This window comes from Streptomyces sp. DSM 42067, assembly GCF_055792885.1.
The window spans coordinates 1,984,417-2,213,636 of record NZ_CM147706.1; the positions used below are offsets into that span (position 1 = coordinate 1,984,417).

At 70.5% G+C, this 229,220-nt stretch carries 197 protein-coding genes, 8 tRNA genes and 4 pseudogenes (2 of these 209 only partly in view); 74 read left to right on the plus strand and 135 right to left on the minus strand.

What is annotated here, in order from left to right; all coding sequences use genetic code 11:
- The 5 genes from pdxS to pgsA form a co-directional block, all read right to left on the minus strand.
- A protein-coding gene (gene pdxS, locus ACSMXV_RS09430; RefSeq protein WP_181657210.1) for a pyridoxal 5'-phosphate synthase lyase subunit PdxS crosses the window boundary here: on the minus strand, positions 1-451 show its beginning. Its footprint begins 479 nt before the window's first position; 451 of the gene's 930 nt are visible here — the first part of the coding sequence; the start codon lies at positions 449-451; the stop codon falls past the left edge of the window.
- Positions 452-712: 261 nt separating this feature from the next.
- Positions 713-1,258, minus strand: coding sequence for a hypothetical protein (locus ACSMXV_RS09435; protein ID WP_181864023.1), 546 nt, complete (start codon positions 1,256-1,258; stop codon positions 713-715).
- Between the two features lie 701 nt (positions 1,259-1,959).
- Positions 1,960-3,120 carry a glycosyltransferase family 4 protein gene (locus ACSMXV_RS09440; RefSeq protein WP_473177239.1) on the minus strand — a complete coding sequence of 387 codons (1,161 nt, stop codon included), beginning with the start codon at positions 3,118-3,120 and terminating at the stop codon, positions 1,960-1,962.
- Complete coding sequence (locus ACSMXV_RS09445; RefSeq protein WP_473177240.1) at positions 3,117-4,109, minus strand: phosphatidylinositol mannoside acyltransferase; 993 nt, start codon at positions 4,107-4,109, stop codon at positions 3,117-3,119. Before ACSMXV_RS09445 ends, ACSMXV_RS09440 begins: the two co-directional genes overlap by 4 nt.
- Positions 4,106-4,780, minus strand: coding sequence for a phosphatidylinositol phosphate synthase (pgsA, locus tag ACSMXV_RS09450; RefSeq protein ID WP_473177241.1), 675 nt, complete (start codon positions 4,778-4,780; stop codon positions 4,106-4,108). Before pgsA ends, ACSMXV_RS09445 begins: the two co-directional genes overlap by 4 nt.
- A 273-nt stretch (positions 4,781-5,053) precedes the next feature.
- On the opposite strand from pgsA, the gene ACSMXV_RS09455 reads away from it, so the two are divergent.
- Positions 5,054-7,252 carry an elongation factor G-like protein EF-G2 gene (locus ACSMXV_RS09455; RefSeq protein ID WP_473177242.1) on the plus strand — a complete coding sequence of 733 codons (2,199 nt, stop codon included), beginning with the start codon at positions 5,054-5,056 and terminating at the stop codon, positions 7,250-7,252.
- 271 nt (positions 7,253-7,523) lie between these two features.
- Complete coding sequence (locus ACSMXV_RS09460; protein ID WP_473177243.1) at positions 7,524-9,194, plus strand: hypothetical protein; 1,671 nt, start codon at positions 7,524-7,526, stop codon at positions 9,192-9,194.
- Positions 9,195-9,235: 41 nt separating this feature from the next.
- Here the strand turns inward: ACSMXV_RS09460 and ACSMXV_RS09465 are convergent, their stop codons facing one another.
- Both ACSMXV_RS09465 and thrS read right to left on the minus strand, forming a co-directional pair.
- Positions 9,236-9,796, minus strand: coding sequence for an HIT family protein (locus tag ACSMXV_RS09465; protein WP_473177244.1), 561 nt, complete (start codon positions 9,794-9,796; stop codon positions 9,236-9,238).
- Positions 9,797-10,192: 396 nt separating this feature from the next.
- On the minus strand, positions 10,193-12,169 hold the full coding sequence (gene thrS / locus ACSMXV_RS09470; protein ID WP_473177245.1) for a threonine--tRNA ligase: 1,977 nt from the start codon (positions 12,167-12,169) through the stop codon (positions 10,193-10,195).
- A gap of 150 nt (positions 12,170-12,319) precedes the next feature.
- On the opposite strand from thrS, the gene ACSMXV_RS09475 reads away from it, so the two are divergent.
- A complete protein-coding gene (locus ACSMXV_RS09475; RefSeq protein WP_473177246.1) occupies positions 12,320-12,883 on the plus strand; it encodes a DinB family protein in 564 nt (187 codons plus the stop codon).
- Between the two features lie 34 nt (positions 12,884-12,917).
- Here ACSMXV_RS09475 and ACSMXV_RS09480 read toward each other — a convergent pair whose 3' ends face one another.
- Positions 12,918-14,153 carry a hypothetical protein gene (locus ACSMXV_RS09480; protein WP_473177247.1) on the minus strand — a complete coding sequence of 412 codons (1,236 nt, stop codon included), beginning with the start codon at positions 14,151-14,153 and terminating at the stop codon, positions 12,918-12,920.
- Positions 14,150-14,716: a DUF4365 domain-containing protein gene (locus ACSMXV_RS09485; protein WP_181657222.1), complete on the minus strand. Its 567-nt coding sequence runs from the start codon at positions 14,714-14,716 to the stop codon at positions 14,150-14,152. Before ACSMXV_RS09485 ends, ACSMXV_RS09480 begins: the two co-directional genes overlap by 4 nt.
- A 166-nt stretch (positions 14,717-14,882) precedes the next feature.
- Between ACSMXV_RS09485 and ACSMXV_RS09490 the strand changes: the two genes are divergently transcribed.
- Positions 14,883-15,608 carry a 3'-5' exonuclease gene (locus tag ACSMXV_RS09490; protein ID WP_181657223.1) on the plus strand — a complete coding sequence of 242 codons (726 nt, stop codon included), beginning with the start codon at positions 14,883-14,885 and terminating at the stop codon, positions 15,606-15,608.
- 204 nt (positions 15,609-15,812) lie between these two features.
- On the opposite strand, the gene ACSMXV_RS09495 is transcribed toward ACSMXV_RS09490, so the two are convergent.
- Both ACSMXV_RS09495 and ACSMXV_RS09500 read right to left on the minus strand, forming a co-directional pair.
- Positions 15,813-15,884 (minus strand) — tRNA-Val (locus ACSMXV_RS09495).
- A gap of 39 nt (positions 15,885-15,923) precedes the next feature.
- Positions 15,924-16,376, minus strand: a complete 453-nt coding sequence (locus tag ACSMXV_RS09500; protein ID WP_473177248.1) for an SRPBCC family protein — start codon at positions 16,374-16,376, stop codon at positions 15,924-15,926.
- 102 nt (positions 16,377-16,478) lie between these two features.
- On the opposite strand from ACSMXV_RS09500, the gene ACSMXV_RS09505 reads away from it, so the two are divergent.
- Entirely contained in the window at positions 16,479-18,893 is a 2,415-nt protein-coding gene (locus ACSMXV_RS09505) for an SCO7613 C-terminal domain-containing membrane protein (protein ID WP_473177249.1), read from the plus strand.
- A 172-nt stretch (positions 18,894-19,065) separates the two neighbouring features.
- Here the strand turns inward: ACSMXV_RS09505 and ACSMXV_RS09510 are convergent, their stop codons facing one another.
- Positions 19,066-21,810 (minus strand): exo-rhamnogalacturonan lyase family protein, encoded by a 2,745-nt coding sequence (locus ACSMXV_RS09510; protein WP_473177250.1) that lies wholly within the window; start codon positions 21,808-21,810, stop codon positions 19,066-19,068.
- Positions 21,811-22,020: 210 nt separating this feature from the next.
- Here ACSMXV_RS09510 and ACSMXV_RS09515 point away from each other — a divergent pair, with 210 nt between their 5' ends.
- A complete protein-coding gene (locus tag ACSMXV_RS09515; RefSeq protein ID WP_473174882.1) occupies positions 22,021-23,226 on the plus strand; it encodes an IS110 family RNA-guided transposase in 1,206 nt (401 codons plus the stop codon).
- Between the two features lie 137 nt (positions 23,227-23,363).
- On the opposite strand, the gene ACSMXV_RS09520 is transcribed toward ACSMXV_RS09515, so the two are convergent.
- The 6 genes from ACSMXV_RS09520 to ACSMXV_RS09545 form a co-directional block, all read right to left on the minus strand.
- Positions 23,364-24,041 carry a hypothetical protein gene (locus ACSMXV_RS09520; protein WP_473177251.1) on the minus strand — a complete coding sequence of 226 codons (678 nt, stop codon included), beginning with the start codon at positions 24,039-24,041 and terminating at the stop codon, positions 23,364-23,366.
- Positions 24,042-24,048: 7 nt separating this feature from the next.
- Entirely contained in the window at positions 24,049-24,939 is an 891-nt protein-coding gene (locus tag ACSMXV_RS09525; protein WP_473177252.1) for a carbohydrate ABC transporter permease, read from the minus strand.
- A complete protein-coding gene (locus ACSMXV_RS09530) occupies positions 24,936-25,892 on the minus strand; it encodes a carbohydrate ABC transporter permease (protein ID WP_473177253.1) in 957 nt (318 codons plus the stop codon). Before ACSMXV_RS09530 ends, ACSMXV_RS09525 begins: the two co-directional genes overlap by 4 nt.
- Before the next feature lie 14 nt (positions 25,893-25,906).
- Positions 25,907-27,118 carry an ABC transporter substrate-binding protein gene (locus tag ACSMXV_RS09535; RefSeq protein WP_473177254.1) on the minus strand — a complete coding sequence of 404 codons (1,212 nt, stop codon included), beginning with the start codon at positions 27,116-27,118 and terminating at the stop codon, positions 25,907-25,909.
- Between the two features lie 585 nt (positions 27,119-27,703).
- Positions 27,704-27,775 (minus strand) — tRNA-Val (locus ACSMXV_RS09540).
- Between the two features lie 768 nt (positions 27,776-28,543).
- A complete protein-coding gene (locus ACSMXV_RS09545; RefSeq protein WP_473177255.1) occupies positions 28,544-28,984 on the minus strand; it encodes a TIGR02611 family protein in 441 nt (146 codons plus the stop codon).
- A gap of 194 nt (positions 28,985-29,178) precedes the next feature.
- Here ACSMXV_RS09545 and ACSMXV_RS09550 point away from each other — a divergent pair, with 194 nt between their 5' ends.
- Positions 29,179-29,592 (plus strand): SsgA family sporulation/cell division regulator, encoded by a 414-nt coding sequence (locus ACSMXV_RS09550; protein ID WP_003959770.1) that lies wholly within the window; start codon positions 29,179-29,181, stop codon positions 29,590-29,592.
- A gap of 661 nt (positions 29,593-30,253) precedes the next feature.
- On the plus strand, positions 30,254-30,811 hold the full coding sequence (locus ACSMXV_RS09555; RefSeq protein ID WP_181657230.1) for a CGNR zinc finger domain-containing protein: 558 nt from the start codon (positions 30,254-30,256) through the stop codon (positions 30,809-30,811).
- Between the two features lie 105 nt (positions 30,812-30,916).
- Here ACSMXV_RS09555 and ACSMXV_RS09560 read toward each other — a convergent pair whose 3' ends face one another.
- Together ACSMXV_RS09560 and ACSMXV_RS09565 are read right to left on the minus strand one after the other, a co-directional pair.
- The gene (locus ACSMXV_RS09560; protein ID WP_181657231.1) at positions 30,917-31,075 is read right to left on the minus strand and encodes a hypothetical protein; all 159 of its coding nucleotides are present in this window, start codon (positions 31,073-31,075) and stop codon (positions 30,917-30,919) included.
- Between the two features lie 121 nt (positions 31,076-31,196).
- Positions 31,197-31,643 carry a hypothetical protein gene (locus ACSMXV_RS09565; protein ID WP_473177256.1) on the minus strand — a complete coding sequence of 149 codons (447 nt, stop codon included), beginning with the start codon at positions 31,641-31,643 and terminating at the stop codon, positions 31,197-31,199.
- Positions 31,644-31,964: 321 nt separating this feature from the next.
- On the opposite strand from ACSMXV_RS09565, the gene ACSMXV_RS09570 reads away from it, so the two are divergent.
- The gene (locus tag ACSMXV_RS09570; protein WP_473177257.1) at positions 31,965-32,492 is read left to right on the plus strand and encodes a DsbA family protein; all 528 of its coding nucleotides are present in this window, start codon (positions 31,965-31,967) and stop codon (positions 32,490-32,492) included.
- 105 nt (positions 32,493-32,597) lie between these two features.
- On the opposite strand, the gene ACSMXV_RS09575 is transcribed toward ACSMXV_RS09570, so the two are convergent.
- From ACSMXV_RS09575 to ACSMXV_RS09585, 3 genes are all read right to left on the minus strand, one after another.
- On the minus strand, positions 32,598-33,422 hold the full coding sequence (locus ACSMXV_RS09575; protein WP_473177258.1) for a GNAT family N-acetyltransferase: 825 nt from the start codon (positions 33,420-33,422) through the stop codon (positions 32,598-32,600).
- A gap of 104 nt (positions 33,423-33,526) precedes the next feature.
- Positions 33,527-34,348 (minus strand): aminotransferase class IV, encoded by an 822-nt coding sequence (locus ACSMXV_RS09580; RefSeq protein WP_473177259.1) that lies wholly within the window; start codon positions 34,346-34,348, stop codon positions 33,527-33,529.
- Positions 34,349-34,390: 42 nt separating this feature from the next.
- Positions 34,391-35,449, minus strand: coding sequence for a chorismate-binding protein (locus ACSMXV_RS09585; protein WP_473177260.1), 1,059 nt, complete (start codon positions 35,447-35,449; stop codon positions 34,391-34,393).
- A 224-nt stretch (positions 35,450-35,673) separates the two neighbouring features.
- Between ACSMXV_RS09585 and ACSMXV_RS09590 the strand changes: the two genes are divergently transcribed.
- The 5 genes from ACSMXV_RS09590 (at position 35,674) to ACSMXV_RS09610 (ending at position 36,186) form a co-directional block, all read left to right on the plus strand.
- Positions 35,674-35,746, plus strand: a tRNA-Gly gene (locus ACSMXV_RS09590).
- A 35-nt stretch (positions 35,747-35,781) separates the two neighbouring features.
- Positions 35,782-35,855 (plus strand) — tRNA-Cys (locus tag ACSMXV_RS09595).
- 1 nt (position 35,856) lies between these two features.
- A tRNA-Val gene (locus ACSMXV_RS09600) sits at positions 35,857-35,928 on the plus strand.
- Positions 35,929-36,012: 84 nt separating this feature from the next.
- Positions 36,013-36,084 (plus strand) — tRNA-Val (locus ACSMXV_RS09605).
- A gap of 30 nt (positions 36,085-36,114) precedes the next feature.
- Positions 36,115-36,186 (plus strand) — tRNA-Val (locus tag ACSMXV_RS09610).
- 86 nt (positions 36,187-36,272) lie between these two features.
- Here the strand turns inward: ACSMXV_RS09610 and ACSMXV_RS09615 are convergent.
- The 4 genes and pseudogenes from ACSMXV_RS09615 to ACSMXV_RS09630 all read right to left on the minus strand — a co-directional run bounded on the left by ACSMXV_RS09615 (position 36,273) and on the right by ACSMXV_RS09630 (position 38,755).
- The gene (locus ACSMXV_RS09615) at positions 36,273-36,578 is read right to left on the minus strand and encodes a TFIIB-type zinc ribbon-containing protein (protein ID WP_473177261.1); all 306 of its coding nucleotides are present in this window, start codon (positions 36,576-36,578) and stop codon (positions 36,273-36,275) included.
- 89 nt (positions 36,579-36,667) lie between these two features.
- Entirely contained in the window at positions 36,668-37,618 is a 951-nt protein-coding gene (locus ACSMXV_RS09620) for a phosphotransferase family protein (protein ID WP_473178872.1), read from the minus strand.
- A gap of 318 nt (positions 37,619-37,936) precedes the next feature.
- Entirely contained in the window at positions 37,937-38,146 is a 210-nt protein-coding gene (locus ACSMXV_RS09625; protein WP_473177262.1) for a hypothetical protein, read from the minus strand.
- 238 nt (positions 38,147-38,384) lie between these two features.
- Positions 38,385-38,755, minus strand: a pseudogene (locus ACSMXV_RS09630) (hypothetical protein).
- A 195-nt stretch (positions 38,756-38,950) separates the two neighbouring features.
- Here ACSMXV_RS09630 and ACSMXV_RS09635 point away from each other — a divergent pair.
- Both ACSMXV_RS09635 and ACSMXV_RS09640 read left to right on the plus strand, forming a co-directional pair.
- Positions 38,951-40,351: a serine/threonine-protein kinase gene (locus ACSMXV_RS09635; protein ID WP_473178873.1), complete on the plus strand. Its 1,401-nt coding sequence runs from the start codon at positions 38,951-38,953 to the stop codon at positions 40,349-40,351.
- A gap of 172 nt (positions 40,352-40,523) precedes the next feature.
- A pseudogene (locus ACSMXV_RS09640) lies at positions 40,524-41,755 on the plus strand (iron chelate uptake ABC transporter family permease subunit); the annotation flags it as partial.
- Positions 41,756-41,847: 92 nt separating this feature from the next.
- On the opposite strand, the gene ACSMXV_RS09645 reads toward ACSMXV_RS09640, so the two are convergent.
- The 9 genes from ACSMXV_RS09645 to ACSMXV_RS09685 form a co-directional block, all read right to left on the minus strand.
- Positions 41,848-42,747 (minus strand): TrmH family RNA methyltransferase, encoded by a 900-nt coding sequence (locus ACSMXV_RS09645; protein ID WP_473177263.1) that lies wholly within the window; start codon positions 42,745-42,747, stop codon positions 41,848-41,850.
- Between the two features lie 64 nt (positions 42,748-42,811).
- The gene (gene cobA, locus ACSMXV_RS09650) at positions 42,812-44,056 is read right to left on the minus strand and encodes a uroporphyrinogen-III C-methyltransferase (protein ID WP_473177264.1); all 1,245 of its coding nucleotides are present in this window, start codon (positions 44,054-44,056) and stop codon (positions 42,812-42,814) included.
- Between the two features lie 296 nt (positions 44,057-44,352).
- Positions 44,353-48,660 (minus strand): nicotinate-nucleotide--dimethylbenzimidazole phosphoribosyltransferase, encoded by a 4,308-nt coding sequence (cobT, locus tag ACSMXV_RS09655; protein WP_473177265.1) that lies wholly within the window; start codon positions 48,658-48,660, stop codon positions 44,353-44,355.
- Between the two features lie 408 nt (positions 48,661-49,068).
- Complete coding sequence (cbiE, locus tag ACSMXV_RS09660) at positions 49,069-50,319, minus strand: precorrin-6y C5,15-methyltransferase (decarboxylating) subunit CbiE (RefSeq protein WP_473177266.1); 1,251 nt, start codon at positions 50,317-50,319, stop codon at positions 49,069-49,071.
- Between the two features lie 127 nt (positions 50,320-50,446).
- On the minus strand, positions 50,447-51,091 hold the full coding sequence (locus tag ACSMXV_RS09665) for a GNAT family N-acetyltransferase (RefSeq protein ID WP_181657248.1): 645 nt from the start codon (positions 51,089-51,091) through the stop codon (positions 50,447-50,449).
- Between the two features lie 204 nt (positions 51,092-51,295).
- Positions 51,296-52,126: a MetQ/NlpA family ABC transporter substrate-binding protein gene (locus tag ACSMXV_RS09670; protein ID WP_473177267.1), complete on the minus strand. Its 831-nt coding sequence runs from the start codon at positions 52,124-52,126 to the stop codon at positions 51,296-51,298.
- A 30-nt stretch (positions 52,127-52,156) separates the two neighbouring features.
- Positions 52,157-52,990 (minus strand): MetQ/NlpA family ABC transporter substrate-binding protein, encoded by an 834-nt coding sequence (locus ACSMXV_RS09675; RefSeq protein WP_473177268.1) that lies wholly within the window; start codon positions 52,988-52,990, stop codon positions 52,157-52,159.
- A 140-nt stretch (positions 52,991-53,130) separates the two neighbouring features.
- Positions 53,131-53,925, minus strand: a complete 795-nt coding sequence (locus ACSMXV_RS09680; protein WP_473177269.1) for a methionine ABC transporter permease — start codon at positions 53,923-53,925, stop codon at positions 53,131-53,133.
- Positions 53,922-54,956 (minus strand): methionine ABC transporter ATP-binding protein, encoded by a 1,035-nt coding sequence (locus ACSMXV_RS09685; RefSeq protein ID WP_473177270.1) that lies wholly within the window; start codon positions 54,954-54,956, stop codon positions 53,922-53,924. The genes ACSMXV_RS09680 and ACSMXV_RS09685 overlap by 4 nt, the downstream gene beginning before the upstream one ends.
- Before the next feature lie 622 nt (positions 54,957-55,578).
- Here ACSMXV_RS09685 and ACSMXV_RS09690 point away from each other — a divergent pair.
- Positions 55,579-55,938 carry a hypothetical protein gene (locus ACSMXV_RS09690; RefSeq protein WP_473177271.1) on the plus strand — a complete coding sequence of 120 codons (360 nt, stop codon included), beginning with the start codon at positions 55,579-55,581 and terminating at the stop codon, positions 55,936-55,938.
- 76 nt (positions 55,939-56,014) lie between these two features.
- Positions 56,015-56,392 carry a hypothetical protein gene (locus tag ACSMXV_RS09695; RefSeq protein WP_473178874.1) on the plus strand — a complete coding sequence of 126 codons (378 nt, stop codon included), beginning with the start codon at positions 56,015-56,017 and terminating at the stop codon, positions 56,390-56,392.
- A 43-nt stretch (positions 56,393-56,435) separates the two neighbouring features.
- On the opposite strand, the gene ACSMXV_RS09700 is transcribed toward ACSMXV_RS09695, so the two are convergent.
- The 3 genes from ACSMXV_RS09700 to ACSMXV_RS09710 all read right to left on the minus strand — a co-directional run bounded on the left by ACSMXV_RS09700 (position 56,436) and on the right by ACSMXV_RS09710 (position 58,754).
- Positions 56,436-56,939 carry a GNAT family N-acetyltransferase gene (locus ACSMXV_RS09700; RefSeq protein ID WP_473177272.1) on the minus strand — a complete coding sequence of 168 codons (504 nt, stop codon included), beginning with the start codon at positions 56,937-56,939 and terminating at the stop codon, positions 56,436-56,438.
- A 40-nt stretch (positions 56,940-56,979) separates the two neighbouring features.
- Positions 56,980-57,501 (minus strand): RNA polymerase sigma factor, encoded by a 522-nt coding sequence (locus tag ACSMXV_RS09705; protein ID WP_473177273.1) that lies wholly within the window; start codon positions 57,499-57,501, stop codon positions 56,980-56,982.
- 74 nt (positions 57,502-57,575) lie between these two features.
- Complete coding sequence (locus tag ACSMXV_RS09710) at positions 57,576-58,754, minus strand: glycerophosphodiester phosphodiesterase (RefSeq protein WP_473177274.1); 1,179 nt, start codon at positions 58,752-58,754, stop codon at positions 57,576-57,578.
- 342 nt (positions 58,755-59,096) lie between these two features.
- Here ACSMXV_RS09710 and ACSMXV_RS09715 point away from each other — a divergent pair, with 342 nt between their 5' ends.
- The gene (locus ACSMXV_RS09715; RefSeq protein ID WP_181657403.1) at positions 59,097-59,768 is read left to right on the plus strand and encodes a lysophospholipid acyltransferase family protein; all 672 of its coding nucleotides are present in this window, start codon (positions 59,097-59,099) and stop codon (positions 59,766-59,768) included.
- Between the two features lie 83 nt (positions 59,769-59,851).
- On the plus strand, positions 59,852-60,364 hold the full coding sequence (locus ACSMXV_RS09720) for an HAD domain-containing protein (protein WP_473177275.1): 513 nt from the start codon (positions 59,852-59,854) through the stop codon (positions 60,362-60,364).
- 19 nt (positions 60,365-60,383) lie between these two features.
- Here ACSMXV_RS09720 and ACSMXV_RS09725 read toward each other — a convergent pair whose 3' ends face one another.
- The 4 genes from ACSMXV_RS09725 to ACSMXV_RS09740 all read right to left on the minus strand — a co-directional run bounded on the left by ACSMXV_RS09725 (position 60,384) and on the right by ACSMXV_RS09740 (position 64,784).
- Positions 60,384-61,355 (minus strand): aldo/keto reductase, encoded by a 972-nt coding sequence (locus tag ACSMXV_RS09725; protein ID WP_473177276.1) that lies wholly within the window; start codon positions 61,353-61,355, stop codon positions 60,384-60,386.
- Positions 61,356-61,452: 97 nt separating this feature from the next.
- Positions 61,453-62,880: an argininosuccinate lyase gene (argH, locus tag ACSMXV_RS09730; RefSeq protein ID WP_473177277.1), complete on the minus strand. Its 1,428-nt coding sequence runs from the start codon at positions 62,878-62,880 to the stop codon at positions 61,453-61,455.
- Between the two features lie 143 nt (positions 62,881-63,023).
- On the minus strand, positions 63,024-64,220 hold the full coding sequence (locus tag ACSMXV_RS09735) for an argininosuccinate synthase (protein WP_473177278.1): 1,197 nt from the start codon (positions 64,218-64,220) through the stop codon (positions 63,024-63,026).
- Positions 64,221-64,409: 189 nt separating this feature from the next.
- A complete protein-coding gene (locus ACSMXV_RS09740; RefSeq protein WP_181657261.1) occupies positions 64,410-64,784 on the minus strand; it encodes a DUF488 domain-containing protein in 375 nt (124 codons plus the stop codon).
- A 96-nt stretch (positions 64,785-64,880) separates the two neighbouring features.
- Here ACSMXV_RS09740 and ACSMXV_RS09745 point away from each other — a divergent pair, with 96 nt between their 5' ends.
- The 4 genes from ACSMXV_RS09745 to ACSMXV_RS09760 all read left to right on the plus strand — a co-directional run bounded on the left by ACSMXV_RS09745 (position 64,881) and on the right by ACSMXV_RS09760 (position 68,969).
- Complete coding sequence (locus tag ACSMXV_RS09745) at positions 64,881-65,468, plus strand: pyridoxamine 5'-phosphate oxidase family protein (RefSeq protein ID WP_473177279.1); 588 nt, start codon at positions 64,881-64,883, stop codon at positions 65,466-65,468.
- Positions 65,469-65,471: 3 nt separating this feature from the next.
- Positions 65,472-66,179: a L,D-transpeptidase family protein gene (locus ACSMXV_RS09750; RefSeq protein ID WP_473177280.1), complete on the plus strand. Its 708-nt coding sequence runs from the start codon at positions 65,472-65,474 to the stop codon at positions 66,177-66,179.
- A 967-nt stretch (positions 66,180-67,146) separates the two neighbouring features.
- A complete protein-coding gene (locus tag ACSMXV_RS09755; protein ID WP_473177281.1) occupies positions 67,147-68,418 on the plus strand; it encodes a hypothetical protein in 1,272 nt (423 codons plus the stop codon).
- Positions 68,419-68,420: 2 nt separating this feature from the next.
- The gene (locus ACSMXV_RS09760; protein ID WP_473177282.1) at positions 68,421-68,969 is read left to right on the plus strand and encodes an N-acetyltransferase; all 549 of its coding nucleotides are present in this window, start codon (positions 68,421-68,423) and stop codon (positions 68,967-68,969) included.
- Positions 68,970-69,096: 127 nt separating this feature from the next.
- Here the strand turns inward: ACSMXV_RS09760 and ACSMXV_RS09765 are convergent, their stop codons facing one another.
- The 5 genes from ACSMXV_RS09765 to ACSMXV_RS09785 form a co-directional block, all read right to left on the minus strand.
- Positions 69,097-69,261, minus strand: coding sequence for a hypothetical protein (locus ACSMXV_RS09765; RefSeq protein WP_473177283.1), 165 nt, complete (start codon positions 69,259-69,261; stop codon positions 69,097-69,099).
- 473 nt (positions 69,262-69,734) lie between these two features.
- Entirely contained in the window at positions 69,735-70,100 is a 366-nt protein-coding gene (locus ACSMXV_RS09770) for a hypothetical protein (RefSeq protein WP_473177284.1), read from the minus strand.
- A complete protein-coding gene (locus ACSMXV_RS09775; protein ID WP_473177285.1) occupies positions 70,097-70,240 on the minus strand; it encodes a hypothetical protein in 144 nt (47 codons plus the stop codon). Before ACSMXV_RS09775 ends, ACSMXV_RS09770 begins: the two co-directional genes overlap by 4 nt.
- 170 nt (positions 70,241-70,410) lie before the next feature.
- Entirely contained in the window at positions 70,411-70,737 is a 327-nt protein-coding gene (locus tag ACSMXV_RS09780) for an immunity protein TriTu family protein (RefSeq protein ID WP_473177286.1), read from the minus strand.
- Positions 70,737-71,216, minus strand: a complete 480-nt coding sequence (locus ACSMXV_RS09785; protein ID WP_473177287.1) for a TreTu family toxin — start codon at positions 71,214-71,216, stop codon at positions 70,737-70,739. Before ACSMXV_RS09785 ends, ACSMXV_RS09780 begins: the two co-directional genes overlap by 1 nt.
- A 217-nt stretch (positions 71,217-71,433) precedes the next feature.
- Here ACSMXV_RS09785 and ACSMXV_RS09790 point away from each other — a divergent pair, with 217 nt between their 5' ends.
- Entirely contained in the window at positions 71,434-72,399 is a 966-nt protein-coding gene (locus ACSMXV_RS09790) for a bile acid:sodium symporter family protein (protein ID WP_473177288.1), read from the plus strand.
- Positions 72,400-72,496: 97 nt separating this feature from the next.
- On the opposite strand, the gene ACSMXV_RS09795 is transcribed toward ACSMXV_RS09790, so the two are convergent.
- Genes ACSMXV_RS09795 through argC form a run of 5 tightly spaced genes read right to left on the minus strand, consistent with a single transcriptional unit; the run spans position 72,497 to position 77,336 of the window.
- On the minus strand, positions 72,497-73,036 hold the full coding sequence (locus ACSMXV_RS09795; protein ID WP_473177289.1) for an arginine repressor: 540 nt from the start codon (positions 73,034-73,036) through the stop codon (positions 72,497-72,499).
- Positions 73,037-73,043: 7 nt separating this feature from the next.
- Positions 73,044-74,255 (minus strand): acetylornithine transaminase, encoded by a 1,212-nt coding sequence (locus ACSMXV_RS09800; protein WP_473177290.1) that lies wholly within the window; start codon positions 74,253-74,255, stop codon positions 73,044-73,046.
- Positions 74,252-75,160: an acetylglutamate kinase gene (gene argB / locus ACSMXV_RS09805; RefSeq protein ID WP_473177291.1), complete on the minus strand. Its 909-nt coding sequence runs from the start codon at positions 75,158-75,160 to the stop codon at positions 74,252-74,254. Before argB ends, ACSMXV_RS09800 begins: the two co-directional genes overlap by 4 nt.
- Positions 75,157-76,311, minus strand: a complete 1,155-nt coding sequence (gene argJ, locus ACSMXV_RS09810; RefSeq protein WP_473177292.1) for a bifunctional glutamate N-acetyltransferase/amino-acid acetyltransferase ArgJ — start codon at positions 76,309-76,311, stop codon at positions 75,157-75,159. Before argJ ends, argB begins: the two co-directional genes overlap by 4 nt.
- Positions 76,308-77,336: an N-acetyl-gamma-glutamyl-phosphate reductase gene (argC, locus tag ACSMXV_RS09815; RefSeq protein WP_473177293.1), complete on the minus strand. Its 1,029-nt coding sequence runs from the start codon at positions 77,334-77,336 to the stop codon at positions 76,308-76,310. Before argC ends, argJ begins: the two co-directional genes overlap by 4 nt.
- Positions 77,337-77,533: 197 nt before the next feature.
- On the opposite strand from argC, the gene ACSMXV_RS09820 reads away from it, so the two are divergent.
- On the plus strand, positions 77,534-78,052 hold the full coding sequence (locus ACSMXV_RS09820) for an AAA family ATPase (protein ID WP_473177294.1): 519 nt from the start codon (positions 77,534-77,536) through the stop codon (positions 78,050-78,052).
- Between the two features lie 114 nt (positions 78,053-78,166).
- On the opposite strand, the gene ACSMXV_RS09825 is transcribed toward ACSMXV_RS09820, so the two are convergent.
- Positions 78,167-80,386, minus strand: coding sequence for an NADP-dependent isocitrate dehydrogenase (locus ACSMXV_RS09825; protein ID WP_473177295.1), 2,220 nt, complete (start codon positions 80,384-80,386; stop codon positions 78,167-78,169).
- A 173-nt stretch (positions 80,387-80,559) separates the two neighbouring features.
- On the minus strand, positions 80,560-83,109 hold the full coding sequence (locus ACSMXV_RS09830; protein ID WP_473177296.1) for an alpha-L-arabinofuranosidase C-terminal domain-containing protein: 2,550 nt from the start codon (positions 83,107-83,109) through the stop codon (positions 80,560-80,562).
- A gap of 280 nt (positions 83,110-83,389) precedes the next feature.
- Here ACSMXV_RS09830 and ACSMXV_RS09835 point away from each other — a divergent pair, with 280 nt between their 5' ends.
- Positions 83,390-83,851 (plus strand): DUF6314 family protein, encoded by a 462-nt coding sequence (locus tag ACSMXV_RS09835; protein ID WP_473177297.1) that lies wholly within the window; start codon positions 83,390-83,392, stop codon positions 83,849-83,851.
- Positions 83,852-84,040: 189 nt separating this feature from the next.
- On the opposite strand, the gene ACSMXV_RS09840 is transcribed toward ACSMXV_RS09835, so the two are convergent.
- The gene (locus tag ACSMXV_RS09840) at positions 84,041-84,763 is read right to left on the minus strand and encodes an IclR family transcriptional regulator (protein WP_181864411.1); all 723 of its coding nucleotides are present in this window, start codon (positions 84,761-84,763) and stop codon (positions 84,041-84,043) included.
- A 202-nt stretch (positions 84,764-84,965) separates the two neighbouring features.
- On the opposite strand from ACSMXV_RS09840, the gene ACSMXV_RS09845 reads away from it, so the two are divergent.
- The 3 genes from ACSMXV_RS09845 to dmpG are packed head-to-tail and all read left to right on the plus strand — an operon-like array spanning position 84,966 to position 87,783.
- Complete coding sequence (locus ACSMXV_RS09845; RefSeq protein WP_473177298.1) at positions 84,966-85,778, plus strand: 2-keto-4-pentenoate hydratase; 813 nt, start codon at positions 84,966-84,968, stop codon at positions 85,776-85,778.
- Positions 85,775-86,755 (plus strand): acetaldehyde dehydrogenase (acetylating), encoded by a 981-nt coding sequence (locus ACSMXV_RS09850; RefSeq protein ID WP_473177299.1) that lies wholly within the window; start codon positions 85,775-85,777, stop codon positions 86,753-86,755. Before ACSMXV_RS09845 ends, ACSMXV_RS09850 begins: the two co-directional genes overlap by 4 nt.
- Positions 86,752-87,783: a 4-hydroxy-2-oxovalerate aldolase gene (dmpG, locus tag ACSMXV_RS09855; protein ID WP_473177300.1), complete on the plus strand. Its 1,032-nt coding sequence runs from the start codon at positions 86,752-86,754 to the stop codon at positions 87,781-87,783. The genes ACSMXV_RS09850 and dmpG overlap by 4 nt, the downstream gene beginning before the upstream one ends.
- A gap of 155 nt (positions 87,784-87,938) precedes the next feature.
- On the opposite strand, the gene ACSMXV_RS09860 is transcribed toward dmpG, so the two are convergent.
- On the minus strand, positions 87,939-88,523 hold the full coding sequence (locus tag ACSMXV_RS09860; RefSeq protein WP_473177301.1) for a histidine phosphatase family protein: 585 nt from the start codon (positions 88,521-88,523) through the stop codon (positions 87,939-87,941).
- A gap of 224 nt (positions 88,524-88,747) precedes the next feature.
- Here ACSMXV_RS09860 and ACSMXV_RS09865 point away from each other — a divergent pair, with 224 nt between their 5' ends.
- Together ACSMXV_RS09865 and ACSMXV_RS09870 are read left to right on the plus strand one after the other, a co-directional pair.
- Positions 88,748-89,407, plus strand: a complete 660-nt coding sequence (locus tag ACSMXV_RS09865) for a TMEM175 family protein (RefSeq protein WP_473177302.1) — start codon at positions 88,748-88,750, stop codon at positions 89,405-89,407.
- 135 nt (positions 89,408-89,542) lie between these two features.
- Positions 89,543-90,955: an alpha/beta hydrolase family protein gene (locus tag ACSMXV_RS09870; protein ID WP_473177303.1), complete on the plus strand. Its 1,413-nt coding sequence runs from the start codon at positions 89,543-89,545 to the stop codon at positions 90,953-90,955.
- A gap of 52 nt (positions 90,956-91,007) precedes the next feature.
- Here ACSMXV_RS09870 and ACSMXV_RS09875 read toward each other — a convergent pair whose 3' ends face one another.
- The gene (locus ACSMXV_RS09875) at positions 91,008-92,441 is read right to left on the minus strand and encodes an aminotransferase-like domain-containing protein (protein WP_473177304.1); all 1,434 of its coding nucleotides are present in this window, start codon (positions 92,439-92,441) and stop codon (positions 91,008-91,010) included.
- Between ACSMXV_RS09875 and ACSMXV_RS09880 the strand changes: the two genes are divergently transcribed.
- Positions 92,440-93,456, plus strand: coding sequence for a DMT family transporter (locus ACSMXV_RS09880; protein ID WP_473177305.1), 1,017 nt, complete (start codon positions 92,440-92,442; stop codon positions 93,454-93,456). The two genes, ACSMXV_RS09875 and ACSMXV_RS09880, sit on opposite strands and share 2 nt — an antisense overlap.
- 117 nt (positions 93,457-93,573) lie before the next feature.
- Positions 93,574-93,771: a DUF1918 domain-containing protein gene (locus ACSMXV_RS09885; protein WP_181657286.1), complete on the plus strand. Its 198-nt coding sequence runs from the start codon at positions 93,574-93,576 to the stop codon at positions 93,769-93,771.
- 40 nt (positions 93,772-93,811) lie between these two features.
- On the opposite strand, the gene ACSMXV_RS09890 is transcribed toward ACSMXV_RS09885, so the two are convergent.
- Positions 93,812-95,077 (minus strand): glycoside hydrolase family 10-like protein, encoded by a 1,266-nt coding sequence (locus ACSMXV_RS09890; protein ID WP_473177306.1) that lies wholly within the window; start codon positions 95,075-95,077, stop codon positions 93,812-93,814.
- 208 nt (positions 95,078-95,285) lie between these two features.
- Here ACSMXV_RS09890 and ACSMXV_RS09895 point away from each other — a divergent pair, with 208 nt between their 5' ends.
- Together ACSMXV_RS09895 and ACSMXV_RS09900 are read left to right on the plus strand one after the other, a co-directional pair.
- A complete protein-coding gene (locus ACSMXV_RS09895) occupies positions 95,286-96,146 on the plus strand; it encodes a 3-hydroxybutyryl-CoA dehydrogenase (protein ID WP_473177307.1) in 861 nt (286 codons plus the stop codon).
- Positions 96,147-96,397: 251 nt separating this feature from the next.
- A complete protein-coding gene (locus ACSMXV_RS09900) occupies positions 96,398-96,655 on the plus strand; it encodes a hypothetical protein (protein ID WP_473177308.1) in 258 nt (85 codons plus the stop codon).
- Positions 96,656-96,660: 5 nt separating this feature from the next.
- Here ACSMXV_RS09900 and ACSMXV_RS09905 read toward each other — a convergent pair whose 3' ends face one another.
- The 10 genes from ACSMXV_RS09905 to infC all read right to left on the minus strand — a co-directional run bounded on the left by ACSMXV_RS09905 (position 96,661) and on the right by infC (position 108,411).
- Positions 96,661-97,215, minus strand: coding sequence for an NUDIX hydrolase (locus tag ACSMXV_RS09905; RefSeq protein WP_473177309.1), 555 nt, complete (start codon positions 97,213-97,215; stop codon positions 96,661-96,663).
- 106 nt (positions 97,216-97,321) lie between these two features.
- Positions 97,322-98,662 carry a transcriptional regulator gene (locus ACSMXV_RS09910; RefSeq protein ID WP_473177310.1) on the minus strand — a complete coding sequence of 447 codons (1,341 nt, stop codon included), beginning with the start codon at positions 98,660-98,662 and terminating at the stop codon, positions 97,322-97,324.
- A gap of 430 nt (positions 98,663-99,092) precedes the next feature.
- Positions 99,093-100,496: a PP2C family protein-serine/threonine phosphatase gene (locus ACSMXV_RS09915; RefSeq protein ID WP_473177311.1), complete on the minus strand. Its 1,404-nt coding sequence runs from the start codon at positions 100,494-100,496 to the stop codon at positions 99,093-99,095.
- A gap of 280 nt (positions 100,497-100,776) precedes the next feature.
- Positions 100,777-103,305 carry a phenylalanine--tRNA ligase subunit beta gene (gene pheT / locus ACSMXV_RS09920; protein ID WP_473177312.1) on the minus strand — a complete coding sequence of 843 codons (2,529 nt, stop codon included), beginning with the start codon at positions 103,303-103,305 and terminating at the stop codon, positions 100,777-100,779.
- A complete protein-coding gene (gene pheS / locus ACSMXV_RS09925) occupies positions 103,305-104,435 on the minus strand; it encodes a phenylalanine--tRNA ligase subunit alpha (protein ID WP_473177313.1) in 1,131 nt (376 codons plus the stop codon). The genes pheT and pheS overlap by 1 nt, the downstream gene beginning before the upstream one ends.
- 145 nt (positions 104,436-104,580) lie before the next feature.
- Positions 104,581-105,729, minus strand: a complete 1,149-nt coding sequence (locus ACSMXV_RS09930) for a sensor histidine kinase (protein ID WP_473177314.1) — start codon at positions 105,727-105,729, stop codon at positions 104,581-104,583.
- A 130-nt stretch (positions 105,730-105,859) separates the two neighbouring features.
- Positions 105,860-106,723: a TrmH family RNA methyltransferase gene (locus ACSMXV_RS09935; RefSeq protein ID WP_473177315.1), complete on the minus strand. Its 864-nt coding sequence runs from the start codon at positions 106,721-106,723 to the stop codon at positions 105,860-105,862.
- A gap of 216 nt (positions 106,724-106,939) precedes the next feature.
- Entirely contained in the window at positions 106,940-107,326 is a 387-nt protein-coding gene (gene rplT / locus ACSMXV_RS09940) for a 50S ribosomal protein L20 (RefSeq protein ID WP_067281263.1), read from the minus strand.
- Positions 107,327-107,432: 106 nt separating this feature from the next.
- Positions 107,433-107,627 (minus strand): 50S ribosomal protein L35, encoded by a 195-nt coding sequence (rpmI, locus tag ACSMXV_RS09945; RefSeq protein ID WP_007829094.1) that lies wholly within the window; start codon positions 107,625-107,627, stop codon positions 107,433-107,435.
- Positions 107,628-107,766: 139 nt separating this feature from the next.
- Positions 107,767-108,411, minus strand: a complete 645-nt coding sequence (infC, locus tag ACSMXV_RS09950) for a translation initiation factor IF-3 (protein ID WP_078067422.1) — start codon at positions 108,409-108,411, stop codon at positions 107,767-107,769.
- Between the two features lie 390 nt (positions 108,412-108,801).
- Between infC and ACSMXV_RS09955 the strand changes: the two genes are divergently transcribed.
- On the plus strand, positions 108,802-109,221 hold the full coding sequence (locus ACSMXV_RS09955; RefSeq protein WP_473177316.1) for a DUF1844 domain-containing protein: 420 nt from the start codon (positions 108,802-108,804) through the stop codon (positions 109,219-109,221).
- A gap of 97 nt (positions 109,222-109,318) precedes the next feature.
- On the opposite strand, the gene ACSMXV_RS09960 is transcribed toward ACSMXV_RS09955, so the two are convergent.
- Positions 109,319-110,050, minus strand: coding sequence for an SseB family protein (locus ACSMXV_RS09960; RefSeq protein ID WP_473177317.1), 732 nt, complete (start codon positions 110,048-110,050; stop codon positions 109,319-109,321).
- A 161-nt stretch (positions 110,051-110,211) separates the two neighbouring features.
- Here ACSMXV_RS09960 and ACSMXV_RS09965 point away from each other — a divergent pair, with 161 nt between their 5' ends.
- Complete coding sequence (locus ACSMXV_RS09965) at positions 110,212-111,234, plus strand: serine hydrolase (RefSeq protein ID WP_473177318.1); 1,023 nt, start codon at positions 110,212-110,214, stop codon at positions 111,232-111,234.
- Between the two features lie 185 nt (positions 111,235-111,419).
- Here ACSMXV_RS09965 and mycP read toward each other — a convergent pair whose 3' ends face one another.
- Together mycP and ACSMXV_RS09975 are read right to left on the minus strand one after the other, a co-directional pair.
- On the minus strand, positions 111,420-112,610 hold the full coding sequence (gene mycP, locus ACSMXV_RS09970) for a type VII secretion-associated serine protease mycosin (RefSeq protein WP_473177319.1): 1,191 nt from the start codon (positions 112,608-112,610) through the stop codon (positions 111,420-111,422).
- Positions 112,607-113,845 (minus strand): hypothetical protein, encoded by a 1,239-nt coding sequence (locus tag ACSMXV_RS09975; protein ID WP_473177320.1) that lies wholly within the window; start codon positions 113,843-113,845, stop codon positions 112,607-112,609. The genes mycP and ACSMXV_RS09975 overlap by 4 nt, the downstream gene beginning before the upstream one ends.
- 1,467 nt (positions 113,846-115,312) lie before the next feature.
- Here ACSMXV_RS09975 and ACSMXV_RS09980 point away from each other — a divergent pair.
- Positions 115,313-116,515: an amino acid deaminase/aldolase gene (locus ACSMXV_RS09980; protein ID WP_473177321.1), complete on the plus strand. Its 1,203-nt coding sequence runs from the start codon at positions 115,313-115,315 to the stop codon at positions 116,513-116,515.
- Between the two features lie 121 nt (positions 116,516-116,636).
- Here ACSMXV_RS09980 and ACSMXV_RS09985 read toward each other — a convergent pair whose 3' ends face one another.
- Genes ACSMXV_RS09985 through ACSMXV_RS09995 form a run of 3 tightly spaced genes read right to left on the minus strand, consistent with a single transcriptional unit; the run spans position 116,637 to position 120,194 of the window.
- Positions 116,637-117,428: a 3-oxoacyl-ACP reductase gene (locus tag ACSMXV_RS09985; RefSeq protein ID WP_473177322.1), complete on the minus strand. Its 792-nt coding sequence runs from the start codon at positions 117,426-117,428 to the stop codon at positions 116,637-116,639.
- Positions 117,429-117,435: 7 nt separating this feature from the next.
- Positions 117,436-118,809, minus strand: coding sequence for an aldehyde dehydrogenase family protein (locus tag ACSMXV_RS09990; RefSeq protein WP_473177323.1), 1,374 nt, complete (start codon positions 118,807-118,809; stop codon positions 117,436-117,438).
- 8 nt (positions 118,810-118,817) lie between these two features.
- Complete coding sequence (locus tag ACSMXV_RS09995; RefSeq protein ID WP_473177324.1) at positions 118,818-120,194, minus strand: glutamine synthetase family protein; 1,377 nt, start codon at positions 120,192-120,194, stop codon at positions 118,818-118,820.
- An 88-nt stretch (positions 120,195-120,282) separates the two neighbouring features.
- On the opposite strand from ACSMXV_RS09995, the gene ACSMXV_RS10000 reads away from it, so the two are divergent.
- Together ACSMXV_RS10000 and ACSMXV_RS10005 are read left to right on the plus strand one after the other, a co-directional pair.
- Positions 120,283-121,008, plus strand: a complete 726-nt coding sequence (locus tag ACSMXV_RS10000; protein WP_473177325.1) for a FadR/GntR family transcriptional regulator — start codon at positions 120,283-120,285, stop codon at positions 121,006-121,008.
- A gap of 139 nt (positions 121,009-121,147) precedes the next feature.
- The gene (locus ACSMXV_RS10005; protein ID WP_473178875.1) at positions 121,148-121,840 is read left to right on the plus strand and encodes a gamma-glutamyl-gamma-aminobutyrate hydrolase family protein; all 693 of its coding nucleotides are present in this window, start codon (positions 121,148-121,150) and stop codon (positions 121,838-121,840) included.
- A gap of 212 nt (positions 121,841-122,052) precedes the next feature.
- On the opposite strand, the gene ACSMXV_RS10010 is transcribed toward ACSMXV_RS10005, so the two are convergent.
- The 7 genes from ACSMXV_RS10010 to ACSMXV_RS10040 form a co-directional block, all read right to left on the minus strand.
- A complete protein-coding gene (locus tag ACSMXV_RS10010; RefSeq protein ID WP_473177326.1) occupies positions 122,053-123,021 on the minus strand; it encodes an aminoglycoside phosphotransferase family protein in 969 nt (322 codons plus the stop codon).
- Positions 123,022-123,559: 538 nt separating this feature from the next.
- A complete protein-coding gene (locus ACSMXV_RS10015; protein ID WP_473177327.1) occupies positions 123,560-124,309 on the minus strand; it encodes a helical backbone metal receptor in 750 nt (249 codons plus the stop codon).
- Positions 124,310-124,433: 124 nt separating this feature from the next.
- Positions 124,434-125,000 (minus strand): helix-turn-helix domain-containing protein, encoded by a 567-nt coding sequence (locus ACSMXV_RS10020; protein ID WP_473177328.1) that lies wholly within the window; start codon positions 124,998-125,000, stop codon positions 124,434-124,436.
- A 227-nt stretch (positions 125,001-125,227) separates the two neighbouring features.
- A complete protein-coding gene (locus ACSMXV_RS10025) occupies positions 125,228-125,503 on the minus strand; it encodes a hypothetical protein (protein WP_473177329.1) in 276 nt (91 codons plus the stop codon).
- A gap of 14 nt (positions 125,504-125,517) precedes the next feature.
- The gene (locus tag ACSMXV_RS10030) at positions 125,518-126,225 is read right to left on the minus strand and encodes a hypothetical protein (protein ID WP_473177330.1); all 708 of its coding nucleotides are present in this window, start codon (positions 126,223-126,225) and stop codon (positions 125,518-125,520) included.
- Between the two features lie 318 nt (positions 126,226-126,543).
- Positions 126,544-129,168, minus strand: a complete 2,625-nt coding sequence (locus ACSMXV_RS10035) for an ABC transporter permease/substrate binding protein (protein WP_473177331.1) — start codon at positions 129,166-129,168, stop codon at positions 126,544-126,546.
- Positions 129,161-130,339 (minus strand): quaternary amine ABC transporter ATP-binding protein, encoded by a 1,179-nt coding sequence (locus tag ACSMXV_RS10040; protein ID WP_473177332.1) that lies wholly within the window; start codon positions 130,337-130,339, stop codon positions 129,161-129,163. The genes ACSMXV_RS10035 and ACSMXV_RS10040 overlap by 8 nt, the downstream gene beginning before the upstream one ends.
- A gap of 354 nt (positions 130,340-130,693) precedes the next feature.
- Between ACSMXV_RS10040 and ACSMXV_RS10045 the strand changes: the two genes are divergently transcribed.
- The 4 genes from ACSMXV_RS10045 (at position 130,694) to ACSMXV_RS10060 (ending at position 135,974) form a co-directional block, all read left to right on the plus strand.
- On the plus strand, positions 130,694-131,611 hold the full coding sequence (locus tag ACSMXV_RS10045) for a 5'-3' exonuclease (RefSeq protein ID WP_473178876.1): 918 nt from the start codon (positions 130,694-130,696) through the stop codon (positions 131,609-131,611).
- Positions 131,612-131,715: 104 nt separating this feature from the next.
- Positions 131,716-132,561, plus strand: coding sequence for a siderophore-interacting protein (locus ACSMXV_RS10050; protein ID WP_473177333.1), 846 nt, complete (start codon positions 131,716-131,718; stop codon positions 132,559-132,561).
- A gap of 791 nt (positions 132,562-133,352) precedes the next feature.
- Entirely contained in the window at positions 133,353-134,933 is a 1,581-nt protein-coding gene (locus tag ACSMXV_RS10055; RefSeq protein ID WP_473177334.1) for an amino acid permease, read from the plus strand.
- 108 nt (positions 134,934-135,041) lie between these two features.
- Positions 135,042-135,974, plus strand: a complete 933-nt coding sequence (locus ACSMXV_RS10060) for an RluA family pseudouridine synthase (RefSeq protein ID WP_473177335.1) — start codon at positions 135,042-135,044, stop codon at positions 135,972-135,974.
- Between the two features lie 127 nt (positions 135,975-136,101).
- On the opposite strand, the gene ACSMXV_RS10065 is transcribed toward ACSMXV_RS10060, so the two are convergent.
- The 6 genes from ACSMXV_RS10065 to ACSMXV_RS10090 form a co-directional block, all read right to left on the minus strand.
- Positions 136,102-137,622, minus strand: a complete 1,521-nt coding sequence (locus tag ACSMXV_RS10065) for a cytochrome P450 (protein ID WP_473177336.1) — start codon at positions 137,620-137,622, stop codon at positions 136,102-136,104.
- A gap of 31 nt (positions 137,623-137,653) precedes the next feature.
- Positions 137,654-138,268: a GTP-binding protein gene (locus ACSMXV_RS10070; RefSeq protein WP_181657315.1), complete on the minus strand. Its 615-nt coding sequence runs from the start codon at positions 138,266-138,268 to the stop codon at positions 137,654-137,656.
- On the minus strand, positions 138,249-138,623 hold the full coding sequence (locus tag ACSMXV_RS10075) for a DUF742 domain-containing protein (protein ID WP_473177337.1): 375 nt from the start codon (positions 138,621-138,623) through the stop codon (positions 138,249-138,251). The genes ACSMXV_RS10070 and ACSMXV_RS10075 overlap by 20 nt, the downstream gene beginning before the upstream one ends.
- Positions 138,620-139,027 (minus strand): roadblock/LC7 domain-containing protein, encoded by a 408-nt coding sequence (locus ACSMXV_RS10080; RefSeq protein ID WP_181657317.1) that lies wholly within the window; start codon positions 139,025-139,027, stop codon positions 138,620-138,622. Before ACSMXV_RS10080 ends, ACSMXV_RS10075 begins: the two co-directional genes overlap by 4 nt.
- Positions 139,024-140,649, minus strand: coding sequence for an ATP-binding protein (locus ACSMXV_RS10085; RefSeq protein ID WP_473177338.1), 1,626 nt, complete (start codon positions 140,647-140,649; stop codon positions 139,024-139,026). The genes ACSMXV_RS10080 and ACSMXV_RS10085 overlap by 4 nt, the downstream gene beginning before the upstream one ends.
- Positions 140,650-141,020: 371 nt before the next feature.
- Positions 141,021-141,653 (minus strand): TetR/AcrR family transcriptional regulator, encoded by a 633-nt coding sequence (locus ACSMXV_RS10090; protein ID WP_473177339.1) that lies wholly within the window; start codon positions 141,651-141,653, stop codon positions 141,021-141,023.
- 177 nt (positions 141,654-141,830) lie between these two features.
- Here ACSMXV_RS10090 and ACSMXV_RS10095 point away from each other — a divergent pair, with 177 nt between their 5' ends.
- From ACSMXV_RS10095 to atzF, 4 genes are all read left to right on the plus strand, one after another.
- On the plus strand, positions 141,831-142,655 hold the full coding sequence (locus tag ACSMXV_RS10095; RefSeq protein WP_473177340.1) for an urea amidolyase associated protein UAAP1: 825 nt from the start codon (positions 141,831-141,833) through the stop codon (positions 142,653-142,655).
- Entirely contained in the window at positions 142,652-143,320 is a 669-nt protein-coding gene (locus ACSMXV_RS10100; protein WP_473177341.1) for an urea amidolyase associated protein UAAP2, read from the plus strand. The genes ACSMXV_RS10095 and ACSMXV_RS10100 overlap by 4 nt, the downstream gene beginning before the upstream one ends.
- A complete protein-coding gene (gene uca / locus ACSMXV_RS10105; RefSeq protein WP_473177342.1) occupies positions 143,317-146,883 on the plus strand; it encodes an urea carboxylase in 3,567 nt (1,188 codons plus the stop codon). Before ACSMXV_RS10100 ends, uca begins: the two co-directional genes overlap by 4 nt.
- A 109-nt stretch (positions 146,884-146,992) precedes the next feature.
- Positions 146,993-148,663, plus strand: a complete 1,671-nt coding sequence (atzF, locus tag ACSMXV_RS10110) for an allophanate hydrolase (protein WP_473177343.1) — start codon at positions 146,993-146,995, stop codon at positions 148,661-148,663.
- A 71-nt stretch (positions 148,664-148,734) separates the two neighbouring features.
- Here the strand turns inward: atzF and ACSMXV_RS10115 are convergent, their stop codons facing one another.
- The 12 genes and pseudogenes from ACSMXV_RS10115 to ACSMXV_RS10170 form a co-directional block, all read right to left on the minus strand.
- Positions 148,735-151,548 (minus strand): DEAD/DEAH box helicase, encoded by a 2,814-nt coding sequence (locus tag ACSMXV_RS10115; protein ID WP_473177344.1) that lies wholly within the window; start codon positions 151,546-151,548, stop codon positions 148,735-148,737.
- A 91-nt stretch (positions 151,549-151,639) separates the two neighbouring features.
- Positions 151,640-152,530 carry a diacylglycerol kinase gene (locus ACSMXV_RS10120; protein WP_473177345.1) on the minus strand — a complete coding sequence of 297 codons (891 nt, stop codon included), beginning with the start codon at positions 152,528-152,530 and terminating at the stop codon, positions 151,640-151,642.
- Between the two features lie 45 nt (positions 152,531-152,575).
- Entirely contained in the window at positions 152,576-153,538 is a 963-nt protein-coding gene (gene tatC / locus ACSMXV_RS10125) for a twin-arginine translocase subunit TatC (RefSeq protein WP_181864388.1), read from the minus strand.
- 47 nt (positions 153,539-153,585) lie between these two features.
- Positions 153,586-153,864 carry a Sec-independent protein translocase subunit TatA gene (gene tatA / locus ACSMXV_RS10130; protein ID WP_181657330.1) on the minus strand — a complete coding sequence of 93 codons (279 nt, stop codon included), beginning with the start codon at positions 153,862-153,864 and terminating at the stop codon, positions 153,586-153,588.
- Positions 153,865-154,100: 236 nt separating this feature from the next.
- Complete coding sequence (locus ACSMXV_RS10135; protein ID WP_181864390.1) at positions 154,101-154,298, minus strand: hypothetical protein; 198 nt, start codon at positions 154,296-154,298, stop codon at positions 154,101-154,103.
- A gap of 10 nt (positions 154,299-154,308) precedes the next feature.
- A complete protein-coding gene (locus ACSMXV_RS10140; protein WP_473178877.1) occupies positions 154,309-154,581 on the minus strand; it encodes a hypothetical protein in 273 nt (90 codons plus the stop codon).
- A gap of 8 nt (positions 154,582-154,589) precedes the next feature.
- Positions 154,590-155,671, minus strand: a pseudogene (locus ACSMXV_RS10145) (helix-turn-helix transcriptional regulator).
- Between the two features lie 17 nt (positions 155,672-155,688).
- Positions 155,689-156,642, minus strand: coding sequence for a helix-turn-helix transcriptional regulator (locus ACSMXV_RS10150; protein WP_473177346.1), 954 nt, complete (start codon positions 156,640-156,642; stop codon positions 155,689-155,691).
- Positions 156,643-156,827: 185 nt separating this feature from the next.
- On the minus strand, positions 156,828-157,202 hold the full coding sequence (locus ACSMXV_RS10155) for an FKBP-type peptidyl-prolyl cis-trans isomerase (protein ID WP_067283196.1): 375 nt from the start codon (positions 157,200-157,202) through the stop codon (positions 156,828-156,830).
- Between the two features lie 42 nt (positions 157,203-157,244).
- Complete coding sequence (locus ACSMXV_RS10160) at positions 157,245-158,231, minus strand: FKBP-type peptidyl-prolyl cis-trans isomerase (RefSeq protein WP_473177347.1); 987 nt, start codon at positions 158,229-158,231, stop codon at positions 157,245-157,247.
- A 115-nt stretch (positions 158,232-158,346) separates the two neighbouring features.
- Complete coding sequence (gene pafA / locus ACSMXV_RS10165; RefSeq protein WP_473177348.1) at positions 158,347-159,708, minus strand: Pup--protein ligase; 1,362 nt, start codon at positions 159,706-159,708, stop codon at positions 158,347-158,349.
- Positions 159,709-159,717: 9 nt separating this feature from the next.
- Positions 159,718-160,977 carry an MFS transporter gene (locus ACSMXV_RS10170; protein ID WP_473177349.1) on the minus strand — a complete coding sequence of 420 codons (1,260 nt, stop codon included), beginning with the start codon at positions 160,975-160,977 and terminating at the stop codon, positions 159,718-159,720.
- A 207-nt stretch (positions 160,978-161,184) separates the two neighbouring features.
- Between ACSMXV_RS10170 and ACSMXV_RS10175 the strand changes: the two genes are divergently transcribed.
- Entirely contained in the window at positions 161,185-162,192 is a 1,008-nt protein-coding gene (locus ACSMXV_RS10175; RefSeq protein WP_473177350.1) for a LacI family DNA-binding transcriptional regulator, read from the plus strand.
- Between the two features lie 79 nt (positions 162,193-162,271).
- On the opposite strand, the gene prcA is transcribed toward ACSMXV_RS10175, so the two are convergent.
- From prcA to arc, 6 genes are all read right to left on the minus strand, one after another.
- The gene (gene prcA, locus ACSMXV_RS10180) at positions 162,272-163,027 is read right to left on the minus strand and encodes a proteasome subunit alpha (protein WP_473177351.1); all 756 of its coding nucleotides are present in this window, start codon (positions 163,025-163,027) and stop codon (positions 162,272-162,274) included.
- A 77-nt stretch (positions 163,028-163,104) separates the two neighbouring features.
- A complete protein-coding gene (gene prcB / locus ACSMXV_RS10185) occupies positions 163,105-163,950 on the minus strand; it encodes a proteasome subunit beta (protein WP_473178878.1) in 846 nt (281 codons plus the stop codon).
- A 14-nt stretch (positions 163,951-163,964) separates the two neighbouring features.
- Positions 163,965-164,357, minus strand: a complete 393-nt coding sequence (locus tag ACSMXV_RS10190) for an endonuclease domain-containing protein (protein WP_473178879.1) — start codon at positions 164,355-164,357, stop codon at positions 163,965-163,967.
- Complete coding sequence (locus ACSMXV_RS10195) at positions 164,275-164,493, minus strand: ubiquitin-like protein Pup (protein WP_011027899.1); 219 nt, start codon at positions 164,491-164,493, stop codon at positions 164,275-164,277. Before ACSMXV_RS10195 ends, ACSMXV_RS10190 begins: the two co-directional genes overlap by 83 nt.
- A 187-nt stretch (positions 164,494-164,680) precedes the next feature.
- Complete coding sequence (dop, locus tag ACSMXV_RS10200) at positions 164,681-166,192, minus strand: depupylase/deamidase Dop (protein ID WP_473177352.1); 1,512 nt, start codon at positions 166,190-166,192, stop codon at positions 164,681-164,683.
- 267 nt (positions 166,193-166,459) lie between these two features.
- Positions 166,460-168,226 (minus strand): proteasome ATPase, encoded by a 1,767-nt coding sequence (gene arc / locus ACSMXV_RS10205; RefSeq protein ID WP_181657339.1) that lies wholly within the window; start codon positions 168,224-168,226, stop codon positions 166,460-166,462.
- A gap of 256 nt (positions 168,227-168,482) precedes the next feature.
- Between arc and ACSMXV_RS10210 the strand changes: the two genes are divergently transcribed.
- Positions 168,483-168,788 carry a ferredoxin gene (locus tag ACSMXV_RS10210; protein ID WP_181864395.1) on the plus strand — a complete coding sequence of 102 codons (306 nt, stop codon included), beginning with the start codon at positions 168,483-168,485 and terminating at the stop codon, positions 168,786-168,788.
- Positions 168,789-168,969: 181 nt separating this feature from the next.
- Here ACSMXV_RS10210 and ACSMXV_RS10215 read toward each other — a convergent pair whose 3' ends face one another.
- The 3 genes from ACSMXV_RS10215 to ACSMXV_RS10225 form a co-directional block, all read right to left on the minus strand.
- Positions 168,970-169,539, minus strand: coding sequence for a hypothetical protein (locus tag ACSMXV_RS10215; RefSeq protein ID WP_473177353.1), 570 nt, complete (start codon positions 169,537-169,539; stop codon positions 168,970-168,972).
- Positions 169,540-169,974: 435 nt separating this feature from the next.
- Positions 169,975-170,877, minus strand: a complete 903-nt coding sequence (locus ACSMXV_RS10220; RefSeq protein ID WP_181657342.1) for a tRNA (adenine-N1)-methyltransferase — start codon at positions 170,875-170,877, stop codon at positions 169,975-169,977.
- Between the two features lie 115 nt (positions 170,878-170,992).
- Positions 170,993-172,501 (minus strand): site-2 protease family protein, encoded by a 1,509-nt coding sequence (locus tag ACSMXV_RS10225; RefSeq protein ID WP_473178880.1) that lies wholly within the window; start codon positions 172,499-172,501, stop codon positions 170,993-170,995.
- Positions 172,502-173,127: 626 nt separating this feature from the next.
- On the opposite strand from ACSMXV_RS10225, the gene ACSMXV_RS10230 reads away from it, so the two are divergent.
- Together ACSMXV_RS10230 and ACSMXV_RS10235 are read left to right on the plus strand one after the other, a co-directional pair.
- Entirely contained in the window at positions 173,128-174,228 is a 1,101-nt protein-coding gene (locus ACSMXV_RS10230; RefSeq protein ID WP_473177354.1) for a RecB family exonuclease, read from the plus strand.
- A gap of 14 nt (positions 174,229-174,242) precedes the next feature.
- Entirely contained in the window at positions 174,243-174,914 is a 672-nt protein-coding gene (locus ACSMXV_RS10235; protein ID WP_351290111.1) for a response regulator transcription factor, read from the plus strand.
- Between the two features lie 136 nt (positions 174,915-175,050).
- Here ACSMXV_RS10235 and ACSMXV_RS10240 read toward each other — a convergent pair whose 3' ends face one another.
- The 4 genes from ACSMXV_RS10240 to metH form a co-directional block, all read right to left on the minus strand.
- Positions 175,051-176,640 (minus strand): ABC transporter substrate-binding protein, encoded by a 1,590-nt coding sequence (locus ACSMXV_RS10240; RefSeq protein ID WP_473177355.1) that lies wholly within the window; start codon positions 176,638-176,640, stop codon positions 175,051-175,053.
- A gap of 58 nt (positions 176,641-176,698) precedes the next feature.
- Positions 176,699-178,306, minus strand: coding sequence for an ABC transporter substrate-binding protein (locus ACSMXV_RS10245; RefSeq protein WP_473177356.1), 1,608 nt, complete (start codon positions 178,304-178,306; stop codon positions 176,699-176,701).
- 353 nt (positions 178,307-178,659) lie between these two features.
- Entirely contained in the window at positions 178,660-179,367 is a 708-nt protein-coding gene (locus tag ACSMXV_RS10250; protein WP_473177357.1) for an HAD family hydrolase, read from the minus strand.
- 288 nt (positions 179,368-179,655) lie between these two features.
- Positions 179,656-183,174, minus strand: a complete 3,519-nt coding sequence (metH, locus tag ACSMXV_RS10255) for a methionine synthase (RefSeq protein WP_473177358.1) — start codon at positions 183,172-183,174, stop codon at positions 179,656-179,658.
- Between the two features lie 260 nt (positions 183,175-183,434).
- Between metH and ACSMXV_RS10260 the strand changes: the two genes are divergently transcribed.
- The 5 genes from ACSMXV_RS10260 (at position 183,435) to ACSMXV_RS10280 (ending at position 189,786) form a co-directional block, all read left to right on the plus strand.
- The gene (locus ACSMXV_RS10260; protein WP_473177359.1) at positions 183,435-184,199 is read left to right on the plus strand and encodes an IclR family transcriptional regulator; all 765 of its coding nucleotides are present in this window, start codon (positions 183,435-183,437) and stop codon (positions 184,197-184,199) included.
- Positions 184,200-184,621: 422 nt separating this feature from the next.
- Positions 184,622-185,410 carry an MIP/aquaporin family protein gene (locus tag ACSMXV_RS10265; RefSeq protein WP_473177360.1) on the plus strand — a complete coding sequence of 263 codons (789 nt, stop codon included), beginning with the start codon at positions 184,622-184,624 and terminating at the stop codon, positions 185,408-185,410.
- 154 nt (positions 185,411-185,564) lie between these two features.
- Positions 185,565-187,124, plus strand: a complete 1,560-nt coding sequence (gene glpK / locus ACSMXV_RS10270) for a glycerol kinase GlpK (RefSeq protein ID WP_473177361.1) — start codon at positions 185,565-185,567, stop codon at positions 187,122-187,124.
- A gap of 8 nt (positions 187,125-187,132) precedes the next feature.
- A complete protein-coding gene (locus tag ACSMXV_RS10275; protein ID WP_473177362.1) occupies positions 187,133-188,758 on the plus strand; it encodes a glycerol-3-phosphate dehydrogenase/oxidase in 1,626 nt (541 codons plus the stop codon).
- Between the two features lie 356 nt (positions 188,759-189,114).
- Complete coding sequence (locus ACSMXV_RS10280) at positions 189,115-189,786, plus strand: FadR/GntR family transcriptional regulator (RefSeq protein WP_181864403.1); 672 nt, start codon at positions 189,115-189,117, stop codon at positions 189,784-189,786.
- A gap of 51 nt (positions 189,787-189,837) precedes the next feature.
- Here the strand turns inward: ACSMXV_RS10280 and ACSMXV_RS10285 are convergent, their stop codons facing one another.
- From ACSMXV_RS10285 to ACSMXV_RS10295, 3 genes are read right to left on the minus strand one after another with little or no spacing between them, the layout of a single operon-like run.
- Positions 189,838-190,869, minus strand: coding sequence for an ABC transporter permease (locus tag ACSMXV_RS10285; protein WP_473177363.1), 1,032 nt, complete (start codon positions 190,867-190,869; stop codon positions 189,838-189,840).
- Positions 190,866-192,389: a sugar ABC transporter ATP-binding protein gene (locus tag ACSMXV_RS10290; RefSeq protein WP_473178881.1), complete on the minus strand. Its 1,524-nt coding sequence runs from the start codon at positions 192,387-192,389 to the stop codon at positions 190,866-190,868. Before ACSMXV_RS10290 ends, ACSMXV_RS10285 begins: the two co-directional genes overlap by 4 nt.
- Before the next feature lie 23 nt (positions 192,390-192,412).
- Positions 192,413-193,462: a sugar ABC transporter substrate-binding protein gene (locus tag ACSMXV_RS10295; RefSeq protein WP_473177364.1), complete on the minus strand. Its 1,050-nt coding sequence runs from the start codon at positions 193,460-193,462 to the stop codon at positions 192,413-192,415.
- A 242-nt stretch (positions 193,463-193,704) separates the two neighbouring features.
- Here ACSMXV_RS10295 and ACSMXV_RS10300 point away from each other — a divergent pair, with 242 nt between their 5' ends.
- Positions 193,705-194,724 carry a PAC2 family protein gene (locus tag ACSMXV_RS10300; protein ID WP_473177365.1) on the plus strand — a complete coding sequence of 340 codons (1,020 nt, stop codon included), beginning with the start codon at positions 193,705-193,707 and terminating at the stop codon, positions 194,722-194,724.
- 414 nt (positions 194,725-195,138) lie between these two features.
- Here ACSMXV_RS10300 and mshC read toward each other — a convergent pair whose 3' ends face one another.
- From mshC to ACSMXV_RS10320, 4 genes are all read right to left on the minus strand, one after another.
- Complete coding sequence (mshC, locus tag ACSMXV_RS10305) at positions 195,139-196,368, minus strand: cysteine--1-D-myo-inosityl 2-amino-2-deoxy-alpha-D-glucopyranoside ligase (RefSeq protein WP_473177366.1); 1,230 nt, start codon at positions 196,366-196,368, stop codon at positions 195,139-195,141.
- Positions 196,369-196,663: 295 nt separating this feature from the next.
- Complete coding sequence (locus tag ACSMXV_RS10310) at positions 196,664-197,488, minus strand: SCO1664 family protein (protein ID WP_473177367.1); 825 nt, start codon at positions 197,486-197,488, stop codon at positions 196,664-196,666.
- A complete protein-coding gene (locus ACSMXV_RS10315; RefSeq protein ID WP_473177368.1) occupies positions 197,452-198,042 on the minus strand; it encodes a DUF3090 domain-containing protein in 591 nt (196 codons plus the stop codon). Before ACSMXV_RS10315 ends, ACSMXV_RS10310 begins: the two co-directional genes overlap by 37 nt.
- A 205-nt stretch (positions 198,043-198,247) precedes the next feature.
- On the minus strand, positions 198,248-198,937 hold the full coding sequence (locus tag ACSMXV_RS10320; RefSeq protein ID WP_181657359.1) for a histidine phosphatase family protein: 690 nt from the start codon (positions 198,935-198,937) through the stop codon (positions 198,248-198,250).
- 137 nt (positions 198,938-199,074) lie between these two features.
- Here ACSMXV_RS10320 and corA point away from each other — a divergent pair, with 137 nt between their 5' ends.
- Positions 199,075-200,073, plus strand: a complete 999-nt coding sequence (gene corA / locus ACSMXV_RS10325; RefSeq protein WP_473177369.1) for a magnesium/cobalt transporter CorA — start codon at positions 199,075-199,077, stop codon at positions 200,071-200,073.
- Between the two features lie 85 nt (positions 200,074-200,158).
- Here corA and ACSMXV_RS10330 read toward each other — a convergent pair whose 3' ends face one another.
- Positions 200,159-200,947, minus strand: a complete 789-nt coding sequence (locus tag ACSMXV_RS10330) for a ferritin-like domain-containing protein (protein ID WP_473177370.1) — start codon at positions 200,945-200,947, stop codon at positions 200,159-200,161.
- A 266-nt stretch (positions 200,948-201,213) separates the two neighbouring features.
- Entirely contained in the window at positions 201,214-202,278 is a 1,065-nt protein-coding gene (locus tag ACSMXV_RS10335; RefSeq protein WP_473177371.1) for an LLM class F420-dependent oxidoreductase, read from the minus strand.
- Between the two features lie 262 nt (positions 202,279-202,540).
- On the opposite strand from ACSMXV_RS10335, the gene ACSMXV_RS10340 reads away from it, so the two are divergent.
- Entirely contained in the window at positions 202,541-203,524 is a 984-nt protein-coding gene (locus tag ACSMXV_RS10340; protein WP_473177372.1) for an aldo/keto reductase, read from the plus strand.
- Between the two features lie 26 nt (positions 203,525-203,550).
- Complete coding sequence (locus tag ACSMXV_RS10345) at positions 203,551-206,217, plus strand: helix-hairpin-helix domain-containing protein (RefSeq protein WP_473177373.1); 2,667 nt, start codon at positions 203,551-203,553, stop codon at positions 206,215-206,217.
- 106 nt (positions 206,218-206,323) lie between these two features.
- Here ACSMXV_RS10345 and ACSMXV_RS10350 read toward each other — a convergent pair whose 3' ends face one another.
- Complete coding sequence (locus ACSMXV_RS10350; RefSeq protein ID WP_473177374.1) at positions 206,324-207,007, minus strand: hypothetical protein; 684 nt, start codon at positions 207,005-207,007, stop codon at positions 206,324-206,326.
- Between the two features lie 47 nt (positions 207,008-207,054).
- Between ACSMXV_RS10350 and ACSMXV_RS10355 the strand changes: the two genes are divergently transcribed.
- A complete protein-coding gene (locus tag ACSMXV_RS10355) occupies positions 207,055-207,243 on the plus strand; it encodes a DUF5703 family protein (protein ID WP_067272272.1) in 189 nt (62 codons plus the stop codon).
- Positions 207,244-207,391: 148 nt separating this feature from the next.
- Here the strand turns inward: ACSMXV_RS10355 and ACSMXV_RS10360 are convergent, their stop codons facing one another.
- The 3 genes from ACSMXV_RS10360 to ACSMXV_RS10370 form a co-directional block, all read right to left on the minus strand.
- Positions 207,392-208,090, minus strand: a complete 699-nt coding sequence (locus ACSMXV_RS10360; protein WP_473177375.1) for a chaplin — start codon at positions 208,088-208,090, stop codon at positions 207,392-207,394.
- A 135-nt stretch (positions 208,091-208,225) separates the two neighbouring features.
- Entirely contained in the window at positions 208,226-208,459 is a 234-nt protein-coding gene (gene chpH / locus ACSMXV_RS10365; RefSeq protein ID WP_181657366.1) for a chaplin ChpH, read from the minus strand.
- Positions 208,460-208,662: 203 nt separating this feature from the next.
- On the minus strand, positions 208,663-209,997 hold the full coding sequence (locus tag ACSMXV_RS10370) for a M20/M25/M40 family metallo-hydrolase (protein ID WP_473177376.1): 1,335 nt from the start codon (positions 209,995-209,997) through the stop codon (positions 208,663-208,665).
- Between the two features lie 215 nt (positions 209,998-210,212).
- On the opposite strand from ACSMXV_RS10370, the gene ACSMXV_RS10375 reads away from it, so the two are divergent.
- A tRNA-Leu gene (locus ACSMXV_RS10375) sits at positions 210,213-210,297 on the plus strand.
- Between the two features lie 78 nt (positions 210,298-210,375).
- Here ACSMXV_RS10375 and ACSMXV_RS10380 read toward each other — a convergent pair.
- Positions 210,376-210,537, minus strand: coding sequence for a ferredoxin (locus ACSMXV_RS10380; protein WP_473177377.1), 162 nt, complete (start codon positions 210,535-210,537; stop codon positions 210,376-210,378).
- A gap of 134 nt (positions 210,538-210,671) precedes the next feature.
- Here ACSMXV_RS10380 and ACSMXV_RS10385 point away from each other — a divergent pair, with 134 nt between their 5' ends.
- Positions 210,672-211,091 carry a YchJ family protein gene (locus ACSMXV_RS10385; RefSeq protein WP_473177378.1) on the plus strand — a complete coding sequence of 140 codons (420 nt, stop codon included), beginning with the start codon at positions 210,672-210,674 and terminating at the stop codon, positions 211,089-211,091.
- A gap of 53 nt (positions 211,092-211,144) precedes the next feature.
- Here the strand turns inward: ACSMXV_RS10385 and ACSMXV_RS10390 are convergent, their stop codons facing one another.
- A complete protein-coding gene (locus tag ACSMXV_RS10390) occupies positions 211,145-211,846 on the minus strand; it encodes a FadR/GntR family transcriptional regulator (RefSeq protein ID WP_473177379.1) in 702 nt (233 codons plus the stop codon).
- A gap of 130 nt (positions 211,847-211,976) precedes the next feature.
- Here ACSMXV_RS10390 and ACSMXV_RS10395 point away from each other — a divergent pair, with 130 nt between their 5' ends.
- Together ACSMXV_RS10395 and ACSMXV_RS10400 are read left to right on the plus strand one after the other, a co-directional pair.
- On the plus strand, positions 211,977-212,501 hold the full coding sequence (locus ACSMXV_RS10395) for a gluconokinase (RefSeq protein ID WP_473177380.1): 525 nt from the start codon (positions 211,977-211,979) through the stop codon (positions 212,499-212,501).
- 111 nt (positions 212,502-212,612) lie between these two features.
- The gene (locus ACSMXV_RS10400) at positions 212,613-214,010 is read left to right on the plus strand and encodes a GntT/GntP/DsdX family permease (protein WP_473177381.1); all 1,398 of its coding nucleotides are present in this window, start codon (positions 212,613-212,615) and stop codon (positions 214,008-214,010) included.
- A 96-nt stretch (positions 214,011-214,106) separates the two neighbouring features.
- Here the strand turns inward: ACSMXV_RS10400 and ACSMXV_RS10405 are convergent.
- The 4 genes and pseudogenes from ACSMXV_RS10405 to ACSMXV_RS10420 form a co-directional block, all read right to left on the minus strand.
- A pseudogene (locus ACSMXV_RS10405) lies at positions 214,107-214,298 on the minus strand (cytochrome b/b6 domain-containing protein); the annotation flags it as partial.
- Positions 214,299-214,750: 452 nt separating this feature from the next.
- On the minus strand, positions 214,751-216,283 hold the full coding sequence (locus ACSMXV_RS10410; protein WP_473177382.1) for an APC family permease: 1,533 nt from the start codon (positions 216,281-216,283) through the stop codon (positions 214,751-214,753).
- A gap of 75 nt (positions 216,284-216,358) precedes the next feature.
- A complete protein-coding gene (locus tag ACSMXV_RS10415) occupies positions 216,359-217,303 on the minus strand; it encodes a hypothetical protein (protein WP_473177383.1) in 945 nt (314 codons plus the stop codon).
- A gap of 185 nt (positions 217,304-217,488) precedes the next feature.
- A complete protein-coding gene (locus ACSMXV_RS10420; protein WP_473177384.1) occupies positions 217,489-219,144 on the minus strand; it encodes an FAD-binding dehydrogenase in 1,656 nt (551 codons plus the stop codon).
- 221 nt (positions 219,145-219,365) lie between these two features.
- Here ACSMXV_RS10420 and ACSMXV_RS10425 point away from each other — a divergent pair, with 221 nt between their 5' ends.
- From ACSMXV_RS10425 to ACSMXV_RS10450, 6 genes are all read left to right on the plus strand, one after another.
- On the plus strand, positions 219,366-220,259 hold the full coding sequence (locus ACSMXV_RS10425) for a DMT family transporter (RefSeq protein ID WP_473177385.1): 894 nt from the start codon (positions 219,366-219,368) through the stop codon (positions 220,257-220,259).
- 54 nt (positions 220,260-220,313) lie between these two features.
- Entirely contained in the window at positions 220,314-220,835 is a 522-nt protein-coding gene (locus tag ACSMXV_RS10430; RefSeq protein WP_473178882.1) for an NUDIX domain-containing protein, read from the plus strand.
- Between the two features lie 85 nt (positions 220,836-220,920).
- Complete coding sequence (locus ACSMXV_RS10435) at positions 220,921-221,313, plus strand: YidH family protein (RefSeq protein WP_181657376.1); 393 nt, start codon at positions 220,921-220,923, stop codon at positions 221,311-221,313.
- Positions 221,310-221,603 carry a DUF202 domain-containing protein gene (locus ACSMXV_RS10440; protein ID WP_473177386.1) on the plus strand — a complete coding sequence of 98 codons (294 nt, stop codon included), beginning with the start codon at positions 221,310-221,312 and terminating at the stop codon, positions 221,601-221,603. The genes ACSMXV_RS10435 and ACSMXV_RS10440 overlap by 4 nt, the downstream gene beginning before the upstream one ends.
- 256 nt (positions 221,604-221,859) lie before the next feature.
- The gene (locus tag ACSMXV_RS10445) at positions 221,860-222,903 is read left to right on the plus strand and encodes a phosphotransferase family protein (protein ID WP_473177387.1); all 1,044 of its coding nucleotides are present in this window, start codon (positions 221,860-221,862) and stop codon (positions 222,901-222,903) included.
- Positions 222,904-222,911: 8 nt separating this feature from the next.
- Entirely contained in the window at positions 222,912-224,126 is a 1,215-nt protein-coding gene (locus tag ACSMXV_RS10450) for an acyl-CoA dehydrogenase family protein (protein ID WP_473177388.1), read from the plus strand.
- 129 nt (positions 224,127-224,255) lie between these two features.
- On the opposite strand, the gene ACSMXV_RS10455 is transcribed toward ACSMXV_RS10450, so the two are convergent.
- Entirely contained in the window at positions 224,256-224,849 is a 594-nt protein-coding gene (locus tag ACSMXV_RS10455) for a TetR/AcrR family transcriptional regulator (RefSeq protein ID WP_473177389.1), read from the minus strand.
- A 185-nt stretch (positions 224,850-225,034) separates the two neighbouring features.
- Entirely contained in the window at positions 225,035-225,802 is a 768-nt protein-coding gene (locus ACSMXV_RS10460) for an SDR family oxidoreductase (RefSeq protein WP_473177390.1), read from the minus strand.
- 185 nt (positions 225,803-225,987) lie between these two features.
- On the opposite strand from ACSMXV_RS10460, the gene ACSMXV_RS10465 reads away from it, so the two are divergent.
- Entirely contained in the window at positions 225,988-227,304 is a 1,317-nt protein-coding gene (locus ACSMXV_RS10465; RefSeq protein WP_473177391.1) for an exo-beta-N-acetylmuramidase NamZ family protein, read from the plus strand.
- 104 nt (positions 227,305-227,408) lie between these two features.
- Here the strand turns inward: ACSMXV_RS10465 and ACSMXV_RS10470 are convergent, their stop codons facing one another.
- On the minus strand, positions 227,409-229,220 hold the 3' portion of the coding sequence (locus tag ACSMXV_RS10470; protein WP_473177392.1) for a penicillin acylase family protein. 1,080 nt of this gene lie beyond the right edge of the window; the window shows 1,812 of its 2,892 coding nt (coding positions 1,081-2,892); its start codon lies beyond the right edge, outside the window; the stop codon is at positions 227,409-227,411.

The window sequence follows — 229,220 nt, forward strand, 5'->3', positions numbered from 1 at the left end:
GGGCCTCGCCCAGGTTGGTGGCGCCGCAGACGAACGGCGTGGTGAAGGCCCACTTGTCGGAGTGGTTGACCTCGTCGGCCGGGGTGAGGACCTCGGACTCGTCGATGTAGTCGACGCCGAGGGACTGCAGGACCTGGGCCTCGACGAAGTGGCCGATGCGGGACTTGGCCATGACCGGGATCGAGACGGCGTCGATGATGCCCTCGATCATGTCCGGGTCGGACATGCGTGCCACGCCGCCGTCCTTACGGATGTCGGCGGGGACCCGCTCCAGGGCCATGACGGCGACGGCACCCGCGTCCTCGGCGATCTTCGCCTGCTCGGGGGTGACGACGTCCATGATCACGCCGCCCTTGAGCTGCTCGGCCATGCCGCGCTTCACGCGCGCGGTGCCGGTCGCCGGGGCGGTGTCGGAGCCGGGCTGGGTGGTGTGGGGAAGCGTGCTGGACACGGATGACCTCGCTCGGTGAAGAGAGTTTCTGCGTCGTTGAGGAAACCGTCGGAATGCAGGCCACATCAAGGGCCAATGGTGACGCGGTGGCTCATTTTCCCACTGCGGCCTGCGCCCTGCACGACCGGGCCGTAGCGAAACAGCGGGCCTTCGGCGGGCTTGACGGCCTCCGGCGGGCCTCATCACGGACCTCCGGCGGGCCTCAAGGACCTCCGGCGGGCCTTCACGTGCCTTCGGCAGGCCTCACGGGCCTTGGCGGACTTACGACGTCGCGCGGTCCGCCAGGGCCACCGGTGGCTCGTCGTCCATCTCGAAGGCCATCGGGAACGGGGCGTGACCCGCCAGCCGGAACCATCTCACCTTGCGGTGCCGCCGCAGTGCGCGAGCTGCCCGTACGGAGTCGTTGTGGAAGCGCCGGGCCATCGGCACCCGGCGCACCGCCTGGGCCAGCTCACGGGCTGCCTCCTCGCCGCCGGGCGCCTCCCGTACCGCCTCGACCTGCTGCGGCTCGCCGAAGATCGCCCGCAGCGCCTGGCTGAGCTCGCTCTCGGCGACCTCGCGCTGCTCCTCTTCCGCCTGCCGGGCCGCGTGCGCCGCCTCGTAGAGCACGATCGAGGCGGCCGGGTCCAGCACACCCGAGGTGGCCAGTTCCTGCGCGACGGACGCGCGGCGCAGCAACTGGGCGTCGAGCGCGGCACGCGCCGCGTCGATACGGGCGTGCAGCCGGTCGAGACGTCCCGCGGTCCAGCTCAGGTAGAGGCCGATCGCGACGAGGGCGACCAGGATCCAGATCAGTGTGGAGGTCACGGGCGGCAAGGCTACCGGGGGGCGGCTCGCCACCCGGCACGGGCGGCGGGGCCTGAGCAACGCGCTGCCCGCGCCGCTGGGCCGCAGGCAGCGCGGTCTCGCCCGGCAAACGGCCGCTCACCGCAGACATGGCATGACCCGCACGGCATGTCAGGACCCGCACGGCAGGGCCCACGCCGCGTGCACCGCTCGACTCCGCACGGCCCCCAACTGCTCGGCCTTGTAGCGCCCGCGTCAAGGCCCGGTGACGCGCCACGCGCCGCACGGCCCGCACTGCCGAGTGCCCCGCGGCCTCCGGCAGCATGGCACCCCGCCCCGGGCGGCATACCGGTTGAGCCGCTCGAGCCGCGCAGGGCTGCACCGCTCGACCCCATACGCGCCGCATACGCGCCCGATACGCGCGCGCCGTTCGCCCCGCACTGCCCGCCGGCTTCACGGCCTGGGGACGGCGCTCGTCGCAGCTGCACTACACCGCCCTGGGGCAGAACCAGGACCCCGGCGCGGCAGCGCGGGCGCGGGCGCGGTGATCCTGACCCTGCTGATCTGCTGATCTGCGCCCCGCCGAGCGGCGCGCGGCCTCCGGCGGCAAGACACCCGTCCTGCTGTGCGGCGCGAAACACGCGTAGCAGCGTCCTCCGCGAGGGGACGCACGTGGAAGGACGAGCGAGGGACGCACGCGCGCGTGCGCCATCCCCCGACGCTCAGTCCCGCGCCAGCCCGAACCGCGCCCGCAGCCCGTTGCGTTCGTCGGCGGCCACCGAGGCGGCTCCATCCGCGACCGTCTCGTAGACCGCGAGGATGTCCGCACCGACGGTCGTCCAGTCGAAGCGGCGTACGTGCGCGCTGCCGCGTGCGCGAAGCTCCGCCCGGCGATCGGCGTCGCCGAGGAGCCGTACCGCCGAAACGGCCAGCGCGTCCGCGTCCTCGTTGGTGAAGAGCTCGCCCGCCGCGCCCCGGTCCAGTACCTGGGCGAACGCGTCCAGGTCGGAGGCGAGGACGGGCGCGCCCGCGGACATCGCCTCGACCAGGATGATCCCGAAGCTCTCACCGCCGGTGTTGGGCGCCACGTACAGGTCGACGCTGCGCAACAGCCGGGCCTTGTCCTCGTCGCTCACCATGCCGAGGAACTCGACGCGGTCGCGCAGCTCCGCGGGCAGGGTCTCGACTGCCTCCTCCTCGTCGCCTCGCCCGGCGACCAGCAGCCGGGCCTCCGGCCGCTCCGCGAGGATCTTCGGGAGGGCCTTCATCAGCACCGGAAGGCCCTTCCGGGGTTCGTCGATGCGGCCGATGAAGCCGATCGTCTGCCCCTGCCACTCGGCCTTGGGCTCGGCGTCGGCGAAGAAGTCGACGTCCACGCCGTTGGGGATCACGACCGCGTCGCCGCCCAGGTGTTCGACGAGGGTCCGGCGTGCGTACTCGCTCACCGCGATCCGCGCGTTGATCTTCTCCAGCGCGGGCTGCAGGATCGGATACGCCGCGATCATCGCCCGGGACCGGGGGTTGGACGTGTGGAAGGTGGCGACGATGGGGCCCTGCGCGGCCCAGCAGGTGAGCAGACCCAGGGACGGCGACGCCGGCTCGTGGATGTGGATGACGTCGAAGGTGCCGTCGTGCAGCCAGCGCCGCACCCGCGCCGCGGACAGGAAGCCGAAGTTGAGCCGCGCGACCGAGCCGTTGTACGGCACCGGGACCGCCCGGCCCGCCGACACGACGTACCCCGGAAGGGGGGTGTCGTCGTCCGCGGGGGCGAGGACGGACACCTCGTGCCCGAGACGGATGAGGTGCTCGGCCAGGTCGCGGATGTGGAACTGGACGCCGCCCGGTACGTCCCAGGAGTACGGGCAGACGATGCCGATCCTCACGCCCGCTCCCCCGCCCCGGCAGAGCCGGAAGGATTTCCCGTATCGGCGGAGCCGGACGGCTCCGCCGGCTCGGCGGATGCCCTCGGCCCCTTCCCGGGCTCCAGGTCCGCGAGCCACAAGCGCTGCAGCATGTGCCAGTCCTCCGGATGCTCGGCGATCCCCGTGGCGAAGGCGTCGGCCAGCGCCTGTGTCATGACAGACGTCTTCTCGGCCCGGGTACCTGTTTCCGGCACAGAAATGGGTGGGTGGATGCATCCCTTCATGACGGGCGAGTCGTCGTACCAGAGGGTGGCCGGCATCAGAAGGGCGCCGGTCTGCTGGGCGAGCATGGCCGGGCCCGCGGGCATCCGCGTGGCCTCACCGAAGAACTGGACCTCGACGCCCGACTCCGACAGGTCGCGGTCCGCGACCAGGCACACCATGCCGCCGGCGCGCAGCCGCCGCGCCAGCGTGCCGAAGGCGGAGCCACCGGTGTGCGGCAGCACCTCCATGCCGAGGCTCTCGCGATAGGCGACGAACCGGTCGTACAACGTCTCCGGCTTCAGCCGCTCGGCGACGGTCGTGAACGGGACACCGAGGTGTGTGGTGACCCAGGCGCCGGCGAGATCCCAGTTGGCCAGGTGGGGCAGCGCGACGATGACGCCCCGGCCCGCGGCGAGGGCGTCCGTCACGTAGTGGACGTCCTTCGGGTCGAAGGACGCCTTCACCCGCTCCTTGCTCCAGACCGGGAGCCGGAAGGACTCCATCCAGTAGCGCAGGTACGAGCGCATGCCCGCCTTGGAGAGCTCGGCGAGGCGTTCGGGGCTCGCGTCGGGCACCACGCGCGCCAGGTTGGCCTCGAGGCGCTGCACGCCCTTGCCGCGGCGCTTCCACGCGATGTCGGCGATGGTCCGGCCAAGCCGCACGGCGACGGGCTCGGGGAGTTGCTTGACGGTGGCCCAGCCGAGTCCGTACAGCGCGTCCGAGAGCCGGTCCTGGACAGGGCTCATGACGCGGCCCCACTCTCCTGCGAGTCCTGGGACGACGCGGCGGCCTCGGCCTCCGCGGACTCCCTGCGGACGGTCACGACGCGCTGGATGAGCGTGACCAGGCTTCCGACGGCCACGATCCACAGCGCGATCGGCAGCAGCACCTGGATGCCGGGCACCCCGAACGCGTGCAGACCCGCGAGGCCCGCCGCGACCAGCGAGATCACCAGCCGCTCGGCGCGCTCGACGAGACCGTTGACCGCGACCGGCAGGCCGATCGATTCTCCGCGCGCCTTGGTGTACGACACGACCTGCCCGCTGGCCAGGCAGAAGATGGCCACGGCGCACAGGATGTTGTCGTTGCCGGTACCCGCGTACCAGAGCGCGAACCCACCGAAGATCGCCCCGTCGGCCACGCGGTCGAGCGTCGAGTCGAGGAAGGCGCCCCAGCGGCTGGAGCGGCCCAGCTGGCGCGCCATGTTCCCGTCGACCAGGTCCGAGAACACGAACAGCGTGATGACGACGGTGCCCCAGAAGAACTCGCCCCGGGGGTAGAAGACCAGCGCACCCGCCACCACACCGGCCGTCCCGATGAGCGTGACCGTGTCGGGGCTCACCCCTCGGCGGATGAGAAACGCGGCGAACGGTGTGAGGACACGCGTGAAGAATGCACGCGCGTACTTGTTCAGCATGGCCTTCCCGAGGGTCGGTGGGCCGCGTGGCCCCTGCTGGCCACCGGCTGGCCCATCGTAGCCACGCGCGCGTGGACGCGAGTGCCGGGCGTCCAGGCCGGGCGATCTCGTACGACGTATGGACGCAGCGTGACGGGAGTGCAAAGCTCGAAAACATCGGGGCGTCGCCGGAGCCGCCACCGCTGGGGTGCCCCCGGCCAGAGGCTGGAGAAGGGAATCCGCAGGTCCACGCCCTGAGAGACCTCACCGTGCACACACCCGGGAGGCAGGACAATGGGCGACAAGGCGAATGCACACCCCGGAGCCGCCGGCAGGGCGGCGACGGCCGACCACCCCGCGTCCGTACGGAATGTGGTTCTGGTCGGCCACAGCGGATCGGGCAAGACGACTCTGGTGGAGGCCCTCGCGCTGACCGCGGGGGCGGTGAACCGGGCGGGCCGCGTGGAGGACGGCGGCACCGTCTCCGACTACGACGAGATCGAGCACCGTCAGCAGCGCTCGGTGCAGCTCTCGCTGGTTCCCGTCGAATGGGACGGATACAAGATCAACATCCTGGACACCCCCGGATACGCCGATTTCGTCGGGGAGTTGAGGGCCGGTCTGCGAGCGGCGGACGCGGCCCTCTTCGTCGTCTCGGCGGCCGACGGCGTCGACGGCTCGACCCGCATGGTGTGGGAGGAGTGCGCGGCGGTCGGCATGCCGCGGGCCATCGTGATCACGCACCTGGAGGCGGCGCGGGCCGACTTCGAGGAGATGACGCGGATCTGCGCGGAGACGTTCGGCGGGGACGACCCGGACGCCGTACTGCCGCTGTACCTGCCGCTGCGCGGCGAGCCGGGACCGGACGGGCACGCGCCCGTGACGGGTCTGATCGGCCTGCTGACGCAGCGGCTGTTCGACTACTCGTCCGGCGAGCGGAAGGAGTCCGAGCCGGGCCCCGACCAGCTCCCGCTGATCGAGGAGGCACGCAACCGGCTGATCGAGGGAATCATCGCCGAGAGCGAGGACGAGACCCTCATGGACCGCTATCTCGGCGGCGAGAAGATCGACGTCAAGACGCTGATCGAGGATCTGGAGCGCGCAGTCGCACGCGGCAGCTTCCATCCCGTGCTGGCCGCAGCGCCCGCCGCCGAGGGCGGCCGCCAGGGCCTGGGCACCGTCGAGCTCCTGGAGCTGATCACCCGCGGTTTCCCGACGCCCCTGGAGCACGAGTGCCCGGCGGTCACGACCCCGGACGGCAAGTCCCGGCCGGACGTCACGTGCGATCCGGACGGGCCGCTGGTGGCGGAGGTCGTCAAGACGGCGTCCGATCCGTATGTCGGCCGGGTGTCCCTGGTGCGCGTCTTCTCGGGCACTCTGCGCCCCGACGAGACCGTGCACGTCTCGGGGCACGGTCTGGCCGACCGCGGGCACGAGGACCATGACGTCGACGAGCGCATCGGCGCCCTGTCGGCCCCGTTCGGCAAGCAGCAGCGGACCATCTCGCAGGCCATCGCGGGCGATCTCGCGTGCGTGGCGAAGCTGGGCCGTGCCGAGACCGGTGACACCCTGTCAGCCAGGGACAATCCGCTGCTCATGGAGCCGTGGGACATGCCGGACCCCCTGCTGCCCATCGCCATCCAGGCACACAGCAAGCCGGACGAGGACAAGCTCTCCCAGGGCCTCGCCCGGCTGGTAGCCGAGGACCCGACGATGCGGCTCGAACAGAACCAGGACACCCACCAGGTGGTGCTCTGGTGCCTGGGCGAGGCGCATGCGGACGTCGCCCTGGAGCGGCTGCGCGGACGCTACGGCGTCCAGGTCGACGTCGTACCGCACAAGGTCTCCCTACGGGAGACGTTCGCGAGCAAGTCCGCCGGGCGCGGCCGCCATGTGAAGCAGTCGGGCGGCCACGGTCAGTACGCGATCTGCGAGATCGAGGTCGAACCGCTGCCGGGCGGCTCGGGCATCGAGTTCGTCGACAAGGTCGTCGGCGGGGCGGTCCCGCGGCAGTTCATCCCGTCCGTCGAGAAGGGCGTGCGCGCCCAGGCCGCGAAGGGCGTGGCCGCCGGCTATCCGCTCATCGACGTGCGGGTCACGCTGCTCGACGGCAAGGCGCACTCGGTGGACTCCTCCGACGCCGCGTTCCAGACGGCGGGCGCCCTGGCGCTGCGGGAGGCCGCGGCGGACGCCAGGATCCATCTGCTGGAGCCGGTCGCCGAGGTTCAGGTGCTCGTCGGCGACGACTACGTCGGGCCGGTGATGAGCGATCTGTCGGGGCGCCGCGGCAGGGTGGTCGGCACCGAGCAGACGCCCGGCGGGCGCACGCTCGTACGAGCCGAGGTCCCCGAGATCGAGATCGGCCGCTACGCCGTGGACCTGCGGTCGCTGTCGCACGGCACCGCACGGTTCAGCCGCAGGTACGCACGGCACGAACCGATGCCGCCACAGATCGCCGACAAGGTGCGCGAAAAGACCGGCGCTGCCGCGTAGTTGCAGACGGCACGCGTCCGGCCGGGTCTCTCACACGAGGCCCGGCCGGGCGGCCCGAAGGCCGAAGGCCACCCGCCCAATCCCCTTCTGGGCGGGCGGCCTTCGGCCTGCTCGCACCACCCATGGCGTGCTGCGTGTGCGCCCCGTAAGCGCACTGACGGATGTCGGTGCTCCCCGATACGCTGATGACCTGATCAAGCCGATGAGCTGATCAACAGGTGTGCGGGGTAAGGAAGTCGGGAAGGGCCGCAGCAGCGAAGGCGCGGCGGCGATGGGGGTGGGCGGGGTGGCGGACGACGTATTCGATTTCAGGCCCGGGGCACAGGTGCCGCTGTCGGGCGCCGCGGGCCAGACCGCGGCGACGCAGGCCCTCGCGTCGGCCGCGTACCGGGACAACAAGGTCCAGGAGATCCTCAAGGCCAACAGCGACTGGCACAAGTCCGAGTGGAAGAAGGGGCTTTGGGACCTCTTCGAGCCGAACCTCGGCGAGGCGTACGCGCGCGCGGTCCAGGCCCGGATGCTCGGCGGCGCCCGCAAGCCGCTCATCCAGTCCTTCGGAACCGAACCGCAGGCTGTCGTTGAGCACTGCCTCGCGGCGAACCGCATCCGCCGCGAGCGCGACAGCTGGCTCACGGCCGTGATGGCGCTGTGCGGGCTGCTCTTCCTGCCGGGGCTCGCGGTGTGGCTGCTGGTCTTCCAGATCAGAAAGACGATCAACGAAACCAAGGACAAGCGCGCCTCGGTGCTCGCCACCGCCGTGCTGGTCGCCGTGGGCGTACTGGCCGTGATCTTCCTCCTCCGGCTGCCGTTCGACGGCTTCTGGGCCTGGTACACACGCGCGGCGATCGTCGCACCCGTGGCCGGCTGGTTCTGGGCACGGCAGATCTGCGAGCGCACCGCCAAGGACATGCGCGAGCGCTGGGGCAGCCTGCTGGCCGGCGGGGGCATCGGTGCCAAGATCCCCGAGGCGGTGCCGGGCAGCCCCGGCGAGACCGCGGCCGAGCGGCTCCGCCAGGGCCTGGCCCGGCTGACGGCAGAGCAGCAGTCCAACGTCGTCTTCTACGCCGGGCCCAAAGGCATCCTGGGCATGGGCACCCGCTGGGGCAGCTGGCAGCTCGCCGAGGAGCTGGTGCCCCGCGAGAAGGGCACGGAGATCCACCCCTTCCGCAGCTGGGACGTCATCCGGTCCATCCACGACCAGCTGCGCATGCTGGAGCGCGGCCCGCTGCACACCGGCGGCTTCCCCAAGCCCTCCATACGGCACTGGATCGTCTCGCCCATCGGTGAGAACGCCGACGAGGTGGCCCGGCCGAGCGGCACGGACGTCGAGGCGTTCCAGATCAGGGGGCACGAGGTCCAGCGCATCTGCAACGAGCAGCAGTTCGGCAGCGGCGACCGCCACTATCTGGGCGTGCAGTTCACGCTCTGGGGCGGCCAGCTGGTGCTCACCATGCTGATCACCGTGACGGTGCTGCACGAGACGCTGCGCATCGAGGTCACCGGGCATGCGCTCGGGCCCGTGCACGCCCTCTTCACCACCAAGCCCAAGGCCAAGGTGAAGGAGGTCCCCAAGCCGATCAAGTTCTGGGAAGTCCAGGAGAAGAAGCTGCCCCTGGTCGAGCCCGACGAGGTGGTGCGCCTCGCGGTGCGCGCCCCCTTCACCTGGTATCCGCCGCTGCTCGACTTCCTGGGCGGCAAGCTCAAGCTTCCCGAGCCGTTCGGTCTGCGGCACGCCTGGGCGGACAAGCCGTGGCGCCACCGCTTCATGGCCGACGACGCGCTGCGTACCGCCACGCCGGTACTGCGCGTGGTGCACGCCGCAGCGATCAAGGTCCTCGCCGAGAACGGAGTAGACACCGAAAAGTTCGGCACCCGCTCCCTGTTCCTCAGCAACCTGGTACAGAGTCCGACACCGACGGAGGCGGACGTGTACGAGGCGTAGGGGCGGGGAACCTCCGCTCGCGGAGGCCGGTCGGGCCGCGGTTACGCCGCCGGCCAGGCCTCCGCGATCATCTTGCGCGTATCGGCCAGCAACTGCGGCAGCACCTTCGTATGGCCGACGACCGGCATGAAGTTCGTGTCGCCACCCCACCGCGGCACGATGTGCTGATGCAGGTGCGCTGCGATCCCGGCGCCCGCCACCGTGCCCTGGTTCATGCCGATGTTGAATCCGTGAGCCCCGGAGGCACGGCGCAGCGCCGCCATGGCCTGCTTGGTGAGCTCGGCGAGTTCGGCGGTCTCCGGCCCGGTCAGATCCGTGTAGTCGGCCACATGGCGGTAGGGCACGACCATGAGGTGGCCGCCGTTGTACGGGTACAGGTTGAGCACCGCGTACACATGCTCGCCGCGCGCGACGACGAGCCCGTCCTCGTCGGACTTCCCCGGGATCGAGCAGAAGGGGCAGCCGTCGTCCGCCCCCGGACCGGTCGGCTTGTTCTCGCCCTGGATGTAGGCCATCCGGTGGGGCGTCCACAAACGCTGGAACGCGTCCTGCGTCCCCACTCCGATCTGCTGCTCCGGCTCACTCGTCATGCTGTGCAGCATATGGCTTCGCCCGTTCGGAACGTGTCGCCGGGGCGGCCCCGCACGGCACCCCGCCAAGCTGGCCCGATCGGATCACGACAGCCGCTCGTCACACGCCGGCACCCGGCGGGCACGCTGGGAGAGCCGGACGGAGATCCCGCGCGGTGTGGCGTCACTGGCGTATCTGGCCGGATACGCGGTGTGGGTGCTCGGGCAGTCGGCCCTGGCGCGACGCCTGCCTCGCCGTGGCGATGGCCTGCCTTGGCAATGCTCGCCGCCGTGACCGCTCGTTCTCGTCCTGGCTCATCCAGGTGTTCACGCGTGAGGACGAGGCGCGCGGAGCCGAGGCGCACGCGGACAGAGAAAGGACCCCGGGGAAGCCCCCGGGGTCCTGACCTCACTTGAGCGGGCTACGCCTCACACCTGGATCCGGCGCTCCACCACATCGGCGATCTTGTCGAGCGCCTCGTCCCGCGGGATGCCGTTCTCCTGCGAACCGTCGCGGTAGCGGAAGGAGACCGTCCCGGCGTGCATGTCGTCGTCACCGACGATGATCATGAACGGAACCTTCTGCTTCTGCTGGTTCCTGATCTTCTTCTGCATCCGGTCGGAGGAGGCGTCGACCTCCATCCGCAGGCCACGCTTCTTGGCATCGGCCGCGAACTCCTGCAGGTACGGCACGTGCACGTCACCGACCGGGATGCCGACGGCCTGCACCGGAGCCAGCCACGCCGGGAACGCGCCCGCGTAGTGCTCGAGGAGCACCGCGAAGAAACGCTCGATCGAGCCGAACAGCGCGCGGTGGATCATGACCGGCCGCTGCTTGGAGCCGTCGGGCCCGGTGTACTCGAGGTTGAAGCGCTCCGGCAGGTTGAAGTCCAGCTGCACGGTGGACATCTGCCAGGTGCGGCCGATGGCGTCCTTGGCCTGGACGGAGATCTTCGGACCGTAGAAGGCCGCGCCACCCGGGTCCGGGACCAGCGGGAGACCCTGCTTCTCGGCCACCTTGCGCAGCGTCTCGGTGGCCTCCTCCCAGACCTCGTCCGAGCCGACGAACTTCTCCGGGTCCTTGGTGGAAAGCTCCAGGTAGAAGTCGGTCAGACCATAGTCGCGCAGCAGGTTCAGAACGAAGGTGAGCGTCGAGTCGAGCTCGTCCGCCATCTGCTCCTTGGTGCAGTAGATGTGCGCGTCGTCCTGGGTGAAGCCGCGGGCGCGGGTGAGGCCGTGCACGACGCCCGACTTCTCGTACCGGTACACGGTCCCGAACTCGAAGAGGCGCAGAGGCAGTTCACGGTACGAGCGGCCGCGCGCGTCGAAGATCAGGTTGTGCATCGGGCAGTTCATGGGCTTGAGGTAGTAGTCCACGCCCTCGTCGAGCTGCATGGGCGGGTACATGCCGTCGGCGTACCAGTCCAGGTGGCCCGAGGTCTCGAAGAGCTTCCCCTTGGTGGCGTGCGGGGTGTAGACGAACTCGTAGCCCTCTTCCTCGTGGCGCCGCCGCGAGTAGTCCTCCATGACGCGGCGGATGATGCCGCCCTTGGGATGGAAGACCGCGAGGCCCGAGCCGATCTGGTCCGGGATGGAGAACAGGTCGAGCTCGCTGCCCAGCTTGCGGTGGTCGCGCTTCTCCGCCTCGGCGAGGAAGTCGAGGTGCGCCTTGAGCTCGTCCTTGGACGGCCAGGCGGTGCCGTAGATGCGCTGCAGCATGGGGTTCTTCTCGCTGCCGCGCCAGTACGCCGCCGCGTTCCGCATCAGCTTGAACGCCGGGATGTTCCGGGTGGTGGGCAGGTGCGGACCCCGGCAGAGGTCCTTCCAGCACAGATCGCCGGTCTTGGCGTCGAGGTTGTCGTAGATGGTCAGCTCGCCCGCACCGACCTCGACGTCCGCGCCGTCGTCCGAGGATGCCGAGCCCTTGAGCCCGATGAGCTCCAGCTTGTACGGCTCGCCCGCGAGCTCCTCGCGTGCTGCCTCATCGGTGACGACGCGGCGCGAGAAGCGCTGCCCGCGCTTCTGGATCTCCTGCATCTTCTTCTCGATGGCCTTGAGATCCTCGGGGGTGAACGGCCGCTCGACGTCGAAGTCGTAGTAGAAGCCGTCCCTGACCGGCGGGCCGATGCCCAGCTTGGCCTCCGGGAACAGCTCCTGCACGGCCTGCGCCATGACGTGCGCGGTCGAGTGGCGCAGGATGTTCAGCCCGTCCTCGGAGGAGATCTCGACGGGCTCGACCTTCTCGCCGTCCTTGATCGCGTACGCGAGGTCCTTGAGCTGGCCGTCCACGCGGGCCGCGACGATGGTGCGCTCACCGGCGAAGAGGTCGGCGGCCGTAGTGCCCGTCGTCACCACGCGCTCTTCCCGCTCGGAATCGCGATGGATGATCACACGGACGTCTGACACCGGTCTCTCCTGCCTGAAGGTGGATTTCGCACGCCACGAGATAAGCGACGCACTAACGGATCGTACCGACTCGCCGGGCCCGCTCGCGAAACGGTTTCCCGGACCGCGGTCAGCGAGACGCCCCGCACCCGGCGTCCTAGTGTGAGCCGCATGGCACTCGACTGGAACAAGCTCCTCATCGACCAGCTCGCCTGGCACTGGGGACACCAGCTGCGCCTTCGCCTGGCGGGGCTGACCGACGACGAGTACTTCTGGGAGCCGGTCCCGGACTGCTGGAACGTGCGCAGGCGCGGCACGAGCACCGCGCCGATGGCGGCCGGCTCCGGTGACTTCACCATCGACTTCGCGTACCCGGAGCCGCAGCCCGCGCCGGTGACGACGATCGCCTGGCGCCTGGGCCACATCCTGGTGGGCGTCCTCGGAGTCCGTAACGCCGCGCATTTCGGGGCGGCGCCCGTGGACTACACGACGTACTCCTATCCGGGCACGGCTTCGGCGGCGCTCGAGCGGCTGGACGCGGCGTACGCGGAGTGGACGGCGGGCGTGCGCGGCCTGGGCGAGAGCGGCCTCGCCCGCCCCTGCGGCCCAGCCGAGGGGCCGTTCGCGGAGGAGCCCATGGCCACGCTCGTCCTGCACATCAACCGCGAGATGCTGCACCACGGCGCGGAGATCGCGCTCCTGCGGGACCTGTACGCCCACCGTCCGGCGACCTGACACCCGGCACTGCCGGGGACTCCAGGGCGAAGGTTCAGTCCTCGGCCCCGCACGCCTCCTCGAGGAAGTCCAGATTCTCCTGAAGGGACTTCATCAGCCGGTCCCGCTCCGCCTCGTCCACCTGCACCGGCGCCACCCCGGACGCCCCGGTCAGCCGGCGGAACCCGCCCCGGCTCTCCAGCCTTCCGTGCACCCGGATCGGCAGCCCGACGAGGTGCGCGTGTCCGGCTATGCGGTACGCCTCCTCGTCCAGCGTGAGCCGTACGTGCGGCACCTCCGCGCCCGCGATGACGCGCAGCCGCACCGTGCCGTCGCCGCGCGGCCCTGACCTGCGCAGACGCACCACGGCCCCGGTGAGGCGCACCGGAACCGACGGCTCCACGCGCCTGTAGCGCGCGCTCGCCTCCCGCAGTACGGACAGATCACCGGGCGAGAACTCGACCGGCTCCGCGGGCGTCGCACATCCCTCGGGAACCCCGGCGGCGGGTGCCCACTCCACGGCGATACGGGCGCCCTGCGAGCCACGGACGAGGGCGACCAGCGCCTCCGTCAGCTCATGGCTGACACCCGCCTCCACGGCTCCGTCGAAGGCGTCCATGCCGCCGGTGGCCCGCTGGTAGTCGATGGCCTCGCGGGCCGCGTACAGCGCCTGGTGCAGTCGTACGGCGAGGGGGCGCCCGGGGGTCACGGGCACGAAGGCGGTCAGCTGGCGGCCACCCGGCGCCGGCCCCACCAGGACGTTCTCAAGGGCCGCGGCGGCCGGCCGCCGGTGGCGTGCCCCGTAGTACCCGGCGCGCCCGCGCACCGCCAAGGCTCCGGCGAGCAGCAGCTGCCGCGCGGCGATGCGGAGCTGTTCCTCGGCGGTCCAGGGCGCGGCGCCCGCGGGCCCGGTGGGTACATCGCGCCACCAGCGGATCTCGTCGCTGGGCACGGTGAGCCCGACCAGCACCTCGCGGGCGGCGGGCGTGCCGCTCCTGCTCAGCGCGACCAGGGCCTCGCCGAGCAGGTCGTCGCTGTCGGGGAAGGCGCGGCTCTCCGGTACGAGCAGGCTCGTACGGCTGCTGCCAGGGCCCGGCGGGGTCCAGCGCGCGTACCGCCCGGCGGCGCCGCCGCGGCGCTGCCATCCGTGCCGGTCGAGGAGCGCGCTCAGCACGGCGGGGTCGACCTGGGCGGGCTCGGGCGGCTGCGCGCCCAGCGCCGCGGCGTCGGCGGGGTGAGCGCGCACGGCGCCGACCGGGCGCAGTGGTTCGTCGATCGGGCGGTGCGTCACGGTTTCCCTCCGGTCCCGACCCGCGTCATGATCTCGCAGAGCGCCCGGTCGTCGAAGATGCGCGCGGTCGGTATGCGCACCGTGGTCCTGCGGCGGCCGGTGATGGGGTGCCCGGCGAGGTTGATCCAGTAGCAGCAGTGCCGCAGGTCGAGCCGGTCGTGGCCGGCGCGCAGCCAGTCGTCCTGGGACCTGGGCACGATCATCACGACGAGGATCTTGTGCACCGAGACCGGGGTGCGGGCGAGCTTCGCCAGGTGCGCGTTGTCGAGCGTGAACGAGAACGCGGGCCCCGGCGGGTTCGGCGCGATCTGGTACGTGGCCTTGAGCTGCACCTTGATGGTGACTTCGTCGTCGACCGTGTGCCCGGGGGCGCTGTGGCTGACGTGCCAGTCGATGCCGTTGTCCGGAAAGGGCTGGGACAGCGAGCAGCCCGCGGCGGCCGCGACGGCATGCAGATAGCCCACCTGAAGCGTCTCCATACAGGCGGTGGTGGCGAGCGAGCCGCGCGGCGGTGCCATCCGCTCGGGCAGCAGCCCGCCCCTTTCGGGCTGCGCGAGCGCCATCTCCAACAAGCCTTCCGCTGTGGTGAATCCCCGTTCGGGCCCTGAAGTGGCATGGCCCGTATCTGTGTTGTCTCCCCCCTGCGTACGCCGCAAACGGCCGGGTATCACCAGGTCGGGCAGGGGACGCACGTCAACTGCCGAAGTGTGAAGGAGGAGTTGTGTGCGCATGACGTGCTGGTACGAGGGACCCCTGGTTGCATTCGACACCGAGACCACCGGCGTGGACGTCGAGACCGACCGGATCGTGTCCGCCGCCGTCGTCGTCCAGGACACCGCGGGCCTCCGCGCGCGGGTGAGCCGCTGGCTGGTGAACCCGGGAGTGCCGGTGCCCGAAGCGGCCACGGCGGTCCACGGGCTGACGGAGGATCACCTGCGGCGCAACGGCCGCTGGCCGGCCCCGGTGATGGAGGAGGTGGCCAGGACGCTCGCCGAGCATGTGGCGGCGGGCCGCCCGCTCGTGGTGATGAACGCGCCGTTCGATCTGACGCTGCTGGACCGGGAGTTGAGGCGCCATCGGGCCTCCTCGCTCTCCCACTATCTGGAAAGTTCCCCGCTGTGCGTGCTCGATCCGCGGGTCCTCGACAAGCACCTGGACCGCTACCGCAAGGGCCGTCGCACGCTCACGGATCTGTGCGAGCACTACGGCGTGGTGCTCGACGGCGCACATGACGCTGCCGCCGACGCACTGGCCGCCCTGGATGTCGTACGGGCGATAGGCCGGCGCTTCTCGGCCCGGCTGGAGCGTCTGTCGCCGGCCGAGCTGCACACGCTGCAGGCGGTGTGGCATGCGGCGCAGGCGCGTGGGCTGCAGGCCTGGTTCGCCCGGAGCGGCTCACAGGAGGCGGTGGACCCGGCGTGGCCGCTGCGTCCGGAGCTTCCGGCGGCGGCCTGAGCACAGCCCTCTGACGGCTCCGGCAACCAAGAGGCGGGGGGTGTCTACTCTGCGCCGTCCCCTGCCGCGTCTCGCCTCTTCGGCCCACCACGGCTCAGGGGGTGCGGGTGGCGAAGCCCCCGCCACGCGCGGCGAAGCCGTGCAATAACGACGAAGGCGACATGGTCCGCGCTCTTCGCGGACACACGTCGCCTGTCGTATTCGTGGGCGATACTGGGTTCGAACCAGTGACCTCTTCGGTGTGAACGAAGCGCTCTCCCACTGAGCTAATCGCCCGGGAACGCACTGAACCATACAGGTCCCGGGCGGCTCGCTTCAAACCGCATTCAGCAGGGCGGTCAGTCCACGACGCCCGCTGCGCATCATCAGCGCGTGGTTGAGGCGGAAGACGCCCCGGCCGGGCAAGGCGAGACGCCGCATGATCGGCTTGCGCACCTCGACCTCCTGGTCGTACCACGCGCGCGTGCCGCTCCCTCCGAGGGCCGGCCCGAGCGTCCAGCGGGCCCAGCCCTCCAGATCGCCGGTCATCGCGATCTCCAGGACGCCGGCCGTGGGGTCCCGGCGCCGCTCTTGGACCGTGACGACGAGGTCGTACGGCAGGAGGGACCGGAAGCGGGCTACGGCGACCCCTTCTCCGAGGGGCGTCACCGCCCGCACCTGCGGCCACCAGCGCGGATACTCCTGGGCTCGCTCCAGCACGGCGTACACGTCGGCCGGCGGCGCCGGCAGCTTCCAGAGGCTGCGGAAGCGATAATGGCACCAGTCCATGTACCGAGTGTGCCCGTACGGAGCCTTCCCGTACGCGAGCTGAGTACCTTCTGAGTACTCACACTCATGCCGTACGACGTGACGGGGACCACACTCCGAGGCATGACACACATCCCGCCTCCGGCCGAAGAGCTGCGGCTCCTCGACGCCGAGCTGTCGCAACTCGATGCCCGCCGGGCCCAGTTGCTTGCCCGGCGGGCCTGGCTGGTCGCCGCGCTGCAAGCGCAGCCGGTCGCACCGGTGCCTGTCGCGCCACGCCCCGAGACCAGCGCGCCGCGCGTCCAGAACGTGCTCCTCGTGCTCGGCGGCGTCCTGCTCACCGTGGCCGCGGCGGCCTTCACGCTGGTCAGCTGGGGTCACCTCGGGATCGCCGGGCGGGCCCTGGTGCTCGGCTCGGTCACGCTGGCCGTGCTCGCCGCGCCGGTGCCGCTCCTGAAGCGCGGGCTGCGCTCGACGGCCGAGTCGGTGGCGGGACTCGGACTCGCGTTGACGGTCCTCGACGCCTACGCGCTGCACGAGGCCGCGCTCACGGGCACGGACGGCACGGGGTACGCGGCGGTCGCGTCGGCGGTGCTGGCGGGGGTGTGGGCGGCGTACGGCCGAGGGCTCGGCCTGCTGCCCGACCTGAGTGCAAACGCCTCCGACCACTCTGCGCGGGAGGAGGCCCGACCCCTCCCGCTGCGCCTGGCCCTGCCCGCCGCTCTGGCCGCTGCCCAGCTCCCGCTGCTTCTCTGGGCGATCGCGGTCGACGCGGGTCCGGACCGGATCACTGCCGCGCTCCTGGTGACGGCCGGTTTCGACACGATTGTGGCGCTCCGGACCACCGCCAAGCCCGTGCGTATCGTCGCCGCCGTCGGCGCGCACAGCACGGGCGGCTTGGGCGTACTGACGGCCGGCTGGCTCTCCTGGGACGCGGGTGACCCGAACGCCGCCGCCCGTGCCTCGGCTCTCCTCACCTTCGCGGCGGCCATCACGCTGGGCGCCGCACGGCAGCTGCCGAAACCGGGTAACGCCATGGGCACCGCGCTCGTCGGCGGGCTCGTCCTGGTCGCGGCGGTCGGCGGGGTCCTGCGCGCGGTCCTGCCCGGCGGCTGGACGGTCCTCGGTTATCTGGCGGGTGGTGTCGCGCTGTTGGCGGCGGTACGCGGGCGGCTTCCCGAGCCGGTGCGCCGTGGACTCGCGTGGGCCTCCGTCACGTGCCAGGCGCTGGCGCTGCTCTGGGCCCTGCCGCTCGTCGTGGTCGTGCTGCTGGGTCCGGTCGGCTGGACGGAGCGGGCCTGGACCGGCGTGCCGTCGGACGTCCGCGCCGCGGTGACGGTCGACGTTCCGTGGCCTCCGTACGCGGCGGCGGCCGCCGTCGTCCTGGCCGTCATCGCCGGTGTGCTGGCGGCGGTCCGGAACGCGACCTGGCGGCCGCGGGCCCTGACCGGTGTGCTGGTTCTGGCCTGGGCGGCCGCGCTCGTCCTCCCGGCGGTCCTCGAACTCCCCTACGGCGTCGGCTTGTCGGCCCAGGGCATCACGACGGCTGCCGCCCTCGCGGCAGCCGCCGCTGCCCGCCAGGTCCCGACCGCGCAGACGGCCGCCACCGTCCTCTCGGTGGTCACCTCCCTCTCCCTCGCCTTCCTGTCCCTCGCCTCCGAGGGCGCGACGCTGGTGGTCCTCGTCGCCCTGACCGTGCTGTTCGCGGCGGCCTCGTGGTTCGCGCGCCTGGCTCCCGTCACGGCCCCGGCCGCGCTCGCGTACGCCGCGGCGCTGGCCTGCGCGATGGGCGCCTCCGCGGGCTGGCGGCCGGAGCATACGGCCCTGCTCGTCCTGACCGTGCCCGTGGCCGCGGCCCTGCTCGCCGCGCGGCTCGGCGGCTCCCCGGCGACCGTGCCGGTCGAGGTGACGGGAGCCGTCGCCGGACTGCTCGCCGTCGCACTGACCGTCGCCGACCCGCCGATGCTCGCCTTGGTGCTCGCCCTGTGCGGTGTGATCGCCGCAGGCACCGCGGTCCGCTCCGACCGCCGCTTCGCCGGCTACGCGGCGGCCGCCCTGTTCGTCCTGGCCACCTGGGTGCGGCTGGCCTCCTGGGACGTGGAAACCCCGGAGGCGTACACGCTGCCGGTGACCGTCCCGGCGCTGTTGGTGGGCGTCCTGCGCAGGCGCCGTGACGCGGGGGCCTCGTCGTGGACGGCATACGGCCCCGGACTCACCGCCACGCTCGTGCCCAGCCTCATCGTGGCCTGGGGCGATCCGCACTGGCTGCGTCCGCTGCTGCTCGGCGCTGCGGCGCTGCTGGTCACCCTGCTGGGCGCCCGGCACCACCTCCAGGCACCGCTCCTCATCGGCGGCGCCGTGCTCACCCTGGACGCGCTGCACGAACTCGCCCCGTACCTCGTCCAGATAGCGGGCGCGCTCCCCCGCTGGGTACCTCCCGCACTCGCCGGGCTCCTGCTGCTCGCCGTCGGTGCGACCTACGAGCAGCGGATCCGGGACGCCCGGCGGGTGCGGGAGGTGCTGGACAAGATGAACTAAGCGGTGCCGGGGAAGTGCGGGTGCGTTCCCGCGTCGTTCGGTGCGTGCTCTCGGCGTGCCGGATGAAGGTCCTCGTAGCGGAGCTACTTGGGCCTTTGGCCGGTGCGGCGAGAGTGCGTGCCGGGCGGCGTGGGGGCGTGCCTGAACTTCCCCGGCGCCGCTTAGCCCCTGGCTACGGCATCTTGTCGCCGAGGAGTGCCAGGTTCTCGATGGCGGCGAGGCCGTACAGCGCTGTGTCGTTGGTGTAGACCCAGTTGGCCTCGCTGCCGGGCACCAGGGTGACCGGTCCGCTCACCTTCTCCGTCTTCCAGGGGGCCGATTCCTTGTAGCCGTCGGAGTTGTAGAACTTGTCCCACGCGCGCGTGGCGAGCTTTGCGTCGCCGGTCTGGACGGCCGCGTAGGCGTCCAGGCGCGAGTGGCCCTGGAAGAGCAGCAGGGAGCCGAAGTTGGAGCCGTAGCGTGCCGCCTGTTCGGCCTTGGTGGCGTTGAAGTAGCGGCAGTAGTCGAAATAGGCCTCGTTGAACTTCGGCATGTCGACCAGGTCGATCAGCTCGGCGCACAGCTCGTTCAGGCCGAAGACCGCCGACAGGTGAGAGACGCCGACGACGGGCTTGTCGGCGATCGCGAACTTGCCGGTGTCGAGGTCGTACAGACCGCTGCCCTGGACGAAGCCGTTGGGCTGGGCGGCGATCGTCTCCATGGTGGAGAGCACGCGCGCCTTGGCCTTCTCCCACTTGGGACCCTTGCGCTCCCACTCGGTGAGCCAGGCCGACACCAGACCGCTCCAGTCGGTGCCGAAGCCGATCGACAGAGCGTGCCGGTCGGGCGTGTACGGCTCGGTGCGGATCTTGCGGATCGGGTCGAGGACGAGGAACGTCTCGTCGGAGTCGACGTTGGCGTGCATGAGGTCGCCGACCCGCTCGTCGCCCGTGAGGAAGTAGTAGTAGCGCCGGTACGTGGTGTTGGCGATGCGCTGCTGCTTGGCGCTGTCCGCGTAGTGCTGCACACCGTGGCGGGTGCCGAGCCCGGCCCACTCCCCCAGGTGGTAGACGTCGACCTCGCCGGTGTGCCGGGTCATGGCCTCGGCGAAGCGGAAGATGTCGGCGCGGCCGCTGCGCAGGTACGCGAACCAGAGCCACAGGTCGGGCGAGAGCTCGGAGTTGTCCCAGGCGTAGCCGCCGACGTCGTAGCGCCACTGGTGGCGGGCCGGGTCGTACGAGTGCATGACGTCGCCGTAGTCCCAGAAGCCGTACCACCGGCGCATGTCCACCTGGTCCTTGTAGTACGTGAACAGGAAGTCCAGGTGGTCCTCGATCTTCGCCTTCGCGGCGGTGGAGCGGTCGGGCTCGGAGAAGAGGCCGCCGAAGACCTTGGCCTTGATGAGCTGCTTGGGCGGCGCGGCGAGCTGCGGCGGGGTGCGGACGGCGTTGACCTGCTGGGCGAGGGCCTGGGGGCTGGGCGTGGAGTCGTTGGCCCAGAAGAGGAGTTCGCTGGTGCGGGCGATGCCGTAGGGGGTGCCGAAGCCCGGCTCGTAGTCCTCGTAGGTGATGTTGAGGCCTTCGAGCTGCTCGGCGTAGGTGTCCTGGCCGAGGCCGTCGTGGTAGAAGCGCAGGTCCATGGGCTGCGCCTCGGGCGACCAGAGCCAGAGCGTGACCTCGGCCTCGTCGGTGTGCGCGTCCCGGATGTCGAGCTGGGCGGGGAACTTCTCCCAGAACTCCCGGAGGCCGAAGGAGAGTCCGCCGCTCGCGCCGCCGACGTATCCGAAGCCGCTGGCCCTGCGGCCGCCGCCCGCTGCGATCCAGCCGTGGCCCTTCTTGGTGCGCTTGCGCAGCGTGAAGCCGTCGGCGGAGAGCTGTGAGAGCGTGTAGTCGCCCCAGGTGGGGATGAGGTGCAGGCGGGTGGTGACGCGCTGGTCCCAGGTGGAGGGATCGGGGAGCTTCTTGCCCTCGAACTGTGCCGCCTGTACGGCAGCGCCCGGGTCACGGCGAAGTCCGGTGATGCCCTTGACGGCCTCGCGCAGCAGTCCGGTGTCGTCGCCGCCGATACGGATGTGCCGGTCGTACGCCTCGTCGCGCATCGGCACCGTGAAGCGCACGCCCAGGCCGCGGATGAAGTCGCCGCTGGCCTTTCCGGGCTCCTGGGTGCCGTCGAAGGTGATGGTGTGCACCATGCGGAACGATTCGGCGCCCGCGTAGAAGTAGAGCCGGACGGAGAAGGGCAGCCAGGCGCGGTCGCCGCGGCGGTGCTTGCCGTCGATGCGGACGACGGCACGGACAGGACCGTCCTGCTCGACCACGGTCTCGGAGATCGCGCTCTCGAACCGCTCGTACTTCTCCTGGCCCTGGTCGCCGTCCTCGAGCTCTCCCTGGCGCAGCAGGACGAGGCGTCCGTTCTTGGCGATCTCGGTCGATCCGCGCGTGACGGACTTGACGAGGGTGGACCCGCTGTTGCCGATCTTGGCAGTGATGACACCGGTCGATATGTCGATGGTGCCGCCGCTCTTGTCGACCGTGATCTTCTTCTCGGGCGCGGCGGGCGCCCCGGCGGTGAGCGTGAACTTGTCGGCGGTCGTCTGGGGGCCGATGGCGTGCGCGGTCCACTTCAGCGAGCCGTCGGGCCAGTACGCGAGGGGCCAGCTCTGGACGGGCACGTCCTTGCCGTCGGCGGTCGCCAGCGCGAAGGTCTGGTCCTTGTCGTACGCGCCCTTGGGCCAGGGCACGCCGACGGTGGAGCCGGGGGCGGCGCCGAGGCCGCCGTCCTCGAGCCAGTTCAGCGTCACGGGATCGGGTGCCGCGTCCGCGGCCTCGGCTCTTGGCGCGGCGACGGCGTCCTGTGTGCCCAAGGCCCAGCTGAACTGGGCGGCGGCACCGGCGACGGCGGCCGCCTTGAGCACGGACCTGCGGGGGATGGGAGACATGGCCTTTCCCTAAGAATGTTGGCCGGTCCGGGAGGACCGGGTATGGCTGATGGCTGTTTGCCGTTGATGGCTCGGAAGGAATGGCCGCCCGGTCCTCCGGGACGCTCCGACCACTGATTGAGAACTGCGGTCATCGCTGGTTAGGGACCTGTCGGCGGAGTGTTCCTCGGGCCACTGAAGTGCTGGTCACGGAGGAACGGAGCCACGGGCTTGAGCACGTCTCACGCGCGGATATGGGTCGGCATCGATGCCGGCAAGGGGCATCACTGGGCAGTTGCGATCGACGCCGACGGCGAGACGCTGTTCTCGACGAAGGTGATCAACGACGAGGCCCAGATCCTCACGCTTATCGAGACCGCCCGCGGACGGGCCGGTGACGTGCGGTGGGCGGTGGACATCTCCGGCCGGGCCTCCACCCTGCTGCTGGCCCTGCTGATCGCACACGACCAGCAGGTCGTCTACGTGCCCGGCCGCACAGTCAACCGCATGTCCGGCGCCTACAAGGGCGAAGGCAAGACCGACGCCAAGGACGCCCGGGTCATCGCCGACCAGGCCCGCATGCGCCCACGGGACTTCGCCCCGCTGGACACGCCTGCGGAACTGGTCTCCACGCTCCAGGTGCTGACCAACTACCGGGCCGACCTGATCGCCGACCGGGTGAGGCTGATCAACCGGCTCCGCGACCTGCTGGTCGGTATCTGCCCCGCGTTGGAGAGGGCTTTCGACTACTCCGCGGCCAAGGGCCCGGTCGTCATGCTGACCGAGTACCAGACCCCGGCCGCCCTGCGCCGGCTCGGTGCCAAACGGTTGACGACCTGGCTGGAACGCCGCAAGGTCCGCGGCGCCAACACCGTTGCCACCAAGGCGGTGGACGCGGCCCAGTCCCAGATGACCTCGCTGCCTGGCGAGAAGCGGGCCGCCAAACTGGTCTGCGACCTCGCCCACCAGCTTCTGGCCCTGGACGAGCGGATCAAGGACAACGACCGGGAGATTCGCGAGACGTTCCACACCGACGAGCGCGCCGAGATCATCGAATCGATGCCCGGCATGGGCCCCATCCTGGGCGCCGAGTTCGTCGCCATCGTGGGCGACCTGTCCGGTTACCGTGACGCGGGCCGTCTCGCCTCGCACGCTGGCCTGGCCCCGGTCGCCCGGGACTCCGGCCGACGCAGCGGCAACTACCACCGGCCCAAGCGCTACAACCGGCGCCTGCGGCACATCTTCTACCTGGCCGCCCAGACCGCAATGATGCGCCCCGGCCCCTCCAGGGACTACTACCTCAAGAAACGGTCCGAGGGGCTGCTGCACACCCAGGCCCTGCTCGCGCTCGCCCGCCGCCGCGTCGACGTGCTGTGGGCGATGCTGCGTGACAAGAGGCTGTTCACCTCCGTCCCGCCGGTCACGCAGGCGGCTTGACACGATCATTGAGATTCCTTTCCGTTCGACGTGCGGGGAGGTCAGGGGCATGACAGAGGAGGGCGCGGCGCCCGGGGGGCGCCGGCCTGCGGGACATCACCGGTGGGTCGTCGGCGACGCGGGCACCGGCTGGCGGGTCAGCGACGCCGGAGCCGCTCCTCGACGGCGACGGCGGCCGCCGCGACGGCCCCCAGGACGGGGACCGCCAGCGGCGGGGTGACCCAGGCGGATACGGCCACCAGGGCCATCCCGCCGACTAGCAGGAAGGATCCGGCGGGGTCCAGCACGGTGCGGCGCCCCGCGGTCGCGAGGAGGGCCCGCCAGGACGCTCCGGGCTCCCAGACAGCCGCGGCGCGCAGCCCCGCGACGGCCAGCCCGATCAGGGCGAAGATCCCGATGGCAGCCACCAGGCGGCCGCCGGGCAGTCCCGCGCGTACGGCCTGGACGTCCACCCAGACCACGGCCACCGCGGCCCACCCGGCGAGACCGGCGAGCCAGCCGCGGCGCACCGCGTGCCGGAAGTCGGCCGCGAACTCCCGCAAACCGCCGCCCTCGTGGGCGATCCGCCGGCGCAGGTGCCGCGCCCCTGCGGCGAACGCGGCCGGGTAGGTGACGAGCGGCAGCGCGGCCACCGCGATCCACACCCCGGTGAGCAGGCACTCGGCGAACAGACCGAAACTTCCCCAAGCTCTCGACTCCGCTCGAGCAGGGGAGGCCCCAACTGAGAGGACGGACTCGTGGGGAGCCTTGCGGGCCTTGCGGGCCTGCCGTGCCTGACGGGCCCTCGTCCATGCCGTATCCGTACGGAACGCCATGGCCGTCTCAGCCCTTCAGTCCGGAGGTCGCCATACCGTCGATCAGATAGCGCTGGAAGGCGAGGAAGAAGGCGAGCACCGGCAGGAGCGCCGCCATCGCCATGGCGATCATGCCTCCGTAGTCGGAGATGCCCTGCTGGTCGCGGAACATCATGAGGGCCAGCGAGACCGTGGCCCGGTCCGGGTTGTTGAGGTAGATCAGCGGACCCAGGAAGTCGTTCCAGGCGTTGATGAAGGTGAAGATCGCCGTGGTGATGATCGCGGGCCGGGTCAGCGGCAGCACGACCGACCAGTAGATCCGCAGGTGCCCGCACCCGTCCAGACGGGCTGCCTCATCCAGCTCGCGCGGCAGGCCGCGCATGAACTGCACCATCAGGAAGACGAAGAAGGCCTCGGTGGCGAGGAACTTGCCGGCCAGCAGCGGCACGTAGGTGTCGGTGAGCTGGAGCTTCTGGAACATCACGTACTGCGGGATGAGCAGCACGTGATAAGGGAGCAGCAAGGTCCCGATCATCAGGGTGAAGAGAAGGTTCTTTCCCTTGAATTGGATTTTCGCGAAAGCGTACGCGGTGAGCGAGCTGGAGACGACAACGCCGACCACGGCGAGCCCCGCGTACATCAGCGAGTTGAGAAAGAAGGTGGAAATGGGGATGCCGGCCATGCCGTCCGCGAGCCCGGAGAAGTTGGACAGGATCGGATCGGCGGGGAACAGGTCCAGCGAACCGATGATGTCCTCGCCGGGCTTGAACGAGGCCCCGACCACCCACAGCACCGGGTAGAGGACGACGGCCAGGACCGCGACAGCGGAGACATGCCAGACGACGGAGCCGGTCCTGCGGCGCGAACTCGTCGCGGCCTCGGTGGCGTTGGTCCGCACGGTGGCGTTGGCGGTGCTCACTTGGCGCCCTCCTCGTAGTGCACCCACTTCTTCTGCGACCAGAACAGCACCGCGGTGACCAGCGCGACCGCGAGCAGCAGCATCCAGGCCATCGCGGACGCGAAGCCCATCTGCGTCTCCTTGAACGCCTTCTGGTACAGGTAACAGGTGTAGACGAGGGTGCCGTCCGCCGGGCCGCAGGACGTGTCGGAGACGACGTACGCGGAGCCGAAGATCTGGAACGAGTGGATGGTCTCCAGCAGGACGTTGAAGAACAGCACCGGGGAGATCATCGGGAGCGTGATGCTCCAGAACCTGCGCAGCGGTCCCGCGCCGTCCACCTCGGCCGCCTCGTACAGCTCGCGCGGGACCTGCTTGAGACCGGCCAGGAAGATGACCATGGGGGCGCCGAACTGCCAGACGGTGAGCGCCACCAGGGCGTAGAGCACGAGGTCCGGGTCGCCGATCCAGCCGCCCAGGTTCCAGCCGAAGGCCTTCAGACCGCTGTCGACGATCGCGTTGTCGGAGAACAGCGCCCGCCACACGAAGCCGACCGAGACGCTCGCGCCGATCAGCGACGGCATGTAGAACGCCGCCCGGTACAGGCCCTGGCCGCGTCGGCTCTGCGCCAGCAGCAGCGCCACGCCGAGCGCGAGGAGCAGCTTCAGCGGGGTGCCGATCACCACGTACTTCAGGGTGACCTCGACCGACTTGCGCCAGCGGGGGTCCTCGAACATCGCGGTGAAGTTGTCGAAGCCGACCCACTGGGGCGAGGTGAAGAGGTTGTAGTTGGTGAAGGCGTAGTAGAACGACGCCACCATCGGACCGGCGGTGAGCAGCAGGAAGCCCGCCAGCCACGGCGACATGAACAGATATCCGGCAAGGCTCTCCCGCCGGCCCCGCCGCTTGGCTGCGGCGGGACCGGTGGAGCGCTCGCTCCGGGCCAGGACGGGCGCGTCCTTGACGAGCGTCATGGTGCGATGTCCCCTCAGGCCGCGAAGGCGGCCTTCGCCTCGTTGAAGAACTGCTTCACGGCGGCGTTCACCTTGGTCTTGCCCTGGCCGATGTCGCCCGCGATACGCAGGAAGGCGGCCTCGGCGACGTCGGCGCCGGACGGGTGCGGGGTGATCTTGCCCAGCACGCCCTCCTTGGCGCACTGCTCCTCGAACGCGGCGATAGCCTTGTTCTGGTCGTCTGACGGCGTGTAAGCCGCGTACTGCTCGTCGGTGGGCAGGATGCCGCGGTCGTACCCCATGATCTTGCCGACCTCGGGGTCGTGGACCATGAAGTCCACGAACTGGGCGGCTTCCTTGGGGTGCTTGGTCTTGTTGGAGATCGACAGCATCAGGGAGCCGAGGTACTGGCCGGTGTCCTTGCCGTCCACGGTCGGGATCGGCGCGAGGCCGATGTTCGGGTGGCCCTCGCCTGCGTAGCGGACGGAGAAGTTGTCCCAGGTGAACTCGGAGGCCGCGAGCCCGGCCGACAGCGCGGACTTGGGTGCGACCTGGGCGACCTTCTTCGGGTCACAGATCACACCCGACTTGATGCGCTTGTAGCCGTCCTCCCACCACGGGATGAGGTCGTCCTCGGTGAATCCGAGGCCCTCGTCGGTGAAGAAGGCCTTGCCGTTCTGACGCAGGTACAGGTCGTAGAGGTACATGATCCCGAAGTAGCCGGTGTCTCCGGCGATCTTCTGGGTGTCCTTGATGTGCTGGAGCGCGTCGAAGTACTCGTCCCAGGTCCAGCCGAACTCGGGCTTGATGCCGGCCTTCTCGAAGACCTTGTTGTCGATCACGAGCGACATGGTGTTGGCACCGACCGGGATGCCGAGTTGCTTGCCGTCCACCTGGCCGTTGGCCTCCACGCCGGCGCGGAAGCCGTCAAGGCTGAGGTTCCCGGCCTTGATCTGGGAGTTGAGGTCCATCAGCACACCGCGCTTGTCGTACTTGCGCAGGAAGGCGACGGCGTTCTGGAAGACGTCCGGCGGGTTGCCGCCCGCGGCCTGGGTCTGGAACTTCTCCCAGAACGCCTGGTAGTCGGTGAACTCCGGCTGGATCTTGATCTTCGGGTACTTCTTCTCGAACAGCGCGATGCACTTCTTGATCGCCACCGCCCGCGGCTCGCCGCCCCACCAGGCGTGACGGAGGGTGACGGTCCCACCGCTGCCCGAGCCGCTCTCTCCCCCGCAGCCGGCTGCCATCAGCCCCACAGTGGCCAGCGAAGCACCTCCAGCGATGAGGAGCTTCCGCCTCCCAATAGACTCGTCGGCACGCACAGTTGGGCCTCCCCGCCACATCATGACTTATCGTGAATCGTTTCAAGCAAGCGCTTGCTGGCACAAGGTACGAAGAGGCTGGAGCCCCGTCAACGATTCGGACAGGATTTCTCGAAGCGTTTCAATAACGCCTGCACGCGACAGGGTTGCGCCGCGTGCAGGCTGTTCGGCGGGCCGTACGGCGGGACGCTGCGCCGTCGCCGGAATCGTGCGACCGGATGGGGCCGCGGACTTGCACGGGTCGGGCGCCGGGATGCGCCGCCGTCGCGGGAATCGTGCGACCGGCTCTGGCGCGAGCTGCACGGTCGGGGGCGTCGGGCGGGGGCTCCGGCCTGCTGTCGTCACGCGTGCCAGCAGGAGCACAGTGGCCGTAGTGGTCTGTGGACATGCCCTATGACCGGCCCTGGAGCCGAGCTGCCCACCGTGCGCGTCACGGCGTCGCAGTCGTAGGTCACCTGTGAAATGCACTGCGGCCCGGAGGCTGGGAGCCTCCGGGCCGCAGACTTGGGGTGGGCGATACTGGGTTCGAACCAGTGACCTCTTCGGTGTGAACGAAGCGCTCTCCCACTGAGCTAATCGCCCGGGCGCACAGAGAACATTACCGCATGTCAGCGGGTGCTTCCGACCAGCCCGCGAGGGGCGGTGAGGCGAGCCGCAGACGGCTGCGGGCCGGGCACCGCCCGCAAGCCTTCTTCCGCCCGAGCCGAGAGTGCCGCGTCCGCCGACACGCGGCCGGGTGGCACGGAGGCGGCCCGAGGACCGGAGACAGGGCGTGCGCCACGGGTGGGGCAGCGGCGGGACTGGCCAAGGATTGGTGCCCACAGGCTGAGCGCGGGACGTCCGACGGCTGCAGGCATCGGAGGACCGCAGACGCAGCGGGACGGGGCGGGCCGAGGGCTGGGCGCCGGCAGCCGGCAGCCTGCAGCCGGAGAAGGCGTAGCGAGGACTTCACCAGGCGAGGGCCGGGACGCGCGTCGGCGACCACCGCCGGACCGTCGCCGGACCGTCGCCGGAAGCAGCATGAGGGTCGGCGCAGGCTGAGGTCCGGCCGCGGGCAGCAGACCGGTCGATGCCGAGCCTAGGCGACCCTCAGGGAGACCAATGGACGGACGTAGGGCAAGGAGTGGCGGCGGACCGAGCGCCCCGGGCAGCCGACGACCGCAGGCAGTACGAGGGAGGGCCGGAGGGCCCGAGAACCCGAGGGCCCGGCTGATCGAAGACTGGTGCCGGGCCCGAGCGCGGACGCCAGCGACCGCAGGCGGCCGGCGGACCCGCCCCAGCCGAGTGCGGGACGCGGGAAGGCATCGTCCGGCGCCCAGGCGGCCGACCGCCAAGGTCACAGCCCGGCGATCACTGGTCGATGTTCCACGGCATCTCGAGGCCGAACTTCCACACGTAGATCCCGCCCAGCACGGCAACGATCACCAGTCCGATGGTCGTCAGGATGATGTTGCGGCGCCGGACCTTCGGGTCGAGCGCATGCTGTGCCGCCTCGGTGACCTTGCGCTTCGTCCAGCGCAGCACCAGCTGTGCCCAGACGAACTCGGTCGCCCAGATCGCCATGCCGCCGAAGATCACGAGCCAGCCCGGGCCCGGCAGCGGAAGCATGATCACGCCGGCTGCGACCACCGCGAGCCCCGCGACGAAGACGCCGACCTGCCAGCTCAGGTGCAGCGCTCGGCGCGCCTTGATGAATTGCGGCGCCCGCGAGCCCAGCTCGGACTCTTCGGATGTCGCCTTCGCGTCGGATGCCACGGCGGCCTCCCCCGGTTCGTCACTCCCCGTATTCATACGGGGAAACCCTACCGGACAGAAAAAGTCAATCACCGGAATGGCCCTTGCGGACGAACCGACACTCCGCCGTACGAGCTACCTAAAGACACGCAAAACACTCAGAGGGGTTTACAACGGCACCGTAGGTGGCATGTCGAATTCGCCGACGTGCGAATCCCCGAGCGCACACTGAGCGAAAGGCCCTGGCGCTTATGAACACCACGGTCAGCTGCGAGCTGCACCTGCGCCTCGTTGTGTCGAGCGAGTCCTCACTGCCTGTTCCCGCAGGACTGCGGTATGACACGGCCGATCCGTATGCCGTGCACGCCACCTTCCACACCGGAGCCGAGGAGACCGTCGAGTGGGTGTTCGCCCGCGACCTCCTCGCCGAGGGCCTGCACAGGCCCACAGGCACCGGCGACGTCCGCGTCTGGCCGTCCCGCAGCCACGGTCAGGGCGTCGTCTGCATCGCCCTCAGCTCGCCCGAAGGCGAGGCCCTCCTGGAGGCCCCTGCGCGGGCCCTCGAATCGTTCCTGAAGCGAACGGACGCGGCGGTGCCTCCGGGCACGGAGCATCGCCACTTCGACCTCGACACAGAGCTCTCACACATCCTGGCGGAGAGTTAACGAGGCCGGACTCAGAGCAGCCCGGCGCCGTCCACTCGGGGAGACGGCTCGGGCCACGACAACCGCATAGGGCATGCGCCGGCGCCGCCGCCACGGGTTGCACCGCGGGGCGGCGCCGACGCGTGGGCCGGTGCGGGTACGGCGGCGATGCGCGGCTGGCGCGGGTACGGCGCCGACGCGCGACCGGACCGGGTACGCCGCCGACGCGCGACCGGTGGCCGGGCCGAGTGCGGCGCCGACGTGCGGCCGGGCCGAGTGCGGCGCGATGCGGTGCGGACGCTAGTGCGGCGCCGGAGCGTGGCCGGACACGTGCTGCGCCAACGTGTTGCCCGGACCGGATCCGCGCCGACGCGTGGGCCGATGCGGGTACGGCGGCGATGCGTGGCCGGCGCGGGGTACGGCCACGACGTGCTGGCCGGACCGGGTTCCGCGCCGACGCGTGGGGCGGACCAGGTGCGGCTCCGACGCGTGGGCGGGATCGGGTGCGGCAGCGATGCCAGGCCGAGCCAGATCGCGTGGGCCGGGCCAGGTCCGGCTCGGCCTCCCGGGCTGATGCCCGCAACCCAGAGCCGCGTCCCGGGCTGATGGTCCGCAACCCAGAGCCGCTAGCATCGGCCTGCATCGGCGGGCTCTGCCCGACCCCCAGGCCAGGGAGCGACTCGTGCTGATCACCCACGACACCCGGTGTGCCCTCGATACCGTGGTCGATCTGGTGAACACCGCGCCGGAGATCGACGAGACCGACGGGCTCGCGACGGTCACAGCCCTGGCCGATTTCGTACGAAAGCACGAAATCAGCGACGTCGGCGTCCTGACCGAGCACGACCTGGCCGCCGTGCGTCGCGTGCGGACCCGCTTCGCCGGGATCTTCGCCGCCGCCGACGCCCGGGCCGCCGCCGGCCTGATCAACGAGCTGGTCGCCGCGGCAGGCACGACGCCCCGGCTCACCGATCACGACGGCTACGACTGGCATGTGCACTACTTCGCGCCCGGTGCGTCCGTCGCCGACCATCTGGCGGCCGACTGCGGCATGGCCCTCGCGTTCTTCGTCGTGGCCGGGGAGCAGGACCGGCTACGGCGCTGTGAGGCGCCCGACTGCCGGCACGCCTTCGTGGATCTGTCCCGGAACCGCTCACGCCGCTACTGCGACAGCCGCACCTGCGGCAACCGACTGCACGTAGCGGCGTACCGGGCACGGCGTAAGGAAGCCGCGAGCTGAAACACCCTGCTCGGGGATGGCCAGGGAGGGCAGTCCTTGATGCCAGGCAGGGCAGTCCCTTGACGCAGCCCTGTGATCATCAGCCACAGGTCCCTTGATCACCGGTCACAGCAGGAAGAGATCATGCACTGATGCCATGAGCAGCAGAATGCCGATCACCGCCAAGAAGATCATCAGGGGCGGCTGGGAGAGCGCGAAGAGGCACCCGCGACGCTCGTCGGCCGGAGTCGGAGGGGCGGCATCGCCCTGTGATGTGTCCAGCATCTCGGGGTGATGATGGCGCAGCGGATGCCCGCTGCGCGATCAACACGCCCGAGCGAAGCGGTAGTTCGCCGAAATCCTTGACATGAGGAGGGTGAGGGTCACGGCTGCCGTGGGGGCGATGTCAGATGCCGTGCTTCTTGAGGATGGCTTCGATGTCGCTGAAGTCGTCCGCGGCGTCGGCGCCGCCGGACTTGGTCTTGGGCCGAGGGGCGGGACGTGCGGCCTGACCGAGGGACGGGACCGAGGCCGAGGGCTCCACCGCGGCTCCTCGGGCGGCGGCCTTCGCCTCATTGCGCTCCTTGCGGGTCCCACCGCGGCGCCGCTCGACCGCCCGGGTCGTCATGAACAGCAGCCAGGCACCGCCGAGCACCGCGAAGCCCGCCCAGGCCACCGGGCTGAACGCGGTACGGGCCAGCCACTCCACGGCCCCGGTCATGACCAGGCCGAGCGGGACCAGCGAGTACGCCGCGATGCGGGCCGCCGCAAGGAAGCGTTTGCGGTACGCCGTGATCGCGGCAATGCCGAGGCCGGCCGCGGAGACGGCGGAACAGACGGTCTCAGCAATCATCCGGTCCTCCAGGCAGGGCAGACAGTCGGGCTGGGGCGATTCGTCCCCTCCCATCCTGCACCGGGCCGTGGCCCCGGGGCCACGGTGCGTCGGGACCTCAGGGAGATCTCCGGGTACGGGATCCTTCCCAGGTCCAGGTCCCCAGGACCAGGACCAGGTGGTCCTGACCCTGGACTGCGGCGAACCCGCCGTCGGGGTGCTGCTGCTGTGCCCACCCGTGCCGCCCCAGCGGCACGACCGCCCACAGCGGCAGCGGCACCGTCGAGCCGGAGGGGGCGACTCCGGTTGGGGCGGCACCCGGGCGGCTGGGAGACTGGAGTCATGAGCGACTCCACCCCCGCAAGCACCACGGCACGCCCTGTTCTGGAGGTGTGGTGCGAGCTCCAGTGTCCCGATTGCCGCACCGCCCTCGACGATCTCCGCGCACTGCGCGCCCGTTACGGCGACCGGCTGGAGCTGCGGCTGCGGCACTTCCCCCTCGAGAAGCACAAGTACGCGTTCGCCGGCGCCCAGGCGGCCGAGGAGGCCGAGGTGCAGGGCCAGGGCTGGGCGTACGTGGAGGCCGTGCTCGGCCGCGTCGAGGAACTGGAGCGGAAGGGCGAGCCGTTCCTGGTGGAGGTGGCGAGTGAACTGGGCCTGGACGCCGAGGAGTTCGACACCGCCCTGATCGACGGCCGGCACATCCTGATCGTCGACGCCGACCAGGCGGAGGGCAAGGCGATCGGTGTGACGGGTACGCCCACGTATGTCATCGGCGACGAGCGCCTGGACGGCGGCAAGAGCCAGGAAGGGCTTCGCGAGCGCATCGAGGAGATCGCCGACCGGCTGCTGGGCGAGCGGGAAGCGTAGCCTCCAGGCGACTTCCTCCCCGGCACCGGCGGGCGAGCACCCGGGCCCGTGAGGGTCGCCCGGCAGCGGCTTGCCGGCTCCCGCTTTCCACGCTGCGCCCCGCCCCTACAGCAGGTCCTTGTACATGGCGTACACCGTCGGTGCGTACCCCAGCGACTCGTAGAGCCGCTCGGCAGGGGTGTTGCCCGCGAAGACGTTGAGGCCGATGCGGGGTTTTCCGGCGGCGATGGCCTGGGCCTCGGCCAGCAGCAGCAACGAGCGGCCGTGGCCCCGGCCGCGGTACCGCTCGTCGGCCTCGACATTGAAGACGAAGGCGTCGTCGTCGCGCAGCCCCACCCACAGGGTGCCGACCGCGTCGCCCTGGTGTTCCAGGACGCTGAGAAGCATGTCGGGGGTGGCCGGACCGTCGGGCAGCAGGGTCGCATGATCCTTCTCGGACTTCGCCCGGGCCTCGGCCTCCGAGACGCCCCGTTTGATCCAGCTCTGGGCGTAGTGCTTCTTGCCGTGCTCCAGCCACGGACCGTACTCGGCCTCCGTCATGGGCCGGCCCAGGCTTCCCTCCGGCAGTGCGGGCGGGGTGGTGCCGAGCGGTTTCTCCATGCCGCGGTTGCGCTGCACGTAGCCGAGAGCCGTGACCAGCCGGAGCGCTGCCTCGGCGTCGGCGGGCACCGAGACCTCGATTCGCCTGCAGCCCCAGCCGCGCGCGACTTCCTCAGCCGCGAGCGCGGCGACGGTTCCCCGGCCGCGCCTGCGGTCCCGTTCGTCGATGTGCAGCTCGCGTATCTGGGCCGCGGCAGGTCCGAAGACGGGGTGCGTGCCGAGATGTATCGCGCCTACGGGACGGCTGTTCACGCACACCTGATAGCGGCGCGAGCGTGCCCCGCCGGCATCGTGCTGGAGCGGCTCGATCGGCCGCAGGGTCGTCGTCATCAGGGCTGTTCTACCCACCTCCGGACCCCGGGTCATCCGAATTCCGGCGCCTACGAGGCCACCGAGAACACCTCGGCAGATACCTGGAGGGACCAGGAGGGACCTTACGGGTCGAGGTCGTCCGCGGCCCGCTCGTCGAAGATCCGCATCGCCTTCGCGGTCACAGGGCCGGGTCCGTCCGCCAGTTCCCGGCCGTCGACGCGGTGGACGGCCTGCACGTCGCGCAGCGTGGACGTCAGGAACACCTCGTCCGCGCGGTCCAGCACGTCGAGCGGCAGGTCCGTCTCGTGGGCGCCGGTCCACTCGATCGTCAGCGCACGCGTGATGCCGGCCAGGCATCCGGAGGCCACAGGGGGCGTATGGATCTCGCCGTCGAGGACGACGAACACGTTCGATCCCGTGCCCTCGCACAGCTGCCCCACCGTGTTGCCGAACAGTGCCTCGGTAGCGCCCTGTTGGTGGGCGCGGGCGAGGGCCACGACGTTCTCGGCGTACGAGGTGGTCTTGAGTCCGGCGAGCGCGCCGCGCTCGTTGCGGGTCCAGGGGACGGTGATCACGGCTGTGGTGTCCGGGCGCCGGGCCGCCTCGCCGAGCGCCACGACCAGGGTCGGGCCGTGGTCGCCGCGGTCCGACCCGAGCGGCGAAAGACCGCCGGTGTACGTGATCCGGAGCCGGCCCAGCGGCATGGGGTTGGCCTCGAGGACGGCCGCGCAGGCCCTGCGTACCTCGTCCAGGTCCGGTTCGGGCAGCCCGAGGCCGCGTGCCGAGCGGGCGAGCCGGTCGAGGTGGCGGGTCAGCGCGAAGAGCCGGCCGTCGGCCGACTTCACCGTCTCGAAGATGCCGTCGCCGACCGTCAGACCGTGATCGAAAACGGAGACGCGGGCGGCGTCGAGGTCCTGCAGCCCACCGTCGAGCCAGATCTTCACGTGGGGGTCCTCCACTCGCCTCGTACGTCCCACACCCCCGGACTACGCCGCCGGGTACTCCCCCGACGCTACCGCGAGCAGCCGTGACGCCTTCAGCTCGGTCTCCTCCCACTCGCGCTCGGGGTCCGAGCCCCAGGTGATCCCCGCGCCCGTGCCGAAGCGGAGGACGCCCTCCACGCGGTCGATCCAGAAGGTCCGGATGCCCACGGCGAGCTCGCCGGTGCGCCGGTCGGCGTCGACCCAGCCGATTCCGCCGCAGTACGGGCCGCGGGGTGCCGTCTCCAGCTCCTCGATGATCCGCAGGGCGCTGGACTTCGGGGCGCCGGTGACGGAACCGGGAGGAAAGGTCCCGTCCAGCAGTTCCGGCCAGCCGGCGTCCTCGCGCAGCTCACCCCGGACGGTCGAGACGAGATGGACGAGACCCGGGTGCTTCTCGACGACGCAGAGGTCGGGGACGGTCACGGAACCGGTCTCGCAGACCCGCCCGAGATCGTTGCGGACGAGGTCCACGATCATCACGTTCTCGGCACGGTCCTTGTCGAGCAGATCCGCCTCGGTGCGGCCGGTGCCCTTGATCGGCCCCGACTCGACGAGGCGCCCGTCGCGGCGCAGAAAGAGCTCGGGCGAGGCGCTGGCGATCTCCACGCCGTGGCCGGGCAGACGGATCGTTCCGGCATAGGGGGCCGGGTTGCCGCGCGCCAGCAGCGAGGTGAGCGCGTCCACATCGGCGTCGGGCGCGACGGGCGCGGACAGGACGCGGCAGAGATTGGCCTGGTAGACCTCGCCGGCCGCGATGTACTCGCGGATGCGGCGCACACCCGCCGTGTACGCGTCACGGTCGAGCGACGACGTCCAGTCACCGGCCGCCGGCCCGTGCCAGGCCCCCGGCGACGGCAGTGGCACGGGCTCCCTGCGTACGTCCCCGAAGCGGGCGCAGACCAGCCGCCCCTCGAAGTCGGCGGCCACGGCCCAGAAGCCCCTGGAGTCCAGGGCCGCGGGGTCGTTGGTGACGTCGAGGAGATCGCGGGCGACGACGCCGCCGAAGCGAGCCAACGGGGCCGTCGATGCCGTTCGGGAGGAGAGTGGAGGGGGGCTGTGCACGGCTGAGAGTCTAGGTCGGGCGTTCTGGGACGGTGCCTCGTGCATCCCTTGCACGTACGTCTGGGGGCCCTCTGTGGCTGCCCGGCAAGTGCTTTCCCGGCGCCTTGCGGGTGTGCCGGGGGCGCCGCGGCGCAGCACGCTGCGTAAACGCGTTTTTGTGCTGGCCCAGGAATCCGCTAGAGTTCAACACGTCGCCGGGACGCGCAAGCGAACCGAAACGACAGGCGGACGTAGCTCAGTTGGTAGAGCGCAACCTTGCCAAGGTTGAGGTCGCGAGTTCGAGCCTCGTCGTCCGCTCGAAGTGGGGGATCTTCCCGACCCCCTACGCTCCAGGTGGAGTGGCCGAGAGGCGAGGCAACGGCCTGCAAAGCCGTCTACACGGGTTCAAATCCCGTCTCCACCTCCAAGGACGATTAGCTCAGCGGGAGAGCGCTTCCCTGACACGGAAGAGGTCACTGGTTCAATCCCAGTATCGTCCACTGGTCTGCACGGTCCGGTCCTCGAAGGATCGACGTCCGACGGCCTGATCCCAAGGATCTTCGCGGATCCGTACGGATCTTCCCGCGCGATTAGCTCAGCGGGAGAGCGCTTCCCTGACACGGAAGAGGTCACTGGTTCAATCCCAGTATCGCGCACGCAGTGCTCACGGCTCCGGTCGTGATCCCGGACGATTAGCTCAGCGGGAGAGCGCTTCCCTGACACGGAAGAGGTCACTGGTTCAATCCCAGTATCGTCCACACAACCGAAGCCCCCGGTCATGCGACCGGGGGCTTCGTCGTGCTCTCGGGGAAGGCCCGGGGTCGCCCGGGCCCGCCCCCCTTGCTCAGGACGAGAAGAGCATGTGGCCGAAGCTCTTGTGCCGGCCGTGCCCGTAGTGACCGTGGCTTCCGTGACCGCCATGGCCGCCGTGCGGGGCACCCCAGGCAGGCGCGGCGGGCGGGGCCGGCGGGTACGCCTGCGGAGCGCCCTGGTGCGGCGGGCCCGGCTGCGACCACTGGGCCTCGAGGCGGGCCAGGGCCTCGAGCTCGCCGTAGTCGAGAAATATCCCGCGACAACCGCTGCACTGCTCGATCTCGACGCCGTTGCGGTTGTAGGTGTGCATCCGTGCATGGCACTTCGGACACTGCATGGTGGGCTCAACTCCTCGCCGGTCGCTGCCGCTTCGCCGGAACTCTGCCCGGCTTCGGTCCGTTGCACCCTACTTCGCGTCCTCGGGCATCAACTGCTCGGTATCGCAACCATTCGGCCACAGGCTTCCACGACGGCCTGCTGCACCTCGTCGAGCGGGCGATCAGCGGCGACGGACTTGACGATGGCGAGGGCGGCGGTCTGTACGGTCAACGCGCGGGCCGGAACGTCGAGCGCGGCCCAGGGGTCGCCGTCCACGGGGACGGCGGGGCCGCCCGCCCGCCGGTAAGCGGTCAGGAAGCGGGTCCACTCGTCCGGCGGGAGGAGACCGCAGGCGTACCAGGCCGCCGGGCGCGCGAGATCCCATGCGGGATCGCCCAGGCCCAGGTCGTCCACGTCGATCAGCAGCCAGGGCCCCTCGGGGGCCGGGTGGCGTACGAGCTGGCCGAGATGCAGATCGCCGTGGCACAGGGCCCCGGCGCCCGGCATCGGTGCCTCGGCGCGGGCCCAGGCGGGAAGGGAGGACCAGGCGCGGAGCACCTGCGCGGCAGCGGGGTGGGGGCCCGCCGCCCGGAGCCTGGCGATCGCGCGGGCCGCCTTGGCAGGGCCCCGCATCGGCGGGAGCCCCGCCCGGAGCGTGGAGGGCGGGGTCGAGTGGAGGCGGGCCAGGAGCGTGGCGGCTTCTTCCCATGGGGCGTCTTCGGGGGCCTCGGGGTCGACCGGGGTGCCGTACGGCCAGCAGCTGACCAGGCGGCCGTGCAGGTCGACCGGCGTCGGGGCGAGCGGCGTCGGGCCGAGCGGGGGCAGGAGGATGCCGCTCAGGTGGGGGTGCGCGGCGACTGCCAGGCGCTGTGAGAGTTCGACGGGGTCCGTGCCGGGGGCGTGGGCCTTGGCCACCGTGTCCCCGTGGCGGACGACTGTGCCGTCGGCGCGGTCGGCCAGCACGGTGTCGGGGGTGGTGCAGGTGCAGACGGCGCTCCTCTGGTGGGTGGCGGCCCGCGCCTTGGCGGTCAGCGCGGGCAGTACGTCTGCGGGCAACAGGTCCCCTTGGTGTGCGGTGAACGGGCCGGGCACTGCATGAGCGTACGCAAGCCCACGCTGGACTGGTGGCTATCCCTTGAACCCCACCGCAACCATCAATTGAGGAACCACAGCAGCGAGCAACAAGGTCCGCGAGAGCGGCGCCGGTTTAGGCGCAAAAAGGTGCCCGCGAGAGCGGCGCCGGCTCAGGCGCAAAAAGGTGCCCGCGCAGCTCCCCAGCTGCGCGGGCATCTGTGCCGTCCGCCGCACCCCCGTCCCCACGGGGTTTCATGGCCGGATGTCCCCGCCCGGACCGCTCTTCCGGGCCTGGGGCGCCTCTCAACGCCCCAGCATCACGCCCACGGACGACGCCTGTGTGACCACTGCCTCCCAGCCGCCGAAGACGACCACGAGGAGGGTCGCCAGCGGAAGGACCATGGCGGTCGCCACCAGCGGGTGGCGTTGGCCGGACCGGCTGGTGCCGAACGCGGCGAGGTATGCCCTGCGCCCCTGCCTGCGGATCATGGTCCGCGGTGCCGTGTCCGCCATGGTCCCTCCCTGACCAGATCTCTCTGTGCTTGCTTGTCTGTGTGCTCTGCGGCTCGAGCCGCCTCGAGCCTGGCAAGCGGCGGGTGCTTGACCTCGGGGGACGAGTGCTGCACCCGCCGCTTGACCTCAAATCTAGGCGCGCGGGCGATGCCGGGCGTCATGCCCTCGTACCGATTGCCGGGCATCCGCCAGGATGAGCGGCCGCGGGCCGCATACTCCCCTGGGTGGAGAAGGGGACCTAGGACTCCGGGTCTCCCCTGAGGGAACGCCCGGTCTGCTCCGAACTGTCCTCGCGCGGCACGGGCTGCTCGACCAGGGCGAGCACACGATTCGCCATGAACCGGGCCGTGCGCACCACCGAGCCTCCCCCACAGCCTTAAGGGCGTGGGCGGTACCCCCACCGGGTGACCTCGCTCACCTCGACGACGCCCCGGCGCACAGCCGTCTCCGCGCGGCGGCCTGCACGGCTCGCCACCACCTCGTACTCCCCCAAGCTCTCGGCTTCTCCCTCAGTGCCTTAAGGGCCTGGGAGGGACCCCCAGAGCAGGGGGGACCCCCATGTGTCGTGTCCCCCGCGTCCACGACTATCTCCACGCGATCACCCTTCACCGGCCAATCCCCCTTCGACGACGGATGGTTGGGGATCCGGGCCATGACGAGCGGCCACGGATCCCCCTTCCCTGGCCACTCTTCAAGTTTCCCACCCGGCACTGACAATCGATCGGGCCGTGAAGGCGCGGCCTTTGCACGCACTCGGCCGCGGAAACGTAAGCTGTGGCTCGTCAGACGGACCGGGCAGCGGGGATGGACATGGCGATGATGCGCCTGAGGCGCGAGGACCCGCGTGTCGTCGGCTCGTTCAGGCTGCACAGACGGCTCGGCGCCGGCGGAATGGGTGTGGTCTATCTCGGTTCCGACCGGCGTGGCCAGCGGGTCGCGCTGAAGGTGATCCGGCCTGATCTCGCCGAGGACCAGGAGTTCCGCTCGCGGTTCGCGCGCGAGGTGTCGGCCGCCCGCCGTATCCGCGGCGGCTGCACCGCCCGGCTCGTCGCCGCCGATCTCGAGGCGGACCGGCCGTGGTTCGCCACGCAGTATGTTCCGGGGCCCTCGCTGCACGACAAGGTCGCCGAGGAGGGTCCGCTGACGGCGGCCGATGTGGCCGCCGTCGGCGCCGCCCTCTCGGAGGGGCTCGTCGCCGTGCACGAGGCGGGTGTCGTGCACCGGGACCTCAAGCCCTCCAACATCCTGCTGTCCCCCAAGGGCCCGCGGATCATCGACTTCGGCATCGCCTGGGCGACGGGCGCGAGCACGCTCACGCACGTCGGTACGGCGGTGGGGTCGCCGGGCTTCCTCGCGCCCGAGCAGGTGCGGGGCGCGGCCGTCACGCCCGCCACGGACGTCTTCGCCCTGGGTGCCACCCTCGCGTACGCGGCGACCGCCGACTCGCCCTTCGGGCACGGCAGTTCGGAGGTCATGCTCTACCGGGTGGTGCACGAGGAGCCGCAGTTGGACGGTGTGCACGATGCGCTGGCTCCGCTGGTCCGCGCGTGCCTCGCGAAGGACCCGGAGGAGCGCCCCAGCACGCTGCAGCTGTCGCTGAGGCTCAAGGAGATCGCGGCAAGGGAGGCGCAGAGTCTGACGGACGCCCGGTCGCCGGCGCCGCGTGGGGAGGCCGACCGCCCGACGGGCCGGCTCACCGAGCAGTACACCGAGCGATACACGGAGCAGCGCACCGAACGGGGTGCCCAGGGGGTTCCCCCGCGGGGCTCCAACGGCGGCTCGCGCTCGGGGGGCCGCTCCGCCTCGTCCCGGAACGCGCCGTCGCCGTCCAGGGACACCCCGTCATCACGGAGCACGCCGGCCCGTAGTACTCCGCCGCGGAACACCCCGTCGAGGAGCGCCGGGTCCCGGCCCACGCCGTCCCGCAACGGAACGCGCTCCGGGAGCCGTCCGGCGCCGCGCAGTGGTGCCGGACGTCCGGCGCCCAGGACGACGGGGACCGGCCGTCGGCCCGCCAATCCGCGGCTGCTTCGCCAGCGGCTCTTCGTGTTCGTGGTGGTGACGCTGCTGGTGGCGCTGGGTATCGCGGCGGCGCAGGGCTGCCAGGGGCCGGCCCGCGGGCTCGGTGCCGCGGGCGATGGGGCACGGGGTTCGGCGCAGTACCTGCACGGCGGAGATGCCCGGGGCGGGGACGCTCCGCAGTAGAGCCTGCGGCCCAGCCTCTGCGGCCACTGCTCAGCCTGCGACTCCTTCAGCCGCAACCGGCCACCGCACACCGCAGCCGATGCCGTCCCGCGGCGCCTCGCGGCACGGGCGCCCCGCCGTCCCGCCGTGGCCGCGTACTCGCAGACGCGTCTCTCGGTGACGCCGTTGAGCGGTGACAGCGCTGGCCAGCCTCGGGCACACCCGCGCGATCGTCACCGCCGGGCTTCGGGCGACCGTGCAGCTGGCCGCGGTCGCGGCCGTCGTCCGGTGGGCGCTCGGGTCCCGCCCACTGCTCTTCGGCTTCCTCGCCGTGATGTTCGCGGTGGCGACGTGGACGGCCTCCGGTGCCGCGCTGGTACTCGGCTCGGACGTGCTCCTGCGCGCGATCGTGCCGGCGGACACCGCGGTCGCCGTACCGACGGGCGTTGCCACCAGCCTCGTCGTGGCCGTCCTGGCGGCCGTGCTCGTCGGTGTGACCATCACCGCCGTGCTGCTGGGCGACAGCAAGCTGCTGCTGGGCGACGTGGTGAACTGGGCCCAGGGCAGGGCGGGCCGCACCGTCGGCTTCGTCCTGGACACCCGGGTGCCCCGGGTCCTCGCCGCGCTCTTCGCGGGCGCGGCCCTCGCCCTGGCCGGAACACTCGTCCAGGCCGTCACCCGCAATCCGCTCGCGGAACCCGGCATCCTGGGCGTCTCCGGCGGAGCCGCGCTCGGCGCCGTGCTCCTCGTCACGACGGTGCCCGTGGCCGGATCATGGGGCGTGGCCGGTGCCGCGTTCGCGGGCGCGGCGATCAGCTCCGTCGTCGTCTTCGGGCTCGCCGCGCGAGACGGATTCCAGCAGAACCGGCTCGTCCTCGTCGGGTTCGGCGTCGCCACCGGAACCGCCGCGCTGATCAGCCTGCTCATCGTCCTCACCGACCCGTTCAACGCGACGAAGGCCCTCACCTGGCTGGCGCGTCGGGCTCCACCTACGGGCGAACCCTGCCGGACGTGGCACCGCTCGCGGCCGTGCTCACCGTAGGCGTGCTCGTCGCGGTGCTGCGGCGCACCGAACTCGACCTCGTATCGCTGGACGAGGACACCCCCAGGCTCCTGGGGCTCGATCTGGCACGAGGGCGCCTGGGCTTCCTGGTGTTGAGCGTCCTGCTCAGCGCCACCGCCGTGGCAGCCGCGGGCACGATCGGCTTCGTGGGGCTCGTGGCACCGCACGCGGCCCGGGCCCTGGTGGGCCGCCAGCACGCCCGGGTGGTCCCGGTCGCGGTGCTCCTCGGCGCTGTGCTCGTCTGCACCGCCGACCTGATAGGCCGAATCGTGATCGCGCCGGCTCAGTTGGGCGCCGGACTGATGACCGCGGTGATCGGCACGCCGTACTTCCTCCATCTGCTCATGCGCAGTCGCCGGTAGGACACGCACGCCACCCGCCACTCCAAGGGCGCCGGGGAACCCCGATGGGCGGCGCCGACCGCTACTGCCCGCGGAAGTGCTGCACGCCGGGTTCAGGCGTGCCTCGGGCGGGTCGCGTAGAAGGCCACCGCCGAGGCGGCTGCCACGTTGAGGGAGTCGACACCGGCGCCCATCGGGATGCGAACGTGTTCGTCGGCCGCGGCGAGGGCCTCGGGGGTGAGGCCGTCGCCTTCCGTGCCGAAGACCAGGGCCAGCTTCTCGTACTCCCGCGCGGCCAGCTCGTCGAGGGTGATCGCCCGGTCACTCAGGCAGAGTGCAGCGACCGTGAAGCCCGCAGACCGCAGGAGCTCGGCGTCCTTCGGCCAGGACTCCAGGCGTGTCCACGGCACCTGGAAGACGGCCCCCATCGAGACCTTCACCGACCTGCGGTAGAGGGGATCGGCACAGCGGGGGGTAAGGAGGACCGCGTCGACGCCAAGGGCTGCGGCGTTTCTGAAGGCAGCCCCCATGTTGGCGTGATCGACGATATCTTCGAAGACGGCGACGCGCCGAACTGCACGTTCCGCTTGTAGACCCGAAGGCGACATCGCGCCGATGTCGGTGTGGTCGTTCACCGACTCCATGACGACGACCCGGCGGGCCGTCTCCAGGAGTTCCTCGGCCGTCGGCAACGGCTTGCGCTGCATCGAGGCCAGCGCGCCACGGTGCACGTGGTAGCCCGTGACCTGCTCGGCGAGGTCCGGGCTGACGGCGTAGACCGGGGCCGGGACCTCGTCGATGACGTCGCGCATGACGTCGACCCACTTCGAGGACAGCAGCATCGAGCGCATCTCGTAACCCGCGTGCCTCGCGCGCCGGATGACCTTCTCGCCCTCGGCGATGAACAGGCCCTCGGCGGGCTCGCGCTTGCGGCGCAGCTCGACGTCGGTCAGGCCCGTGTAGTCGCGCAGGCGCGGATCGGCGGGATCCTCAACGGTGATGAGATCGGCCACAGGGTGATACTGCCTTGTCCTGGAGGTGGTGCCAACGGCTGGGAACGACTTCTGTTACCCGGGGTTACTCGACGCCGGCCGTGGTCCCGTCGGCGGAGACGTTCACGACCTCGCCGATGACGATGACCGCGGGCGGCTTCACCTCGTGCGTCCGTACGGTCTCGGCGACCGTGGCGAGGGTCGCGTCGACGCGGCGCTGAGCGGCCGTCGTGCCCTCCTGGACCAGGGCGACCGGCGTGTCCGCGGGCTTGCCGTGCGCCACGAGCGTCTCGGCGATCTTCCCGATCTTGTCGACGCCCATGAGGACGACCAGGGTGCCGCGCAGCTTGGCGAGCGCCGCCCAGTCGACCAGCGACCGCTCGTCGTCCGGCGCGACATGGCCGCTGACGACGGTGAACTCGTGAGCGACTCCGCGATGCGTGACGGGGATCCCTGCGGCGCCGGGAACGGAGATCGAGCTCGAGATGCCGGGCACGACGGTGTACGGAATGCCCGCTTCGACGAGTGCCTGCGCCTCCTCCATGCCGCGGCCGAAGACGAACGGGTCGCCGCCCTTCAGCCGTACGACCGACTTGCCCGCCTTGGCGTGCTCGATGAGTGCGTTGTTGATGGCCTCCTGGGCCATGTAGCGGCCGTAGGGGATCTTCGCCGCGTCGATGACCTCGACGTGCGGCGGCAGTTCGGCCAGCAGGTCGCGCGGGCCGAGCCGGTCGGCGATCACCACGTCGGCCTCGGCGAGCAGCCTGCGGCCGCGCACCGTGATCAGGTCCGGGTCGCCCGGGCCGCCGCCGACGAGCGCCACGCCGGGGGTGCGGGTGCGGTGGTGCGGGGCGACCAGCGTGCCGTCGCGCAGGCCCTCGACCACAGCGTCGCGGATGGCGGCCGTGTGGCGTGGGTCGCGGCCCTGGGCGTCGGTGGTGAGTACGGCGACGGTGACGCCCTCGCTACGGCCCGTCGCGGGCGTCCAGGCGGTGGCGGCGTCGGCGTTGTCGGAGCGGACGCACCAGACGCGGTGGCGCTCCGCCTCGGCCGAGGCGGCGGTGTTCGCCTCGGCGTCGCTGGTCGCGATCAGGGCGTACCAGGCCTCCGCCAGGTCCCCGTCCTCGTACCGGCGGCGGTGCCAGGTGATCTCGCCCGCGTCCGCCATGGCCTCCACGGAGGGGGTCGCCTCCGGGGATACGAGGTGGACGTCTGCGCCCGCCGCGATGAGCGCCGGGAGGCGGCGCTGGGCCACCTGGCCGCCGCCCAGGACGACGACTCGGCGGCCGGTCAGGCGGAGGCCTACGGGGTAGGCGGGGTTTTCGACCATGGGAGGTGCGGCTCCTCTTGCGGGCGGTGCGATGGGCGCTGCGGCGCTGGAGCGGCCCTTGACGTGCGGATTTTAGGGTGCGGGTCCACGATACGGCGGGGGTGGGGCGGTTTCCTTTCCCCAAGCCCGCCCCTTCCCGGCTGTATCGATATGCGGCTCCGCCGCGTGGGGGGCTCAGCCCCCGGGCCCCGCCGGTGCGGGTATGTCGTGGGGCTGTGCCCACCCGTTCCGCCCTGGGGGTACCTCCCAGGCCCTTAAGGCACTGGGGGAGGAACGACTGCCCACAGCCGCGAACGCTACTTCTCTGTTACGCCCGCCGAGTCGAACGTCGCCACCTCGTGCATGGCCCGTGCTGCGCTCTGGACCAAGGGCAGGGCCAGGAGGGCGCCCGTGCCCTCGCCCAGGCGGAGGTCCAGGTCGACCAGGGGGCGCAGGCCCAGCTTGTTGAGGGCTGCCATGTGGCCCGGCTCGGCGCTGCGGTGGCCCGCGATGCAGGCCGCCAGCACCTCGGGGGCGATCGCACGGGCCACCAGCGCGGCGGCGCCCGCGCTCACGCCGTCGAGGATGACGGGCGTACGCAGGGACGCGCCGCCCAGCAACAGGCCCGCCATCGCCGCGTGTTCGAGTCCGCCGACCGCTGCGAGCACGCCGATCGGGTCGGTCGGGTCGGGCTGGTGGAGCTCCAGTGCGCGACGGACGACCTCGGTCTTCCGGGCCAGAGTCTCGTCGTTGATGCCGGTCCCCCGGCCGGTCACCTCGGCCGGGTCGGCGCCCGTGAAGACCGAGATCAGCGCGGCGGACGCCGTGGTGTTGGCGATGCCCATCTCGCCGGTGAGCAGCGCCTTGTTGCCGGCGGCCACCAGGTCGCGGGCCGTCTCGATGCCCACCTCGATGGCCGCCCTGACCTCCTCGCGGGTCAGCGCGGGGCCTGTCGTCATGTCGGCGGTGCCTGCGCGCACCTTGCGGGGCAGCAGGCCGGGGGTCGCCGGCAGGTCGGAGGCGACGCCCACGTCGATGATGCAGACCTCGGCGCCCACCTGGTTGGCGAAGGCGTTGCATACGGCACCGCCGCCGAGGAAGTTGGCCACCATCTGGCCGGTGACCTCCTGCGGCCACGGGGTGACGCCCTGGGCGTGCACACCGTGGTCGCCGGCGAAGATCGCGACCGCGGCGGGCTCGGGGATCGGCGGCGGGCACATCCGGGACAGGCCGCAGAGCTGGGCGGAGATGATCTCGAGCATGCCGAGTGCGCCCGAGGGCTTCGTCATGCGCTTCTGGCGCTCCCACGCCTCGCCGAGCGCCTTGGCGTCCAGCGGACGGATGCCCGCGACGGTCTCCGCGAGCAGGTCGTGCGGCTGCTCGCCGGGCAGGGCGCGGCGGCCGTACGTCTCCTCGTGGACGACCCACGACAGCGGGCGGCGCTTGGACCAGCCGGCCTGCATCAACTCCGGCTCCTCCGGGAACTCCTCGACGTATCCGACACAGAGGTATGCGACGACCTCCAGGTGTTCGGGCAGGCCGAGCGTACGTACCATCTCGCGCTCGTCGAAGAAACTGACCCAGCCGACGCCGAGACCCTCGGCGCGCGCGGCCAGCCACAGGTTCTCGACGGCGAGCGCCGAGGAGTACGGGGCCATCTGCGGCTGCGTGTGGCGGCCGAGGGTGTGGCGGCCGCCACGGGTCGGGTCGGCGGTGACGACGATGTTCACCGGGGTCTCGAGGATGGCCTCGATCTTCAGTTCCTTGAACTGCTTGGCGCGGCCCTTGGGCAGCGACTTGGCGTACGCCTCGCGCTGGCGCATGGCCAGTTCGTGCATCGTCTGCCGGGTCTCGGCGGAGCGGATGACGACGAAGTCCCAGGGCTGGGAGTGGCCGACGGACGGCGCGGTGTGCGCCGCCTCCAGCACGCGGAGCAGGACCTCGTGCGGGATGGGGTCGCTGCGGAAGCCGTTGCGGATGTCTCGGCGCTCGCGCATGACGCGCAGGACGGCCTCACGTTCGGCGTCCTCGTAACCGGGGGCCGGGGGGCCGGCCTGCTGCCCCGGGATTCCCGCGAGGCCGACGGCCTCGGCCCCTCCCCCTGCCGTGGCCTCAGGGGCCCCCTGTGTGTCGAGGCTGTCCGCGTTCTGCGCGACGAGCGGCTCGGGCTCCTGGACGTCCCTGTCCGGCACGGGTGCTGCCTCCGCGGTGGGAACGGGTGTGGGCTGTTCGCCGTCGCGCGGCGCGGGCACGGTGCCCAGGGGCTCCTGCTCGGGCACGGTGCTGACGGGCTCCTGCTCGGGCACGACCGGGGCGGTGCCCTGTTCGGGGACCGGGGCGACGGCCGGCGCGGGTTCGGGCCGGGACTCCGGCTCGGGCTCGGGCTCGGGCTCGGGCTCGGCATCCTGGGAGGACGCTTCCGCGGTCCCGGCGGCGGGCCCGGCCATGTCGTCCTGTGCCGGCGCGACGGGAGTCTGTGTCTCCGCCAGGGTGACGGTCGTCTCCCCGGCCGGTGTTACCGGCGTCCCGTCGGCCGGTGCGGCGGGTGTTTCCTCAGCCGGTGCGGCGGGTGTTTCCTCGGCCGGTACGACGACGGTGTCGTCCGCGTCCTGTACGGCGGACGGCTCCTCTGCCGGTACGACGGCGGACTCGTCCACCGTCACGGCGACGGGGGCACCGACCTGCGTGTCGGCCGGGGCGGCGATGGGCTCGGCAACGGGCTCCGGGGCCACGGCGACCGGCTGCGGCGCCTCCTCGGTGGGCTCCACCGTCTCGGCGTTCGCGACGACGGTGGCTTCGGCCTGCTCCTCCAGCGGAGGCACGGGCGGCACCTTCAGGGCGTGCGGGGGCGTGGGCGCCAGGTGCGGCGTCGTCGGCACCGAACCCTCGACGGGCACGAACTCGCCGATCGGCTGGGCACCCTGGGCCTCGAGCGCCGACGCGACCGGCACCTCGCCGGACCCGTCGGGCAGCACGCCGGACGCCGCGGGCAGTACGTCAGACCCGTCGGGCAGCACGCCGGACCCGTCAGGCAGTACGTCGGACCCCTCGGGCACGCCGGACGCCTCGAGTTGCGTACTGGCGCCCTCGGTGTGCGGGGCGACGCCGGTCGGCGCGGCAGGGGTTTCGGCGGCGGCCTGGACATCCGCGGCCGCGGGGGCGATACCCGCCTGCCCCTCGTCGCGCGTGGCCGGAATCTGCTGAGCCTGGTCGGCGTGGGCGAGCGGATCGCCCTGCGCCACCGGCAGCGCCTCGTTCATCAGCGTTCCCGGATACGACTGCTCGTGTGAGCCATGCGTAGCGTCGGAGAACCCGGTGGACTGCTCCGCCTGCACGGCGTCCGAGGTGAACGGGGTGTTCAGGGCCTGCGCTTCGTGCGGAACATGCACCGGCTCGGCTTCCCGCGTGAGGTCGAGGGAGAACTGCTCACCGGTCGACGGCGGGCCTGCCGGGGCGGACTCGTCCGCGTACGCGAACTGGCCGGATTCGGCCGTGAACACGGAGGCCGAGGGCGGGGTCGTGACAGGGAACGTGTGCGCCCCGGCATCCGGAGCGGGCGCCTGGCCCGGCTGCTGGTGGGCGTCGGCGGCGTGCGCGAACTGGGCCCCGTCCGCGGCCTGCTGAGCGACGTACCCCGCGTGAGCGGCCACGCCCGCGTGCTGAGCCTGCACGTCTTGTCCGCCGTGCGGCGCGTATGCGAACTCCGCGGGGGCCTGCTGCGCATATGCGGGATCTGCGCCCTGCGGCGGCTGCACTGCCTCTTCACCGTGCTGAATCTGCGCCGCCGCATCGGCGCCAGGTGCAAGCGATCCGGCGTCCATGGCCTGCGCTGACTGCCTGGCGTCCATGGCGTGCGCTGACTGCCCGGCGTCCATGGCATGCGTCGGCTGCCCGACGCCCGCTGCGGACGGGTCGAGGGCCGCGTCTGTGGCGGCCGGGTCGAGGGCCGCGTCCGTAACGGACGGGGCCAGGGCCGCGTCCGCGGAATCCGGCACATCGGCGCCGGCCGTCGGCGCAGGCTGCGCGGAGGTGTCCGGACCGACCGTTTCTGCGGGGGTTCCATGGACGGCGCCGACTGCCTCGGGGTGAGCCTGAGGTGCCCACGCCGTGGCAGCGCCAGGCGCGGTCTCACCGGTTGCCTGCGCCACGGAGGAACCGGTGCCGGCACCCGGAATGTCGAGGTATTCGGGACCGCTGGTCGGCGGGCCCGCGTGGCGCCCGGACACCGGGCTTGGCGGCGTGCCGGCCGGGCCACGGTCGGCGAGCGAACGTACAGGGCTCGCGCTGCTGTCCGGCACGGGCGGGCCGAGGTGCAGCGGGCGACGCACCGGCGAGGGCGAGGGTGCCGGGGCGGGGACACGGACGCCGCTCAGGTCGACCGAGCCGCTGTCTCTGCCCGCCATCTCGTGCGGCCCTGGCTCGTGGGCGACGGCGGCGGGCGCGGGCGTCTGCCCCTCGCTCCATGCGCCCTGGGCGCCCGGCATCAACAGCAGGTCGTCGTCATCGGCGGGGTTCTCGGAGGGACCGAGGTAGGTGTACGCACCGGGCGCGGAGACGCCCGGCTGCTCCACCATGCCTGCGCTCTCCGGCAGTCCCTCGCCCGGGCCCTGGCCGGTGTCGGTCATGCGTACCCCTCGCCCATCGGTTAGTGCTTCTTCGGCCGTTCCCAGCCTTCGGCCGGGAAGCCCCTGTGCCCGGAGCGGCGCACCGACCGCCCGTCATGAAGAACGAGCGTGCGCGCCACGCGGCACGAACGGACCGCCGGCAATGCCGTCAACCGGCATTGTTCCGGTCGGACCGCCACCGCGGCAGCCCGATGCGCCACGGCCCGCTGTGGACTGCGCCACGTCGCGCGCCCTCCGGCCCTGCCGTACCACACACACCCCCAAAACGGGCGCGCTTTCCGGACATTGACCAACGAACCATCAGTCACCCGAGTGCAGTACAACGATCGGCCAGCCTACCGCGCACCGTCTGGTCACAGGGGCACGGGGGCGCCCGTTCGGCCCCATCTGTCACAAGACCGACACTCTTCAGCGAGGCGGCTCGATCCGCCCTTCACGGACTCCCGCGAGCAGGAAGGCAACCGTCCGTTTTTTCTCGGTCCACGCGCGCGTGTCGAGTTCGACGGACTGGAGCAGTGCGCACTCGACGGCGTATCCGTGCTCCATCAGGTCACGGCCGATGAGTTCGGCCTCGTCGCGCGTCGCGGCGTGCGTGACGATCCGTTCGGGGCGGCGGTCGGCGACGGCGGAGACCACCGCCACTCCCCCGCCCCCGACGCGTACGACATCGGGTTCGGGAAGGTCCTCCAGGATGTGCGGCGCGGCGCCGTGCACGATCTGCGGCTGGACGCCGAAGCGGCGGGCGGCGGCGAGGGTGCGGGCGCATGCCTCGCTGTCGCGGTCGACGGCGATGACGGCCGCGCCGAAACGTGCGGCCTCCGTGGCGAAGGCGCCGCTGCCGGAGCCGATGTCCCAGACGAGGTCGCCCACGCGCGGGCCGAGGCGGGCGAGTTGGGCGGCGCGCATGCGGTCCGTCTCGCCCTCGTCGGGATCGCTGCCGTACTCCTCGGCGGGCAGCGCCCAGCCGCGCGACGGAGGGCCGCCGGGGCCCTCGGTCACGGGGATGGCCGTCTGGTCGCGGCCGGCGATCCAGCTGCCGTTCTCCGACGCGGTGACGGGACCGCCGATGACGATGACGACGTTGGGGTCGCGCCAGGTGTGGTCGGCGGCCTTGTCGGAGGTGACGACGGTGACCTGTTCGCGCTCCGTGCCGAGCTCCTCGCAGATGACGAACGTACGGTGCACGCCTTCGAGGAGCAGGCCGAGTTCCGCGGGGCCCGCTCCGGGAGAGGTGAGGACGGCGACCTTCGTGTGGGCGCGGCACACGTTCACGGCGCGCCGCAGGGTACGGGGGTGGGCGACCACGACCTGCGCGTCGTCCCAGGGCATTCCGGCGCGGGCGAACGCTGTGGCCACGGAGGAGACGGCGGGCACCACTTCGACCTCGAGGCCGAATTCGGGGGCGCGGAGAGTGCGTACGACACCGAAGAAGCCCGGGTCGCCGTCGGCCAGTACCACGGCGGTGCCGCGGTGGGCGGCGATACGGCGGGCGGCGAGGGAGACGCTGCCGAGCCGGATCCGCTCGGCGGCCGCCGGCACTTCGGGAAGCGACAGATGGTGTCCCGCGCCGGCCACGAGCGTGGCCGCGGCGAGCGCGGAGCGCGCCGCGTCGGTCAGCGGCGAACCGTCCCAGCCGATCACCGTGACCCGGTCGGCCATCGTCGTCAGTCTCCCGAGGGTTCTCGCAGGTCGTCAGGGGGCGCACGACGGCGCCCGAGGGCACCGTGAGCGTACCTGGTGGACGTGGCCGGCGGCTCTCGGAGGTGGCGGGAGCTGGCGCGCCAGGTCAGGACCAGTCGGAGAACGCGGTGAAACCGCCCGTTTCGGAGAGCTGGTCGATGACACCGTCCAGGTCCTCCGGGAGGAGGCTCCACACGATGAGGTCGGTACGGACGTCGGTCCAGCCGCTCTCGGTTCTGGTGCGCGCTATCCAGGCGCCTCGCAGCACGCCCTCGCTGATGCAGCCGATCTTCTGCGCGACCTGCTGCGACGCGGTGTTGTCGGCCGCCGTGCGCAGCTCCAGGCGCTCGAACTTCTGGTCGTGGAAAAGCCACTGGGCGGTGGCGAGAGCCGCCTCGGACGCATAGCCCTCACCGCGGGCCCAGGGTGCGATGACGTAACTGATCTCACTTGAGCGCACCCGCCAGTCGGTGTGGTGCAGATGCACGATGCCGACCAGGCGCTGGGTGAGGAACTCGGTGACGGCGAGCACGATGCCGCGGCCCTCGGTTCGCTCGGCGGGTGCCGTCACGGTGATCAGCACCCTGGCGTCGGCCTCGGTGTAGGGATGGGGGAAGGAGGTCCAGGCGGTGACGAGCTCGTCGTTCATCATCTCAGCGAGGGCGGGGACGTCCGCTTCCTCGAACGGGCGCAGTACCAACCGCTCCGTGCTGATGGAGATGTCGGGGAACCCCGAGATGGCTGTCGTCATGCGCTGCTCCGTAACCGTCAGGAACCGTAAGCCCGGTAGAGCCTTGAGCCCGGTAGACCATAAGCCCTCTTGGCCGTAAGCCTGTTGACCGTAAGCCCTGGTGTGAATGCCCCAGCATGCAGCATCGCGGCGCAGAACTGCACCATGGGGTCCGCTCCGGTTCAGGAGCGGACCCCATGGTGGCGATCTGGTGGCGACCGGGACTCAGCCGGCGGTGACCGGCAGGACCGAGCCCTTGTACTTGTCCTCGATGAACTTCTTCACCTCGGACGACTTGAGCAGCTTCACCAGCTTCTCGACCCGCGGGTCGTCCTCGTCGCCCTTCTTGACGGCGAGGATGTTGGCGTACGGGTTGTTGTCCGCGGACTCCAGGTGGATGGCGTCCTCGGTGGGGCTGAGGCCCGCGTCCTGGGCGAAGTTGTTGTTGATGACGGCGGCGCCGACGTCGTCCAGGGAGCGGGGCAGCTGAGCGGGCTCCAGCTCCTTGATCACGAGCTTCTTCGGGTTGGACACGATGTCCGCCGGGGAAGCGTCCGTCCCCGCGTCCTTCTTGAGCTCGATGACGCCCTGGGCGGCGAGGAGCTTCAGCGCCCGGCCCTCGTTGGTGGTGTCGTTGGGTACGCCGACGGTGGCGCCGTCCGGGAGGTCGGCGACGTCCTTGACCTTCTTGGAGTACACGCCCATGGGGGGCAGGTACGCCTGCACGACGGGGACCAGGTCCGTGCCCTTGGACTCGTTGAAGTCGTCGAGGAACGGCTTGTTCTGGTACAGGTTGGCGTCGAGCGTGCCCTCGTTGAGCGCGGTGTTCGGGAGGACGTAGTCCGTGAACTCCTTGATCTCCAGGTCGAGGCCGTTCTTCTCGGCGAGGTTGTCCTTGATGTACGAGAGGACCTCGCCGGCCGGGACCGCGGTGGCGCCGACGACCAGGGTGCCCTTGTCGTCACCGCCCTCGGACGTGGAGCCCGAGCCGCAGGCCGTCAGGCCGAGGGCCAGAGCTATGCCCGCGGCCGCGGCAGGGATCGCTGTCTTGCGCATGGTGTGACTGCCTCCGTTGCTCGGCTGGGCTCAGAACGACGCGATGACGGAGCCGGCGTACTTGTCCTCGATGAACTTCTTCACCTCGTCGGACGTGAGGAGCTTGGCCAGCTTCTTCACGCGCGGGTCCGACTCGTTGCCCTCCTTGACGGCGAGGAAGTTGCCGTAGGGGTTGTTGTCCGCGGACTCCAGGACCAGGGCGTCCTCCGACGGCTTGAGGTCCGCCTCGATGGCGTAGTTGCCGTTGACCACCGCGGCGTCGACGTCGTTCAGGGAGCGCGGGGTCTGGGCCGCCTCCAGCTCCTTGAACTTCAGGTTCTTCGGGTTCTTCGCGATGTCCTTGGGGGTCGCCTCGTTGCCCACGCCGTCCTTGAGCGTGATGATCCCGTTCGCGTCCAGGAGCTTGAGCGCACGCGCCTCGTTGACCGTGTCGTTCGGGACGGCGATGGTGGCGCCGCTCTTGAGGTCGTCGGCCGACTTGATCTTGTTCGAGTAGAGGCCGAGCGGCTCCAGGTGGACCGTCACGACGGGCACGATGTGGGTGCCGTTCTTCTTGTTGAAGTCGTCGAGGTACGGCTGGTTCTGGAAGTAGTTGGCGTCCACGGACCCGTCCTCGGTCGCCGTGTTCGGCGTGACGTAGTCGGTGAACTCCTTGACCTCGAGGTCGAGGCCCGCGTCCTTCGCCAGGTTGTCCTTGACGAAGTTGAGGATCTCGGCGTGCGGGGTCGGGCTGGCGGCGACGACCAGGGGTTCGGAGGCGTCGGCCTTGGCGCCCGAGTCGGAGTCCGAACCGCAGGCGGTGAGCCCGAAGGTGAGGACTCCGGCGGCGAGGACGGCGGTCGTGATCTTGGCGGTGTTACGCACGAAAAGTGCCTTTCTCCATGAGTGGTGCGACCCCGTCGTGGGTGGGCGGGGGGTCTGAAACAGGAACCGAAGGTTCCGAATCCGAGAGCCGGGCGTCCGGCTCCGGGGGCGCGGCTCCAGGTGGCTATGGCCTGCGTGGCTCAGGGGACCTTGGTCACCTCGGCCGCCGGGGCCCTGTCGGCCTCCGTGGCCTGGGCGGGGATGGCGGCGGGCGTGTCCCCGACAGACGTGGTCTCGGTCTTGAGGAACCTCAGCTTCGGTGCGGATCCGGAGCGGCCGCCACGCCGGTGCAGCCCGCGTGCGGCGTAGTCGCCGGCGAACTGGATGACGGAGATGACCACGGCGAGGACCACCACGGTGATCCACATCAGCCCGGTCTCGAACCGCTGGTAGCCGTAGCGGATGGCGATGTCGCCGAGGCCGCCCGCGCCGACGGTGCCGGCCATCGCCGAGTAGCCGATGAGGGCGACGACGGTCGTGGTGGCGCTGGAGATCAGCGAGGGCAGCGACTCGGGCACGAGGACCTTGCGTACGACGGTCCAGGTGTTGCCGCCCATCGCCTGCACGGCCTCGACCAGGCCGCCGTCCACCTCGCGGACAGCCGTCTCGACGAGCCGTGCGAAGAACGGGATGGCGCCGATCGCGAGCGGCACGATCGCGGCCTCACGGCCGATGGTGGTGCCGGTGATCCACCGGGTGAAGCCCATCAGCGCCACCATCAGGATGATGAAGGGCATCGAACGCGCGACGTTCACGATCTGCCCGATCACCTTGTTCAGGACGGTGTTCTGCAGCAGCCCGCCCTTGTCCGTGAGGACGAGCAGGACGCCGAGCGGCAGGCCGCCGACGATCGCGATGAGCGTCGACCAGCCGACCATGTAGAGCGTGTCCCAACACGCCTGGGACAGCAGCGGCTGCATCTCCGACCAGGTCACTTGGCACCTTCCTTCAGCAGCACGGGCTCCTCGCCCTGGACGTCGATCTGCAGCCCCTGCTCGCGCAGGAAGCCGATCGGCACGACGTTGTCCTCGTAGCGGCCGGGCAGTTCGATGCGCATGCGGCCGACCTGCTTGCCGGCGACGGTGTCCATCGCGGCGCCGAGGATCGAGATGTCGATGTTGTACGTACGGGAGAGCTGCGAGATCACGGGCTGTGTCGCGGACTCGCCGTGGAAGGTGACGTCGACGACGGTGCGGTCGTCACCGGTGGCGTCGCCGCTGACCGGGAAGAGCGCCGCGGCCAGCTCCGAGCCGGGGGTGGCAAGGAGCTCGCTGACGGTGCCGGACTCGATGATCCGGCCCTTCTCCATGAGGGCGGCCGAGTCGCAGATGGACTTGACGACGTCCATCTCGTGCGTGATGAGCAGGACGGTCAGACCGAGCTGCTGGTTGAGGTCGCGCAGCAGCTGGAGGATGGAGCGGGTCGTCTCGGGGTCGAGGGCGCTGGTGGCCTCGTCCGAGAGCAGCACCTTCGGGTCGCCGGCGAGGGCGCGGGCGATGCCGACGCGCTGCTTCTGGCCGCCGGAGAGCTGGGCCGGGTAGGCCTTCGCCTTGTCGGAGAGGCCGACCAGGTCGAGGAGTTCGAGGGCCTTGCGGGAGCGCTCCTTGCCGGAGACACCGAGGATCTCCAGGGGCAGCTCGACGTTGTCCTGGACGGTGCGTGAGGACAGCAGGTTGAAGTGCTGGAAGACCATGCCGATACGGCTGCGGGCCTCGCGCAGGGCCTTGCCGGCGCGCGGGCCGCGGCCGGCCAGGGCGGTGAGGTCCTGTCCGGCGACGGTCACGGTGCCGGCGGTGGGACGCTCCAGGAGGTTGACGCAGCGGATGAGCGAGGACTTTCCGGCGCCGCTCTGGCCGATGACGCCGTACACCTCGCCTTCGCGGACGTGGAGGTCGACGCCGTCGAGGGCGGTCACCTCGCGGCCGCGTGAGCGGTAGACCTTGGTGAGGCCCGATGTGGTGATCACGTGTGTTTCCGTCACTGTCGAGTGCGCGGCGCGAAATGGCGGCCGGCACGGGGCATTCATGGTCGGAACGCGGCACGGTTCTCGCGCATGGCGATGGGAACCGGGGAGAAGCGTGTGCGCGGGGCAGGCTCAGTCCGTGCGTGGTGGCAGGCTGCTGTCAGGACGTGCGGATCAGCGTGTGCAGTCACCTACGGACATGGGCTGGGCAGTCTCGCTTCGGGGCGCGAGTCTCTCGGCGGTGCTGGGGCCCTCAGAAGGCGCACATTCGACACATACAACGAGCACCGGGCGTCGTGATCGCCTCGGTCGCAAGGGTGCGGCAGCTCGTCGTGGTCATGAACCCAGTAAACCAGACGTATTGAGGGGACCGGCGCGTGCTGTCCGAATAGCGGACAGCGCTGGACACCGGTCCGCCACGGCGACGCCCCCCGAAGCGCCGCGCATGACCTGCGGGGACGCGGCGGGAACGGCTTCGACGACGATGGCCCCGGCGGGTCCGGGAAGCCGCTGTGCGGGTCATGGTGTGGTCAATGCCACCATCGCCGTCCGGTGGACGTGGCCCGCCGGGAGGCACCCCAGGGGTGACCGCATCGGGCCGTCAGGACCGTAATAGGCTCGCCGCATGCTTGATGCCCTGACGGTCGCGACCAGCGTCGCCGCGCTCGCGCTGGCCGCCTGGTGCGGTTTCGCCGCCTATCGTGACCAGCCGACCAAGGACTGGCACTTCATCGGTATGGCCGTGGTGTCGCTGCTCGCCCTCGTCCAGCTGATCGTCGGGATCGTCCAGCTGGTGCGCGGCGAGAAGCCGGAGCAGGGCACGACGATCTTCGTGGGGTATCTGCTGGGCGCGCTGGCGTGCATTCCGGCCGTGGGGTTCATGTCGCTGGCGGAGCGCACCCGCTGGGGTTCCGTGACGGTGGCGGCGGGCGGCGTGGTGCTGGTCGTGCTCGAGGTGCGGCTCTACGACATCTGGGGAGGCTGAGGTGGCCGTGTCCGAGGAGAACGGGACCGTGGCCGGTCAGCAGAAGACCCGCACCCGGCTGATCAGTGGCCCGGGCATGCTGCTGGTGTGGCTGTACGGCGTGATGGTGGTCGGCGCGGTGTCGCGCTCGATCGTCCAGATCGCGACCGAGTTCGACCACGCCCCGCTCGCGTACTCGTTGTCCGCGATCGCGGGCGTCGTGTACGGCTTCATCACGTACTCGCTCGTACGCGGCGGGGAGACGGCCCGCAGGGCGGCGCTGGTGTGCTGCGCCGCCGAGCTCGCGGGCGTGCTGATCGTGGGGACGTGGACGCTGGTGGAGCCGTCCGCCTTCCCGGATGCCACGGTCTGGTCGGACTACGGCATGGGCTATCTGTTCATCCCGGTGCTCCTGCCGGTGACCGCGATGTTCTGGCTGCGCAGGGCTCGCGGGGCGACGGGCGCTGAGAGCTAGCCGAGCGAAAGCCGGCCCTCGCCGGCCGAGCGAAAGCCCGCCCTCAGGCGCTGGCGACGAAAGCGTTCGCCTCCACGTCCTTGGACAGCGTCACCATCGTGAGCCGGTCATGGACGCGCTCGGTGCCGACGGGGGCGTACCCGTGCTTGCGGTACAGCCGCAGATTGCCCTCGCTGCGGTGGCCGGTGAAGAGCTCGAAGCGCCGTACCGTGCCGTCCTCGCCGAGCCGTTCCTCTATGGCGTTCAGCAACCGCCCGCCGAGGCCGTGCCGCTGCATCCGCGGATGGACGATCAGCTTGTTGATGTGTGCCGTTGCGTCGGTGGCCACGGTGGCGCGCACCGACGCCACCACCTCGTCGCCGAGCCGCGCCACCAGCACGCTCCCGTCGCGCAGTTCGGCCTTGATGGAGGCGAGGGGCTGAGTGAGCGGCTCGATGGAGTAGTCGCCGTACAGCTCGGCCTCGCTCTGGTAGCACAGGTACTGCAGTTTGAGGATCTGTTCGGCGTCCTGCTCGGTCGCCTCCGAGATGGTCACGCTCATGCCCATGTGTGCATGCCTCCCGCTCACCTGCTCCGCCGGTTGTCCCTCACTCTTTTCCCAGAGCGCCGTGAGGTGCAACCTCCGCCGCCAGCAATCTGCGTAGACATCCCAGACATCGGGAACGTTCCGGGCCAAGGCTGCCCTGTGAGATACCCAACTCCCCCGCTATCTCCTGGTAGGTGAGGTCGCGGGGCGACAGCAGCGCCGCGACCAGCCGGGCGCAGCGGCCGGACAGCCCCCGCACCGCTTTGCGCAGGGCACGGCGCCGGGCGGCTGCCAGGGCGAGGTGTTCGGGGCCGGGCCGTGTGTCGTCGGCCGGCTCGGCGGTGTACGGGAGTTCGTGCCGCGTCACCTGACGGAGACGGTGTGCTTCGGCGCGGACCGCGTCGCGCAGCCAGGACGCCGGATCTCCGGGCGGGCCTTCGGTCTCCACGTGCTCCAGGAGACGCAGCCAGACGGCCTGTTCGAGGTCGCCGGGCTCGGTACCGGCGTCGGCTTCCGCCGATACCTCGGCGGCAAGCAGGGGGCGCAGGGCGCCGACCATGTCGTACGGCGTGGCGGGGGTCATGCCGGGCAGAACGCGCCCGGCCCGGCATGCGGTTGCCGGGGCGGGCGTCTGTCATTCCATCAGGGGCGGAACGCTCAGCCGTTGACGAAGTCGCCGTGGGCGAGCAGCCCGGTGTCGGGGTTGTCGGTGAAGACCCCGTCGATGCCGGTGGCGAAGTAGGTCTTGAAGGCGCCGAAGGCGTCTCCGTAGGCGTCCGGGTCCGTGCCCTTCCTGAAGTCCGCGGGCAGGAAGGGGTTCTCGTTGCGCATCGTGTACGGGTGGAGGATCAGCCCCTCCGCGTGCGCGTCCGCCACCAGGGTGGTCGGCGTGGTGAGCCTGCCGGTCGTGTCCCTCGGGATGATCAGGTCGAGGGTCGGCCCGATGCCCTGGGCGTAGGAGGCGATCCACTTCAGGCCCTCGGGCTTGACGAGGTCGGCGACCGTGCGCGGGTCGCCCGCCTCGACGAAGTCCCAGGGGCGGGAGCTCGCCGAGGACAGCAGCACGACGAGAGGGTTGTCGACGAGCTTGTCCAGGCGCTGGATGCTGCTCGGCTCGAAGGACTGGAGGATGACCGGCGAGTTCCTCTTGTCCTTGCCGTACTTGCGCAGCAGCCTGGCGACCCGCTCCTCCAGGCCGAGGCCCAGCTTGCGGAAGTAGGTGGGGTGCTTGAGCTCGGGGTAGATCCAGACCTGCCTGCCGCGCTTGCGGGTCTGCTCATTCTGCCACTGGAGCACCTCTTCGAAGGTGGGGATCTCCCAGCGGCCGTTGTAGAGCGTGTTGTGCGGGCGGTTGGCCGGGATGCGCTCCTTGGCGCGCAGGGTCTTCAGCTCGGCGAGCGTGAAGTCCTCCGTGAACCAGCCGGTGGTGGACACCCCGTCGAGGACCTTGGTGGTCTTGCGGTCGGCGAACTCCGGGTGGTCCGCGACGTCCGTGGTGCCGCCGATCTCCGGCTCGTGGCGGCAGACGATGTGCCCGTCCTTGGTGGGCACCAGGTCGCCCGCCTCGACGACGTGGGCGCCCATGTCGAGGGCCAGCTCGTACGCGCCGAAGGTGTGCTCCGGGCGGTAGCCGCTGGCGCCGCGGTGCGCGATGACGGTGGGCACTGGGAGGTCCTTGTAGCCCCTGCCGCCGTACTGTTCGGCGGCGGCGGCCGTGCCGGGCAGTCCGACGACGGCCCCGCCCGCGCCGAGGACCGCGGCCCCCAGTACCGCACGCCGGCCGGGGCCCGCTCCCGGCTGCTGCTCCTTCGACCCCTGCGTCCGCTGCGTCGCCATTGAGCGCTCCTCCCCTTGTGGTGCCCTGCACCTGCCAAAGCGGGATCGATCGTAGGTGTCCTCGTGTGACGCGTGGGAGACCTTGGGCGGAACACACGGGTGATGCTGGATGTCGTACGAGCGTTGCCAGTTGACGGAGGGTCGGCTGGCGGAGGAAGAAGGCGCGATGTCCGTCACACCGTGACGACGGGATGTCGGCCGTGCAACGGCACGCCACTGCAGGTAAACATGGGTCAACAGTGCGTATCCAGTCGGTGAACCCGGTGTGCAACCACCAGGGGCCCGCGAGTATCGTCCTCACCTGCAGAGACTCACCCTCGACCCTTGACACCGGAGGACCCGTTGTCCCGCTTCGCGCTCATCAAGGCAGTGCTCGGACCGATCATGCGCCTGATGTTCCGCCCACGGGTCGAGGGCGCCGAGCACATCCCGGGCACCGGCCCGGTCATCCTCGCCGGGAACCACCTCACGTTCATCGACTCGATCGTCCTGCCGCTGGTCTGCGACCGCCAGGTCGTCTTCATCGGCAAGGACGAGTACGTCACGGGCAAGGGCCTCAAGGGCCGCCTGATGGCCTGGTTCTTCACCGGCGTCGGCATGATCCCGGTGGACCGTGACGGTGCGAGCGGCGGTGTCGCGGCACTGATGACCGGCCGGCGCGTGCTCGAGGAGGGCCGGATCTTCGGCATCTACCCGGAGGGCACCCGCTCCCCCGACGGCCGGCTCTACCGCGGCCGTACGGGTATCGCGCGGCTGACCCTGATGACGGGGGCCCCGGTGGTGCCGTTCGCGATGATCGGCACGGACAAGCTGCAGCCGGGAGGTGCGGGGATGCCGCGGCCCGGGCGGGTCACGGTGCGGTTCGGTGAGGCCATGGAGTTCTCGCGGTACGAGGGCATGGACCGTGACCGGTACGTGCTGCGGGCCGTGACGGACTCGGTGATGGCTGAGGTCATGCGGCTGTCGGGGCAGGAGTACGTGGACATGTACGCGACCAAGGCGAAGGCGGCGTAAACGGTTCCCCGGGGCCGGTTACCGCCTGCGGCGGACGGACGCAACCCACAGCGGGAGCGGCAGGCGGACGGGATGCTGGTCCCATGAAGCCGTTCCTGTTCCTCGATATCGACGGGCCGCTGAATCCGTACATGGCGCTGATCGGGCCCGTGCCGGAGGGGTACGGGGTTCATCTGACCCGGCCGGAGGGGTGGACGGCGACACCGTTTCTGCCCGTCCTGCTCCATCCCGGGCACGGCGCTGAGCTGCGGAATCTGTCCGAGGCGTACGACCTGGTCTGGGCGACCACGTGGATGGACGAGGCCAACGAGTGGATCGGCCCCCATCTGGGGCTGCCCCGGCTGCCGTACGTCGCCTGGCGTGAGGTGTTCGGGGGTTCGCAGGACGGCACGTACTGGAAGACCCGGGACATCGTGGCGTACGCGGCGGGGCGGCCCTTCGCCTGGGTCGACGACGAGGTCACGGACGCGGACCGGGACTGGGTCGAGCGCCATCACCCCGCGGACGCGCTGCTGCTGTGGATCGACCCGCGGACCGGCCTGACGCAGAAGCACTTCACCGCGCTCGCCTCCTGGGCGGAGGCCCTGACGGCGTGATCCGGTACCCCCGGGTTCGTCAGCTCCAGGGCAGCCGGGCCCTGTGCTGCCAGTACGTCTCGGGGTCCTCGACCAGATCGCCGAGCCGGGCCGTCTGGTCCGCGTCGAGGTCGACGGCCGCCGCGTGCAGATTCGAGGCGAGCTGGTTCGTGGTGGCCGCTCCGGAGAGGACGACTCCGGCCCACGGCTGCTGAAGGACGAGGGCGAGGGCGACCGCGTCGGGGGCGAGGCCCGTCTCCTCGGCGACCGCGTTCAGGACCGCGGGCGCATGCGGGCCTGCGAGGCGGCCGTTGGCCATGCCCTCCTTCACGATGACCGTGAGCCCCGCCTCGTGCGCCTCGGCGAGTGCGGGGCCGGCCGAGGTCTCCAGCGCGTTGTACGTCGCCTGGACGGTGCGGAAGAGCGGCTCGCCGCCGGCCTCGATCTCGAGGGCCGCGCGGATGGCCTCCGCCTGGGCCGGGCCGCTGGTCGACAGGCCCACCGTCACGCCCTCGGCGGCCAGCTCGGCCAGGCGCGCGTGCAGCTCCTTGTCCTCGAGGGCCGGGCTGTCCGGCGTCACGGAGTGGATCTGGTACAGGTCGAGCCGGTCGCCGAGCAGCTGCGCGGTTTCGGCGCGCTGCCGGTCGTATGTCGCGACGCTGTGGTCCTTGACCTCGTGCGCCTCGGCGTCGGTACGCCATCCCGCCGTGTACGTGTAGCCCCATTTGCTGCCGACGACGACGTCCGTGATGTCGGGGCGGGCGAGGAGCCAGTCGGCGAGGAACTCCTCGGAGCGGCCGTAGGACCGGGCCACGTCGAAGTAGCGGACGCCCTGCGCGTATGCGGCGTCGAGAAGTTCGTGGGTGCGGGCGCGCAGCGCGTCGACGCTGCGTACGGGCGGGAGGTCCTGGTCGCGGCCGAGGTTGATGTAGCCCGGGCGGCCCACGGCGGCCAGGCCGAGGCCGATGTGGCAGGTGGGAGTGGTGGCAGCAGCGAGTCGGGAGAAGGGCATCGCGGGCTCCGTTCGGTCGGCTCCTTGCGGCTGTCGACCAACGTAACCCGCGATGCCCTTGCGGCTCCCGGATGGGTTCTTCAGTAAGCCGTACGGCCTACTTGCGTGCGGTGGCCCACTGCTGCTGGGCGGCCACGTCGGCCTTGATCTCGGTGAGCTGGACGGCGACCGCGGAGGGCGCGGTGCCGCCGCGGCCGTTGCGGGACGCCAGCGCGCCCGGCACGTTGAGGACGGTCCGCACCTCGGGGGTCAGATGCGGCGAGATCTTGGCGAACTGCTCGTCGGTGAGCTGGTCGAGCTCGATGCCGCCCGCCTCGCACTCCTTGACGCACTCACCGGCGACCTCGTGCGCGACACGGAACGGCACACCCTGCTTGACCAGCCACTCGGCGATGTCGGTGGCGAGCGAGAAGCCGGCCGGGGCGAGCTCCTCCATGCGCTCCCGGTTGACCGTGAGGGTCGCCATCATGCCGGTGAAGGCGGGCAGCAGGACCTCGAGCTGGTCGCAGGAGTCGAAGACCGGCTCCTTGTCCTCCTGCAGGTCGCGGTTGTACGCGAGGGGCAGGGCCTTCAGGGTCGCAAGCAGGCCCGTGAGGTTGCCGATCAGACGGCCGGACTTACCGCGCGCCAGCTCGGCGATGTCCGGGTTCTTCTTCTGCGGCATGATCGACGAGCCGGTGGAGAAGGCGTCGTGGAGCGTGACGAAGGAGAACTCCTTCGTGTTCCAGATGATGACCTCCTCCGCGATCCGGGAGAGGTTGACCCCGATCATCGCGGTGATGAACGCGAACTCGGCGACGAAGTCGCGCGAGGCCGTCCCGTCGATGGAGTTCGCGGCGGACCCGTGCTCGAAGCCGAGGTCCTTCGCCACGGCCTCCGGATCGAGGCCCAGCGAGGAACCGGCGAGCGCGCCCGAGCCGTACGGGGACACGGCCGTACGCTCGTCCCACTGGCGCAGCCGCTCGGCGTCCCGCGTCAGCGACTGAACGTGGGCCAGCACATGGTGCGCGAAGAGCACCGGCTGGGCGTGCTGGAGGTGCGTACGGCCCGGCATGGCGACGTCCGGGTGGGCCTCGGCGAGGCCGAACAGCGCCTCCTGGAGGTCGGCGATCAGGCCGCCGATGATCCGGGCGTGGTCGCGCAGGTACATGCGGAAGAGCGTGGCGACCTGGTCGTTGCGGGACCGGCCGGCGCGCAGCTTGCCGCCCAGGTCCGGGCCGAGGCGCTCCAGCAGGCCGCGCTCCAGCGCGGTGTGGACGTCCTCGTCGGCGATGGTGCCCACGAAGTCGCCTGCGGCCACGTCCGCCTCGAGCTGGTCGAGGCCCGCGATCATCCGCTCCAGCTCGTCGGCCGTGAGCAGCCCGGCCTTGTGCAGCACGCGCGCGTGGGCGCGCGAACCGGCGATGTCGTACGGCGCGAGCCGCCAGTCGAAGTGGACCGACGCCGACAGCTTGGCGAGGGCCTCGGCGGGCCCGTCGGCGAACCGTCCGCCCCAGAGCCGGACGTCACCGGTGTTGCTGCTCACTGCTCTGCTCCTCGAAAGGGGTGTGGATGTGCGGCCTCCCCCGAGGCCTTGAGGGCCAGGGGGACACCCACCCCACCGCGTACGGACGGGGAGGCGGTTGTCACGCTAGCGCGTGGAGGGGTTCAGGCGAGGTCTGCGTCAGGCTATGCCTGCAGATCACGCCGCGCCGCGATCTTCGACGACAGGCTGTAGATGTCGATGAAGCCCTTGGCCGCGGCCTGGTCGAAGGTGTCGCCGGTGTCGTAGGTGGCGAGGTTGAAGTCGTACAGCGACGACTCGGAGCGCCGGCCGGTGACGACGGCGCGGCCGCCGTGCAGGGTCATTCGGATGTCGCCGTTGACGTGCTGGTTGGCCTCGTTGATGAAGCCGTCCAGGGCCCGCTTGAGCGGGGAGAACCACTGGCCGTCGTAGACGAGCTCGCCCCAGCGCTGCTCGACCTGCCGCTTGTAGCGGGCCAGCTCGCGCTCGACGGTGACGTTCTCCAGCTCCTGGTGGGCGGTGATCAGCGCGATCGCGCCCGGGGCCTCGTAGACCTCGCGGGACTTGATGCCGACCAGCCGGTCCTCGACCATGTCGATCCGGCCGATGCCCTGGGCGCCGGCGCGCTCGTTGAGCTGCTGGATCGCCTGGAGGACGGTGACGGGCTTGCCGTCGATGGCGACCGGGACGCCTTCCTTGAAGGAGATGATCACCTCGTCGGCCTCGCGGGGCGTGGCCGGGTTCTCGGTGTACTCGTAGATGTCCTCGATCGGCGCGTTCCAGATGTCCTCGAGGAAGCCGGTCTCGACGGCGCGGCCGAAGACGTTCTGGTCGATGGAGTACGGGGACTTCTTGGTGGTCGCGATCGGGAGGTTCTTCTCCTCGCAGAACGCGATGGCCTTGTCGCGGGTCATCGCGTAGTCGCGGACCGGGGCGATGCACTTGAGGTCGGGGGCGAGGGCGACGATGCCGGCCTCGAACCGCACCTGGTCGTTGCCCTTGCCGGTGCAGCCGTGGGCGACCGTGGTGGCGCCGTGCTTCTTGGCGGCGGCGACGAGGTGCTTGACGATCGTCGGCCGGGAGAGCGCGGAGACAAGCGGGTAGCGGTCCATGTAGAGGGCGTTGGCCTTGATCGCCGGGAGGCAGTACTCGTCGGCGAACTCGTCCTTGGCGTCGGCGACCTCGGCCTCGACAGCACCGCAGGCGAGCGCGCGCTTGCGGATGACGTCCAGGTCCTCGCCGCCCTGGCCGACGTCGACCGCGACGGCGATGACCTCGGCGCCCGTCTCCTCGGCGATCCAGCCGATGGCGACGGAGGTGTCAAGACCGCCGGAGTAGGCGAGTACGACGCGCTCGGTCACGGGTGTCTCCTCACAGTGCATTCGCTGTTATGCATGAGTATGCACTGGTCCGTATGTTTCGTCAATCTCCGCCGTTCACGGGCCGCACCCGGGCGCTCGATCAGAGCCTTCACGCGCCCGATCGGGGCCTTCACGCGCCTGATGCCTTCGCGCGCCCGATCAGGGCCTTCACGCGCCTGATCAGGGCCTTCAGTCGCTCATCGCCTCAACGATCACAGGGACGTGGCTCAGCGGAAGCTCCTTCGTGGACGACAGGAGAGTCACCGGCCCCTTCGCCGCCAGGTCCCGCAGCTGCTCCAGGGCTGCCGCGCGCTCCGGATCGGCGAGCTCGGCCTCATAGCGCTCGACGAACTCCTCGTGCCGTTCGGGATCATGCCCGTACCACTTCCGCAGCTCGTCGGAGGGAGCCACCTCCTTGAGCCAGGCATCGAGCCGGGCCGCGCCCTTCGACAGACCGCGGGGCCAGAGCCGGTCGACCAGGACGCGGGTGCCGTCCTCGGCCTCGACCGGGTCGTAGACGCGACGCATCCGCACCGCGCCGGACTTACGGGATTTCCGGACCATGTCTCCATCGTCCAGCCGGGCACCGGCGTCGCGAGCCGAAACGGAGCCCTTCATTTCGTTAGACACTCGAAGTATCGCGGACGATACTCACTGGATATGGGAAAGACCTATGACCGCATCGACGGCAGGCTCCGCTCCTTCATCGAGGCTCAGCCTCTCTTCTTCACCGCGACCGCGCCGCTCTCGGGCGACGGCACGGTGAACCTCTCCCCCAAGGGCCTCAGCGGTTCCCTCGCCGTGCTCGACGAACAGACCGTGGCGTATCTCGACTTCGCGGGCAGCAACGCCGAGACCGTCGCCCACCTCCGCGAGAACGGCCGCATCACCCTCATGTGGTGCGCCTTCCAGGGACCGCCGAACATCGTCCGGGTGCACGGCCGCGGCGAGGCCGTCTTCCGCGACGACCCGCGCTTCCCCGAACTGCTCACCCACTTCCCGGACATCGATCCCGGACAGCACGGGCTGCGCGCGATCATCGTGGTGACGGCGGACCTCGTCCGCGACTCGTGCGGATTCGCCGTCCCCCTCATGACGTACGACGCAGACCGCGATCTGCACGGCAAGCGCTTCGCGCGCGAGGACGACGCGTCCCTCAGCGAGTACTTCGCGAAGAAGGACCATGTGACGACTAGTCTGGACGGCCTACCAGGGCTGCCGTTGCCGTTGCCGCCCAGTACGGTCTGAGGCATGCGTCCCGGTGTCGTCGCCCTAGCGTCCGCTGCCCTGCTCACCCTCGTAACCCTCGGCGCCGCCCCGCGCGCCGTCGAGGAGCCCCTGCCCGAGCGGATGGCGGACACCGGCGGCGGCACCCAGCTGATCACCGCACAGGCCGCGCGCACCACCTCGACGACCGGAACCGTCGTCTGGTGGGATCTGCGCGGCGGACGCTGGGTGAAGACCGGCTCCGCTCCGGCTCGGTTCGGTGCGAAGGGCCTGGCCGAGGGCGGTTCGCGCAGACAGGGCACGTACACCACGCCCACCGGGCTGTACGACCTGCCGTACGCCTTCGGCATCCGGAGCGCGCCCGTCGGCACCACCACCCTGTACCGCCGCGTGCACCGGAACTCCTGGTGGTGCCAGGACAACCGGTCGCGGTCCTACAACCGCTGGACCGAGCCGCGCGCCGCCGACTGCCGCGCCTCGCAGGCCGAGCACCTGATCACGTACGACCCGGAGTACGCGTACGCGCTCGTCATCGGCTTCAACTACGACCGGCCCGTGCGCGGGCGTGGGGCCGGGATCTTCCTGCACGTGAACGGGCGCGGCGCGACGGCCGGTTGTGTGTCCGTCTCCGCGGATGCGATGCGCCGGATCCTGGACTGGGCCGAGCCGCGGCGCAGGCCGCACATGGCCATCGGGACGGAGAGCGGGTCTACTGCGATCACTCGCTACTAGCGGGTGTCCGGAGGGTGAAGCCTCACTAGGCGTGTACGCCTCCGCGCCGCGCCACGACGCCTTACCCAGCAGGAGCGCCACGACGCCTCCGACCGCGATGGCAACCTCCGCCCGGACAGGTCCGACTGCGGACCGCACGACACCAGGTAGAAGGTGCGTGATCAGGAACGCCGCGGGCCGTTCCGGCAGTGTGAACTGCCCGGCTATGCGGGCGAAGTACGAGTCGAGACGAGCACGTTCGAAGGCTTCCATACCTTCCCCTTTCAAGAGAGCGGTGGGTTGCTGGCGCTCCGATGCGGCGTGCCGCAGCTCTTAGAGGCGAGGCCTGCGCCTGGCGCCTCATGAACTTCAGCTGCGCTTGCAGGACCGCTTGTGGCTGTAGTTGATCAGCGGTGGTCCGGAAGGCCGGTCGTGCACGTGAGCCTCGTAGGCCTCACCGGGCGTGATTTCCTTCTGGCAGCGGCAGCAGATCAAGCGGTCCCCGCTCATCGCCGGGCCTGCCGCACGGCAGCGCGCAGAGCTGCGCCTTCTTCACACTGCGACTGGTCGTCTGCGCACTGCTCGCACGACTGGATGTGGTCCAGCAGAGCCAGATACGTGCGGTTGGCCGCGCAACAACGACAGGCTCGCGGAAACCACGTCGCGTGGCCGTCCAAGACCGTCACTGTCCAGGGGCCCAGGTCGACGGCCGTGCCATTGTCGAGAACGACCGCACACCACACGCACGCCGCGCCTCGGACCTGCTGCTCGGACAAGCCTCTGGCCGGGGGCACGGAATGGGCCTGCGCGGTCGCTGTGTCAGTTCCCTGGGGTCCTCTGCTCATGACTTCGAGAAAACCGGAAGTGTCCGGTTGCCCATCAGGACAGAACACGCGGAGTTACCGACAGGCGACCGGACAGTTTTACCTTGCGCTCAGTGACGGTAAGGCTACCGTCGAGAGGTGCAGGCACATGATGGGGGACGTCCGTGGCCCAGCAGCGGAACACCAAGCTTGAGGCGTTACTGATCGAGTTCGGCTACACCCACCAGCAACTCGCCGACGAGGTCAACCAGACCGCTGAGGAGATGTTCGGCAAGCCGACCAACTGCACCGACCGGCATGTCCGCCGCTGGATCGCGGGCGACGTGCAATGGCCGTGGTCCCGCTACCTTCTGCCCCTTCAGGAAGTCTTCGGCCGGAGTCCGGAGGCGATGGGCTTCGCCCCGCGTAAGTCATCACGCGTACCACCCATGCCCCGGCGGGCGGCGCCCGTGAAGGAGCCGCGCCCCGTGCGACGACGAGAGTTCATCGCGGTCGGCTTGGCCGCTGCCCTTGGCCTGGACGCCATTCCCTCCGCCGGCCGCCTCGGTACAGGGGATGTGGAGCGGATCCGCGCGATCGTCCCGGCCCTGTACAACCACGACCACGCCCTAGGCGGGGGAGCCCTGCACGAGGTTGCCGCGCAGGCGCTACGCCGGGTGCACCATGTGCTCAATCACTGCACCTACGGCGAGCGGGTCGAACGCGCCCTGTACTCGGCGGCCGGTGATCTCGCGGCCTCCGCAGGCTGGTTCGCCTACGACGCCGGACGGCAGGAAGACGCTACCGGCCTGTACAACGAGGCACTGCAGGCGGGCATGCTCGCCGGCGACGGCATGCTGCAGGCCCGCGTCTGGTCGAATCTCGCGATGCAGGCCCGGCTCCTCAACCGTGATCAGGAGGCGTTGCGGATCGGCCGGGCCGCCGTCGACACCCGCCAGGCGAAGAGCGACCCGTGGCTCATGGCGCTGCTGCACTGCAGGCAGGCTGTCGGACACGCCCGTACCGGCGACCGCACGCGCGCGGAGCGCTCTCTCGCCTGCGCGGAGACGGTCTACGACCGGGCCCGGGGCGAGCCTGCGGCGTGGCTGTCGTTCCTCACGCCCGCAGAGCTCATGGGCCTTGCCGGGGCCGCACACCAGGCACTCGGCCGGCATCAGCGGGCGCAGCAACTCACCGCTTCCGCGCTTGACCTTCTCGAGCCCCGCTTCGAACGCAACCGCGTCTACTACACCGTCCAACGCGCGCAGGCACTCCTCGATGGAGGGGACATCGAGCATGCCGTGGCTGAGGCCGGGCAGGCGGTCGCCATAGCTGGCCGGGTGCAGAGCGATCGGATCCGGGGAAAGCTCGACGACCTGCGGCACCAGATGCGGCGCCGCGCGCACGTACCCGCGGCGGCAGACTTCCTCAAGCAGACGCGACAGACGGGAGCGTGAGCGTGGACGGGCTGCGACTGGAACGCAGGGACGCAACCGGGCTTGGTGACATCCGGCAGCAACTGCTCGACGTGTACGCGGAGATCTACGCCGACCGGCTTGGCGAGGAGTTCCACAGCGTCGCCCGATTCGATGAGCGGCTCGGCTGGAACACCGAGGTGCCCGGCTTCGCCGCAGTCGTCGGCTACCTCGAGGACACCCCGGTCGGCTACGCCTACGGCTGCACGCTGCAGGCCGACACCCGCTGGTGGAACGGGCTCCGCACACCCGTTGCCGAGGGCGCCACGGTTGAGACGGGGGCGCGCACCTTCGCTCTGTCCGAGCTCATGATCGTCGACAAGGTCCGCGGCACTGGCGCGGCGCAGCAGATCCACGACGAGCTCCTGCGTGGCCGACCAGAGGAGCGGGTAACTCTGCTCGTCGAACGGGACCACCCGAAGGTGCGCGCCCTGTACGAGGCCTGGGGCTACGAATGGTTTGGCGAGGTGCTGCCGTTCCCCGACGCGCCCCTGTACGACGCGATGGTCTTGCCCAGGATGCCGGGGAGCTGACGCCGCCGCCTCGCCACAGCGCAAATGAATCGGACCATCGTCGAACGCCGCATCCGCGTCGACCACCGCGCCTGCGACCACGACCTTCTGCCCCGTCACCGCCCGCGGCGGCAAATACGGCGCCGCATCAAGCGCAGCCTAAGTAGAGCGTGTCGGTCGTGGGGTCGGGGTCCACGGTGTCGGCGGTGGCCGGGTTGTCCGAGCGCCGGCCGGGCAGCTTGTGCTTGCCGAAGACGTACGGGGTGCCGTTGGTGGTGGTGACGACCCAGTACTCGCCGTTGTCGTCGGACATACCTGCCGAGGATCACTCATGGGCACGGTGCGCCAGAAACTCGGCGAGCTCACGGAAAAGAAGATCACTAACCTCACTCTCTTCGCTCTCTCCAATTTCATCAATGTCTCGAATTGTACGGGGCGCGAGCGCCAACCTCACCACAAGCAGCGCCCAATAGAGATTTCCACCCTCACCTAACTTCTTGGCCAGGTGAGTAGAGAACCCATCAAGCAGAACCCCGTCGGATGCAGAATTAGCACCGTTCACAAAGGCAACATACTCCCGATAACCACCCTTGATTCCGTAAGCATTGGGACGTCGGCGGACGTCAGCCAGAAGGAATCCATTACCTGCCCCCCTATGACTTATACAGACTTGGCGACATCTTCAGATACTCCCCGTACCCCCAACGAGAGTCGACAGGACTGCCCGAAGTGAGGCATTTCGCCACCCCGCGCGCATCCGCTTGTGCTTTGCCTTCAAACTTTGTGTTACCCCTGGGTTCGGCGCTCGAGGTACTCTTCCCCCAAACCGATGAATTCATCATCGTCGTCCACCACACAGGGCCACCGTGTACACATCGCGGCCACGACAACATCCGCGGCCTCAATGGTCCGGTAATCGACGACAAAACCGCCCCAGTCCCCGATGAGGCTTTCTATCAGCGCACGCTCGTCCAGGTCGTACTCGCGGTCCAACTCGCCTTCCAAGTCCGGTTCGACCCACGCAACGGACCCTTCGTGCGACACCGTGACCCGGCCGTCCCTGAAGTCCACGGGAATCCCGCGATCGAGCAATTGGTCTCGAACATCCCGGATGGTCACGTCACTCGGCACACACAGGATCAGCGAATTCACGGCGCGACCACCGCCATCAGGTCGTCGAGCGAAGTGACACCGATTCCACCTCGGATATTCACTTCCTTCACGATGCTCGGCCGTAGCTTCGGGCCGTAAACGATCAACGGTTTGTCCGTTCCCTGCTGTGTGCGCGTCACCTGGGCTCCCGCACCCTTTCCCGGGCCTGCCTTTACCTGAATGACCGCGTTCTTAAGCTCGATGTCGAAGTCGGTCAGCGTGGATCCGTCCGCACGACTGACCGGAACGTTGACCTCATCAACGAGGCCAGGGTACTTCGCCGTTCATCACGGACTGCACGCGGTTGCCTTCATGATCGCCCTGCACCGCCCGCACGCTGCCAGCGAACCAACTCGGCAAGGAGCTGATGCAGGTCATCAACCGATACCAGCCCCCAGTGCTCGGACTCTACGCGACCAGTAGCAATATCGGCACGCTCGAGTTCGGCCTCTCCCGTTTCCCACAACGTGAGCTGACTGAGAACTCTTGAGCTTTCCAGTACCAGGGTTGCACTGGCTTTCTCCCACTGCGATCGCGAGTCGTCCAGTTGCATCTTGATCCCCTCGGGCGCAACATCCTTTGCCCATCGAGAGGTCCAGGCGCGCAGCGCTGGGAGCAGGATTCCACGGTCACTCATCACTTCTCCATGATCCACTCGATGTTCGCCGCAGCCGGAAACTCTGGCCGTGGCTCCCCACGGCGAACCGCAAGACGGGCATGCATTGAGTTCGGCCCTGGAATCTGTGCCCACCCCGGCTCGCCCGCCGGATACAAGGAACTACTAGGAACATCGAACTCCACATAACCCGTGCCCGGTGCGGCCTGACGGCGATATGCCGCCGGGTCAGCGGGGCTTGCCACGTACGTCGTGCCACCAGCTCCCTCTTGCACCATCCCGGTCCGCACCATCTTGTCGTACTCATCCTGTGACATCCATCGACCTACACGGACCAAATCATCATCGTCGTCTCCCTTCTTCTTGCCCTTCGCCTGAGCATCTGCGCTATCATCGCCCTTCTCCTTCTTACCATTTCCGCGCTTCCCGCCACTTCCATTCGAATTGCTTCCGTCTTTCAATGTGGCGAAAACAGCAAGAGCGTAGATGCTGTACCCCAATAGGGAATTTCCGCCATCGCAGGCTGCCCATTCGGCACGGAGCCCTAGCGCATCTGCAGCCCAATCGAACAGATCAGAACTGGTCCACCCCCGTCGGCGGGGCCGGTCCGGCATGAGCGTGGGCCCGGGCGCGGCCAGGCGCTTGATCACATCGCGAGACGCTGTTGCAGTCCCGTTCGCCCGGCGTTTGCATAACTAGGTGCATACTGAACATGTCATGACCACGGACGCCGTGACGGAGTCCTCGGGCACCGATCGTGCCGCACGGCGAGCCGTCACCGTCTTCCCCGTACTCGTGCTGCTCGCCGGCGCCGTCGGCCTCGCCGTGCCCGACGCCCTCGCCGGCTGGAAGACGAACGTGCCGTACCTCCTCGGTGTCGTCATGTTCTGCATGGGCCTGACGATGTCGGTCGCCGACTTCCAGGGTGTCGTGAAGCGGCCGTGGGCGGTGGCGCTGGGCCTGGTGGCCCACTACGTGATCATGCCTGGGCTGGGGTGGCTGATCGCCCACGCACTCGACCTCTCCCCGCAGCTGGCGGCGGGCGTGATCCTGGTCGGCTGTGCCCCGAGCGGCACCGCGTCCAACGTGGTGGCCTATCTCGCACGCGGCGACGTGGCCCTGTCGGTCTCCGTGGCGACCGTCTCGACCCTGGTCGCCCCGCTGGTCACGCCTCCGCTGACGCTCCTGCTCGCGGGCGAGTACCTGCCGGTGGAGGCGGGTGCGATGGTCACCGACATCCTCAAGACCGTGCTCCTGCCGGTCCTCGGCGGTCTCGTCGTGCGGTTGCTGCTCGGCCGGTACGTGAACCGGGTGCTCGGCCTGCTGCCGTGGCTGTCGGCCGCGACGGTCGCCGTGATCGTGGCGGTCGTCGTGGCGGGCAGCGCGGCGGCGATCAAGTCGGCGGCGCTGGTGGTGTTCGCGGCCGTCGTGCTGCACAACGGCCTGGGTCTGGCGCTGGGTTACGGCGCCGGAAGGGTCGCCCGGCTCGGCGAGCCCGCCTCACGGGCGATGGCCTTCGAGGTCGGCATGCAGAACTCCGGCCTCGCCGCGTCGCTCGCCACAGCCCACTTCAGCCCGCTGGCCGCGCTGCCGGCCGCGGTGTTCTCGGTGTGGCACAACGTCTCGGGCGCGGTGGTCGCGGCGTGGATGTCGCATCGGACGCGGCGGGCAGAGCGGGTGTGACGGCGAGGGCGTGGCCCTGAGCCACAACGACGTAGGGGCCGGCGGTCTACGAAGACCGCCGGCCCCTACGTCCGACTCAAAAACCGCCCAGCCAGGCCTAGTGGTGGTTCTGCGCCAGCCGCAGCAGATGGTCCGCCAGCGCCTGACCACCCGTCGGATTACGGCTGATCAGCAGCAGGGTGTCGTCACCCGCGATCGTGCCGAGGATGTCGTGGAGTTCGGCCTGGTCGATGGCCGACGCCAGGAACTGGGCCGCGCCCGGCGGCGTACGCAGGACGACGAGGTTCGCCGAAGCCTCCGCCGAGATCAGCAACTCCGCGGAGAGCCGCCGCATCCGCTCCTCCTTCGCCGACTCGCCCAGCGGCGCCCGCGGGGTGCGGAAACCGCCCTCGCTGGGCACCGCGTAGATGAGGTCGCCGTCGGTGTTGCGGATCTTCACCGCGTTGAGCTCGTCCAGGTCGCGGGAGAGCGTCGCCTGGGTGACGCTCAGCCCGTCGTCGGCGAGGAGCTTCGCCAACTGGCTCTGGGAGCGCACCGGTTGCCGGTTCAGGATGTCCACGATCCGGCGGTGGCGGGCGGTGCGGGTCTGCGGCACGGCAGGCCCGGCTGCGTGCTCGTTGTCCTGCGCCTGACTCATCGTCGTCTCATTCCCCGGATCGTCCGTCCCCGTAAGCATCGTCGAGGACACCGGGCAGCGCCCGCAGGAAGGCGTCCACCTCGTCGTCGCGGAGGTTCAGCGGCGGCATGAGCCGTACGACGTTCGGGGCGGGCGCGTTCACCAGGAGGCCGGCGTCCTGAGCCGCCTGCTGCACCTGCGGTGCGAGCGGCTCGGTGAGCACGATACCCAGGAGCAGGCCCGAGCCTCGGACATAGTCGATCAACGGGTGACGAGAACCGCCGTCGGCGCCCTCGGTTCCGTCCCGCAGCTTCTCCCCCGCCCGCTTCACGTTCTCGAGCAGGCCCTCGGCGGCGATCGTGTCGAGTACGGCGAGTCCGGCGGCGCACGCCACCGGGTTGCCGCCGAAGGTCGTGCCGTGGTGGCCCGGCTTCAGCAGCTCGGCGGTCTCGCCGAACGCGACGGTCGCGCCCAGGGGCAGTCCGCCACCGAGACCCTTCGCGAGTGTGACGATGTCGGGCTCGACGCCCTCGTGTGCCTGGTACTCGAACCAGTGGCCGGTCCGGCCCACGCCGGTCTGCACCTCGTCGAGGACGAGAAGGGTGCCCGTGGCCCGGGTGATCTCGCGGGCCGCCTTGAGGTAGCCGACGGGCGGCACGACGACGCCGTTCTCACCCTGGATGGGCTCGATGATCACAAGGGCCGTCTCCTCGGTGACGGCAGCCCGGAGGGCCTCCACGTCCCCGTACGGCACGTGCGTGACGTCACCGGGCAGCGGCAGGAAGGGCTCCTGCTTGCCGGGCTGGCCGGTCAGCGCCAGGGCGCCCATGGTCCGGCCGTGGAAGCCGCCCTGCGTGGCGACCATGTGCTTACGCCCGGTGAGCCGCCCGATCTTGAAGGCGCCCTCGTTGGCCTCGGCCCCGGAGTTGCAGAAGTACACGCGGCCGTCGCGTCCGAAGAGCTGCAGCAGCCGCTCGGCGAGCGCGATGGGCGGCTCGGCCATGAAGAGGTTGGAGACATGACCGAGGGACCCGATCTGCTTGCTGACGGCCTCGACGATCGCGGGATGGGCGTGGCCCAGCGCATTGACCGCGATACCGCCGACGAAGTCCAGGTACTCCTTGCCGTCGGCGTCCCACAGCCGGGCGCCCTCGCCGCGGACGAGGGGCAGCCGCGGAGTGCCGTAGTTGTCCATGAGCGCGCCCTGCCACCGCTGGGTCAGCTCCTGATTGCCGGTCATACGGGGTCCCCCTCCTCGTCGGGCACGACCATCGTGCCGATGCCCTCGTCCGTGAAGATCTCCAGCAGGATCGAGTGCTGGACCCGGCCGTCGATCACGCGCGCGGTGTTGACGCCGTTACGCACGGCGTGCAGGCAGCCCTCCATCTTCGGCACCATGCCGCTGGACAGGTCCGGCAGCAGTTTCTCCAGCTCCCTCGCGGTGAGCCGGCTGATGACCTCGTCGGAGTTCGGCCAGTCCTCGTAGAGGCCCTCGACGTCGGTCAGGACCATCAGGGTCTCGGCACCCAGCGCCGCAGCGAGAGCCGCAGCCGCCGTATCAGCATTGACGTTGTAGACATGTCCGTCGTCCTGTGAACGGGCGATCGAGGAGATGACCGGGATCCGGCCGTCCGCAAGGAGCGCCTCGATCGCACCCGTGTCGATCTCGGTGATCTCGCCGACCCGCCCGATGTCGACGAGCTCGCCGTCGATCTCGGGCTGGTGCTTGGTGGCGGTGATCGTGTGCGCGTCCTCGCCGGTCATGCCGACCGCGAACGGGCCGTGCTGGTTGAGCAGCCCGACGAGCTCGCGCTGGACCTGCCCTGCGAGGACCATGCGTACGACGTCCATCGCCTCGGGCGTCGTGACCCGCAGCCCGGCCTTGAACTCGCTGACCAGGCCGTGTCTGTCGAGCTGGGCGCTGATCTGCGGGCCGCCGCCGTGCACGACGACCGGCTTGAGCCCGGCGTGCCGCAGGAAGACCACGTCCTGGGCGAAGGCCGCCTTCAGCTCCTCGTTCACCATCGCGTTGCCGCCGAATTTGATGACGACGGTCTTGCCGTGGTGCCGGGTCAGCCAGGGCAGCGCCTCGATGAGGATCTGCGCCTTGGGGAGTGCGGTGTGCTTCCGCGTCGTATTGGTCATGACGAGTAGGCGCTGTTCTCGTGGACGTAGTCCGCGGTCAGGTCGTTCGTCCAGATCGTCGCGGACTCGGACCCGGCGGCGAGGTCGGCGGTGACGACGACCTCCCGGTACCGCATGTCGACGAGCTCGCGGTCCTCGCCGACGCCGCCGTTCTTGCAGACCCACACGCCGTTGATGGCGACGTTCAGCTGGTCCGGCTCGAAGGCCGCCTTGGTCGTGCCGATGGCGGAGAGGACACGGCCCCAGTTGGGGTCCTCGCCGTGGATGGCGCACTTGAGGAGGTTGTTGCGGGCGATGGAGCGGCCCACCTCTACGGCGTCGTCCTCGGTCGCCGCGTTGATCACCTCGACCTTGATGTCCTTGCTGGCGCCCTCGGCGTCGCCGATGAGCTGCCGGCCGAGGTCGTCGCAGACCTTCCGTACGGCCTCGGCGAACTCGGCGTACTCCGGGGTGACGCCGGACGCGCCTGAGGCGAGCAGCAGGACCGTGTCGTTGGTGGACATGCAGCCGTCGGAGTCGACCCGGTCGAAGGTGACCTTCGTGGCCGCGCGCAGCGCCTTGTCGAGGGTCTCGCTGTCCAGGTCGGCGTCGGTGGTGAGGACGACGAGCATGGTGGCGAGGCCGGGGGCGAGCATGCCGGCACCCTTGGCCATGCCGCCCACGGTCCAGCCATCGCCCTGCTGGACGGCCGTCTTGTGGACGGAGTCGGTGGTCTTGATGGCGATGGCGGCCTTCTCGCCACCGTGCTCGCTCAGCGCGGCCGCGGCCTGCTCGACGCCGGGCAGCAGCTTGTCCATGGGCAGCAGTACGCCGATGAGGCCGGTCGAGCAGACGGCGACCTCGCCCGCGTTGTGCCCTTCGAGGACCTCGGCGACCTTCTCGGCGGTGGCGTGCGTGTCCTGGAAGCCCTTCGGGCCCGTGCAGGCGTTGGCGCCGCCGGAGTTGAGGATGACGGCGGACACCTGCCCGCCCTTCAGCACCTGCTCGGACCACAGGACGGGCGCGGCTTTGACGCGGTTGGAGGTGAAGACGCCCGCGGCGGCCAGACGGGGCCCGTTGTTGACCACGAGGGCCAGGTCGGGGTTGCCGTTCTCCTTGATCCCGGCAGCGACGCCCGCCGCCGTGAATCCCTTTGCTGCCGTGACACTCACGGTGCGACTCCGATCGTGGAAAGACCAGTCTCCTCGGCGAAGCCGAGGGCGATGTTCATGCTCTGGACGGCACCGCCGGCGGTGCCCTTGGCGAGATTGTCGATGGCGCTGATGGCGATCACGCGACCTGCCGCCTCGTCGTACGCGACCTGCACCTGAACGGCGTTGGAGCCGTACACGGATGCGGTCGCGGGCCACTGTCCCTCGGGCAGCAGGTGGACGAACGGCTCGTCGGCGTAGGCCTTCTCGTACGTGGCCCGGACGGACTCGGCGGTGGTGCCCGGCTTCGCCTTGGCGGTGCACGTGGCGAGGATGCCGCGGGGCATGGGCGCGAGGGTCGGCGTGAAGGAGACGGTGACCGTCTCACCGGCGGCGGCGCTGAGGTTCTGGATCATCTCGGGCGTGTGCCGGTGGACACCGCCCACGCCGTACGGCGACATGGAACCCATGACCTCGGAACCCAGCAGATGCGGCTTGGGCGCCTTGCCGGCGCCGGAGGTGCCGGAGGCGGCGACGATCACCGCGTCGGGTTCGGCGAGCCCCGCCGCGTACGCCGGGAAGAGCGCGAGCGAGGCGGCCGTGGGGTAGCAACCGGGCACCGCGATGCGCTTGGACCCCTCCAGCGCTGCGCGGGCGCCCGGCAGTTCGGGGAGGCCGTAGGGCCAGGTCCCGGCGTGCGCGGAGCCGTAGAACTTCTCCCAGTCGGCCGCGTTCTTCAGCCGGAAGTCGGCGCCCATGTCCACGACGAGGACATCGGGGCCGAGCTGCTCGGCGACGGCGGCGGACTGGCCGTGCGGCAGGGCGAGGAAGACGACGTCATGGCCTGCCAGGACCTCGGCGGTCGTCGGCTCCAGGACGCGGTCGGCGAGCGGGAGCAGGTGCGGCTGGAGCGCACCGAGTCGCTGACCTGCGTTGGAGTTGCCGGTCAGGGCGCCGATCTCCACTTCCGGGTGCACGAGAAGCAGACGCAGCAGTTCCCCGCCCGCGTATCCGCTTGCCCCTGCCACTGCTGCGCGTACCGTCATGGAACCCTCCTCCTGGATGGCATGACTATACGCTGTGCCGCACTTTTATGCAATTGAGGGCCCGCGGACGCACCTCATGAGACTGAGTCTCTGAGATGGCGGATGAGCGCGTGACTTGGCGGGCCTGAGCGGTTCATTGCCGTTCTGTGACGTGATCGGCACGGGCCCGCGGCCCACACACCGCTAGCGTCGGGCCCATGATCGTATGGCTCAACGGCACCCACGGCGCAGGCAAGACGACGACCAGTGCACTCGTGCAGCCACTCCTCCCGGATTCACGGGTGTTCGACGCCGAGAAGGTCGGCGAGACGCTCATGGACATCACGCCCGGGCTGCCGGAGACGGACAACTTCCAGCACTGGCCGCCGTGGCGGCAGCTAGTCGTCGAGACCGCCCGCCGCGTACTCGACTACACCGGCGGCACCCTGGTGATGCCCATGACTGTCCTGGTCGAGCAGTACTGGCGCGAGATCAGCACGGGCCTCGCCCAACATGACATCCCGATAAGGCACTTCGTCCTCCACGCTGACCAGGACACCCTCCGCGGGCGCATCGAGGGGGACCATCCTGTCCCCTCCCCTTTCCGCCTCAAATACCTCGAGCCCTACGCCGAGGCGGCCCGCACGTGGCTGCACGGCGAGGCCGAGGTCGTCGACACCACGCACCTCACGCCCGCCCAGGCCGCCCTGCAGATCGCGGAGGCCGTCAAGGGCTGAGGCTTGATCCGCCCGCCACGCGTTGCAGCGACCGCCCCGGCCGGAACACAGAGACGCGACCGCCCCGGCCGGAAGTACCGGCCGGGGCGGAACGGTGCGGACAGAGGGCCCTCGTCAGGCGAGGGTCGCGAGCGCCTGGTTGAAGGTCTTCGACGGACACATGACGGCTGCGGCCTTGGCCGGGTCGGGCTGGTAGTAGCCGCCGATGTCGGCCGGCTTGCCCTGGACCGCGATCAGCTCGTCGACGATCGTCTGCTCCTGCGCGGTGAGCGTCTCGGCGAGCGGGGCGACGGCCTTGGCCAGGTCCGCGTCGTCGGTCTGCTTCGCCAGCTCCTGCGCCCAGTAGAGCGCCAGGTAGAAGTGGCTGCCGCGGTTGTCGATGCCACCGACGCGGCGGGTCGGCGACTTGTCCTCGTTGAGGAAGGTCGCCGTCGCGCGGTCGAGCGTGTCGGCGAGGACCTGGGCGCGCGCGTTGCCCGCGGTCTGTGCGAGGTGCTCGAAGCTGGCCGCGAGCGCGAAGAACTCACCGAGGCTGTCCCAGCGCAGGTAGTTCTCCTTGACCAACTGCTGGACGTGCTTCGGCGCGGAGCCGCCGGCGCCCGTCTCGAAGAGGCCGCCGCCCGCCATCAGCGGGACGACCGACAGCATCTTGGCGCTGGTGCCCAGCTCCAGGATCGGGAACAGGTCGGTCAGGTAGTCACGCAGCACGTTGCCGGTGACGGAGATGGTGTTCTCGCCGCGGCGGATGCGCTCCACGGAGAGCTTGGTCGCCTCGACCGGGGACAGGATCTTGATGTCCAGGCCCTCGGTGTCGTGCTCCGGCAGGTACTGCTTGACCTTGGCGATCAGGTTGGCGTCGTGCGCGCGGGTCTCGTCGAGCCAGAACACGGCCGGGTCGCCGGTGGCGCGGGCGCGGGTGACGGCCAGCTTCACCCAGTCCTTGATCGGGGCGTCCTTGGTCTGGCAGGCGCGGAAGATGTCGCCGGCGGAGACGGTCTGCTCCAGGACGACGTTGCCGGCCTGGTCGACGAGGCGGACGGTACCCGTGGCCGGGATCTCGAAGGTCTTGTCGTGGCTGCCGTACTCCTCGGCCTTCTGCGCCATGAGGCCGACGTTCGGGACGGAGCCCATGGTCGACGGGTCGTAGGCGCCGTTGGCGCGGCAGTCGTCGATGACGGCCTGGTACACGCCCGAGTAGCTGCTGTCCGGCAGGACCGCGAGGGTGTCGGCCTCCTGGCCGTCCGGGCCCCACATGTGGCCGGAGGTGCGGATCATCGCCGGCATGGAGGCGTCGACGATCACGTCGGACGGGACGTGCAGGTTGGTGATGCCCTTGTCGGAGTCGACCATCGCCAGGGACGGGCCCTCGGCGAGCTCCGCGTCGAAGGAGGCCTTGATCTCGGCGCCCTCGGGCAGGGACTCGAGGCCCTTGTAGATGCCGCCGAGGCCGTCGTTCGGGGTCAGGCCGGCCGCGGCGAAGACCTCGCCGTACTTGGCGAACGTCTTCGGGAAGAAGGCGCGCACGACGTGGCCGAAGACGATCGGGTCGGAGACCTTCATCATCGTGGCCTTGAGGTGCACGGAGAAGAGGACGCCCTCCTCCTTGGCGCGGGCGACCTGCGCGGCGAGGAACTCGCGCAGCGCGGCCACGCGCATGACGGACGCGTCGACGACCTCGCCCTCGAGGACCGGTACGGACTCGCGCAGGACGGTGGTGGAGCCGTCGTCGCCCTTCAGCTCGATACGGAGCGAGCCGGCCTCGGAGATCACCGCGGACTTCTCGGTGGAGCGGAAGTCGTCGACGCCCATCGTCGCGACGTTCGTCTTGGACTCGGAGGTCCAGGCGCCCATGCGGTGCGGGTGGGTCTTGGCGTAGTTCTTGACCGAGGCGGGGGCGCGGCGGTCGGAGTTGCCCTCACGCAGGACCGGGTTCACGGCGGAACCCTTGATCTTGTCGTAGCGGGCGCGGATCTCGCGCTCCTCGTCGGTCTTGGGGTCGTCCGGGTAGTCCGGAAGCGCGTAGCCCTGGCCCTGGAGCTCGGTGATCGCGGCCTTCAGCTGCGGGATGGAGGCCGAGATGTTCGGCAGCTTGATGATGTTGGCCTCGGGCGTCTTCGCGAGCTCACCGAGCTCCGCGAGCGCGTCCGGGATGCACTGACCCTCCTCCAGGTACTCCGGGAAGACGGCGATGATGCGCCCGGCCAGCGAGATGTCACGGGTCTCCACAGTGACACCGGCCTGCGAGGCGTACGCCTGGATCACCGGCAGGAACGAATACGTCGCCAGGGCCGGGGCCTCGTCAGTGTGCGTATAGATGATGGTCGAGTCAGTCACCGGGTGCTCCGCTCCACGTCTGCAACATTGCTCGACATCAAGATATCTCGTGAGAGGGCTCTTGCCGAAAGGGCCCCGCACGGCACGGCAGCGACTGCGCTCCGGGCGGCCGCTGCCGTGGGAACGGATCATGCACCGCCCGCAGGCGGCGGGCGGTGCGAGACCCCTGGGAATCAGCCCTCCTTGATCCTCAGGAATGTGATCGAGTTGGCCGGGAAGGTGTACGTGAACTTGTCGGCGACCCCGTCGAAGGTGGACGTCACGGGCGCGACCGGCGTGGCCGTCTCGGTGTTCACGGCGTCGGGCGCCGCCTTCAGCGTGGTGACGGCGGCCTTGTCTCCCACCTTCGCCCCGCCGAGGTCGATCGCGGTGCGGGCGTCCGCGGACTGGGCGTTGACGACCTTGACGATCAGGTCGCCGGTCTTCGCGTCGCGCGTGACGACCTGGCGGAACGGCTCGGCGGGCTTGTCGTCGGTGAAGCTGCCCCACTCCTGGCCGTCGAGGTACAGGGTCACCTGGCGGCCGCGCACCTTGATGTGGATGTCGTAGGTGCGGCCCGTCTCGATCGTGCCTGCCTTGGAGATGAGCGTGGACTTGCCGCCGTCCACGGCCTGCTCGACCGCGGACTGGGTGTTGTTCCAGCCGCCCAGGTTCCACCAGTAGTAGTTGCCGGTGTCCTTCACGCCGAAGGCGACGAGGAAGCCCTCCTTGCCGGACTTCTTGGTGGCCTTCACCTGCAGGTCGTAGTCGTGCCAGGCCGGGTCGCCGGCCGAGACCATGGTGTTCTCGGCGGCCACGTCGGTCTGCACGTACTGCCCGTCCTGGATGCTCCAGCTGCCGCCGCCCGTGTGGTTCCACTTCGAGGCGTCGCCGGAGAAGTCGTCGCTGAGCAGCGTGGTGCCGTCCTCGCCGGTGACCTTGACGTCGTCGTACGCGGCGGTGGTCGCCCAGGTCGACAGGCCCACGGCGCCCGAGATCGGGCCGGTGACGCTCGGCGTGGTGGTGGCCGTGCTGGGCACGACGCGGTCACCGACGTTGTTCATGAAGAGCTTCTGGACCTCGTAGTTGGCGGAACCCCACGACGCGTGGTTGTTGAACCAGATCATGTCGGGGCTCCACTGCACGTAGTCCTCGTTGGCGTACAGCGGGGCGTACGAGGCCAGCTTCACGACGTCCGCGTTGCGCTCCAGGCCGGTCATGAACGCGGCTTCGGCGAGGGCGTTCTTGAAGGCGTTGCCCCAGGAGGCGTACTCACCGAGGAAGACCTTGGGGCCGTTCCTGTCGTACGAGTCGTAGCGGTCGTTGTTCTGCAGGAACCACTGGGGGCTGTTGTAGTAGTGCTCGTCGACCATGTCGACGTTGCCCTCGCGGTTGAGCTTCCACGCGGTGTCGAAGGTGGTGCCCGCGTCGTCAGGCCCGGAGTTCGAGATCACCGTGATGTCGGGGTACTCGGCCTCGATCGCGGCGCGGAACTGCTTGAACCGGGCGAAGAACTCGTTCGGCAGGTTCTCCTCGTTGCCGACCCCGATGTGGGTGAGGTGGAAGGGCTTGGGGTGACCCATCTGCGCCCGCTTCTTGCCCCAGTCGCTGGTGACCGGGCCGTTGGCGAACTCGATCAGATCGAGGGTGTCCTGGATGTGCCGCTTGAGCAGCGCGTCGTCGTCGACGGCCTGGTTCTGGCCGCAGCCGGTGACCAGGGCCGGGACGACGGGCAGCGGCATCGCGCCGACGTCCTCGGAGAACTGGAAGTACTCGTAGTAGCCGAGGCCGTAACTCTGGTTGTAGCCCCAGAAGTTGGAGTTGGTCGCGCGCTGCTCGACCGGGCCGATGGTGTCCTTCCACTGGTACGAGCGCTTGCGCTGCCAGCCGGACGCCTCGTCGTAGCCCTCCATGCTGCCGGTGTTGACCAGGCAGCCGCCGGGGAAGCGGACGAAGCCCGGGTGCAGGGCGGCGACCTTCTCGGCGAGGTCCTTGCGCAGGCCGTTCGGGCGGCCCTTGAAGGTGTCGCGCGGGAAGAGCGAGACCATGTCGAGGCGGGCGGTGCCGCTGCCGTGTGCGGTGACGGCGAGGCGGCCGGCGGTGCTGTCGGTGACCGCCGTCAGCGTGCCCGTGTACTTCGCCCACGTGTCGCCCCGGGCGGTGAGGTCGAGGGAGGGGGCGAGCGTGGTGCCGTCGCTGCTCGCGAGGGACACGGTGAGGGGCGTTCCGTCGGCGCTGTCGGTGCGGGCCCACACGGAGAAGTCGTACTTCTTGCCCTTCTCGACTCTGATGCCGGTGTTGTAGCCGGAGTTGGCGACGCCCGTGCCGGCGGTCGAGCCGTCGAGGTCCACGCGGAGGTAGTTGCGGTTCCGCTCGTTCAGGCGGCCGTCGTCGTTCACGACCTTCGCCGCGCCCGAACCGGTGGTCGCCCAGGAGGTCAGCGGCGTGTAGGAGCGGTTGTCATCGGTGCTGTACTCGAAGGACCGGTTCTGCACGAGCTCGGCGTAGAGCCCGCCGTCGGCGGCACGGTTGATGTCCTCGAAGAAGACCCCGTACATCGTGTCGTCGATCTTCGCGCCCGAGCCCTTCGGGTCGACGGTGATCGCGTAGTCGGCGGCGTCTTCCGTGGCGGCGTTCACGGGGGCCGGGACGACGGCGGTAGCGGTCAGGAGAGCGGTGGCCGTGAGGCCGAGTCTCCAGCGATTGCGCGTGCGGGTGGGGGTGTGGGTGCGGCTGCGTGGCATGGATACTCCGCGGCTCGTTGTTCGGAATATCGGACGGCGGTCAACAACTCGAACGGCAAGATAGGGAGGGGGCGGGGGTTGGTCAATGGGTCGCGCAGCGACTGGTGTGGCGGACGGCGGTTCCAACTCATCAGCCGCGGGAGGCCCTTGACGGAACGTCTCGGAACTGCCCCCGGGGTCTGGCGGGCCCGGTCACCCGGTGCAGGCACCGGCGATGACCTGCGCGATTCCCGCGCGGGTAGGCTCGGATCCGGTCCAGCTGACAGGGAGGCGGCAGGCGATGGGCGAACTCTGGCCGGTGCCGGATGTACTGGCCTATCTGACCGGAAGCTGGGGTGTGGCCCGCTCCGTACGGGACCTTGCGAGCGGCGCCGAGGGGACCTTCACCGGCACGACCGTCTTCGGGCGGCTGGCGAGCAGCGGTTGCGAAGGGGAGGGCGCGGGCCTGGTGCACCACGAGTCCGGCACCTTCGTATGGCAGGGCACGCCCCGCCCCGCCGAGCGCACCCTCCGGTTTCTGCCCGGCGACCCACCCGGAACGGCCCTCGTGCAGTTCTCGGACGGCCGCCCGTTCCACGACCTGGACCTGAGGTCGGGCCGCCATGTGGCGGACCATCCTTGCTCAGCGGACCTCTACCGGGGCGAGTTCACCGTGCACAGCGCCGAACGGTGGCGGACCGTGTGGCGGGTGGCAGGTCCGGCGAAGGACCTGCTTCTCGTCACCGAGTACACGCGGCGGTAGTGCCGGCCGGCAATGAGACCGACCGGCAAATGGGGGGTGGGAGAAGGAGCGGGGCTGGGTGCGTGCAGCTGCAAGGCGGAGGAGGGAGGCAACGCGGAGCGTTGTTGACTGACGACAACGCCGCAGATGTGCGTGCCCAGCCGCGCGACGCCGCCCCCCATTTGCCGGTCGGTCTAAGGCGGACAGGGGTCAGGCGCCGGACCGCAGCACCCGCGAAAGCCCCAGCGCAGCCGTCCGCACCGCCGGTGCGAGCTGCGCCGGTCGGTACCGGGCCCTCGGCACGGCCACCGAGAGCGCGGCGACGGCCACCGCTCCGTCGAAGACGGGCGCGGCGATGCAGCTGACCCCGAGGGCGGCCTCCTGCTCCTCGTACGCGAGGCCGGACACCTGGGCCTGCTCGATCGCCGTACGCAGGCGTGCCGGGTCGGTGATCGAGTGCGGGGTCAGGCTGGGCAGGGGCTTGGCGAGCACCTCCTCGGTGAGGTCGGCGCCTGAGAAGGCCAGCAGGGCCTTGCCCACACCGGTGCAGGTGAGCGGGAGCCTGCCGCCGATCCGGGAGGGCAGTGGCAGTACGTCGTGCCCGTGGATCCGCTCGACGTAGACGACCTCGTGGCCCTCCCGCACCCCGAGGTGCACGGTCTCGCGGGTGGCCTCGAAGAGGTCCTGCAGAAACGGCAGCGCCGCCTCGCGCAGGTCCTGCCGGCGCGGGACCAGCGAGCCCAGTTCGAAGAGCTTCCCACCGAGCCGGTAGGTGTCGCCGGTGCGCTCCAGGAGTCCGAGCCGTACGAGGTCGGCGGCGAGCCGGAAGGCGGTGGTCTTGGTCAGGCCGGTGCGCTCCGCGAGTTCCGTCAGGCGGTACGTCCCGCCGTCCGGACGGAAGGTTTCGAGGAGGGTGACGGCCTTGTCCAGCATGTTGCCGCCCGAGCTGTTCCGTGTCACGGAACAAATTTTGGCGCATGTACGACGCCCCGTCTATACCGGAGGTGTCGCAGGCACGGGCTGCCCACACCGGCTGCCGTAACCCGCACTCGTATCCCGCACCTGTCCCGTCCCGTCCCCGGAGGTGTCGCATGTCAGCGCCCCGCACCACGTCCAGCACCCCCCGGCGGTGCTCATGAGCGCCGGCGCCGTCTCCCCGGCGGCGACCAAGGCCGCCGACGCCCTGGTGGAGGCCACCCGTACGGGCGTCGCCTGCCCGCCGGTGCGCACCCTCTTCGCAGACGGGGACGTCGAGTCCGCGTACGCCGTGCAGCGGCTGAACGTCGAGCGCGGCGTGGCCGCGGGCCGCCGTATCGTCGGCCGCAAGATCGGCCTGACATCGCCTGCCGTCCAGGCTCAACTCGGCGTCGACCAGCCGGACTTCGGCGCGCTGTTCGCGGACATGGCCGTCGCCGACGGCGGCACGGTCGAGGCCGGGCGGTTGCTGCAGCCCAAGGTGGAGGCCGAGGTCGCCCTCGTCCTCGGCGCCGACCTGCCGCACCGCGACTGCACCGTGGCCGATGTGCTGCGCGCGGTCGACTTCGCGCTGCCCGCCCTGGAGATCGTCGACAGCCGTATCGCCGGCTGGGACATCACCATCGTCGACACCGTCGCCGACAACGCCTCCTCCGGCCTGTTCGTCCTCGGCGGCACGCCCGTACCGCTGACGCAGGTGGACCTGCGCGGCGTCCGGATGTCGATGACCAGCAGCGACAAGGTGGTCTCCGAGGGGACCGGCGCCGACTGCCTGGGCGGCCCGCTCAACGCCGCCGTGTGGCTCGCCTCCACCCTCGCCGCCGCGGGCGACCCCCTGCGCGCCGGAGACATCGTCCTGACCGGTGCGCTCGGCCCGATGGCCGTCGCGGCCCCGGGCGACGCGTTCGAGGCATCCATCTCCGGCCTGGGCACGGTCCGGGTCGCGTTCGCCCCCGAAGGAGACAACCGGTGAGCACCACCACTCCCGCACCCGCAGCCGGCGCCCGCACCAAGGTGGCCATCATCGGCTCGGGCAACATCGGCACCGACCTCATGATCAAGGTGCTGCGTCTCTCCGAGACCCTCGAGATGGGCGTGATGGTCGGTATCGACCCGGAGTCCGACGGCCTGGCGCGCGCCCGCCGCTTCAAGGTCGCCACCACCCACGAGGGCGTGGACGGCCTCGTCAAGATGGACGAGTTCGCCGATGTGGAGATCGTCTTCGACGCCACGTCAGCCGGTGCCCACCGCTACAACGACAAGGTGCTGCGCGACCTGGGCCGCACCGTCGTCGACCTGACCCCGGCCGCCATCGGCCCCTACGTGGTGCCGCCGGTCAACCTCGACGACAACCTCGACGCGGGCAACGTCAACATGGTCACCTGCGGTGGGCAGGCCACGATCCCGATCGTCTCCGCTATCTCGGCCGTGACGCCCGTGCACTACGGCGAGATCGTCGCCTCGATCTCTTCTCGCTCCGCGGGCCCCGGCACCCGGGCCAACATCGACGAGTTCACCGAGACCACGTCCTCGGCCATCGAGAAGGTGGGCGGCGCCGCGCGCGGCAAGGCGATCATCATCCTCAACCCGGCCGAGCCGCCTCTGATCATGCGCGACACCGTGCACTGCCTGGTCTCGGAGTGCGACCAGGAGGCGGTCACCGCCTCCATCGAGGAGATGGTCGGCCGCGTCCAGGGCTACGTGCCCGGATACCGCCTCAAGCAGAAGGTGCAGTTCGACCGTGTCCCGGCCGACGACCCGCTGCGCGGCCTCCTCCCGGAAGGCGCCCGCGAGACCGACGCGGTGAAGGTGTCGGTGTTCCTCGAGGTCGAGGGCGCCGCCCACTACCTGCCGTCGTACGCAGGAAACCTCGACATCATGACCTCGGCCGCGCTGCGCACCGCGGAGCGCATGGCCGCACACCGCTCCAGCAAGGTGGCAGCCCGATGACCACGACCGCACCCAGCCTGTACATCCAGGACGTCACCCTGCGCGACGGCATGCACGCTGTCCGGCACCGCTACACCGTCGAGCAGGCCCGTACGATCGCCGCCGCCCTGGACGCGGCCGGTGTCGCCGCCATCGAGATCGCCCACGGCGACGGCCTGTCCGGTTCCAGCATCAACTACGGCGTCGGCGCCCACACCGACTGGGAGTGGATCGAGGCCGTCGCGGACGTCTCCCGCACCGCGATCCCCACCACCCTGCTGCTGCCCGGCATCGGCACGCTGCACGACCTCAAGCAGGCCCACGCGCTCGGCATCCGCTCGGTGCGCGTCGCCACCCACTGCACCGAGGCCGACATCTCGGCCCAGCACATCGCCGCCGCCCGGGAGCTGGGCATGGACGTCGCCGGGTTCCTGATGATGTCCCACATGGCCGAGCCGGCCGAACTCGCCCGCCAGGCCAAGCTCATGGAGTCGTACGGCGCCAACTGCGTGTACGTCACCGACTCCGGCGGCCGCCTGACCATGGACGGCGTGCGCGACCGCTTCCGCGCCTACCGCGATGTCCTCGACCCGGCCACCGAGCTGGGCGTCCACGCCCACCACAACCTGGCCCTGGGCGTCGCCAACAGCGTGGTGGCCGTGGAGAACGGCTGCACGCGCGTCGACGCCTCGCTCGCCGGTCAGGGCGCGGGTGCGGGCAACTGCCCGCTGGAGGCGTTCATCGCCGTCGCCGACCTCATGGGCTGGAAGCACGGCTGCGACCTGTTCCCGCTCATGGACGCGGCCGACGACATCGTCCGCCCCCTGCAGGACCGCGAGGTCCGCGTGGACCGCGAGACGCTGAGCCTCGGCTACGCGGGCGTGTACTCGAGCTTCCTGCGCCACGCCGAGTCCGCGGCCGCCCGCTACGGCCTCGACACCCGCGCCATACTGGTCGAGGTCGGCCGGCGCGGCATGGTCGGCGGCCAGGAGGACATGATCACGGACGTCGCGCTTGACCTGGCGGCGCGTACGACCGCGCAGGTCTGACCCGGCTGATCTGATCCGGCAGGTTTGATCCGGCAGCCGGCAGGTGATGCGGCAGGTCTGATCCTCCCCCCCATTTGCCGGTCGGTCCAAGGGCATGGGAGGTACTCCCAGGCGGGCCGGTGGGTGCCATGGCGTCCACCGGCCCACCGTCACGTTCATGCCGGCCCGCTCTCGCGGTCGAGTCGCAGGTTCCAGCGCCCGGCCCGGCCGGTGAGCGTGACCGTCGACAGAGGCCGGACGTCGATGTTCCAGTACGTCGACGGGGGCGCCTTCAGGGCGTAGACGAGGGCCGCGCGTACGACCGCGGGCTCGGCCACGGCGACGATTCTGCTGCCGTCGTCCGCGGGCCGGGTGTCCAGCCAGCGGCCCACACGCGAGATGAACTCGAGCAGGGACTCGCCGCCGTGCGGCGCGGAACGCGGGTCGGCGAGCCATGCGTCGACGGCGGCCGGTTCCCGGGCCGTCACCTCGGAGAGGGTGAGCCCGCGCCACCGGCCCATGTCGCAGTCGCGCAGTGCGGGCTGGGCCAGTGGTGTGAGGCCCAGGACGTCTCCGGTCGTCCGGCAGCGGGGGGTCGGGGAGCAGTAGCGGAGTTCCGCGGCGGCGAGCGGCATCAGGGCGGGGGCGGCGAGCTGCACCGCGTACCAGCCCTCCTGGTCGAGCGGCCGGTCGTCGTCGAAACGCTCCGCGAGCAGCGAGGAACTGCGTGCGGCGGCGATGAGCGTGACCCGAACCTGCATGCGGTGATCGTGGTGGGCCGCAATCCCCAGGTCAAGGCCTTACTTTCCGTGCACACTCATGCGCGCTGATACGCCCGTTTCCGCACCCCTACGACTGGTTTCCGTCGCGGGCAGGGCCGTTGTCAGTGGCGGCCCCGGCACTTCGGCGGACGGCTCAACACGTTCGATGGCTCAATCTGAACATTGTGGGGCATTACCGGCTACTGACCCTAGGGTGGGAGGCTGTGAACGGCCACCAGCGAGTGCGGGACGACGAGGGGAGCGCGCCCCGGCTCCTCGCACTGTCGGACGGCGTGTTCGCCATCGCGATGACGCTGTTGGCGCTGGACATCGCACTGCCCGCCGGGCTGGACGAGGCCGGTTTCGAGCAGGCGCTCAGGGATGTGATGCCCAACCTGTGGGCGTACGCCCTCAGTTTTCTGGTCATCGCGGCGTTCTGGCGGGGCCACCACCAGATCTTCCGGTACGTGCGGGATGTGGACGGGACGATCGTCAGGCTCGGGCTGCTGAGCCTGGGGCTGATCGCCCTCATGCCGTTCCCCACCACCCTGCTGGCCGAGTACGGGGACCTGCCGCAGTCGGTGGCCGTCTACTCCGGTGCCGTCGCGGCCATGGGCGCCACACAGCTCGCGTTGACGGTCGCGGTGTGGAAGCGCCCGTGGCTGGGGAGCGCGGCGCTGCCCGATCCGGTCGCGCGCAACGATGTGGCCGATCTGGCCTCGACGGTGCTGGTCTTCGCCGTCGCCGTGCCGCTCGCCTTCGTCTCCCCGACGGGCGCGAAGTTGTGGTGGGCGGTGCTGATCCCGGTCAAGTCGTTCACGGGCAGGCGGGGCAAACGCCTGCGCGCGGCCGCCCAGGGGCTCGAGCCTGGCAGGACTCCGTAGAGAACACCGCGCGGCCGTGGAGAAAACCGCGCGGCGGGTGCCCTGAGACAGCGTGGACCGCGTGAAGCGCCGTTCGGGGTAAGGGCCGGTGTCGCGGTGAGGGTCCCTGAACCGCGGCTCGTACCTTCGGCTGGCATGACGCACGTATCGAGTGATCGCGCTTCGGGCACCAGCCGCCGCACCGCGCTTGCCGGGCTCGTCGGTGGGGCGGGTGCCGTGCTGCCCGCCGGGTGCACCCCCTCGGGCGCGTCGCCCGTGAATGCGCCCACTCCCAGTCCCACGGCGTCGGCGCCCGCCCCGACGGCCGGTGCCACACCCGGGGCGATGACGCTCTTCAAGGACCCGGCCTTCAACTTCAACGGGCTCCTCGCGCTCGGTGGATCCGGCTTCGGCGCCGCCGAGGCGGGCGAGGTGCTCACCGCCGTGAACGCGATCAACAAGGCCGGCCTCTCCGCGCAGACGTACACCGAGACCTTCAGGAAACTCGGCGATCAGCTGAAGGAGGCGCCTGAGGGCGCCAAGCCCGGGACGGAGACCACACGCTTTCGTGCCTTGCGGGCCTCTCAGTACTACGCCCAGGCGCTGTTCTTCGTACTCGGCTCCGACGACCCCGGCAGCGAGGAGCAGTTGTACAAGTCCGGGCGCGGCGCCTGGGACAGGTTCTGCGAGCTGAGCGACCCGGCGGCGGTGACCGCGAACGTCCCGTACGGCAGGACCCCGCTGCCTGTGTGGTTCTTCCGGCCGGACGGCTCCGGCGAGCGGCGTCCCACCGTGATCCTCACCAACGGCAGCGACGGACAGAACGTCGACATGTGGACCTACGGCGTTGCGGCCGCCCTGCGGCGCGGCTGGAACGCACTCGTGTACGACGGGCCCGGTCAGGGGCAGCTTCTCTTCGTGGACCGGGTGGTCTTCACGCCGCGCTGGGAGACGGTGGTCACGCCGATCGTCGACTGGCTGGCCGCCCGCTCGGACGTGGACACGGGCAAGATCGCCCTGACCGGGCTGAGCATGGGCGGATGCCTGGCCCCCAGGGCTGCCGCCTTCGAGAGCAGGATCGCCGCTCTGGTGGCGATGCCCGGCGTGCTCGCGCCCTGGCTGGGCTTTCCTCCGGAGATCCGGGAGATCCTCACCCCGGACAAGGAGGAGACCAACACCATCTGGAACAAGGAGGTCGTCCCCGAGCTGCCTCCGTCCGCGGCCGCGACGTTGAAGAAGCGCATCGAGCCCTTCTCGGTGCCGGCGATGCTCGACGCCCGCGAGGGCAAGATGTTCACCGACTTCTCCACCCCCGCCAGACTCATCGAGTCGCTGGACATCACGAGCGTCGTGGGCCGCATCAAGATGCCCACACTGGTCCTCGACTACGACGACGAGCAGTTCTATCCGGGCCAGCCGCGCCAGATGTTCGACAAGCTGACGGGCCCGAAGGACTACGTGAAGCTCACCGCGGCCACCGGCGCCCAGCTGCACTGCTCCCCGATGGCCCCGCAGCAGCACTGCGAGGTCGTCTTCGACTGGCTGCAGGAGAAGCTGTCAGGCAGCTGACCTCTGCGGCGACCTCGCGGCCCTGGCCTCGCCGCCTTGGCCTCGCGGTGCGCTAGAGCACCTCGTCACAGGCGGTCCGCAGCCTCCGTACCCCCTCGGTGATCTCCGCCGTCCCCGCGACGCCCGCGAAGCTCAACCGCAGGTGGGCGGCAGGGGGTTCGGCGCAGAAGTAGGGGCGGCCGGGGGTGACGGCGACGCCTGCGCGGAGGGCTCCCGCCACCAGGGCTGCCTCGTCCGTGCCGTCGGGCAGGCGGAGCCACAGGTGGTAGCCGCCGGACGGGATGTGCGGCAGGGCGAGTTCGGGCAGGTGCAGGCTGAGCGCGGCGGTCATCGTGTCGCGGCGGTTCTTCAACTCGGCCGACACTGACCGCAGATGGCGGGGCCACGCGGGCGAGCCGACGAGCTCGAGCGCCGCCTCCTGCATCGGTCCCGGTACGAAGAACGTGTCGACGACCTGGATGGCGCGCAGCCGCTCCAGGACCGGGCCCCGGGCGGCGAGGGCGCTGACGCGGAAGCTCGGCGAGGTGACCTTGGTCAGCGAGCAGACGTGTACGACGACTCCGTCCGGGTCGTCGGCGGCCAGCGGCCGGGGCAGCGGCCCGGCGTCGGCGTGGACGAGACGGCGTACGAAATCGTCCTCGACGACGAACGCGCCCGCCTCTCGTGCGATCCCCAGCACCTCGCCGCGCCGCTCGGGAGCGAGCACCGCGCCCGTCGGATTCTGGAACAGCGGCTGGCAGACGAACACACGCGCGCCCGTCGCCCTGAACGCGTCGGCGAGCAGACGCGGCTTCACACCGCCGGAGTCCACCGGAACCGGCACCGGCCGCAGTCCGGCCGCGCGGGCGATGGCCAGCATGCCGGGGTAGGTGGGCGATTCCACGAGGACCGGTGCGCCGGGTGGAGCGAGCGCCCGCAGAGCGGTGGTCAGCGCGGACTGCCCGCCTGCGGTGATCAGTACCTCCGCGGCGCTGATGGCGCCCCCGATCCCGCGCGCGAACCACTCGCGCAGCTCGGCGACTCCGTCCACGGGCGGCCGGCTCCATGCCCCGGGCCGCCGCCCGGCCCGGGCCAGCGCCGCCGCCATCGCCCGCTCGGGCTGCAGCGATGCGTGCAGATAGCCGCCGTTGAACTCGATGACTCCGGGCGGCGGCGCGGAGAGGCTGACGAGGACGCCCGAGGCATCGACGGTGCGCGGTACCGCTTCGGCGGTGGCGTCGGCGCTGAGCGACACCTCCTGCCATGAGGTGTCGCCGACGGGGGCCGCGGCGGTGCGGGGCTGTGCGCGGAAGGCGCCGGCTCCCGGGCGTGTGACGACCAGCCCCTCGGCGACGAGCTGCGCGAGGGCCCGTGACACGGTCACCGGGCTCACGCGGAAGCGCTCGACGAGCACCCGGCTCGACGGCAGCTTTCCGCCTGGAGAGTAGCGGTCAAGCTCATCCCGCAGCTGTTTCGCCAGCTCATCCACACTGCTACGCTCTTGCATGAGAGCACACGATAGCGCTACTTCAGCCACTGCGATAGCGGTCGACGGCGGCGCTCCAAGCCGTCCGGGCCCCGAGCAGACCGGAACCGGACCGGCTGCCGGCGGCGGCCCCAGCGGACCGGGCCACTCGGCCCGTCGCACCGGAACCCTGCAGGCCGCGCTGGGCGTCACCGCCTTCTCGCTGACCTTCCCCGCCACGGCCTGGGGCCTGGAGGGCTTCGGTCCCTGGTCGCTGGTGACGGTACGCAGTGTGCTGGCAGCCCTGATCGCGGGCAGCTGCCTGCTGGCCCTGCGCATCCCGCTGCCCGACCGCCGTCACTGGGCGGGACTCGCCGTCGTCGCCGCCGGTGTCGTCCTCGGGTTCCCGCTGCTCACCACGCTCGCCCTCGAGACGTCCACCACCGCCCACGCGGCCGTGGTCGTCGGGCTGCTGCCGCTGACGACGGCCGTGTTCTCAGCGCTGCGCACCGGTGCCCGGCCGTCCCGCAGCTTCTGGGTGGCGGCGGCCGCGGGTGCCGCGGCGGTGCTCGTGTTCACCGTGCAGCAGAGCGGCGGGGCGCTCACCTCCGCCGATCTGTATCTCTTCGGGGCGCTGCTGGTCTGTGCCGCCGGCTACACCGAAGGCGGCCGGCTGGCCCGCTCGATGCCCGGCTGGCAGGTCGTCGGCTGGGCGCTGATCCTCTGCCTGCCGCTCGCCGTGCCCGGCGCCCTGATCGCCCTGGCGTACGAGCCCGTCCACCTCACCGCACACAGTGTGGCGGGGGTCCTGTGGGTCGCGGCCGGGTCGCAGTTCGTGGGCCTGGTGGTGTGGTACCGGGGCATGGCGGCGATCGGCATCCCCAAGGCCAGCCAGTTGCAGCTCGCTCAGCCGCTGCTCACCCTCGTCTGGTCGGTGTTCCTGCTCGGCGAGACGCTCACACCGGCCGCCCCGCTCACGGCCGTCGCCGTGCTCGTGTGCATCGCCGTCACACAATGGGCGCCCGTCGAGAGGTCCAAGCACCGCCACCGGTCGTAGACTGACGACCACGGACACGCCACGGAACGCTGGCCCCGGACGGGACTCCCGACGGGCCGCCCGGCTTTCGACGGGCCACCCGAGGGGGATCCCCGAAGGGACGAGGAGGTCACTCCTATGCGCGCAACTCAGGGCGACCATCTGGTGGTGCACGGCAGGATCGTCGGCCAGCACGACAAGGTCGCGGAGATTGTCGAAGTACTGGGCGCGGACGGCAACCCGCCCTTCCGCGTCCGGTTCGAGGACGGGCACGAGGCCGTGATGTCGCCGGGCCCCGACTCCGTCGTACAGCACAAGGACCCGAAGCAGCAGTAACCAGGAGCGCTCGGCGCTGCGCGGAACCCGGGACGGTGGCTCAGCGCGGCGCCCGGGCCCGCACGGGGTAGTGGTCGCGGACGACGCGCGCCATGGCGCCGATCCTGTCCTCGGCCACTTCCTTCGCCGAGAAGAACACATGCCCGCCCAGCTCGGGGAAGGCGTTGCCGAAGGTCAGGTGCCGGGAGAGCTCGGCCGGGTTCTGCCATGCCGCGGGCTGGGCCGGGTCGCCCGCCTTGTACAGGGCCTCCCCCGCGTACAGCCGCACGCCCGTTCCGCGTACCACGGCGGTCCACCACGGCAGGAGCTTCGCGTAGTCGGCCGCGGCGAAGCCGATGTGCCAGTACAGCTGCGGGCAGATGTAGTCGATCCAGCCGCTGCGCACCCATTTCCGGGTGTCGGCGTGCAGATCGTCGTAGGTCTGAATGCCCGCCCGGGTGTCCGATCCGAGCCGGTCGGTGCTGCGGTTGCGCCACACCCCGAACGGGCTGATCCCGAAGCGGACGCCCGGCCGGACCTGCTTGATCCGCGCCGCCATCTCGCGCACCAGCCGGTCGGTGTTGTCGCGCCGCCAGGCCGCACGGTTGGGAAAGCCCGACCCGTACCGCCGGTACGCCGCGGCGTCGTCGAAGACCTGCCCGGCCACCGGATACGGGTAGAAGTAGTCGTCCCAGTGCACGGCGTCGACGGGATAGCGGCGTACGGCGTCGAGCATGGCGGTCTGTACGAAGTCCCGTACCTCGGGCAGCCCGGGGTTGTAGAAGAGCTTCCCGCCGTACTTCACGACCCAGCCGGGGTGCTGGCGCGCGGGATGCCTCGTGGACAGCCGGTCCAGGTCCCCGTGGTTCGCCACCCGGTAGGGGTTGAACCAGGCGTGCAGCTCGAGGCCGCGCCGGTGCGCCTCCGTGACGGCGGTGCCCAGCGGGTCCCAGCCGGGGTGCCTGCCCTGGACCCCGGTGAGGGACGAGGACCAGGGCTCGTACGACGACGGCCAGAACGCGTCCGCGGTGGGGCGCACCTGCATGATCACGGTGTTGAGGCGGCGGCTCACGGCCCTGTCGAGGTGCCTCAGCAGCTCCGTGCGCTGCTGGGCGGCGGTCAGGCCGGGGCGGGAGGGCCAGTCGCGGTTGGCGACGGTCGCGAGCCACATGCCGCGCATCTCGGTGACTGCCGCCGATGAGCCGGGCCCGCCGCCCGGTGTCGCCGCCGCGTCCGCCGCGGTCGCCGCCACGTCCCCCGCGGTCCCCAGACCCGTGAGAGCCACCGCGGCGCCGGTCGCGAATCCCCTGCGTGTCATACGTCGCATCTGCCCGCCCTCTGTGCAGTGTGTCGGCCGTCCCTCCCCCAGTGCCTTAAGGGCCTGGGAGGTACCCGCATGTCCACCCGGCCCGGGTCGCGACCCCGGCCCGCCGGGCAGCGGCGGATCCGGAGTAACGTGCATGGCCGAGGCAGGCCCCAAAGTATGGAGGCGCTGCCGCCCGAAGATGAGCGAAAGGCACAAGGTGACGGACCCTATGGGGGATATTGCACGCGTCGGTGTGGTGGGCTGCGGCCAGATGGGGGCGGGCATCGCCGAGGTGTGCGCCCGCTCCGGGCTGGACGTCAAGGTCGCGGAGACCACGGGCGAGGCCCTCGAGATCGGCCGCACCCGGCTGTACAACTCGCTCTCCAAGGCGGCCGAGCGCGGCAAGATCACCGAGGAGGAGCGGGACGCCACCCAGGCGCGGCTGAGCTTCACCACCGACCTCGGCGAGTTCGCCGACCGGGACCTGGTGATCGAGGCGGTCGTCGAGAACGAGCAGGTGAAGACGGAGATCTTCCAGGTGCTCGACCAGGTGGTGACCCGCCAGGACGCCATCCTCGCGTCCAACACCTCGTCGATCCCGCTGGTCAAGCTGGCCGTCGCGACCTCGCGGCCCGACCACGTCATCGGCATCCACTTCTTCAACCCGGCACCCGTGCAGAAGCTGGTGGAGCTGATCCCCGCGCTGACCACCTCCGAGGGCACGCTCAGCCGGGCTCAGGTCCTGGTCGAGAAGGTGCTTGGCAAGCACGCGATCCGCGCCCAGGACCGCTCGGGCTTCGTGGTCAACGCCCTGCTCATCCCGTATCTGCTCTCCGCCATCCGGATGTTCGAGTCGGGCATCGCCAGCCGTGAGGACATCGACAACGGCATGGAGCTGGGCTGCGCCCACCCGATGGGCCCGCTGAAGCTCGCCGACCTGATCGGCCTGGACACCGTGGCCTCGGTGGCCTACTCCATGTACGAGGAGTACAAGGAGCCCCTGTACGCCGCTCCCCCGCTGCTGCAGCGGATGGTCGACGCGGGCCGGCTGGGGCGCAAGACGGGGTCGGGCTTCTACACATACGCCTGACCGTCGCCGTACGCGGGCGTTCCGCTTACGCCCCGCGTTCCCGTACGGCCCAGCACGCCACAGCGTGACGCTTACGCACTGTAACGGTTTCGGGCCCGGCGCTCTTCGGAGTGCCGGGCCCGCGCCGTTCGCACACCGTGTGCGCCCCGGGCCCGCATATGCCCCTCGCACACTCTCCCGCCGCGTCCACCAGCAGGGTTGACTTTCCGTGCGCATGCAAGGGATGTACGACTACGGAGAGGAGCGCACCAGTGACCACCGACCCCGAGCATCCCGTGGTCCCGGAAGAACTCGCGGAGTTACGCCGCTGCCTCGAGGTGGGCCTGGCCCGCATCGATGGCGGACTGGCGTTGCTCACGCAGCGCGACGAACAGAGCGAGAAGGATCTGGGCGACCTGGCCGCCCGGGTCGCCGCCCTCGAACACACCCGCTGGCCCGTGCCCGCCGTAGCCGCCCTGGCCGCGGTCGGAGCGCTGGTCGCGGCGGTCTGGCAGGCCCTCGGCGGCTAGCTCCGCTACGGCACACGGGGTGAACCGTCCTGGCCCAGCCTGAGGTGGTGCAGGAACAGCAGCGCCGCCGCCATGTTGGCGGCCGGGACCTCGCCGCGGGCGACCATGTCGGGGACGAGTTTGAGCGGCACCCACTCACGCCGGTCCGACTCGAAGGCGTCCACGGGATGCCCGGTGTACGCGCCCTCGTCGGCCCAGTAGATGTGGTGCACGGCGTCGGTGAGCCCGTTGGAGGGCTCGACGCTCATCAGGTGCCGCAGCGGGCCGGGCCGCCACCCGGTCTCCTCCTCGAGTTCACGGGCGGCCGCGTGGGCGATGTCCTCGCCGTCCTCGACGACGCCCGCGGCGAGTTCCCACCCCCAGCTGTCGGTGATGAAGCGGTGCCGCCACAGTAAGAGGACTTCGTTGGCCTCGTTGACGACGGTGGCCACGGCCACGGGCCGCAGCCGGATCAGGAAGTGGTCGAGGTGCCGGCCGTCCGGCAGCTCGACATCCGCCAGATTGACGCTGAACCAGCGGTTCTCATAGACGGTCTGTTCGCTCTGTTTCGTCCACTGCACGGTTCTGCCACCTTCCGCCGAATAGATGGCAATATCGCAGCAGGAGCGTGCTCACAGCAGGGGCGGTAAGGCGTCGTGTGGTAGTACGCGCGCTGATGAGGTCCTTCTAGAGCGGTACGCGCAGTGCGCCGTCGATGAGTTCGGCTGCTTCGGCGGTGCCCGCGCAGCCGCTGCTCACCAGTTGTTCGCGTACCGCGCGGAGTCTGTCGCGCAGCCGCTGGGACTCCATTCCCCTGGCCCGTTCGGCCATTTCCACCGCGGTGGCGGCCGCTCGCTCGGCGTTGCCCTGGCGCAGCTCGATGTGGCTCAGCATGGCCAGCCGGTGGACGCGGCCCCGGTCATGGGCCGGAGTGTCCACCGCGGCCGCCGCGTGCTCCCGCGCCGCCGCGAGATCGCCGAGGCTGAGGAGCGCCTCCGCCACCTGAACATTGACCAGGCCCGGCTGGACGTAGCCGGTCTCGTCCGGCTCGTGGCCGCGGCGGATACGTTCGGCCGCCGACTCGGCACGCCGGATGCAGGCCAGTGCGCTGCTGCCGTCGCCGAGGTGTGCGTACGCCTTGGCCTGCATCGCGTAGAGGTCGGAGGCGAGCGCCGGCGTGATGTGCCGACCCGCCGCGCGCAGCGCCGCCTCCGCGAAGGCGACGGCCTGGCGGTACTCGCGCATGAACAGCGACTGGTTGACGAGCAGGGCGATCACATAGGCGCCGAGCCCCCGGTCCCCACTGGCCTTGGCATGACGCAGGGCCTGGTGGAAGTAGCGCTGGGCGAGACCGTGCGCGTCCGAGTCGTAGGCGCAGATGCCCGCGATGGCCACCAACCCGCCCGTGGCGCGGTGCAGTTGGCGTCCGGTGGCGTCCGCGTATCTGCCGCGCAGCAGCGGCGCGGCCTCGGCGTTGAGGAAGCCGACGATACGGGCGCGGGTCGCGACGCCGCCCGCCTTGCGGTACATCTGCTCGTAGTGCGCCCGGGCCGCGCGCAGCATCTCGAGGTCGGCCGTGCTGACCGGGTGCCTGCCGCCCCGGGAGACGTCGACGTCCTCGGGCGGGTTCTCCCACTCCCATACGGGCATGACCGCGGGCGTGCCGGTGACAGCCGGGGCGCCGAGGATGTGCGGCCGCTGTTGCTCGTCGGAGCGCCACAGGGCGGTGGCCCGGTCCACGAATCCGGAGAGCGTGGTGCCGTTCACCGCTGCCGGTCTGCCCGGTACGCCGAGACCGATGTCATCGAGGGTGACGGGGCGGCGCAGCCGGGCGGCGAGGACCTCGCAGATCAGGTCGGGGACCTGGCCGCGCGGCCGCTGGCCCTTCAACCAGCGGGCGACGGCGGTGTGTTCGTATCTGAGGGCGATGCCGCGCGCCTTGCCGGCCTGATTGACATGGGCGGCGAGCCCCGCATGGGAGATGCCGGCCTCGTCGAGAATCGCGTCGAGCAGGGTGTTGGGCTGCATCGATGCCCTCCGGTGGCTCGGTGCCGGCACGCTGCGTCCGCCCGGGAGCCCACCGGCGGCACGCCGCGGGCCCCGGACCCCCAGCCCGACAGCAGGGCGTCCGTCTTGCCCGGCAGGTTAGCGCGGTGGCGCCGTTCGTGACCCGTATGGAATCCGGACCAGGGCTCCGGACTTCACACGGGGTGTGAACGGAGTGCCCGCATCCGGGGTGGTGTGCGCTCTGTTCCGGCCACTTTCCACTCGCTTGACTGGAATGCCTCGTAAGAGGCCGGCCGGGCCGCCGGCTCCCCCTCGTACAGTGCGGCGGCCCGTCTTCGCGCCGTCCGCCCATGCCGACTGCCCGACACTCCGCGGCAGGGCGGACGGCGCGCCGCGGCGGTGGGTCCTGCGTTCACCGCTGCTCCGCCGGGCCTTCCGTCGGCAGACGCCCCTACCGGCTTCCGGCCGGTTCGCCGGAAGCGGGACGGTGAGCAGGCGGCTCGGCGGAGGCGGGGACCTCAGAGGCCGCCGGACCGGCGGGCGACTCGTCAGACGTACGCGTCCCGGAAGCCGGTTGGCCGGAAGAGGCCGGCCAGGACGTGGGCGGCCCGGAGGCCGATGGGCCCGGGCCCCGGTGGCTCGGTGCGTGTTTGCGTTCATTGCGCATCACGAGGAGCGCCGCGTCGTCGGCCGGTCCCCCGCGGGTGTACTGCAGCAGCCGCGCATACACCGAGCGGATCACGGCCTGCGGCGCGACCTGCCCCGCCTGCACGGCTTCGGTGAGCACGGTCCGCAGGGGGAAGAACCGGCCGGCGGCGTCGCGTGCGTCCTCCACACCGTCCGTGTGCAGGAACAGCACCTCGCCGGGCAGCAGCCGCCCGCACCGCTGTACGGGCAGCTCGTCCGGCAGCGGAAACGGCCCGAGCGGCGGCATCGGCTCCCCACCGGCGACGGGCTCCACGCAGCCGCCCGCACCTACGACGGGCCCGACGCAGCCGCTCACGGCCTCCGCCGCTCCTGCGGTTGCTCGTTCAGGACCCACCGAACCCACCGCCCGCTCGCCCCCGCCCCGCAGCACATACGGCCAGGGATGCCCGCAGTTGAGGGCAACGATCTCGCCGTCCCGGCGGATCTCCAGGAGCAGGACGGTCACGAACTCCTCGGCGGCGGGGCCGTCCGGTTCCGTCGCGCCAGGGGTGCCGCAACCCGGGGATGCGGCGGGCCCGGACGAGGGATGCTCGGCCCGCGCCCGCTCGCGCAGATGCCGGGCCATCGCGCGCTCCAGCCGACGCAGCACGGAGGCGAGATCGGGCTCGTCGTGCGCCGCCTCACGGAAGCTCCCGAGCAGCGCGGCCACAGTTCCGAGCGCGCTCAGCCCATGTCCTCGTACGTCGCCCATGACGACCCGTACGCCGTGCTCGGTCGCCATCACCTCGTACAGATCGCCGCCGACCATGGCACCGCGGTCGGCACAGAGCCGGCCGGCCGCGAGAGCGAGGCCGTCCATACGAGGTGGCAGCGGACGCAACAGCACGTTCTGCGCGGCACCCGCCACCTTGCGGACCTGGCGCAACTCCCGCAGCAGGGCACGGCGAACGTGCAGTACCAGCGCGGTGCCGATGGTGAAGAAGACGGCGCTGGAGACGATCCGCGCTCCCATGTCGCTCTGCTGGGCGAGCGGGCAGGTGAGTTTGTACAGCATCGCGAGGGCGCCCCACGCCGTCGGCAGACCGAGCGTGAGGGTCCGTCGTATCCACTGCGGGCAGCGACCGCGCGTGAGGCACGCCCGGCCCTTGGCCCAGGAGGCCACCAGGGTCCTTGCCGCGGAGGGAGCTCCAGCCTTGAAACGGATCATGGCGCCCCCTAGGCCTAGGACCTGGTTCCCGGTCTGCCTCACGTCGACCTGCCGTGCCTTGGAGGCGGCATGCCCGTCGGCTCAGGCCCGGGGATCGCCTGGGGAGAGCGCAGCAGCGAGCAGGCCGTCTCCGCGGCCGGACCGATTCTTTCGACCGGCCGCCCCGATCGAGACCTCTCGCTGCGACTTCCCACCCGAATGAGTGAGGGGCACATCCAGTCCTCCGGATGCGCCCCTCACCAGGGACTATGCACGTGGCACTGCGCACGTGCGCAGTGCCTTACGCCCCGCGCAGCACCGCCCCCGTGCGCTCGGCCGCCAGCGCGACCGCCGCGTCGCGGGCCGCGGAGGCCTCCTCGACGGTCAGCGTGCGGTCGGCGGCGCGGAAGCGCAGCGCGTATGCCAGAGACTTCTTGCCCTCACCGATCTGCTCACCGGTGAAGACGTCGAACAGCCGGATGGACTCGAGGAGTTCACCCGCGCCCTCGCGCAGCGTCTTCTCGACCTCGGCGGCCGGGACGGCCTGGTCGACGACCAGCGCGACATCCTGCGTGGCCACCGGGAACGAGGAGATCTGCGGGCCCTGCGGAAGGCCGTCGCTCGCCCGCTGCAGCAGGTCCAGGTCCATCTCCATCGCGCAGGTGCGCTCCGGCAGACCCATGGACTTCACGACGCGCGGGTGCAGTTCACCGGCGTGGCCGACGAGGGTCTCCTCGCCGTCCACCGTGGCGAACAGCGCGGCGCAGCGACCGGGGTGCCAGGGCTCGTGCTGGTCGGCGCGGATGTCGAGCCGCACGCCCGCCTCGCCGGCCACGGTGCGGGCCGCCTCGATCGCGTCGGCCCAGGTTGCCGGGTAGCCCTTGCCCCACCAGCCGGCCTGCTCCCGAGCCCCGGCCAGGACGACGGCGACCCGGCGCGGCTGCGACGGCAGCGCGGCGTTGAGGCCGGCGATCTCCTCGTCGGTGGGACGCCGGTCCACGGGCAGCCGGACCGGCACGGGCTCCTCACCTGTCGGCCGGAAGACCAGACCGGTCTCGAAGAGCGCCAGGTCGTGGCTGCCGCGCCCGTCGTTGCGCCGCAGCGCACCGAGCAGGCCCGGCAGCAGCGTCGTACGGAGGGCGGGCTCCTCGTCGGAGAGCGGGTTGACCAGCTTCACCGTGCGGCGGCGGGCGTCCTCGGCGGGCAGCATGAGCTGGTCGAGGACCGCCTCACCGATGAACGGGTAGTTCGGCGCCTCGACATATCCGGCGCCGGCCAGGGCGCGGCCGACGCGGCTGTGCAGCCGCTGGCGCGGGGTCAGGCCGAGCCCCGCGGGGGGCTTGGGCAGGGTCGAGGGCAGGTTCTCGTAGCCCTCGAGCCGGATGACCTCCTCGGCCAGGTCGTTCGGGTCGGTCAGGTCGGGCCGCCAGGACGGCGCGGTGACGACCAGTTCGTCCTGCCCGTAGACGTCGCAGCCGACCTCCTGCAGGCGGCGTACGACGGTCTCGCGGCCGTAGTGGACGCCCGCGACCTTGTCCGGGTGGTCGGCCGGGATGGTGATGGTGCGCGGCTCGGACGGCGCGGCGACCTCGGTGACACCGGCGTCGGCGGTGCCGCCCGCGAGCAGCACCAGCAGGTCGACGGTGCGCTGGGCGGCGGCCGACGCGGCGGCGGGGTCGACGCCGCGCTCGAAGCGGCGGGACGCCTCGGACGACAGCTTGTGGCGGCGGGCCGTGCGGGCGATGGCGATCGCGTCGAAGTGCGCGGCCTCGATGACCACCTCGGTGGTGCCCTGGATCTCGCCGGTCTCCGGGTCCGTGACCGAGTCGGCGATCTCGGTGTTGGCGCCGCCCATGACGCCCGCGAGGCCGATGGCGCCGCGGTCGTCGGTGATCACCAGGTCCTCGGCGTCGAGGACGCGCTTCACACCGTCGAGGGTGGTGAACTTCTCGCCCTGCTCGGCGCGGCGCACGCCGATGGCGCCCTGGACGCGGCCCCGGTCGTAGGCGTGCAGCGGCTGGCCGAGCTCGAGCATCACGTAGTTGGTGATGTCGACGGCGAGCGAGAGTGGACGCATCCCGGCCTTCTGCAGGCGGCGCTGCAGCCAGATCGGGGAGCGCGCCTCCGGGTCCAGGCCGGACACGGTGCGGGCGACGAAGCGGTCGCAGGCGCCCGGATCGGAGATCTTCACCGGGTAGCCGTGCGGGTTCGGGGCGGGCACGTCGAGGAGCGCCGGGTCCCGCAGCGGCAGACCGTACGCGGTGGCGGTCTCGCGGGCGATGCCGCGCAGCGAGAGGCAGTAGCCGCGGTCCGGCGTGACGGCGATGTCGAGGACCTCGTCGACCAGCTCGAGCAGCTCGACGGCGTCCTTGCCGATCTCGGTCTCGGGCGGCAGCACGATGATGCCCTTGCTGCCGTCGTCGCCCATGTTCAGCTCGTCGCTGGAGCAGATCATGCCGCGCGACATACGGCCGTACGTCTTGCGCTCGGCGATCTGGAAGTCGCCGGGCAGGATCGCGCCCGGAAGGGCCACGACGACCTTGTCGCCCTCTGCGAAGTTGCGGGCGCCGCAGATGATCTCCTGGGGCTCGCCGGTGCCGTTGGCCTGGCCGACGTCGACCATGCAGTGCCGGATGGGCTTCTTGAACTCGGTCAGCTCCTCGATGGTGAGGACCTGCCCGACGACCAGCGGGCCCTTGAGGTCGGCGCCGAGCTGCTCGACGGTCTCGACCTCGAGGCCGGCCGCAATCAGCTTGGCCTGCAGCTCACGACCGGTCTCGGTGGCGGGGAGGTCGACATACTCCCGCAGCCAGGAAAGCGGGACCCGCATCAGATCTCCATCCCGAAAGGCCGGGTGAAGCGGACGTCACCCTCGACCATGTCTCGCATGTCCTCGACGTTGTGGCGGAACATCAGCATCCGCTCGATGCCGAACCCGAAGGCGAATCCGCTGTACTTCTCCGGGTCGACGCCGCAGGCGATCAGCACCCGCGGGTTGACCATGCCGCAGCCGCCGAGCTCGATCCAGCCCTCGCTGGAGCAGGTACGGCACGCCTTGTCGGGGTTGCCGACCGACTCTCCGCGGCACACATAGCAGAGCATGTCCATCTCGGCGGACGGCTCGGTGAACGGGAAGTAGTTCGGGCGCAGCCGGGTCTTCATGTCCGCTCCGAAGAGCGACTGGACCATGTGGTCCAGGGTCCCCTTCAGGTCGGCCATGGTCAGGCCCTCGTCGACGGCCAGCAGCTCGATCTGGTGGAAGACCGGGGTGTGCGTGGCGTCCAGCTCGTCGGTGCGGTACACGCGGCCGGGGCAGACGATGTAGACGGGCGGCTCGCGGTCGAGCAGCGCGCGGGCCTGCACGGGCGAGGTGTGCGTACGCAGGATGACACCGGACTCGCCGTCGCTGTCACCGCCCTTCGGCCCTTGGACGAAGAAGGTGTCCTGCATCTGCCGGGCCGGGTGGTCGGGCGTGAAGTTCAGCGCGTCGAAGTTGAACCACTCGGCCTCGACCTCGGGGCCCTCGGCGATCTCGTACCCCATGGACACGAAGACGTCCGCGACCCGCTCCATCATCGTGGTCAGCGGGTGGCGTGCGCCGGCCGGTACGCGGTCATAGGGCAGCGTGACGTCCACGGCCTCCTCGACCAGCACGCGCGCGTCGCGCTCGGCCTCGAGCTCGGCCTGGCGGGCGGCCAGTGCCTTGCTGACGGCGCCGCGGGCCTGCCCGACGCGCTTGCCGGCGTCGGCCTTGGCGTGCGGGGGAAGCGCGCCGATCTCGCGGTTGGCGAGGGCCAGCGGGGACGTGCCGCCCGTGTGGGCGACCTTGGCCTCCTGGAGCTGCTCGAGGTCGCCGGCGGCCGCGAAGGCGGCGAGCGCCTCGTCCCGCATGCGCTCGATCTCTTCCGGTTTCAGTGCCTCGACCTCGACTGGGTCGTACGACTTGTTCGGTGCCGACATCTCTTCCCGTGCTTCCGATTGGCTGGCTGAAGGCCCCGTCCCGACTCGGGGGGCGCTGTCGCCCAGGAACGCGGACACAAACGTGCCAATGGCCGAGTCTATCGGGGTGAGGTGTGCGATTGAGCCCGCGGGCGGCTGGACCGGCTCAGAGCAGATAGGCCGGGGCGCCCACGGGCAACGTAAATCGGAACTGGGCGCCGCCGCCGGGCGCGCGCCCGACCGTGATGGTCCCGCCGTGGACCTCGACGATGCCCTTGACGATGTACAGGCCCAGGCCGGTCCCGCCGCGTTTGCTGCCCCGCCAGAAGCGGGTGAAGACGCGGCCCATCGACTCCTCGGGGATGCCGGGACCTTCGTCGCTCACGGTGACTGCCGTTCCTGCCGACTGGTTCTTGAGGGGCGCGGACGCCACCTCGATGGTGACGGTTCCCTCGCCGTGCCGCACCGCATTTTCCAGCAGGTTGCTGAGCACCTGGTCGATCTTATCGGGGTCGGCCCACAGATCGGGCAGCGGGTGTTCGATCCGTACGAGGAAGCGGTCGGCCGACTGGCCCGCGGCCACGTGCGCCTGGATGTGGCGGGCCACGGCCGCCCCGATGTCGACGGGCTGCCGGCGCAGCTCCATCCGTCCGGAGTCGATACGGGAGATGTCGAGGAGCTCGGCGATCAGCCGGGTGACGCGGTTGGCGTCGGCGTCGACGGTCTCCAGCATCAGCCGCTTCTGGTCGTCGGTGAACCGCTCCCACTTGGCGAGCAGCGTCGCTGTGAAGCCCTTCACGGAGGTGAGCGGCGAGCGCAGCTCATGGGCGACAGTCGCTATCAGCTCGGCGTGGCTGCGCTCGGTGCGGCGGCGCGCCTCGGTGTCACGGAGCGAGACGACGACGCGGCGCACGGGCCCGGTGGGCGCGGTACGCACGTACCGCGCGCAGACCAGGACCTCGCGGCCGCCCGGCAGCAGCAGATTGCGCTCGGGCTGCCCGACACGGGTGGCGAGACCGCCGTACGGATCGGTGAGCCCCCACCAGCGGCGGCCTTCGAGGTCCTCCAGGGGGAGTACACGCTCCAGAGGGCGGCCGATCGCGTCGGCACGGCGGACCGCCGTGATACGGGAGGCCGCGCGGTTGAAGCAGATGACGCGGCCGTCCTCGTCGGCGACGACGAGGCCGTCGGGCAGGTCGTCGGGGGCGATTCCCAGGTTCTCCAGGTCGTCCAGGGCGTCCGGGACGTCCGGGCCGCACGAAGGAGGGGCGAAGGCCCTGCCTGCCTCCGCGGTCCTGCCTGTGCCGACAACCATCCCCGTACCCCACCTCTCGAACCGGCAGTGGGCCCCCGAGTGCGTCACCCTACTAGGCGTCGGTGACACGACGACACCCTGTGAGCGCGCGCCGCACAAGCGTGCGGTCGACGCACGGGCGCACCGCTGCTCAGCGGTTCTGCCCGGATGCCGTGGCGCGGCACCCGCCGGCGGCCCGCTGGGCACGGGCGGAGGCGTAGAGACATACGGCGGCGGCGGTCGCGAGGTTCAGGCTCTCGGCCTTCCCGTGGATCGGCACGCGTACGACGGCGTCGGCGAGGTCGCGTGTCTCCTCCGGCAGGCCCCAGGCCTCGTTGCCGAACACCCAGGCGGTGGGGCCGCCCATCGTGCCGTGGTCGAGCTCGGTGTCGAGGTCGTGCTCCCCGGCGCCGTCGGCGGCGAGGATGCGTACGCCCGCGTCCTTGAGCCCCTGGACGGCCCGCTCGACGGGGACGCCGACCGCGACGGGCAGATGGAACAGCGAACCGACGGAGGCGCGCACCGCCTTCGGGTTGTACAGGTCGACGGAGGCGTCGGTGAGGACGACGGCGTCGGCTCCGGCGGCGTCGGCGCAGCGCAGCACGGTGCCGGCGTTGCCGGGGTCGCGTACATGCGCGAGGACGGCGACCAGGCGGGGACGGGCCGCGAGGATGTCGTCGAAGTCCGTGTCGAGGAACCGGCACACACCGACGAGGCCCTGCGGGGTGACCGTCGTCGAGATCTCGCCGATCACCTCGTCGGCGGCCAGGTGCACGTGGGCCCCTACGGCCCGGGCGTCGCCGACGATGTCGGCGTACCGCTCGGCGGCCTCGACGGTCGCGAAGAGCTCGACGAGCGTGGGCTCACCGCCGTCCCGGTACCGCACGGCCTCCCGGACCGCCTGCGGCCCCTCGGCGAGGAACCGGCGCTCCTTCCCACGGAAGTTGCGCCTGGCCAGCCGCTTGGCAGCGGCGACACGCGGCGAACGGGCGGAGATCAGCTCGGGGCCGGGCATGGACTCACTTTCGAGTGACGCGAACCGTTGGGGGCAGGCGTTCCGCAGGGCTGGGGGCACCTCCCACGCCCTTAAGGCAGTGGGGGAGGGTGGGCACAACCCACGACGCACGGTGCCTCTTACGGTTAGAGGGAGCGGGCTGACGGGGCCCGGACACAACCGGACCCGCAGGCCCAAGGCCTGCGGGTCCGGGAGCGCTCTGGGCTCGGCGAGCCGTCAGGCCGCCGTCTTCGGCGCGTTGACGTCGCTCGGCAGCGCCTTCTGCGCAACCTCGACGAGCGAGGCGAACGCGTTCGCGTCGTTCACGGCCAGCTCGGCGAGGATCTTGCGGTCCACCTCGACGCCCGCGGCCTTCAGGCCCTGGATGAAGCGGTTGTAGGTGATGCCGTTGGCGCGGGCAGCGGCGTTGATGCGCTGGATCCACAGCTGACGGAAGTCGCCCTTGCGCTTCTTGCGGTCGTTGTAGTTGTAGACGAGGGAGTGGGTGACCTGCTCCTTCGCCTTGCGGTAGAGGCGCGAACGCTGACCGCGGTAGCCGCTGGCCTGCTCGAGGATCGCCCGGCGCTTCTTGTGGGCGTTGACTGCCCGCTTGACGCGTGCCACTTCTTAACTCCTTGTAGCGGGGCCGTGGTGTGTCGTCACACGACCCGGTATCGAATGGGTCCCGGTCCTGGCGTCGCACGGCCCCCGGTCATCGGGGGCCACGACGTCACTTGCCGAGAAGCTTCTTGATCTTCTTGGCGTCGCCCGGGGCCATCTCGGCGTTGCCGGTGAGGCGACGCGTCAGTCGGGACGACTTGTGCTCGAGCAGGTGGCGCTTGCCGGCGCGCTCACGGAGCACCTTGCCGGAGCCGGTGACCTTGAAGCGCTTGCTGGCACCGCTGTGCGACTTGTTCTTCGGCATAGCGCCGTTCTCTCCTCGTCAGTGGCGCTCCGATGCCCGGTCTTTCAACCGGGCATGCGGGGGAGCGTCAGATGTTTCGGTTGACATCCCTGGACTGGTGTCCCGGGACCCTTGGACCCCCGGGACTCGCGTCCTGGGATCAGGCCTCGGCGGAAGCCTCGGCCGGGGCCTCGGCGATCTCCTCGGCGGCGTTCTGCGAACGGCCGGGGTTGGCCTTTGCCTCCGCCTTGCGGGCCGCCTGGGCCTCACGGGCCTCGGCCATCGCCTCGGTCTTCTTCTTGTGCGGCCCGAGGACCATGATCATGTTGCGGCCGTCCTGCTTCGGGTTCGACTCGACGAAACCGAGGTCCTGGACGTCCTCCGCGAGGCGCTGCAGCAGCCGGTAACCCAGCTCCGGCCGGGACTGCTCGCGACCACGGAACATGATCGTGATCTTGACCTTGTCGCCCTGCTTGAGGAACCGGACGACATGACCCTTCTTGGTGTCGTAGTCGTGCGGGTCGATCTTCGGCCGGAGCTTCATCTCCTTGATGACCGTGTGCGCCTGGTTCTTGCGCGCCTCACGGGCCTTCATGGCCGACTCGTACTTGAACTTCCCGTAGTCCATGAGCTTGCACACGGGCGGACGGGCGTTCGCCGCGACCTCGACCAGGTCCAGGTCGTACTCCTGCGCAAGCTCCAGTGCCTTGGCAAGCGGCACAATGCCCACCTGCTCGCCACTGGGACCGACAAGTCGCACCTCGGGAACGCGAATCCGGTCGTTGATGCGGGGCTCGGCGCTGATGGATCCTCCTCGGTAGCACCACGCGGCAGTCTGGCGGACAGCCGCGTAACGTCTCTGTTCGTGAGACCTAACCGCGCCGGCGCATGAAAAATGCCCCGGACGATCACATGCGGGGCTCCTAGCACTACCGGAACACCGTCGCGTGACAGCGGGGCGCATCGGGCGGACATCGCCCGAAGGGCGAACCGCCTGACCGGTGACCCGCCGCCCCGCTGGGGCGGTCAGGTGGGAGATCGGAGCCTCCACTTGTGGGTCGGGCACGTCGGTGTCCGACCGGTCATTACGGAAGGCTACCAGCTCTCCCGTGACGGGGCTAATCACCGCGCACCGGACTCCCGCGGACTCGCACCCCCGGCGGGAGCCGCCGCGGCTGGGCCTATCGTGTGGGGCATGAACGACGCGACCCCGACGACCGACGCCTCGGCGCCTGCCGACTCCGCGGTGGCTGCCGCCTCTCCGGTGGCTTCCGAGGAGAACCCCGACTTCGACGCCATGACCCGCGACATCGCGGAGGTTCCCGCGGTCGAGGTGATCGTGACGGTCGCGGTCAACCTGATGAGCGCCGCCGCCGTGAAGCTCGGCCTGACCGAGGACGGCGAGGCGCACAAGGACCTCGACGAGGCACGCAAGCTGGTGCACGCGCTGGCCGGTCTGCTCGACGCGAGCGCGACCGAGATCAGCTCCTTCCACGCGGCCCCGCTGCGCGACGGGCTGAAGTCGCTGCAGCTGGCCTTCCGCGAGGCGTCGCTGGTGCCGGACGAACCGGGCCAGGGGCCGGGCGAGAAGTACACGGGTCCGGTCTTCGGCTGACTCGTCGCGGGCCCCGGCCGACGGGCACGGAAGCGCGCAACGCATGGGGCCCGCACGCTTGAAACCCGTACCAGTCAGCAACAACCGCACACAGGCGTCAGGAACGCACAAACAGGGGCTCGCCCGGTGGTGTCGTCCCGGTCGGCAGTACTGCCAGATCGAGGCCGCGGACCAGGCGGGCCCTCAGTGTGTCGTCGCCGGCGATGCGCTCGGCGATCCGCCGGACCGCCTCGGCCGGTGCGGCGGAGGGATCGAGGACGAGGACGAGGGTGCCGTCGGCGTCACCGGGGCCCAGGTGGGCGCGGAGCACCGCGGGCTCGTCGGCGACGGCGGCGCGCACCGCTTCGGTGACGGCGGGATCGGCGAGCGGATCGGTGGTGGTGCGGCCCTCGGCGAGCGCGAGCAGGGCGGTTCCGGTGAGCTCGTACGGTACGGGGCCCGCGAGGTCGAGCACGATCGTGTCGGCCTTTTCGTGGGCCGCGGCCTGGAGTGCCTGGTGCAGGGGCACGGCGACGGGGCGGGCGGACGGGTCCCACCGGGCCAGGGAGTCGGTGGACGTGAAGGCGGGCAGTGCCGTGCGCGCGCCGGCCTTGAGGGTGGGCACGGCCATGTCGCTGGTCTTCTCGCGGCGCAGGCCGTTCTCGTCCTCCTCGACCTCGCCGAGCACGGCGACTACGGGGACCAGCAGCCGGGCGCCCCTGAGCGCCGCCAGCACCGGCTGCTCGGCCGTCCGGTCCTCGGCCCAGGCGGCGAGCGCGGCGCTCAGCGCGGGGTCGGCCGAGCCGTCGTCGTCGGAGAAACCGGGGTCCGGGATGTTCTTGTTCGCCACGGTCCGACCCTACCGAGCCGTCGGACGGCACCCGCAGGCGGCATGAGTCCGGCTTCTCCTGCCTCGGCAGGCGGCCTTCATGGTCTTCTCTTCATGGTCTTCCCAGTGGGCCCTGAGGCTGGTCTTACCGTCCGCACAGGACGACCGCCGAGCATCCGGGCATGCATCGGCACATACGCACGGTCTGCGCCACCGCCGTCCTCATGGGATCGCTGGTGGGCTGCAGCAGCTCGGTCCTCGACTCGATCGGCATGGCACAGCCCGTGGCCGCCACGTCGTCCACGTCGGCGACCGAGTCGGCGTCAGCTGACCCGTCGCCGTCGGACACCCCTACCGAGGAGGCCACCGTGGACCCCGACGACAGGCTCGCCGAGGCGCTCGCGGATGTGCTGTCGGACGGTGAGGCGCGGCTGTCGGTCGCCGTCGTCGCGCTGGACGGCGGCGACGTCCAGGCGGCGGGGGACGATGACGATGCCGGGAACGACGGCGACGCGGCGGTGTACGGGGACGGCTCGACGTACGACACCGCGAGCATCGTCAAGGTCGACATTCTGGCGGCGCTGCTGCTGAAGGCACAGGACGAGGGACGGCAGCTGACGGCGCAGGAACGCACGTACGCGACGGCGATGATCGAGAACAGCGACAATGCCTCGGCGACGGCGCTGTGGCGCGCGATCGGCGGTGCCGAGGGTCTGAACGCGGCGAACGAGCGGTTGGGTCTGACCTCGACGGAGGCCGGTGAGAACGGCCGCTGGGGTCTTACGCAGACGACTGCCGAGGACCAGCTGACGCTACTGCGGGCCGTGTTCGGGACGACGGGCTCGACGTCGTTCGGCGACACATCGTCGGGGTCGTCGTCCGACCTGGCGTCGTCCGGGTCGTCGTCGGAGCTGAGCGAGGCGTCACGGGAGTACATCCAGGAGCTCATGGGGCAGATCGCCGCTGATCAGGACTGGGGTGTCTCGGCGGCGGCAGGGTCCGGGTGGGCACTGAAGAACGGCTGGCTGCAGCGCAGCACGACCGCGCTGTGGGACATCAACAGCATCGGGCGGGTCACGGTGGACGGTCGGCAGTACCTCGTCGCCGTCCTCTCCGGCGGCAACACGTCCAAGGAGAAGGGCGTCTCCCTGGTCGAACGGGCGGCGAAGGCGGCGGTATCCGCGGTTTCGGAGCCGCACGCGTAGAGCACCCGCGGTGTGCCGGCCCGGCCGCCGGGCGCAGATGCGGACGATGTGCCTGGACCGGCCGCGGGCGGTGCGCCGGACCGACTGCAGGGCGGTGGGCCGACGGCGATGGCCCCGCCCGGCTGCAGGGCCGTGAGCCGACAGCGATGTGCCGGACCGGCTGCAGGGCGCTCGCGGGCGTCGGGTCAGCCGCCCGGGCGGCGAGCCGCGTCCAGGCCGGGGCCGCGTCCTCGTCCCCGCCACAGCACCACCGCTGCCGCCAGCAGCACGGCGCCCAGGCCGCCCGCGAGCGGGCCGATCCAGTCCGTCGAGCCTCCGCCGGAGCCGGAGTCGCTGGGGCCCGGGCCGAAGTACTTCTTGCCGTATGCCGCCGCGCGCAGGTCGTCCGGCGGGAGGTCGGCGCCCTCGCGGATGGCGGCCGCGGGGTCGACGAGGCCGAAGCCGCGGGAGTCGTCGCGACCGTCGGCCGGAGGGTTGCGGGCGGTGTCCTCGAGGAGCTGTTTGATCTGGGCGGGGTCCAGGCCGGGGTGGGCGGCGCGGATGAGCGCGACGGCGCCGGAGACGAAGGCCGCTGCGGCGCTCGTGCCCCAGCCCTCGTAGTAGTCGCGGTCCGGGTTCGCGATGACGACGTCCACGCCGGGCGCGCTGACGGTCGCGTACCAGCGGCGGGTGGAGAAGGACGCGCGCGTGCCGTAGCGGTCGACGGCGGTCACCGCGATCACGCCGGGGTAGGCGGCCGGGTACGAGATGTGGTCGCCCTCCTCGCCGCCGTTGCCGGCGGAGGCGACGACGGCAGCGCCCTTCTTGAGCGCGTACTGGACGGCCGCGTCCTCGGAGGGTTCCGGGTGGGCCGACTTGGAGTCGTCGCCCAGCGAGAGGTTGATGACGTCGGCGCCGTGGTCGGCGGCCCAGCGGATGCCCTCGGCGAGGGCGTTGCCGCGGGTGCTGCGAGCCCTCTTCCGGGACGGGTCGCCGTCCTCCAGGATCACCCGGACCGGGAGGATCTTGGCCTCTGGAGCGACGCCGAGCACGCCGTCGGCGTTGCCCACGCCGTGTCCGTGGCCCGCGATGATCCCGGCCATGGCGGTGCCGTGCTGCGCCCAGGACTTGTCGCCGCGCTCCGCGCCGAAACCGACCATGTCCTTGCCCTGGAGCACGTTCCCCGCGAGGTCGGGGTGCGTGCCGTCCACACCGGTGTCCAGGACGGCGACGGTGATGCCCTTGCCCTTCGTCGTACGCCATGCCTCCTGGGTGTGGAGCGCCTCCAGGCCCCACTGGCGCGCGCGGATCGTGTCGGCGTGGGCCGCGGTGGCGGGGAGCAGGGCGAGTACGAAGGCGAGGGGGGCGGCCAGGAGGGCGGGCCCGATGCGCTTCATGAGGGTTTCTCCGTGGCCGCGGTGACGGTCTTGCGCAGGCTCCGCTCGATACGGTCGGCGAGTCCCTTCGCCTCGTGGCCCAGACCCGCCTGGGCGGGGGCCGTGGTGGCGCCGGACTTCATGGCGGCAGCGGCGGGCTGCGGTTCCTCGACGGTGCGGCCGTCGGCGAAACCGGAGACCGCGTAGACGACGACCGGGGCGTCGGTGAGTACCGAGATGGTCCACGACGCCCGCTGGTCGTCGCCGAAGTCGTCGGCGACCGTGCCCTTCGCCGGGTACGGATGGGGCATCAGGTCGGTGCGCCGGTCGAGCCCTTCGTCCTCGAAACGGGTGTGCAGCGCGCCCATGCCCTCGGCATCGGCCTTGGTGAACATGAGTCCGACCGTCGTGACGTTGCTGCGGGTGGCGTCCGTGTAGGTGGCGCGCAGCAGGCGCAGGCAGCCGACGGGAGCCAGCGCCTTGTGCAGCAGCGGGTCGAAGGCGGTCTTGCACCCGCTGTCCGGGGCGACCGCGATCCGCGTCCAGACGCGGTCGGCTCCGCCCGGGCCCGTGCCCTCGCCCTTGACGACGGGCGGGAAGAGCTGGTCGACGGGAACGCTGTGCCACAGATCGCCGGCCGCCGCGAAGGAGCTCTGGCCGCCGGCCGCCGCGGAGCTGTCTCCGGTCAGCCAACTCCCGGTCGCCGCGCCGCCGATGAGCCCCAGGCCGAGCACGACGCAGGCCACGGCGGCCGCGGCCCGCGTCCGGCTCCGCGCCGCCACGATGGGCCGCAGTCGTGTGGTGTCGTCGTCGTACGCCTCGGGCTGCGCGAAGAAGACGTACGGCCGTCCGGCTCCCGGGCCGGGCGTCGGACCGACGGCGTGGGTGGCGGTTCCATCCGCAGTGCCGGTGCTCGCGGTACGGGCGGTACTTGCAGTACGTGAGGGCCCTGGAACCGTCGGGAACGCGGGCGTAGGGCCGGTGGCGTGTGGGAACGCGGCGATGGGCATACCGGCGGCCGGGGTCGTGGCCGAGGACGCGGCAACCGGGGCTCGGGGGGCCGCAGTCTCGGCGGACGACGACGCCGTCGCGCGCGTTCCGGCGCTACCCGGTCGGCTGTCGTCCGTGATGGGGCGCAGACGGGTGGTTGTCTCGGCGGGCCGCTCCGCGGAAGCCACGGACGACCCGGAACCGGGCAGCCCACCCTTCGGCCCGTCGTCCTCGGACGCCGGGCCCGACGCCACGCGTCCGGCCACGTCGTCCTCCGCCCGCGCGGGCACCACGGCCTGAGCCGCCGACCGGGCCGGAGGAACCAGCGGACGCGCGGGTGGAGTCGGCGGGGGCGGCGGGAAGGCGGCGTCCCGGGCACCGGCGCTCGGAGGTGCGGTGGGCCGAGGCGGTACGACCGGGCGTACGCCGTCGCCGGGGCGTGGGCCGTCACCGGGGCGTGGGCCGTCACCGGGGAGTGCCCCATCGACCGGGCTTACGCCTTCACCGGGGCGTGCCCCATCGACCGGGCGTACGCCGTCCGCAGGGCGTGCCCCCTCGACCGGCCGTACGCCGTCGCCGGACGCCGTGCGGCCGGACCCGCCTGCGTCGCTCCACTCGCCGGCTCCAGGAGCGACCGTCGGTCGCGGCGGCACAGCCACCGGCGGGCGCGGTGGAACTGCGGGAGCGACAGGTGCGGCATCCGGTGCGGCATCCGGGAGGCGCGTCGAACCAGTCGGTGTCGGCGGTGCGTTGGTGGTGCGCGCTGATCCGCTCGGTGCCGACGAGGGGGCCGAGATGGTCACTGATCCCGTCGATGCCGACGAGGGGTCCGGGGGGCTCACTGATCCCGGCGGTGCCGCTGGGGCTTCCGGGGGGCGCATGGAACCCCCCGATGCCGACGGGGCGTCAGGGGTGCGCACGCAATCCCCCGAGGCCATCGAGGCATCAGGGGCGCGCACGGAACCCGCCGATGCCGACGAGGCATCCGGTCCGCTCACGGAACCCCCCGAGTCCGGCGCCGTTTCCGGACGACGCACCGATCCCGGATGTGCCGCCGGGGCCCCGGGGAAGGGCGCCGGGGGTGGTGGTGCATCCGGGAAGCGCGCCGAAGCTGCCGGGGGCGGCGGGCCCGCAGGCGCGGCCTTCTCCCATGCGGCTGAGGTGGGCAACGGCAGCGGGAAGCGGGCTCCGTCTTGCGTCGGCTGCGTCTGTTCGCCACTGCGCCCGGCTGCCTGCGCGCCTTCCGGGAGACGGCCCGAACCGTCCGCGGACACCGCCGCCTCGCCCTCCACCGAGCGCACATGATCCGCAGAACCCTGCAGCCCTCCGGCCTGTGCCGCCGCCCGGTCCGGATCAGCCGACCGGGACCCGTCCGTCTCCGGCAGCCGGGGCTCGCCCCGTTCCGGGCGCTCTTCCGAAGCCCGGGACCGGGCACCGTCCAGGCTCGCGTCCGCAGGTGTACGAGGAGGTGTCGCCGGGCGCGGCGGGGTAGGGGCGCGTCGTGGTTCGGCGCTCATGCACCCCCCGTTTCCTGGTGCCCGGCCGCGGCCCCCGAGGCAGACCGGCCGGGAGCGGCCCGTCGCCCTTCAGGCACAGGCGCGTCGCGTACTTCCCTGCGTGCGCGTCACTCTACGGGCTGACACGGCTCGAACGGGAACCGGTCCCACGGGCCAGGGTGATCTGCCCGGAACATCCCCCTACCCTGCGGTAATCCAGTCTGGCAGGCTTCGGCCATGACTGCCCGTGCCAGCGACCGAGCCCGGTACGACCGGGCCACCGCCCACCTCGAGGCCCCCGTCGCGATCGTGGATCTGGACGCCTTCGACGCCAACGCCGCGGATCTCGTACGGCGGGCCGGAGGCAAGCCGATCCGGGTCGCCAGCAAGTCCGTTCGCTGCCGGGCGCTGCTCGAACGCGTGCTGGCCCGTGAGGGGTTCGCCGGGATCATGTCGTTCACACTCGCCGAGTCGCTCTGGCTCGCGCGTTCCGGGTTCGACGACATCCTGCTCGCCTATCCGTCGGCTGACCGGAAGGCGTACGCCGAGCTGACGAGCGACCCCAAGCTCGCGGGCGCCGTGACCGTGATGATCGACGACCCGGCGCAGCTTCATCTCATCGACGACGCCCGGGACGGCGGTCGCGAGGAGGTACGGGTGTGTCTGGAACTGGACACCTCGCTGCGGCTGCTCGGCGGACGGATACGGGTGGGAGCGCTGCGCTCCCCCCTGCGCTCCCCCGCCCAACTCGCCGAGATGGCCCGTGTGGTGGCTCGTCGGCCGGGGTTCCGGCTGGTCGGCGTGATGGGGTACGAGGGGCACATCGCGGGTGTCGGCGACTCGGTCGCCGGGCGGCCTCTGCGGTCGCGTGCGGTCCGGCTGATGCAGGCGGCGGCCCGGCGTGAGCTCGCCGAGCGCCGTGCGGAGGCGGTACGCGCGGTGCGCGCCGTGGCGCCTGATCTGGAGTTCGTGAACGGCGGCGGCACGGGCAGCGTGCAGCACACCGCCGCCGAGGACGCGGTCACGGAGATCGCGGCCGGCTCGGGGCTGTACGTGCCCCGGCTCTTCGACAACTACACGTCGTTCAGCGGGCGTCCGGCCGCGCTGTTCGCGCAGCCCGTCGTCCGCAGGCCGGGGGTGGGCGTGGTGACCGTGCTGGGCGGCGGGTACCCCGCGTCGGGGGCCGCGGGCACCGACCGGCTGCCGGTGCCGTATCTGCCGGAGGGCCTGCGGTACGACGCCCAGGAAGGGCCCGGGGAGGTGCAGACCCCGCTGCTGGGTAGCCCTGCGGACGATCTGCTGATCGGCGACAAGGTGTGGTTCCGGCACGCCAAGGCCGGGGAACTGTGCGAACGGTTCGAGGAGCTGCACCTGGTCCAGGGGGAGACCGTGACGGCGACCGTGCCGACGTACCGGGGCGAGGGGCGCACGTTCCTCTGAGGCGCCCTGCGGAAGGACATGGTGAGGCGGAATGCCGTCCAGCCGTCGCCCGGCGGCCCCGCCCCGCCGCCGCGTCACCGCGTCGGCCGGTGGCGGGTGCTTCACCGGGCCGGACACGGGACTACAGCGGCGTGACGTACGCCCCCGAAATCCCCCCGTCCACGAGGAAGTCCGTGGCGTTGACGAACGACGAGTCGTCGCTCGCCAGGAACGCCACCGCGGCTGCGATCTCCTCGGCCTCGGCGAACCGGCCCACGGGAATGTGGACGAGGCGCCGCGCGGCACGCTCCGGGTCCTTCGCGAACAGCTCCTGCAGCAGCGGGGTGTTGACCGGCCCGGGGCAGAGCGCGTTGACGCGGATGCCCTCGCGGGCGAACTGCACGCCAAGCTCACGGGACATGGCCAGGACGCCGCCCTTGGAGGCGGTGTACGAGATCTGCGAGGTCGCGGCGCCCATCCTGGCCACGAACGACGCGGTGTTGATGATGGAGCCCTTGCCCTGGCGCCGCATGTACGGGATGGCTGCCTTGCAGCACAGGTAGACGGAGGTGAGGTTGACCTCCTGGACCCGCTTCCACGCCTCCAGGCCTGTCTCCAGGATGGAGTCGTCGTCGGGCGGTGAGATGCCCGCGTTGTTGAAGGCCACGTCGACGCTTCCGTAGGTGTCGTACGCGGTCTTGAACAGCGCCTCCACCTGCTCGGGGTCGGTGACGTCGACCTTCACGAAGGTTCCGCCGACCTCCTCGGCTGCGGCCTTGCCGCGCACCTCGTCGACGTCGCCGCAGACGACGTTCGCGCCCTCCGAGGCGAGCCGGCGCGCGGTGGCGAGGCCGATGCCGCTGCCGGCTCCGGTGATGACGGCGGTACGGCCGACGAGGCGGCGGCAGATGGGCTGCTCAGTCTGCTCGGTCATGAGTGGCTCAGGCCTCCGTGCTGATGAAGACGTTCTTTGTCTCGGTGAAGGCGGTCAGGGCGTCCGGGCCCAGCTCGCGGCCGAGCCCCGACTGCTTGTAGCCGCCGAAGGGGGTCCAGTAGCGGACGCTGGAGTGGGAGTTGACGGACAGGTTGCCTGCCCGCACCGCCTGGGAGACGCGGAGCGCCCTGCCCACGTCGCGCGTCCAGATCGAGCCCGAGAGGCCGTACTCGGTGGCGTTGGCGAGCCGGATCGCGTCGTCCTCGTCCTCGAAGGGCAGGACGACCGCGACCGGCCCGAAGACCTCCTCGACGGCCACGCGCGCGTGCGGGTCGACATCGGTGAGGACGGTGGGCGGGAACCAGAAGCCGGGGCCTTGGGGCGCGGTGCCTCGGATTCCGGGCGCGTCCCCAGCGACGTACGAGGTGACCCGCTCCAGCTGGGTTTTGGAGATCAGCGGGCCCATCTGCGTCTTCTCGTCGGTGGGGTCGCCGACCACGACGGACTCGACGGCCGGGGCGAGGAGTTCCAGGAAGCGGTCGTACGCAGTGCGCTGGACGAGGATGCGGGTGCGGGCGCAGCAGTCCTGGCCGGAGTTGTCGAGGAACGACATCGGCGCGCTGAGGGCGGCCGCCTCGATGTCCGCGTCGGCGAAGACGATGTTGGGGCTCTTGCCGCCGAGTTCGAGAGTCACGCGCTTCACGCGGTCGGAGCACTTCGCCATGATCTGCTTGCCGACCCGCGTCGACCCGGTGAAGACGATCTTCGCGACTCCCGGGTGTTCGACGAGCGCGTTCCCGGCTACCGGTCCCTCCCCCGGGAGCACCTGGAAGAGGTGCTCGGGAAGCCCCGCCTCCAGGGCGAGTCCGGCCAGCCGGAGCGCGGTCAGGGGCGTGGTCTCGGCGGGCTTGAGGATCACCGCGTTGCCCGCCGCGAGTGCGGGGGCGGTGCCCCAGGCGGCGATCGGCATCGGGAAGTTCCAGGGCGCGATGACGCCGACCACGCCGAGGGGTTCGAGGAGTGTGACGTCCAGTCCGCCGGGGACCGGGATCTGGCGGCCGTTCAGCCGCTCCACTCCCCCGGCCGCGTAGTCCAGCAGGTCGCGGACGTTGCCCGCTTCCCAGCGGGCGTTGCCGATGGTGTGGCCGGCCTCGGCGACCTCCAACCGGGCGAGTTCTTCGAGGTGTTCGTCGACGACGGCGGCGAAGCGGCGCAGCGCACGCGCCCGGTCGGCGGGAGCGAGGGCGGCCCACCGCGCCTGGGCATCGGCGGCACGTACGACGGCCGCGTCCACGTCCTGAGCGGTGGCGCCCCGGACGGTTGCGACGACCTCCTCGGTGGCCGGATTGAGTACCTGGAGCTCGCAAGACTCGTACGACAAGAAGGGCCTCACATGCGTTCGAAGGAGCGGCGGAGCTCCCAGTCGGTCACCGCGGCGTCGAAGGCGTCCAGCTCGACGCGCGCCATGTTGCGGTAGTGCGCGACCACCTCGTCGCCGAAGGCGGCCTTGGCGATGGGGCTGGTCTCCCAGAGCTCGGCGGCCTCGCGGAGGGTGGTGGGGACGTGCTCGTAGTCCGCGGCGTACGCGTTTCCGGCGCAGGGTTCCGGCAGCTCCAGCTTCTGCTCGATGCCGTACAGACCGGCCGCCACCAGGCCCGCGACGGCGAGGTGCGGGTTGACGTCGCCGCCCGGCAGCCGGTTCTCGAAGCGCATCGAGCGGCCGTGGCCGACGACGCGCAGGGCGCAGGTGCGGTTGTCGTAACCCCAGGCGACGGCGGTGGGCGCGAAGGAGCCGGGCTGGAACCGCTTGTACGAGTTGATGTTGGGGGCGTAGAGGAGCGAGAAGTCGCGCAGGGCGGCCAGCTGGCCGGCGAGGAAGTGGCGCATGACCTCGGACATGCCGCCCGGTCCGGCACCGGCCATGGCGTTGTCGCCGTCCGCGTTGGCGAGCGAGAGGTGGATGTGGCAGGAGTTGCCCTCGCGCTCGTTGTACTTGGCCATGAAGGTGATCGAGACGCCTTCCTGGGCTGCGATCTCCTTGGCGCCGGTCTTGTAGACGGCGTGCTGGTCGCAGGTGACGAGGGCCTCGTCGTACTTGAAGGCGATCTCGTGCTGGCCGGGGTTGCACTCGCCCTTGGCGGACTCGACGGTCAGTCCCGCGCCCGCCATGTCGTTGCGGATCCGGCGCAGCAGGGGCTCGATACGGCCCGTGCCGAGCACCGAGTAGTCGATGTTGTACTGGTTGGCCGGGGTCAGGCCACGGTAGTTCGCGTCCCAGGCCTGCTCGTACGTGTCCTTGAAGACGATGAACTCTAGTTCGGTGCCGACCTGGGCGCTGAAGCCGTGCTCGGCCAGCCGCTCGAGCTGGCGGCGGAGGATCTGCCTGGGCGCGGCGACCACGGGCGAGCCGTCGTTCCAGGCGAGGTCGGCGATGAGCATGGCCGTGCCCTCGTTCCAGGGGACGCGGCGCAGCGTGGCCAGGTCGGGGTGCATGGCGAAGTCGCCGTAGCCGCGGTCCCAGGAGGACATGTCGTAGCCGTCGACCGTGTTCATCTCCGTGTCGACGGCGAGAAGGTAGTTGCAGCCCTCCGTGCCGTGGTCGAGGACCTCGTCGAGGAAGAAGCGCGCGGCGAACCGCTTGCCCTGGAGCCGCCCCTGCATGTCGGGGAAGGCCAGGACGACGGTGTCGATCTCGCCGCTCGCGACGAGTGCGTGCAGTTCCTCGACACTGAGCGGGGGTGTGCGTTTTGCTGTGCCGTCTGCCACGGGAGGGCCTCCTTCGGTCAGCCGAGGCCACTTAAGGTATTCCTGGGAACCATTGCTTGGGAAGGGCTTCGGAAGGGGGTACGCCCGTATGTCAGGGGCCGACGCCGACGACCGGCTGGCACCGGTGCTCCGGCCGGTGCGGGCCGGCAACGGCTTCGAGGAGGCGCTGGAGCAGATCCTCCAGGTGGTCCGGCTCGGTCTGGTGCCCGGCGGCGGGCGGCTGCCGTCCGAACGCGAGCTGGCCGACCGCCTCGGCATCAGCCGCGTGACGCTGCGCGAGGTACTGAAGGTCCTGCAGGACGAGGGCCTCGTGGAGTCCAGGCGCGGGCGCTACGGCGGCACGTTCGTCGTACCGCGGACCGGCATACCCGGCGAGGACGAGCTGCGGCGGCGCATCGAGAAGACCGACGTCGAGGATGTGCTGCGGTTCCGCGAGGTGCTGGAGGTCGGGGCCGCCGGACTGTGCGCGGCACCCGGGCTGACGGGCGAGCAGGCCCGGCGGCTGCGGGACGCCCTCGCCGGGACCCAAGACGCACCGCTCGCCGACTACCGGCGGCGCGACACGCTGCTCCACCTGACGCTGGCGGAGCTGTGCGGGTCACCGTCGCTGGCCGCCCAGTACGCGGCCGTGCGCGCGCAGGTCAACGACCTGCTGGACTGCATTCCGCTGCTGGTACGGAACCTGGAGCACTCCCAGCACCAGCACACCGCCCTGGTGGAGGCGGTGCTCGACGGGGACGCCGACGGGGCGCGCGAGATCATGCGTGAGCACTGCGCGGGCACGGCGGCGCTGCTGCGGGGTTTCCTGACGTGAGCAGCGGTTGACCGGCACTGTGACGCGGGGCTTGATTTCCGCTGGAGAGTGCCGCAAAGGTTTGACTTTGTTCCATTGAACGCGCCGCGCGCCAGGTCGCAGTCGCACACAGGCGCCACGTACGTCGAAGGGGTGCATGGTGAGTAGCAGGCCGCTGATCGGTGTCAGTACCTATCTCGAGTCCGGGGCCCGCTGGGGCGCCTGGGAGCTGGACGCGGCGCTGCTGCCCGCCGGCTATCCGCGGCTCGTGCAGGCCGCGGGCGGACTGGCCGCGATGCTGCCGCCGGACGACCCCGCGCACGCTGAATCCGCGCTCGCGCGGCTGGACGGGCTCGTCATCGCGGGCGGTCCGGATGTCGAGCCGGTGCGGTACGGGGCGGAACGCGACCCGCGCACGGGGCCGCCCGCCCGCGAGCGGGACGCATGGGAACTCGCCCTGATCGACGCGGCATTGGCGTCCGGCACGCCGCTGCTCGGCATCTGCCGCGGTATGCAACTGCTGAACGTGGCCCTCGGCGGCAACCTCGTCCAGCACCTGGAGGGCCACACCAAGGACGTGGGCGTGTTCGGGCGGCACCCGGTGACGCCGGTGCCGGGCACGCGGTACGCGAACGCCGTCCCGGAGGAGACGTCCGTACCGACGTACCACCACCAGGCGGTGGACCGGCTGGGCGAAGGCCTGCGGGTCTGCGCGCACGCCCAGGACGGCACCGTCGAGGCCGTGGAGCTGCCGGGTCCCCACTGGGTGCTGGGCGTGCAGTGGCATCCGGAGATGGGCGAGGACCTGCGGGTGATGCGGGCGCTGGTCAGCGCTGCGTCTTCCGCAGCCTAAGCGGGTCCCGCGGAGTCCGGTGCGGTTCGGCAGCGCCCCAAAGGGGCGCGCGGCTGTATCGATATGCGGCTCCGCCGCGATGGGGGTCCCCCCTGTTCTGGGGGTCCCCTGCTCGAGCGAAGTCGAGAGCTTGGGGGAGAAGCCGAGAACTTGGGGGGAGCGACCAGCCACAACGGACCCGCGGTCGACGCACCGGACTTCCAGCGGAGCGCTCAGCGCTGTTTCCTCCGCCGCTTCCGCAGGCGCTTCCTGAGCCATTCGAGGGCGGCCTCGCCCTGCGCGTACTGGAAGGCCCTGACCGTCGGCAGTCCGGGCGGGGCGGGCCGGCGCGCCTGCTGCACGAAGAAGCCGGCGAGGGCGGCGAGCACCGAGGTGACACCCCGCGGGTCGGCGTCCTGGCCCAGCGGATGGCTGGTGAACACCTCTTCGGGGTCCGGACCGCCCTGGGCGCGTACGCACGGCAGCATGACGAGGAGGTCGAACCACGGCGCGGCGAGAGACGCATGGGGCCAGTCGACGAAGACGACGCGGTCGTCGGCGGTGAGCAGCATGTTGTCGGCGCGCAGATCGCCGTGGGCGAGCGTGTCGCCTGCGGCGAAGTCGGCCCAGGGGGCGGCCAGTTCGGCGAGATCGTGCAGATGGCGGCGGGCCCACGGGTCGAGCGCGTGGGTGTCCCTCGCGGCGATCAACTGCTCCCATCCACGGAAGGCGTCCGCCTCCCGCTCGGCGACGGTCGGGGCCTCGACCGGGGACGGGCTCAGGGCGTGCGCGAGGTCGTTGACGGCCTCGAGGACTCGGTGGAACTCGTCCTCGCGCCACGGCACATGGGGCTGGTGCCCGACGATGTCCTCGTAGACGAGGGCCACCCAGGTGCCGTCGTCGTACGAGCCGAGGAGGCGGGGCGCCGCTATGGTCTCGGGCAGGGCCGCGGCGTTGCGGGCCTCGGTGCGGTGCATGTCGGGGCTGTCCGGGTTGGCCTCGGCGCTCACCGCCTTCACGAAGGCGCGGCGGCCGTCGGCGAGGCGTACGCGGGCGGCGACGCCCGGTGAAAAGCCGCCGCGCTGCGTGGCCGCGTCGATCACGGGGGCGCCGAGCACGTTGGCGACGGCGCCGCGCACGTGGACCGGGAGGTGCTCCCAGGGGGTGCGGACTCCGCCGGCCGGAGGGGCGGTGAGAGTCATGTCCGCCATGATTCGCGCCCTCTTGGGCGCGCGCTACCTCATTTTTGCGCGTGGAGCGGGGTGGGTGCCCGCCCCCGTCGGCGGGCGCCGCAGCCTGCGGGGCCCCTCAGGCGTGCGGGTCCGCGGGGCGTTGCCGTTACGCCGTTCGGGGTACGGAACGATGCCGGGCGCCCGCCGTCGTGGGGTGTGCCCGCCCTCCCCCGCTGCCTTAAGGGCGTGGGAGGTGCCCCCAGCCCAGCGGAACGATTGCCCACAGCGGTAGCGGCACGGAGGCGGCGCGGCGCCCACAGCGGAGGCGGCGCGCTGCCCACAGCAGTAGCGGCGCGCTGCCCGCTGCGGTAGCGACACGGCGCCTGCGGTGGTATCGGCGCGGTGCCTGCGGTGGTATCGGCGCGGTGCCTGCGGTGGTATCGGCGCGGTGCCTGCGGTGGTATCGGCGCGGTGCCTGCGGTGGTATCGGCGCGGTGCCTGGGGTGGTAACGGCACGGCGCCCACAGCAGCATGCCGCGGCCGTCAAGCGGCGCGCTGCCCGCGGCGGCTAGCCGCACGCTGCTCGCAGTGCTGCGGTCAGGACCCGCGGGGCCTCGCCGAGGGACGGGCCGTACCACGTCAGGTGGCGGCCGCTGACCAGGGCCGCCGGCTGGGGGAAGGACTCCGGGCCATCCTGTTCGGTGAAGCGGTACGGCTCGTCCGGGAGGACGATCAGGTCCGGGGCTGAGGCGTGCAGCTCCCCGAGGGGGATGCGGGGGTAGCGCTCGGGGTGGGACGCGTAGACGTTGTCGACGCCGAGGCGGGCCAGTACGTCGCCGGCAAAGGTGTCGCGGCCCAGGACCATCCAGGGCCGCCGCCAGACGGGCACGAAGGCCCGGATGCGGCGCCCGGATTCCGGGCCCCCGGAGTCGAGCGGCAGGGCGCCGTCCGACCACGCCGTCTCCGCCTCGTCGAGCCAGCGCGGCCGCGTACGCGCCCCGCACGCGGTCAGCACGCGGTCCAGCTCGCGGAAGGCGGCCGGCACGCCGCGGACCTCGGTGACGAGCACCTCGATGCCCGCCGCCCGCAGGGCGTCGAGGTCTGGCTCCCTGTTCTCCTCCTCGTTGGCGATCACGAGGTCCGGGGCGAGTTCGGCGATCCGGTCGGTCTTCGGGTTCTTGGTGCCGCCGATGCGTACGACGTCGAGGTCCGCGGGGTGGCTGCACCAGTCGGTGGCCCCCACCAGCGCTCCCGGCAGCGTCGCCGCGATCGCCTCGGTCAGCGACGGCACCAGTGAGACTACGCGTGCGCCGGTCATGATCACCCCACTTGCTCCACTCGAACGCTCGAACGGATAACGGCATCCGGCTCTCCGAACAGGACCCGATGAACCGGATGAACTGGCTGAATCGGATGAGCACGATGGGCCGGCGGAGAACCGGTCAGCGGCGCGGGTCCTCCGCCGCCTCGATGTACTCCGCGACGGCCACGACGAGCACGCGCGTGTCCGGCACCGTGGCCCGCCAGCGGTGCCGGGCGCCACCGGTCAGATACAGGGTGTCGCCGCGGCCGAGCCGGTAGGCCCTGCCCTCCGCTTCGACCTCGACCGCACCGTCGGCCACGTACATCAACTTGTCGTTGCGGTGGTGGAACTCCCGCCCGGCGTCCTGGTCGCCGGTGAACTCCAGGGCGTGCATCTGGTGGCGGCCCGACACCAGGGGGCGTACGTGGACTTCGCCGACGGGGCCGGGAGCCGCCTCGGCCCGGACGACGGCGACACTGCGCGCCGGGTCGGCGGCGGCGAGCAGCTCCACGGCCGTGGTGCCCAGCGCGTCGGCGACCCGCTGGAGGGAGCGCATGCTGGGGCGCGCACGCTCGTTCTCCACCTGGCTCAGGAACGGCACAGAGAGACCGCTGCGCTCGGCCACGACGGCGAGGGTGAGCTCCAGTGCCCTGCGCCGCCGCCGGACGGCCGCGCCTACCCGAAGGGTCTCTTTGCTGTCGTCCATCGCTTCGGCTCCCTCCTGTGCATCGTCATGGTCGGGCCTGTCACGGTCTCCGGGCACCGGCGGATGTTTCGTCCGGCCCACGTGACCTTACGAGCCCGGTGGAGATTCCGGGCCCTGTTGAGTTCTCTGCACCCTACGCATGTTCGGCAAACGGTTTCATCTGCCCGTCACATGGTTGTCAACACAATGGCGGGTCGTTAGCACTCACCCTGCCGCAGGCCGAGGCCTCACAGCCCGCGCCAGTACAGCAGCTGGCCCGACTCTCCGGGCGCCGCTCCCTCCTGGGGAACGAACAAGCTCATCAGCAGTGCCGGACGGCCGTTCGGAGCAGTGATCAGGGTGGCCGAAGGGTTGGCGAAGGCGCTGCTGCCGCCGTGGGTGCGGATGGCGAGCCGGTCGGCGCGGCCCGTGACGGGATCGTATGCAAAGGTCTGCCAGCTGGCGAAATCGTTACGCCACCTCTGGCCCTCGATAAGCACCACACGCAGGCCGTAGAGCCGCAACGGGGCGCGATCGCCTATGTTCCCGGCGTTGCCCCATGACTGGACGGCCCGGTCGAGGCGGCGGTCGGGCTCGGCGCGCCAGTGGGTGAAGTCCGTGAGCGTTGCGCGGAGTTGGCGGTCGGTGTCGCAGTCCGCCCGGTAGTGCCGGTGATCCGGATGGTGTCGCCCTGGACGGCGGTGATGCTGGGCGTGCCCTCGGCGCAGCGCGAGAGGGTGCGGGGTGCGTCGTACGCCCGGTCGGCCTGCCCGGCGAGAAGCGCGTCGAGGTCGTCGTAACCGCGTACGGCGATGTGGTTGTCCGGATCCTTCTCGTAGGCGAGGACATAGCCGCCCCTCCCGTCGTGGGCGAGGGACGCCTGGTGGGTGCCGGGGCCGAAGTCGTGGCGGCGCTGCCAGTGCAGCAGGTCCGTGGAGGTGGCGACGGACGCGTGGAAGCGCCCGTCGCCGAGGAACGTGTGGTAGACGGCCAGGTAGGTGCCGTCGGGCGCCTGAGCGATCTGCGCGGCGTCCATGGAGCGGCCGGTGTGGTCGGCCACGCCGTAGCGGTACCCGTCCGCGGTGCGTATGTCCCCGGCCAGTTCCGCGAGCCGGGCGGTGGCGATGGAGGCGGGCGCCGCACTCGCCCTCGGTATCTGCGCCAGCACCAGCAGCGCGGCCACGACGACGGCAACTGCGGCGGCGAAGGGAAGGTGCCGGAGGAGGCTGCGGGCAGCGGCGGTCACTGATGTCGTCTTACGGTCGGCGGGACGGGACGGGGCGGGATGGGACTTGTGGGGCTTGCGAGGCAGGCGTGCCATCGAGCGTACGAACGGCCGGCGGCCACGGGAACGAGATGAGAGGTGGGCTTCGCCACAACGGCGACGCCCACCCCTCACGGGAGATCCAGTCGGCCTCCGGCCGAGGCCCGGTCGAAGCCCGGTCGGACTCCGGTCGAAGCCCGCTCGGACTCCGGTCGGATCACTGCCGGACCACTGTCCGACTGAGAATCACTGTCCGACTGCGAATTACTGTCCGACTGCGAATTACTGTCCGACCGCGAATTACTGCGGAGCCATCCGCTCCTCGATCCCCGGGTTCTCCTTCACCCAGGCAGCGACGGCCTCTTCCTCCTGGCCCTTGCCGCGGTTCTTGATCTCGTTCTCCAGGCCGGCGAGCTCCGCCTCGCTCATCTTGAAGTCCTTGATCCACTTCGTCAGCTGCGGGTACTGCTCCGGGAACGCCTTGCTGGCGATGGTGCGGATCGTGTCGCCCTTGCCGAACAGGCCCTTGTCGTCCTTCAGCTTGGTCAGGTCGTACTCGCTGTACGCCCAGTGCGGCGTCCAGAGCATGACCGCGATCGGCTCCTTCTTCGCGTACGCACGCTTGAGCTCGGCCAGCATGCCGGGCGTCGAGCCGTCGACGACCTCGTACTCCTTGTCCAGGCCGTAGCCGGGCAGCACATCGTTCTTGAGCAGGTTCATCGTGCCCGTGCCGGGCTCAATGCCGATGATCTTGCCGTTGAAGGTGTCGCCCTTGCCCTTCAGGTCCTCGAGCGACTTCACGTCCTTGACGTACGACGGGACGGCGAGCTCCAGTGACGTCGGCCCGTACCAGCTGCCGAGGTCGCTGAGGTCGTCGCCGTACTTGTCCCAGTACGACTTCTGCGTGTACGGCAGCCAGCCGTCGAACTGCACGTCGAGCTCGCCCTGGGACAGCGCCGTGTACATCGGGCCGACGGCGAACTGCTTGAGGTTCATCGTGTAGCCGCGGTCCTCGAGGACGTGCTTCCACAGGTACGTGATCGCGATGTCCTCCTCCCACGGGAACCAGGCGACGTTCAGCGTCCGGGCCGCCTCGCCCTGGCCCTTGGCGCCCTTGGCCGACTTCGCGACCGGGGCCCACTTGTCGACCAGACCGGGGTTCTTCTTCAGCCAGGTCTGGACGGCCTCCTGCTCCTTGCCCTTGCCGGACTTCTGGATCTGCGCCTCGAGACCGGTGAGCTGCTCCTCGGTCATCTTGAAGTTCTTGAGCCACTCGGCGACCTCGGGGTTCTCCGAGGCGAAGCCCTTGCGGGCGATCGTGTGGATGTCGTCGCCCTCGCCCCAGGCGCCCTTCGGGTCCTTGAGCTTCTTCAGGTCGTAGTCGCTGTAGGCCCAGTGCGGCGACCACAGCGTGACGACGATGGGCTCCTTCTTGGAGTACGCGCGCTTGAGCTCGGCGAGCATCGCGGGCGTGGAGCCGTCCACGACCTCGTACTCGCCCTCCAGGCCGTACTCCTTGAGGACCGTGTCCTTGAGCATGCCCATCATGCCGGCGCTCGGCTCAATGCCGATGATCTTGCCCTTGAACTCGCCGCTCTTGCCCTTGAGGTCCTCGAGCGAGTCGATGCCCTTCATGTACGAGGGGACGGTGAGCTCCAGCGACGTGGGGCCGTACCACTCGCCCATGTCGTCGAGCTTGTTCCCGTACTTCTTCCAGTACTCGGCGTGCGTCGTCGGCAGCCAGGAGTCGGTCTGGAAGTCGATCTGCCCCTGGGCGAGACCGGTGTAGAGGGGCCCGGCGGCGTACTGCTTGGTGTCGACCTCGAAGCCGCGCTGCTCGAGGATCTCCTGCCACAGGTACGTGGAGGCGATGCCCTCGTCCCAGGGGATGTAGCCGATGTCGACCTGCTTGCCCTTGCCGACGTCCGTGGACGCCGAGGCGGTGTCGGAGGCCGGACCGGAGCCGAAGACGCCCATGCCGCCCGCGACGAGCGCGAGGACGACGACGCCGACGACCGCGACCGCGGGACGCGGCTGGTGGTTCCAGATCTTCAGGCCGCCCACAGCGGCGCGCGCCTTGGCGGCCGCGCGGCGGCCCAGCGGCGAGAGCTGGCTGCCGAGGCCACCGGTCATCCGGTCCAGGTAGATCGCCAGGATGACGATGGCGATGCCCGCCTCGAAGCCGAGGCCGACGTCGAGGTTGCCGATCGCCTCGTTGACCGCGCCGCCGAGGCCGCCGGTGCCGACCATGCCCGCGATGACCACCATCGACAGGCCCAGCATGATCACCTGGTTGACGCCCGCCATGATCGTGGGCAGCGCGAGCGGCAGCTGCACGCGCAGCAGGGTGTTGCGCGGGGTCGTGCCGAAGGCGTCCGCCGCCTCGACGAGCTCCTTGTCGACCTGGCGGATGCCGAGCTCGGTCATCCGTACGCCCGGGGCCAGCGCGAAGATCAGCGTGGCGACGATGCCGGACGGCACGCCCATGCCGAAGAAGAGGATGGCGGGGATGAGGTAGACCATCGCCGGCATCGTCTGCATGAGGTCGAGGACGGGCCGTACGAGGGCGCTGATGGTGTTGGAGCGGGCCGCCCAGATGCCCACCGGCACCGAGATGACCAGCGCGATGATGGTCGCCACCAGCACGAGCGACAGGGTCGACATGGCGTCGTCCCACAGCTCGAGCGAGTCGATCAGCGCGAACCCGGCGAAGGTGAGCACGCCGGGCACGAGGCCGCGCAGCCACCAGGCGATGACCGCGAGGATGCCCACGAGCAGCAGCGGCTCGGGGGCGGACAGGACGGCGTTGATGCCGTCGTACATGCCGTCGACGACCGCCTTGATGGCGTCGAACAGCCAGGCCATGTGGTTGACGAGCCAGTCGACGCCGTCGTTGACCCAGTCGCCGAGATGGATCCTAGGCACCGGCGATCACCTTGCCCTCGGCCTCGTCGCCGCTGCTTGCCGCGTCGTCGGCGGCCTGTGCGGGGGCGGGGACACCGGCGGCGTCCTGCTTCTGGTCGGCGGGCGTCATCGGCTCGCCGAGGACGGCCAGCAGCCGGGCGCGCGGTACGACACCGACGAGCTCGCCGTCGGCGCCGATGACGGCGACCGCCACGCCGCTGGTGGAGCAGGGCGTGAACAGCTCGATGATCGGGGTGTCGGCGGAGACGGTGGCGGGTGCGGCGTCGAGCACGTCCTGCGCGGTGCGCAGTTCCCTGCCCTCGGGCGTCTTCGTGCCGTACGCCGTCTCAGGGTCCGCCATGATCGCGCCCGCGGTCAGTACGCGGGAGCGGTCGACGTCCTGGGTGAACGCGGCGACGTAGTCGTTGGCCGGGGTGACCAGGATGTCCTCGGCCGTGCCGATCTGGACGATGCGGCCGTCGCGCATGACGGCGATCCGGTCGCCGAGACGCATGGCCTCGTTGAGGTCGTGGGTGATGAAGACGATGGTCTTCTTCAGCCGCTTCTGCAGCTCGAGGAGCTGGTCCTGCATGTCGCGGCGGATCAGCGGGTCGAGCGCGCTGAACGACTCGTCCATGAGCAGCAGGTCGGCGTCCGTGGCGAGCGCGCGGGCGAGGCCCACGCGCTGCTGCATACCGCCGGACAGCTCGTCGGGCCAGGACTGCTCCCAGCCCTTCAGGCCCGCGAGCTCCAGCGCCTCGGTGGCGCGCTTCTCGCGCTCCGCGCGCGGGACGCCCTGCACCTCCAGGCCGTACGCGGCGTTGTCGAGGACGCTGCGGTGCGGGAACAGCGCGAAGTGCTGGAAGACCATGCTGATCTTCTTGGAGCGGACCTCGCGCAGCTCGCGCGCGCTCAGCGCGGTGAGGTCCTGGCCGTCGAAGCGCACCTGCCCCGCCGTCGGCTCGAGCAGTCCGTTGAGCATGCGCAGCAGCGTGGACTTCCCGGATCCGGACAGACCCATGACGACGAAGATCTGGCCGGGCTCGACGGTGAAGGACGCGTCGATGACCGCGGCGGTCGTGCCCTCGGCACGCAGCTCGTCACGGTCGGCTCCCTGGCGAAGCCTCTCCACCCCGCTATCGGGTCGTCTGCCGAACACTTTGTACAGGTGCTCTGCTTGCAGCCTGGACACATAAACCTCTCGGGTAGAACGAACACGGCCCGCCTCCCCCGCCGGCGGGCCGTGGAGCGGCACGGGGTCTGCCCGTCTGACCGACCGAGTTCGACCGAGTTGGTTGAAATTGCGACCGGATCCGCTCCGGGAGCGCGCCTGCCCGGGCTTATGCAGGTCAAACGCAAGAGTGGTTCAGTTCACAGGCCCGTCACTTCTGTCACGTAGAGGGTGTGGCATCTCGCGGGCATCGGCGGCCGTGCCGTACGGCGGGGCTGTCGGCCGGGGCAGGGATGGGCTGTCGGCCCGGGACAGGCATGGGCTGTCAGTGCCGTGCGGCATGATGCGAACGTGACTCAGCGAACCCGACGGCTCATGCTCCTCGACACCGCCTCCCTGTATTTCCGGGCCTATTTCGGGGTCCCGGACTCGGTGAAGGCCCCGGACGGCACTCCGGTGAACGCCGTGCGCGGCCTGCTCGACTTCATCGACCGCCTGGTCCGCGACCATCAGCCGGACGACCTGGTGGCCTGCATGGACGCGGACTGGCGCCCGCAGTGGCGGGTCGAGCTGATCCCCTCGTACAAGGCGCACCGCGTAGCGGAGGAGGTCGAGGTCGGTCCGGACGTGGAGGAGGTGCCGGACACGCTCTCGCCGCAGGTGCCGGTCATCGAGGCCGTCCTGGACGCGCTGGGCATCGCGCGCGTGGGCGTCGAGGGGTACGAGGCGGACGATGTGATCGGCACCTATGCCACGCACGCCCCGGGTCCCGTCGACATCGTCACCGGCGACCGGGACCTGTACCAGCTCGTCGACGACAAGCGCGGCGTGCGCGTGCTGTATCCGCTGAAGGGCGTCGGCACCCTGCAGGCCACGGACGAGTCATGGCTGCGCGAGAAGTACGGTGTGGACGGCCCGGGGTACGCGGATCTCGCGCTGCTGCGCGGTGACCCCAGCGACGGGCTGCCCGGCGTGTCCGGGATCGGCGAGAAGACGGCCGCGAAGCTGCTCGCTCAGTACGGCGATCTCGCCGGGATCATGGCCGCGGTCGACGACCCGGCGTCGGCGCTCACGCCGGCGCAGCGCAAGCGGCTCGACGAGGCACGGCCGTACCTCGCCGTCGCACCGACAGTCGTGCGCGTCGCCGCGGACGTCCCGCTGCCGGACGTGCGGCTCGCACTGCCTCGCGCCCCCCGCGACCCGGTTGAGCTGGACATTCTCGCAGCGCGCTGGGGTCTCGGAGGTTCGCTGCAGCGCCTGCTCTCGACTCTGCGGGAGAGTCCTGTGAAGTGAGGTGGCAGCGGAGTAAGGGCGGTTTGTGAGGTACGACGTATAGGTAATGCGCGCGCCGAAGTGTTAACTTAGGCTTGCCTAAGCACGTTACATGGGAGGCCGTCATGGCACGTCCGGCACGTCGCGCTCCGAAGCCGCACTCCGCGCGGGTGGTCCGCACCGAGCGACTCACCCCACACATGCAGCGCGTGGTGTTCGGCGGCGAGGGGCTGGCCGGATTCACGGCGGACACCTGCACGGACCACTATGTGAAGCTGCTGTTCGGGGCCGAGGGCGTGACCTACCCGGAGCCCTTCGACATGGAGCGGATCCGCGCCGAGTTCCCCCGCGACCAGTGGCCGGTGACGCGTACGTACACGGTGCGTGCGTGGAACCCGGAGCACCGCGAGCTGACGCTCGACTTCGTGATCCACGGTGACGAGGGGCTTGCCGGGCCCTGGGCGATGCGCGCACAGCCGGGCGAGCTCGTGCGCTTCCTCGGCCCCGGCGGCGCTTACGCCCCGGACCATGATGCCGACTGGCATCTGCTGGCCGGAGACGAGAGCGCACTGCCCGCGATCGCCGCCGCCCTCGAGAACCTGCCCGAGGGCACCGACGTCCGCGCCTTCGTGGAGATCGCGGGCCCGGAGGAGGAGCAGAAGATCGACACCGATGTGGAGGTCGTCTGGCTGCACCGCGGGGACCGCCCCATCGGCGAGGCGCTGGTCGAGGCCGTACGGGAGCTGGAGTTCCCGGAGGGCCGGCTCCATGCCTTCGTGCACGGCGAGGCGGCCTTCGTGAAGGAACTGCGCCGTCTGCTGCGCGTCGAGCGCGGAATTCCGCGCGAGGACCTCTCGATCTCCGGTTACTGGCGACTGGGCCACAACGAGGACGGCTGGCAGGCCGCCAAGCGCGAGTGGAACGCCCGCATCGAGGCCGAGCAGGAGACGGCCGGGGCGACCGCCTCCTGAGACCTTTCCCTGCACGAGTACGGACCGGACGGGCTGGAGTTTCCAGCCCGTCCGGCGTTTGGGGGGGGTTGACTGCGCCAGGCAGACGCCGATCGCCGCGCGCACATGGTCCGGGTGGCGCATCACATCCGAGCGTCGCAGCGCGGGCCGGTGACGCACGGTCTCCGGGTGGCTCAGCCCGGGCCGGTGACGCACGCACCGTCTCCGAATGGCGCAGCCCGCCCCGGTGACGCACGGTCTCCGGGTGGCTCAGCGCGGGCCGGTGACGCACCGTCTCGCACAGCCCTGGCCGGTGACGAACCGTCTCCGAGTGGCGCAGCCCTCCGCCGCACCGTCTCCGGCCAACCCACGCCCCCCGCCCGGCCGAGCACCCACCCACGTGGGCCAGGCGACCTGTCACGTCCGCGAGTGCCGCCCCGCCCGCATACGCACCCACACAGCACCCGCTTAACAACGCCGAGCTTGTCGACGAGCTCGCAGCGGCGGGTCGGCGGGACCCGGCGGGCCGCGATGCGCGCAGGACGTCGTGGCCAAGGCACGTCGTGAGGCCCGAGCTACCGCGACGCGGTGCCCGCCCCAAGGCCCGTGAGGAGTTCGGCCCCCAGCAGATACGGCTGCGTCACGCCCGTGAAACAGGCCGTCCCTAATTTCTGTCACCCGACAGGAAGTCATGCAGTCCGACAGGAACGTCGCCGTACGGGAATGTCGCCCCGACTGTCGACACCCCGACTGTCGCTCCGACAGGGACCGACAGAACTCCCGCGCCGCCTCCGCGAAAGCAGGTTGCCGCCATGACAACCCCCGCCCCTGCCGATCTCCGTCCCGATCCGCCGGTGCCCACGGACGCCGGCGACTCCTCGCTGGCCGCGTTCGGCTACCGCCAGGAGCTGCACCGCAGCCTCGGCCGCTATGCCTCGTTCGCCGCCGGGTTCTCCTTCATCTCCGTGCTGACCACTGTCTTCCAGTTCTTCGCGTTCGGCTACGCCTTCGGCGGCCCGGTCTTCTTCTGGACCTGGCCTGCCGTCCTGCTCGGCCAGCTGATGGTGGCCGCGTGCTTCGCCGAACTCGCTGCCCGCTACCCGATCTCGGGCGCGATCTACCAGTGGTCCTCACGCTTGTCCAACCTGACCTTCGGCTGGTTCGCCGGCTGGATCATGGTGATCGGGCAGATCGTGGTGGTCGCGGCGGCGGCGCTCGCCCTGCAGATGGTGATGCCGGCGATCTGGTCCGGCTTCCAGCTGGTCGGCGGCGACCCGGCGCCCACCTCGCCCACCGGTGCGGCGAACGCGGCGGTGCTCGGCGTGATCCTGCTGGTCCTCACCACGATCGTGAACATCGTCGACAACCGCGTGATGTCCGTGGTCAACCGGGTCGGTGTCACCGCGGAGATCATCGGCGCCGTCCTCATCATCGTGCTGCTCCTCACCCATTCCGAGCGCTCCCCGGGCATCACGTTCCACACGGGCGACGGCGCCCAGGGCGGCCTGTTGGGGGCGCTGCTCGTGGGCTCGTTCATGGCGGCGTACGTGATGATCGGTTTCGACAGCGCGGGCGAGATGAGCGAGGAGACCCGCAATCCCCGGCGCACCGCGCCCCGCACCATCCTCACGGCGCTCGGTGCAGCGGGCCTGCTGGGCGGCCTGATCGTCCTCGGCGGTCTGCTCGCCGCGCCCAGCCTCACGGACGGACACCTGGCCGTCGACGGACTGAGCTACGTCCTCACCAGTAGCCTGGGCGACGGCGTCGGCCGGTTCCTGCTCGCCGACGTGGTGGTGGCCATCGCGGTGGCGACACTCGCGATCCAGACGGCGGCCTGCCGGATGCTCTTCTCGATGGCCCGCGACGGGCAGCTCCCCGGCTCGCGGCTGCTCGCCAAGGTGAATCCGCGCACCGGAATGCCGAACGCGCCCGCCCTGGTCGTCGGCGCCCTCGCTGCTGCCCTTCTGCTGCTCAACTTCGCGTCGCCTGAGGCGTTCCTGGCGATCGGCACCACCTGCATCGTGATGCTCTACCTCGCGTACGCCATGGTCACCGGCCCGCTGCTCGTACGGCGGCTGCGCGGGCAGTTCCCCGGTGCCGCGGCCGACGCGGTGGACGAGGCGGGCCGACCGCTCTTCTCCCTGGGCCGCTGGGGCGTCCCGGTCAACGGACTCGCCCTGATCTACGGCCTGTTCATGACGGTCAACCTCGCGTGGCCGCGCGCGGATGTGTACGACCCGGCGGGCGGGCACTGGTACTTCCAGTGGTTCACGGTGTTGTTCCTGGGCGTGACGCTCGCGGCCGGAGCGGGTTATCGGCTCTACCGGAGCCGCGTCGTCCGGCGGACCCCGACCGCGGAGCCTCAGCCGGCCGCCGCGGCGTCGGGGGCCTAGGGCATCGGGGGCCTGCGGCATCGGGGGTCTAGGGCATCGCGGGGCCTACGGCGTCCGGGACCTGGAAGGCCCGCGGAACGCCTCCCCACAACGGTTACGCTCGAGCTGATGAGACGCAGGCCCCGCATTCCCCCCGCCCCTCTGCCACAGCGCGACGGTATCGATCCCGTTCGGGTCCGGTTGCCCATGGACGGGGCCTGGAGCACCGTGCGGGATCACCTCGTCGAGCGACTGGCGGCCGGGCCCGGGGTGATCGACGGGATGCTGCACGACGGGCTGATCGTGGGGGCGGACGGACGGGCCGTGGCGCACGACGCGCCATACGTGCCGGGGCTGTTCGTCTGGTTCCACCGGGAGCTCGCGGCCGAGGTGCCCGTGCCCTTCGCCGTCGACGTCCTGTACCGCGACGAGCACATCGTCGTCGCCGACAAACCGCACTTTCTCGCCACCACCCCGCGCGGCAGCCATGTCGCCGAGACGGCGCTCGGGCGCCTCCGGCGCGATCTGGGCATCCCCACGCTCACCGCGGCCCACCGTCTGGACCGTCTGACGGCCGGCGTCGTGCTGTTCACGGTGCGGCCGCAGGAGCGCGGCGCGTACCAGACGCTGTTCCGCGACAAGCGCGTGCACAAGGAGTACGAGGCCGTGGCCGCGTACGATCCGGGCCTCACACTCCCCCGTACCGTCCGCAGCCGTATCGAGAAGGAACGCGGAGTCATCGCGGCCCGCGAGGTGCCGGGTGAGCCGAATGCGGAGAGCCTGATCGAGCTCGTGGAGCACCGGGACGGCCTCGCGCGGTACCGGCTGCTGCCGAGGACCGGGCGCACCCATCAGCTACGGGTGCACATGAACGCGCTCGGGGTGCCGATCCTCGGGGATCCCGTCTATCCCGTGGTGGCCGACCCGGTGCCGGACGGCGGCTTCGGGCAGCCGCTGCAACTCCTCGCCCGGCTGCTGGAGTTCACGGATCCGGTGGCGGGGCGGTCGCACCGGTTCGTCAGCCAGCGTGTGCTGGGTGCCTGGTCGGACCCCGGCGACTGAAATGGCCGACCGGCCGTGCCTGGCGAGGACAACGGCCGGTCCGCCTGACCTGCGATGGGCGCAGCCGACCGACCGCGGCCGACGTCGGCCGGTGCCGGTCGGCCGGTGCCTGTCGGCCGTTCGACGGTCAGTAACCGCGCCACCAGCGGAGCAGGCGTTGCAGCGCTCCCTTGGGCCGCTCCCCCTCGCCTGTGGGGGAGGGCGGCGGCGTCGCGACCAGGGGCTGGTCGGACCGCTCCGCTGCCGAGGCCTGGGCGGGGACAGCGGCGGCCGGGCTCGTGGCCTGGGGCCGTGGCGGCGGGGACGACACCTCCCATTCCTTACGCGGCGAGGGCACCCTGCCCATAGTGGGCCGGAGCTTCACGTCCTGCGGCGGGCGCGGCGTGAACATCACCGGCAGGTCGACGAGGTGCCGGGCGATGAGCGTCTGCCGCCAGCGCAGTTCCTTCTCGTCCACGGCGAGCTCCGCATCGGGCAGCCGCATCAACAGCGCGTCGACGCCGACGTCCGCGATGGAGCGGGCGATGTCCTGGCCCGGGCACTCATGAGGCCCGCCGCCGAAGGCGAGATGGGCGCGGTTGCCCGCCATGCTGGCCTTGAGGTCGGGGCGGATCACCGGATCGAGGTTGCCTGCGGCGATCACGTACATGATCCCGTCGCCGGCCTTGATTCGCTGGCCACCCAACTCCGCGTCCTCAGTGGCGACGTAGCCCACCTGGGCGTTCATCGGAGGCTCGTCCCACAGGGACTGCTCGATCGCCTCCGGCACCGTCATCTGCCCGCCGTTGAGCTGGGCTCGGAAGCGAGGGTCGGTGAGTACCATACGCAGCACGTTGGCCATGAGGTTGGCGGTTCCCTCGTACGCCGCGATGAGCACGACCCGCAGGTTCTGGGCGACCTCGTCGTCGGTGAGCTTCGCGGGATGGGCGATGAGCCGACTGGTGAAGTCCTCCTCGGGTTGGGCCCGGCGCCGTGCGGTGTGCCTGTACAGGACCGACATGACGTACTCGTTGCTCTCGACGGCGGTCTCGGAGCCCTTGGTCATGTCGCGGCCGGCCTGCACCAGGCGCTCGTTGTACTCGTCGGGCATGCCGAGGACTTCGCACATCACCGCCATCGGCAGGTGCTCGGCGAACTGGCTGACCAGGTCGGCCGTGCCCTTCTCGCAGAACTCGTTGACCAGGCGCTGGCTGCTGCGGTGGATGAAGCGCCTGAGGCCTCGGTCGTCGATGGTCGCCAGGGCGTCGTTGATCGCACCGCGCACCCTCTGGTGTTCGGCGCCTTCGGCAAAGGAGATGAGAGGCGCCCACGTGACCATCGGCGCCAGGGGATTGTCAGGCGCGAACGTGCCGTCCTGCACCACGCGCATTCGGCGCGAGTCACGCGTGAAGTGCGAGCGCGTGCGGAGCATGTGGAGGGTCTCGGTGTGGCCGATGACCGCCCACATCGGTACGTCGTCGTGGACCAGGACGGGCGCGACCGAGCCGTGTTCGGCACGCAGTTTCTCGTAGATGCCCGCCAGGTCGCTCTCGGCCTCGGATCCGTACAGGCGGCGCAGGCCGCCGGGGCCGAGGCCGTGGGCCGGGCAGCCCGGGGGCGGGGAGATCGGTTCGTCCGCGCCGCGATGGGAGTGGGATGGGGTCGTCACGGTGTCGCTTTCGGATCGGTAGGGATTCAGGTCATGCGCGGGACATGGTCAGGGAGTGCAGGTAGCGCATCAGGGTCATCAGGACGTCGCGGCTCGAGGCCCTGCGGCGGGCGTCGCACCTGACCATGGGCACCTCCGGGGGGAGGTCCAGCGCGGTCCGCAGGTCGGCCGTCGGATAGCTGGGCGCGTCGGGGAAGTCGTTGATCGCGACCACGAAGGGCACGCCACGCTCTTCCAGGCGCCCCATCACGTCGAAACTGACCTCCAGACGCCGTGTGTCGACGAGCACGACGGCGCCCAGAGCGCCCTCGAAGAGGCCGTTCCAGAGGAACCAGAACCGCTCCTGGCCGGGTGTGCCGAAGAGATAGAGCACCAGCTCGTCCGTGAGGCTGATGCGGCCGAAGTCCATGGCGACGGTGGTGGCCGTCTTCGTCTCCGAGCCGTAGTTGTCGTCGACTCCGATGCCGGCCTGGGTCATCGTCTCCTCGGTGGTGAGCGGCCGGATCTCACTGACCGAACCCACCATCGTGGTCTTGCCGACCCCGAATCCACCGACGATCACGACCTTCACCGCGGTCGTGGCCGTGTCCGGCAGATGGTCCTCGGCGCGTGGGCCCGCGATCGTGTCAGAGTTTTTGAAGTCCATGCATCACCGCTTCGAGGAGGGAACGTTCGGGGAGTTCGGAGCGGACGACCGGAGCGCGGGACTCCACGAGGTCGGCCGCCAGGAGCTCGGTCAGCAGCACGGTGACCACGCTGAAGGGCAGGCCGAGATAGGCCGAGATCTCGGCGACGGACAGCGGCGTCCTGCACAGACGCAGCAGTGCGGTCTGCTCCGGCGGGGCGGTGAGCGGCGGTTCCGACCGTGCGACGATCAGTGCCACCAGGTCGAGTGGTGCCCGCTGGCTTCCGTCGGTGCCGCCTGTGATCACATAGAGCCGTCCCGGGTCCTGCTCCTCGCCCGGCTGGTGTGCGCGTCGTTCGCGTTGCGGAGGAGTCATACGGCCTGCCCGTCGCGCCGCGGCGGACTGGTCAGATGAGCCCCGATACGGACGACGAGGTCGCGCATGCGGCTGCTCAGGAGCCCCGCGTCCACGATCTCGCTCGCGAGCACCGCCAGGTACGCGTTGGCCCCCGCGGCCATCATGTAGAAGAAGCCTCCTCGGACTTCGATGATGACCATGCGCATCTGGCCGTCGCTGTCGGGGATTTCGGTGGCCACGGCACCGGCCAGGCTCTGCAGACCGGCGCAGGCCGCCGCGAGCCGGTCGGCGGCGTCCGGGTCACCGCCATGGCGGGCGATGCGCAGCCCGTCCGCGGAAAGGACCACGATCTGCCGGATCCCCCCTACGCCGTCGGCCAGTTCCTTGAGCATCCAGTCGAAATTGGCCCGTTGCTGAATCACTTGAGGTCCCCCTCGTCCTCGGTGGTGTCGTCATCTGCCCGGGCCTTCGACTCGACGGCACCAGGCGTGCCTTGCTTGTCACCGCCGCCCTTGAGGCCGTTCATGAACGCCTCGACCCACAGACCTGGCGCGGGCTCCTCCTTCTCCGGCTCGCGCGGCGCCGGTGCCTGCCGCTGGCCGGGGATGGCGGCTTTGGCCTCGGCGGCCCGTGCTGCTTCGGCCTCCCGTTCCTTGGCGGCGCGGGCCTCGGCGTACCGCTCGCTCAGCGGCGTCTTGACCCGGCTGCGGCGCTGCGGCAGGCCGGTGGCCGTCCACTCGGTGACGACGGGGATGTCGTCTTCCAGGGCGGAGAGAGGAGTCGGCGGACCCGAGGTCGGGCGGCGCTTCTTCGGCGCGCGCTCGAGCTCCCGGATGGGATTGCCGTCGTTGTCCACCCGAGGCACGGCGGATGCGCCGATGCCGTGCGCGAGGGCCGGTGCGGGCGCGCCGGTCAGCATGTTGCGCGGGACGATCAGCACCGCGCGTACGCCGCCGTACGCGGACTGCCGCAGGGAGACCTGCATGCCGTACATCGCACAGAGGCGGCCGACGACGGCCAGGCCGAGCCGCGGGGTGTCGCTGAGGCTGTTGAGGTCCATGCCCTCCTGAGCCTCGGCGAGCATGGTCTCGGCCCGCTTCCTGCCATCCTCGGTGAGGCTGACGCCGCCGTCCTCGATCTCGACGGCGATACCGGTCTGCACCTCGACGGCGGTCACGTGCACCCGGGTCTGCGGCGGCGAGTAGCGCGTGGCGTTGTCGAGCAGTTCGGCGCAGGCATGGATGACGGGTTCGACGGAGATGCCTTCGACGGAGACCTTGGCGATCGAGTCCAGGTCGATGCGGTGGTAGTCGAGGATGCGGGACATCGCGCCCCGCAGGACGCTGTACAGCGGGACCGGCTTGGGCCACTGACGGCCGGGGCGGGAACCGCCGAGCACCGCGACGCTGTCGGCGAGCCGGCCGATGAGCGCGGTGCCGTGGTCGAGGCGCAGCAGGTCGTCGAAGACCTCGGGCGCGCGCCCGTGGTCCTCCTCCATCTCGCGGAGCTCGACGGACTGCTGGTGGACGATTGCCTGGACTCGGCGTGCGATGTGGACGAAGGCGTTCGCCGACGCGTCGCGCATCGCATCGCCGCGGTCCAGGATCTCGAGCACGGCGCGCAGCAGCTTGCGCTGCGCCTGGGGAAGGTCCCGGTAGTCGGGGTCCTCGTCGATGACGACGCGCATCGCCTCGGCGGGGGACTCGCCCTGCCGCATCCGGTAGAGCGTGTCCGGCAGGAGCTGCTCACCCAGGTGTTCGGTCTCGGCGTCGTACACGGCCACACGCCGCTCGAGGTACGCGAGCCGGTCCGTGTACTGCCGGTGCAGCCGTTTGACGGTACGGCCTCGGCGTACCGCCTCGATGGCGACCGCGAGCACCATGAGAGCGGCGATGCCGCCGCACCAGCCGACGGCCATCCGGGCCGGTTCCGGCACGGCGGCGACGGCGGCCCCGGTCGCGGCGGCCATGAGTATGGCGGGCAGCAACAGCGCGCGTGCGTAGGGGACTTCTCGGCCACCGGGAGGCGATTGAACACTCACCATGTATGCCCTCTAAAAACGGTCGGTTCAGAGTGGTCTGTACGTACTTGCCGTGAGTTGCGGCGGGTTACGGAGACCCGTGGGGGGAACATTCGAACCACCAGGAATCTTTGGGAACAAGCGCACGAATACGCCGCAACTCGGTGCGCTGTGGGCGAGCTTAGTCCGACCGGATCATCGCCATGTCATATTCCGCAAGCACCTGAAATGCCATGCCGCGCGGGAATACACTCTGGCCCATTTGCACGCTGGGCAGCCATTCGAACACGTGCGGTAATCGCGGGGCGGTATGCGAATTGCGCACCCTCAGGCGGTGATGGCGGACCGTTTCTGCAGGCTACGGGGCACATGAGGCACCCCGGCCCCGCGGGCGGTCAGACTCCGACGATGCGCAGCGCGGCGTCCGCAGTCGCCTCGGCGAAAGCCGACACGGGCCGTTCGGGGTCGGAGCGGTGGATCAGGATGACGCCTTCGATCAACCCGAAGAGGAGGTCGGTGCGGAGTGCGAGCTCACTCTTTCCGAGGGTCTTCCCGACGGCCGTGGCGGCCAGCAACTGGCGGTAGGTGTCCTTGAGTTCGGCCCGTACCGCATGGAATCCGGCGAACCGTTCGGACCGCACTTCGGGGAGGAGGTAGAGACCGCCGAGGTTGTGCGGCCCGCCGCACAGCAGCTCCACGTCGGAGCGGCACAGTTCCCACAGCCGGCGCTCGGCGGGGGCCGCGTCGTCCGCGAGGAGGCGGCGGGCGAGGGTCAGCGAGGGCGTGACGGTGGACTCCAGGAGCTCGGCGAGGAGGTCCTCCTTGCCGGACACGTAGTGGTACATGGTCGCCTGGCGCATGCCCGCGCGTTCGGCGACGGCGCGGGTGGTCGTGGCGGCGTATCCGCGGGTGGTGAACAACTCGGCCGCGGCGGCGAGGAGTTCATCGCGCGCGGACAGCCCGCTGTCCGGCCGCTGAGCGGCGCGCGGCCTGCCGACCCGTGCCCGTGATCCTCCCGTGGTGCCCATGGTCCCGATCGTCGCACACCGCCGTACAACCCAGAACTGGCGGTCGAGGTGAGGGATCGGTAACCGCGGCGCAACAGTCGGGCAATCGCCGTGACGCCTCCCGCTCGTAATTTCTGTCGCGCGACAGAAACACCGTCGCGCGACGAAAGCACACAGGCCGAGCCGGAAGGTCCCGCGATGGCGACAGCGACCACTTACGGAGCCCGCGACCATGCCCGCGCCCAGGAGGGCACCCACGCCGACGCCATGCCCGTCGTGCCCGCGAGCGCCTGGCCCGCGCCGCCCTGCGAGGCCGGCCATCTGGTGTGGGCGGAGACGGTGGCGGGCGGAAACTACACCCACCGGGTGCTGGCCCGCGGCACCGAGTTCCGCCTGACGGACCTGGCGGGCGACGCCTGCGCCCACCTCCTGCTGTATGCGGCGGACCGGCCGTGGGAGCGGCTGAACGTGGCCGACACGGTCAAGGTCCAGTGGAACGCCTACCTCGGCGAGGGACAGCTGCTCCTGTCGGACCAGGGCCGTGTCCTCGCGTCGATCACCGCGGACACCTCAGGGCGCCACGACGCCCTGTGCGGCACCTCCACGCTCGTACGGAACACCGAGCGCTACGGGGACGGGGCGCCGCAGTCGGCCTCCCCCGCGGGCCGCGAGCTGTTCAAGCTGGCCGCCGCGAAGAACGGCCTGTCCGCGCGGGACCTGCCGCCGTCGCTGTCCTTCTTCCAGGGCGTGGAGGTACGCGAGGACGGCGCGCTCGACTTCAACGGGTCCGCGGGCCCCGGCACGAGCGTGACGCTCCGCACCGAGCAGGACGTCACCGTGCTGATCGCGAACGTCCCGCACCCGGCCGACCCGCGCGAGACATACACCAGCACCCCGCTGGAGGTGCTCGCCTGGCGGGCCGGCCCGACGCAGCCGGGCGACCCGCTGTGGGAGTCGACACCCGAGGGCCGCCGCGCCTTCCTCAACACCGCCGAGTTCCTTGCCGCGAGGGGGATCGCATGACCCACAGCACCGTTGTCCCGGCCCGGTCCGCCTGGTCGGCCGTGCTCGCCGCGGGCGAGACGCTCACGATCACCGATCTGCACGGCAACCAGGCCGTCGACTTCCTCGTCTACGACGCCCGGGACACGAGCGTCCGCTACAGCGCACCCGACACGATCCACGCCCAGGGCAACATCTTCCTGACCACGGGCAGCGTGCTGATGTCGAACGAGCACACCCCGCTGATGACGGTCGTGGACGACGAGGTCGGCCGGCACGACACGGTCGGCGGCGCCTGCTCCAAGGAGTCCAACACCCTGCGCTACGGGCACCACACCTGGTCCCAGCACGCGTGCGTGGAGAACTTCCTCGCCGAGGGCCACAAGTACGGTCTCGGCAAGCGCGATCTGGTCTCCAACGTCAACTGGTACATGAACGTGCCGGTGGAGAAGGACGGCACCCTGGGCATCGTCGACGGGCTCTCGGCACCCGGCCTGAAGCTGACGCTGCGCGCCGAGCGCGAGGTGATCGTGCTGGTGTCCAACTGCCCGCAGATCAACAACCCGTGCAACGGCTTCGAGCCGACGGCCGTGGAGATGACGATCGGTGAGGCTCCGTCGGCCGCGGCCGGTGGGGCGGGGACCGCCGACGGAGCGGGCGAGACCGGCCGGGCGGGCGCCGCATGAGTTTCGACACGCTGCTGGTCGCCAACCGCGGCGAGATCGCGGTCCGCATCATCCGCACGGCCAGGGAGCTGGGCCTGCGCACGGTCGCGGTCTACTCCGACCCGGACCGCGCCGCGCCCCACGTCCGGCTCGCCGATGCGGCCGTACGGCTCGGTCCCGCGCCCGCCCAGGAGTCGTATCTCGACGCGGACCTCGTCCTGAAGGCGGCCAAGGACTCGGGCGCGGGCGCGATCCATCCCGGGTACGGGTTCCTGTCGGAGGACGCCGGGTTCGCGCGGCGCTGCGAGGACGCCGGGATCGCGTTCGTCGGGCCGACGCCCGCGCAGCTGGAGCTGTTCGGCGCCAAGCACACCGCGCGGGCCGCTGCCGAGGCGGCGGGCGTGCCGCTGGCGCCCGGCACGGGCCTGCTCGCAGATCTCGCGGAAGCCCTGGAGGCGGCGGAGCGCATCGGCTATCCGGTGATGTTGAAGGCGACCGGAGGCGGTGGGGGCATCGGTATGTCGGCCTGCCGCTCGGCCGCCGAGCTGACCGACGCGTGGGAGCGGGTGCAGCGGGTCGCCGCGGCCTCGTTCTCGTCCGCCGGAGTGTTCCTGGAGCGGCTCGTCGAGCACGCCCGCCATGTCGAGGTGCAGGTCTTCGGCGACGGCGAGGGCCGCGTCGTGACCTTCGGCGACCGCGACTGCTCGCTCCAGCGCCGCAACCAGAAGGTCCTCGAGGAGGCCCCGGCGCCGGGCCTGCCCGACCACATACGCGAGCAACTGGCAGCCGCCGCAAGGGACTTGTGCGCAAGCGTCGGCTACCGCTCGGCCGGCACCGTGGAGTTCGTCTACGACGCGGCCGGCGAGGAGGCGTACTTCCTGGAGGTCAACACGCGCCTCCAGGTCGAGCACCCGGTCACCGAGGAGATCTACGGTGTCGATCTCGTCGCCTGGATGCTGCGCCTGGCACAGGGCGAGACCGGCATCGTCCAGGACCCGGGTCCGCCGCGCGGCCACGCCGTCGAGGCCCGTGTGTACGCCGAGGATCCCTCGCGCGACCACCGGCCGAGCTCCGGCCTGCTCACGCGCGTGTCGTTCCCCGAGGGCGTGCGCGTGGACGGCTGGGTCGAGACGGGCACGGAGGTCACGGCCTCGTACGACCCGATGCTGGCCAAGGTCATCGCGTACGGCGACGATCGTGCGGAGGCCCTCGCCAAGCTGGACGCCGCCCTCGACGCCGCGCGCGTCGACGGCATCGAGACGAACCTCGGGCTGGTGCGGGCCGCGCTGGCCGACGACGCCTTCCGGTCGGCCTCGCACTCGACGGCGACGCTGGCGGGGGTGAGCGACCCGACGCCGCGGATCGAGGTGGTGTCCGGCGGCACGCTCACCACCGTCCAGGACTGGCCGGGCCGCACCGGTTACTGGCAGGTGGGTGTACCCCCGTGCGGTCCGATGGACGACCTGTCCTTCCGGCTGGGCAACCGGTCGCTCGGCAACGAGGAGGGCGCGCCTGGTCTGGAGTGCACGCTCCAGGGTCCGTCCCTGCGGTTCACGCACCCGACAACGGTGTGCGTCACCGGCGCGCCCGCACCGGTGACCGTGGACGGCGAGCCGGTCGCCCAGTGGGAGCCGGTGACCGTGCCGGGCGGGGCCCTCCTTGAGATCGGGGCGCCGACGGAGCACGGCCTGCGCACGTATGTGCTGTTCGCGGGCGGCGGCCTGGACGTTCCCGCATTCCTGGGCAGTGCGTCCACATTCACGCTGGGAAGGTTCGGCGGGCACGGCGGCAGGGCGCTGCGCACGGGCGATGTGCTGCACGGCGGTACGGTCACGGAATCGGGCGCCCCGGTTGCGTTGGGCGATCGCCCTGCGTTCGCGTCCGAGTGGCACATCGGCGCCGTCGAGGGCCCGCACGCCGCCCCCGAATTCTTCACCGAGGACGACATCCACGACTTCTACGCCGCCGACTGGAAGGTCCACTTCAACTCGGCACGCACCGGCGTACGACTTGTCGGCCCGAAGCCCCGCTGGGCGCGTACGGACGGCGGCGAGGCGGGTCTGCACCCGTCCAACATCCATGACACGCCCTACTCGGTCGGAGCCGTCGACTACACCGGCGACATGCCGGTGCTGCTCGGCCCGGACGGGCCCTCGCTCGGCGGCTTCGTGTGCCCGGCGACGGTGGCGAAGGGGCAGCGCTGGAAGCTGGGGCAGCTCCGGCCGGGGGACGTGGTGCGCTTCGTACCGGTGACCGTGGATGCGGCTGCGCGCCTGCGCCGGACTCCTGCGCTCGCCCCGGTCGCGGACCGCTCGGAGATCACGGACGGCGGCGTCCTGGCCAGGCACGGAGACGTGACGTACCGCCGCAGCGGCGACGACAACCTGCTCGTCGAGTTCGGGCCGATGCAACTGGATCTAGCGCTGCGCATGCGCGTGCACGCGCTGATGGAGGCGGTGGTCGCTGTCGGTCTGCCGGGCATCACGGACATCACGCCCGGCATCCGCTCCCTCCAGATCCAGACGGATCCGGACGTGCTGCCGCAGCACGAACTTCTCGACGCGGTGCGCGAGATCGAGTCGGGCCTCCCGCCCGCCGACCAGCTGGTCGTCCCGTCCCGGACCGTGCACCTGCCCCTCTCCTGGGACGACCCGGCGACCCGCGAGGCCATCGCCCGTTACATGGCGGGCGTCCGCGACGACGCCCCCTGGTGCCCCTGGAACATCGAGTTCATCCGCCGCGTCAACGGCCTGGACTCGGTCGACGACGTGTACCGGACGGTCTTCGACGCGGAGTACCTGGTGCTGGGCCTGGGAGACGTGTACCTGGGCGCACCCGTGGCCACCCCGCTGGACCCGCGCCACCGCCTCGTGACGACCAAGTACAACCCGGCCCGCACCTGGACGGCGGAGAACTCGGTCGGCATCGGAGGCGCGTACCTCTGCATCTACGGCATGGAGGGGCCGGGCGGCTACCAGTTCGTGGGCCGTACAACGCAGGTGTGGTCGGGCTGGCAGCAGCGCGGCGCCTTCGAGCCTGGCTCACCGTGGCTGCTGCGCTTCTTCGACCGCATCAAGTGGTACCCGGTCGAGGCGGACGAGCTGCTCTCCCTCCGAGCGGACATCACCTCCGGCCGCTTCGTACCGAGGATCGAGGAGGGCGTCTTCTCCCTCGCGGAGTACGAGCGGTTCCTCTCCGACAACGCCGACTCGATCGCCGAGTTCCGCGCCCGCCAGGGCGCCGCCTTCGCCGCGGAACGGGACGCCTGGGAGGCGGCCGGCGAGTTCACGCGTGCGGAGACGGCATCGGCCCCGGCCGCGGCCCCCGCGGAGGTGACGGTCCCGGAGGGCGGCCGCCTGGTGGAGGCCGAATTCGCCGCGTCGGTCTGGCAGGTGAACGTAAAGCCGGGCGACGCGGTCACAGCCGGACAGCCCCTGCTGGCCCTGGAGGCGATGAAGATGGAGTCCAGGGTGCACTCCCCCATGGACGGCGTGATCCTGGACCTGCTGGCGAAGCCGGGAGACCAGGTGGAGGCGGGAACGGCGCTGGTGATCGTGGGCCCGGCGAGTTCAACGGTGCCCTGACGACCGCACGCGCGGTGTGTGGGCAGTCGTTCCGCAGGGGCGGAACGGGTGGGCACACACCGCCCACCGGCTCGCACCTGACAAACCCACCCCAGCGCAAGGAGCACCGATGTCGTCCCCCACGCTCACGAGAGTCCGCGCAGCCTACGCCCGCATAGAGGCGGTGGACCGCCCGGAGGTCTGGATAGACCTACGCCCGCAAGCGGAGGTCGAGAAAGAAGCAGAGGCCCTGGACGCCCGAGCCGCCGCAGGCGAAAACCTGCCCCTAGCCGGGAGGCTGTTCGCGGTGAAGGGCAACATAGACGTCGAGGGCCTCCCGACGACGGCAGGTTGCCCCTCCTACGCGTACAAACCCCGCGCGGACGCCCCCGCGGTAGCCCGCCTCCGCGCAGCAGGCGCGATAGTCCTGGGCACCACGAACCTCGACCAGTTCGCCACAGGCCTGGTAGGCACCCGCTCCCCCTACGGAGCGGTAAGGAACGCCCACGACCCGGCCAGGGTCAGCGGCGGCTCCAGCGCGGGCTCAGCCGTAGCGGTGGCACTCGGCATCGTGGACGTCGCGCTCGGCACGGACACGGCGGGCTCCGGCCGCGTCCCCGCGGCCTTCAACGGCATCGTCGGCCTCAAGCCGACCCGCGGCCTCGTCCCGACGGACGGCGTCGTCCCGGCCTGCGCCTCGCTCGACTGCGTCACCGTCTTCGCCCGGACGCTCCCGGAGGCCGAGCAGGCCCTGTCGTACATGGCGTCGCCCGCGGCCCGCGAACTGCCGCCCCTCCCCCAACGTACGCCGGGCCCCTGGCGCATCGCCGTCCCCGACCGCGCGCAGCTCGGCGAGCTGGACCCGGGCTGGGCGGAGGCATACGAAGCCGCAGCCTCCCAACTCGCCTCCGCCGGAGCCGAGTTGAGGACCGTGGATCTGACGCCCTTCACCGAGGCGGCAGCGATGCTCTACGAGGGCGCCTTCGTCGCCGAGCGGTACACGGCCGTAGGGAGCTTTATCGACAAGTCCATCGACGCGGGAGCGGAGGACCTCGACCCCACCGTCGCCGGGATCATCACCCGCGCCCGCGACATCCCCGCCCACCGCCTCTACGCCGACCAGGAGCGCCTCGCCGCGCTGCGCACGAAGGCACTGGCGTCCCTCGGCGACGCCGACGCCCTGCTGCTGCCGACGACTCCCGGCCACCCGACGATCGCCGACGTCGCCGCGGACCCTCTGGGCGCGAACGCCCGCCTCGGCCGGTTCACCAACTCCACCAACCTCTTCGACCTCGCGGCCGTCGCCGTCCCGGCCGGTGAGGTGGACGGCCTGCCGTTCGGAGTCATGCTGATCGGCCCGGCGTTCACGGACGAACCGCTGGCGCAGATCGCGCGGCTGCTCACACCTCCCGCGCATCTCGCCGTGGTCGGCGCACACCTGTCGGGCCAGCCGCTCAATCCCCAACTGCTCGCTTTCGGCGCCCAGTTGGAACGTACGACCAAGACCGCGCCCGTCTACCGGCTGCACGCCCTGCGGACCACCCCGCCCAAGCCGGGCCTCGTGCACGTCGGCGAGGGCGGTGCCGCCATCGAGACGGAGGTGTGGCAGCTCCCGGCCGAAGGCCTCGGACGCCTGCTCGCCGCCCTCCCCCGCCCGATGGCCCTGGGCCGCGTCGAACTCGCCGACGGCACCTCCGTCCCCGGCTTCCTCTGCGAACCCGGCGCGCTCGACGGGGCATCGGACATCACGGAGTACGGCGGCTGGCGCGGCTACCTGGAGTCAGGCCCCGACGCGGGGTGAACCCAGCCCGGGCTCCGCCGAAGTGGGACCCTGGGCGCAGCGTCACCCCGCCGACGATCACCCACAGACGATCACCCCACCGACGAGTACGCCACCACACCCCGCAGCAACGCGTCCACCGCCTTGCGCGCGTTCTTCGGCACCGTGGAGCCGTCGCCCGGTGCGGCGGCCGAGATCTGGCCCAGTACGTCGATGACCTGCTTGCACCAGCGCACGAAGTCGCCGGCGGGCATCTCCGCCTCGTTCAGCACCTCGTCGAGTCCCTTGCCGGAGGCCCACATGTACGCGGCCCAGGCGAAGCCCAGGTCGGGCTCGCGCTGGCCGACGCCCTCCGCCTGGTTGATCCGGAAGTCCTCCTCCAGGGCGTCGAGCCGGCCCCAGATGCGGACCATGTCGCCGAGCGCCGCCTTGGCCTTCCCCGACGGCAGCTTGGGGGCGAGCGCGTCGTCCCCCACCCGCGCCTCGTAGACCAACGCGGAGACGCAGGCGGCCAGTTCGGCGGGGTTGAGCCCCTCCCACACGCCTTCGCGCAGGCATTCGCTCGCCAGCAGGTCCAGCTCGCCGTAGAGCCGTGCGAGCCGCTTGCCGTGCTGGGTGACCTCGTCGCCCCGCAGGTAGTCGAGCTCGGTGAGCAGGGCGACGATGCGGTCGAAGGTCCGCGCGATCGTGTTCGTACGGCCTTCTATGCGCCGCTCGAGCTGCTTGGTGTCCCGCATCAGCCGGTGGTAGCGCTCCGCCCAGCGGGCGTGGTCCTCACGCTCGTCGCAGCCGTGGCAGGGGTGTGCGCGGAGCTCGGTGCGCAGACGGGCTATTTCCCGGTCGTCCGCCGCGGCGGACCGCTTCTTGCGGTGCCGGTCCGGCACGATGTGCCCGGCCTTGGTGCGCAGCGCGGACGCGAGGTCGCGGCGGGACTGCGGGCTGCGCGGGTTGAACGACTTGGGGATGCGCATCCGCTCCAGTGCCTCGACGGGCACAGGGAAGTCCATCGTCGCGAGCCGCTTGACCTGCCGCTCGGCGGTGAGCACGAGCGGGCGCGGCCCGTCGTAGTGGTCGTAGCCGCGGTGGCCGTTGGTCCGCCCGGCGGGCAGGCCCGGGTCCAGGACGAGCGCAAGGCCGGCGAACTTGCCGGTCGGGACGTGGATGACGTCACCCGGCTTGAGCTTCTCCAGCGCGACCGCCGCCTCGGCCCGCCGCTGCGCGGCGCCCTGCTTGGCCAGCTCCGTCTCGCGGTCCTTCAGCTCGCGGCGCAGGCGCGCGTACTCCTCGAAGTCGCCCAGGTGGCAGGTCATCGAGGCCTTGTAGCCCTCCAGGCCCTCCTCGTTGCGCTGCACCTGGCGCGAGATGCCGACGACCGACTTGTCGGCCTGGAACTGCGCGAACGACGTCTCGAGGAGCTCGCGCGAGGTGTGCCGGCCGAACTGCTCGACCAGGTTGACCGCCATGTTGTACGACGGCTTGAAGCTGGACCGCAGCGGGTACGTACGCGTGCCGGCGAGGCCCGCGACCTGCTCCGGGTTCATGCCGCGCTGCCACAGCACCACGGCGTGGCCCTCGACGTCGATGCCACGCCGTCCCGCACGGCCCGTCAACTGCGTGTACTCACCGGGCGTGATGTCGGCGTGCTGCTCGCCGTTCCACTTGACCAGCTTCTCCAACACCACCGAGCGGGCAGGCATGTTGATGCCGAGCGCGAGGGTCTCCGTGGCGAACACGGCCTTCACCAGGCCGCGTACGAACAGCTCCTCGACGACCTCCTTGAAGGTGGGCAGCATGCCCGCGTGGTGCGCCGCGATGCCGCGCTCGAGGCCCTCCAGCCACTCGTAGTAGCCCAGGACGTGCAGGTCCTCGCCGGGGATGGAGGCGGTGCGCTCCTCGACGATCTCGCGGACCTTGGCCCGCGACTCCTCGTCGTTGAGCCGCAGCCCCGCGTACAGGCACTGCTGGACGGCCGCCTCGCACGCTGCGCGGCTGAAGATGAAGGTGATCGCGGGCAGCAGCCCTTCGGCGTCGAGCCGCTCGATGACCTCAGGGCGGCCCGGCGTCCAGATCCGCGACCTCTGGCGCCGCTCCCGCTCGCGGTCGGCCTCGCGCATGTTGTTCCTGCCGCGGCGCCGGTCGCGTCCGAACGTCTGGCGGCTGTCCTCCATGCGCGCCATACGCGTCAAATCAGGGTTGACAGCCTTCTTGTGGCCCTCGCCCTCCTCGAAGAGGTCGTACATCCGGCGTCCGGCCAGGACGTGCTGGAACAGCGGCACGGGCCGGTGCTCGGAGACGATCACCTCGGTGTCGCCGCGCACGGTGTCGAGCCAGTCGCCGAACTCCTCCGCGTTCGACACCGTCGCCGACAGTGACACCAGCGTCACCGACTCGGGGAGGTGGATGATCACTTCCTCCCAGACGGCGCCGCGGAAGCGGTCGGAGAGGTAGTGCACCTCGTCCATCACCACATAGCCGAGGCCGCTCAGCGTCTGCGAGCCCGAGTACAGCATGTTGCGCAGCACCTCGGTGGTCATGACCACGATCGGTGCGTCGGAGTTGATGCTGTTGTCGCCGGTCAGCAGGCCGACCTTGCCCGGGCCGTAGCGCTTGGTCAGGTCGGTGTACTTCTGGTTGGAGAGCGCCTTGATGGGCGTCGTGTAGAAGCACTTCTTGCCCTGCTGGAGCGCGAGGTGCACGGCGAACTCGCCGACGACCGTCTTGCCGGAGCCGGTCGGCGCGGCGACCAGCACGCCCTTGCCCGCCTCGAGCGCCTGGCAGGCCTCTATCTGGTAGGGATCGAGGCCGAAGTCGTACATCTCGCGGAAGGAGGCGAGCGCGGTGGCCTGCTCGGCAGCGCGCTTACGTGCTGCCGCGTACCGCTCGGCCGGTGAGAGGTCCTCTGTCATCGTGCTTTCGAGACTACCGGGACCCACTGACAACCGACGATCATTAACCGTATCGTCACGCAGGCCCTGGTCAGCGCCCCGCCCGGACCATTCATGGTCCGAGGATGCGCACAGCCCCCGCCACGCACTCCGCGGCCAGCGGCAACGCCCCGAGCCGCTCCCCATCCGCATACCCCGTGATCCCCTCGGCCACGAGCTCGACCCGGGCGGCCCGATGGACGGTGACCTTGGGGTGGTCGAGGTGGGTGCCCTTGTACACCTGCGGAAAGACCCGCAGCAGCGTCCTCCGGCTGCAGTCCCCCACCACCGTGATGTCGAAGAGACCATCGCTCAGATCGGCCCCGGCGCAGATCTTCATGCCCCCGCCGTACGAGGACCCGTTCCCGACGGCCACGAGGGTCGCCTCGACCTCGTGGACGACCCCGCCGTCCAGCGTGATCTTGTACGGCACGGGCCGGAACGCGGCGAGTTCGGCGACCATCGCGAGGTCGTACTTGAAGCGCCCGGCCGGAAGCCGCATCCGGTTGCCCCGGTCGTTGACGCGCGAGTCGAAGCCGGAGGCGAGCACGGTGCCGAACCAGGTTCCGTCCACCCGCCCCAGGTCGATGTCGCGCACCCGCTCTTCCTTGAGCGATTCCGCGACGATCCTGCCCGCCGCCGCGGGGTCGCGCACAGGCAGCCCCAGGGCGCGCGCAAAGTCGTTGCCCGTGCCCACGGCCACGATCCCGAGCGGTATCCGGGTCCCGGCGACAGCCTGCAGGGCGAGGCTCGCCATGCCGTCGCCGCCGACGGCTATCAGCGCGCCAGTGCCGCTTTCGACGGCTTCCCGGGCCCTGCGCAGCCCGTCAGCGGCGTCCTCGCCGAGGATCGTCCGCACGGAGAATCCGGCCGCACGCAAAGCAGAAGCGGCCGGCTGCGCCGCATGAGCGCCCCGGCCGCGTCCCGCGGTGGGATTGACGAAGAGGGTGATCTCGCTGGTCACGAGGCGGGACCTTACAGCGTGCCGCCCTCATCGGGCCCGGTCAGGTCACGTCACGTCGTCGAACCCGTTGATCCGCTCCCGGTCCCGGTCCGAGCTCGCCTGCTCGGGCAGCGCAGGGGTGGCGGAGACGGCTTCGATCTCGCCGATGTCCTCGGGCGTCAGGTCCAGCTCGGAGGCCTCGTCGTCGGCGGGGCCCTCGGCCTCACGCCGTGCTCGACGCCGATCGTTCATGAGCGCGATCCCGGTCGCGACGAAGTACAGCAGCGAGATCGGCACGGCCAGCGCCAGCATCGAGATCGGGTCGGTGCTGGGCGTGGCGACCGCCGCGAAGAGCGTGATGCCCATGACCATTCCACGCCACCAGCCACGCATCTTCTCACCGGAGACGATGCCTCCGAAGTTCAGCACGACCAGCAGCAGCGGCAGCTCGAAGGCGAGGCCGAAGATAATGATCATCCGCATGATGAGCTGGATCAGTTCATCCAGCGGCAGCAGGTTGTCGCTGCCAATGATGGAGAACTCGATCATCACCGCCGCCATCTTCGGCAGCGACCAGTACGCGAAGTAGGCGCCCAGGAGGAACAGCGGAAAACCGGCACCGACGATGCCGAGCGAGTACTTCTTCTCGTTCCTGTGCAGACCAGGAGCAATGAAGCCCCACAGCTGGTACAGCCAGACCGGTGATGCGAGCACCAGGCCGGATGTGAACGAGACACTCAGCGCCAGCGTGAACGGGCTGAGCAGGCCGTTCTGCGTGATGCGCGCGCAGGTCTCGGTGGCGGTTTCCTGGAGCTCTGCAAAGCCCAGGTTGCATCCCACGGCCTGGAGAATCGGATTCGTGAAGAACTCGAGGATGTCCTTGTAGAACATGAACGAGATGACCGTGGTCACGACAACAGCCAACAGGCTCTTCACCAGCCGGTTGCGCAGCTCACGCAGGTGTTCCACAAGGGGCATCCGCCCCTCGGGGTCCTTCTCTTGCTCTTTCTTGCGGGCAGACTTGAGCAACCCACGTCCTCATCTCGTGCGGCGGGCCGGTCCTCACCGGCCCTTTCTCAGCGCTTGGTCGTGTCCGTCGGCTCGGTGACCGGGCGAGAGCTGGTCACATCGCCGGGCGCGGCCTGGATGACGCGCTGTGCCGGGGGCTGCTCGTTGTTCGGCGGGTCTGCCGGAGCCGCCTGCTGGTCGTCGGACTTCATCGCCTTGGCCTCGCTCTTGAGGATGCGGGCCGACTTGCCGAGGGAGCGGGCCATGTCCGGAAGCTTCTTGGCACCGAACAGCAGGATGATGACGACGAGGATCAGAATGATCTCGGTGGGGCCGAGCCTACCCATAGCTGTTTACCTTCTTCACCGAGGCGACATGGAGTCCGAATACCCGGCAGGTCGGACATTCGTCCGACCACCGTGCTGGCAGCGATCGTAACGCTCAGGGGTGAACGCGAAGCAATCCCTGTGCGTACTCCCAGTCTGCGGGCCCGCGCCTCGCTCTCGGGGCCGCGATTCAGCAGCGTACCTGCCGAACCTGGGAAGTTGACAGGTAGCAGCAGTCAAGGAACTTTCGAAAAACCTCAAAGGACGTCCCTGGTGGTGTGGGCCACACCGACCGCCGCACGCTCCAGATCCTCGGCCGCGCGATGGATGCGACGTGCGGAATCGTCGACTTGGCGCCCCAGCCGTTGGGCCTCCACGAAGACCCGGACGGCCAGTACTCCGAGCACAGCAAGCCCACAGAAACCCACAGCGATCGCCAGCATCGGCCAGAACATGTCGGTCAGCCTAGACGGTGGAGTGCAGGCGCAGCGTCCGCACTCCGCCGCCGGTGAGGAGTTCGACGATGCGTTCGCCCGCGGGCTTGCGCACCGCGGCGCCGCACTCGGGGCAGGTGAACGAGTAGAACGTGGTGCGGCTGCTGGCACCGATGGCGAGGCGCAGCGCACCCGCGGCGAGTTCGAAGCGGGCGCGGCAGTCGGGGCAGGCGGCCTTGAAGACCACGGGAGTCGGCCCCGATCGTCCGTATATGGCCGGTGCTCCCTGTGTGTTGGATGTCACAGAGCTGCTCACAGCGCTTGCTCCTGCCTGTCGACCGGCCCGCCGACGGGCGCCTCGGCCGGGCCGTCGGCGTTGCCGTACAGCGTGCCGACCCGCCCACCGGCCGGGGTCCCGGCGGGCCCGTCGACCAACTCGTCATAGGCCGCGAGCGCCGCGCGTGCCGCCCGCTGAGCGCTGTCGGCGAGATCCTGCGGGGAGACGATCCGGCCGTCCCGGCCGAGCCGGAGCGCGAGCCTGCGCAGGCTGGCGGGGTCGGGCGTGCGCAGCGTGATGCGCAGGCCGCCGTCGTGCAGTTCCTCGGCGCTGTCGTGCGGGTAGTACTCGGCGACCCAGCGGCCTCCGGGTCCGACCTCGACGACCACCTCGGGATCCTCGGCCGCGGGCTGCACCAGCCCCTCGGAGAGGTCGCGCAGTTCGACCTCGGGCGGCGCGGAGGGCTCGTCCAGGATCCTGATCTCCGCGACCCGGTCGAGCCGGAAGGTGGCCGGGCCTCCGAGCGGCGGCACCACGCCTCCACGTACGTGTGGCCGACGCTCACCAGCCGGATCGGGTCGATCTCGCGCTCGCTGAGCTCGTCGCGCGCGGGCGAGTAGTAGCGGATCCACAGTCGGCGCCGCTCGGAGATCGCCCGGTCGACGTCCGCGAAGACACCGCCCTCGGACTCGAACGTGACGGAGAGCCGGGAGCTGGCGCCGGCCGCCTCGCCCGCCGCGGCCTCCAGCTTCGCGGTGGCGCGCAGCAGTGCCTGCCGGTCGCTCTCGCGCAGCCCCGGCAGCGTCGAGACGGCTCGCGCGGCGACCAGCAGCGCGGTGGCCTCGTCGGCGGCGATCCGCAGCGGCGCGGCAGCTTCTGCGGCGAGGGCGCCTGGGTTGCGCCACCAGATCCGATCGCCGTCGGTGTCGATGTCGAGCAGGTCACCGCCGCGGAAGCTGGTCCCGCACAGCGGCAGTACGTCGAGGTCGGAGATCAGCTCGTCCTCGGTGATCCCGAAGGCGCGGGCGACGTCGGCAACGCGTGCGCCGGGGCGCTCCCGCAGATACGTCACCAGGGAGAGCATCCGCCGGGTCTGGTCGATGGCGTTGGCTGCCATTGCTTGCTCCGTCCCCCTCAGCCCTTGGCCACGGCGCGCAGCCGGTCCACGACGTCGGCCCGCAACTCGGCGGGCTCGAGGACCACCACATCGGGCCCGAACTCCACCAGCCAGGCGTCCAGGCCGTGCCCGTACGGAATCTCCAACTCGTCCCAGCCGTCGCCGAGTTCCCGTACCGAGACGGCCTTGGCGCGCAGCGGATAGCCCGCGCCCGCGCGCAGCCTGATCAGGGCGCTGCGGTCGGCGGTCTCGCCCGCCCAGCTCGCGACGGTTTCGCGCACGGTGACGACGTCGGGCACGGCGGCGGTGAACTTACCGGGGCGGTTGCGCACCCTCCCGGTGATCCGCGAGAGGCGGAAGACCCGCTCGGCACCGCGCTCGCGGTCCCAGCCGGCCAGATACCAGTGGCCGCGCCAGCACTCCAGCGCCCAGGGCTCGACCTGGCGCAGTTCGGGGCGGGCGGCGGTGGCCTTGCGGTAGTCGAAGGCGACGGGGCGGCGGTCGCGGCAGGCGAGCATCAGGGGTTCGAAGGCGGCCTCGTGTACGGGGATGTGGGGTTCGAGCGCGCCGTGCGCCCCGTACGGGTCGACGTCCTCGGGAAGGCCCGCGGCGCGCAGTTTCTGCAGGGCGCCGCTGGCGGCTCCGGCGAGTCTCGCCTGCTGCCAGACCTTGGCGGCGAGGCCGAGCGCCGCTGCCTCTTCGGCGTCGAGCGTGACGGGCGGCAACCGGTTGCTGTCGCGGCGGGCCAGGTAGCCCACCTCGCCGTCGAGGTTCTCCACCGTCTCGATGACCAGGCCGAGCTCACGCAGATCGTCCTTGTCCCGCTCGAACATGCGGTTGAAGGAGTCGTCGGAGCCGGCTTCCAGGTAGGCCTCGATGGAGCCGCGCAGCTCGCGCTTGCTGAGCGGTCGCCTTGTCCCGAGCAGGCACAGCGCCAGATTCATCAGCCGCTCGGCCTTGGAGATGGCCATCGACGCCCTTCCCTATGATGCTTCGATCGTCGACCGTACCGCTCCGTGGTGTCGTGGCAAAAGCCGAGGGCCCATGCCAGAAGGCATGGGCCCCACACCTGACCGGATGTGATCAGGGTTGCCGATCAGATGTGATCAGCGCTGCTGACCGGATGAGATCAGCGAGGTGTTCCGTCCGGGCCGGCTCAGACCGCGACCAGGTCGCAGACGAAGATCAGGGTCTCGCCCGGCTTGATGCGGCCGCCGCCGGCGCCGCGGTCGCCGTACGCGAGGTGCGCCGGGATGGTCAGCTGGCGGCGCCCGCCGACCTTCATGCCCTGCACGCCCCGGTCCCAGCCTGCGATGACCTGGCCGACACCGAGCTGGAACTGCAGCGGCGTGCCGCGGTTCCAGGACGCGTCGAACTCCTCGCCGGTGGAGAAGGCCACGCCCACGTAGTGGACGGAGACGGTGTCGCCCGCCTTCGCCTCCGGGCCGTCGCCCTCCCAGATGTCCTTGATCTCGAGGTCCGCCGGCGGCTCGCCGCCCGGGAAGTCGATCTCGGGCTTCTCGATGCTCACGTTAATGCTCCTGCTTGTTACGGATGGGCAACGCGCACAGTCTTACATCTTCGCCAGGATGTCGACGGAGAAGACCAGCGTGGAGTCCTTCTTGATGTCGCTGCCGCTCGGCGGGTTGTCGCCGTAGCCGAGGGCCGGCGGGACGACGACGAGGACACGGCTGCCGACCTTCTTGCCGGTCAGGCCCTGCGACCAGCCCTTGACGACCTGCTGCAGCGAGAACGAGGAGAGCTGGCCGCGCGAGTACGTGGAGTCGAACTCCTTCCCACCGTCCCACAGCACGCCCTTGTACTGCACGAGGAGGCTGTCGGTGGCCTTCACCTCCTCGCCGTCGCCCTCGATCACGTAGTTGGCCACGAGGTCCTTCGGGGCGTCCTTCGCGGGGACGTCGATGGACGGGGCCTTGCCGTCGGTGTTCGTGCCGACCTTGGGCAGGTCGATGTTGTCCTGGGCGACGACCTCGCCCTTCGCGGAGCTCTTGGGGCCGAAGGAGTTCACGATGTCCACGACGAAGACGAGGGTGTCCGTCCCCTTGATGCCCGCCTGCGCGTTCCCCTCCGAGCCGTAGCCCAGGGACGGCGGAATGGCCAGCTCCACGCGGCTGCCGACCTTCTTGCCGACCAGTCCCTGGTCCCATCCGGGGATGACCTGGCCGACCCCGATCGGGAAGATCGCGGGCGCACCGCGGTCGTAGGAGTTGTCGAAGACCTTGGCCGTGCTCCAGATCTGGCCGAGGTAGTTGGCCTGCAGATAGTCGCCCTTGGCGACCTCCGCGCCCTTGCCCTCGATCAGGACCTTCACCGCGAGTTCCTTCGACGGCTCACCCGAGCCCTTGGCGACGGTCGGCTTCTGGCCGAACTCCGTACCCGCCGTGACATCGGGCACCGGCCCGGACACGATCTTCGCGGTCGGCCCCGCCGAGGCGGTAGGGGACGGGCTGGTCTCGGCCTTGTCGGCCTTGTCGTCACCACAGCCGGCAAGCGTGAGCAGGCCGGCCGGAACGGCAAGGAGCAGGGAGCGTCGGCGCACGGTGGGGGCCTCGTATCGGTCGATCTTGTAGTTGACGTGCGCGCAACTCTACGGGCAGACGAGGGCGCCGTACGAGGAACGTACGGCGCCCCGCGTTGCGTACTGCTGTTCCCGGTCACATACCGGCGATCAGCTTCTCCACCCTGTCGTCGACCGACCGGAACGGGTCCTTGCACAGCACGGTGCGCTGCGCCTGGTCGTTGAGCTTGAGGTGGACCCAGTCCACCGTGAAGTCGCGGCGCTGTTCCTGGGCGCGGCGGATGAAGTCACCGCGCAGCCTGGCCCGAGTGGTCTGCGGAGGCACCGACTTGCCCTCGAAGATCTTCAAGTCGTTGCAGATACGGGCCGCTTGTCCCTTCTTCTCGAGCAGGTAGTACAACCCGCGTCGACGGTGGATGTCGTGGTACGCGAGGTCTATCTGCGCGACCCGCGGATGCGACATCGTCATGTTGTGCTTGGTCCGGTACCGCTCGATGAGCTTGTACTTCATCACCCAGTCGATCTCGGTGCCGATCCGGTCCAGGTCCTCCTGCTCGATCGCGTCGAGCGTGCGGCCCCACAGCTCCAGCACCTGCTCGACCGTGCCGGTGCGGATACCGCGGCGCTCGCAGAAGTCCAGCGCCTTCTCGTAGTACTCCCGCTGCACCTCGAGGGCGGAGGCCTCCCGGCCGCTGGCCAGCCGCACCTTGCGGCGGCCCGTGATGTCGTGGCTGACCTCGCGGATCGCCCGGATGGGGTTCTCCAGCGTGAGGTCCCGCATGACGGTGCCCGCCTCGATCATGCGCAGCACCAGGTCGGTCGCGCCGACCTTGAGGAGCATCGTCGTCTCGGACATGTTCGAGTCGCCGACGATGACGTGCAGCCTGCGGTAGCGCTCGGCGTCCGCGTGCGGCTCGTCGCGCGTGTTGATGATGGGCCGGGAGCGGGTCGTGGCGGAGCTGACGCCCTCCCAGATGTGCTCGGCACGCTGACTGACGCAGTACACGGCGCCGCGCGGCGTCTGCAGCACCTTGCCCGCACCGCACAGCAGCTGCCTGGTGACCAGGAACGGAATGAGGATGTCCGCGAGCCGGGAGAACTCCCCGTGCCGTGCCACCAGATAGTTCTCATGGCAGCCGTAGGAGTTGCCCGCCGAGTCGGTGTTGTTCTTGAAGAGATAGACGTCGCCTGCGATTCCCTCCTCGTGCAGGCGGCGTTCGGCGTCCACGAGCAGGCCTTCCAGAATGCGCTCGCCGGCCTTGTCGTGCGTGACGAGTTCGGTCACATTGTCACATTCGGGAGTTGCATATTCCGGATGTGATCCGACGTCGAGATAGAGGCGGGCGCCGTTGCGCAGAAACACATTGCTGCTACGGCCCCATGACACGACACGGCGGAAGAGGTACCGCGCCACCTCGTCAGGAGACAGGCGGCGCTGTCCCCTGAACGTACACGTGACGCCGTACTCGTTCTCCAGCCCGAAAATGCGGCGGTCCATGAGTGAACATTACGCCTGATGCCCAGCAGTGAAACCGGGTTCGACAGCACCGTTTCGATCATTTTCCGAAGCGCCCGCCAACTTCCGGGTGCCGCCGGGAGCTGCGAGGACCCGCCCCGCGGCCAGCAGAACCAGCAGCGCGACGGCCGCCACGACCCCCGGAACCGCGAAGCCCCAGGCGGCTCCGCCCCACTCGACGACCGGCCCCGTAGCGGCCGTTCCCACCGACGCACCGACCGTGAACGTCGTCACCAGCCACGAGAACGCCTCCGTCACCGTGCCGCTCGGCGCATGCCGGTCCACGATGATGAACGCAGACGCGATGCACGGCGCGAGGAACACCCCCGCAAGGGCCGTCAGCGCCGTCATCCCGACAGGGCCGGGCATCAGCATCAGCGGCAGATAACAGAGCGCGAGCAGTGCCACCAGGCCCCGCAGTCGCCGCTCGGGTGCACCACTCCACTGCCGCGCACCGTACACGGCACCGCCTGCGAGGGCACCCAGCCCCAGCGCCGCCATCAGCCAGCCGTACACCGCGTCGCCCCCGTGCCCGTCGGCGTACGACACCCCGGCCACCGTGATGGAGCCGAGCGCCATGCCGATGAAGAGGAACGAGCCGAGCAGTGCCAGCAGGCCCGGCGAGCGCAGCGCCCCCAGCCAGTGCGCCTCCCGGGGCGCCGAGCGCCAGGTCCGCGACGGTTCGGACACCACCACGGACAGCGCACCGAGGACACCGACGGCGTTGATGACCAGCAGCGCCGCCTCCGCCGACCACAGCGACACGCACAGCGTGACCAGCAACGGGCCGATCGTGAACATGACCTCCTGGGCCACGGCATCCATGGCATACGCCGTGTGCACCTGGTCCTCGCGCGGCAGCACCTTCGGCCACAGGGCCCGCAGACCGCCCTCGAGGGGTGGGGCGAACAGGCCGGCGACCACCACTGACGCGTGGGCGAGCCAGAGCGGGTCGGTGCCGGCGAAGGAGAAGACCGCCGCGCCCAGGGCGGACACGAGCGCCGCGGGCAGCTGCACGCGCGGCTGCCCGTACAGGTCCACGAGCCGGCCCAGCAGCGGCTGCCCCACGGCGTTCGCCACCCCGTACACCGCCGCGAGGGCCCCGGCGAGACTGTACGAGCCGCCCTGCGCCCGCACGAACAGCACGATCGCGATGGCCGCTGTGGCATTCGGCAGGCGGCCCACCAGCGTGCCCACGAGCAGCCTCGCCGCATGTCTCGTCCGGAGAATCTCCCCATATCCCGCGGCCATGCCAGCCCTGCCCTCTCCCCCGCACCGTGGCGCCCGCCGCCCTGCCCGAGGTGATCGAAGTTTTACGTATAACGCCGTCCGTCATACGTACCATGTGCGCAGTTCGCAGTCCACTTCGATTTCGCCGGAGCGAGCGAGCCGAGAGCACGCGAGGCAGCGGCCCGACACGCGCGCCGACCGGCGCGGCACAGCACGGAAGGAGCCCCCGTGGCGCGGACCACGAGCAAGGACGTGGCCCGGGCGGCCGGAGTCTCCCAGACCGCGGTCTCCCTCGTCCTCGGCGACAAATGGCGCGGCCGGGTCTCGGAAACCACCGCCGAACGCGTCCGCGACGCCGCCCGGCAACTCGGCTACCGGCCCAACCTCGCCGCCCGCAACCTCCGCCTCGGCCGCACCCGAACCGCACTCCTCGTCGTACCGGCCCTCACCAACGAGTTCTTCGCACGGGTCTACACCGGCGCCGCCCGCGTCGCCGCCGAACACGGCTTCGGCGTCGTCCTCTACCCCTCACCCGAAGGCATCGGCCCCGCCCGCGACCCCTTCGAATCCGCGGCAGCCGCCCTCGACGGCGTCATCGCCTCCTCCATGGCAGCCGACGCCCTGGCGGCCATCCGCGGCGACGAGTTGCCCCTGGTCATGCTCGACAGCGACCCCGACGAGAGCCCCGGCGCCGCCACCGTCAACCTCGACCTCGCCGACGGCATGCGCCAGATCACCGACCATCTCCTCGGCCTCGGCCACCGGCGCTTCCTGCACATCGCCTCAGCCATCAGCTCCTGGACCTTCGAGGTACGCGCCAGAGCCCTCCACGGGGCCCTCAGAGACGTCCCCGGCACCGAGCTCCGCACCGTGACCACACCCCTGAGCATCGACGCCTCACGGGACGCCACCGAAGCGGCACTCACCGCACCAGGCCCCCGCCCCACCGCCCTCATCTGCGACGACGACTTCCTCGCCGTCGGCGCCTGCAAAGCAGCACGGCGACTGGGCCTACGCGTCCCGGACGATATCTCGGTCACCGGATTCGACGACCTGACCCTCGCCTCCGCCGTCGACCCCGAACTCACCACCGTGCGGCTCCCCGCAGAGCACGTGGGCGAGCGAGGCATGGCCGCACTCCTCACCATCCTCGAGGGGCGGCCCGTAGGCGCCGACGACCTGCCGGTCCAGCTGGTCGTACGCGACTCGACAGCGCCGCCCCGCGCACAGCCCTGACACAGGCGCCCACATACGATCGCGCCCCCGACCCAATGGCCGGGGGCGCGACAGTAAGTGACCGAGCGAGCGCGAACTCCTACTCCTCGGACTCCTCCTCGTTGTCCGAAGGCGCATCCGTGGGCGCCGCCCCGCCATCCGCCTCCAGGAGACGCGACAGCTGACGCCCCACGATCCGCTTGAACTTCCGCTTCTGCGGACGCGTACGGTCCAGAACCGCCACCTCAAGCCGCTCCGCGGGGATCTCCCGCTCACTGCCGTTGGTGTCCCGCGACAACGCCTGCACAGCCAGCTTCAAGGCCTCCGCAAGCGACATACCGTCCCGGTGACGCTGATCCAGATAGCTGCTGATCTGCTCCGCATTGCCACCGACCGCGACCGAACCGTGCTCGTCCACGATCGATCCGTCATGCGGCAGGCGATAGATCTGGTCGCCCTCGGGGGTCTCCCCCACCTCCGCGACCACCAGCTCCACCTCGTACGGCTTCTCCGCCGCACTCGAGAAGATCGTGCCCAGCGTCTGCGCATAGACATTCGCCAGACCACGCGCCGTCACATCATCACGGTCATAGGTGTAACCCCGCAGATCGGCATAGCGCACACCGCCGATCCGCAGATTCTCGTACTCGTTGTACTTGCCGGCGGCCGCAAAACCGATCCGGTCATAGATCTCGCTGAACTTGTGCAGCGCACGGGACGGATTCTCACCGACGAACACGATGCCGTCGGCGTACTGCAGCACGACCAGGCTGCGACCGCGGGCAATGCCCTTCCGGGCATACTCGGCCCGGTCGGCCATCGCCTGCTGGGGTGAGACATAGAACGGCGTCGACACCGGCTGTCCGTCCCTTTCTGTCAGTGGTTCTGTCAGTCACGCAAAAGGACCCGCAATACGGATCCGACAGGTACGGATCACAGCAGAGCGGCCCGCGGACCGTCGGGCTGCTCCAGGCGCCGCTCCAGGATCGACCGCGCGATCTGAGAGGACTCGTCGTCGGTCACCTTCCGGAATCCCTCATCGGTGATCACAGTGACAATCGGATAAATCCGGCGAGCGACGTCCGGACCGCCGGTCGCGGAATCGTCGTCAGCCGCGTCATACAGAGCCTGCACCACGAGCGTCGTCGCCTGCTCCTCGGTCAGATCCTCGCGGTACAGCTTCTTCATCGCCCCACGCGCAAAGAGCGAACCCGAACCGGTCGCCGCAAAACCATGCTCCTCGGAACGGCCACCCGTCACGTCGTACGAGAAGATCCGCCCCCTCTCACGGTCCACGTCATACCCCGCGAACAGCGGCACCACGGCCAGACCCTGCATGGCCATACCCAGGTTGGAACGAATCATCGTGGAGAGCCGGTTCGCCTTGCCCTCCAGCGAGAGCTGCGTCCCCTCGACCTTCTCGAAGTGCTCCAGCTCCAGCTGGAACAGCTTCACCATCTCCACGGCCAAGCCGGCCGTACCGGCGATACCCACCGCCGAATACTCATCGGCCGGGAACACCTTCTCGATGTCCCGCTGCGCGATGACATTGCCCATCGTCGCGCGCCGGTCACCGGCGAGCACCACACCACCGGGGAACGTCACAGCAACGATCGTCGTGCCGTGCGGCGCCTCGATCACACCCTGCACGGGCGGCAGCGACCGCTTGCCCGGCAGCAGCTCCGGCTGGTGCTCGGACAGGAAGTCCATGAAGGACGAGGATCCAGGCGTCAGGAAGGCAGCTGGTAGACGCCCGGTGCTACGAGTATTGGCTTCCACGAGGTTCCTTCCAATCAGGCGGCAGCCCGACGAACAGTGTCGGGATCGTCTCCCAACTTGCCGATGGCCGAATTGCAGTTGAAGCACAGTACGCCACGGACCCTACCCGTGTTGTGGCAGTGATCCACATGCACGGCCAGGGCTTTTGGAGACAGATCACATAGAGACGGCGGAAGGCATTGCAGCCCCTTCGGGAACGCCTTGTTGCGCGCGAAGGCTGCCCGCGGCTTGCACTTTCCGGCACCGCGAACAGCGCTTCGCGCCCACCCTTCAGGCGCTGGAACCGCCCCCGCCCTTATCTTCGATTCGAAGGCAGAAGCAGGGTTACTCCCCGCCCTTCTGAACGAACGAGCGTACGAAGTCCTCGGCGTTCTCCTCGAGTACGTCGTCGATCTCGTCCAGAACAGAGTCCACGTCGTCGCTGAGCTTCTCCTGCCGCTCCTTGAGGTCCTCCGAAGCCTGCGCGTCCTGCGCCTGCTCCTCGACCTCCTCCGTGGAGCGCGTCGCCTTCTGCTGGCCGCCGCCGGTGTCCTTGGTCGCCATATCCCTCACCCCGCTCGATTCGCCCGACTAGGTTCGATCGGTCAAGATCAGACCCTACAAGCAGGGTCCGACATCGGCCCCGCCGTTGTTACAACGTCCGGGGACCACCTCGATGATTCCCGGACGCAGTCCTTTTCAGCCCCGGTAGCCCGGACCGGGCTGCCGGCGCGGTCAGCCGGTCAGCCGGTCAGCCGCCGGAGAGGACCCTGACCAGATCCTCCGCCGTACGGCACCGGTCCAGCAGCTCCTTGACGTGATTACGCGTTCCGCGAAGCGGCTCCAGGGTGGGTACCCGCTGGAGCGAGTCCCGGCCCGGTAGGTCGAAGATCACGGAGTCCCAGGAGGCGGCGGCGACGTCGTCCGCGTACTGCTCGAGGCAGCGGCCGCGGAAGTAAGCGCGTGTGTCCTCCGGTGGCTTCGCCTCGGCCCGCTCGACCGTTTCCTCGTCGAGGAGCCGCTTCATCTTGCCGCGGGCGACGAGACGGTTGTAGAGGCCCTTGTCGGGGCGTACGTCGGCGTACTGGAGGTCGATGAGCTGCAGGCGTGCCGCGTCCCAGTCGAGGTTGTCGCGGCGCCGGTAGCCCTCCATGAGTTCTCGTTTGGCGACCCAGTCGAGTTCGCCGGAGAGGCTCATGGGGTCGTGTTCGAGGCGGCCCAGGACGTCTTCCCAGCGGGTGAGGACGTCTTTGGTCTGGTCGTCGGCGTCGGCGCCGAAGCGTTCCTCGACGTACTTGCGGGCGAGCTCGTAGTACTCCATCTGGAGCTGGACCGCGGTGAGTGTGCGGCCGCTGCGCAGGGTGACGAGACGCTGCAGCGTGGGGTCGTGGGAGACCTGGTGCAGGGTGCGTACCGGCTGGTCGACGGCGAGGTCGACGGCGATGAAGCCGTCTTCGATCATCGACAGGACCAGTGCGGTGGTGCCGAGCTTGAGGTACGTGGAGATCTCCGACAGGTTGGCGTCTCCGATGATGACGTGCAGCCTGCGGTATTTCTCCGCGTCGGCGTGGGGTTCGTCGCGGGTGTTGATGATGGGGCGTTTGAGGGTGGTTTCGAGGCCGACTTCGACTTCGAAGTAGTCGGCTCGCTGGCTGAGCTGGAAGCCGTGTTCGTGGCCGTCCTGGCCGATGCCGACGCGGCCTGCGCCTGTGACGACCTGGCGGGAGACGAAGAAGGGGGTGAGGTGGCGCACGATGTCTGAGAAGGGGGTTTCCCGCTTCATCAGGTAGTTCTCGTGCGTGCCGTAGGACGCGCCCTTGTTGTCGGTGTTGTTCTTGTAGAGGTGGATGGGCTGGGCGCCGGGGAGCTGTGCTGCGCGCTCGGCGGCCTCGGCCATGATGCGTTCGCCGGCCTTGTCCCAGAGGACGGCGTCCAGGGGGTTCGTGACTTCGGGGGCGCTGTATTCGGGGTGTGCGTGGTCGACGTAGAGGCGTGCCCCGTTGGTGAGGATGACGTTGGCGAGGCCGATGTCCTCGTCGGTGAGCTGGCTGGCGTCGGCGGCCTCGCGGGCGAGGTCGAATCCTCGCGCGTCGCGCAGCGGGTTCTCCTCTTCGAAGTCCCATCGGGCGCGGCGCGCCCGGTGCATCGCCGCCGCGTATGCGTTGACGATCTGGGACGAGGTGAGCATGGCATTGGCGTTGGGGTGGCCGGGGACGGAGATTCCGTACTCCGTCTCGATGCCCATTACTCGCCGTACGGTCATGCGGCCCTCCTTGCCCGGCGGCGCCCTCGGTCGGGGGCGGCGCTCAAGTACCGCTGTTGCTCCGGTGCGTGTGCGGTGCCCGTCCCCGCACTGCGCGACTCGGCGGTACCGAAGAGCCTAGAACGCCTTTGCGCTGGTGGGGAGATCATTTTCGTCTTTGCTCTCGCTCGGGTGTCGCCACGGTGAGGAGCTGTGTGCGGTCGGTCAGTATCAAGAAAGCAGTCGGCTGCGGGTACCCGTGGAGGACACCCGCAGCCGTCCTGTCTTTTACAGGTACTGACCGGTGTTTGCCACCGTGTCGATGGAGCGTCCGGTGTCTGCGCCCTGCTTTCCGGTGACGAGGGTGCGGATGTAGACGATCCGTTCGCCCTTCTTTCCGGAGATGCGTGCCCAGTCGTCCGGGTTTGTGGTGTTCGGCAGGTCTTCGTTCTCCTTGAACTCGTCCACGCAGGCCTGGAGGAGGTGGGAGACGCGGAGGCCCTTCTGGTTCGCCTCGAGGAAGGCCTTGATGGCCATCTTCTTAGCGCGTCCGACGATGTTCTCGATCATGGCGCCGGAGTTGAAGTCCTTGAAGTAGAGGACTTCCTTGTCGCCGTTGGCGTACGTGACCTCGAGGAAGCGGTTCTCCTCGGATTCGGCGTACATCTGCTCGACGACGGACTGGATCATGCCCTGCACGGTGGCGGCCTTGTCATGACCGTGTTCTGCCAGGTCGTCGCCGTGCAGCGGGAGCCGTTCGGTCAGGTACTTGGCGAAGATGTCCTTCGCCGCCTCGGCGTCCGGGCGCTCGATCTTGATCTTCACGTCCAGGCGCCCGGGGCGCAGGATCGCGGGGTCGATCATGTCCTCGCGGTTGGAGGCGCCGATGACGATGACGTTCTCGAGGCCTTCCACGCCGTCGATCTCGGCGAGCAGCTGGGGGACGATGGTGTTCTCCACGTCCGAGCTGACGCCGGAGCCACGGGTGCGGAAGAGCGACTCCATCTCGTCGAAGAAGACGATGACGGGTGTGCCCTCGCTGGCCTTCTCACGTGCCCGCTGGAAGACCAGGCGGATGTGGCGCTCGGTCTCGCCGACGTACTTGTTGAGGAGCTCGGGGCCCTTGATGTTCAGGAAGTACGACTTCCCGGCGGGCTGGCCGGTCACCTCGGCGACCTTCTTGGCAAGGGAGTTGGCGACGGCCTTGGCGATGAGTGTCTTGCCGCAGCCGGGCGGGCCGTAGAGCAGGACGCCCTTGGGCGGGCGCAGCTCGTGCTCCTTGAAGAGGTCGGGGTAGAGGTAGGGGAGCTCCACCGCGTCCCGGATCAGCTCGATCTGGCCGCCGAGGCCGCCGATCTTTTCGTAGGTGATGTCCGGGACCTCTTCGAGGACGAGCTCTTCGACCTCGCTCTTGGGCACGACCTCGTAGACGTAGCCGGATCGGGGTTCGAGCAGCAGGGCGTCGCCGGGGCGGATGGTGACGTCCAGCAGGGGCTCGGCGAGCCGTACCACCCGTTCCTCGTCGGTGTGCCCGAGCACGAGGGCGCGCTCGCCGTCCTCGAGGATCTCCTTGAGGGTGACGATGTCGCCGACTCGCTCGAACTCCATGGCCTCGACCACGTTGAGCGCTTCGTTGAGCATGACTTCCTGGCCACGCCTGAGCTCGTCGAGCTCGACGCTGGGGCTGACGTTCACCCTGAGCTTGCGGCCCCCGGTGAAGATGTCAGCGGTGCCGTCCTCGTTCGCCGTGAGGAAGACACCGAAGCCGGCCGGCGGCTGTGCGAGCCGGTCGACCTCCTCCTTGAGGGCCACGATCTGGTCTCGGGCCTCACGGAGCGTGTTCGCGAGCCGCTCGTTCTGTGCGGACACGCCGGCCAGGTTGGTCTGCAGCTCGACGATCCGCTCTTCGAGAATCCTCGTATGGCGCGGAGAGTCGGCGAGCTTGCGGCGCAGGACGGCGATTTCCTGCTCGAGATAGGCAATCTGACCGGCAGGGTCGTCGGACCCTCGACCCGGGCGGATGCCGCGGTTGATGTCGTCGTCGTGGGCTGCCACGGTCCTCACCTCCTCCAAAGGGAGCTGGACGCTTCCAGACCCTACCTGGGTGGGTGTCGATTGAAACCCCTAGATCACAAAGACGGTCGGGGTGTGTCCGATCTTCACCCTTGCGCTGCCCTTCACGCCAGGGGGATACCCACCCACAAACATGGGAAAGCGGGCGGTTGTATCGTCGAAGCGTTCAACACCCGTCAGACCTGGCCCGACTTGCTCGCGGGGCCGGTGATCTCGACGAAGGGAAATGGCAGGAGATATGACCGTGCAGGATGAGGCCGGCGCCGGCACCGAGGCTCTGGAGGTCTGGATCGACCAGGACCTGTGCACTGGCGACGGGATCTGCGCCCAGTATGCGCCTGAGGTCTTCGAGCTAGACATCGACGGTCTGGCCTATGTGAAGAGCCCTGCCGACGAGCTTCTGCAGGCTCCGGGGGCCACAACGCCCGTTCCACTGCCGCTTCTGCGGGATGTGACCGACTCCGCGAAGGAGTGTCCGGGTGACTGCATTCATGTACGTCGCATTTCAGACAAGGTAGAGGTATTCGGCCCCGACGCTGAGTGACCTCGCTACTGCGTAGCGTGGCAAAAGCCATGGGCCCGGGCTGCGGTGTCGCCGCCCGGGCCCTTCGCTGTGTCTGATGCGTCACATTTTCTTGCTGGTGCCTGTGGGTGTCGACGGCCGGACGGCTGTCCGCATCGACGGCCGGGCGTCCGGGGGGCGCACTCGCGTGTGCCGCTGAGTGTCAGACGCCGAGGGCCCCGGCGGGTGTGGAGCGGACGAACGTGCCGTTCTTCCACTGCCACTTGGCCTTCTGCTGCTGGTCCGGGCAGCAACTGGGTACGTCGGGCGACGAATAGCCGAGCAGGGTGGCGGTGACGGCTCCGTCCTCGACGGCGAAGTCGGAGACGGTGAGGTGGTCCTGTGGGTCGACGAGTGTGGCCACGACGCGGGGCTGGGCGTTCGCATCGGTGGGCTGTGTGATCACGTAGATGCCGCTGGGCGGGGTGCCCGAGCCCGCGTCGCAGCGCACCACGGCGATGGTCTCGGGTCTGCCGTCGCCGTCGAGGTCCCCGGACGCCTTCTTCTCCACCACGGTCCTGGCCGCGCCGCAGTTGAGGCCGAAGTCGACGGCGGCCGGGTCCGGGGCTTCCACCGGGGTGGAGTGGTGGCTTCCCGGCTGGGCGGCGGTGGCGGCTTCGGGCTGGAAGAAGGAGGAGCCCGCGACCACGGCGGCGAGGGCGGTGGCGGTGGCCAACCAGTGGATCGGGCGGGTTTGGGTGTGTGCCAGTTCCGGGACGGCGGATTGCTGCACTAGGAGCGTCTCCTGCGAGGGCTGTGCCGGTGGGGGTGGCCAGCATGGTGCCATACCTCACACCGAGGCGGAACGGCGGGGTCCGGTGGAGCTGCCGGTACGTCAAGGAAAAGACCGCGCAGACGAGTTCCCAGGTCCTCTCCGGGAACTGGGCAGGCGGATTTGTCCGTTGAAGTGCCGTTGGGCCGGGCCGGTGTGGCGAACTTCTTCTTCGAGCCTGGCCCGCCGCGTTGTTGGGCCTGGTCGGTCGCAGTGTGCCGTCGGCGTATCGCCGATCTCCGTGGGACTGGAGCTCCTGGTTCAGTCCTTCGCGCCCCGGCGTCGGGGGCGGCGGCGCCACTCGGTTGAGGGGTCCCCGGGCGAGGAGAGGGCAGACGAAGGGCCGCCGGCTGTGTCAGCGCGGCGGCCCTTGAGTCGTGCGGTCGACGGCCCCTGTCAGCGGGGCGGGCCTCCGTCGGCGTTCGGGCCGGTGTAGTCCTCGCCGTAGGCGCCCTTCGCGGGGCGGCGCCGGCGCGTGGGCGGCTCGACGCCGTCGGCGAGGCGGCGGGCGGTCAGCAGGAAGCCGGTGTGGCCGATCATCCGGTGGTCGGGGCGGACGGCGAGGCCCTCGATGTGCCAGTTGCGGATCATCGTCTCCCAGGAGGTCGGCTCGTTGAAGCAGCCGATCTCGCGGATGGACTCGACGGTCCGGGCGAGCTGGGTGGTGGTCGCCACGTAGCAGCAGAGGATGCCGCCGGGGACGAGCGCCTTGGAGACGGCCTCCAGGCACTCCCAGGGGGCGAGCATGTCCAGGATGACGCGGTCCACGTCGGTGTCCGACAGGTTGTCCTGGAGGTCGCCGACGGTGAGCTGCCAGGCGGGGTGCGGGCCGCCGAAGTAGCGCTCCACGTTCTGCCGGGCGATGTCGGCGAAGTCCTCGCGGCGCTCGTAGCTGTGCAGCATGCCGTGGTCGCCGATGGCGCGCAGCAGGAAGCTGCTGAGCGAGCCGGAGCCGACGCCTGCCTCGACGACGCGTGCGCCGGGGAAGATGTCGGCGAATGCCAGGATCTGCCCCGCGTCCTTGGGGTAGACCACGGCGGCGCCGCGGGGCATGGACAGGACGTAGTCGGGGAGCAGGGGGCGCAGCGCGAGATAGGCGACGTTCCCCGTGGTGCGGACAACACTGCCCTCGGGAGCGCCGATCAGCTCGTCGTGCGGGAAGGAACCCTTGTGGGTGTGGAAGTTCTTCCCGGCCTCGAGCGTGAACGTGTAGTGGCGGCCCTTGGGGTCGGTCAGCTGTACCTGGTCCCCGACCTTGAAGGGCCCGCGCCTGCGGGCGGCACCGGTCGGTTCGGACATGTGACCAGCCTACCGGTCCTGGCCGGGGCCGCTGACCACGTGCAGCCGGGGTCGGTGAGGCCCACGGGGGCCGGGGCCGCTCACCGCGTGGGCGGCCCGGGAGGCGAACCGAGCCCTATGAAGCGGGCCGGGCCATTGCCTTCACGAAGGCGCGCTCGACGTCGGCCGCGGACAGCACTCCGTAGATCTCGCCGGTGTCCTCGACCACCAGGTACTCGGTGGCGGGCGTCGCGCGCAGTACATCGAGGAGCTCCTCGCCTGCGAGCTCGGCGGAGACCCGCATGCCGTCGGTCAGTTCCTGGGCGAGGCTGCTCACCGCGACCCAGGGCCTGCGGTGCTCGGGCACGCCGACGATGGCGGCCTCACGCACCACCGAGAGGGGGTCGCCGTGCGCGTCTACAACGACCAGGGCGCGGGCCCCCGACTCGTTCGCGCGGCGCAGCGCCTCGGAGAGCGGGGTGTCGCTCGCGACCGGGACCGCCCGCCGGGTCAGGGCGCGGGCGCGCAGCTCGGGCAGGTGTTCGCGGAGCCGGGCCATACGGAGGCTGTTGCCCGCGCCGGTCCAGATGATCGCGGCGAGGATCGCGGCGAGCAGGGCGTCCGTGACGGTGTCCATGCCGCTGATCTCCTCGGCGCCGGAGCCGAGGGCTCCGGACTGGGTGAGGAGCGGTAGCCCGACGAGTACGGAGATCGCCAGGGCGCGGCCGACCCAGGCCGCGGCGATCGTACCGCTCATGGGTTTGCCGGTGATCTTCCAGACGACGGCCCGCAGCATGCGGCCGCCGTCCAGCGGAAGTCCGGGGAGGAGGTTGAAGGCGGCCACGATCAGGTTGGAGATCATCAGGCCCGCGAGGAGCACTCCGGGTACGGTGCCGGGCTCGACGGCCTGCAAGCCGGCGTAGAAGACCCCGGCGAGTACGAGCGAGAGCAGCGGCCCGACGAAGGCCAGGACGAACTCGCGCCCGGGCGTCTCCGACTCCTTCTCGATCTCGGACACGCCACCGAAGAACTGCAGCTGGATACGGCGTACGGGCAGCTTGAAGCGGAGCGCCGCGACCGTGTGGGCGAGCTCGTGGACGAGTACGGACGCGTAGAAGGCGACCGCGAAGAAGAGCGAGACGAGATAGCGGACGGCGCCGAGTTCCGGCAGGACGCGGTCGATCTGTCCGCCGAAGACCCAGGTGATCAGCGCCGCGACGAGGAACCAGCTGGGCGCGACGTAGACGGGCACGCCGAAGGGCCGCCCCATGAGCAGCCCGCCACCGGGCCCCCGCGGCGGCTTGCCCGGTCCACCCGGGCCGGGCCCCGCCGGCGGCCCCTGGCCCGGCCGCCCCGCGGACCCACCGCCGGACGACCCGGCAGACCCACCGTCCGGCGACCCGGCAGACGCGCCGGACCGACTGCCGTCGGACCCACCGGCACCGGCGTCACGATCCACAGCCGTGCCACCCGAGGACCCTCCGGACCCACCGGCCCAAGGCCCTGCAGCAGAGCTGCCAGCCGAAGACCCTCCAGCCCCGGCGGCCGAAGGCCCCGCGGCCCCACCGTCCTCCGCAGCACCCCACGGCTGCGTCGCGGAAGCATCCGCTGGACGGTCCTGGGAGCCGCCGCTCGGCCGCTGCACGGCGGCGTCGTGCCCTGCCCGCTGCGCGACGTCCCCACGCGCCGCCTGCCCTTCCGGCCACTCGGGGCCGGAAGCGGCAGACGGATCCGTAGGTGCCGCCGGACGCGAAGGGGCTGACGGACCCGGAGGCGGTGACGCGCCGGGGCCGGATGGCTGGGTCGGCTGGGTCGGCTGGGTCGGCTGAGTGTGGGCGTCCGGTTCGGCGGTGTTCGAGGCGTTCGGGTCGGGGCGCTGCTGGTTTGCGAGCGGAGTGTGGTCCCCGTCCGCGAGCTGGGCGTCTTGCCCGGTGCCGACGGGCGATGCCGGCCGTTCGGGCGGGGCGTCGGCGCCGTCCGGGCGTGACGGTGCGATGCGGCGCTGGTCCGCTCCGCTGTTGCCCGACCGCGGCTGTCCGCGCCCGCCGCTCTCGTCCACGGTGTCCCCTCGTTCGAAGCGTCCCTCGCCCCTGCTGTCGCCGGTCACGGTCATACAGGGCGAGTGGGTCTGCTCGTCGATGGTATGCGGCCGCTCCTTTGCGTTCCGCCTCGACTCCCCCTCTCTGCGCCCGGGTTGCCCGCACCTACGGATGCGGCTACCGAGCTGTGCGGGAACGGAACTGTCAGTGGTGGGTCGTAAGGTCTGTTGTCATGGAAACCAGCTCCGACGGTGCCGCGGCGACGACGGCGGCCGAGCCTTCTGCCGTGGCTGCCGCGCCACCGGCGTCGCTGTCGCCCTCGCGTGCCGGCGACTTCATGCAGTGCCCGCTGCTCTACAGGTTCCGGGTGATCGACAGGCTGCCCGAGAAGCCGAGCCAGGCGGCCACCCGCGGCACCTTGGTGCACGCCGTGCTGGAGAGGTTGTTCGACGCCCCTGCAGCCGAGCGTACGGCGCCGCGCGCGAAGTCGCTGGTCCCCGGTCAGTGGGACCGGCTACGCGAGGCGAGACCGGAGCTGGCGGAGCTCTTCGCCGACGCCGACGAGGAGGCGGCGGGCGAGGGGCTGACCCGGTGGCTGGCCGAGGCCGAGGCGCTCGTGGAGCGATGGTTCTCGCTGGAGGACCCGACCCGCCTGGAACCGGCGGAACGCGAACTGTTCGTGGAGGCCTCCCTGGACTCGGGGCTGAAGCTGCGCGGCATCATCGACCGCGTCGACGTGGCGCCCACGGGCGAGGTGCGGATCGTCGACTACAAGACGGGCAAGGCCCCACGCCCCGAGTACGCCGAGGGCGCCCTGTTCCAGATGAAGTTCTACGCCCTGGTGGTGTGGCGTCTCAAAGGCATCGTGCCGCGCCGCCTGCAGCTGGTCTATCTGGGCAGCGGTGACGTGCTGACGTACGACCCGGTCATGGCTGATCTGGAGCGTGTGGAGCGCAAGCTGCTTGCGCTGTGGGACGCCATCAGGCTGGCCACGGAGACGGGTGACTGGCGGCCGCGGCCGACGAAGCTGTGCGGCTGGTGCGACCACCAGGCGCACTGCCCGGAATTCGGCGGGACTCCCCCGCCGTATCCGCTGCCGATCAGAACGCGCGGGTCCGCCGGTGATCGCCTCCCGGTGGATCCGGCAGGGCCCGTCGGGGATGAGGTCCCGGTTGCGTCGGGCGGACCCATCGGCGATCAGGTCCCGGTTGCCACGGCCCAGGCCGCCGGCCGTCACGCCCCCTCCGCCGCGCAGGGCGCCGACAGCAATCAGCCACCCTCCAGGGCGCCCGAGGCCGGCGGCGCCGCGCAGGGCAGAATGGGGCCGGACTAGCGAAGGAGACTTACGTGGCGATCCGCGTCCTACTGGTCGACGACCAGCCCCTGTTGCGCACCGGGTTCCGGATGATTCTGGAGGCCGAGCAGGACATCGCGGTGGTCGGCGAGGCCGGGGACGGCCTCCAGGCGCTCGACCAGGTCCGTGCTCTCCAGCCCGATGTCGTCCTGATGGACATCCGCATGCCGCGTATGGACGGGGTCGAGGCGACCCGGCAGATCACCGGGCCCGGCCGGGACGGACCGGCGAAGGTCCTCGTGCTCACCACGTTCGACCTCGACGAGTACGTGGTAGAGGCGTTGCGGGCGGGTGCCAGCGGCTTCCTGCTCAAGGACGCCCCGGCGAACGAGCTGGTCCAGGCGATCCGGGTGGTCGCGGCGGGCGAGGCGATGCTCGCGCCGAGCATCACGCGCCGGCTGCTCGACAAGTACGCCGGGCATCTCCCGTCCGGCGACGAGCCGGTGCCGGACACGCTGCACACGCTGACCGAGCGCGAGGTCGAGGTGCTGAAGCTGGTGGCCCGCGGCCTGTCCAACGCCGAGATCGCCGCGGAGCTGTTCGTGAGCGAGACCACCGTCAAGACGCACGTGGGCCATGTACTCACCAAGCTGGGCCTGCGCGACCGGGTCCAGGCCGCGGTGTACGCGTACGAGAGCGGTCTGGTCCGCCCGGGCGCCCAGTAAGTCTCACCGGACACGGACCCCAGCCGACGGAAAGACCGAGGACCGCCCTCTCCAGAGCGGCCCTCGGTACACAGCACCCACTCAGTTCCGGTTCACAGCAGGGCTCAGCTCTTGACCGGCCCGGTTCTGGCCCGGCTCAGCCCTTGCTGATCTCCCAGAACCGGAAGACCGTCGACGCGTCGAGGCAGTTCTCCACGCCGTACACACGGTCGTGGACGACCGCGTACTGCTTGGCCTGCCACACGGGGATGACCGGCAGCTGGTTCGCCACGATCTCCTGAAGCTGGGCGTAGTGCCTGTCGGTCGCGGCGCGGTTGCTCTGGGCCGCCGTGCGGGGAATGATCTTCCCGGTGATCGTGCTGTTCTCGTAGCGGTTGCCGAGGACGTTGCCGTCGCCGAAGAACGGCTGCGTGAAGTTGTCGGGGTCGGGGTAGTCCGGCACCCAGCCCTTCACATAGACGCCGTACTTGCCGGCCTTGATGTCCTTCTCGTACTCGTCGAACTCGACCGACTTGACGTCGGCGTCGAACAGACCGCTGGCGTTGAGCTGCTTGGCGATCGCCTTGAACTCCTGCACGGTGGCCGGGCCGTAGCGCGAGGGCGTCGCCCACAGCGTCAGCTTCACCTTGCCGGTGATGCCCTCGGCGCGCAGCGCCGCCTCGGCCTTGTCGGGCGCCGGCCGGGCGCCGTAGGTGTCGAAGAAGGCGGTGTTGTGGCCGCCGATGCCGGCCGGGATGATCGAGTAGAGCGGCTCGGCGGTGTCCTCGTACACCTCGTTGACGAGCGCCTCCCGGTCGAGGAGGTACGCGATGGCCTTGCGCACGCCGAGCTTGCCGACGACCGGGTCGTCCATGTTGAAGACCAGGTGCTGCACTTCGGCGCTGGAGCCCTCGACGACCTCGATGTTCCCGCTCTTGCCGGACGTGTTCTGCTGGATGTCGGCGATGTCCTGGGCGGCGAGGCCTCGGTAAGCGAGGTCGATCTTGTTGTTCAACAGCGCGTTCTTCAGGGCGGTCTGGTCGCCCTGGAAGAACTTGAGGGTCATGCCGGAGTTCTTGACCTCGGCGGTGCCCTTGTACTCCGGGTTGACCGAGAAGACCGCCTCCTTGTCACTGAAGGAGTCGAGCTTGTACGGGCCCGAGCCGACCGCCTTGCCGTCGGTGCGCAGGCTGGTCCCTTCGTACTCGCGGTGGTCCACGATCGAGCCGGCGCCGGAGGCGATCTTGCTCGGGAAGGTGGCGTCGGCGTACTTGAGCTTGAAGACGACGGTCTTGGCGTCCGGTGCCTCGACCTCGTCGAGCATGGGGAACATGATCGCCGGACCGGCGTCGTCGTCGATCTTCATCATGCGGTCGAAGGAGAACTTGACGTCCTCCGAGGTGAGCGCGTTGCCGTTGCTGAACTTCAGGCCGTCGCGCAGGGTGCACTCGTAGACCTTGGTACCGGAGTCGGTGAATCCGCACTCTTCCGCGGCCTCCGGAGCGGGCTCCGTGGCGCCGTTGGGGAAGCTCAGCAGTGACTGGAAGACGTTGTTGAACAGCAGCCATGAGCCGGGGTCGTAGCCGGACGCCGGGTCGGTGGCGAGGACGTCGTCCGACATTCCCATCACCACGGCCTCGCCTTCGCCGGCCGAGGCGCCGTCCTGGGAGCTGCCGCAGCCGGTCAGCAGGGCGGCGGCCAGGCCGGCGCTGAGGGGCGGGACCAGCCACTGGTTGCGCATTTTCACTTACGTGTGCCTTGTCGTCGTTCTCCGAAGGAAGCTCTGGCTCTCGATACGGGCCAGGTCAGTCGCTCATGCCGCGGCTGAGCTCCCACAGCTGAAGGGTCGAGGAGGAGTTGAGGGCCCACTCCGTGCCCGTGATGTCGTCGCGGGCCGCGATGTACTGCTTGCCCTGCCACAGCGGCAGCACCGGGACGTCGTCGGCGACGATGTTCTGGATCTCCTCGATGCTCTCGGACGCGGTGAGGCGGTCGGCCTCCCGGCGCGAGTCCGGGATCAGCTTGTTCCGGATCCTGGGGCTGGCGTACGGCGAGCCGAGGAAGTTGTCCTTGTCGAGGAACGGCGCGAGGAAGTTGTCGGCGTCGGGGAAGTCCGGGAACCAGCCCATGCCGTACACCGCGTACTCGCCCTTGGCCTCGTTCGGGCGGAAGGCCGCCCACTTCTCGCCCTTGATGCTGACGTCGAACAGCTCGCTGTCGTTCAGCTGCTTCTGCAGCAGCTCGAACTCCTTCTTGGTGGCCGGACCGTAGTGGTCGGTCGTGTAGTTCAGGGTCAGCTTCACCGGCGTGGTGATGTTCGCCTTGGCCAGAATGGAGCGGGCCTTGGGGATGTTCGGGTCGCCGTACTTGTTGAAGAACGAGTTGGCGTGGCCGGTGATGGTGGCCGGCACGAGCGAGTACAGCGGCTCGGCGGATGTGCCGTAGACGTCGGACGCGATCTGACCACGGTCGATGACCTGTGCCATCGCCTGCCGGACGGCCTTGCTCCTCACCTGCGGGGCGTTGGTGTTGAAGCCCAGGTAGCGGATCTCCAGGCCCGGCATCTCGACGAGCTTGATGTTGCTGTCCGGTCCTGCGTTGGAGAGCTTCTCGATCTGCTCGGGCGACATGGTGCGGGTCATCAGGTCGATGTCGCCCTTGTCGAGCGCCGTGCCCATGGCTTCGGCGCTGTCGAACGACTCCACCTCGACCGTCTCGTTCTGCGGCGTCAACTCACCCGTGTATTCGGGGTTCTTGGTGAAGACCGCTTTGACGAGCTCGTTGTTCCTGGTCTCCATCTCGACGGTGTAGGGACCGGAGCCGTCGACCTGGAATCCGTCGCGCAGCTTGCTCTTGGAGTAGTCCTTCGGGTTGACGATGCCCGCGGCCGGCGTGGCCAGTTTGTACGGGAAGGTGGCATCCGCGGTGTTGAGGTGGAAGATGACCTCGCGGTCGCCCCTGGTCTCGATGGTGTCGATGCTGGAGAGCAGACCGGCCACTCCGCTGTCGCTCTTGATGGCGCGCACGCGGTCGATGGAGTACTTCACATCGGCGGCCGTGAGGGGGCTGCCGTCGGCGAACTTCAGGCCCTCGCGGAGGGTGCAGGCATAGCGTTCGTTGCCGTTGTCGGAGAATCCGCACTGCTCCGCGGCCTCGGGCTCCGGCTCCCCGTCGCCGCGCGGCAGGGCCATCAGGGTCTGCAGCGTCTGCCGCAGGATGTTCCAGGAACCGACGTCGTAGGCGTACGCCGGATCGAGGGGCGCGGGGACCGCGTCCGATGCGCTGAACCGGTCGGTGGTGCCGACGACGATCGCTCCACCGTCGTCGCCTCCGCTGTCGGAGCCGCCACATGCGGCGAGGGCGGGGGCGAGCAGGCCGGTGACGGCCGCCAGAACCAGGATCTTGCGGTTCATGCTCGAAATTCTCCAGAGCTTTCAATACCCGTGCCGCCCGGCAACGGGGGTGGATGCTGACGGGACACGAGCGAGTACGGCGATGTTCTCGCCTCGACATTAGTGCGCAGCGCAGGGCGGCCCGACCGGGCTGGAGTTGAGGGTCCATCACGCAGCGGCACCGGGCGTGGACACACCGAAAACCCGCCAGTGGGAGCTTTCATCCGGTGCTTAACAAATAGGACACAACGCTTTCCGTTGCCCCGCGGAATCAGGGCTTCAGCACAACGGAAATGACATGTCGACCCCCGCGTCGGGTGGGAAACGTCACACCCTCAGGAGTGCTGGTGACCATCGGATTTCGGCCAGCAGCATCACGGTTTGAGTTCATCCATCATCAGGCCCTGGAGAAAGGGCAGGTCGACCTCCTCGAGGGAGGTGACCACGGTACGTCCCGGGACTGGTGCGATCGGGGCGACCGAGGGGACGGCCACCACCCGGCAGCCCGCGGCCTCGGCGGCGGCGACGCCGGTCGCGGTGTCCTCGACGACGGCGCATCTGGCCGGGTCCGCGCCGAGACCGGCGGCGGCGAGCAGATAGGGGTCCGGGTGCGGCTTGGTGCGCTCCACCTCGTCCCCGGCGATGGTCAGTGCGAAGTTCTCCGGCCCGAGTGACTTCAGGACGTGGTCGATGATGCGCCGGTGAGACGCGGAGACCAGGGCGGTCGGCACCTCGTGCGCGGCCAGCTCGGCGAGCAACCGGGCGGCGCCCGGCATCAGCGGCAGGTTCCCGTTGAGGCGCTCCTCGAACGCGTCGTTGATCAGCACCGTGAGCTCCGGGAGCGTGATGTCGGCGCCGGTGACCTCGATCAGGAATCCGGCGCTGCGCGTCATCGGCCCCCCGACCACCACATGGCGCCATGAGTCGTCGAGCAGATGGCCGAGGCCCGCGAAGACCTCGACCTCGGCGTCCCACCAGAAGCCCTCGGTGTCCACCAGGGTTCCGTCCATGTCCAGGAGTACGGCCTGCAGGGCGGAGCCATCGGCCGATCGGGTACCGACAACGGGGACCGTACTCGTCATCCGCGCACACCTCCGTGAGGGACGAGAAGGCCGGTTCCCAGGGGGAACCGGCCTGCACTGGATCGACCAGTGTACGACTCGTCCGCGATGTGCGCGCTGTGAGCTTTTTCGCGCGTGTCACCGCGTGTCACCGCATGTCCTGCGGGTACCCGCTCGGGGCGCAAGTACCCGCCCGGCGGGGGGCGAGTACCTGCCCGGCGATCGCGACCACCCGCCCGGCGGCGAACACCCACAACCGGTGCGATGCCGCAGGAGGTGCAGTACCCGCAGGCGCTGCGAGTGCCTGTGCTACCGCGCGTTGAAGTACTTCGCCTCCGGGTGGTGGATGACGATGGCGTCGGTGGACTGCTCGGGGTGGAGCTGGAACTCCTCCGACAGCTGGACACCGATGCGTTCCGGCTCGAGGAGCTCGGCGATCTTGGCGCGGTCCTCGAGGTCGGGGCAGGCGCCGTAGCCCAGCGAGAAGCGGGCGCCGCGGTACTTCAGTGCGAACATTTCTTCGATGTCAGCCGGATCCTCACCGGCGAAGCCCAGCTCGGAGCGCACGCGCGCGTGCCAGTACTCCGCGAGCGCCTCGGCCAACTGCACCGACAGTCCGTGCAGTTCCAGGTAGTCGCGGTAGGAGTCGGACGCGAACAGTTTCGCCGTTTCCTCCCCGATCCGCGAGCCCACCGTGACGACCTGCAGGCCGACGACGTCGGTCTCGCCTGACTCCTCCGGACGGAAGAAGTCCGCCAGGCACAGCCGCCGGCCGCGACGCTGGCGCGGGAACGTGAAGCGGGTGCGCTCGTTGCCCTGCTCGTCGAGGATGATCAGGTCCTCGCCCTTGGACACACACGGGAAATACCCGTAGACCACGGCCGCTTCCAGCAGGTTCTTGGTCTGCAGCTCGTCCAGCCAGCCCCGCAGCCGCGGCCGCCCCTCGCTCTCGACAAGCTCGTCGTACGTCGGTCCGTCGCCGGTACGGGCCTGCTTCAGGCCCCACTGGCCCTTGAACAGCGCGCCTTCGTCGAGCCAGGAGGCGTACTCCTTGAGCTGGATGCCCTTGACGACGCGGGTGCCCCAGAACGGCGGCGTGGGGACGGGGTTGTCGACAGCCACGTCCGAGCGCACGGCGCCCTCTTCGGGGCGCTCCTCGACCTGGACCGTGGCCGCCCGCACCCGGCGCTGCTTCAGCTCGGGCAGGGCCGCGCCGGGCACGCCCCGCTTGACCCCGATCAGGGCGTCCATCAGCCGCAGGCCCTCGAAGGCGTCGCGGGCGTAGCGCACCTCGCCCTCGTAGATCTCGTGCAGGTCCTGCTCCACGTACGCACGGGTCAGCGCGGCGCCGCCGAGGATGACCGGGTACTGGGCGGCCAGCTTGCGCTGGTTCAGCTCCTCCAGGTTCTCCTTCATGATCACCGTGGACTTCACCAGGAGACCGGACATGCCGATGACGTCGGCCTTGTGCTCCTCGGCGGCCTCCAGGATCGCGGAGACGGGCTGCTTGATGCCGAGGTTCACGACGTTGTAGCCGTTGTTGGACAGGATGATGTCGACGAGGTTCTTGCCGATGTCGTGGACGTCGCCGCGCACGGTGGCCAGGACGATGGTGCCCTTGCCCTCCGCGTCCGACTTCTCCATGTGCGGCTCGAGGTACGCCACGGCGGCCTTCATGACCTCGGCGGACTGCAGCACGAACGGCAGCTGCATCTGGCCGGAACCGAACAGCTCACCGACCACCTTCATGCCGTCGAGCAGGGTCTCGTTGACGATGTCGAGGGCCGGGCGCTCCTGGAGCGCCTCGTCGAGGTCGGTCTCCAGGCCGTTGCGCTCGCCGTCGATGATGCGGCGCTTGAGGCGCTCCTCCAGCGGCAGCGCCGCCAGCTCTTCGGCCTTGCCCGCCTTCAGCGACTTCGCCGTGGCGCCCTCGAACAGCTGCATGAGCTTCTGCAGCGGGTCGTAGCCCTCCGAGCGGCGGTCGTAGATCAGGTCGAGGGCGGTGGTGACCTGCTCCTCGTCGAACCGGGCGATCGGCAGGATCTTGCTCGCGTGCACGATCGCCGAGTCGAGCCCCGCCTTGACGCACTCGTCCAGGAAGACCGAGTTGAGCAGGATGCGGGCGGCCGGGTTGAGGCCGAAGGAGATGTTCGACAGACCCAGCGTGGTCTGCACGTCCGGGTGGCGGCGCTTGAGCTCGCGGATCGCCTCGATCGTGGCGATGCCGTCCTTGCGGGACTCCTCCTGACCGGTGCAGATCGTGAAGGTCAGGCAGTCGATGAGGATGTCCGACTCGTGGATGCCCCAGTTCGCCGTCAGATCCTCGATCAGCCGCTCCGCGATCGCCACCTTGGTCTCGACGGTGCGGGCCTGGCCCTCCTCGTCGATGGTCAGCGCGATCAGCGCGGCGCCGTGCTCCTGCGCGAGGCGGGTGACCTTCGCGAAGCGCGACTCGGGCCCGTCGCCGTCCTCGTAGTTGACGGAGTTGATGACCGCCCGGCCGCCCAGCTTCTCCAGGCCGGCCCGGATCACATCCACCTCGGTGGAGTCCAGGACGATCGGCAGCGTGGAGGCGGTGGCGAAGCGTCCGGCGAGCTCCTCCATGTCGGCGACGCCGTCGCGGCCCACGTAGTCGACGCACAGGTCGAGCATGTGCGCGCCCTCGCGGATCTGATCGCGTGCCATCTCGACGCAGTCGTCCCAGCGGCCCTCGAGCATGGCCTCACGGAACTTCTTCGAGCCGTTGGCGTTCGTGCGCTCGCCGATGGCCAGGTACGAGGTGTCCTGGCGGAATGGCACGGTCTGGTACAGCGAAGCGGCGCCCGGCTCAGGCTGCGGCTGCCGCTCGGTCGGGGTGAGGTCCCGCACCCGCTCGACGACCTGGCGCAGGTGCTCCGGGGTCGTGCCGCAGCAGCCGCCGACGAGGGAGAGGCCGTACTCCTGTACGAAGGTCTCCTGGGCGTCGGCCAGTCCCTCCGGGCCGAGCGGGAAGTGCGCGCCGTCCTTGGTGAGGACCGGCAGACCCGCGTTCGGCATGCAGAGCAGCGGAATACGGGAATGGCGTGTGAGATAGCGCAGGTGCTCGCTCATCTCCGCGGGGCCGGTCGAGCAGTTCAGGCCGATCATGTCGATGCCCAGCGGCTCCAGCGCCGTCAGCGCCGCACCGATCTCCGAACCCAGCAGCATCGTGCCGGTGGTCTCGAACGCCATCGAGCACAGCAGGGGCACCTCGATGCCGGTCGCCTCCATCGCGCGCCGGGCACCGAGGATCGAGGACTTGGTCTGGAGCAGGTCCTGAGTGGTCTCCACGATCAGGGCGTCCGCTCCGCCGGCGAGCAGACCCTCGGCGTTGGCCTGGAAGCCGTCGCGCAGGGTCCTGTAGCCGACGTGGCCGAGGGTCGGCAGCTTCGTGCCCGGGCCGATCGAACCCAGTACCCAGCGCTGGCGGCCGTCGCGAGCTCCGAACTCGTCGGCGACCTCGCGGGCGATGCGGGCCCCGGCCTCGGAGAGCTCGTACACCCGGTCGGAAATGTCGTACTCGGCCATGGCCGAGTGGTTCGACCCGAACGTGTTCGTCTCCACGCAGTCCACGCCCACGGCGAAGTACGCCTCATGGACGGAGCGGACGATGTCCGGGCGGGTGATGTTCAGGATCTCGTTGCAGCCCTCGAGGTTCTCGAAGTCTTCAAGAGTCGGGTCCTGGGCCTGGAGCATCGTGCCCATCGCACCGTCGGCCACCACCACGCGGGTGGCGAGTGCTTCGCGCAGGGCCCCGGCCCGGGCGCGGCTGTCGGAGGGGACGGTGGAAGGGGTCGGCAACGAGGCCATGTAGTGCTCCCTGGAGTGCGACGGCTGTCGGCTTTGCGCCCTTCTCGTGGAGGACGCACTCCGCCAGGGTAGCCGGGACGGCCGTCCGCCCGTACGCGCGTCCACGAGCCGGACGGGCCGCCTGATCAGGCAGGCTGCCGGATTACGCTCCCGGACCGGCGGGCCGGGCGCCATAGGGCTGGTCGCGGAGTTCGGCAACGACCGATAATGTTCGCCATTGTCGAACGCTGTTGGTCGAGGGGATGGGAGGGCGGGCTGCGATGGCGAAGAACATCCAGTCGCTGGAGAGGGCGGCCGCGATGCTGCGTCTGCTCGCGGGTGGCGAGCGCCGGCTGGGCCTCTCGGACATCGCATCCTCCCTCGGCCTCGCCAAGGGTACGGCCCATGGCATCCTGCGCACCCTGCAGCAGGAGGGTTTCGTCGAGCAGGACGCCGCTTCGGGCCGCTATCAGCTGGGCGCCGAGCTGCTCCGGCTGGGCACGACGTATCTGGACGTCCACGAGTTGCGGGCCCGTGCCCTGGTATGGACGGACGATCTGGCCAGGTCCAGCGGCGAGAGCGTCTACCTGGGCGTCCTGCACCAGCAGGGCGTGCTGATCGTGCACCACGTCTTCCGCCCCGACGACAGCCGCCAGGTGCTGGAGGTCGGCGCCATGCAGCCGCTGCACTCCACAGCCCTCGGCAAGGTCCTGTCCGCGTACGACCCGGTGGCGCACAGCGAGGTCATGGAGGCCGAGCGCAAGGCGTTCACCTCGCGGACCGTCAGCGACTCCGACGGCTTCGAGGGCGTGCTCGATCTGACCCGCGCGCGCGGGTACGCCGCGGACGTCGAGGAGACCTGGGAGGGCGTGGCGTCGATCGCCGCCCCGATCCACGACCGGCGGCGCATGCCCGTCGGTGCGGTGGGCATCACCGGCGCCGTGGAGCGGGTCTGCCTGGACGGGCAGCTGCGTCACGAGCTCATAGCGGCGGTTCGGGACTGTGCCCGCGCTGTTTCCCGGGATCTGGGCGCGAGCCGGTTCTGACCGTTCTGACCGTTCGCCGCCGGTCCGCCTGAGGACCACTGAACCGACGCGGCTCGGTGACCGACGTACCCCACGAGGGCCCGTGCAGCGCCTGCGCGGGCCCTCGGCGTGCAGGCCGCCGACCGCCCGTGCGAGGTGAGCGCACCTCCACGACGCCCCGTGCGGGGTGAGCGCACTCCGCGCGCCGCCCCGCTGATCAAGGCCGGGATAACGATCGGATTTTCCGGCGCCGGAACCTCTTGACGATCCAGCGGCCCCGGATAAGACTCCCGTCCATCGGTCGGCATTGTCGAACACCTACCGGCAAACGCGGTAGAGTGCCCGACGCCAGGGCCGCCACAAACGCCCTCACCCCGAGGGCGCGAACCACCGGAGGGACCCGGGGTTCGCCTTCCCCTGGACGAAGGACAAAGGAGTCGCGGGTGTCCAGCTCCGACATCTTCATCGGCGAGACGATAGGTACCGCCGTACTCATCCTGCTCGGCGGTGGCGTGTGCGCCGCCGTCACGCTCAAGGCCTCCAAGGCACGCAACGCCGGCTGGCTGGCCATCACCTTCGGGTGGGGCTTCGCGGTCCTCACCGCGGTCTACACCTCGGCGCCGCTCTCCGGTGCCCACCTCAATCCGGCCGTCACCCTCGCCCTCGCGATCAAGGACAACGACTGGAGCAACGTCCCCGCCTACTGGGCGGGACAGCTGCTCGGCGCCATGATCGGCGCCGCCCTGGTCTGGGTCGCGTACTACGGACAGTTCCTCGCCCACCTCACCGACCGCGAGATCGTCGGCGGACCGGGCGCGCAGGACACCAAGGCCGTCGAGGTACAGGAGGCTCAGGCCGGACCGGTGCTCGGCATCTTCTCCACCGGCCCCGAGATCCGGAACGCGGTTCAGAACCTGGCCACCGAGATCCTCGGCACCATCGTGCTGGTCCTCGCGGTCCTCACCCAGGGCCTCAACGACAGCGGCAAGGGCCTCGGCACCCTCGGAGCGCTGGTCACCGCCCTGGTCGTGGTCAGCATCGGTCTCTCGCTGGGCGGCCCGACGGGCTACGCGATCAACCCGGCCCGCGACCTCGGTCCGCGTATCGTGCACGCCCTTCTGCCCCTGCCCAACAAGGGCGGCTCCGACTGGGGCTACGCCTGGGTCCCGGTCGTCGGCCCCCTGGTCGGCGGCGCGATCGCCGCAGGCATCTACAACGTCGCTTTCGCGTAGAGCCGCCGAGCCGCCGAGCCGCTGAGCCACAGCGCCGCCGCACCACAGCGCTTCACGGCCACGCGCCCAGAGCTTCCAGAGCCGCAAGCAATACGTCGTAAGCCAGCCCGACAGATGTCGCCAGCCCCCATATACGGACTTCCAGGAGCACACCGTGACCGACGCACACACCGCCGGCCCCCTCTCCCACGGCGCAGGGCCGTTCATCGCGGCCATCGACCAGGGCACCACGTCCAGCCGCTGCATCGTCTTCGACCGGGACGGCCGCATCGTCTCCGTCGACCAGAAGGAGCACGAGCAGATCTTCCCCAAGCCGGGCTGGGTCGAGCACGACGCCGCCGAGATCTGGACGAACGTCCAGGAGGTCGTCGCCGGGGCCATCGCCAAGGCGGGCATCACCCGTGACGACATCAAGGCGATCGGCATCACCAACCAGCGCGAGACGACGCTGCTGTGGGACAAGAACACCGGCGAGCCGGTCCACAACGCCATCGTCTGGCAGGACACCCGCACCGACGCCCTGTGCAAGGAGCTCGGCCGCAACGTCGGCCAGGACCGCTTCCGCCGCGAGACCGGCCTCCCCCTCGCCTCCTACTTCGCCGGCCCGAAGGCCCGCTGGCTGCTCGACAACGTCGACGGCCTCGATGAGCGCGCCGAGCGGGGCGACATCCTCTTCGGCACGATGGACTCATGGGTCATCTGGAACCTGACCGGTGGTGTCAACGGCGGCGTGCACGTCACTGACGTCACCAACGCATCGCGCACCCTGCTGATGAACCTCCACGAGATGCAGTGGGACGAGCGCATCTGCGCCTCCATCGGCGTGCCGATGCAGATGCTGCCCGAGATCCGCTCCTCCGCCGAGGTGTACGACGAGGTCAAGGGCGGCAAGCTCGGCGACCTCCTGGGCGGCATCCCCGTCGCGTCCGCGCTCGGCGACCAGCAGGCGGCCCTGTTCGGCCAGACCTGCTTCAGCGAGGGCGAGGCCAAGTCGACGTACGGCACCGGCACCTTCATGCTGATGAACACCGGCGACAAGGTCATCAACTCGTACAGCGGACTGCTGACCACCGTCGGCTACCAGATCGGCGACCAGGACCCGGTCTACGCGCTCGAGGGCTCGATCGCCGTCACCGGTTCCCTGGTGCAGTGGATGCGCGACCAGATGGGCCTGATCAGCACGGCCGCCGAGATCGAGACCCTGGCCCTGACCGTTGAGGACAACGGCGGCGCCTACTTCGTGCCGGCCTTCTCCGGACTGTTCGCCCCGTACTGGCGCTCCGACGCCCGCGGTGTGCTGGCCGGTCTGACCCGGTACGTCACCAAGGCGCACCTCGCGCGGGCCGTCCTCGAGGCCACAGCCTGGCAGACCCGCGAGATCACCGACGCCATGACCAAGGACTCCGGCGTCGAGCTCGCGGCCCTCAAGGTCGACGGCGGAATGACCTCCAACAACCTGCTGATGCAGACGCTCTCGGACTTCCTGGACGCACCGGTCGTGCGTCCGATGGTCGCCGAGACCACCTGCCTCGGCGCCGCCTACGCCGCCGGCCTGGCCGTCGGCTTCTGGCCGGACACCGACGCGCTGCGCGCCAACTGGCGCCGGGCCGCCGAGTGGACCCCCCGTATGGACGCGGACAAGCGGGACCGCGAGTACAAGAGCTGGCTCAAGGCCGTCGAACGGACCATGGGCTGGATCGAGGACGAGGAGTAAGAAACCCCATGAGCAGCCAGCCCACCCTGCAGACCGCGCCTGCCCTCGGTACGCACCCGGTCTCCGGCTCCCTCCCCGGCCGTGCCGAGACCCGGGAGCAGCTGTCCAAGGCGACGTACGACCTCCTCGTCATCGGCGGCGGAATCCTGGGCATCTCCACCGCCTGGCATGCCGCGCAGTCGGGTCTGCGGGTGGCGCTGGTGGACGCCGGTGACTTCGCCGGCGCCACCTCCTCCGCCTCCTCCAAGCTGCTCCACGGGGGCTTGCGCTATCTGCAGACCGGCGCGGTGAAGCTGGTGGCGGAGAACCACTTCGAGCGCCGTGCGGTGTCCCGCCAGGTGGCACCGCACCTGTCCAACCCCCTCACCTTCTATCTGCCTGTCTACAAGGGCGGCCCGCACGGCGCGGCCAAGCTCGGCGCGGGAGTCTTCGCCTACTCGGCGCTGTCCGCGTTCGGCGACGGCGTGGGCCATGTGATCGGCCCGGCGAAGGCGCAGCGCGACGTGCCGGAGCTGCGCGGGGAGAACCTCAGGGCCGTGGCCGTGTACGGCGACGACCAGATGAACGACTCCCGTATGGCGCTGATGACGGTGCGCGCGGCGGTCGAGGCCGGTGCTGCCGTCCTCAACCACGCCGAGGTCACCGGCCTGCGCCTCACCAAGGGACGGGTCACCGGCGCCGAGCTCAAGGACCGCATGGACGGCACCGAGTTCGGCGTCACCGCCCGCCTCGTACTGAACGCGACCGGCCCCTGGGTCGACCACCTGCGCAGGATGGAGGATCCGAACGCGGCCCCCTCCATCCGTCTGTCGAAGGGCGCGCACCTGGTCCTCAAGCGCACCTCGCCGTGGAAGGCCGCGCTGGCGACGCCGATCGACAAGTACCGCATCACCTTCGCCCTCCCCTGGGAGGACATGCTGCTGCTCGGCACGACCGACGAGGAGTACGAGGGCGACCCGGCGGATGTCGCGGTCAACGAGCAGGACATCGCCCAGATACTCGACGAGGCGGCCTTCTCCGTCCGTGACCAGCAGCTGAAGCGGGAACTGATCACGTACGCCTTCGCCGGTCTGCGCGTGCTGCCGGGTGGCCCCGGCGACACGTCGAAGGCCAAGCGCGAGACGGTCGTCACGGAGGGCAAGGGGGGCATGCTGTCCGTCGCGGGCGGCAAGTGGACCACGTTCCGGCACATCGGCCGTACGGTCATGAACAAGCTGGCGGCCCTGCCAGGACACCCGCTCGCCGACGACATGGAGCCCATGTCGCAGCTGCCGAAGAAGCTCCCGCTGCCGGGCATCTCCAACCCGCAGGCGGTCGCGCACCGCCTGCTGGTGGACGGCGGCACCCCGGGCCCGCGCATGGCCGCCGACACGGCGAAGCACCTCGCCACGCACTACGGCTCGCTGTCCTTCGACATCGCACGGCTGGCGAACGAGAACCCGGAGCTGGGCGAGCGCATCCACCCCGAAGCTCCGGAGATCTGGGCGCAGGTCGTCTACGCCCGCGACCACGAGTGGGCCGAGACCGTGGACGACGTGCTGCGCCGGCGGACGACGCTGACGATCCGGGGCCTGGACACGGAGGACGTACGGGCCAGGGTGAAGGACCTGCTGAACGCGGGGAACGCCGAGTAGGCGGCGCAGGACCGGCCGGGTAGGCGGCGCAAGACCGAGGGGCGGCTTCTACGGGGGGGAAGTCGCCCCTCCGCCATGCCGTGGCCCGCCTTCTCTGACCACTTCGCCGGAGAAGAGAAGACGGCGGCGGCTTGGGAGGCAAGCCGCGGCACATGCGGCCGGAGCACGTCCGACAGTCCAGCTGCGCCGCGTGCGGACGCCAGGAGCACGCCTCCCGGCTCCTCGCCGGTCTGGGACAGGTCCTGTTGAGCGGATCCGCATCGAGCGCTTTGGCTGATCCAGGGGGTCCGAGCCGCATAATGGTCGAAAGACATCGGATGTCTCAGCGACGGGCCTGAGGTACAGGGAGGGCGGCCATGGCTGTCACCGACGAGGCGATCGAGAAGATCAAAGGCATGATCGTCTCCGGCGCGCTGCGCCCCGGCGACCGGCTCCCCAAGGAGAGCGAGCTCGCGGCCGAGCTGGGCCTGTCCCGGAACTCGCTGCGCGAGGCGGTCCGCGCGCTGTCCCTGATCCGCATCCTCGACGTACGGCAGGGCGACGGAACGTACGTCACGAGCCTGGACCCCCAACTCCTGCTGGAGGCGCTCAGCTTCGTCGTGGACTTCCATCGCGACGACACGGTGCTGGAGTTCCTCGCCGTCCGCCGCATACTGGAACCGGCCGCGACGGCGATGGCGAGCACGCGCATCAGCGAGGCGGAACTGGACGCCTTGACCGCCCAGTTGGACGCGCTCGGGACGTCGCCGTCTGTGGAGGAACTCGTCGCCTGCGACCTGGAGTTCCACCGCGGCATCGTACAGAGCTCGGGGAACTCGGTGCTGTGTTCCCTGCTCGACGGGCTGTCGGGCCCCACCACCAGGGCCCGTATCTGGCGCGGTCTGACGCAGGAGGACGCGGTCAGCCGCACGCTCCACGAGCATCGGGCCATCCTCGCCGCCCTGCGCGACCGCGACGCGGAGGCGGCCCGGTCCTGGGCGACGGTGCACATCGCGAGCGTGGAGCAGTGGCTGCGTTCGACTCTGTAAAGCCGACCCGCTCTCAGCCGGCCCGCCATCGGATCTGGTGGCGCCCGGGTCTCAGTCCTGCTTCTCGCCGCTCGCGAACCGCGAGATCACCAGCGCGACGATGATGATGGCGCCGTTGAGGAACTGGTTCCACAGCGCGGGGACCCCGCCGAGCGTCATCACGTTGACGACGAGCTGAAGGGTGAGCACGCCGGTCAGCGCACCGAAGAGCGTGCCGCGGCCGCCCTTCAGGCTGATGCCGCCGATCACCGCGGCGGCGAAGACCTGGAAGATCCAGCCGTTGCCCTGGGTGGCGGCGACCGAGCCGTAGTGGCCGGTGTACAGCACGCCCGCGAAGGCGGCGAGAAGGCCGCCGATCGCCAGCACGATCCACGTGAGCCGGTCGACCCGGATACCGGCCGCCCGCGCGGCCTCCGGGTTGCCGCCGATCGCGTACAGCGCCCGTCCATGGCGCAGCCAGGCCAGGGCCGCGCCGCCCACCGCGAACAGCGTGAGGCAGATCCAGACCGCGGCCGGCGCGCCGAGCCAGTCCGTCTTTCCCAGGTAGCGGAAGGACTCGGGGACATCGGTGATCGACTTGCCCTCGGTGATCCCGATGTGAAGGCCGCGCAGCATGGTGAGCATGCCGAGCGTGGCGATGAAGCCGTTGACGCGCAGCTTGAGCATCAGGAAGCCGTTGATGCCGCCGATCAGCAGCCCGGCCAGCAGGCAGACGGGGATCGCCGTCCACACGGGCAGCAGGTCGAGGCCCGCGAACCGGCCCCCGGACGTCGGCAGCACGAGCCACATGGCGACGACCGGCGCGATGCCGATCGTCGACTCCAGCGACAGATCCATGCGGCCGCAGATGAGGATCAGCGCCTGGCCGAGCACCAGCAGGCTCAGCTCGCTGGACTGCTGGACGACGTTGATGAGGTTGGTGGAGGTCAGGAAGACCGGCGAGACGATGTAGCCGATCACCATCAGCACGAGGATCACGGGGACGAGTGAGAAGTCGCTCCAGCGGACGTACCGCAGATACGGCAGCGGGCCTCCGCCGCCGCCCTCCTTGCCTGTGGTGGGCGGCCGCATCGTCTCCGTCATGCCCTTTCCCCTCCCACGGTTCCTTCGGCCACGCCCTCCATGGCCGCGACCAGCTCACGGTCCGTCCATCCGGTGTCGTACTCGGCGACCAGCCGCCCATGGAAGAGCACCAGCAGCCGGTCGCAGACCCGCAGATCGTCGAGTTCGTCGGAGACGATGACCGCGGCCCGCCCCTCGTCCGCGACCCGCCGGACCACGGCGAGCAGCGCCTCCTTGGACTTGACGTCCACGCCCGCGGTGGGGCGGATCGCCACCAGGGCGTGCGGGCGCCGGGCCAGGGCTCGGGCGACGACGACCTTCTGCTGGTTGCCGCCGGAGAGCCCGGAGACCGGCTGGTCCGGGCCGCGGGTCCGGATGTCCAGCGAGCGGATCATCGAGGCCGCGAACTCCCGTGTACGGGAGGGCAGTACGGTGCCCCAGCGGCCGAGCTGGTCGGTCACGGTCAGCGTGGCGTTCTCCGCGACGCTGCGTTCGGCGACGAGTCCCTGGCGGTGGCGGTCCTCGGGGATGTAACCGATACCGGCCTCCAGGGCGTCGGGCACGCTTCCGGGGCGTACCTCCCGGCCGCGCACCCGGACCGCGCCGGCCGTGGGCGCGCGCATGCCGACGAGTGTCTCGCCGAGCGCGGTGTTGCCGCTCGCCGCGGCTCCCGCGAGGCCGACGACCTCGCCGGGGCGTACGGCGAAGTCCAATGGCTCGTAGACGCCTTCCAGGGCGAGCCCCTCAGCACGGAGCAGCGGCTCGGCCTCCCGTACCTGCCGGGGAGCAGGTTCCCAGTCAGGGACGACGGAGGTCTCCTCACCGGTCATGGCCGCCACCAGGTCGCCCTTCGCCAGCCCCTGGACGGGCGCCGTGAGCACATGGCGGGCGTCACGGAGGACCGTGACCGCGGTGCACAGCTCGTACACCTCCTGGAGGTGGTGCGAGATGAAGAGGAACGCGACGCCCTGTGACTGCAGGTCCCTGAGCTTGTCGAACAGACGCTGGATGCCGCGCGCGTCGAGCTGCGCCGTCGGCTCGTCGAGGATGATCAGCCGGGCTCCGAAGGAGAGGGCTTTCGCGATCTCCACGAACTGGCGCTGCTCGACGGCGAGATCCTTGGCCCGCGCTCCGGGATCGACGTCCACGCCGTACTCGGCGAGCAGTGCACGCGCGCGTGCCCGCAGTTGCGCCCAGCGGATGAAACGCTCGCCCTCCTGGAAGCGGTTGAGGAAGAGGTTCTCGGCGACGGTGAGCTCGGGCACCACCATCGACTTCTGGTAGACGCACGCCACTTTGGAGCGCCATGCCGCGGTGTCCCCGAAGGCGGGAGCGGGTGCGCCGTCGAAGTGCACCGTCCCCGCGTCGGGCCGGTGCAGCCCCGTCAGTACGCCGACCAGCGTGGACTTGCCCGCGCCGTTGCGCCCGACGAGGGCGTGCGACTCCCCGGGCCGTACGGTCAGCCGGACGCCGTCCAGAGCGAGCGTGGGCCCGAAGCGCTTGACGACGCCTTCCGCATGCACCACCGCCGCGGCAGCCATGGCTCCCTCTCCGGTCGTCACGGCTACTTCTCCAGCTGGTTGGCCCACAGTTCGGGATCGTCGACGTTGTCCTTGGTGACGAGGGGCGCGGGCAGCTGGTCCTCGTAGCCGTTCGGGATCTTGACGACGGTCGAGTCGTGGTCGGTCGGGCCCGTCTTGGCCTTCTTGCCGTCCAAGGCCTGCTGTGCCCAGTACAGGGCGTATTTGGCGTAGAGATCCGCGGGCTGGGAGACGGTCGCGTCGATCTTGCCGTCGCGGATGGCGTCGAGTTCCTGCGGGATGCCGTCGTTGGAGATGATCGTGATGTGGCCCTCGGTACCGGCTGGTTTGAGCAGCTTCTTCTGCTCGAGCAGTGCGAGGGTCGGCTCCAGGAAGACGCCGCCGGCCTGCATGTAGATGCCGTTGAGGTCAGGATGCGCGGCCAGTGTGGACTGGAGCTTCGCCGACGCGACCTCGCCCTTCCACTCGGTCGCCAGCTCGAAGACCTTGATGCCGGGATAGTTCTTGTCCATGCACGACTTGAACGCCTCGGAGCGGTCACGGCCGTTGATGGACGCCAGGTCACCCTGGAACTCCGCGACCTTCCCCTTGCCCTTCAGCTGCTCGCCGAGGTATTTGCAGGCCTTTTCGCCGTACGCGCGGTTGTCGGCGCGTACGACCATGTAGACGGAGCCCTTGTCCGGGCGGGTGTCGACGCTGACGACCGGGATCTTCTTCTCCTCCAGGGTGTTGAGCGTCTCGGCGACGGCACCGGTGTCCTGCGGAGCCATGATCACGGCTTTGGCACCCTGGTCCGTGAAGGTCTGCACGTTGGCCGCGAGCCGTCCGATGTCGTTCTGCGAGTTCGTGAGCGGAAGCGCGTCGACGCCCTCGGCCTTGATGTCCTTCTTCAGGTAGTCCTGGTAGGAGTTCCAGAAGTCGCTGTCGTTGCGCGGAACGTCGATGCCCACCTTGCCGCTCCCGGAACCACCGTCCGATTCCCGGTTGCAGGCGGCGAGGGCGGTCGTGGCGAGCAGCGCGACACAGGCCGCGGCGATCGTCGTACGGAGTCTGCCGGTGACGCTCTGGTCCATGCGTTGCCCCCATCGCTGAACATCGGACCTCTGAGATCATCCGATGTATAGCGCGGCGCAGGGGCAACGTCTAGGCCACTGGACGAAGTTGACGGGATACAGCTCGGATGACTGTCGGGTGTTCGCAGGTCGTCGCCGGGGCAGTGATCGGTTCACTCCCTCGTGCAAGGGGGCTGCGGAGGGCCCCCGCGGACGCCGTAAGGTTGGTCCGTAAGCGAGGGCACGTCGGAAGGAGGCGCTGGGTGATCGAGCTCGAGGGGGTTCCCGAGCTGGTCGACCCGGTCATGGTGGCCGCGTTCGAGGGCTGGAACGACGCCGGCGACGCCGCCTCCACCGCGGTCGCGCATCTCGACAAGGTGTGGAAGGGCGAGGTCTTCGCGGCGCTCGACGCGGAGGACTACTACGACTTCCAGGTGAACCGCCCCACGGTGTGGCTGGACGGCGGCGTCCGCAAGATCACATGGCCGACGACCCGGCTCTCGGTGATCCGCATCGGCGGCGACAAGCCGCGTGACCTGGTGCTGGTCCGCGGCATCGAGCCGTCCATGCGCTGGCGATCGTTCTGCAACGAGCTGCTGGGCTTCGCTCACGAACTCGGCGTGGAGCTCGTGGTCATCCTGGGCGCACTGCTCGGCGACACACCGCACACGCGTCCCGTCCCGATCAGCGGCACCACGTCCGACCCGGACCTGGCCCGCAGGATGGACCTGGAGGAGACCAAGTACGAGGGTCCGACGGGCATCGTCGGCATCCTCCAGGAGGCGTGCACGCACGCGGGCGTGCCGGCGGTGTCGCTGTGGGCGGCCGTCCCGCACTACGTGTCGCAGCCACCGAACCCGAAGGCCACTCTCGCCCTGCTGAACCGGCTTGAGGACCTGATCGACCTGCGTATCCCGCTGGAAGAGCTGCCCGAGGACGCGCGCGCGTGGCAGCTGGGCGTGGACCAGCTGGCGGCCGAGGACAGCGAGGTCGCCGAGTACGTGCAGTCGCTGGAGGAGGCGCGGGACACCGCCGAGCTCCCGGAGGCGTCGGGCGAGGCGATCGCCCGTGAGTTCGAGCGGTATCTGCGCAGGCGGGACGGCGGTGGCGGCCCGGCCGCGGGCCAGGCCGGCGGTCATGCCACGGAGGGCGGCGACGGTGCCCCGTATCTGCGCGAAGGCCCGGCCGACCGCACCCGGCCGCCGAAGCCGCAGCGGCCGGGGAGCGACGACGAGGGCGGCGGGGCAGCGAGCGGAGGCTCCGAGGACTCGCCGGAGGAGTGAGCCGGACCGGAAGAGCGAGAGGGGCGGTGCGCCACAGGCGCACCGCCCCTCTGTCGTCGGGTCTCGCCGACGTCCGCCGGGGCCGAGGGCGGCGGGGCCGTCCGCGGTGCGGACGGGCGTGTCGTCCCCCGGGGCCTCGGCGGACGTCAGGTACCCGGGGCCGAGCCCTCGGCTCGCGACGCGCCGACGGCTCGTATGCCTGGAGCGCGCCCGCGGCCCGTGTACCTAGAGCGGGCCGCAGATCGTGTACCTAGAGCGCGCCCACAGGCCGTGTACCGACAGGCCGTGTGCCTAGAGCACGCCCGAGGCCCGCGTACTTAGAGCGCGACGCCGAGCAGCGCGTCGACGGCGCGCGACACGACGCCGAGCGCGCCCACGGGCCGTGTACCTAGAGCACGCCCGAGGCCCGCGTACTTAGAGCGCGACGCCGAGCAGCGCGTCGGCGGCGCGCGACACGACGCCGGGCGCCCCCTCTTCCGTACCGCCCTGCTCCTGCTGGAGCACCGCCCAGCGGTCGACCGCGGCGAGCGCGGCCGGCGCGTCCAGATCGTTCGCGAGGGCGTCGCGGATCTCCTCGACCAGGGCCTCGGCGGACGGGCCGTCGGGACGGGAGACGGCGGACCGCCACCGGGCGAGCCTCGCGACGGCCTCCTCGAGGACCTCGTCCGTCCACTCCCAGTCGGCCCGGTAGTGGTGCGCGAGCAGTGCGAGCCGTATGGCTGCGGGGTCGACCCCGTCGCGCCGCAGCTTCGACACGAAGACGAGGTTGCCCTTGGACTTCGACATCTTCTCGCCGTTCAGCGCCACCATGCCCGCGTGCACGTACGCCTTGGCGAACGGATGCTCCCCGGTCAGCGCCTGCGCGTGCGACGCACCCATCTCGTGGTGCGGGAAGGCGAGGTCCGAGCCGCCGCCCTGCACGTCGAAGCCCATCCCGAGATGGTCCAGGGCGATGGCCACGCACTCGATGTGCCAGCCGGGCCGGCCGCGGCCGAGCGAACCGCCGTCCCAGCTCGGCTCGCCCTCGCGGGCGGCCATCCAGAGCATGGGGTCGAGCGGGTTCTTCTTGCCCGGGCGGTCCGGGTCGCCGCCGCGCTCGGCGGAGAGCAGCCGCATGGCGGCGGCGTCGAGGTTCGAGACCTCGCCGAAGTGCGGATCGGCCTCGACGGAGAAGTAGACGTCCCCCTCCAGTTCATACGCGGCGCCCGCGTCCCGCAGGCGCTCGACGAGGGGGACGATGCCCGGGATGGCCTCGACCGCGCCGATGTAGTGCTGCGGCGGGAGCATGCGCAGCGCCGTCATGTCCTCGCGGAAGAGGGTGGTCTCGCGCTCCGCGAGCCCTGTCCAGTCGACACCGTCGCGCTCGGCGCGTTCGAGCAGCGGGTCGTCGACGTCGGTCACGTTCTGGACGTAGTGCACCTGCCGCTTCGTGTCGAGCCACACGCGCTGCACGAGGTCGAACGCGTTGTAGGTCGCCGCGTGACCGATGTGGGTCGCGTCGTACGGAGTGATGCCGCAGACGTAGATACGGGCGACGGGACCGGGGTCGAGTGTGACGAGGCCGCCGGTCGCGGTGTCGTGGATCCGAAGGTCGCGGCCCTTGCCAGGCAGGGCGGGGACCTCAGAAGCGGGCCAGGCATGCATGCCCTGAGCCTAACCGGACGGATGTTCCGCCTACGAACCGGACCGCCTCCGACGACCGGAAAGGCCCTCTTGCACAACGGCGCCGCCTATGGCCAGGGCCTTGCCCACGCGCCTGTGGGCAGTCGTTCCTCCCCCAGCCAACGCTGGGAGGTGCCTCAGGGCGATGGGCGTCCCCTGCTCGAGCGGAGCCGAGAGCTTGGGGGAGGGTGGGCACAGGCGGAATAGTGCCCCAGCGGCTCGAGCGCCCCACAGGGGCCGCAGCCACGCACCACCCGCACCCGAACGACGGCGGACCTCAAACCGGCGGCCAAGGAATGGCCGGCCACTCCCCCGACGGCTCCGGATGCCGCCCGGACACCAGCAACACCTCGACACGCGCGCGCAGCGCCTCGACCTCATCCGAGGTGATCAGCTCACGAAGCCGCACCGCGAGCCCCGAACCGTCGCCGAGCGCGTCCCGCAGGGACCCGAGCACCGCCACCGCCTCGACGCTCAGCGCCTCCCCCGCCCACCCCCACAACAGCGTCCGCAACTTGTCCTCGGCATGAAACGTGACCCCGTGGTCGATCCCGTACAGACGCCCATCGGCGGTCGGCAGCAGATGACTCCCCTTGCGGTCGGCGTTGTTGATCACCGCGTCGAGCACCGCGAGCCGCCGCAGCCGCTCGTCGTCGGCGTGTACGAGAAGCGCCGTGCGCCCGCCGCCCACCTCCGCGAAACCGATGGCCTTCCAGCCGTCCTCCGGCTCATCCCCTTCCACGAGGGCCAGAAGCTCCGCGCCGTCCTCGACGGACGCCTCGATCCACAGCTGGCACATGCCCTCGCCGTAGGGCCCGTCCCGCAGCACGGTGGGCGGTACGAGCCCCCATCCGGTGGCCTCGGACACCTCGTACGCGGCGACCTCGCGCTGCGCAAGGGTGCCGTCCGGGAAGTCCCACAGGGGCCGCTCCCCGGCGACGGGCTTGTAGATGCAGGTGGCCTCCTGGCCCTCGTACGAAACCGTGCAGAAGAGCGCCGCGTTGGAGGCGTCGCGGATGCGGCCGCGCACCGTCAGCTCGCCCTTGGCGAGCAGCTCGGTCGCGGTCACGCTCCGCGGCGGTATCCGTTCTGGCGCGGACATACATGTCCTTCCGGGTCGAGCGGGAGGCTGCACAGCGGGCACGGCGGGCGGCCCGCGTTGACGACGTCCAGGGCCCGTTTGGCGAAGGCCCTGGCCTGGGCGCCGGTGAGGAGGACGCGGAGCATCGGCGGGCCGTTCTCCTCGTCCTGCAACAGCCGCTCCTCGGCGGCCGCGAGGTCCTCCTCGGAGTCGGCGTCCAGCTCGACGAGTGCCTGGGCTTCGACGATCATCCGCTGCTCTTCACCGTCCCAGGCCAGCGCCATGGTGCCGACCCGGAACTCCTCCTCGATGGGGGTTTCGAGCGGCGCGCTGTCCGAGACCTCTGTGGGGGCGACGGCCGGAACGGCCGCGCTTCCCCCGCTGCGCCGTACGACCTCGTCGAGAAGCTCGTCCATGCGCTCGGCGAGCGCGGCCACCTGGGTCTTCTCCAGGGCGACGCTCGTCACGCGGGTTCCGGAGGAGGCCTGGAGGAAGAAGGTGCGGCGCCCGGGCAGCCCGACCGTACCGGCCACGAAGCGGTCCGGCGGGTTGTAGAGGAACACCTGACGGGACACGTCCTGTCTCCATTGGGATCGACTTCGGTTGCTGCGATCCGGTCGGCTGCGGTTGCCGCTGACCGGATCGGCTGCGGTTGCTGCTGCTGGTGCGGGGTGTGCGACCAGTATTTGCGATGGCTGGCGACCGTGCTGAACAGGTAGGGAACGCTGGTGTGGGGGCTGCTGCGCTACTTCGACCGCTTCACCCTACTGCGGTTGACGATCACGGTGCTCCCGCACCGCCTCCCACCGGGGCATCGCCTCCGTTCTCCGGCTCCGTGCGCGGAGCCAGCGAGGCGAAGTCCCCGGTGTCGCCGAGGCGGAGGAGAAAGGGGCGCAACCGTGTGTAGCGGATCGCGGTGACGGAACAGGGTTCCACGCTGATGCGCTGGAAGAGATCCAGGTGAAGGCCGAGTGCGTCCGCGACGAGCGACTTGATGATGTCGCCGTGCGAGCACATGACGTAGACCGCGTCGGCGCCGTGCTCGCGCTCCACGCGCGCGTTCCACTCGCGTACGGCCTCAGCGGCCCGGGTGGCCATCTCGCGCATGGACTCGCCGCCGGGGAAGGCGGCCGCCGTGGGGTGCTGCTGGACCACCTCCATCAGCGGCTCGTCCTTGAGTTCGGCGAGCTTGCGGCCGGACCAGTCTCCGTAGCGGCACTCACCGATGCGCTCGTCGGTGTGGAGAGACAGCTCGGGGCGGGCTGCGAGCAGTGGCTCCAGCGTTTCCCGGCAGCGCTGCAGGGGACTCGTGACGGCCGTGGCGAGCGGCAGACCGGCCAGCCGGGCGGGCAGGGCGGCCGCCTGGGCCGCGCCCCGCTCGTCGAGGGCGACTCCGGGAGTCCACCCGGCGAGCAGTCCTTCGGTGTTGGCGGTGGAGCGTCCGTGCCGGACGAGGATCAGCGTGGGCATGCCGCAAGCCTAGGCCGAGCGAGAGCGTGCATCTTCGGCTGCCTCCAGGAGGGTGCCCTTCGGCTGCCTCGGGGTGCGCGCTCTTCAGTTCCCTCAGGAGGGTGTGCCTTCGGCTGCCTCCGGGAAGGAGACGCTGCGTGATCGTGGACTGCGCCATCTACCGCGACGGGCGCCGGACCGAGGGGCCCGCGGACTTCTCCGACGCGCTGGACGAGGCGCGGGCCACCGGGGACGCGTTCGTCTGGATCGGACTGCACGAGCCCACTGAACGCGAATTCGACCACGTCACGAAGGAGTTCGGCCTACACCCGCTGGCGGTCGAGGACGCCCTGAAGGCGCATCAGCGCCCGAAGCTCGAGGTGTACGACGACTCGCTGTTCCTCGTCCTCAAGCCGGTGGTGTACGAGCCGCAGAGTGACACCGTGTCCTCGGGCGAGGTGATGCTGTTCCTCGGCGACTCCTTCGTGGTGAGCGTCCGGCACGGCGAAGGGGCGCCTCTGAGGGCGGTACGACAGCGGCTGGAGGCAGAGCCGGACCTGCTCAAACAGGGCCCGACGTCCGTGATGTACGCAGTCGCCGACGCGATCGTGGACCGCTATCTGGAGGTCGCGACGGAGCTCCAGACCGATCTCGAGGAACTCGAGGCGGAGGTGTTCTCGCCGGAGCGCGGCGAGTCGCGGCACACCGCGCCCCGGATCTACACGTTCAAGCGGCAGGTACTCGAGTTCCGCCGGGCCACCGGTCCGCTGGCCCTGCCGCTGACCCGGCTGGCGGGTACGGGCCCCTACTCGGCGGCCGTGCCGTTCGCCAGCGACGCCGCTCAGCCGTTCTTCCGTGATGTCAGCGACCATCTGACACGCGTGAACGAGTCCGTGGAGGGCCTGGACCGGCTGGTCGGGGACGTCCTCTCGGCACATCTGGCGCAGATGAGCGTCCGGCAGAACGACGACATGCGGAAGATCTCGTCGTGGGCGGCCATGGCCGCGGTCCCCACGATGATCGCGGGGATCTACGGCATGAACTTCGAGCACATGCCCGAGCTGACGTGGACGTGGGGGTACCCGGCGGTGATCCTGCTCATGGCCGCGCTGGAGATCGGCCTGTACAGGCTGTTCAAGAGCCGCGGCTGGCTCTAGGGCTCACCACAGACCACGCCGACAGCGCTCCACGCGCGCGTGCGGACGCACAGCACTAGGAAACGAGCCCGCACGCGCGCGTGCCCTACGCGAATTCCGGTGCCGACGTCGCGGGCCCGCCCAGGGCGTCGCGCCGCTCGGGCATCTTCAGGGACACCATCCGACGCCAGCCGCCGAGCCGCTCGTACACGTACACGGCGTGGATGCCCGCGGCGAGCAGGGCCGCCTTGGCCCGGGGCCAGCCCAGGATGCGGCCCATGTGGTCCATCACGGCGAGGCTCACGTCGCGGTAGATGCGGATCTCGGCGAGGGCGCTCTCGCGCAGGATCCGCTGGATGGTGCGGCCGTGTCCGGCGCGCGCGAAGCGGAGCAGCTCCTCGTGGCAGTACGCGAGGTGGTTGTCCTCGTCGCTCGAGATCATCTTGACCGCGCGGCCGATGTCGGGGTGGTCGGCGAAGTGCTTGCGCAGCAGTTCCATCTGCTCGGAGGCGCGCTGTTCGGTGACCCGGCTGTGGGCGAGATACGTGACGATGTCCTGGACGGTGAGGGGCTCGTCGCGCTTGAGCTGTTCGTGTGCGAGCCCGATGCCGTGCTTCTCGAGGAGCATTGTGTAGTCCGTTTCGTGCGGGACCTCGACCGGTTCCAGACCGCGCCTCTTCAGCAGTGCGTTGAAGATCCGCCCGTGCTTGTCCTCGTCCGCGCCGTGGCGCGCGACCTTGGGCGCCAGCTCCCGCTCGCTCTCGGGCACGAGCGCGGCGATACGGCCGTTCTCCCAGCCGCCCTGGGCCTCCCCGCTGGCGGCGATGGAACAGAACAGCCGGAAGGACTCGTCGTTGTCGAGGATCTCCTGGAAAAGGCTCTTCGCTGAAAGCATCACTGCCACCTCCGTGCAGGGGTCCGCAAAGAACGAGTCAAATGCGGTGGCACGCGAGGGGCAACAGGTGTGTCGGACAACTCCGCCAAACGGAGGACGCCTGTGTCGGAAGGGCCGCGTAGAGGGAGAAGGGCCGCGTAGGGTCGGAAGACCGCGTAACCGAGGGGGCCTTGACGCGTTGTTCCGGGCGACGGCCGTGGCGGGGAAGACCCCCGAGCCCCCACCACGGCCGCAGAAACTTTCTCCCGCGCTTGCGGCCTCTGCTGTTACGCCAGCCCGGCACGCTCCAGGGCGTCGACGCCGGCCCGCAGGGACGCGATCCGCTCGTCCAGCGTGAAGCCCGCGGGGGCCAGCGTGAGGGTGGTGACCCCGGCCGCGGCGTAGGCACGCATCCGCTCGGCGATGCGGTCCACCGAGCCGAGCAGAGTGGTCTGGTCGATCAGCTGCTGCGGGACAGCGGCGGCCGCGCCCTCCTTGTCGCCGGACAGGTACTTGTCCTGGATCTCGGCGGCCTCCTTCTCGTACCCCATGCGCTGCGCGAGCTGGTTGTAGAAGTTCTGCTTGCGACTGCCCATGCCGCCCACGTAGAGCGCGGTGTACGGGCGGAACAGGTCGGCCAGCGCGGACACGTTCTCGTCCGAGCCGTCCGGGCTCACGGCGATCGGCAGGGTCGGGGCGACGTCGAAGCCCTCCATCGTCAGACCCGCCTTCTCGCGGCCCGCCCGCAGGTGCCGCAGCGCCGTCTCCTCCAGGTGCTCGGCCGACGGGAAGATCAGCAGCGCGCCGTCGGCGATCTCGCCGGTCTGCTCCAGGTTCTTCGGGCCGATCGCCGCGATGTACAGCGGGATGTGCTCGCGCTGCGGGTGCACGGTGAGCTTGATCGGCTTGCCCGGGCCGCCCGGCAGCGGCAGCGTCCAGTGCTCGCCCTCGTACGACAGGCGCTCGCGCGTCATGGCCTTGCGCACGATCTCCACGTACTCACGCGTGCGTGCCAGCGGCTTGTCGAACTTCACGCCGTACCAGCCCTCGGAGACCTGGGGCCCCGAGACGCCGAGGCCCAGCCGGAAGCGGCCGCCGGAGAGCGAGTCCAGGGTCGCCGCGGTCATCGCGGTCATGGCGGGCTGGCGGGCCGGGATCTGGAAGATCGCGGATCCGACGTCGATGCGCTCGGTGTGGGCGGCGACCCAGGTCAGCACGGTGGCGGCGTCGGAGCCGTAGGCCTCGGCCGCCCAGCAGACCGCGTAGCCCAGCCGGTCGGCCTCCTGGGCGACGGCCAGATTGTCCGCGTCCATCCCGGCGCCCCAGTAGCCGAGGTTGATACCGAGCTTCATGGCCGAATCCCCTTACCCATCAGTAACGTCCCTTGTGCCGGAGACCCTAGCGCGCTGGTGCGGCCTGCGTCAGCGATGGGTGGAGCAAGACGGAGCAAGACGGGCGGGAACAAGACGGGCGGGAACAACCCGTGCGCAGGATGTCCATGAGCCGATGTCCGCAGGGCGGGGTCCACACGGCAGTGTCCACGGACGGCGTTGTCCACAGGTGGTTGTCCACAGGGCCACACACGTAGACGTCCGGCCAGTAATCTCAGCGCCCATGGAGCAGAGGCATCTCGGCCGTACCGGCCTGCGTGTGTCCCGCATCGGACTCGGCACCCTGACCTGGGGGCGGGACACCGACGAGCGCGACGCCGCGGACCTGTTGAAGGTCTTCTGGGAGGCGGGCGGCACGCTCGTCGACACCGCCGATGTGTACGGCGACGGCGAGGCCGAGTATCTGCTCGGACAGCTCATGGAAGGTCTGGTTCCGCGGCGGGATCTGGTGATCGCGACCAAGGCGGGCAGTGTGCCGGATCCGGACAGGCGCTTCGACGGCTCGCGCGGCCATCTGCTGGCGGCCCTCGACGCCTCCCTGAGCCGCCTCGGGACCGACTACGTCGACTTGTGGCAGGTGCACGCGTTCGACCCCGAGACGCCCTTGGACGAGACGCTGCAGGCCCTGGACATCGCCGTCAGCAGCGGACGCGCGCGCTATGCGGGCGTGTCGAACTTCTGCGGCTGGCAGCTCGCCAAGGCGGCGACGTGGCAGCTCGCGGGGCCCGGTGTGCGGACGCGGCTGGCCAGTACGCAGATGGAGTACTCCCTGCTGCAGCGCGGCGTCGAGCGGGAGGTGCTGCCCGCGGCGCTGGACCTCGGCGTGGGGTTGCTGCCGTCCTCGCCGCTGGGGCGTGGCGTGCTCACCGGCAAGTACCGGCACGCCACCCCGGCCGACTCCCGCGGCGCCTCCGAACACCTCGCCCCGTTTGTCGCGCCTTACCTGGACGACGCCGCGAGCCGCATCGTCGACGCGGTGGCGACGGCGGCCGACGGGCTCGCCTCGACGCCACTGCAGGTGGCCCTCGCCTGGGTACGGGACCGCCCCGGAGTCGTCGCACCGATCGTCGGCGCCCGCACCGCACAGCAGCTCACCGCGGCATTGTCAGTGGAGACGCTTAGTCTTCCTGACGAGATCTGCGAGGCGCTCGACGACGTGTCGGCGCCGGTGCACCGCTATCCCGACCAGGACTGGAGCACGCTGTGAGTACGGAGCGGGAGTCCGCTGCCGCGATGGGAACCGAGCCGGGGGGTTCCCCGGGCGTCCCGGGGAACCCCGAGGGTGCGGTGGGCCCGGGCGCCGGAGGTGCGGGGGCCGTCGGCGTCCGGACCGCCGGGCCCGGCACGGCCGCCGACTCCGGCGCCGCCTCCGCCGGGGCCGGCGCGGCTGCCCGTGTCGGAGGACCTGGGGACCCGAGGGCCGGAGGGCCGCCTGAAGGCGCGGCAGGGGCCAGGGGCGGTGGCCGCAGCGATGGCGAGGCTGAGCCCTCGGAGGAGCGCGCGGCTCGGCCCGGCGCGGACACTGCTGCGTCGGCACAGCCCGCAGCCCCGGGCGACGGCGAGGCCGAGAGTCGCGCCGAAGCCGGGGCCGCGGCGGACGGCGCTACGGGGGCCGGGGAGCACGACCGGACCCCGGCTGCAGACCGAAGCGGATCGGGAGCCGGCGGCGACGAGGACGAGACCGAGAAGCGCACCCCGGCCGGGGACACTGCGCGCGGCGCGGGCGCGGATGGCGATGCGGCCGTGGACGCTGAGGGTGGCGCGGGTCGTGGTGGAGATGAGGGCGCGGGCGTCGGCGGGGAGATGTCCGATGCCGAGGCCGAGTTGGCGGCGCAGCGGGCCCTTCGGGAGCGGATCGAGAAGCGGAAGGCCGAGAAGCAGGGGCCGGTCACCGCTGGGGCGAAGCTCACCGGGAAGGCAGCTGATCTGCTGGCCGCGGTGCGGGCAGTGGAGAGCGGTGAGCGTCCCGTCGCCCATGTCTTCGACGAGCCGGAACCTGCGCCGCGCAAGCCGGCCCAGGAACCGGTGCGCAGACCCACGCCTGCGTCTACTGCGGCACCCGCGTCGGGTGCGGCGCCCGCGCCGGAGACCGTCGAGGCGGTACGGGAGGTACTGACCGCGGGCGGCGCCCCTGCCGCCCTCGCCGTACCGGCCGCCGCCGCTCTGGGCGACGGTGCGGCCACTCAACTGCGCGCCGACCCTTGGCAGTTGCTCCGGATCGCCGGTGTGCGGCCCGAGCAGGCCGACGGGTTCGCCCAGGCCCTGCTCGGTGCCGAGTGCGGCCCGGACGACGAGCGCAGGGGCCGCGCGATCACCGTATGGCTGCTGGAGCAGGCGGCCCTGGCCGGGCACACGGCCCTCGACGCCGACGAACTCCGCGCCGCGCTCGCGCAACGCTCGGTGACCGATCCGGACGCCGCCGCGCAGAACGCCATCGCGGACGGCGACGTGCTCGTCTTTCAGGACGCACTCGATGCATCCCCCTCCACCGCCGCGCTCCCGCCCTCCGGAGGGGGCGCGGCGGGCGAGGAGGATGCCGAAGGCGAGCGGCCGGTCCGGGTCCTCATCGGCCTCGAGCGCTGTGCACTGGCCGAGGAGAGCCTGGCCGACGGTCTGGCACGGGTGATCAATTCCCTGGTGAAGCCCGATGAGACGGACGTCGCCGCCTGGGAGCGTGCCGCCGGTGCCGCGTCACGCTCCGCCGCGGAGGTGATTCGCGCGGTGGCCGGGCACGGTCTCGTGCTGCACACCGGAGGCGAGGCGGCGCGGGCGGAACCGGCCGCGCTGGTCGCCGCCGCGCGGGCCATGGGCCTGCGCGTGTGTGCTGCCACCCACAGTCCTGACGGGCGGCGCCGCTTCGCCGCTCTCCTCGCCGCCGCGGAGGGCTCGGCGGCGGCCGGCGCGGGGACGGCGGGCGTAGCAGCGGAACAAGGCGAACCGGACGGCGCCGTCGCCACCGTGGCCGGGCTCCTCGCCGGTGCGGAAGGGCCCGGGCGGGACGCCGACGGAGCGTTGGCGGTCGATCTGCTGGTCGTGCTGGACGCACCCCAGCTGGACGTCGAGACCGCGGCGATGGTCGTAGAGTCGCTGCCGGACGGAGCGCGGCTGGTGCTGAGCGGTGACCCGTCCGTCCTGTGGTCGGCCGGCGCGGGCCGCGTCTTCGGGGATCTGCTGGCCGCCCGCGTCTGCCCGCAGATCGCCTCCCGTACGCCCGACCCGGGTCCCATCGGCGAGCTGGTCTCCGGAATCGGCATCGGCGAGCTCAACGAGGTCGGGGCCCCCGGCAAGGAAGTCGTGATCGTGCCGGTGCGGGACCCCGGCGAGGCGGTGCACCGCACGGTGCAGCTGGTCGCCGACTCCGTGCCCAGGGCGATCGGGGTGCCCTCCGAACACACCCAGGTGATCACGCCGGGACATGGCGGCGCGGCAGGTACGCGGGCGTTGAACACGGCGCTGAAGGAGCGGCTGAACCCCGGCCCCGGCCGGTTCGGCGGCTTCGACCCCGGCGACCGCGTCGCATACTCGCCGGCCCTCGGCCGTACGGTGCCGGGGCGCGTGGTGAAGGCCGACGCGGACGGGCTGCACCTGGACTGCGCGGGCACGCCCGTGGTCGTACCGAAGGAGCAGGTGGAGCGCCTCGTGCGGCACGGGTGGGCGCTGACCGCGCACCAGGCGGTGGGACAGCGGTGGCCCGCCGCGGTCGTCGTCCTTCCCGGCGATGCGGCCCAGGCCCTGACCCGTGCCTGGGTATACACAGCCTTCGGCCGCGCCGACCGGCATCTGTCCGTGGTGCACGGGGCGGACCAGGCTCTGCCGCGGGCGGTGGCGGAGATCCCGGCGAAGCCACGGACGACGCGGCTGCAGACACTGATGCGGATGCAGGTTCCCGCCGGGGGTTAGCCAGGCATGGGACGTACCCAAGGCGATGGGGTACCTCCCATGCCCATAAGCAACCCTTGTAGGCAAACCCTGGCGTGGGCCGGGTCTCCCAGGCCCATGCCAAGGATCACGGCTCGGCCCGCAGATCCTCCTCAAGGTCGTCGTCGGAGCCCAGCGGCTCCAGATCGTCGTCCTCGTCGTCCTCCGGCTCGTCGTCGAAGACCGAGCTGACGTCGAAGCGGCACACGACCCGCTGGGGGTCGACCTGTTCGAAGGGGGCGTCCAGCCACTCCCCCGGCTCCGGTGGCTCGTCGGCGACGGTCACCCACAGCGTGGAGTCGCCCTCCTCGAGGCCGAACTCCTTGTGCCGCGATGCGATCTCATCCGGTTCGAACTCACCGAACAGGATGCCCAGCGCACCGTGGGCGGAGCCGTTCGCCGCGCCCCCTGCGGATTCCTCCTCCACGGCCGCGACCCGCTGGGCCTGGGCCATCAGTCGCTGCGGCTCCACCACGGCATAGTCGCGGCGGATCAGCACGCTGAGCGCGTTCGGTTCCTCGGGACCCGTGTACGGCGGCAGCGTGTCCTCCGTGCCGGGGATCTCGAAGGGGGTGACCTCGTCGTAGCGGTCGTAGAGGAGCTCGTCGTACTCCTCGGCCGCCGCGGCCAGCTCGTTGAACGCTTCGTAGACGGCCGGGTCGTCCTCTCCCGACCTGCGCTCGACCGCTGCCAGGTGGCGGTCGAGCGCAGCCTTGACCGCCTCCGCGGCGGCGCGTACCTCGGCAGCGGTGGGCTGCGCAGCATCAGACATACTGCAGACGCTATCCGTACGGAGCCTCTGCCCGCACAATAGATGCGATGCCGGAATACGAATTTGTCGACGTGTACGTACCGCGCGGGGTGTCCCGTAAGGAGACCACACGTCTGCTGACCGACCATGCCGAGTACGGACACTGGGAGCTGGACCGTCTCCGGCTCCACCCGGACGGGAGCCGCAGGGTGCGCTTGCGCCGACGGATCATCCGCCAGGTACGTGCCACGTGGTGACCTGAGACGGCGGAACGGAGCGGGCCCGGCAGCTGCGGGCCCGCTCCGTCCGTTCCGTGCACCACCTCGGTGACATGCGTCACTTGGTGGTCTTCGGTGTGCTGCGCAGGTACGTGCGCGCTCTCGGTTACGCCTGCGCTACTCGCAGTTACGCGGCCGACCGGGCCTTGCGGTAGAGCACGGCACCGGCGAGCAGCGCACCCGCGCCCACCGGAAGGACCATGCCCACCGGCAGCGAACTGCCGGTCGCAGCGAGCTGCTCGGCGCCCTGGGGCGCCGTCACGATGTGCGTCTCCGGCTGGTTGGGGTCGGAGGCGCCCGGGTCCCCGACCGGCGCCTGCGGCTCGTCCGGGTGCGCCGGGTCGGAGGGCGTGTTGCCGCCCGGCGGTGCCGCCTCGTTGCCGTCCGAGGCGTTGCCGCACTCGTTGTCCGCCGCCGCGTTGCCGAGGCCGCCGACGGTGACGTTGTTGCCGCAGACGTTGACCGGCACGTCGACCGGCACCTGGATGTTGTTGCCGGAGCCGATGCCGGGCGAGTCGCTCGCGTGACCGCCCGCCTCCGAGCCGCCGCCGGACGCCTGGCCGTTGCCGTTGTCGCCGTTGTCGTCGGAGACGTTGCCGCAGTCGTTGTCCGCCGCGGGGTTGAGGACCCCGACGACGTTCACCGTGTTCCCGCACACGTTCACCGGGACGTCCACGGGGACCTGGACACTGTTGCCCGAGAGCACGCCGGGCGAGTCGGAAGCGGTCCCGTTCGCTTCCGAGTCGGCGTGTGCGTAGCCGCCGGTCATGGCGATTACGCCGGTCGCGGCTGCCAGGGTGAGGCGTTTGCGCGTGACCTGTCGCATAGGTTTTCCCTGCCTTGTACCTTCCGGAATGCGCACGGGCCCGCTTGCACGTGCGCGGAAGATCCGTCGACCCCGGAGCTCGTCCCGCGAACTCCGGGGCCTAGGACTCAGACCCTCATGGGGTGGTGCACAACGTCAGTCGTTGATGCAGGTGTTGCCGAAGGCGGGGTTCAGCAGCCCGATCACGGAGACGGTGTTGCCACAGACGTTCACCGGCACATGGATCGGGGCCTGAATGACGTTGCCCGAGAGCACGCCGGGCGAGTTCACAGCGGCACCCTGAGCACCGGCGTCGGCAGCGGCAACACCCGCACCCGCGAGTACGAGACCACCCGTGGCAGCCGCGGCAGCGACGACCTTCTTGATCATTCTTCCTCCTCATTGGCAATGCGGTCCCGGTCTCGGACCGCATCATCAGTAACGAGGAGCCGGTAATCGGGCTACGTCCTTATCGTTCCATTCACTCTTTCTGATAACTGCGCACGTATGGCCGATTGTTGGAGTGTCCATTCCTCAGGGCCCTCCAAGCGAATCGGTCAAATACAAGGCGCATACATTGAGTTGACATCGCGTCAGGACGCGTCGATGAACCGGTCCAGTACGCGCACGCCGAACTTGAGCCCCTCGACCGGGACCCGCTCGTCGACCCCGTGGAACATGCCGGCGAAGTCCAGCTCGGGCGGTAGCTGCAGCGGCGCGAAGCCGAAGCAGCGGATGCCGAGATCGTCGAAGGACTTCGCGTCCGTGCCACCGGAGAGCATGTACGGAACGGCCCGCGCGATCGGGTCCTCGGCGCGCAGCGCCGACTGCATCGCGTCGACGAGCGAGCCGTCGAAGTCAGTCTCCAGGGCCTTGTCGCCGTGCACGTCCTCGCGCCGGACGCGCGGTCCGAGGATCCGGTCGAGGTCGGCCAGGAACTCCTCCTCGTACCCCGGCAGGAAGCGCCCGTCCACGTGTGCGGTGGCCTGGCCCGGGATCACGTTCACCTTGTAGCCGGCGCCGAGCATGGTCGGGGCCGCGGAGTTGCGCAGCGTGGCGCCGACCATCTTCGCGATGCCGCCCAGCTTGGCGAGGGTGGCGTCCATGTCCTCGGGGTCGAGTTCGGTGCCGAGCGCGTCGGAGAGTTCGTCGAGGAAGGACCGTACGGTCTTGGTGACGCGCACCGGCCACTTGTGCCGGCCGAGCCGCCCTACCGCCTCGCAGAGCTCCGTGATGGCGTTGTCGTCGTTGGTCATCGAGCCGTGGCCGGCCGTGCCGTCCACGGTGAGCCGCATCCAGTGCATGCCCTTCTGGGCCGTCTCGACGAGGTAGAGACGCAGCTGCTCGTTGACGGTGAAGGAGAAGCCGCCGACCTCGCCGATCGCCTCGGTGACACCCTCGAAGAGGCCGGGGTGCTTGTCGACGAGGTGGCGCGCGCCGTACACACCGCCCGCCTCCTCGTCGGCGACGAAGGCCAGCACGATGTCCCGCGGGGGCTTGCGCCCGCTGCGCAGCCGGTCGCGCACGACCGCGAGGGTCATCGCGTCCATGTCCTTCATGTCGACGGCGCCGCGGCCCCACACGCAGCCGTCGGCGATCTCGCCCGAGAACGGGTGGTGGGTCCAGTCGTGGGCGTTGGCCGGTACGACATCGGTGTGGCCGTGGATGAGGAGTGCGGGCCGCGAGGGGTCCTCGCCCTCGATGCGGGCCACCGTGGAGGAGCGGCCCGGGTGGGACTCGAAGATCTGCGGCTCGAGCCCGACCTCGGCCAGCTTCTCGGCCACGTACTCGGCGGCCTTTCGCTCACCCGGCCCCGAGTGGTCTCCGTAGTTGCTGGTGTCGATCCGGATGAGGTCGCGGCAGAGGTCGACGACCTCGTCCTCGCCGGAAACGGACCCGGCCCTGCTGGCGCCGCTCGACTCGCTCACGCTGCTTCCTCCCGCTGTAGCTGCTGGTGGTACCCCATCCTCCCCCTCGGACGGGCGGGGCCCAAGGCCGGTCCCGGCCCGGTCATGCAGCGTTAACAGCGGCGGTGCCCGTGATCACCTGGTGATCAGGTGGGTGATCAGTCGGGTGATCAGGCACCTCCGAATGTTTGCTATGGTTTTCCACGTCGCCGCGGGAAACCGCGAGAGACCACCAAGTCCGGGTGGCGGAATGGCAGACGCGCTAGCTTGAGGTGCTAGTGCCCTTTATCGGGCGTGGGGGTTCAAGTCCCCCCTCGGACACATCGGCGAACTGCCGGTCACTTCGGTGACCGGCAGTTTTTCGTGTGCTCGGGCATTCGATGTCGCTCCTCCACCGTGTCACTCCTCCACCGTGATGGCGAGGGCGGGGCACTGCGCCGCGGCCTGCCGGACGTCGGCCCAGTGCTCGGCGGGCGGGTCGGCGACGAGCAGCACGACGATGCCGTCCTCGTCGCGCTGGTCGACTGTGCTCAGCCCACGTCGGCCGGAGCGCGACTGCAACCGGCAGACGGCGATGGCAGGAAGTTCCGAGGCCGGCCCGCATGTGCCCTACCGGCCTGCGGAGGCCTCGAGTGCAGACCGCACGGCACGTACGCCCGAGCGGGTGCCGCGCCCCTGCCAGGCACAATGGCCGCATGGCCCGACGCAAGATCCGTCCCTCCGCTCCGGCGGCCCCCGCTCTGTGCCCCTGCGGTTCCGGCACCGCGTACGGCGAATGCTGCGGCCGCCTCCACTCCGGGGCCACCTCGGCGCCGACCGCCGAGGCGCTGATGCGGTCGCGGTACAGCGCGTTCGCGGTACGGGACGAGGCGTATCTGCTGCGGACCTGGCATCCGGAGACGCGGCCGCCGCGGGTGGAGTTCGATCCGGGGATGCGCTGGACGGGCCTGGAGATCGTCGGGACGACCGACGGGTCGGCCTTCCACACCACGGGCACGGTGACCTTCCGTGCGCACTACACGGACGGCGGCCGGCCGGGCGTTCTGCACGAGCGCAGCCGCTTCACGCGGGTCGATGGGGCGTGGGTCTACGTCGACGGGGAGTTCGCCGAATAGCGGGGCGCCCGACTGCCGGTGCCCCGGTCGGAGCCGGCTGGGGCGGGCCGACGTCAGGGCGCCAGGATGTCCAGTTCCTGGAGCGCGCCCACCGCGATCTCGCGGGTGAGCTCCTCGGCGCGGGCCGCGTCGCCTTCCCGTACCGCCTCAGCGACCTGCACATGCAGGCGGACCGCCGGCGGATCGGGGTCCTTGAACATGACCTGGTGGTGGGTGCGGCCGGCCAGTACCTCGGCCACGAGGTCGCCGAGGTGCGCGAACATCTCGTTTCCGGAGGCGTTGAGGATCACCCGGTGGAAGGCGATGTCGTGCACCAGGTACGCCTCCAGCTGCTGGCCGCGCGAGGTGGCGACCATGCCGAGGGCGCACTCGGTGAGTTCCGCACACTGCTCGGGTGTGGCGTTGCGCGCGGCCAGTCCCGCAGCGATGGGTTCGACGGCCGAGCGCAGTACGGTCAGCGAGCGCAGCTGGCGCGGGCGGTCGGCGCCGGCGAGGCGCCAGCGGATGACCTGGGGGTCGTAGACGTTCCACTCCGCGACGGGGCGCACGGTCACGCCCACGCGACGACGGGACTCCACGAGGTGCATCGACTCCAGGACGCGCACCGCCTCGCGCATCACGGAGCGGGACACCTTGAGGCGCTCGGCCAGCTCGTCGGTGCGCAGCACGCTGCCCGGCTGGTACTCCCCGGCGGTGATGGCGGGCCCGAGGGTCTCCAGTACGCGTGCGTGCAGCCCCTGGGCCTGTGTCGTCATGCGGTCAGCGTACGAGGCGCCGGGCCGCGCTCAAAAGTCAGACTTGTACGTCACACTCCCTTGAATTCATCAGACCTTTAAGCTTCAGTTACGTCGACACACGATGTCGATGAAGACAGCGAGGCAACTGATGAGCACCCCCCAGGTCGTCGTGGTCATGGGCGTGGCAGGGACCGGCAAGACGACGATCGGCCCCCTGCTCGCGGCCCGGCTCGGCGTTCCCTACGCCGAGGGCGACGACTTCCACCCCGAGTCCAACATCGCCAAGATGTCGGCCGGGACGCCATTGACGGACGACGACCGCTGGCCCTGGCTCGACGCCATCGGCGCCTGGGCGCACGGCAGGGACGGTCTAGGTGGTGTCGTCAGCAGCTCGGCGTTGAAGCGGAGTTATCGCGACCGCTTGCGCGCCGCCGCTCCCGGCGTCGTCTTCGTCCACCTCGCCGGCGACCGGAAGCTCATCGAGGACCGCATGTCGCACCGGCAGGGCCACTTCATGCCGACCGCCCTGCTGGACTCCCAGTTCGCCACGCTCCAGCCGCTGGAGCCGGACGAGGCGGGCGTCGCCGTCGATGTGTCGGGCAGCCCGGACGAGATCACCGACCGGGCGGTCGAAGCGCTCCGCGCCTTCGCGCGGCAGCAGCCGGCCGAGTAGCACCAGCCCTCACCCCGTTCCCGGTCCGGTGAGCGGGCGGCCGCGCCTGCCTGCTCGGACCGCCACACCTCCCCACCCCCGAACCCCCCAACTCATGCAAGGGATCAGACCGTGACCAGTCTCAGCGTCGAGACGCTTGCAGCGGACGCCGTCGAGCCGATCACCTCGGCCGGCCATGCCCAGCTCGGCATAGCCGTCCTCGCGGGCATCGCCGTCATCGTCCTGCTCATCACGAAGTTCAAGCTCCATGCGTTCCTGGCGCTGACCATCGGGTCACTCGCGCTCGGCGCCTTCGCGGGCGCCCCGCTCGACAAGGCCATCGCGAGCTTCACCACCGGCCTGGGCTCCACCGTGGCGGGCGTGGGCGTGCTGATCGCGCTGGGCGCGATCCTCGGCAAGCTGCTGGCCGACTCCGGCGGCGCGGACCAGATCGTCGACACGATCCTCGCCAAGGCGAGCGGGCGCACCATGCCCTGGGCAATGGTGCTGATCGCCTCCGTGATCGGGCTGCCGCTCTTCTTCGAGGTCGGCATCGTGCTGCTGATCCCCGTGGTGCTGATGGTCGCCAAGCGCGGCAACTACTCGCTGATGCGCATCGGCATCCCGGCGCTCGCCGGCCTGTCGGTGATGCACGGCCTCATCCCGCCGCACCCCGGCCCGCTCGTCGCCATCGACGCGGTCAAGGCCAACCTCGGCGTGACGCTGGCCCTCGGCATCGTCGTCGCCATCCCGACCGTGATCATCGCGGGTCCGCTGTTCTCGAAGTACGCGGCCCGCTGGGTGGACGTACCGGTGCCGGAGCGGATGACCCAGCAGCGCCCGTCCGAGGACCTGGACAAGCGCCCCGGCTTCGGCATCACCCTCGCCACGGTGCTGCTGCCCGTCGTGCTCATGCTGGCCAAGGCCCTGGTGGACATCGTCATCGACGACCCCGAGAACTCCGTACAGCGGGTCTTCGATGTCATCGGTTCGTCGATGTTCGCGCTGCTCGCCGCAGTGATCGTCGGCATCTTCACGCTGGGCCGCGCCGCCGGATTCACCAAGGAGCGGATCTCCTCCACCGTCGAGACGTCGCTCGCACCGATCGCGGGGATCCTGCTGATCGTCGGCGCGGGCGGCGGCTTCAAGCAGACGCTGATCGACTCGGGCGTGGGCCAGATGGTCCTGGACATCTCCAAGGACTGGTCGATTCCGGCGCTGCTGCTCGCCTGGCTGATCGCGGTGGCGATCCGTCTCGCGACCGGCTCGGCGACCGTGGCGACGATCTCCGCGGCCGGACTGGTCGCGCCGCTGGCCGCCGACATGTCGACCACGCACGCGGCCCTGCTGGTGCTGGCGATCGGTGCGGGTTCGCTCTTCTTCAGCCACGTCAACGACGCCGGTTTCTGGCTCGTCAAGGAGTACTTCGGGCTGAGCGTCGGCCAGACCGTCAAGACCTGGTCCGTGATGGAGACGATCATCTCGGTGGTGGCGGGAGCCCTGGTGCTGCTGCTGTCCTTGATCATCTAGCGCCCGGCCGACACGGCGTTCGCGGCGACGGTGAGACCCCACGACGATGGGTTCTCACCGTCGCCGTTCGCATGACGGGCGATGAGACCACCGCGCCTACGGCCGCCACAGCGGATGTTCGCGTTTCGCCCACTCCCGGTCCACGGAACCCGTACGCAGTCCGCGGCGGGCCTCAGGGTCGGCGAGGGCCATACCGATGTGGCCGGCCAGGACGATGCCGATCGCCAGGGCGAGCCAGTCGTGGACGAAGGTCGCGCCGGTGCGCCACACCAGCGGGGTGGTGGGGGTCCCCCTTTCTCCCAGACGGATCCGGGAGATTCTCCCCTGGATCGCTGCGGGGCGTTTCACAGGTCATGCCTGTACGGCGACGCCCCCCCCGGCCGCCGGAGCAAGTGCGGGTCTCGCTCGGGTCGTTGGAGACTTGGCTGTCGCCCCCTGACCGAGCACGGAGCGTACCGGATGCCATACGGACCGATAGATATGGCGGTATTCCCGATCAGGCTGGCACTACATCAGAGGTGGACGTACATCGGTGCCACATAGAGCGGGCGGGACCGCCGTGCGAGTGGCTCACGGGCTTGTCCGCATCCGCAGGGCCACCAGGACATCCCGTGCCCCTCTTCTTCGAGCTCTTCGAGCTCGGGGGTTGTTCCGAGGTCGCCCATCGATTCGAACACCCGCGGGCCCTGGAGAGCAGAGGCCGCGGGTGTTCGTCGGACTTCTGTCATCTCGCTACAGCGTCATCGCGAGACTTCGTACTCCGCCGCCTTCTCGAGCTGGAACGCCTCGTTCCCCAGGCCGATACGCGCATGCGCCTCCGGCCTCCGGCTGCGGAGCACCGCGCCGTGGACGAGCCCGATCACGGCGGCCAGCGCGATGATGCCGGGCAGCACCCAGCTGAGCGACGAATCCGGGCCCGCGCCGACGAGGACGTCGAAGTCCTTGACGGTGTAGACCGCGATGACGAGCAGGGCGATCCCGGCGACCGCGGACGCGGCCAGGCGCCAGGCCTGGGCGCGCGCGGCGCCCCGGCGGGCGAAGAAGACGATGACGGCGAGCGACGCGGTGGCCATCAGCAGGATGACGCCGAGCGCGCCGACGTTGCCCATCCAGGTGAACAGGTGCAGCACGGGCGCCGTCGGATCGCCGGCCGCGCCCTTGTCGGTGATCGCGAAGGCCCCGACGACCACCACGGAGATCGCGGTCTGCAGCAGCGAACCGGTGCCGGGCGCGCCACTGGCGCTGTTGGTACGGCCGAAGGCGGCGGGCAGCAGGCCCTCGCGGCCCATGGCGAAGGCGTACCGGGCGACGACGTTGTGGAAGCTGAGCATCGCGGCGAACATGCCGGTGACGAACAGGACGTGCAGGACGTCGGTGAAGGTGGCGCCGAGGGTGTTCTCTGTGAGGAAGAACAGCAGGCCGGCACTCTGCTTCTGAGCGGCCGCGACGATGCCGGACGGGCCCGTGGCGACGGTGAGCGCCCAGCAGCTGAGGGCGAAGAAGACGGCGACGAACCCGATCGCGAGGAACATCACGCGGGCCACGACGACGTGGGGACGGCTTGTCTCCTCGGCGTAGACAGGCGCCTGTTCGAAGCCGAGGAAGGCCGCGACGCAGAAGCACAGTGCGGTACCGAGGCCCGCACCGGTCAGGGTTTCGGGGTTGAACGCCTGCAGCGACAGGCCTTCCTTGGCGGGGTCGGCGACCGCCGCGATGTCGAAGATCACGACGAGCGCCACCTCGATGACCAGCAGCACGCCGAGCACGCGCGCGTTGAGGTCGATCTTCAGCCAGCCCAGGGCGCCGACGACGAGCGCGGCCGCGAGGGCGGGGATCCACCAGGCGACCTCCGTCTCGAGGTAGGTGGCGAACAGCCCGGAGACCTCGAAACCGAAGATGCCGTAGACGCCGACCTGCAGCGCGCTGTAGGCGACGAGTGCGACCAGCGCCGCTCCCGAGCCCGCCGTGCCGCCCAGGCCGCGCGATATGTACGCGTAGAAGGCACCTGCGTTGTGGACGTGCCGGCTCATCTCGGCGTACCCGAAGCTGAACAGCGCCAGCACCACGCCCAGAATGACGAAGAGCAGGGGCTGTCCGACGATCCCCATCACGCCGAATGTGGTGGGCATGACACCCGCGACGACCATGAGGGGTGCCGTGGCGGCGAGCACGGACAGCAGCAGCCCTGCCGTGCCGAGGCGGTCGGCGCGCAGGGCACGCTCCTGCCCCTTGTAGGTTCTGATCTCGCTCGTGCTCGAACTGCCCGTGGTCATGACGGGGGTTGTCCTTTCGCGGCAGACGACTTGCGGATGAGGAACGGCTGGGAAGGAACGGCGGGCGGGTGCGGGCTAGGCGGTGCCGAGTGCGATGTTGCGCGCGGTGCGGAAGGCGTCGTACGGATCCCGGTCCGGGTACGACCAGGGAGCCCGGGTCGCATGCGGTCCGATGCGGTGGAACAGCGCGGCCGCCTCGGCGGGACGGCCCTCGCAGACCTTCGCGTGGGCGAGGAAGTTCAGATCGATGCGGTTGCGGGGGTGGTCGTCGCGCTCCCACTCCAGCCACCAGTCGAATGCCGCCTTCATGACCTGGCGGGCCCGGCGTCCCGTCCAGTGCCGGGAGGACGCCGGGTCGCGGGGTTCCGTGCCGGCGGTGGCAAGAACGCGGTAGCGCTCGGCGTGCGCGACGACGGGCAGGATGGCCAGCGGAGAGTCCTCAGGCGCCTGTTCGGCGGCCCAGGACGCGAAGTCGTACACCTCGTGCATCGGGTCCTGGCCGGCTTCGACGTGCCGTTCCGCCAGGCGGGCCACCATCAGATGGTGGGCATGGTGGTGGTCCGGGTGGCGGTGGCGGACCTCGTCGAAGAGCCGCACGACATCCTCCTCGCGGCCCGTCGCGCGCTCGAGGATCAGCAGCGAGAGCCAGGGCGTCGGGTCGTCCGGGACGAGTGCGGCCGCGGCGTGGCATGCCTTGCGTACGTGGTCGGGGCGCTCCTTGCCGTTCAGTGCGCGGAAGACCATGGCGCAGGCCTGGAGGAGGGCCGCGTCGGCCGACTCGGGCTCCGCCAGCCGCCACTCGCGGGACCAGGCGGCGGTGCTGGGCTCCTGGGCGAGGACGGTGATCCGGTGGCCGCGGCGGTCCCAGTCGTCGCCGGTGGCCGCGAGCAGCGAGCGGACGGCGGTCCAGCGGCCCTGGGCCAGGGCGGTACGGGCGGAGGCGAGTTCCGTGTCGTCCAGCGCGGGGTCGAATGCGTGTTCTGTCCGCTTGCGGGCACGGCCGAAGGGGGGTGGGGACACCGTGGGTTCCTTTATGACACGGCTGCGCGCGGTTATGGCACGGTGTGCCAGCGGTGATCACGGACAGCAAAGCGGAGGGGATTCTTTCCGTCAAGGGCGCCTTGGTGCCTACTCGTGTCAACTGGGCGGGTTTGCTCCACCGGTCAACACGAGTAGGACGCACCCCTGCCCCCAGCGGGTATCCGTTAGGCCACCGCCCTCGCCGCCGCCCGCCCCGCCGTTCGGCCCGAGAAGAGGCAGCCGCCGAGGAACGTGCCCTCAAGGGAGCGGTAGCCGTGGACTCCGCCGCCGCCGAAGCCGGCGGCCTCGCCCGCGGCGTACACGCCGGGCAGCGGTTCGCCGCCCTCCCTCAGCACCCGCGACGACAGGTCCGTCTCCAGGCCGCCGAGCGTCTTGCGGGTCAGGATGTTCAGGCGTACGGCGATCAGCGGGCCCGCCTTCGGGTCGAGGATGCGGTGCGGGGTCGCCGTGCGGATGAGCTTGTCGCCGAGGTAGTTGCGGGCGCCGCGGATCGCGGTCACCTGGAGGTCCTTGGTGAAGGGGTTGGTGATCTCGCGGTCGCGTGCGGTGAGGGTGCGCCGCAGGTGCGCCTCGTCGATCAGCGGTTCCTCGGTGAGGGCGTTCATGCCGCGTACCAGCGCGGTGAGGTCCTTCTCCACGACGAAGTCGACACCGTGGTCCATGAACGCCTTGACCGGACCCGGGACGTCGGCGCGGGCCCGCCCGATGACATCGCGGACGGACTTGCCCGTCAGATCCGGGTTCTGCTCGGAGCCGGAGAGCGCGAACTCCTTGCCGATGATCTTCTGGTCGAGGACGAACCACGTGTGGTCGAACCCGGTCTTCATGATGTGCTCGAGCGTGCCCAGAGTGTCGAAGCCCGGGAAGAGCGGCACCGGCAGCCGGTTGCCGCGCGCGTCGAGCCAGAGGGACGAGGGGCCGGGCAGGATGCGTATGCCGTGCTTGTTCCAGATGGGGTTCCAGTTCTCGATGCCCTCGGTGTAGTGCCACATGCGGTCGCGGTTGATGAGGCGGGCGCCCGCCTTCTCGGCGATCCCGAGCATCAGGCCGTCGACGTGCGCGGGAACACCGGAGAGCATCGTGGCGGGCGGCTCGCCGAGGCGCTTCGGCCAGTTGGCGCGTACGAGATCGTGGTTGCCGCCGATGCCGCCGGAGGTGACGATCACGGCTTGGGCCCGGAGTTCGAAGGAGCCGGTGACCGCCCGGCTGCTCTCCTGGCCGCGCTCGATGTCCGAGGGTTCCAGGATCTCGCCGCTGACGGTGTCGACCGCGCCCGCGCTGCGTGACAGGCCCGTCACGCGGTGGCGGAACCTCAGCTGCACCAGCCCTCGCGCGACACCTTCCCGTACGCGCCGCTCGAACGGCGCGACGAGGCCGGGACCCGTGCCCCAGGTGATGTGGAAGCGCGGTACGGAGTTGCCGTGCCCGTTCGCGTCGTAGCCCCCGCGCTCCGCCCAGCCCACGACCGGGAAGAACCGCACACCCTGACCGTGCAGCCAGGCCCGCTTCTCACCGGCCGCGAAGTCGACGTACGCCTCGGCCCACTTCCGCGGCCAGTGGTCCTCGTCACGGTCGAAGGCGGCCGTGCCCATCCAGTCCTGGAGGGCCAGCTCATGGCTGTCCCTGATGCGCATGCGGCGCTGCTCGGGAGAGTCGACGAAGAAGAGGCCGCCGAAGGACCAGTGGGCCTGGCCGCCGATCGACTGCCCGGGCTCCTGGTCGAGGAGGATGACCTTGCGTCCCGCGTCGACGAGCTCCGCGGTCGCCGCGAGCCCGGCGAGACCCGCCCCGATCACGATCACATCTGCGTCGTAGGCCATGAGCCTCGTCCCCTCGTCGAATGTCAGTGGGCGACATTCTTACCGGTCGGTCCGATCTTCGGGAACGGAGGTGACCGAGTCTTGGGGAACGGACGTGACCGAGTCTTGGGACGGACGTGACCGAGCCAACTGCGGGGCGCCCGGAGGGGAGCTATCGTCAGGCTGGTACCCCGGCACGGCCGTGACGCGCCCGTGGCCGGACCCGAGTCTTGAGGTGCTGCGTGTCGGTTCTGGTTCTCGTCCTCGCCGTGTCAGCGGCCTGCTGCCTGGGCCTCGGATACGTCCTGCAGCAGAACGCGGCGCAGCACGCCCCGCTGAGCGACTTCCTCTCGCCTCGCCTCCTGCTCGACCTGATGCGTATGCCGCGATGGCTGGCCGGGATCGGGCTCATGGTGTGCGGCATGGTGCTGGGCGCGTTCGCTCTGGGCAATGGCGAGCTGTCCCTGGTCGAGCCCCTGCTGGCCACGAACCTGCTCTTCGCGATGGCCCTCTCCCGCCGGCAGACCGGGCAGCCGCTGGGCCGCCAGGGCTGGGCGGGCCTCGCTCTGCTCGCAGGCGGCGTGACGGCGTTCATCCTGGCGGGACAGCCGACCGGCGGTGACGACGTCGCCGGTCCGCTGCGGCAGTGGCTGATCATCGGGCTGATGGTCGCTGCCGCCCTGGTGCTGACGGTGTTCGCGAAGCGGTCGTGGCTCCGTGCGGGGCCGGCCCTGCTGGCGGCGGCGGCCGGACTGCTGTACGGCGTGCAGGACGCGCTGACCCGGGTGAGCGGGCAGCGGTTCACGGAAGGCGGCTGGCTCTTCCTCTTCACGGGCTGGCAGCCGTACGCCGTGCTGGCACTGGGCGTCGTCGGGCTCATCCTGGTCCAGAGCGCCTTCGAGACGGCTTCGCTGCGGATGTCCCTGCCCGCGTTGACGGCCGCCCAGCCGCTGGCCGGCATCGCGTGCGGCGTCGGCTTCCTCGGCGACCAGCTGCGCACGGACGCGGGCGCACTGGCGTGGCAGGCGGCGGGTCTCGCGGCGGTCGTCGCCGGCATCGTGCTGCTCGGGATCCATCCCGCCATGCCGCGGGGCGGGGCGCCGGTGGAGCGTGTACCGGATGTGCAGCCCAGCTGAGCCCAGCCCACGCGAGTGGTGGCAGCCTGAGAAGATGCCGCTGTGAGTGACGCCATGAGTGCCGCGGACGAGCTGCTGGACATCGTCGACGAGGACGACCGGGTCGTGGCGCAGGTGCCGCGCGGCGAGGCGTATGCGCGAGGTCTGCGGCACCGCTGCGTGTTCATTCAGGCGCGGGACGCCGAGGGCCGGATCTTCGTGCATCGCCGTACGCCGACGAAGCTGGTCTTCCCGTCGATGTATGACATGTTCGTCGGCGGGGTCGTGGGGGCGAGCGAGTCGTACGACGCGGCGGCGCTGCGCGAGGCCGAGGAGGAGCTCGGCGTCTCGGGGCTGCCGCGCCCTGTGCCGCTGTTCAAGTTCCTGTACGACGGTGGCGACGGGCAGAGCTGGTGGTCGTCCGTGTACGAGGTCCGCTGCGAGCTGCCGGTCAGCCCGCAGGTCGAGGAGGTCGCCTGGCACGGCTTCCTCACCGACCCCGAGCTGGAGCGGCGGCTCACCGAGTGGGCGTGGGTGCCGGACGGTCTGGCGGCGTACGAGCGCCTGAAGGCATATCGGGCGGGTCGCCCGAGCTGAGTGGCCCGCCGGAGCACCGGCGGCCTGTCCTCCCCCAGTGCCTTGAGGGCCTGGGAGGTACCCCCATCCCGGTAGGGTCCTGCGCGTGATCGAGTTCGTACGGAACCTCCGGCTCTGGTTCGTACCCCAGGCCATCCGGGAGGAGGGCCGGACGCCCGACTACCGGTTCTCGCTGGCCAATGAGCGCACGTTCCTCGCGTGGCTGCGCACCGCGCTCGCGCTCATCGGCGGCGGCTTCGCCGTGGACCAGTTCCTGCCGGACCTGCGGTGGGCATGGCGCGTGGGGCTCGCCCTCGCGCTGCTCGCGGCCGGGGTGCTGTGCTCGCTGCGGGCGGTGAACCACTGGGTGCGCTGCGAGCGAGCCATGCGGCGTGGCGAGGACCTGCCGGTGTCGCGGTTCCCCGCGCTGCTGAGCCTCGCCGTCGCGGTCGTCGCGGTGGCGATGGTGGTGGTCGTGCTCGTCGGCTGGGAAGGATGACCGGCCCGTCCGGGGCCCGGGACCCGGGGCTGCAGCCGGAACGTACGAGGCTCGCGTGGCGGCGTACGACGCTGGCCTGCACGGTGGCCGCGGTGCTGGCGGCCCGGACGGTCGGGGTGGTGGCCTGCGCCCTCTGCTTCGTCGCGTGGCTGGGGTTCCTGGCCCTGGCCCATCGCCGGATCCGCGCGCTGGCCGGGGCGCCCCCGGCTCCGTTGACGCCCCGGCATGCGGTCGCGGCCGCGGCGTGCACGCTGGCCCTGGCGGCATTCGCGGCGGCGGTCGTCCTGTGACACCGCCTCAGGACGCTGACACGCCTTACGGCGCTGACACGCATCACGTCGCTGACACGCCTCACGACGCTGACACCGCCTTACGACGACGACGCGGACCTGCGAATCTGGTGTCGCCCACGACTCTGGTGCCGCTCCCACGAGAGCGAGACGGATCACGTTCCGCTCCGCCCCTGGACTACATACCGACCGGTCGGCATCATGCTGTGGTGTCCTCGGGAACACATCCCGTCAGCCGCGCACGGAGGAGCGAACGATGAGCTCAGACCACCCCCCAGGCCTCGATCTCGGCCGGCTGCGCCAGCGGCTGGACAGAGAGCGGCCCGGCCTGGTGAGCGGTCCGCTGACCGGCCGGCTGATCGAGGGCGGGCGGTCCAACCTCACGTACGCGGTCTCCGACGGGGCGGCGAAGTGGGTCGTGCGCCGCCCGCCGCTGGGCCATGTGCTGGCGACCGCGCACGACATGAAGCGCGAGCACCGGGTGATCAGCGCGCTGTATCCCACGGCGGTGCCGGTGCCGCGGCCGGTGCTGCTCTGCGAGGACGAGGACGTGGTCGGCGCGCCCTTCTACGTCATGGAGTTCGTGGACGGCACCCCGTACCGGACCGCGGAGCAGCTCGCCCCGCTCGGCCCCGACCGGACCCGGGCCGCGGTGCTCGAGCTCGTCGACACCCTCGTCGAACTGCACGCCGTCGATCCGGCCGAGGTGGGCCTCGCCGACTTCGGGCGGCCCGAGGGCTTCCTCGACCGGCAGCTGCGCCGCTGGGGCAAGCAGCTCGACGCCTCTCGCAACCGCGAGCTGGCCGGGATCGACGAACTGCACGCCGCACTCGGCCGCGAGCTGCCCACATCGCCCGCCCCGACGGTCGTCCACGGCGACTACCGGCTGGACAACGTGCTGATCGGCGCGGCGAGCGAGCCAATCAATGGTGCCGACGAGATCAAGGCCATCCTCGACTGGGAGATGTCCACGCTCGGCGACCCGCTCACCGACCTGGGCCTGCTGGTGATGTACAGCGTGCCGCTGCGGACGCCTGACTCTCCTGTCAGCACGACCGCCGCGGCGGCCGGTCACCCGGACCCCGCCGAGCTGATCGAGCGGTACGCCGCGCGCTCGGGGCGTGACGTGTCTGCTATCCCCTGGTACACGGCGTTCGCCTGGTTCAAGCTCGCCGTGATCCTCGAGGGCATCCACTACCGCTACACGCTGGGCCAGACGGTCGGCGCCGGGTTCGACCGCATCGGCGACCTCGTCCCCGTCTTCATCGAGCACGGCCTCACCACCCTCCAGGAAGGCTGACCAAGACCATGGACTTCGCATTCGACGCGCGTACGGAAGAGCTGCGCGGCAAGCTGCAGGCCTTCATGGACGAGTTCGTCTATCCGGCCGAGGCGATCGCGGACGAGCAGCGTGCGCGGCTCGCCTCGCCGTGGGACACCCCGGCGGTCGTCGAGGACCTCAAGGCCGAGGCCCGCAGGCGGGGGCTGTGGAACCTGTTCCTGCCCGACGCAGAGCACGGCGCCGGGCTCACCAACCTCCAGTACGCCCCGCTCGCCGAGATCACCGGCCGCTCCCCGCAGCTGGCGCCGACCGCGCTGAACTGCGCCGCCCCGGACACCGGCAACATGGAGGTGCTGGCCCAGTTCGGCGACGAGCAGCAGAAGAAGCAGTGGCTGGAGCCGCTCCTCGCAGGCGAGATCCGCTCCGCCTTCGCGATGACCGAACCCGAGGTGGCCTCCTCCGACGCCACCAACATCACCACGCGCATCGAGCGGGACGGCGACGAGTACGTCATCACCGGCCGCAAGTGGTACATCTCGGGCGCCATGAACCCCGACTGCAAGATCTTCATCGTGATGGGCAAGACCGACCCGGACGGCCCGGACATCCGCCGCCAGCAGTCCATGGTGCTGGTGCCCCGCGACACCCCGGGCCTCGAGATCCGGCGCGCGATGCAGGTGTACGGGTACGAGGACCACTACCACGGGGGCCACGCGGAGGTCGTCTTCGACCACGCGCGCGTGCCGGTGTCGAACCTCGTCGGCGAGGAGGGCGGCGGCTTCGCGATCGCTCAGGCGCGGCTCGGCCCGGGCCGTATCCACCACTGCATGCGGCTGATCGGCATGGCCGAGCGTGCGATCGAGCTGATGTGCAAGCGGGCGGTGGCGCGTACGGCGTTCGGCAAGCCGCTCGCCCAGCAGGGCGTCGTCCAGGAGTGGATCGCGGACGCGCGGGTCGCCGTGGAGCAGCTGCGGCTGCTCGTGCTGAAGACGGCCTGGCTGATGGACACGGTCGGCAACAAGGGCGCGCACACCGAGATCCAGGCCATCAAGATCGCGACGCCGCGGGCGGTCGTGGACATCCTCGACCAGGCGGTGCAGCTGCACGGCGCGGGCGGCGTGAGCCAGGACTTCCCGCTCGCCGAACTCTGGGCGGCCGCACGGACGCTGCGGCTCGCTGACGGGCCCGACGAGGTGCACCAGCGGTCGCTGGCGCGGCGCGAGCTGAAGCGGTACCTCTAGCCGGACGTACGTGAGCCCCCGGCCGTCCGGCTGGGGGCTCAGGGGTTCTCTACAGCGATTAGTTCTGCACGGCGATTAGTTCTGCACAGCGATTAGTTCTGCACAGCGATGAGGTCTGCAGCGGTCAGCTCACGGCCGCAACGCCCGCAGCAGCAGGTCCGCCAGGTGGTCGGCGACCTCCTGCGGGCTGAGCGGTCCGTCCGGCCGGTACCACGTGGACAGGTGATGCACGGACCCGAAGTGGTAGTCGACCACCAGGTCGGAGGGCGTCGCGGTGGAGAACACCCCGCTCTTCTGGCCCTCTTCGACGAGAGCCCGGAACCGCTCGTGGTAGCGGCGCCGCTCGGCCCGTACCTGCTTGTTCTTCTCGGGGCTCAGATGGTGCATGGAGCGGAAGAAGATCGCCGCGTCGTCGAGGTTCTCGATGGTCGTGACCACGACGTCGGCCGCGGCGTCGCGCAGTCGCTGCTCGACCGGTGCGTCGGTGTCGGCCACGGCGTCGAGGCGCTCCTGCTGGACGCGGAGCACGCGCGCGTACACCTCGTGCAGCAGGTCGTCCTTGGAACCGAAGTAGTGGTAGAGCGCGCCCTTGGTGACCCCGGCCGCCTCGACGATCTCCTGCACCGACGTACGGTCGTAGCCGCGCTCGGCGAAGAGCCGGGTGGCGGCGGCAAGCAGCCGCTGCGGGACGGGCGTGCCGTCTCCGTCCGTCGTCCTGGGCACTGCCGCCACCTGCCTTTCCGTGTCGTCACGCGCGGGGCGTCACGCGTCCCCTGGTCCGGAACGCACATCCCGCGGGAGGATCTTCCCACTTGCCGACTCCGGCGTGTCGGGCAGGACCCGCCGCACGCGACCGGTTGCTCTGTCGCACGCGGACCGACGAACCCGCCGCACGCGCGGAACGGCCGTCACTGCCCGGCCGCCTCCCATTTCTGCTGGATGTGGTTCATGCTCGTCAGCCAGCGATCGGGCTCGGCGGCCCGCACCCGGTAGTACTCGGCGACCTCGCGGTGCGGCAGGATCAGAAAGCGGTCCTCGGCCATGCCCGCGAAGAGCGCGTCCGCGACGTCGTCCGGCTCGATCGCCGTGGGAGCCAGCACGAGTTCGCCGGCCGATCCGGAGGCGGTGAGCATGTCCGTGCGTACGCCCTGCGGGCAGATCGCGTGGACCTTGATGCCGCGGTGCCGGTACGTGAGCGAGAGCCACTCGGCGAAGGCGTACGCGCCGTGCTTGGTGACGCTGTAGGGCGCGGCGCCGACCATGGTGAGCAGTCCGGCGGCGGAGACGGTGGAGACGAAGCGGCCATTGCCGCGCTCCAGCCAGCCGGGGAGGAGCTCCCGGGCGGCGCGCACATGAGCCATGACGTTGACGTCCCAGGCGGTGGCCCACACCTCCTCGTCGGCGCTCTCCGTGCCTCCGGAGGCGAGCCCGGCGTTGGCGCAGTAGACGTCGACGGTGCCGCCCAGCGCGTCCCGTGCGTCCGCCACGATCGCGGACGCGTCGCCCGGCAGCGCGATGCCGCCGAACTCCTCGGCCACGGCCTTCGCCTTCACGGGATCCAGGTCGTTGACCACGACGCGCGCCCCGGACGCGGCGAATCTGCGTGCCAGCGCCGCCCCGATGCCGCCACCGGCTCCGGTGACGACGACTCCCGACCCCTGCAGGGTGTCCACCATCGGTCTCCCTCGACTCGACTGCGAAGTACAGACTAAGCAGTCGGTCAGGAGGAACGGAAGGGGTACGGGAAGAGGGAACGCCGCTCCCCGCTGCCGGGAACGCCCTGTTCCCGGCGAACGGCATGCGCGCTAGCGTGCGAGGCCATGCGATCTTCCGCGATCACTCAGAACACGGAGGTAGCACCATGAACCAGTCCAGACGCAACGAGTCCAGACGCGACCTGTCCAGACGCAACCTGTCCAGACGCAGCCTGCTCGCCGCAGGCTCGGCCGCGGGAGCCGCAGCCGTCGCAGGACCGCTGTCCGCCGGACCGGCCGCCGCGGCGGAGGGCGGCTGCCCGCTGCGCACCGGCTTCGAACAGCTGGCCGCGGACGGCTACGGGCTGCTGGACGGCGAACGGGTCGGCATCGTGACCAACCCGACCGGGGTCACCCGCGGGGGCACCGGAAGCGGGGGCGTACGCCACATCGTCGATGTGATGCACGAGGACGAGCGCGTGAACCTGATCGCGGTCTTCGGGCCCGAGCACGGCTTCCGCGGGACGGCGCAGGCGGGCGGCTCGGAGGGCCGGTACGACGATCCGGCGACCGGACTGCCGGTGTACGACACGTACCTGAAGAGCGGGCGGCCGCTGGCCGACATCTTCACCGCGTCCGGTGTGGACACGGTCGTCTTCGACATCCAGGACGTGGGCGCGCGCTTCTACACGTACATCTGGACGCTCTACGACTGCATGGAGGCCGCGCAGCTCGCGGGCAAGCGGTTCGTGGTCCTGGACCGCCCGAACCCGGTGACGGGCCGCAGCGCCGAAGGGCCGGTCCTGCACAAGGAGTTCGCGACGTTCGTCGGCCGGCAGCCGATCTCGCAGGCGCACGGGATGACGGTCGCGGAGCTCGCGCGCCTGTTCAACGGCGAGTTCCTTGGGACGCCGGTTCCGCTGGACGCCGTGCTCATGACCGGCTGGAAGCGCACCGAGTTCTACGACACCTCCGGGCTTCCCTGGGTCCCGCCGAGCCCCAACATGCCGACGCCCGACACCGCACTCGTCTATGCGGGGACCTGCCTCTTCGAGGGCACCAACTTCTCCGAGGGGCGCGGCACGACGCGCCCCTTCGAACTGCTCGGCGCGGAGGGTATCGACCGCCGCTGGGCCGAGGCCGCGAACGCCCTCGAACTGCCGGGCGTCGACTTCCGCGAGGCGTACTTCGCGCCCACGTTCTCCAAGTTCCAGGGCAAGACGATCGGCGGCGTGCAGATCCATGTCCGGGACCGCGCGGCGTACGACCCGGTGCGCACCGGCATCGCGCTGCTGGTCACCGCGAAGCAGGCGTGGAGCGGCTTCGCGTGGCGCTCCGACAACTGGATCGACAAGCTGACGGGCAGTACGCAGGTCCGCACGATGATCGACGCGGGGGCGGACGCGGACGAGGTGGTGGCGGCCTGGCAGAGCGAGCTCGCGGCGTTTCGGCGGGTGCGCGCCGGTTATCTGCTCTACCGCTGACGCGCCCGTACGGGACCGGGCTCACGCGCGCGTGGCGGGCCATTGGTGACGACAGTCGCCGTGCGGCGGCGGACCGTGTCTCCCCGGCCCGCCGCCCACGTGCGCTACCGATGGGCCGGGAACTCCACGACCTGCTGGTACGTCGGGCGGTTCTGCCACTGGATCGCGCGGTGCTTGATGCCGCCGAGGGGGCGGTGGACGATCGCGTCCGCGCACCACTGGTCGCCCGCGTCGCAGGTGTCGTCGCCCGGGTAGACCTCGGTGGCGGGCTTGGCGGCGGCCCGCGTGAGGGTGTCGGTCAGGACGCCGCGGCAGGCGTCGAGTGCCCCGTCGCCGCAGTAGGCACGGCCGAGCGCGCCCTCCACGGGCTCCCCGAGGACCTTCCTCAGGTCCTTGTCGACGTTGCCCCACCATCCGTACTGGAAGGCGGAGCCCGCATGCCCGCCCGTGGGACCGTGGCCGGCGGACGGCGACTCGTCGACCGTGAGCTGCGCGGTCAGCGCGTCCCACAGGTCATCGCCCAGGCCCGGCTTGAACTGGGCGTCCACCAGCAGCGGCCACCAGGCGTCCATGATCCGCACCGCGTCGGTGTGGGCGTACGTGTGCGAGCCGGCCGAGGTCTCCTTGCGCTGTGCTCCCGCCGCCTGCCAGGACTCCAGCTGCTGCACCGCCCTGGCGAGCGCGGGATCGCTGATGGGTGCGGAGCGCAGCACCTTCAGCAGCTCCGGGAGCACCTGTTCGCCCCTCAGATCGGTGACCGCCGCGTCGGCCATGGCCCGGGTGAGCGAGGCCCGGGTGACCCCGCCCTTCTCGACGAGCTTCTTCACGCGCCCGTCGAGGAGATCGCCGCGATGGACGGCCCCCAGGCTGAAGTTGGCGGCGCTGTAGTCCTCGGCCTGCTTGTTGTTCCAGGAGATGTAGTAGTCCTGGTTCACCGAGTTGGGGTGCTGGTCGGGCGGTGTGTACGCGGCGGTGTTGTGGGTCGGGTCGAAGTCCCGCCATTCGTAGGCCTTCTCGGCCTTCACCGGGAACGACGGATCGACGTTCGCCGCACGCACCGGATTGGCGCCGCTGTTGTAGTACGCGATGTCGCGCGAGTCGGCGTAGAACCAGTTGAAGGCGTAGCTGATGTGCTGCGCGGCCTGCTGGAAGGTCTTGGCGTCCGTGACGTAGGACGGGTCGTTCAGCATCTGGAAGCCGATGATCGAGTCGGCCTCGTGCCGGTACGTGGAGCGGAGCGAGGTGTAGGCCACGGGCTTGCCCTCGACCGTGGCGCGGTGCGTGACGATGCCGTAGTTGGTACGGAAGACCTGCATCCGGTACGAGCCGGCGGCCGTGGAGTCGGCCACTGTCGGCTTCCAGGCGTTGCGCTTCTCCAGCTTCTCCATGGGGGTGCAGGCGCCCCTGTAGAGGTAGTGCGTGGACTGCTTGGTGGGTGTGCCGCCGGCCGGTTCGCAGAGCTCGACGGCGTACGTGTCGGTGATGTCCTGTCCTGCTGAGGTGGCCGACCAGGCGTAGTCCTGGCCGCGGCCCAGCTGGACGTACATGCCGACGCCCGCGAACGAGACGCCGTGCGCGCTGATGCCGGGTCCCTGGAGCTCCTGCATCATCAGCAGCTGCGGCGCGAAGTAGCCGGTCTGCGGGCCGAATACGGCCACGGGGTGACCGCTGGCGGTGTGCTCGCCGGAGACGAGCAGGGCGTTGGACATGCCCTTCCTGCTCGCTCCGCCGGCGAAGAGGCCGGCGGGCAGCACACCGTCGTCGAAGATGCCCTGGAGGGGCTTGAGGCGGCCGTTCACCTTCACGGGGTCCTTGGTCGTCCGAGGGCTCGACGCGCTCTGGGTGCTGTCGGCGCTCTGGACACCTGTGGCGCTCGCCGCCGAGCCCTCGCGGTCGTACACGAGCTGCTCGCGCTC

Bases quoted from the DNA above. Each gene is read 5' to 3' on its own strand.
- ACSMXV_RS09445 (WP_473177240.1), bottom strand. From the start codon at position 4,109: ATGAGCCCTGTCCAGGACCGGCTCTCGGACGCGCTGTACGGACTCGGC.
- pgsA (WP_473177241.1), bottom strand. From the start codon at position 4,780: ATGCTGAACAAGTACGCGCGTGCATTCTTCACGCGTGTCCTCACACCG.
- ACSMXV_RS09455 (WP_473177242.1), top strand. From the start codon at position 5,054: ATGGGCGACAAGGCGAATGCACACCCCGGAGCCGCCGGCAGGGCGGCG.
- ACSMXV_RS09460 (WP_473177243.1), top strand. From the start codon at position 7,524: ATGGGGGTGGGCGGGGTGGCGGACGACGTATTCGATTTCAGGCCCGGG.
- ACSMXV_RS09465 (WP_473177244.1), bottom strand. From the start codon at position 9,796: ATGCTGCACAGCATGACGAGTGAGCCGGAGCAGCAGATCGGAGTGGGG.
- ACSMXV_RS09475 (WP_473177246.1), top strand. From the start codon at position 12,320: ATGGCACTCGACTGGAACAAGCTCCTCATCGACCAGCTCGCCTGGCAC.
- ACSMXV_RS09485 (WP_181657222.1), bottom strand. From the start codon at position 14,716: ATGGCGCTCGCGCAGCCCGAAAGGGGCGGGCTGCTGCCCGAGCGGATG.
- ACSMXV_RS09490 (WP_181657223.1), top strand. From the start codon at position 14,883: ATGACGTGCTGGTACGAGGGACCCCTGGTTGCATTCGACACCGAGACC.
- ACSMXV_RS09500 (WP_473177248.1), bottom strand. From the start codon at position 16,376: ATGGACTGGTGCCATTATCGCTTCCGCAGCCTCTGGAAGCTGCCGGCG.
- ACSMXV_RS09505 (WP_473177249.1), top strand. From the start codon at position 16,479: ATGACACACATCCCGCCTCCGGCCGAAGAGCTGCGGCTCCTCGACGCC.
- ACSMXV_RS09510 (WP_473177250.1), bottom strand. From the start codon at position 21,810: ATGTCTCCCATCCCCCGCAGGTCCGTGCTCAAGGCGGCCGCCGTCGCC.
- ACSMXV_RS09520 (WP_473177251.1), bottom strand. From the start codon at position 24,041: ATGGCGTTCCGTACGGATACGGCATGGACGAGGGCCCGTCAGGCACGG.
- ACSMXV_RS09530 (WP_473177253.1), bottom strand. From the start codon at position 25,892: ATGACGCTCGTCAAGGACGCGCCCGTCCTGGCCCGGAGCGAGCGCTCC.
- ACSMXV_RS09535 (WP_473177254.1), bottom strand. From the start codon at position 27,118: ATGGCAGCCGGCTGCGGGGGAGAGAGCGGCTCGGGCAGCGGTGGGACC.
- ACSMXV_RS09545 (WP_473177255.1), bottom strand. From the start codon at position 28,984: ATGAATACGGGGAGTGACGAACCGGGGGAGGCCGCCGTGGCATCCGAC.
- ACSMXV_RS09550 (WP_003959770.1), top strand. From the start codon at position 29,179: ATGAACACCACGGTCAGCTGCGAGCTGCACCTGCGCCTCGTTGTGTCG.
- ACSMXV_RS09560 (WP_181657231.1), bottom strand. From the start codon at position 31,075: ATGCTGGACACATCACAGGGCGATGCCGCCCCTCCGACTCCGGCCGAC.
- ACSMXV_RS09565 (WP_473177256.1), bottom strand. From the start codon at position 31,643: ATGATTGCTGAGACCGTCTGTTCCGCCGTCTCCGCGGCCGGCCTCGGC.
- ACSMXV_RS09570 (WP_473177257.1), top strand. From the start codon at position 31,965: ATGAGCGACTCCACCCCCGCAAGCACCACGGCACGCCCTGTTCTGGAG.
- ACSMXV_RS09575 (WP_473177258.1), bottom strand. From the start codon at position 33,422: ATGACGACGACCCTGCGGCCGATCGAGCCGCTCCAGCACGATGCCGGC.
- ACSMXV_RS09615 (WP_473177261.1), bottom strand. From the start codon at position 36,578: ATGCAGTGTCCGAAGTGCCATGCACGGATGCACACCTACAACCGCAAC.
- ACSMXV_RS09625 (WP_473177262.1), bottom strand. From the start codon at position 38,146: ATGGCGGACACGGCACCGCGGACCATGATCCGCAGGCAGGGGCGCAGG.
- ACSMXV_RS09635 (WP_473178873.1), top strand. From the start codon at position 38,951: ATGGACATGGCGATGATGCGCCTGAGGCGCGAGGACCCGCGTGTCGTC.
- cobA (WP_473177264.1), bottom strand. From the start codon at position 44,056: ATGGTCGAAAACCCCGCCTACCCCGTAGGCCTCCGCCTGACCGGCCGC.
- cobT (WP_473177265.1), bottom strand. From the start codon at position 48,660: ATGACCGACACCGGCCAGGGCCCGGGCGAGGGACTGCCGGAGAGCGCA.
- cbiE (WP_473177266.1), bottom strand. From the start codon at position 50,319: ATGGCCGACCGGGTCACGGTGATCGGCTGGGACGGTTCGCCGCTGACC.
- ACSMXV_RS09665 (WP_181657248.1), bottom strand. From the start codon at position 51,091: ATGACGACAGCCATCTCGGGGTTCCCCGACATCTCCATCAGCACGGAG.
- ACSMXV_RS09670 (WP_473177267.1), bottom strand. From the start codon at position 52,126: ATGCGCAAGACAGCGATCCCTGCCGCGGCCGCGGGCATAGCTCTGGCC.
- ACSMXV_RS09690 (WP_473177271.1), top strand. From the start codon at position 55,579: ATGCTTGATGCCCTGACGGTCGCGACCAGCGTCGCCGCGCTCGCGCTG.
- ACSMXV_RS09695 (WP_473178874.1), top strand. From the start codon at position 56,015: ATGCTGCTGGTGTGGCTGTACGGCGTGATGGTGGTCGGCGCGGTGTCG.
- ACSMXV_RS09700 (WP_473177272.1), bottom strand. From the start codon at position 56,939: ATGGGCATGAGCGTGACCATCTCGGAGGCGACCGAGCAGGACGCCGAA.
- ACSMXV_RS09705 (WP_473177273.1), bottom strand. From the start codon at position 57,501: ATGACCCCCGCCACGCCGTACGACATGGTCGGCGCCCTGCGCCCCCTG.
- ACSMXV_RS09710 (WP_473177274.1), bottom strand. From the start codon at position 58,754: ATGGCGACGCAGCGGACGCAGGGGTCGAAGGAGCAGCAGCCGGGAGCG.
- ACSMXV_RS09720 (WP_473177275.1), top strand. From the start codon at position 59,852: ATGAAGCCGTTCCTGTTCCTCGATATCGACGGGCCGCTGAATCCGTAC.
- ACSMXV_RS09725 (WP_473177276.1), bottom strand. From the start codon at position 61,355: ATGCCCTTCTCCCGACTCGCTGCTGCCACCACTCCCACCTGCCACATC.
- ACSMXV_RS09740 (WP_181657261.1), bottom strand. From the start codon at position 64,784: ATGGTCCGGAAATCCCGTAAGTCCGGCGCGGTGCGGATGCGTCGCGTC.
- ACSMXV_RS09745 (WP_473177279.1), top strand. From the start codon at position 64,881: ATGGGAAAGACCTATGACCGCATCGACGGCAGGCTCCGCTCCTTCATC.
- ACSMXV_RS09750 (WP_473177280.1), top strand. From the start codon at position 65,472: ATGCGTCCCGGTGTCGTCGCCCTAGCGTCCGCTGCCCTGCTCACCCTC.
- ACSMXV_RS09765 (WP_473177283.1), bottom strand. From the start codon at position 69,261: ATGTCCGACGACAACGGCGAGTACTGGGTCGTCACCACCACCAACGGC.
- ACSMXV_RS09780 (WP_473177286.1), bottom strand. From the start codon at position 70,737: ATGAGTGACCGTGGAATCCTGCTCCCAGCGCTGCGCGCCTGGACCTCT.
- ACSMXV_RS09790 (WP_473177288.1), top strand. From the start codon at position 71,434: ATGACCACGGACGCCGTGACGGAGTCCTCGGGCACCGATCGTGCCGCA.
- ACSMXV_RS09795 (WP_473177289.1), bottom strand. From the start codon at position 73,036: ATGAGTCAGGCGCAGGACAACGAGCACGCAGCCGGGCCTGCCGTGCCG.
- ACSMXV_RS09800 (WP_473177290.1), bottom strand. From the start codon at position 74,255: ATGACCGGCAATCAGGAGCTGACCCAGCGGTGGCAGGGCGCGCTCATG.
- argB (WP_473177291.1), bottom strand. From the start codon at position 75,160: ATGACCAATACGACGCGGAAGCACACCGCACTCCCCAAGGCGCAGATC.
- argC (WP_473177293.1), bottom strand. From the start codon at position 77,336: ATGACGGTACGCGCAGCAGTGGCAGGGGCAAGCGGATACGCGGGCGGG.
- ACSMXV_RS09820 (WP_473177294.1), top strand. From the start codon at position 77,534: ATGATCGTATGGCTCAACGGCACCCACGGCGCAGGCAAGACGACGACC.
- ACSMXV_RS09830 (WP_473177296.1), bottom strand. From the start codon at position 83,109: ATGCCACGCAGCCGCACCCACACCCCCACCCGCACGCGCAATCGCTGG.
- ACSMXV_RS09835 (WP_473177297.1), top strand. From the start codon at position 83,390: ATGGGCGAACTCTGGCCGGTGCCGGATGTACTGGCCTATCTGACCGGA.
- ACSMXV_RS09840 (WP_181864411.1), bottom strand. From the start codon at position 84,763: ATGCTGGACAAGGCCGTCACCCTCCTCGAAACCTTCCGTCCGGACGGC.
- ACSMXV_RS09845 (WP_473177298.1), top strand. From the start codon at position 84,966: ATGAGCGCCGGCGCCGTCTCCCCGGCGGCGACCAAGGCCGCCGACGCC.
- dmpG (WP_473177300.1), top strand. From the start codon at position 86,752: ATGACCACGACCGCACCCAGCCTGTACATCCAGGACGTCACCCTGCGC.
- ACSMXV_RS09860 (WP_473177301.1), bottom strand. From the start codon at position 88,523: ATGCAGGTTCGGGTCACGCTCATCGCCGCCGCACGCAGTTCCTCGCTG.
- ACSMXV_RS09870 (WP_473177303.1), top strand. From the start codon at position 89,543: ATGACGCACGTATCGAGTGATCGCGCTTCGGGCACCAGCCGCCGCACC.
- ACSMXV_RS09880 (WP_473177305.1), top strand. From the start codon at position 92,440: ATGAGAGCACACGATAGCGCTACTTCAGCCACTGCGATAGCGGTCGAC.
- ACSMXV_RS09875 (WP_473177304.1), bottom strand. From the start codon at position 92,441: ATGCAAGAGCGTAGCAGTGTGGATGAGCTGGCGAAACAGCTGCGGGAT.
- ACSMXV_RS09885 (WP_181657286.1), top strand. From the start codon at position 93,574: ATGCGCGCAACTCAGGGCGACCATCTGGTGGTGCACGGCAGGATCGTC.
- ACSMXV_RS09890 (WP_473177306.1), bottom strand. From the start codon at position 95,077: ATGCGACGTATGACACGCAGGGGATTCGCGACCGGCGCCGCGGTGGCT.
- ACSMXV_RS09895 (WP_473177307.1), top strand. From the start codon at position 95,286: ATGGGGGATATTGCACGCGTCGGTGTGGTGGGCTGCGGCCAGATGGGG.
- ACSMXV_RS09910 (WP_473177310.1), bottom strand. From the start codon at position 98,662: ATGCAGCCCAACACCCTGCTCGACGCGATTCTCGACGAGGCCGGCATC.
- ACSMXV_RS09915 (WP_473177311.1), bottom strand. From the start codon at position 100,496: ATGATCCGTTTCAAGGCTGGAGCTCCCTCCGCGGCAAGGACCCTGGTG.
- pheT (WP_473177312.1), bottom strand. From the start codon at position 103,305: ATGCGGGTCCCGCTTTCCTGGCTGCGGGAGTATGTCGACCTCCCCGCC.
- pheS (WP_473177313.1), bottom strand. From the start codon at position 104,435: ATGTCGGCACCGAACAAGTCGTACGACCCAGTCGAGGTCGAGGCACTG.
- ACSMXV_RS09930 (WP_473177314.1), bottom strand. From the start codon at position 105,729: ATGGTTGTCGGCACAGGCAGGACCGCGGAGGCAGGCAGGGCCTTCGCC.
- ACSMXV_RS09935 (WP_473177315.1), bottom strand. From the start codon at position 106,723: ATGCCCGGCCCCGAGCTGATCTCCGCCCGTTCGCCGCGTGTCGCCGCT.
- rpmI (WP_007829094.1), bottom strand. From the start codon at position 107,627: ATGCCGAAGAACAAGTCGCACAGCGGTGCCAGCAAGCGCTTCAAGGTC.
- ACSMXV_RS09955 (WP_473177316.1), top strand. From the start codon at position 108,802: ATGAACGACGCGACCCCGACGACCGACGCCTCGGCGCCTGCCGACTCC.
- ACSMXV_RS09965 (WP_473177318.1), top strand. From the start codon at position 110,212: ATGCATCGGCACATACGCACGGTCTGCGCCACCGCCGTCCTCATGGGA.
- mycP (WP_473177319.1), bottom strand. From the start codon at position 112,610: ATGAAGCGCATCGGGCCCGCCCTCCTGGCCGCCCCCCTCGCCTTCGTA.
- ACSMXV_RS09980 (WP_473177321.1), top strand. From the start codon at position 115,313: ATGACTGCCCGTGCCAGCGACCGAGCCCGGTACGACCGGGCCACCGCC.
- ACSMXV_RS09985 (WP_473177322.1), bottom strand. From the start codon at position 117,428: ATGACCGAGCAGACTGAGCAGCCCATCTGCCGCCGCCTCGTCGGCCGT.
- ACSMXV_RS10000 (WP_473177325.1), top strand. From the start codon at position 120,283: ATGTCAGGGGCCGACGCCGACGACCGGCTGGCACCGGTGCTCCGGCCG.
- ACSMXV_RS10010 (WP_473177326.1), bottom strand. From the start codon at position 123,021: ATGACTCTCACCGCCCCTCCGGCCGGCGGAGTCCGCACCCCCTGGGAG.
- ACSMXV_RS10015 (WP_473177327.1), bottom strand. From the start codon at position 124,309: ATGACCGGCGCACGCGTAGTCTCACTGGTGCCGTCGCTGACCGAGGCG.
- ACSMXV_RS10020 (WP_473177328.1), bottom strand. From the start codon at position 125,000: ATGGACGACAGCAAAGAGACCCTTCGGGTAGGCGCGGCCGTCCGGCGG.
- ACSMXV_RS10045 (WP_473178876.1), top strand. From the start codon at position 130,694: ATGCTCCTCGACACCGCCTCCCTGTATTTCCGGGCCTATTTCGGGGTC.
- ACSMXV_RS10050 (WP_473177333.1), top strand. From the start codon at position 131,716: ATGGCACGTCCGGCACGTCGCGCTCCGAAGCCGCACTCCGCGCGGGTG.
- ACSMXV_RS10055 (WP_473177334.1), top strand. From the start codon at position 133,353: ATGACAACCCCCGCCCCTGCCGATCTCCGTCCCGATCCGCCGGTGCCC.
- ACSMXV_RS10060 (WP_473177335.1), top strand. From the start codon at position 135,042: ATGAGACGCAGGCCCCGCATTCCCCCCGCCCCTCTGCCACAGCGCGAC.
- ACSMXV_RS10070 (WP_181657315.1), bottom strand. From the start codon at position 138,268: ATGGACTTCAAAAACTCTGACACGATCGCGGGCCCACGCGCCGAGGAC.
- ACSMXV_RS10075 (WP_473177337.1), bottom strand. From the start codon at position 138,623: ATGACTCCTCCGCAACGCGAACGACGCGCACACCAGCCGGGCGAGGAG.
- ACSMXV_RS10085 (WP_473177338.1), bottom strand. From the start codon at position 140,649: ATGGTGAGTGTTCAATCGCCTCCCGGTGGCCGAGAAGTCCCCTACGCA.
- ACSMXV_RS10090 (WP_473177339.1), bottom strand. From the start codon at position 141,653: ATGGGCACCACGGGAGGATCACGGGCACGGGTCGGCAGGCCGCGCGCC.
- ACSMXV_RS10095 (WP_473177340.1), top strand. From the start codon at position 141,831: ATGGCGACAGCGACCACTTACGGAGCCCGCGACCATGCCCGCGCCCAG.
- ACSMXV_RS10100 (WP_473177341.1), top strand. From the start codon at position 142,652: ATGACCCACAGCACCGTTGTCCCGGCCCGGTCCGCCTGGTCGGCCGTG.
- uca (WP_473177342.1), top strand. From the start codon at position 143,317: ATGAGTTTCGACACGCTGCTGGTCGCCAACCGCGGCGAGATCGCGGTC.
- atzF (WP_473177343.1), top strand. From the start codon at position 146,993: ATGTCGTCCCCCACGCTCACGAGAGTCCGCGCAGCCTACGCCCGCATA.
- ACSMXV_RS10115 (WP_473177344.1), bottom strand. From the start codon at position 151,548: ATGACAGAGGACCTCTCACCGGCCGAGCGGTACGCGGCAGCACGTAAG.
- tatA (WP_181657330.1), bottom strand. From the start codon at position 153,864: ATGGGTAGGCTCGGCCCCACCGAGATCATTCTGATCCTCGTCGTCATC.
- ACSMXV_RS10135 (WP_181864390.1), bottom strand. From the start codon at position 154,298: ATGTTCTGGCCGATGCTGGCGATCGCTGTGGGTTTCTGTGGGCTTGCT.
- ACSMXV_RS10150 (WP_473177346.1), bottom strand. From the start codon at position 156,642: ATGGCCATCTCCAAGGCCGAGCGGCTGATGAATCTGGCGCTGTGCCTG.
- pafA (WP_473177348.1), bottom strand. From the start codon at position 159,708: ATGGACCGCCGCATTTTCGGGCTGGAGAACGAGTACGGCGTCACGTGT.
- ACSMXV_RS10170 (WP_473177349.1), bottom strand. From the start codon at position 160,977: ATGGCCGCGGGATATGGGGAGATTCTCCGGACGAGACATGCGGCGAGG.
- ACSMXV_RS10195 (WP_011027899.1), bottom strand. From the start codon at position 164,493: ATGGCGACCAAGGACACCGGCGGCGGCCAGCAGAAGGCGACGCGCTCC.
- dop (WP_473177352.1), bottom strand. From the start codon at position 166,192: ATGACCGTACGGCGAGTAATGGGCATCGAGACGGAGTACGGAATCTCC.
- ACSMXV_RS10210 (WP_181864395.1), top strand. From the start codon at position 168,483: ATGACCGTGCAGGATGAGGCCGGCGCCGGCACCGAGGCTCTGGAGGTC.
- ACSMXV_RS10220 (WP_181657342.1), bottom strand. From the start codon at position 170,877: ATGTCCGAACCGACCGGTGCCGCCCGCAGGCGCGGGCCCTTCAAGGTC.
- ACSMXV_RS10230 (WP_473177354.1), top strand. From the start codon at position 173,128: ATGGAAACCAGCTCCGACGGTGCCGCGGCGACGACGGCGGCCGAGCCT.
- ACSMXV_RS10245 (WP_473177356.1), bottom strand. From the start codon at position 178,306: ATGAACCGCAAGATCCTGGTTCTGGCGGCCGTCACCGGCCTGCTCGCC.
- ACSMXV_RS10250 (WP_473177357.1), bottom strand. From the start codon at position 179,367: ATGACGAGTACGGTCCCCGTTGTCGGTACCCGATCGGCCGATGGCTCC.
- metH (WP_473177358.1), bottom strand. From the start codon at position 183,174: ATGGCCTCGTTGCCGACCCCTTCCACCGTCCCCTCCGACAGCCGCGCC.
- ACSMXV_RS10260 (WP_473177359.1), top strand. From the start codon at position 183,435: ATGGCGAAGAACATCCAGTCGCTGGAGAGGGCGGCCGCGATGCTGCGT.
- ACSMXV_RS10275 (WP_473177362.1), top strand. From the start codon at position 187,133: ATGAGCAGCCAGCCCACCCTGCAGACCGCGCCTGCCCTCGGTACGCAC.
- ACSMXV_RS10280 (WP_181864403.1), top strand. From the start codon at position 189,115: ATGGCTGTCACCGACGAGGCGATCGAGAAGATCAAAGGCATGATCGTC.
- ACSMXV_RS10285 (WP_473177363.1), bottom strand. From the start codon at position 190,869: ATGACGGAGACGATGCGGCCGCCCACCACAGGCAAGGAGGGCGGCGGC.
- ACSMXV_RS10290 (WP_473178881.1), bottom strand. From the start codon at position 192,389: ATGGCTGCCGCGGCGGTGGTGCATGCGGAAGGCGTCGTCAAGCGCTTC.
- ACSMXV_RS10295 (WP_473177364.1), bottom strand. From the start codon at position 193,462: ATGGACCAGAGCGTCACCGGCAGACTCCGTACGACGATCGCCGCGGCC.
- mshC (WP_473177366.1), bottom strand. From the start codon at position 196,368: ATGCATGCCTGGCCCGCTTCTGAGGTCCCCGCCCTGCCTGGCAAGGGC.
- ACSMXV_RS10310 (WP_473177367.1), bottom strand. From the start codon at position 197,488: ATGTCCGCGCCAGAACGGATACCGCCGCGGAGCGTGACCGCGACCGAG.
- ACSMXV_RS10320 (WP_181657359.1), bottom strand. From the start codon at position 198,937: ATGCCCACGCTGATCCTCGTCCGGCACGGACGCTCCACCGCCAACACC.
- ACSMXV_RS10330 (WP_473177370.1), bottom strand. From the start codon at position 200,947: ATGCTTTCAGCGAAGAGCCTTTTCCAGGAGATCCTCGACAACGACGAG.
- ACSMXV_RS10335 (WP_473177371.1), bottom strand. From the start codon at position 202,278: ATGAAGCTCGGTATCAACCTCGGCTACTGGGGCGCCGGGATGGACGCG.
- ACSMXV_RS10340 (WP_473177372.1), top strand. From the start codon at position 202,541: ATGGAGCAGAGGCATCTCGGCCGTACCGGCCTGCGTGTGTCCCGCATC.
- ACSMXV_RS10345 (WP_473177373.1), top strand. From the start codon at position 203,551: ATGGGAACCGAGCCGGGGGGTTCCCCGGGCGTCCCGGGGAACCCCGAG.
- ACSMXV_RS10350 (WP_473177374.1), bottom strand. From the start codon at position 207,007: ATGTCTGATGCTGCGCAGCCCACCGCTGCCGAGGTACGCGCCGCCGCG.
- ACSMXV_RS10355 (WP_067272272.1), top strand. From the start codon at position 207,055: ATGCCGGAATACGAATTTGTCGACGTGTACGTACCGCGCGGGGTGTCC.
- ACSMXV_RS10360 (WP_473177375.1), bottom strand. From the start codon at position 208,090: ATGCGACAGGTCACGCGCAAACGCCTCACCCTGGCAGCCGCGACCGGC.
- chpH (WP_181657366.1), bottom strand. From the start codon at position 208,459: ATGATCAAGAAGGTCGTCGCTGCCGCGGCTGCCACGGGTGGTCTCGTA.
- ACSMXV_RS10385 (WP_473177378.1), top strand. From the start codon at position 210,672: ATGGCCCGACGCAAGATCCGTCCCTCCGCTCCGGCGGCCCCCGCTCTG.
- ACSMXV_RS10390 (WP_473177379.1), bottom strand. From the start codon at position 211,846: ATGACGACACAGGCCCAGGGGCTGCACGCACGCGTACTGGAGACCCTC.
- ACSMXV_RS10395 (WP_473177380.1), top strand. From the start codon at position 211,977: ATGAGCACCCCCCAGGTCGTCGTGGTCATGGGCGTGGCAGGGACCGGC.
- ACSMXV_RS10410 (WP_473177382.1), bottom strand. From the start codon at position 216,283: ATGACCACGGGCAGTTCGAGCACGAGCGAGATCAGAACCTACAAGGGG.
- ACSMXV_RS10420 (WP_473177384.1), bottom strand. From the start codon at position 219,144: ATGGCCTACGACGCAGATGTGATCGTGATCGGGGCGGGTCTCGCCGGG.
- ACSMXV_RS10430 (WP_473178882.1), top strand. From the start codon at position 220,314: ATGAGTGCCGCGGACGAGCTGCTGGACATCGTCGACGAGGACGACCGG.
- ACSMXV_RS10440 (WP_473177386.1), top strand. From the start codon at position 221,310: ATGACCGGCCCGTCCGGGGCCCGGGACCCGGGGCTGCAGCCGGAACGT.
- ACSMXV_RS10445 (WP_473177387.1), top strand. From the start codon at position 221,860: ATGAGCTCAGACCACCCCCCAGGCCTCGATCTCGGCCGGCTGCGCCAG.
- ACSMXV_RS10450 (WP_473177388.1), top strand. From the start codon at position 222,912: ATGGACTTCGCATTCGACGCGCGTACGGAAGAGCTGCGCGGCAAGCTG.
- ACSMXV_RS10460 (WP_473177390.1), bottom strand. From the start codon at position 225,802: ATGGTGGACACCCTGCAGGGGTCGGGAGTCGTCGTCACCGGAGCCGGT.
- ACSMXV_RS10465 (WP_473177391.1), top strand. From the start codon at position 225,988: ATGAACCAGTCCAGACGCAACGAGTCCAGACGCGACCTGTCCAGACGC.